Here is a 230,686-nt window from a genome sequence, read left to right as displayed (position 1 = left end):
TAGATCTATTTGCGCGGTAAAAATGTTAATATCCTGAATTGCTTCGGTATTAAAAGCGATGTTATTAACAAATTCTTCATTTAGCGAAAAATATTCGGTAGCAACCCTTTGGTCACGTTCCTGATCAAATTTGGTATAGTGCGCACCGGCCGAGACATTTCCGCCATTATCGAGCGTATGTGTATAAGTAAAGTCTAAGGCGATATTACTGTCATCGGTACTTACATCACTATCGGTAATAAAGTTTGAAAATGCAGTATTTCCCATAGCGGAAACATCGGTTTGCACCGAATTATCAAAAGTTTTATCGGGTGAATACAGGAAATTAGAAGAAAAACTCAGTTTATTTTTTTCGTCAAAATCATAATCCATGATCACATTGGCGTTATGTGCCTGCGAACGGGTAATTCTTTCAAAGTCGCTCACCCACCTTTGTCCGCCTTCCTGGTTTGGGCTGAAATTGATATAACTATCGTCCCGTTTTATCTCTTTTCGCGGACTAAAAGTATAATTAGCAAACACATTTAGTTTATCGCCTTTCCAATAATGACTGGTTTCTATTTGGTATTTAGGAACAATTCCCTGCGTATAATTGCCTTCTACACTTCCTTTGTAGCCTGGAGAAATAGCAGAAGTGGTATTGATATTTAAAATCGCTCCACCTTCAGCTTCATAGCGTGCCGGTGGATTCGTTATCACCTCAACCGACTTAATATTTTCTGCCGAATAGCTTTGTAAAAGGGTTTGCAATTCATTCTCGGTAAGCTGAACTTTTCGATCGTTAATATATACCGTTACGCTAGAATTCCTCACCTGTAATTGCCCCTGGCTCATAATTACTCCAGGCGTTTGGCGCAAAATATCCCAACTGTTTCCGCTAGAAAGCGTTGAGTTTTCAACCTCAAAAGTAATACGGTCTATACTTCTGGTAATTTTTGGCTTTCGGGCGTTAATGGTAACTTCTTCTAAGCTTGAAGCTCCTTCTTTTAAGCTAAGTTCCCCTAAATTTTTATTGGATTTAACTGATATATTCTGAAAATACTCCTCGTAACCTATAAAGCTTACCTTTAATAAATAATCGTTTGAAGCAATTTCCTGAAACGAGAACTCCCCATTTTCTTCTGAAATGGCACCCCTATAAACTGAAATAGAATCTTTAGCATCTAATAAAATAACATTGGCAAAAGCAATAGGTTCATTGGTTTCGGTAACCAATTTTCCTTTTACAGAATGTTGTGCTAATAAAGAACTCGTAAATAAAATAAGTAGGGTAACAAGAATTGGGGGGTAATTTCTGGTCATAAATATTGAATGGTTTTTAGGAAAAGCTTCCAAATATAGTTTTTCCTATAAACTTTTCACACCAATGTCACGTTAAAAACCATTAATCGTAAATATAAGCGACTAATTTCTTACTTCTTATTTGTTTATCGAATCGTATAAAATCTGCTGAATATTGGTGCGGGTATTTAAACTGTAAAGTCGGGTGTTTTCCCTAGTGGGAAGTACTCTGTTGGAAAGGAAAAGATAAAGCAAATCTTCTTCGGGATCTACCCAGGCATAAATTCCGGTAAAACCGGTATGGCCAAAACTCGCTTTGCTTGCATCTTTAGCAGTATTACTGCTCTCTCCTTTATATTCTAAATAAGGCTTATCAAATCCGATCCCGCGATGATTATCGTTTTCGGGGAATTGAGTGGTACTCCAGTTTTTTAGAGTTTCCTCTTCAATGTAGCGCTCCCCGGCATATTCGCCCATATTCAGGTACATCTGCATCAGTTTTGCCAAATCGTTAGCGGTAGAAAAAAGTCCTGCGTTGGCCGAAACCCCACCCATCATGATCGCACCTTCGTCGTGTACCATTCCGTGAATTGGTTTATGGCGAAACAAATAATCATGTTCTGTGGGTACAATTCGGCTTTTTTCGAAGCGTTCAAGCGGATTATAGCCTAAAGTTGTGGCCCCCAGTTTATCGTAAAAATTCTCGTTAATATATTTTCTGAAATCTTCCCCGGAAATCTCTTCTACAATAGAAGGTAGCAAGTAAAAAACCAGCCCCGAATATTTGTATTTCGCCTCTTCTTCCAGCTCAGATTTTTTGATTCCTCTAAACATTTTCTTCTGATAGTTGCGATGCAACCACAAATCTTCGCTCACTTTAACAGGAAACCTTCTGGAAGAATCTTTTTTAAAAGTGTACCACTTATAGCTACCGTTTTTACGAAGTGTATTTTTCCAATAAGGGATCCATGGTTTAAACCGCGCCTGGTGGGTAAGGATTTGCCGAAAAGGAACTCCCGCTTTATTAGAATTTCTGAAATAATGCAAATAATCGTCTATTGAAGCATCAAGACTAAACTTCCCTTCATCCTGCAATTTCATTAATGCCGGTAAAGCCGAAGAAATTTTGCTTACCGAAGCCAAATCGTATAAATCGGTTTTCTTAACTTTTATGGTATCACTGTATTCATGGTAACCGTAAGCTTTGTGTAAGACTATTTTCCCATCTTTAGCGACTAGAATTTGCCCTCCCGGCGTCGCTTTTTTTTTAATAGCTTCCTGTATTAAGGAATCCACACCACCAAAAAGTACTTCAGAATTCATTCCGGCATCTTCGGGAAGGGTGTATTTAAATCTTATTTTTCCTTTTATATCCAACCCGTCTCCAGATTTGAATTTTTCCCCAATACTCACCGGAAGTCTTCCATTTGCTCCCACTCCGCCAAAAATAAGTTGCGCGGCGAGATCTTGTGTGGTTTGGCTATCCTGATAAGTTAAAATCAAACCGGATGCATTTTCAATCTTATCCAGTTTATTTATAGAATACGGATTTTTAAAATAGCTAAAAATCGTATGCTCCTTTTCTGAAAGTTCTGCGATAAAATCCTGCACAGGTTGTGAGAATTTCATAGTATTCCGCGGAAAACGGCTATCATCGTGAATTCCCCCAATTACCAGATTGTACTCAGAAAGTTTTTCTTTGATTTTCGCTATGTCTGAAGCTTTCGCATCAGCCTTTAACTGGAAATTTTTCACCTCGGTGTATAGGTTCAGGGTTTTCTGAAATTCGGTTTGTTTTGTAGCTCCAAAAGAAATCGCGGCAACCTTTAAGGTATCAAGTTTTCTTAAAGGCAAAATACTTTTATCATTTTTCAATACTGTAAGCGAAGCTTCTACCAATTTTCTGTTCAGGAATTTTGCTTCGCCGGTATTAATTTCTTTCAGGATATTCTTAGGACTTTGCTCCTGATATTCATTTAAACCAACCCATTGTTTTACCGCAAGGATCTTTCTTACCCGCTCATCAAGCTGTTTTTGTGTGATTAACCCCTTCTTAATTGCTTTACTAACCTCATCTATTGCTTTTGGAACATCTTCTGTAAACTCCAAAAGATCATTTCCAGCAAGAATCGCATCTTTATCTACAATCCCAGGTTCGTTTCCTTTGGTTACGCCTTTCATATTCATTGCATCGGTCACGATCAAACCCTCAAAACCTAAACTATCTTTTAGAATTCCTGTGATAATAGATTTGGATAAAGTTGAAGGTACTCCGGTAGAATCCAGTGCGGGAATATTTAAATGAGCTACCATTACACCACCAATTCCGGCATTTATCAATTCTTTAAACGGGTACATTTCCAGGGAATCTAATCTTTCAAAAGGATGGTTTATCTGCGGAAGCGCATAATGAGAATCGGTATCGGTATCCCCGTGGCCGGGAAAATGTTTGGCAGTAGTAAGCAAATTTGCGTCTTGCATCCCACGCATATAGGCTATTCCTTTTCGGGAAACGTTCTTTTTATCTTCCCCAAAAGAACGGAAATTAATTACCGGGTTATTCGGGTTATTATTTACATCTACCACCGGAGCAAAATTGAGGTGAAGTCCGGTGCGTTTTATTTGTCGGGCAACTTCCTGTCCAAGATCATAAACCAAACTATCGTCCCGAATAGCTCCCAAAGCCATTTGATACGGATAACTTATGGTATTGTCCAGTCGCATTCCCAGTCCCCATTCAGCATCGATAGCTCCTAAAAGAGGAACTTCGGAAGCCAATTGGTAATCGTTCATCAGTTTTAACTGCGTCTCGGGATCACCCTGGAAGAAGATCAAGCCACCTATTTTGTATTCATTAATATGTTTAAGAATTTCTTCTTTATGCGCATTATTCCTGTTTGAATAAGCCGCCACCATAATAAGTTGTGCAATGCGCTCTTTTGGTGTAAGCTCTTTCATTATAGAGTCTACCCATTTACTGTTGGTATATTGAAGAAATTCAGGTGATTTTTTAGTGCTTTCCTGGGCCTGAAGTGTGAGCCCGAAAAAGGCCATTAAAAAAATGAATAAGCGTGATATTTTATTTCTCATTATTCAGCAATTGAATTTATACTTTAATATAGATACGTTTTTTGTGTAACCAGTAACCAAGCAGCCACATAAGCAGCATATAAGAAATGGCAAACAGCAGCGAGGCGTTATAATTGTTTAGCCAGCTAAGATATAAGTTTTCATAAAGCCAGGATTTTAAAGCCTGTTCGTTAACATAAATTATGTTCATAAGCATTACTACGAGGCCAGACATTACAAAAACAAACAAAGGATTCTTTCCGAAAGCCTCGAAGAAAGTGGTCCATTTTTTAAAATTGAAAATTTCAATAACCAAAATTAGGGCTGAAAGCACTAAAAGGGTCCAGCCTGTGCTATATAAAACATAAGAACTGCTCCAGATAGGTTTATTTATAGGAAACCAAATATCCCAAATTTGCGCTACAATCAGTAACAGGACTCCATAAATACTTAACTTGATTACCGTAGAAATATTATTCCCTGATCTTTGAATAAAAACGCCCGCCACATAACCTGCAATTACATTTACAAGTGCGGGAAGCGTACTTAATAAACCTTCAGGATCAAAGGGAAGACCATAACCTTTATAAAGATTGGCATCGTTAAATATTAATTGATCAAACTTCAGCGCGGCATTATGCTCTAAAGAAAGCGGATTAGGCTGGTCACCAAAGAACCACATAATTGCCCAGTAGCCAAGTAAAATTAGGCATCCAAAAATGATGGATTTTTTCAGTTTTAAATAATGAAGAATTAGCGAGGCAAAAAGATAGCAAAGAGCAATGCGCTGCAAAACTCCCATAATTCGCATATTCGCTAAATTCTTAAAAACCAATTCCCCTTCCTGTCTAAATACAAACGGAAACGCGCTCAAAAACAAACCAATAAGAAATATAAGTGCGGCTCGTTTAAATACCTTTTTTAAAAAAGCACTTTCAGAAATACTCTCATACTTGCGTAGGCTAAAACTCATCGCATTGCCAATTACAAATAAAAAAGAAGGAAAAACCCAATCGGTTGGAGTAAAACCATCCCAGGGAGCATGTTTAAATGGCGCATAAATATGCAACCAGCTTCCCGGTGTATTCACCAATATCATAAGGGCCACGGTAAGTCCACGCAAAACATCCAGGGCTAAATAACGCTGGTTTTTGCCTGTTTCTGCTTCCTCAAATAATTTATTGGCATCAGTCATTCTCCTCTATGGTAATCCTAAAAGTTGGTAGTTGGATTTGAAAATTCGACTTTGTATTATTCCATAAAAATATAAATTTCGATTAAATAATCGATCTTTTATAAAAAAATAGAAAAAGTATTTTTAAAAATAATTTTTTTATATACTTTTAAATTCTAAATAAATTCATTTTTTTTAAAAGCTTAAAACAAACCATTAATGCTTTTATTTTAAAATATGACAACTCAAACTATGCCAACAGATCTACATGATTTTTTTATAGATGAAAAGAAACTCTCTAAAATTAATAATGTAGAGCGAAAAAAATTCCTCCAGAAGTTAAAGATCATCAAACATCTGTTTCTAAATGGAGAAACCTCTAATGCCGAAGTTTGCCAGCGCTTTAATGTAAGCCTGCCAACCTCCATGTCTTTACTCAATCAACTTATTGAAGAAGGCATAGTGGTAAAAAAAGGTCGGGGGAAATCTGAAGGGGGCAGGAAACCAGATCTTTACGGACTTATTGAAAATTCGTTTTTTGTGGTGAGTATTCATATAGAACGATTTAGAATTAAGTTGGCGATAATTGATAATAACCATACAATTATTCACGAAAAATCGTGGCCCTCAGAGATTTCTTCAGATTCTAATATCGTAGATATCCTATATGAGTGGACCAAGGAATTGCTGAAAGAAGCTAAAGTGAAACTGGACCAGGTAATGGGTGTTGGTATAAGCATGCCTGGACTGGTTTCGGCTGAAGCCGGCAAAAACTTCACGTATTATTTAAGCGAACAGGAACCCGAATCGCTTAAAGATAAATTTGAGAAAAAGTTTAAAAAGCCAGTGGCTATTTTAAATGATGCAAAAAGTGCTTGTTTAGCTGAATTTCGTTTCGGCACAGCCAAAAATAAAAGCAATGTTTTAGTGATTTCTATGGACTGGGGTATTGGCCTGGGAATTATTATGGGAGGAAGAATGCATTCGGGTGAATCGGGTTTTGCAGGAGAATTTGGGCATATCCCAATGGCAGAAGACGGCTTGCTTTGCCACTGTGGAAAACGCGGTTGCCTGGAAACCGAAGCTTCGGGACTTGCTTTAGTTAGAAAAACCAAAGAAGGTTTAAAAGCAGGACAAACTTCGGTTTTAAACAATCTAAAAAAAGAAGAACTGGAAAAACTGGAACCGGAAACTATTATAGATGCGGCCAACCGTGGCGATCAGTTCGCGATAAATGTGTTATCTGAAATAGGAATAAACCTTGGAAAAGGAATCGCAATCCTTATTCAAATCTTTAATCCGGAATTAGTGATTTTGGAAGGAAAAATAGCGGAAGCAAAACAATTTATTACCACCCCAATTCAACAATCAATGAATACTTACTGTATGATGCAGCTTAAGGAACGCACCAAAATAGAACTTTCTACCCTTGGAGCGAATTCCAGTTTATACGGCGGTACCATAGCAGTAATGGACGATATATTTAAAGACCAGGTTAGCCTGGTAAAATCCCAAATTAGCTAAAAAATTATGGCCAGATTAAATCTTTTAGAAGAAACACGTTTTGAGAAACTACCGGTAAAAGTTTATGAAGATGAACATATTGCCTCAAAAAAGGTCGCCAAACGAATTGCAGATCTTATTAGACGTAAGCAGGACAATCATGATAATGCGGTATTGGGCCTTGCAACAGGTGCCACCCCGGTGGAAGTCTATGAAGAGTTAATTAGAATGCATAAAGAAGAAGGGCTTAGTTTCAAAAACGTGATCACCTTTAATTTGGATGAATATTACCCGATGCAGCCAGATGCCAAACAGAGCTACGTGAAATTTATGGACGAAAATCTGTTTAATCATATAGATATAAAAAGAGAGAATATTCATATTCCAGATGGGACCCTGGCCAAAGAAGATATTACCGACTATTGTCTGTCTTATGAAAATCAAATTGGCGCTGTTGGCGGTTTAGACCTTCAGCTACTGGGAATTGGTAGAACCGGTCACATTGGTTTTAACGAACCGGGTTCTGCTCCAAATTCAGGAACGCGGTTGGTAACTTTAGACGATTTAACCCGTAGGGATGCTTCGCGGGATTTTGGAGGTAAAGAAAATGTGCCTACCAAAGCCATAACTATGGGAATTGGTACCATTTTTAAGGCAAAAGAGATCATTTTAATGGCCTGGAGCAAGAAAAAAGCGCCCATCATTAAAAAATCGGTTGAAGGGGAAATGTCTGGAAATGTACCTGCAACTTACCTTCAGCTTTCAGATAATGTAGAATTTATTTTAGATGAAGATGCGGCTTCAGAGTTAACAAGATTTAATACGCCGTGGTTAGTAAAAGACTGTTCCTGGGATAAAGCGCTAATTAAAAAAGCGGTAATCTGGCTTTCTTCCGAAGTTAAAAAACCTATTCTGAAACTTACCGACGAAGATTACAACAATAACGGAATGGCACAGCTTGCCACTGAGCAAGGTCCCGCTTACGATATTAATATTGATGTTTTCAACCAACTACAGCACAGCATTACCGGCTGGCCAGGTGGAAAACCCAATGCCGACGACTCTCAACGACCGGAGCGTAAAAACCCAGCAAAAAAACGCTCCATTATATTTTCACCCCATCCCGATGATGATGTAATTTCTATGGGCGGCACATTTATAAGACTGGTAGACCAGGGACACGATGTACACGTTGCGTATCAAACTTCCGGGAACACCGCTGTTTGGGATACCGATGTGTTACGCTATGTAGAATTCGCCATAGATTTTAAGAAAAGTACTGGGGAAGATACCGAGAATTTAGAAGCTACTTACGAGAAAATGCGTGCCTTCATTGATAAAAAAGAACCTAACGATATAGATTTGGACGAAATTAGGGACGTAAAAGCTTTTATTAGAAAATCTGAAGCAATTGCTGGAGCTCGTTATGCCGGGTTAAAAGATAAAAACATTCATTTTATGGCACTGCCATTTTATGAAACCGGAAAGAGGAAAAAAAGTCCGGTAACCGATAAGGATGTTGAACTTACCATGGATTTGCTTAAAGAGGTAAAACCTCATCAAATATTTGCAGCCGGTGATTTTGCCGATCCTCACGGGACTCATATTGTTTGTTTCAGGATTATCCTGGAAGCCATGAAAAGGCTTCGAAAAACCGAAGCATGGACCAAAGACTGCTGGTTGTGGATGTACCGTGGCGCCTGGCAGGAATTTGAAGTTCACGAAATTGAAATGGCAGTACCGCTTTCTCCTAAAGAAGTGCAACGAAAGAGAAATGCTATTTTCCAACACCAGTCACAAAAAGACCGACCTGTATTTCCCGGGGACGACGAAAGAGAATTTTGGGTAAGGGCCGAAGAAAGAAACCGCGAAACGGCAGAAAGTTACGATAAACTTGGTTTGGCTAATTATGAAGCTATGGAAGCCTTTGTTAAATGGAAATTTGAATAATTCCAATAACGAAGTTAAATCAATGAAAAAATTAATTCCTGTTTTTTATTTAATAATGGCCATTGCTATTATTTCCTGCGGAAGTAATCCTTACGCAAAAACCAATCGTTTACATAAAAAACAGGCAAAGGCTTACAGCAAACAATTACAGCAGTTCCCCACCCCGGAAAACCAGAAAGAATCCGCACTCAATTATGGTGACTACTGGGTGGGAACTACTAATTTTAATTTGCGCAAACCAAATTATGTAGTAATTCACCACACCGCGCAAGATTCTGTTCAGCAAACCTTAACCACTTTTACCCTGCCAAGAACCCAGGTAAGTTCGCATTATGTAATTTCCAAAAACGGTGAGATTTTTCATATGCTGAACGATTATTATCGCGCCTGGCACGGTGGAATTGGGAAATGGGGCAACAATACCGATTTAAATTCCTCTTCCCTGGGAATTGAAATTGATAATAACGGCGAAGAAGAATTTACCGATCTTCAAATTATTAGTTTAATTGAATTGCTCGAGAAAATCAAAGAGAAATACAGCATTCCCGCTGAAAATTTTATTGGCCATTCTGATATCGCCCCTTCCAGAAAAGTAGATCCAAATGCTGATTTTCCATGGAAACGCTTAGCCGAAGAAGGTTTTGGATTATGGTATGATGAAGCTGAAGTGGAAAATCTTAAGCTTGAAGCTGATTTTTTTAAACCAAATCCTTTAGTTATAGGGCTTAAATCAAAGCTTAATACTAGAATTCATTTTCTGGATAAATTGGTGTTTCCTGAAGTAATTCCAGCCGGTTTCAATGTTGAAAATGCATTAAAAATTATAGGCTATGATACCTCAGACCTTGAAGCTGCAAAAAGCGCTTTTAAACTTCATTTTGTACAAGAAGATTTAGACAAGCCTTTTGGGAAACACGATCTAAAAGTGCTTTACCAGCTACATAAGAAGTATTTGTAATAGAAAAACCTCAAAGGTAAAGGTTTTAGAGAAACGTGATAAGTTTAAATTTTGATGTCCTATGCCTCTTAGTTTTACGTCAAGCTGAAACAAGTTCAGGATGACGATTTCAATAACATTTATATAGTCCTGTTCGAAAGCATCAGTTTTAATTTTACAAACGTTTACATCTTCACTTCTTCAGCTTCTGAAAATGTAAATAAGTCTGAATCTTTTAAGTAGATCAAACCTTTATCCTCCTTATTTAAAATCCTTTTTGAACGTAAATATCGATTGTAGTTGTATTCATCAAAATCTTCAGCTTCGGTATCAAAATTACTAATGTGCACCTCACCCATGGAATGAATGAATTTGTTATCTCCAATCCACATTCCTACGTGAATTACACGTTCTGAAGTAGAATCTGTTGCAGGTTTTCCGAAGAAAAGTAAATCGCCTTTTTGCAGATTTTCAAAATTCTTTTTGGTATCTACTACCTCCCCAGTATGAATTTGCTGGGAAGCATCACGGGGGATAACCATCCCATTAAGGAAAAATATGGTTTTGGTGTAACCACTGCAATCCACCCCTTTTGGCGAAGTGCCGCCCCATAAATAAGGCAATCCCATTAATTTTTTAGAAGTTTCTACCAAATCTTCTTCGGTTTGGTCTAGAGAAGTCAGCCAATCCTGGTAAGGTTGCGCATAAGCTTTCTCTACAAAGGCTTTCTTTCCATTTGGATATTCCACCTCGTAGAAATTGTTTTGTTCGTTTACGAGCTCTAAAATATTCCCTGCCACAAGATCGGAAACTGTTTGTGAATCGGGATTTGGTTCGGTATAAGAATTTCCGGTGGGTTCGGTAAAAATTAATTTATCATTGGATTTCCATTCTAAAAATTCTTCTTCGGTCATATTCTGAATTCCGCCGTAATCTACCCAGGCCAGGTAACCTTCGGGAGTTTGAATGTAATACCAACTTCCCTCCTTTTTATAAACTTTTACAGGCATTCCCAAGGTTGCCTGGGTAACCAATTGAGCCGAATGCTTTGGAGCATCACGTAGATTTGCGACAGAAATTTTTACAACCCCGTGAATTTTATTTTCTAAACCTTCAGTATCGGGAAGCACCCGAATGCTATCGGTAAATTTTATGTTTTCTGATTGTAATTTTTCCTTTAGGGAAGCAACAGCTTCAGGATCGTTAGATTCTCCTCTTAAGACATAACCATCTCCATCTTTTTCGGCTTCCACATCAAAAAGGGCAACCCGCCCGTCCGGGGCATATTCTTCCTCCACCTCGGTAATTTGATTTTCGAGTGGGTTTCCTTCTTCTTTTTCAACCCTTTCTTCGCAGGAAGCGAAAAGGAAAAGCGTTAAGAGGAAGAGTAAATTAGGTGTTTTAAGTATGTTCATTTTATCAGTTTTATTATTTGATTTTGCCACGAATTCAAAATACTGCAATAAATATTTGGAAAAATATACTCATTTCTCGATATAAAATTCTTCTAGAATTTCACTCGAACTGACAGCTTCTTTTCAAACCTACAAGGTTAAAAAATCTTGCAGGAAATTCTTTTACAATTCGTGTATTAGTGGCTTAATTTGACTTTTTATATAATTCAACTCCGGTGCCGTCTCTATCTGGAAAATGCACTTTTTCGTTGTAGACTTTTACACCATCGGCGATATCGTTTTTAATTAAAAGTCCGCCGTCCATATCTACATAATCCAGAAGCGGCAATAATTGTGCAATTGCTGAAATTCCCACCGTAGATTCAGTCATACAACCAACCATGACTTTTAATCCTAGAGATTTTCCTTTTAAAATCATTCGCTTTCCGGGGGTGAGGCCGCCGCATTTAGTGAGTTTAATGTTTATTCCGTGGAAATACCCTGCACATTTCTCAACATCGCTTTCTTCAATACAACTTTCGTCGGCAATAAGTGGCAAAACCGATTCTTTGTAAAGTTGTTCCATTCCCTCCCAATCATCGGCCTTTAAGGGTTGCTCCAAAAATTCAACATTTAATTCCTTTAAAGCTTTTGCATTTTCTATGGCTTGATCAGCCGTCCACGCGGCGTTGGCATCTACTCTAAAAGTGGCGTCAGTATGTTTTCGCAGCTCTTTTACAATGGCAACATCGTCTTTAGTGCCCAGTTTTATTTTATACAAAGGCCAGGGAAATTCCTTAATTTTCTGCACCATTTTTTCAAAGGAATCTATCCCGATAGTATAATTCGTTAGTGGAATATTTTCCAGATTCAAGCCCCATAATTGGTAAAGCGGCATTTTATTTCGTTTTCCGTGTAAATCGTGCAGGGCTATATCCAAAGCACATTGCGCAAATGGATTATGATTGAGTCGTGGCCAGGTAAGTTCCCAGATCTCCTCAGGGGTTTTATCTATATTTTTGGCAAGTAACGGTTCTAAATTTTGAATATCTTCCTGCATTTTTTTAATGCTAACCCCATAATACGAAGTTGCGGTAGCCTCACCATAACCGGTATAATCCCCATCTGTTACCGCTACGATTAAAGTCGGTTGAAAATCCCGCGAACCGTGACTTATAGTAAAGGTGTTCTTTAATTCAAGATTATATGGATAAAACTTTAGCTGCATTTTAGAATATTATTCGATTAAAATACCATTATCCTTCGCTCTGTATAAAGCGAAAAGCCCCAGCATAGTAATGGCTGCATTAACCAATAAAATTTCAAATCCAAACTGATAGCCGTTGAACCAGGCTTCAGAATTAAAATCTAAAATTACTGAAATTATAGGGGATAAAATACATATCACCGGCACCCATTTATCGCGTAACAGGTTTTTACTCAACAAACCATAAGCGAATAAGCCCAACAGTGGACCATAAGTAAATCCGGCTACTTTAAAGACCGCACTTACCACGCTGCTGTCGTTTACAGCATTAAAAGCAATAATTACCAAAAACATTAAAACAGTAAAGCCAATGTGAACCATTAACCTGGTTTTTTTCTGATTTTTTTCTTTTTTCTGAATATCAAGAATATCTACACAAAAAGAAGTGGTAAGCGCTGTTAGAGCTGAATCTGCACTGGAAAATGCAGCTGCTGTAATTCCTAAAAGGAAAACGACACCAGCCAAAATTCCAAAGTGATTTAAGGCAAGCAATGGATAAAGATCGTCTGTTCTTTCTGGAATTGCGATTCCCTGATCCATGGCGTATTTATAAAGCAAAACCCCGAGTGCTAAAAACAGTACGGTAGAAAAGAAAAATACAATTGAAAACCAGAAAATATTCTTTTGCGCTTCCCCTTTGTTTTTGCAGGTAAGGTTTTTCTGCATCACGTTTTGGTCCAGCCCATTCATTGCGATGGTAATAAATATTCCTGCCAGAAAACTCTTGTAAAATGCATTGTTGGAACGCCAGTCCCATTCAAAAATTGTAGACTTTTCACTGTTAGCAACCGTTGCAAAAACGTCGGTAAAACTTAGCTCCATATGGTCTGTGATCATACAGATACTTATCACCACTGCCAGTAATAAAAAAGTGGTTTGCAGGGTATCTGTCCAAACGATGGTTTTAATTCCGCCGCGATAAGTGTAGAGCCAAATTAGAGCAATAGTGATCATTACCGTTACCCAAAAGGGAATTCCGAAGGCATCGAAAAAAGCGATTTGTAGCACCAATGCCGCTAAAAATAATCTAAATGAAGCGCCAATGGTTTGAGAAATAAGAAAAAATGAAGCCCCGGCATAATAAGAATTCTGCCCGAAACGATCTTTTAAATATTCATAAATAGAAATTAATTTCAGCTTATAAAATAGTGGAATTAACACCAGAGCAATTACGGCGTAACCCACCATGTTTCCCATTACAAACTGCAAATAATTCCAGTTGGAATTACCCACTTCCCCGGGCACCGAAATAAATGTGACCCCAGATAAAGTAGCGCCAACCATCCCGTAGGCTACTAAAAACCAGGGTGACTGACGGTTAGCTGTGAAAAAAGTATTGTTATCGGCTTGTTTAGAAGTAAAATGGCTAATAGCCAGCAGCAACACAAAATAGCCAGCGATTACGCCAAACACGAGGATAGGGCTCATAAATTGTTATTTCAATTCTATTTCTATGAATTCACTCTGGTTGCCGGTTCGATCTACTGCGGTTACTCCAATCTTTTGAAGTTTAATCTTCTTCTCCCCTACTTCCTTCTGTAAATCCTGACTTCTTTTTTCTGCATTTAGGATTTTATAATCCCAGTTTCCGGTTTCATATTTAAAGTAAACTACCCATTGTTTTATATCGGAATCATCTTCTACGCCCCAGGTAATTTCAATTTTATCGCGATTTTCATTAGCGGTAACATTTGGAATTTCCGGAGGGGTATTATCTAACCACGGGCTGGGCGGTACCAAAGCTTTCTTTTTATACGGCCCTTCTTTTATAGCTTTTGCAAGTTCCTTATATTTTAAAAGAGGGTCAATACTCCAATGTACGGCGCCTTTACTTTCCGGAAGCATTCCGCGGGTAATCATAATCTGGTTAATAACTTCTGTGATATGCATCTCATCTCCTTCACCACCCACATTCATGCCCGGCCAAAGATGGCGCTGTTTGGTATTTTCACTTTTCCACCAGCCCAGTAGTTCTGGGAAACTCTGCCCAATCTGACTTATTTTCCAGTACAACTGTGGGGTATAATAATCTATCCAGCCCTCATTCAACCATAATTTAGCATCGGCATACAGTTTATCATATTGATCGTAACCCTGTACTGACTCAGGATAACCGGGACGCCAGATTCCAAACGGACTTAAACCGAATTTTACGTGTGGTTTTTCAGCTTTTATTTCCTCATAAATTCTTTGAATAAAAACATTTACGCTTTCACGCCGCCAATCCCCACGGGATAATTCGCCACCGGCGGCTTGGTAGGCTCTCCAGCTTAAATCGTCGGGAAAATCTTTGCCGTTATTATAAGAATCGTAGGGATAAAAATAATCGTCAAAATGAATGCCGTCTACGTCATAGCGTTTTACAATATCCATCACTACTTCACTGGAGCGATCTTGCGTTCCCTTTTGAGCAGGATCCATCCACCACATTCCATTTGCCAGCTCTACCACAAGATCTGGATTGGTTTTAATAACCGATTTTTCACTGATTTCCTTTCCTGTAGTGTGATGCGCACGGTAAGGATTTAACCAAACGTGCAATTCCAATCCGCGTTCGTGAGCAGCATTTACCCAGAATTTTAGAGGGTCGTAATATGGTTCGGGTGCTTTTCCCTGTTCTCCGGTGAGAAAATATGACCAGGGTTCTATTTCACTGTCGTAAAGTGCATCAGCCTGCGGACGCACCTGAAATACTACAGCGTTAAAATTGTGTTCTTCTAAAAAGTCTAAGAGTTCCAGGGCTTCTTTTTGTTGCTCTGAAGTAGAAAGCCCGGGTTTACTGGGCCAGTTAATATTAGCAACGGTAGCCACCCAGACGGCTCGAAATTCTTCAATATTTTTAGGAGTTTTTGGATCCCACTTTACTTCATCCTTTTGTGGAGTTTCAGGAGCCTCAATTTCTTCAGGGATTTCTTTAACTACCTCTTCTGGTTCAGGTGTCGCCGGAGGTTGAGGTTGAGGTTGAGGTGCATCTTTCGCTGTTTTACAGGAAAAGAAAAACATAAATAGCACAAGTAGGGAAAGAATTGTTTTATTCATAGCGTAGGTTTTGGAATTAACGGTAGATGATATTTTAAATTGGCTAATACAAAAAATTAAGCTTTACGGGAAGCCACAACTGCCGCTCGTACACTTCCATGTTTTTGAAGTAATTGAGCAGCTTCTTGCTCTTCGACCCCCAACTCTTCCATAATCATTCGGGTTCCTCGGCCTACCAACTTTTTGTTGGAAAGCTGCATATCTACCATTTTATTGCCTTTTACCCTACCTAATTTTATCATCACACTGGTTGAGATCATATTCAAAACCAACTTTTGAGCGGTTCCGGCTTTCATTCTTGTGCTTCCCGTAACGAATTCCGGGCCGGTGATCACTTCAATAGGAAATTCACTGGCTTTTGCCAAAGGACTTCCGGAACTGCAGGTGACACAGCCTGTAGCAATTCCCTTACTTCGTGCTTCTTTTATGCCGCCAATTACATAAGGCGTGGTCCCTGAAGCAGCGATCCCTATCAAAACATCCTTTTCTGAGATTTGATATTGTTGAAGATCTTTCCAGGCTTGCTCTGTGTCGTCTTCGGCACCTTCAACAGCATTTCTAAGGGCTGTATCACCGCCAGCAATTAAACCGATAACCATTTGATCTGACACTCCGAAAGTTGGCGGACATTCTGAAGCATCTAAAACTCCTAATCTTCCGCTAGTTCCAGCACCAATATAGAAAAGCCTGCCACCAACTTCCATCTTGGCTACGATCTCATTTACTAGTTTTTCTATGGCCGGAATTTGTTTTTCAACATTTTCAGGAACAGTTTTATCTTCTTTATTTATATTGCTTAAAAGGTCTGCAGTACTCATTTTCTCCAAATCATTATAATTTGAAGTCTTTTCTGTATCGGGATTATTGTTTGTCATTTAAATTCAGTTAAATTAATTTGCCCATTTAGAATCTGGCATAAACTCTGAAAAAACACCTTTGTTGCGATCGCTGTTCCAGTTTACCTCGGGGCTTCTAAAATAATTTACATCCATAAGGTCAAGGCGCAACCCGTGCCGTCCTAGACGTTCTATAAAGTCCTTATAATCCTTATTTTTATTCTCAGTCCATCCAACTTCGGCCATTGCAATGCTCCTAGGCCAAAACCTATCATCTGCAGCCTCGTCAGAAAGCACCATCTCGGTCCAAAGTGGTGCCTCTACTCCTATCGTGTTTGGATTTTTTGCTTTAAAAGTATAAGCGTCTTTTAAAGAAACTCCTCTTTCCTGACACCAGTTATTGGTCATTTCCTGACCAGGAACGTTTGCGTGGTCAAAATAGAAGCTGGAACAAATAGACTCTATAACAGGAGTATTCACCACACTTTTCGTTTTCCCATTCCAACGCTGACTGATAAAAGTGCTGTCTACTGCTGCTTGCGTTACTTCCTCCCATCCAATAGTAGTTTTTCCTAAATCTCTAACAATAGAATCTGCTTTAACAACGAATTCTTTATAACGTTCATCTTCAATTTCATCTCCTCCAATATGTAAATAATCTCCTGTGGTAATCTCTGCCATTTCTCCTAAAACCGTGGCTACAAAATCATATATCTCAGGCTTATCAAGACATAGCTTACTCCATCCTACTTTGTATTCATGGAATAATTCTGGCGGAGTCGCCATTCTGGGTTCTATATTGCCGAATTCATCACAGTTTAATTCGGGATAAGCCATTAAAGCCGAATAAATGTGCCCCGGCATATCAATTTCTGGAACAATAACAATTTTTCTAGCTGCAGCATATTCCTGAATTTCTTTATATTCCTCCTGAGTTAAATAACCTGAGCGTCCACCTTTTACGGCGCCTTTACTTCCAAGTTCGGTTAATTTAGGTTTCTGTTTTATTTCTATACGCCAACCCTGGTCGTCGGTTAAGTGTAAATGAAGTCGGTTTAATTTATAGAAAGCCATCCTGTCCAGGTGCTTTTTAATATACTCCGGACCAAAAAAACTACGAGCTATATCCAGCATAGAACCGCGCCACTCGTACTTTGGCCTATCGGTAATTGATACCTGCGGAAGTTTAATTTCTTCAGAAACTTTTTCATTTTCAATTTCAGCCGGAAACATTTGACGCAACGTTTGTATACCATAGAACAAACCAGCTTCTGAAGCTGCTTCTATACTCACAATGCTTGATGAAATATTTAAATTGTAACCTTCTTCCCCCAAGGTTTCTTTCAGATTTGGGTCAAGATTAAGACTAAAACCGTTACAATCTTCTCCCCGCATCGTATAACTTTGCGTATAAGTATTTTTCAGCAATCTTTGCAGCCAGGCAGCCGATGCTTGTGCACCAGAATTAAAACAAACCACTGTTCTTTCCTGAAGTGTGAAGAAATCTTCTTTCCACTCAACTTCTGCCGGCTGCGGGATGATTGCCGGTTTTTCAGCTTCGGGTTCTTGTGCGGATAAACCCAGCTGAAAAAACACTAAAAAAACTAAACTAACACTTAACTTTAAGCTTTTCATAATATGAGATTTTACTTTATTTTATGTCCTTTTGCGGCGAAAAACCAGATGTATAAATAACTCGGAATTACTATCCAATAAGCCGATTGCGGATCAAAAGTATCAGCCAGATAACCGTAAATCAGCGGTAAAATAGCTCCACCGGCAAGTGCCATGATTAAGAATGAAGATCCTATTTTGGTAAATCTACCCAACCCGTGAAGTGCTAAAGGCCAAATTGCTGGAAACACCAAAGCATTAGCTAAACCTAAAAGTGATATACAAAGCACTGAAATATATCCATCGGTAAAAATTGCGGCTAAACCGAGAATAATTCCAAGTATACCCGAAATTTGCAATGCTTTTTGCTGACTTATATATTTAGGAATGGTAACCGTACCTATCAAGTAACCCACAATCATAGCGATAAGGGTGTACGTGGTGAAATATTTAGCGACATCTGTTGCAATATCATGTCCATCACGGGCATAGCTAATTACGGTATCTCCTGCAATTACTTCTACTCCAACATAAAGAAACATCGCGAGAGTACCCAACAGTAAATTCGGAAACTGAAGTACGCTGGTTTTACTTTTATTTGCTGCCGCAAGGGTATCATCTTCCCCATCGGTTTCAATTTCAGGTAAGGCTGAATAATAAATAAGCACTGAAAGCCCAACCAAAATTACGGCCATAATTACATATGGAGTGATCACCAGCGAAGCAAGTTCATCTAACTCCGCTGCTTTCGCAGCCGCACCCATTCCTTCCAGCCTCGCTTCTATCGCGTCCATATTTTTCAGCAAAATCGCACCAAAAATAATTGGAGCTAACGCACCTGCAACCTTGTTACAAATTCCCATTATGCTAATTCGCTTGGCCGCGCTTTCAATAGGCCCAAGAATTGTGATATAAGGATTTGCTGCAGATTGAAGTAACGCGAGTCCTGTTCCCTGAACAAACAATCCAAAGAGAAACATTGCATATGTTCTGGACAATGCCGCGGGTATAAAAATTAAAGCACCTATAGCCATAACCACAAGGCCCAGTGACATTCCGTTTTTAAAGCCTGTTTTCTTTAAAACCCAGGCAGAAGGGATAGCCATTACAAAATAGGAGATATAAGATGCAAAAGCTACGAGATAAGATTCAAAGTTATTTAACTGGCTGGCTGTTTTTAAAAAGGGAATAAGTACAGAATTTAGCCAGGTAACAAATCCGAAGATGAAAAATAACACTCCAATTATAACGATAGATCTACTGGTGTTATTCTGGTTAGTTGCGGTTTCAGCTGCCATAGGTATATTATCTTATGTATTGTTAGTATTTTATTTGAGTTAAACTTAACGCGTTTTTAGTAAAATTCTAACAAAAATGTTTCTTACAAAAAAAAGAAACTTTTTTACAATTACTATATACTTAAGTAAGTTTTTTTATAATTAACTAAAAGATTGATCATTTTTTTAATTAAATGGATTTCTAGAAAAAGGATATTTTCAATATCTGTTTTTCCATTCTTATTATCCATCTTTCTTTTTAGGACTATGAAATAAACTATATTTGTAAACTTAAATTTGTTGATTACCTTATAAGGAATTCAATTACTAAAAATACCCGATGAAGCATATTAGAAACTTCTGTATAATCGCCCATATTGACCACGGAAAAAGCACCCTGGCAGACCGTCTTTTGGACTTTACCGGTTCAGTAACCGATCGTGAAAAGCAGGAACAACTTCTAGATAGTATGGATTTGGAACGCGAGCGTGGAATTACTATTAAAAGTCACGCCATACAGATGGATTATGAATATGAAGGCGAACAATATGTTTTGAACCTTATTGACACCCCGGGCCACGTAGATTTCTCTTACGAAGTTTCCCGCTCTATCGCAGCTTGCGAAGGTGCTTTGTTAGTAGTAGATGCCGCACAAAGCATACAGGCACAAACCATTTCTAACTTATATTTGGCCTTGGAAAATGACCTTGAAATTATTCCAGTACTCAATAAGGTGGATTTGCCAAGTGCCAACCCGGAAGTAGTAAGCGATGATATTGTAGATCTTTTAGGTTGTGAACATTCAGATATTATACCAGCCAGTGCAAAAACCGGATTAGGAATTGAAGAAATACTTTCAGCAATTATTAAAAGGGTTCCACCACCAAGTGGAAAAGTAGATGCTCCTTTAAGAGCTTTGGTTTTTGATTCGGTTTACAACCCATTTCGTGGTGTAGAGACTTATTTTAGGGTCATTAACGGATCGATTAAAAAAGGCCAGAATATTAAATTTGTGGCTACAGATAAAAATTATTTCGCTGATGAAGTGGGCACATTGCGTTTAAAGCAATTCCCCCGGCAGGAAATTAAAACCGGTGATGTAGGTTACCTCATCACGGGAATTAAGGATGCCCGCGAAGTAAAAGTAGGTGATACCATTACCGATGCTAAAAATCCAACCACAGAAGCCGTTGCCGGTTTCGAAGATGTAAAACCAATGGTTTTTGCAGGGATCTACCCTGTAGATACTGAAGATTATGAGGAACTACGTAGCTCTATGGAAAAGCTTCAGTTAAACGATGCTTCCCTGGTGTTTTTACCTGAAAGTTCTGCAGCTCTTGGTTTTGGTTTTAGATGTGGATTCCTTGGAATGCTTCACCTGGAAATTATTCAGGAGCGATTGGAAAGAGAATTTGATATGACGGTAATTACAACCGTTCCCAACGTATCTTACCACGCTTATACCAATAAAAATCCTAATGATTTAATACTGGTTAATAATCCATCAGACTTACCGGAACCTTCTTCCCTAAACCGGGTTGAAGAACCTTATATTAAAGCTACTATAATCACCAAATCTGATTATGTAGGGAATGTGATGTCCCTTTGTATTGAAAAAAGAGGAGAAATCACCAACCAAACTTATCTAACCACAGAACGGGTTGAACTTTCTTTTGACATGCCATTAGCCGAAATTGTTTTTGACTTTTACGATAGACTAAAAACCGTTTCCCGAGGTTATGCTTCTTTTGACTATTCACCTATAGGATTGCGCCAGTCTAAATTGGTTAAAGTAGACGTTTTATTGAATGGAAATGTGGTAGATGCCCTTTCTGCCCTGCTTCACGTAGATAATGCCTACGACATTGGTAAGAAAATGTGTGAAAAGCTAAAAGAATTAATTCCAAGACAGCAATTTGATATTCCGATTCAGGCGGCAATTGGTGCAAAAATTATTGCACGTGAAACCGTAAAAGCGCTTAGAAAAGATGTTACCGCTAAATGTTACGGTGGTGATATTTCCCGAAAAAGAAAACTTCTTGAAAAGCAGAAAAAAGGTAAAAAACGTATGCGCCAGGTAGGAAATGTTGAAATTCCACAGGAAGCCTTTATGGCCGTACTAAAGCTGAATGACTAGTTGAATGACTAAATAAGCCTTTTATATACTTACAAAAAACCTCACAGCTACTTGTGAGGTTTTTTGATTTTCTACATTTTCTTACTTTTGTTAGTCTACCAACTACAGACTATAAATTTAAACACAATGGCCGGACATAGCAAATGGGCAAATATAAAGCACCGTAAAGGAGCCCAGGATAAAAAGCGAGCAAAACAATTTACCCGAGCAATCAAAGAAATAAGTGTTGCAGTAAAAGAAGGCGGAGGAGAAGATCCTGAAGCCAATCCGGCCCTACGTAATGCCATTTCTAATGCTAAGGGTGTCAATATGCCTAAAGATACTATTGAACGCGCTATAAAGAAGGCTAGCGGTGCTGATGCTGACAACTATGAACTGGTAACCTTTGAAGGCTATGGACCCAATGGAATAGCTTTCTTTATTGAATGTACTACCGATAACACAAATAGAACCGTAGCATCAATTCGCTCTACTTTTTCTAAAAACGGCGGAAATTTAGGAACCAATGGTTCGCTTGAATTCCTTTTCGATAAAAATGGGGTTTTTACAATTGAACGAGAAAAAATAGTGATGAATCTCGAGGAATTTGAACTCGAACTTATTGAAGGCGGTGCTTCAAAAATTGAAAAGGAAGATGATTTTATTACGATCTATACCGATTTTAATGACTTTGGACTAATGTCTTCCAAATTAGAAGAATTAAAGATAGAAGTCAAATCATCTGAAGTACAACGAATTCCTCTGAATACGGTAGAATTACCGGTTGAAGATGCCAAAAAAATCCTGAATCTGGTTGAAAAATTCGAAGACGATGATGATGTTCAAAACGTTTATCACAATATGGAAATCACCGACGAATTAGTAGCAGAAATGGAGCACGAAGATTAAATATCTTCTTCCTGCTCCTGCTTTTTTTTCTCTTTTATATCCTGTTCAGCTTCCTCTTTATCTATGGTTTCATCATAATCTTCTTCGGCTTTTTCTTCCCGTTGAATTTTCTTCCCAAGGTAAACCAGCTGATACTCCTCTTCAATCTCTACTTCAGAACTATGTGAGGGTATTATAGTTAAGCCTCCTTTATTATCTTTTACAAAAAGCGGGATAATATCAGGATCGGTTTTAGAAATTTCAATTAGGCCTTCGTAGTGCTCTTTGCTATTAAGCGTTACTTCGTGGATTTTTGGATATTTTCTTGAAACTTCAGTAAGTTTAATATAATCATCGGTATGTGAAAACAAGCCTTCGGTTGGATTTTTCTCCGGATTGTTCATTTCATCGGCAGTGATTACTCTAAAAGATCCTTTTTCACCAAATTGCTTTTTAAACTTACTGATAGCTGTTTTGTTAATATCACTGTTTCCGGTCATTGCCATTAAGTAGCCAATATCATTCAGTTCAATATTATTCATAAGATCATCTGAATAAACACTTCCTTCAATAGCATCAATCCCTAAATCCCTGGCTTTATTTACATTATCAGAATTATTATCCAGCAGCACTACGTGTCGCTCATTATCATGTAAGTATTTCCCTATTAATCTTGCGATTGACGAGGCTCCAATAATTAGAATTCCCTGTGAATCTTTAATAAAGACTCCTACCAAACGCGCAAAAAGCCTCGCGGTGGCCGCATTTAATAAAACCGAACAAAGCACAATCATAAATACAAGGGGTGTAATATATTCTGCCCCTTCAATACCCTCTCTCGCCAATCTCAATCCGAATAAAGAAGCAATACCTGCAGCTACAATACCCCTTGGTCCAACCCAGCTAATAAAAGCCACTTCATTAACCTTTAAACCTGAGCCCAGGGAGCTTAGAATAACGCCAATAGGTCTTACCAGTAAAGCAACTACCCCAAAAAGAATAAGCGAATTCCAGTTAAAAACCAGCAATAATTCTTCAACTTCGATATTTGCGGCGAGAAGAATAAAAAGTATAGAAATCAATAAAACACTTAGCGATTCCTTGAAATATAAAAGTTCTTTAATGTTGGGTAACTTTTTATTACCCATCACCATTCCCATAATTACTACAGCAAGAAGTCCGCTTTCGTGAGCAAATGTATCTGCTAAAACAAAAACCCCAAGGACGGTAGCGAGAATAAAAACATTGAGTAAATAATGCGGAATGATTTGTCTTTTTATCAAAAATGCGAGCAAATGGGCAAAAGTAAATCCGAAAGTAAATCCGAAAAGTAAAATCTTACCAAATTCAATTAGCGCCGTTTGCGTAAAATCCTGTCCGCCTTCTACCCTAATAAATTCAAACATTAATACTGAAATAAGCGCACCAATAGGATCTATAAGAATTCCCTCCCATTTTAAAATAGAGGAAACATGAGTCTTTAAAGGAATATTTCGCAGTATTGGTGAAATAACCGTGGGACCGGTTACGATAATTAATGCTGAAAATAAAAAGGAAATTTGCCAGGAGAGGTCAAATATAAAATGTGCAGCTAAACCGGCACCTAGAAAAGTCACTAGTGTTCCAACGCTGATAAGTTTTAAAATAACCGGGCCAATATTTCCTACCTCACTTCTTCTAAGGGTTAAACCGCCTTCAAAAAGAATAATAGAAATTGCCAGTGATACAAAGTAAAAGAGGCTTTCCCCGGGAAATAAACCTTCAGAGCCATTCCAAATAGGTTCTACCCATTTGGTCCCATCTTCACTAATTAAAGTTGAAAGTGGACCCACCAGTAAACCAATTAAAATAAGTGGTAAAATTGCGGGGGTTTTAATCTTCCAGGCCAACCACTGGGCAAGGATTCCCAATATCACCAAACTTGCAAGTTCTAACATGCGTTAATTATTTGAGCTATAAATTGCTATTTACAAAAATAGGTTGATTTAATGGCAACTTTATAATGATTTCAGGCTTTTTACTCAAGAATGCTTAATAAATAAGTTCTATACTCATTTAACATAATTTATTATCTGAAATTCATAAAAATATTGATATTTTGTAGCTTCAACAACCAAAATATTCTTTATGGAAGAATTAAATATCCTGAGTCTCCTAATTATCTTATTCAGTGCCTGGTTAGGTGGCTCAGCTGCAAAAAGACTTGGTTATCCCGCAATTTTGGGAGAGCTCATTATAGGTATTTTAATTGGCCCTGCCCTCCTGGGTTTAATGGAAACTTCTGAAATGATTAACGTCCTGGCAGAAGTTGGAATTATCCTTCTTATGGTTTATATAGGGATGGAAATTAATTTCCGAGATCTTGGGAAAGCTTCCTGGCCAGGGCTCTTAGCAGCTATTGGAGGTTTTATTGTGCCCTTTGTTCTTGGTTATTATTCCATAATTTATTTTGGAGGTACACAAATGGCAGCCATTTTTGTAGCAATTGCAGTAGCCGTCACCTCGCTCGCTACAAAAAGCAGGATTCTTGTAGATTTAAAACTCCTCAATACAAGAATAGCCTATGTACTTATGGCGGGTGCCTTAATTTCTGATACTTTGGCCCTTGTAATTTTTGCAGGGATTGTAAGTTACGTAGATGCCGGTAGTATAGATAGTCTTGGCCTGGCCTGGGTGGCAGGAAAAGCCATTCTATTCTTTGTTTTTACCGCGCTTGCTGGAATTTATCTATTACCTCTTCTGGGTAAATTTTTAATGAAATCTAACTACACCAGTAGAACGCTTCATTTTACCCTAATTCTTATTATAGTACTGGGATTTTCAGAATTGGCAGAAGTAGCCGGTTTACATAGTATCCTGGGAGCTTTTATGGCAGGTTTATTTATTCGTGACGGGGTTTTTAACCGGCAAATCTCCAAAGATATCAACCATATTTTCCACGATATTTCTATAGGATTTTTAGCACCTATTTTCTTTGTTTCCGCAGGATTTAATGTGACTCTGGAAGTTTTTCAAACCGATCTCATGATGCTAATCGTAGTAACAGTAGTTGCGATGGTAGGTAAAATCTTTGGTACCGCTTTGTTCTATTTGCCCAGCGGTTATGGTTGGCGTGAAGGAATTACGGTAGGAACCGGAATGAACGGGCGTGGTGCAGTAGAAATTATTATTGCAGGAATTGGCCTGCAGATGGGAATTATTACGAATGAAATATTCTCCATCCTGGTATTTATGGCCATTTTTACTACGCTTACGGTTCCACTTTTTTTAACCTGGACCACGAATTGGCTAAGAAACCGCAACGAACTTGTTCTCCAGGAATCAAAAAGCGGATATATTATTTTAGGTGCTAATCCGCTTGGTTTATATATGGCAAAACAGCTTCAGGATAAAAACGAAGTGGTTGTTATAGATGCCAACCGCGAAATGGTTGAAGAAGCTAAAAAACAGGGTTTCAACAGTATGTATGGCAATATTTTAAAGGAAGAAACTATGGAAGACGCCAAAGCCATAGAAAAAGGTACCTTTATTGGGCTTACCGGGAACAGTGAAATAAACTTTCTCGCAGCACAACTGGCAGATGATGCATTCTATATTCCTAACAAGATTGTATTGGTGTCCCCGAGTGAGACCGGTGCCGATGTAGATATGTTAGATAAAATTAACGCTACATCCCTTTTTGCTAATAAAACCGAATTAAAACCCTGGGCAGCAAAAATTAGTAACGGAAATTTTGAAGAAAATACGCAGACTATTGAAGAAGAAATTTCTACGCGTGATTGGGTAAAACAACATAGAGGCGATAAAAATTCAATTTTACCATTTTTTATAATTAATACTGAAGGAATTAAAAGGCCTTTTCATTATAACGATACTATTGCCGAAGGCGAAAAAGTGTTTTACCTGGAATAGTTTCCAAATTTTACAATTTTGAAGCTTTTAATTTTAAAACATGCCTGCTAACAGAATTTTAGCAGTGCATGTTTTTTGCTTTTAGTAATTTGCAGAACCTAAATTAAATTTTATGAAATTATACCCAATAGAATCTGGTAATTTTAAATTAGATGGTGGTGCTATGTTTGGCGTGGTTCCAAAAAGCCTTTGGAGCAGGACCAATCCCGCTGATTCTAATAATATGATAGATATGGCAGCCCGCTGTTTACTTATAGAAGACGGTGATAAACTTAGCCTTATAGATACTGGAATGGGCGATAAACAAAGCGATAAATTCTTTGGTTATTATTATCCCTGGGGCGAACATTCTTTAGATAAATCGCTTGAAGAAAATGGTTTTCACCGTGACGATATTACCGATGTTTTTCTAACTCATTTACATTTTGATCACGTTGGAGGAGCCATTAAATGGAATAAAGACAGAACCGGTTACGAACCGGCTTTTAAAAATGCTAAATTCTGGACAAATAAAGATCACTGGAAGTGGGCTACAGAACCAAATGCCCGGGAAAAAGCTTCATTTTTAAAAGAAAATATTCTGCCGATGGAAGAGAGCGGTCAACTTCATTTTTTAGATCGTAAAGAGAACAAAAACTTCATTCAATCTAAGGAATTCGATTTTGGCGTACTGTTTGCAGATGGACATACAGATAAGCAAATGATACCCCATATTCAGTATAAAGATAAAACCCTTGTTTTTATGGCAGATTTACTGCCAACTGCGGGCCATATTCCATTACCTTACGTAATGGGCTTTGATACACGGCCCTTGCTTACTTTAACCGAAAAAGAAAAGTTTCTAAAACAAGCTGCAGATAAAGGTTATTATTTATTTCTGGAGCACGATGCTCACAACGAAATTATCACTTTAAAAAACACCGAAAAAGGAGTTAGGTTAGACAAAACTTTTACTTTTAAGGACCTCTTTAATTAAAATTAGATTCGCTTAAAACTCAATAAATATAGCCTTTAAGGCAAATTAAATTCAATAGGATAAATGAAAATACCCTTTTTAAAACCTGCGTTAGTTATGGGAAGCGCACTTATTTTAGCTTCCTGCGGAAGTGGTTCCCCACAAATAGTTTCTACCCCAATTGCCAATATAGATTCTATTCCTCTTAAGATCACCGATCTTTCTGAAACCCAGCTCAAAGGTTGGGGCGGTGCCGATCTTATGACCGACACTATTCCAGGAATGAGCGTAGATAAGGCTTATTCAGAAATAATTAAAAACAACAAAGGTCAAAAAACTATAGTAGCCGTAATAGACAGCGGTGTAGATATCGAGCATGAAGACCTGGATGGTGTTATCTGGACCAATACCGATGAAATCCCCGGTAACGGAAAAGACGATGATAATAACGGCTATATAGACGATATGCACGGCTGGAACTTTTTAGGTGATGCCGTTGAAGAAAATATGGAGTACACCCGTATTTATAAGCGTTTAAAGCCTAAATATGAAGGTAAACCTGCAAGCTCTATTAGTACTGCCGATCGTGCTGAGTATATTTACTACCAGGAAGCAAAAGAAGAGTACGAAAAGGAATATGAAGAAACTATTCAGAACAGAAATCAGTACCAGGAAATCAAAAAACAACTCGTAGCAGCACATCAGGCGGTTTCTTCACAACTTGGTAAGGAAGATTATACCAAAGAAGAGCTTAATAAAATGGAAGCTACTGGACAATTGGCTCAGTATAAAGGAATGCTTCAGCAAATTCAGAATAACGTAAACGAAAATATACCTAAAGCATTAGAAGAGCTGGATGAAGGGATTGATTATTATGCAAATCGTTTAGAAACCCATTTAAACTTAGAATTAGACGGTCGTGACCCTGTAGGTGACGATCCTTATGATATTACCGATACCTATTATGGTAATGCGAATGTTATGGGTCCTTCACAGGATAAAAAAGATCTTAAACACGGTACTCACGTAGCGGGAATTATCGCTGCAGAAAGAAATAATAATATTGGTATAAACGGCGTAGCTAATAATGCCGAAATTATGGTGCTGCGTGCAGTGCCTGATGGTGATGAATATGATAAGGATATCGCCCTTGCAATTCGTTATGCAGTAGATAATGGTGCAAAAGTGATCAATACAAGTTTTGGAAAGTATTTTTCTCCAAACCCTGAGTGGGTTACAGAAGCTATTGAATATGCTGCACAAAACGATGTTTTAATCGTAAATGCAGGAGGAAATGAAGGGCTTAATTTAGACGAAAATACTGTTTATCCTAACGATCAAACTCCTGAGGCACCACAAGAAATTTCAGATAATTTTCTAACTGTTGGCGCACTTAATTTTGACTACGGTTCTCAACTGGTAGCCGATTTTTCTAACTACGGAAAAACCAATATTGATGTTTTCGCACCCGGAACGAAAATCTGGTCTACAACGCCAAATAATGAATACGAATATTTACAGGGTACTTCTATGGCTTCACCTGCAGTTGCCGGCGTAGCAGCAATTATTCGATCTTTTTATCCAAAACTTAGCGCTGCACAGGTTAAACAGATAATTATGGATAGCGGTTTAACCACCAATGCCGATGTAATTGTTGGCGGCGATAGAAGCAACACTCAGGATTTTAAAGAATTATCTACCTCAGGGAAAATGGTAAATCTTTACAACGCCCTTATTTTAGCTTCACAAACAAAATAGAATTAATTAGTATTTGATCATAAAAACCACAATTAAATGAAGAAATTATTATTAAGTATAGCCCTTATAGCAACCTCCCTGGCTGGTGCCCAAAACAGCACCAGTTACTGGCAACAGCACGTAGATTATGAGATGGAGGTAGATATGAATGTTGAAAATTTTCAATATACAGGAACTCAGGAATTGGTGTACACCAACAATTCGCCTGATACTTTAGACCGGGTTTTTTATCACCTGTATTTTAATGCTTTCCAACCGGGAAGTGAAATGGACGTACGGTCATTAACCATACAAGATCCTGATAGAAGGGTAGGAGACCGTATTTCAAAATTAAGCGAAGCAGAGCAGGGATATTTAAGAGTATCCAGCCTTAACCAAAACGGAAAAGGTCTTTCTTTTGAAGAAGTTGGTACCGTGTTGGAAGTTGAATTGGACGAACCTATTTTACCGGGAGAAAAAGCCATTTTTAATATGGAATTTGAAGGGCAGGTACCTGAGCAAGTTCGTCGTGCAGGAAGAAACAGCTCAGAAGGTGTTGCACTTTCTATGAGCCAGTGGTTTCCTAAAATGGCAGAATACGATTTTGAAGGTTGGCACGCCGCGCCTTATATTGGCCGTGAATTTCACGGTGTATGGGGAAATTTTGACGTAAAACTTACCATCGATAAAGATTATACCGTTGCAGCTTCAGGATATCTTCAAAATCCTGATGAAATTGGCCACGGTTATAGTGATGAAGAGGTAGATGCTGAAGGCGATACCCATACATGGCATTTTGTGGCGCCAGAAGTGCACGATTTTACCTGGGCTGCAGATCCGGAATATATTCACGACAAAAGAACTGCTGAAGACGGAACCGTACTTCACTTTTTCTATAAAGACAATGATGAAATAAAAGAAAACTGGAAAAACCTTCAGGAGAAGACTGAAGACTTATTGTTGTTTTTCAATGAAAACATTGGGCCTTACCCTTGGGATCAATACTCTGTAGTACAGGGTGGAGATGGGGGAATGGAATATGCCATGTTAACCCTAATTACAGGAGAACGTAACTTTGGAAGCCTGGTAGGAGTGACCGCTCACGAACTTGCACATGCGTGGTTTCAGCATTTAATGGCTACCAACGAGAGTAAACACGAGTGGATGGACGAAGGTTTTACCAGCTATATCTCCAGCCGTGCCATGAACCAGGTGATGGAAACGTATGCTGAAAATCCGCATACAGGTTCGTATCGTAGTTATTTGAATTTAGCAAACTCTGGCATGGAACAACCACAAACCACCCAAGCCGATCGTTATCATTTAAACGCTGCTTATGGAGCATCAGCTTATTCTAAAGGTGCTGTATTTTTAGCACAGTTGGGTTATGTTATTGGAGAGGAAAATCTTGATAAAACCATAAAACGTTATTATGACGAATGGAAATTTAAACATCCAACGCCTAACGATTTTATAAGAATTGCTGAAAAAGTTTCAGGAGCAGAGCTAGACTGGTATTTAAACGACTGGACGCGTACAACCGCTACTATAGACTACGGAATCAAAGAAGTTACCGAAGCCGAAGATAATTCAACCAAAGTAACTTTAGAGCGTCACAATTTGATGCCAATGCCTATAGATATTACTGTTCGTTACACTAATGGCCAAGAAGAGATGATCTATATTCCGTTGCAATTAATGCGATGGGAAAAAGCTGCGGAACACGAAAACTGGACCGTTGCAGACGATTGGGCCTGGGCAAAACCAACCTATGAGTTAAATATTGATAAACCATTGAATGAGATAGAAAGTATAGAAATTGATGAATCTCAGTTAATGGCAGATGTAAACAGGGATAACAACCTTTATACTCCAGAAGAAACTTCTACAGAAGGAGAGGAAGGGCAGGAATAATAATTTTTCAATATTAAAATTTAGACCTCACAAGTTTCAAAAACCTGTGAGGTCTTTTTTATTTATTATTATAAACCAATTTTTCAAATCGTCATTCTAAATTTTATTTCAGAATCTAAACCTATTAGAACCTGAAATAGGATCAGGTTAACGTATATAATTCTATCTCCATAGCTTATTAATTACGCTTAAATTTTTCATAGAGAACTTAAAACTATCCTTACTTTTGAATTATGGATGAAAGTTTTGGAAAAGACGAAAAATTAAAGAGCAAAAAGCTCATAGATATATTATTTCAGGAAGGAAAATCGGTTAAAAAATATCCTTTAAAACTCATCTATCTTCCCATTACCAATCCCGAAATCACCAAATTTAAAACAGGGGTTTCGGTCCCTAAAAAACTGGTGAAAACCGCTGTTGGCCGCAACCGAATTAAAAGGTTGATGCGGGAAGCTTTCAGAAAAAATAAGTATCTTGTAACCAGTGACTTCCCACAACCTTATGCCCTGATGTTTATTTACATTTCCAGAGAAGAAATCTGCCTGGAAGAACTGAATAGGACGATGATAAAGGTGATGGAGAAATTTAGGGAAAAAGAAAGTAAGCAATGTTGATTTCTCAAATAATCAGCTTAAAAAATATAGAAAATGAAAAATAAACTCGCCAAAAAAATTGCGGTAATTACGCTGGGTGCCACGCTAATATTCAGCAGTTTTGGTTTTAAATCTGATTTTTTTGAGATCGCCAAACAGATTGAAATCTTTACCACACTTTTTAAGGAAATCAACATGAACTATGTTGAAGAAACCAATCCCGCCGCGTTGATGGATACCGCAATTAAAGCAATGCTGGCCGATTTAGATCCTTATACCAATTATTGGAACGAGCAGGATGTAGAAGCAGCAAGAATTAATAATTCTGGGGAATACAGCGGCATTGGAGCTACCGTGCAGGTTATTGAAAATGCATTGCTAATTATGGAACCTTATAAAGGTTATCCTGCCGATGAGGCAGGATTAAAGGCCGGCGATGAAATTATTGAAATTGAAGGAATAAAAGTAGCCGATTATACCGATGATGTTGGAGAACTGCTAAATGGCTCTCCAGATTCGCAAATCAATTTAAAATATAAACGCCAGGGAGAAATTAAATCAACCCAACTTACAAGGAGTGCTATTCAATTAAAAGCGGTCCCATTTTATGAACTTTTGGACGAAAAAACCGGGTATATAGTGCTTTCTCGCTTTAACGCCAAAGCTTCTTCGGAAACCATTAGAGCGCTTAAAGATTTAAAAAAACAGGGGGCAGAAGAAATTATCCTCGACCTTAGAGGAAATCCGGGAGGTTTATTAACCGAAGCTATAAATGTGAGTAATATTTTTCTCCCAAAAGGCGAGTTGATTACCACCACAAAATCTGTTATAGAGAAATACAACAAAGCTTACCATACCCAAAAAGAACCTGTAGATACACAAATTCCGTTGGTTGTTTTGGTAAACGGCAGAAGTGCATCTGCCAGCGAGATCGTAGCAGGTGCTATCCAGGATTTGGATAGGGGCGTAGTAGTTGGTGCTCGTAGCTTTGGTAAAGGCCTTGTACAACGTCCTAAAGAGCTTGCTTACGGGACTCAGCTTAAGATTACGATTTCCCGCTATTATACACCTAGCGGAAGGTGCATACAAGCCCTTAATTATGCAGAAAGGGATGAGGATGGAAAAGCTATAAAACGAACTGTTGAAGATTACAACGAGTTTAAAACCCGAAACGGTCGCAGTGTTTATGATGGCGGCGGAATTTCTCCAGATGTAAAACTGGAAACTTCAGAATACAGTAATATCACCAACGCCCTACTTGCCGAAAATGCCATCTTCGATTTTGCTACTGAATATTATTATAAAAATCAATTAAGCGATCCTGAAGCTTTTAACTTCACTGATACAGATTTCAACAATTTTAAATCTTATTTAAAAACTTCAGATTTTGATTATAAGACTGCTACAGAGCAAGAGCTTGAAGAACTTTTGGCAACAGCCTCGCAGGAAGGTTATGAACAGGATATCTTAGATCAATATAAAAGTATTTCTACTGAAATTGATGCTCAAAAGAAGAAAGAATTAGACGAAAAGAAACACGAAATAGTAAGCATTTTAACCGATGAAATTATTAAACGTTATTTCTATAAGGAAGGTTTATATGAATACTATGTAGATCATAATCCCGAAATCCTGGAAGCTAAATCTATATTAAACGATACACAGCGGTATTCTGAAATTTTGAGGTAACTAATTTAGGATATTATCCCTTTGAGCTTAAAGCATCTGAATACTTAATACTTGTGGAAGGAATATTCAAAACTCGATTATCGAGTAGTTATTTAACCATCGCGACATGGGGAATTCCATCTTCCAGATAGCCTTCTCCAATTTGCATAAAACCGTGGCTTTCGTAGAAATCGGTTAGGTATTGTTGGGCAGAAAGTTTAATATTTTTGGTATTAAATCGCTCTTCTATTGCTAAAACTGAAGCTTTTAAAATAAGGTGGCCGTAGGCATTTTTTCTTTCAGATTCCTTTACTACGACACGGCCAATAGCGGCTTCATCAAAATAAAATCCTTGATCGAAACAGCGGGTATAAGCGATTACTTTCTCTTCTTTAATTCCAAGAACGTGCAATGCAGTTTGATCTTTTCCATCTATATCCTGATAAACACAATCCTGTTCTACCACAAAGACTTCAGAGCGCAGTTGCAATATCTGGTAGAGTTCTTCAAGACTAAGTTCATTGAAAGTTTTTATAATGATTTTCATATATTTCTAATGAAGATTTGTTGAAAACTAAGAAAGAAAAGACCTGTCTAAAAAGGCTTTTTAAATCGTCATTCTGAATTTATTTCAGAATATAAGATGTTGACAATATAAACATGTTAGAAGCTGAAACAAGTTCAGCTTGACGAAATTTGACTTTTTAGACGGCCTGTTTTATAATTAAACAATACTTCTAATTTTCAATCGGGATTTTATCTACTCGTTTTTGATGTCTTCCACCTTCAAAAGGAGTTTCCAGGAAAATCCTTACCATATCTAAAGCCTGGTGTTCAGAAACAAAACGTGCCGGAATACTCAATATATTAGCATCATTATGTTCCCGTGCAAGTTTGGTAATCTCACTCATCCAGCATAAAGCAGAACGAACTCCCTGGTGTTTATTAGCTGTCATATTAGCACCGTTACCGCTTCCGCAAATAATAATTCCAAAATCTACTTTTTGGTTTTCAACATCATCGGCTACAGGGTGAACAAAATCAGGATAATCTACACTATCGTCGCTATTTGTTCCATAGTTAATAACTTCTATCCCCTTGTTTTTAAGGTAATCAACTACCTTTTTCTTGTATCCGGTACCGGCGTGATCGTTTCCTATTGCAATTTTCATAATTAAGTTTTTAGCTGAAACAAAGGTAAAAAATCCACTTAGTAACAGCGCTGTTTTCAATTGTTAATTACTTTTTAAATAAGCTTAAAAATCAAGGCTTTACTATTGACATAGTATTGTGAATAAGCATTGATGAGAAACTGAGAAACTTATTTGCGGTATTCAATTTAAATTTCAATAGCAAAATATTGCCGAGTAAATCAAATTATAAGTCTGTTATTTTTAGAGAAGTTATCAGCAGATAAAAACAGGTTGTGAACAGTAAATTATTTTCCAATTATCCCGATTTGATATTAAGAATCGATTATTAACTTTTGTTAAGTAAATATTAAAATAGTAGGATTTACAGACTATTATAACTTTAGAAGTATGTTAATAAGTTGTTATCAAATCAAGCTAACTTAAAAACCAAACAAAGCTTAAAAAAATTGTTCTACAAGTTAACAAGCTATAATCATCATCATTTTTAATTTTTATAAAAAGAAGAAAAAAGAATAATAATATATAATGTTAATAACATTGAATGCTATCTGCTAAAATTAAAATCTGAGTTTTGAACTTTACAAGTTGAATACTGAGAAATGTAAAAGCCTGTAAATTAATTAGGTTGGTAGTATATATCTTTATATTAGAAAAAATATATGTTTAATAAATTGAAATACAGTTATTTAAACTTAGTTTAAATATAAAATGGTTTCTTCAGAATAACTAATGTTCTGTTCCATATAAAGCTGGGCTGATTTAATATTTACCTGGCTTTTTCTATTTAAAGAGATATTTATAGATGCAATAAAACCTATTAACCCGAACAGGAAAATTAGGAAGAATAGGATCGATATTTTTTGCGCTTTATTCATATCAAGTTGATTACCAGATGTTGTAAAGATGATAATAAAGTGATCTAACTATCTTAAATTAAAATTAAGAAAAAATTAAGATTTAGTAACTTTTATTTTGTAGACGTACAAAAAATAGGGGTTTTTACCCAGTAAGGAAATTATGTTAATGAAATGTAAAAAAATCTTATAACGGAATAATTTTCAGGGCGCTTAACAAAACTTTAATTGCAAATAGATGTCATGTAATGCAGAAGCCGTAATTTTATACTTTAAATATTGAAATGAGTAAAAAGAATAAAAATAAATCCCAACATCAGGGTGACCTTACCAAAAGTATTACAGATATCCTTAGAAAGGAACCTGGAAAAGCCTTTAATCATAAGCAAATTGCCGCTAAACTTGGAGTTAATGATGCTACAAGTAGAAATAATATCATTAAAAAATTAGCACAGTTAGCCGCAAAAAAACAGATTGAAGAAGAGGAACGCGGAAAATTTAAAATTACTAAAAGCAACGATTATTATCGTGCTGTGATAGATATGACCACAAAAGGTTATGCCTATGCGCTGGTGGACGAACTGGATGATGATGTTTTTATCTCGCCTCGAGATTTAAATACTGCGTTTAACGGTGATGAAGTTGAAATCTATATTTACAACCGCAAGAGAAATAAAAAATCTGAAGGAGAAGTAACACAAATTTTAAAGCGAAAAAGAACCGAATTTGTTGGTGTTCTTGATATGCAAAAAGATTTTGGGTTTGTAGTTATAGGCGATCCAAAAATGTACACCGATGTTTTTGTTCAGAAGAACAAAATGGGTGAGGCAAAAAACGGCGACAAAGTAATTGTTGAAATTGAAGAGTGGCCGGAAAAAGCCGATTCTCCTTTTGGTAAAATCATTCAGGTTTTAGGTACTCCCGGGGAACATCATACCGAGATACATTCTATCCTGGCACAATATGGTTTACCCCACGAATTTCCTAAAGAAATAGAAGATTTTGCCGATCAAATAGATACTTCTATTCAACCGGAAGAAATCAAAAGACGTCGCGATATGCGAGACGTTCTAACTTTTACAATAGATCCTGCAGACGCAAAAGATTTTGATGACGCTTTAAGTTTTCGAAATCTTGATAATGGAAATGTTGAAATTGGAATTCATATTGCCGATGTTGCGCATTACCTGCAACCCGGTACTATTCTGGACGACGAAGCTTACGAACGTGCAACTTCGGTTTACCTGGTAGATCGCGTTGTTCCGATGTTGCCAGAAGTACTTTCCAACAACGCCTGCTCTTTAAGGCCTAACGAAGAAAAATATACTTTTTCTGCAGTTTTTGAAATAGATAAAAACACGAAAGTGGTTAACGAATGGTTCGGTAGAACCGTTACTTATTCTGATGCTCGATTTGCGTACGAGGAAGCTCAGCAAATTATAGAAACTGAAAAAGGAGAAATTCCGGAAGATATTTCTATTCAGGATAAGGCCTATACGGTGAAAGATGAAATTGTTGAGGCTGTATTGACAATGAATAAAATGGCAAAAAAGATGCGTTCTACAAGAATGCGTCAGGGTGCAATTTCTTTTGATAAAGTTGAAGTTAAATTTCAGCTGGATGAAGAAAACGAGCCTATTGGTGTGTACTTCAAAACCGCCAAAGATGCTAATAAACTTATTGAAGAATTTATGCTTTTGGCCAACCGAAAAGTGGCTGAATTCATAGGAAAGCGGGATGAAAAGAAAACATTCATTTATCGTTGTCACGACGAACCGGATGAAGATAAACTGGTTTCTTTAAACAGCCTGGTTTCCAGGTTTGGACATGGATTAAACCTTAAAAACAGGAAAACCGTTTCTTCTTCTTTAAACCAATTACTTCAGGACGTTCAGGGTAAAAAAGAGCAAAATTTAATAGATACGCTTGCAATTAGAACCATGAGCAAAGCTTATTACGGAACTGAAAATATTGGACACTACGGTTTAGCTTTCGATTATTACTCGCATTTTACCTCGCCAATTAGACGTTATCCAGATGTTATGGTGCATCGTTTATTGCAGCGTTATCTTGATGGTCAACCTTCAGCAAAACAAGACGAATACGACGAAAAATGTCACCATTCCAGCGAAATGGAAAACCTTTCTACTAATGCTGAAAGGGATTCTATTAAGTATATGCAGGTAAAATTCATGATAGATCATCAGGATAGAGAATTTATTGGGGTGATTTCAGGGGTAACAGACTTCGGAATTTTTGTGGAAATTTTAGAGAACAAATGCGAAGGAATGATTCGCTTAAGAGACATAAAAGGGGATCATTATGATTTTGATGCCGATAATTATGCTATTGTAGGCAGAAAAACCAAAAAGTCTTATCAGCTTGGAGATGAAGTAATCGTAAAAGTCAAGAATGCCGATCTAGTGAAGAGACACCTTGATTTTACCTTAATCGGTAAAAACGAGGAGTAAATAAATGTCTTAAAAAAATTAGGAACGTCATTCTAAACCTGCCCGTTCCTTCAGACGGGTTTATTTCAGAGCTCGCTTTGAAATTTGTTCGGAGATCTAAGTTGTTGATATACAAAAATCTTAGAAGCTGAAACAAGTTCAGCTTGGCGTAAAAATAAAATTTATAGAGATGAAAAAAATTATTTTTGCATTGTTTTTTATGAGTGTGGGAATGTTAAGCGCTCAGGAACTTACCCAGGATCTGGGAGAATTTACCGAAATTAAAGTCTACAACGGACTGGATGTTATCTTAAAGGAAGCTAATAAGAATAAAGCAACAGTAACCGGTGAAAACCGGACTGATGTAAAATTCAAAATTGATAATGGCATTTTGAAAGTGAGGATGAGCATAGATGAAATTCTGGATAATGATAATACTCAAATCACTATTCAGTTTAAAAAACTGGATAAAATAGACGCCCGTCAAAACGCTTCGATAAAGATTGATTCCAAATTGAAGCAGGAATTTCTTCATTTAAATGCTTCAGAAGGAGCCGATATTTTCGCTGATGTAAATCTTACCAAACTCTATGTAGATTCTAATACCGGTGGTGAGATTGAAGTTGAAGGTAAAACTGAAGATCAGGAAATTGATATAAATACCGGTGGAAAATTCTTCGCAAAAAATCTAAAATCCACTAATATCGAAATTAGTATTAAAGCCGGTGGTGTTGCAGATATTACTGCGAGTGGAAACGTAGAAGCAAAAGTTAGGGCAGGAGGCACTGTAAACGTATATGGAAATCCTAAAACCTTAGATCAAAATACCCTGTTCGGCGGAAAAGTTATTAGAAAAAACTAAAAGTCTACATTTGTAAAATAATACAATTGTATGTTTCAGGATGTATTAGCAGCCCTACCTTTAGGTCTTTTTTTAGCGTTTTTACTTGGCCCGGTCTTCTTTGTACTGCTGGAAACCGCCGCTATAAAAGGCTTTAGAGCCGCATTTGCATTCGATTTAGGAGTTATTGTAGCAGATATTGTATTCCTATTTGTGGCTTATTTAAGTACCACTAAACTCCTCGCCAGTATTAAAGACGATCCGGCGTTATTCATATTTGGAGGGATGATCCTTGCCACTTACGGGGTTATGAGCTTTGTACAGACCAAAAAAGTGCTTCGGCAGGAAGATGATACTCCAGAGATTAGAAAACTCAGTAAAAGCGATTATTTTGGCTTAGCCGTAAAAGGATTTCTATTGAATTTTATCAATATTGGCGTGCTGGGTTTTTGGTTGGGATTAATTATCATTTTTGGGCCAAAATTAGAAATGGAGCAAAACAGGATAATGGTTTTCTTCGGAAGTGTCTTAGGAACTTACCTCGTTTTAGATGTTTTTAAAATTCTCCTGGCTAAAAAATTGAACAGAAAACTTACCCCAAACCGAATCTATCTTATGAAGAAGGGGATTAGTATAATGCTTATCGTTTTTGGCGGAATGCTTATTTTCCAGGGCCTTTTTCCTAACCAGGTAAACGGACTTCAAGACCAAATTGAAACAATTTCTTCTATAGATATCATTAAACCAGATAAAAATTAAATCTGGTTTTGATTTATAAAAAAAAGCCCCTTAAAAAAGGAGCTTTTTTTGAGGCATCGAGCGGATTCGAACCGCTGTACAAGGTTTTGCAGACCTCTGCCTAGCCACTCGGCCACGATGCCCTATTTAAGGGTTGGCAAATGTAGTAAAAATTTTAAGTTTAAAAAATAAAACTAACCTACGTACCTCAGGAAGATTTAGAGGATTAAAAATAGTAAAAAATTGCTCTTCAATTAAACTTTGAAATAATGCTTTATCGAATAAATTAACGTGATTTACTTCTAATAACACTAACCATAGCTACATTTCCACCAATAGGCGGATTGATTTTCGAAACTTCAACCTTTGCTTTTTGTACTAAAATAATTTCTTCCAGCACTCGTTTTAAAATCCGTTCGGCCACATGTTCCAGGAGTTTAGATCTAATTGCCATTTCCTCCTTTACAATTTTATTTAAATGAACATAGTCTATAGTATCTGCCAGAGCATCGGTTTTGGCTGAATGTGACAGATCACCTTTAACTTTTAGATCTACGCGGTAATCGCTTCCTATTTTTCCTTCTTCATCAAGACAACCGTGATAGGCAAAAACCTTGATATTTTTTAATTTTATACTTCCCAAAAGATTATTTTTTACTCGATAATCGAGATTTATATACTCTGTAATATCTCGTGAGCCTGCTCCAAGATAGTTTACAAATATAAGTTTGCAGGGGCTTTATATCAATTTATTAATGAATAAGTTTATCGCCAATATTTCTTTCAAAATCTTTGAAATGTGAGATTTGCTCCCAGAATGACCTCCAAAGTTTTTAAATCGGGTATTATGTTTAGTATAAATGCTATAAAAAAGGAATTATCTTATTCTTGTAGGGTAATGCTTGGGTGCGGCGATCTATTTTTTGGTAACTTTGCGCATTATTCCTGTAAAAGGGTGTACTATTTTGAGCCTTGCTCGAATCTAAAAATAAATGTCTGATTTTAACCTCTATTACGAGGTTTTCTATTTTAATAAATTATGGCTGAAGAAAAAAAATCGCTCAATTTTATTGAGCAAATTATAGAAGAAGACCTTCAAACTACTTACAAGAAGGAAGACCTTAAATTCAGGTTTCCACCGGAACCTAATGGTTATCTTCATATAGGGCACGCCTCTTCGATTTGTCTCAATTTTGGTTTGGGTGAAAAATACAATGCTCCCGTAAACCTTCGTTTTGACGATACCAATCCTATAAAAGAAGAGCAGGAGTTTGTAGATGCCATAAAGGAGGATGTTTTGTGGCTGGGATTTAAATGGGAAAAGGAATGTTATGCTTCAGATTATTTTCAGCAGCTGTACGATTGGGCTGTGGAAATGATTAAGAATGGAGATGCTTATGTAGATAGTCAGACTTCCGAAGAAATTGCGCTCCAAAAGGGAACTCCAACCGAACCCGGCAAGGAAAGTCCGTATAGAAATCGTTCCGTGGAAGAAAATATCGAACTTTTTTCGAAAATGAAAAACGGCGAAACCCCGGAACGCGGACACGTTTTACGCGCAAAAATAGATATGACTTCTCCAAATATGCTTATGCGCGATCCTGTGATGTACCGTTGTTTGCATAAAAGCCATCACCGTACTAATGATACCTGGAAGATTTACCCAATGTACGATTGGGCGCATGGCGAAAGTGATTTTATAGAAAGTATTTCACATTCTTTCTGTACGCTTGAATTTTTACCGCACCGTGAATTATATAACTGGTTTGTAGAAAAGGTAAGTAAGGAAGGCGAATTAAAGCCAAAACAACGTGAATTTGCCCGTAGAAACTTAAGCCATACTGTAGTTAGTAAACGTAAACTGATGCAACTGGTGGAGAAGGGCGTGGTTAATTCCTGGGACGATCCCAGAATGCCTACAATTTCCGGTCTTAGACGAAGAGGTTATACTCCTAATGCTATAAGGAAATTTGCCGATTCTATTGGAGTTGGGAAACGAGAGAATATGATAGACGTTGCGCATTTAGAATTTTGCGCCCGGGAAGATCTTAATAAAACAGCGCCAAGAGTTATGGGCGTTTTAGATCCTGTAAAATTGGTGATTACCAATTATGAAGAAGGAAAAGAAGAGTGGTTAGAAGCAGAAAATAACCCGGAAGATGAATCAGCTGGAAGCAGAGAAATCCCATTTTCAAGGGAACTTTATATTGAAAAGGAAGATTTTAAGGAAAGCGCCAACAGAAAATTTTTCAGGTTAACCCTGGGGAAAGAAGTGAGATTAAAGAACGCTTATATTATTAAAGGGGAAGAAGTAGTAAAGGATTCCGAAGGAAATATTACCGAAATCCATTGTACTTACGATCCTAAAAGTAAGAGTGGAAGCGGTACCGAAGAATCTATGCGAAAAGTGAAAGGAACCTTACACTGGGTATCTGCTAAACACGCTTTGGAAACCGAAATAAGGCTTTACGATCGCTTATTTAGCGTAGAAAATCCGGATGGAGATAAGGAGAAGGATTATATGGAATTCGTGAACCCCGATTCCCTGGAGGTGATTACAGGCTTTGTTGAACCAAGTTTAAAATCGGCAGGAGTTCAGGATAAATTTCAGTTTCAACGCATAGGATATTTCTGTGTAGATAAAGAATCTGAAGAAGGAAAACCTATTTTTAACCGTACTGTAACACTTAGAGATTCCTGGGCAAAAATTAAATAAGCTGTAATCCATTTGGTTATATGGGTTTTTAAGAATATTTTAGTAAAGCATTTTAACATATTAACCGGTTATTAACAGCATAGCCTTAACCCATCTTGTATCTTTGGGTCTAGTATTAATTTAACTAACAAAAAAACTATTATGGCAAATACAGGAAGTACACTATTAGCATTAATTACCGGAGCTGCAATTGGAGCAGGAGTAGGTTTATTATATGCACCAGATAGCGGCGAAAAAACCCGCAAAAAATTAAAAGATGAGTCTAAGAAAGCTCAGGATAAATTAAATAAAAAATATACTGAAACTTCTTCTAACTTAACCGAAAAAGCTAAACAAGCTCGTGTAGACTTTGAAGCGCGTCTGGAAGAAACACTTTCTTCAGCAAGTCATAAAGCAGATGATATCCTTACTGCAATGGAAACTAAATTGGAAGAGCTTAGAAAGCAAAACGCCAGACTACAGAAAGAAGGTAAAGGCGGAGATTCCAATAAATCTAATAAAGCAGTAGTATAGAAGCATTTGTATGGCATTTGAAAAACTACACAGAAGTATTGAAGAGCTAAATTATAATTTGAAGGCATTTGCCCACAGCAATACCGAATATTATAAACTTCAATTCTTTAAATCTGCTATGAAGGGGGCCATTGGTCTCGTTCAGGGTTTATTATTGGGTATATTTTTCATTTTTGCTTTAATATTGGTCTCTGTAGCGCTGGCTATTGTTATTAGCGAGGCTATAGGTACACCGTCTTCTGGTTACTTTATTGTTGGCGGATTCTATTTTTTACTATTCCTCCTTGTTCTTATTTTCGGAAAAAAACCGATTGAAAAATTACTTTTGGTAAAAGTTTCAAGAAAATTTTTTAACGACTAATCGCTATGAAGGAATACAGTTCATTTAAAGAAATAGATCGGGATTTAAAAATTCTGAAACTTCAAACCAAAATAGACCAGGAGGAGATCAAATTAAATGTAGAGCGTACTAAAAGTGCTATGTCTCCCTTATCGCTTATGGGAAGTATGGCAGGATCTATTTTACAAAAAGCCTTTATTCTTAAAGCTGTAACAAAGCTTACCGGTTTAAAAAAGGTAACTGCTAAAGTAAAAGGTTAGAAAACTTCTTATAGATATTATAAGGGTTTGAAAGTTTATTTTTTATCCCCGTCAACCTGAACTTGTTTCAGGTTCTAAAATGTTAGATTCTGAAACAAGTTCAGAATGACGTAGGATTCAGAAACAAACTTTCAAACCCTTTTTATTTAGGCAAGAAGAGGTTTTTAATTACTTCTTTCTAGAATCATCCTGATTCTTTTTCTCCTGTTCAATTTCTTCGTTTTTCTTACGCATAGCTTCCCCAATCTGGTTAGAAGCTGTAAAAGAAGCCACCATATTATTTAGCATATCGCTACCGGCCTGGGGCGAATTCGGCAATAAAATAAGATTACTGTTGGTTTCTTCACCAATGGCTTGCAGTGTATCGTAATGCTGTGTCACCACAATTAAAGCCGAAGCTTCCTGGGAGTTTATACCAACATTATTAAGTACATCAACACTTTCTTCAAGTCCGCGGGCAATTTCTCTTCTTTGGTCGGCAATTCCCTGTCCCTGTAAGCGCTTACTTTCGGCTTCGGCGCGCGCTTTAGCCACAATTCGTATTCTTTCGGCTTCTCCTTCGTACTCTGCAGCCACTTTCTCGCGTTCTGCCGAGTTTATTCTGTTCATAGCGTGTTTCACCTGCTCATCGGGATCAATGTCTGTTACAAGCGTTTTAATGATGTCATAACCATAATCCTGCATAGATTGATTAAGCTCACGGTTAACGGCAATGGCAATATCGTCTTTTCGTTCAAAAACATCATCAAGGATCATTTTTGGAACTTCAGCTCTTACAACATCAAAAACATAAGAAGTAATCTGATCTGACGGACTTTCAAGTTTATAGAAGGCATCGTAAATATTGGTTCTGATAACCTGGAATTGTACTGAAATTTTCAACTTTACAAATACGTTATCCTTGGTTTTGGTTTCCACCAGAACATCCAGCTGTTGTACTTTTAAATTGATTCTACCGGCAATTTGATCTATTATAGGAATCTTTAAATGAAGTCCGGAATTTTTAATGCTTTTAAACTTTCCAAATCGTTCTAAAATCGCCGCTTTTTGTTGGCGAACAGTGAAAATTCCGCTGAAAAGGATCACCAGAAATAAAACAATAATGATGGGGATGAAGACGTAGCTAAGCATATTTGAAGTTTATGAATTGATTGTTCCCCAAGATAGTGAAACTTTGCTCGATAATCGAGATTAAATATTCCGAGGCTTGCCTCTAAATCAAATTGTATTTCCAATCATAATACTTCGTAAGCTTGCTCTTAAGTATTTTACTTAGCTATGTGGTAGGAGGTAGGAAAAAAATAGGCTGTTTGAAAAGTTTACTTTTATTGTCAAGCTGAACTTGTTTCAGCTTCTAACATGAATTAATTAACCAGACATTAGATCCTGAAACAAGTTCAGAATGACGTCTCTAAAACTTTTCAAACAAGCCTTTTTAACTAATGAGTGTATGTCTTAGCCCAGCGTTTTTATAGCCTTTTCCAAACGGGAAATGGTTTCTTCTTTTCCAATCATTTCGGCAATTTCATAAAGGTCGGGTCCTTGCATAGCGCCAACCAGGGCTAACCTAAATGGCTGCATTACTTTTCCAAAACCGACTTCCTTTTCCTGGATCCAGGCTTTTACTTTTGCCTCTAAGGTTTCAGCCTCAAAACTTTCCTGTTCTTTTAAAACATCAATTAATTCCTGCATCAGGTCTGAAGTATCTTCTTTCCATGCTTTTTTCGCATTTTTAGGATCGTATGAGGTAGGGGCAACGAAGAAAAAATAACCCTGTTCCCAAATATCGTTTACAAAAACAGCACGCTCTTTCATTAATTCAACTACCTGTAACACATACTCTGAAGATGCTTCTATTTCTTTGTGCTGAAGAATTTTTTCCAGCTTTTCAGCGACTACTTTTTCATCTGCCTCGTGCATATAATGTTGCTGAAACCACTTGGTTTTTTCGGGATCAAATTTAGCTCCGCCTTTATGAACACGATCTATTTCAAAAGCTTCAACCAGTTCGTTAAGTTTAAAGAATTCCTGTTCTGTTCCGGGATTCCAACCCAAAAAGGCTAACATATTGGTAACGGCTTCAGGGAAATATCCGTCTTCTCTATAACCTGCAGAAATTTCTCCTGAATTTGGATCTTTCCATTCCAGCGGAAATACGGGAAATCCGAGTTTATCACCATCTCTCTTGCTTAATTTTCCTTTTCCCTGCGGCTTCAAAATAAGCGGTAAATGCGCAAATTTAGGGGCATCCCATCCAAAAGCTCTGTACAACATAAAATGAAGCGCTAAAGAAGGCAGCCACTCTTCACCACGAATAACGTGAGAGATTTCCATTAAATGATCGTCAACAATATTGGCCAGGTGGTAAGTTGGCATCCCATCACTTTTAAATAAAACCTTATCGTCTAAAGTGCTGGTATCAATTTCCATTTCACCACGAATTTCATCTTTAATATGAAGATTTTCTGCTTCAGGCGATTTAAACCTGATCACGTAATCTTCGCCGGCATCTAATTTATCCCTGATTTCATCTTCAGAAAGTGCCAGGGAGTTTTTCAATTTTTGGCGATTATGCCAGTTATAGATAAAGGTTTTGCCTTTTTCTTCGTGGTCTTTTCTATGTGCGTCTAATTCTTCAGCCGTATCAAAAGCATAATAAGCATTATCGGATTTAATAAGTTCTTCGGCATATTTTCGGTACATATCTTTGCGCTCACTCTGGCGGTAAGGGCCGTAATCACCTTCTTTGCCGGGACCTTCGTTAAAAGGAATTCCGCACCAATTAAGGGATTCAATAATATAATCTTCGGCACCTTCTACATAGCGGTTTTGATCGGTATCCTCAATACGCAATACAAAATCGCCCTTGTGTTTTTTGGCAAATAAATAATTATATAAAGCTGTTCTTACCCCGCCAATATGCAAAGGGCCGGTTGGACTTGGTGCAAAACGCACGCGAACTTTAGCTGACATATCTAATTTTGTTTTTAACCACAAAGATACAACCTTATTAAACGAAACCTAATGTGTGGATTATCAATCCCGTGGTAAATTACTCCGCTAAAATTGTTGTATTTTTAAGCCTCAATTATGGAAAGTTACAATCAAATAAAAAGAAAGCTGGCGGCTTTTATCAGGAAGTTTTACCTGAATAAATTGCTTAAAGGAATTATCTTATTTCTGGCTATTGGCTTACTTTATTTCCTAAGCGTTTTGGCGATAGAATATTTTCTGTGGTTAGAACCTTCGGCAAGAAGTTTTTTATTCTGGATTTTTGTTGGGGTGGAGGTGTTACTGTTTGGCTACTTTATGATAATCCCGTTGGCAAAACTATTTAAATTTTCCAGCGGAATAAATAATGAAGAAGCTTCAAGAATTATCGGCGCCCATTTTCCAGAAGTAAACGATAAATTACTGAATGTACTCCAGCTTAAAAAAGATGTAATACAATCTGAATTATTATTAGCTGGAATTGAACAAAAATCGGCTGAATTAAATAAGGTTCCTTTTACCCGCGCTGTAGATTATAAGGAGAACAGGAAATACTTAAAATATGCATTATTTCCATTAGTATTGATTTTAGGACTTTTAGTAACCGGAAATATTAAGTTGATTGCTTCGCCACTAGATAGGCTCGCAAAATATAATATCGAATTTGAAGCCCCCGCGCCATTCAGGTTTATAATTTTAAACGATTCTTTGAAAGCCACGGAGAATTCAGAATATAAAATCCTGGTAAAAACCGAAGGAAATATCACTCCCGAAAAACCAGAGATTTCCTATAACGGACAAACCTATTTTCTTAAACAAATCGCTCCCGGCAGTTTTGAATATACCTTTAAAAGACTTCAAACTGATGTGAATTTCAGATTGAGTGCCAATGGAATTTCTTCTGAAGAATATACGCTGGAAACCCTTAAAGTACCCAAACTTTTAGATTTAGATATGAAGTTTGATTATCCCGATTATATTGGAAAAGTAGATGATAGTTTAAGCGGAACCGGAAATGTAAATGTTCCTGAAGGCACTAAGATTACATGGAATTTTAATACCAGAAATACCGAAATTCTCAATTTTTCAAAAAAAGATTCCCTGGTAAAACTTTCCACGGAGAATACAGATTTTCAATATTCACAAGCTGTTTATTCGCGGTTGGATTATCAAGTGAGTACTTCAAATAATGCGATTAAAAACTTTGAAGCTTTAGATTATTCCGTTCGTGTTATTAAGGATGAATTGCCGGAAATGGAAATTCAACAAAAACTGGATAGCATAGATAACAGCACTCAATATTTCTACGGAAAACTATCTGATGATTACGGATTAAACCGCTTAAACCTGGTTTATTATATTGAAAATAAAGAAGATAGCCTTAAAAAGCAGGAAATTACCATTTCCAAAACTGCTTTTGACGAATTTCATTACACTTTCCCGGGAAATTTAGATTTAGAACCCGGAGAAACCTATAATTTCTATTTTCAACTTTGGGATAACGATGGAGTTAATGGATCAAAAAGTACCAAGAGTTCAACCTTCAGTTTCCGCAGAAAAACAGCAGATGAAATTGAGGAAGAAAAGTTAAAACGGCAAGGTGAATCTATAAATAATCTAAGTGAAAGTTTGAAGGATATTAAATCTTCCGAAGAAGAATTGAATGAGCTAAACCGCTTGCAGAAGGAGAATGAAAACCTGGATTATAATCAGCGTAAAAAATTGGAGAATTTTATTCAGCGACAAAGGCAGCAATCTGAAATGATGCGTAATTATTCTGAAAAACTAAAAAAGAGTTTTGAAGAGGAGCAGGACGAATTAAATTCAGATTCTCCGGAAAAAGAAGAGTTAAAAAAGCGTCTGGACAGGAATGAAAAACGCTTGGAGGAAAATGAAGCTTTACTTAAGGAATTACAAGAAATAGCCGATAAGATTAACCGGGAGGAATTAGGGGAGAAGTTAGAGGAATTATCTAAACGAAACCAAAGTGAAGAGCGAAACCTGGAGCAACTTTTAGAATTAACCAAGCGCTATTACGTGGAGGAGAAACTTCAAAAACTCTCCAGGGATTTGGATAAACTTTCAGAGAAGCAAAACGAATTGTCAGAAAATACTGATGAATATTCTTTAATTGAACAAGAGGAAATTTCAAAGGAATTCGAAGAATTTCAGGAGGAAATGAATCAACTGGAAAAGGATAATAACGAACTGCAAAAACCCACCGATTTACCCCGTGATAATGTCGATGAAGAAAGTATAAAAAATGAGCTAAACGATGCGGAGGAAAATTTAGAAAAAGGGGAACAACAAAAGGCTAAGGAAAAACAGAAGAATGCCGCACGGCAAATGATGGAAATGAGTCAGAAAATACAGCAAAGTTCTATGCAGCAAAGTAGGGAGGAGTTGAAAGCGGATATTGAAACGCTTCGGCAAATACTTGATAATTTAGTCACCTTTTCTTTTCAACAGGAGGAGCTTCTGGATGATTTTAGTAAAATAGAAATGAATAATCCCGGATATGCCGCTAAGCTGCGAAGACAAAGTGATTTGCGTGAGAATTTCAGACATATAGATGATAGTCTGTATTCCCTTGCGCTAAGTAATCCTATGATTACGGAGAACATTACTAAAAGCCTAACCGATATTGAATTTGATATCGATAAATCGCTGGAGCGCCTTGCCGAAAACGAGCTTCCCCAGGGAACCGCCAGCCAGCAGTATGTAGTAACCGGCACCAATGATTTGGCTTATATGCTTAGCGAAATTCTTTCCATGATGCAGCAACAAGCCAACCCGCAATTAGGAAAGGGCAAGGGTGAAAATTCAGATTTTCAGCTTCAGGATATTATGAAGAAACAGCAGGAAATCAATAAGGAGTTTCAGGAGAAAGGAAAACAACAAAAAGGAAAGCAGGAAGAAGGGAAGAATCCCGGGGAAGGAATCGGAGAAGGCGAAATGGAAGAGTTATTCGAAATCTATAAGGAACAACAGGAGCTCAGGCAGCGTATGCAGGAATTAAACGAAAAGGATGGTTCAAGGCAGGGAAAGAAAATTGAGGAACAGATGAAGGATGCTGAGGAACAACTTCTGGAGAAAGGATTTGATCCGGAAAACCTTCAGAAACTGCAACAACTGGAACATGAATTGATGGAATTTGAGGAGGCGAAATTGCAGCAAGGGGAAAATAATAAACGCGAGTCTGAAACCAATCTTCAGGAGTTTGATAACACGACTAAAGATCAAAGCATTAAGGCTAAAGAATATTTTGATTCTATCGAAATTTTAAATAGACAAAGCTTACCTTTGCGCGAAATTTATAAACAAAAAGTAAAGACTTATTTTGAGCAAACAGATAATTAATTTTTATTCAGAAAATGATTTTGAATTAGAGGATGAAAAGTCTTTTGACAAATGGATCAGGGAAGTGGTTACCTCGGAGAAGAAAGATCTTGGTGAGATCAATTATATTTTTTGTGATGATCATTATTTGTATAAGATCAATTTAAAGTTTTTGGAGCACGATACATATACTGATATTATTTCCTTCGATAATTCTGAAGGAAATGAATTAAACGGCGATATTTTTATTAGTACCGATCGTGTCTTAGAAAATGCCAAGGAATATAATGTTGATTTTTCTGAAGAGCTTAAACGAGTGATGAGTCACGGTATTTTGCATTTATGCGGATATGGTGATAAATCTGAAAGCGAAACTAAGGAAATGCGACAGAAGGAAGACGAAAAGATTGCATTGTTCCACGTGGAACAATAAATTTAGAAAGAAGATATTTTATGTTCGAAGATGAATATGATGTTATAGTAGTTGGTGCCGGTCACGCAGGAAGCGAAGCCGCAGCCGCAGCTGCAAATTTGGGTTCAAAAACCTTATTGGTGACGATGAACCTTCAAAATATTGCGCAAATGAGTTGTAATCCTGCTATGGGCGGAATCGCAAAAGGGCAAATTTTGCGTGAAATTGATGCGATGGGAGGTTACAGCGGATTAGTAAGTGACAGCAGCGCCATTCAATTTAAAATGCTTAATAAATCTAAAGGGCCTGCAATGTGGAGTCCGAGAGTGCAAAGCGACAGAATGATGTTTGCGGAGCATTGGAGGCTTAGATTAGAACAAACACCTAATCTAGATTTCTACCAGGAAATGGTTGCCGGTTTGATTTTAGAAGGCAATGAACTTAAAGGTGTGAGAACTTCTTTGGGTTTGGAAATTCGTGCTAAATCTGTAGTGTTAACCAACGGTACTTTTTTAAATGGATTAATTCATATTGGAGATAAGAATTTTGGAGGAGGTAGAGCGGGAGAAAGAGCCGCAACCGGAATCACAAAAGATCTTGTTGATGTAGGTTTTGAATCGGGTAGAATGAAAACCGGAACACCTCCAAGAGTAGATGGCAGATCCTTAGATTATTCTAAAATGATAGAGCAGCCCGGAGATGATGTTCCTTCTAAATTTTCTTTTTTAGATGAAACCCAGCCTTTAAAAAAACAGCGGTCTTGTTATATGACTTACACCTCCCCAGAGGTGCATGAAATTCTTAAAGATGGCTTTGAAAGATCTCCAATGTTTAATGGACGTATTCAAAGTATTGGTCCTAGATATTGCCCAAGTATTGAAGATAAAATAAATCGTTTTGCTGATAAAGACAGGCATCAACTTTTTGTAGAACCAGAAGGCTGGAATACCGTTGAAGTTTATGTAAATGGTTTTTCTACTTCGCTACCGGAGGATGTTCAATTTAAAGCTTTGCGTTCAGTTGCCGGATTTGAAAAAGTGAAATTCTTTAGACCAGGTTATGCTATAGAATACGATTATTTTCCACCTACACAGTTGAAACATACTTTAGAAACAAAGCTTGTCGAAGGGCTATATTTTGCTGGTCAAATTAATGGAACTACAGGATACGAAGAAGCCGCTTGCCAGGGATTAATGGCTGGAATAAATGCTGCTTTAAAAGTGCAGGAAAAAGAAGAATTTATTATAAAAAGGAACGAAGCATACATAGGTGTTCTTATAGACGATCTTATTACAAAGGGTACAGAAGAGCCTTATAGAATGTTTACTTCCCGTGCTGAATATAGAACTTTATTGCGACAGGATAATGCCGATTTTAGATTGACCGAGCGCTCTTATAAATTAGGTTTGGCTTCTGAAGAACGTATGCGAAAAATGGAAGAGAAGAAAGAAAAGTCTTCTGATTTTGTAAATTTCCTTAAGAATAAAAGTGTTTCTCACGAGGATGCAAATCCTATTTTGGAAGAAAATAATTCTTCTCCAATGAAGCAAAGCGATAAGATCTTTAAAATATTTTCTCGTCCAAATATTACGATGGAAGATGTTCGAAATTTCCCCGGAGTAGAAGAATATATTCAGGAGAATAATTTGAATACCGAGATTTTGGAACAGACCGAAATTCAAGTAAAATATTCAGGATATATTGAAAAGGAAAAGAACAATGCCGATAAGCTGAATAGGCTAGAAGATGTGAAAATTCCGAATAGTTTTGATTATTCTAAAATCAAATCTATGTCTTTTGAGGCACGGGAAAAACTGAATAAAATTCAACCAACATCCATTTCACAGGCATCAAGAATAAGCGGAGTTAGCCCTAATGATATTTCTGTTTTATTGGTTTATATGGGAAGATAATTTTAAAAGTTCCACGTGGAACAATTTTTCTTTTTGAAGTACATTTTTGTTATAAATCTAGGGGGATTAACCTGAAAAACTATTAAAGATCAATCGAATTTTTCATTATTTAAAAACGAGTTTAGGGAATAAGAGCTTCTTATTGCTCTTCACTTTTTTGATTTTACAATCCTGTATAATTACTACGCATTCCGTAAAGGAAATTAAGAATTCAGAATTAAATTCTCCCGAAGATAAATCAGGTTATACCTCTTTTAAATTTAGTAGTTCCATTAAGGTGCAAAAAACAAGAGATTGGTTTAGGAATTATTTTGCTTTAGAAAGCGAAGATGATTTAATGAATTTTAAAACAAGTTTTTTAAAGGATTCAGATCATGAATTTATTGTCACCGTTTTTGATTATTCAGATAGGGAAGAGTATATGGATTTCACCGGACTTTTTTTTGGCGGTGGAGTGGAAACTAGACAGAGTGATCTACAGTTTTTTGTAGGTATTACCGTAACCGATAAAACCGGAGTAGATCACTTAGCAGAAAATTCTATTTTTCAAAAACCATTACTCGAAGAATTAACTGAAATGCGCAAAGAATTTAGAAACTTCACCCAGAATAATCCCGATCAAAAATTCTTTTAATGAGCGATAAAAATTTTCATTTAACTTGTAAAGATCATTTAGTTTCTGGTGATGAATTTCGATTACAAGAGAGAAGTGATTTTAAAATATTAGAAACAATTCCAAAACCTGAAAATCTTTCGGTTTACTACGAAAGTGAAAATTATATTTCTCATACAGATTCCAGTAAAAGTTTTACAGATAAAATTTACCAGGCTGTCAAGAATTTTATGTTGATGCAAAAATTAAAATGGATCAATAAAGTTTCCAAAGGAAATAATTTATTGGATATCGGTGCCGGAACTGGGGATTTTTTGCAAACTGCCAAAAGGAAGAAATGGAATGTGGAGGGTATTGAACCAAATGCACAAGCAAGAAAATTAGCCGCTGAAAAGGGCATTGAACTTCAGCAAGAATTGTCCTACTTTAAGGACAATTCTTTTGATATAATTTCTATGTGGCATGTTTTGGAGCACGTTCCAGATTTAGATTTTCAGCTTAAAGAATTGCATCGCTTATTGAAACCGGATGGGATAACAGTTATCGCGGTTCCCAATTATAAAAGTTTTGATGCTGAATACTACAAAGAATTTTGGGCGGCTTACGATGTGCCCAGACATCTTTGGCATTTTTCTCAAACTGGAATTACCGAGTTATTCAAAAATCATAATTTTGAAAAGCTCAAAACCAAACCTCTTGTTTTTGATTCCTTCTATGTGAGTTTACTTTCAGAAAAAAACAAAACGGGAAAATCAAATATGGTAAAAGCTTTTAAAACTGGTCTGGAATCAAATTTAAAAGCACAAAGCACTTCAGAGTATTCTTCTCTCGTATATTTCTTTCAAAAATGCTAAAAATCGCATTTTAAGCTTATTTAAAGATACTTTGTTTTTAAAATGGACTACTGGGTGGTTTTAAGTGAGAAAATCTATTAAAAAGAGTTTATTTGACTCGTTTTTCATTAGTAAAATTTATGATTTAGTTTCTTGATATAAGAAATCACTATATCGCTTTATTATTCAATTTTGATTTACATCGAAAATTTAACTTTCATACATTTGCTTCAAACAAATTAAAATAATGATGAAAAAACTTTTAATGATTTTGGTACTAGCTGTTTTCCTTACTTCCTGTAATCAGGAAAAAACGGCATATGTAGATACCACAAAACTAATTCAGGAATACAAAGAAATGAAAGATGTGGAAGCTGACTTTACTACAAAATCAGATTCGGTAAAAAGACAATTAGATTCTATTGCCAAAGGATTTCAGCAGGAAGTTCAGGCTTACCAACAGGAAATGAATTCTATGTCTCAGGCGCAACGCCAGGAAAAAGAGCAGGAGTTAATGCAAAAGCAACAGAGAATTCAGCAGCAGCAACAAATGCAGGGGAATAGGCTTAGAGAGCAGAGCGATGCTGTAATAGATTCTATTGTAGATAAAGTGAAAGATTATGTAGCAGATTATGGTGAAGAGAATGGCTACACCTACATTTTTGGTTCTAACGAGTCTGCTAACATTATGTATGCGAAAGATGGGAAAGATCTAACCCAGGAAATCCTTGATAATTTGAATGAGACTTATAACAAGAACTAGTTTTAAGTTCTGAGTTTTTAAAAGGGGTCTGAGAAGTTTTCTATAATTGTCATCCTGAATTTATTTCAGGATCTAGGTTCAATTAACTTAGAAGCTGAAACATCCCGAAGCTTCGGGACAGCTTGACGATAAGAATTACTTCTCAGGCCTCTTTCTATTTTAAGACATTAAGTAAACTCCAAAGATCACTACGATAAAGTAGCCGGTTAATGTAAAAGCTCCGGCGTAATCTTTAGCAATTCTTTGTCCGAATAATAACATTAAAAGGGTGATAGCAGCCAGGATGCAGGCGTAAAGCGCTATTGTGGGATCATTATAAGCGATTAGCCATATAATTCCCAGGATAGTGGCAAAACCTGTAATGATTTCAATTATCATTATTATTCCCACCATAAGAGGCACCTGCCCAGCAAGAAATGTTCCTAAAAAATGCTCTTTTAACCAACCGGTATTTCCTTTCCAATCGGCAGCTTTATCTATACCCGATTGTAAAAAAGTGATAAGAATAAAAATTAAAATAAGTATTTCGGTAATATTAGCGTAAAGGTTTTGCATAATGTTAAGCGGCTTTTTTATGTAAATATCGGGTTAGTCTAATAGAAAGATCAGTTAGGATAATTTTTGCGTTTCCGTTTCTTTCAATATGATAAATTGCTTCTTCCAGGGCGTCAATAATATCTTTAATATTATTTCCGTGCACAAACGGTGCAAATTTCTCCAATTTAAATCCTGGTGTGGCTGGTTCGAGATATACCAGTTTTTCGGCTTTATAATTTAGCATTAAGGCCTGGCGGAAAAAGTCTATGCAATACAGCAAAAAGCTCTTTTGTGATTCCCGGCCCATCCCAGCAATTTCTTCGCTCCAGGAAATAAGCTCCAGAACAGTAGCTCGATTTCCCTTAGCTTTAAATGCAGTACGCACCCAGTTTATAAACCAGGTTTCAAATTGTTGATCTCCGCTATCTTTTTGTAATAAATGAAGTGCGCGAGTATAACTTCCGTTCGCCTGGTGGGCAACTTTTAAAGCATCAGGTTTACTGCAATTCTCGTTTTTTTCTAAAAATGAAGCAATTTCATCTTCAGGTAAGGGAGGGAAGTGAAGTTTTTGGCAACGCGACCTTATGGTTTGTATAATTTGCTCTTCATCTTCAGTTATAAGAAGGAATAGCGTATTTTTTGGTGGTTCTTCAATTAATTTCAGCAATTTATTAGCAGCTGCGGTATTTATCTTTTCGGCCATCCAGATAATCATAATCTTAAAGCCGCCTTCATAAGCTTTTAGTGAAAGGGATTTGACCACCTCCTGGGCTTCGTCTACCCCAATCTGACCCTGTTTATTTTCAATTCCAAGTTTCTGATACCATTCAAATAAACTTCCGTAGGGATTGGTTTTTACAAATTCCCGCCATTCTTCTAAAAAGTGAGAGGAAACAGGATGTTTTTTAATCTTTTGATTTGCCGCAACAGGAAAAGCAAAATGAAGATCGGGATGCGCCAATTTCTTAAATCGCTCATTACAATTACTGTTTCCAGAATTGTCTTTTCCTTCCTTATTTTCACAAAGTATGTATTGCGCGTAAGCAATGGCCAGAGGTAAAGTACCACTACCACTTTTTCCTACAAATAACTGTGCGTGCGGAACACGACCGTTATCTGCGGTGGTAGTAAGATGTTTCTTTAAATGCTGTAAACCTATTATTTCTTCAAAAAGCATAAGCAAATATAAAATTTATATACACTTTAATGTCTTCGGAAAAATTTATATTTGTAAATAGCGTATGCTGAATAAAAGCCGATTGGGCTTAAACTTAACCAACCAAACCAGATTTTTTGGTTTTAAAAAAAGAAATGAAAATGAAGACTTTAAACGATTTTAATTTTAAAGACAAACAGGCATTAATAAGAGTAGACTTTAATGTACCCTTAAATAAAGAAGGCCAGGTAACTGATGCCAATAGAATTGAAGCTGCAAAACCAACAATTCTTAAGATACTGGAAGATGGTGGGAGCGTAGTTTTAATGTCGCACCTTGGCCGACCTGAAGGTCGTGAAGAAAAGTATTCACTAAAACATATTGTGAGAAAAGTTTCGGAAGTTATTGGCGTAGAACCAAAATTTGTGAACGACTGTGTTGGGGATGATGTTAAAACCGCAGCCGATAATTTAAATTCCGGCGAAATTTTGTTGCTGGAAAACCTTAGATTTCACAAAGAGGAAAAAGGCGGTGACGAAGAATTTGCAAAACAACTTTCCCAGCTAGGTGATATTTACGTAAACGATGCCTTTGGTACAGCTCACCGTGCCCACGCCTCAACTACAATAGTAGCTAAATATTTTGATGATAAATGTTTTGGGTATTTACTAGAAAAAGAGATCAAAAATCTCGATAAAGTGCTTCACAGTAAAGAGAAACCAGTAACCGCAGTTTTAGGTGGTGCAAAAGTGTCGTCTAAAATTACCGTAATTGAAAATATTCTTGATAAAGTAGACCATTTGATTATTGGGGGTGGAATGGCCTATACTTTTATTCTCGCCAAAGGTGGAAAAATAGGAAATTCTCTCGTAGAAGAAGATAAGCAGGAGTTAGCTTTGGAAATTCTTAAAAAAGCCGAAGCTAAAAATGTACAGGTTCATCTACCAGTAGATTCTGTAATCGCTGATAGTTTTTCTGAACAAGCTTCAACAGATACCACTAAAATCAATGAAATTCCAGATGGCTGGATGGGTCTTGACGCAGGACCAGAGAGTATTAAAAATTTCGATGCTGTAATTCAAAAATCTAAAATCATTCTTTGGAATGGACCACTTGGAGTTTTTGAAATGGATAAATTTTCAAAAGGAACCATCGCTTTAGGAAACTCAATTGCTGAAGCCACCAAAAATGGAGCCTTCTCTTTAGTGGGTGGTGGAGATTCTGTAGCCGCGGTTAAAAAATTCGGTTTTGAAGAAAAAGTAAGCTATGTTTCTACCGGTGGCGGTGCCATGCTGGAGATGTTAGAAGGAAAATCATTGCCCGGAATTGAAGCAATTGGCAAATAAAACGTACTAAAATCTAGTATTTTACGTTCTTTTTTAAATTTTGAGTATTATGGGTAAGTATATAATTTTAACTCTTGCATTCCTATTGGGAAATGGCCTTCAGGCGCAGGAAGAGGAGAAGCAGGTAGAGAAAGCTAATTTTAGGGTGCAAATCTTCCAAAAGGTAGATAGCAGTGAAATTATTCTTGCTCATCCAGATCCGGAATTCAAAGATAAGCTACCAATTTCGGCTGTTATCAGGGATTCTTCAGCGGTTTCGTTAGAAGATCTCCCCCGTGCAGCCGAAATTGATTCTGTTTGGAAAGCACAGCTTACCAATTCAGATCTTTTTGATAAGATGTATAAAACCATCAGGGAGCAGGATTACGAAGATGAAGTAAATAAAGAACTTCCCACCGATACCTTAAAAGCCAGACTGGCCAAGTTAAATGCACGTACACCATTTAACGTAGAATATCATCCAGTCCTGGAAAGTGTTATCAACTCCTATTTAAAACGCAATAAGAAGGCTATGGAGCGTCTTATGGCGTTAAGTGAGTATTACTTCCCAATGTTTGAGCAACAGCTTGATCGTTATGATATCCCGTTAGAGATAAAATACCTGGCCATTGTGGAATCAGCTTTAAATCCACGGGCAAAATCCTGGGTTGGTGCTACCGGGCTTTGGCAGTTTATGTACAGAACGGGAAAAGCACATGGACTTGACGTAAGCAGCTATGTAGATGAGCGAATGGATCCGCAAATGTCTACTGAAGCCGCTGCAAAATACCTGGCAAACCTATATCGATCTTTTGAGGATTGGGATTTGGTTTTGGCTTCTTATAATTCAGGCCCCGGGAATGTTTCTAAAGCGATTAGGCGTAGTGGCGGTTCTAATAATTACTGGGAATTAAGACGATTTTTACCAAGAGAGACCGCTGGTTACGTTCCTGCCTTCCTCGCTACGCTTTACCTTTTTGAGTATGCCGATGAACACAACTTCCAACCGCAAGGACCGGACATTGCTTTTTTTGAAACCGATACTATTAAAGTGAAAAAATTGATCACTTTTGACCAAATTTCTAAAGTTACCGGTGTAGAAAAAGAAATGCTTCAGTTTTTAAACCCCAGTTACAAACTGGACGTAATTCCTTTTGTAGAAGATGAAGATTATATGATTAGACTTCCTACAACAGTTAGTGGAGCATTTGTTAGCAATGAAGCTGCTATCTATAATTTTGCTGAAGAGGATCTTCAGAATAAAGCAAAAGCTTTTCCCGAATTTGTAAAGGCAGAAAATAAAATTAGATATCGCGTAAAAAGCGGTGATTATTTAGGAAGAATTGCCGAACGTTACGGGGTAGGTGTTAGCAGTATAAAACGCTGGAATAATATTAGAGGCAATAATATTAGAATAGGCCAGTATCTTACTATTTATCCGCGAAAACCCGGTGTAGAAACTCAAAATGCCTCTACCGAAAATAGCCAAAATATCAGCGAAAAAACCTATACAGTAAAGAAAGGAGATTCGCTTTGGAGTATTTCTCGTAAGTTTCCGGGAGTTACGGTACAGAATTTGAGGGCTTGGAATGATATGGGCAGTAATAGCCTAAAACCCGGTATGGAACTTAAACTTTCTAAGGGTTAATCATTTCAAACCAAACTAATAACAATGAAAAAAAACTTATTCCTTCTATTCAGTTTAGTTTTTCTCGTCTCCTGTAACGAAAATGGCGACAAAGCAGATGAACGTATACTTTCAGACTCTTCTGGAAATATTAATCAAATTACCCTGATTATTGAAAACGAATTATGGGAAGGCCCGGTAGGCGAAGCTATAAGAGATAATTTTGCAGCCACGGTAGAAGGGCTTCCACAGGAAGAACCAATGTTTTCCTTAAGCCAGATTCCCCCTCAAACTTTTAGCGGATTTGTTAGAAAAAACCGTTCTTTTATCTCTGTTCAGGAAGGCGAAGAAGCTGAAGCCAGAATTATTAAAGATCTCTATGCCCGGCCTCAAACCGGTGTAATTATTTCCGGGGAAAACGAAGAAGAACTTATTCATATTATAAATGAAAGTTCAGAAAAATTGGTCTCAGCCTTCAAAGAAACCGAAATGAAGGAGAAACAACGCCGAATGAAAAAATCCCTTAAAAAGGATGGAAAGCTTGAAGAAGAATTCGGATTATCCCTTGATTTTCCTTCGGCGTATAGATACGCGCTTGAAGAAGAAGATTTTGTGTGGATAAGAAAGGAAATACCAAAAGGAAATATGGAAATTCTTATTTATGAAGTGCCAATCAGTCAAATTGAATCTGATACCAATACTATTGGAAATATAATTAAAATGCGTGATTCTATTGGGAAAGCCCATATACCAGGGCCAACAGAAGGATCTTATATGATTACCGAAGAAGCCTATGCTCCGTATCTTTTTGAAACTGAAATTGATGGTAAATTTGCGTACGAAACTCGTGGAACATGGGAAGTAAAAGGTGCTTTTATGGCCGGACCTTTCTTGAATTATGCAATTAAAGATGAAGCTAACAACCGCTTTTTAGTTGTAGAAGGTTTTGTTTTCTCTCCCTCCAGAGGAAAGCGAGATAATATGTTTGAAATAGACGCTATTCTACGATCGGCAGATATTGAGTAAACTCATCCAAAAAAGACAAATAAAAAAGCCCAAACATTTAAGTTCGGGCTTTTTTTATAAGGTAGTTATTTGTCTATTTCTTTTCTTCAGAAAATTTCTTGTCATCAGAAGGAACTGTCTTTTCTCCGTTTTCATCCTTAGAAGCGTCTTTAAATTCTTTAATTCCACTACCTAAACCTCTCATCAATTCAGGAATTTTTCGACCTCCAAATAATAGCAAGATTACCACAACAATTAATATAATTTGCGGGGCACCAATGGCTAATGGTAAAATAAATGCATTCATAATGTATGATTTTAATATTACAAACTTAACAAGAATTAAGTAATTACAACGTTAATATGGCTTAAATTTAAGTTATACTTGAATTCAATTTAGATAACCACGATACGTTATTGCTGAAAACCCTAATTTTTCCACGAAAAAAATCAAATTGGACCTAAGTTTGAGAACTTCATTTATTAAGCTCAAATTTTAAATTAACTTTGTAAGCGGATTATGGCTGAAAATAAAAAAGAGAGAAAAAAATTCACGAAAAAGTTACTTCATAAATACCGAATGGTAGTTTTGAATGAGGATACTTTTGAGGAAAAACTTTCTTTTAAGTTAACCCGCCTCAATGTTTTTGTTACGATTACGCTAAGTGCCATAATTCTGATTGCCTCCACTACTTTTATTATTGCATTTACTCCGCTTAAAGAATATATTCCGGGCTATTCTTCTGCACAGTTAAAAAGGCAGGCATCTCAATTAGCTTACAAATCAGATTCCTTGCAGCAGGTTTTAAAGCTAAATAATCAATATTTAAGTTCCATTAAAAATGTGCTTACGGGGAAAGCAGATACCTCCAGCCTAAATCGGGACTCCTTAATTGAAAACCCGATTATGGGTCAGGAAATTGAGGCTATAGAACCTTCCCGCGCCGATTCCCTGTTAAGAGAAGAAGTTGCCCAGGAAGATAAATATAACGTGCTGCCCTCTGCTACAGATAATATAGATTTTTCATTATTCCCGCCGGTAAAAGGATCAATTTCCGAAGATTATGATGCTAAAGAAAAACATTATGCGGTAGATATTGTGGTTGCTAAAAACACGCCGGTTAAATCGGTAGCCGATGGTCGCGTGATTTTTTCAGAATGGACTACAGAAACCGGTTATGTAATAATTATTAAGCACGAATATGGCTTATTGTCGGTTTATAAGCACAATGCTTCCATAGCCAAAGAGCAGGGAGAAAATGTAAGAAGGGGAGAGGTTATTGCTACCGCCGGGTCTACCGGGGAGTATACTACAGGCCCGCATTTACACTTTGAACTTTGGAATGAAGCCGTACCCGTAGACCCCACAGATTATATTGATTTTGATTAATAAATCACGACCTTTGCAGCACAAAAGGTATTGCTGAAATTTAGAATACCATTTAATTCAAGAAAACCTATGTCTTTAAAGTCGTTTGGAGCAAAGATTTTTGCCAATTATATACGCAAGAAAATAGATAAGTGGGCTTCACAACCTGAGGCTACGCAACAAAAAGTGTTTCAGAAGCTTATAGAAAAAGCCAAAGACACAAAATTTGGACAGGACCATAATTTTGGAAACATTAAATCTTATAAGGATTTCACCAAAAATGTACCGATCCGGGATTATGAAGAATTGCGTTTTTATGTAGATAAGATGGTGGCCGGAGAACCTGATGTGTTGTGGCCGGGAAAACCTTTATATTACGCAAAAACATCAGGAACTACTAGTGGTGCCAAGTATATTCCGCTAACCAAAGATTCTATGCCGGCCCATATTAATGCCGCCAGAAATGCAATCTTATGTTATATCGCCGAAACCGGAAATGCTAAATTTGTAGACGGAAAAATGATCTTTCTCCAGGGAAGCCCCGAAATGGATGAAAAAAACGGGGTGAAATTAGGTCGTCTTTCAGGAATTGTTGCGCATTATGTTCCTGCTTATCTTCAGAAAAACAGAATGCCAAGCTGGAAAACCAATTGTATTGAAGACTGGGAAACCAAAGTTGATGCTATAGTTGAAGAAACCCTCCACGAAGATATGACCGTGATTAGCGGTATTCCTTCCTGGGTACAAATGTATTTTGAAAGGCTTCAGCAAAAAACAGGTAAAAAAGTCGGTGAGCTTTTTCCTAATTTTAACCTGTTTATTTACGGCGGGGTACATTATGAACCTTATCGCGCTAAATTTGAAAACCTTATTGGTAGAAGAGTAGACAGCATAGAACTTTATCCGGCATCTGAAGGCTTTTTTGCTTTTCAGGATAAGCAAAACGAAAAAGGTATGTTACTTCAGCTGGATTCGGGAATGTTCTATGAATTTATTAGAACCGATGAATTTTTTGAAGAAAACCCGAAACGTTTAACGATAGGAGAGGTAGAAAAAGGAGTTAATTATGTAATAATTGTTTCTACGAATGCCGGTCTCTGGGGTTACAATATGGGAGATACGGTTCAGTTTACCTCTTTAAAACCTTACCGCGTGATTGTTTCCGGGCGAATCAAGCATTATATTTCAGCATTTGGAGAACATGTAATTGGGAAAGAAGTAGAGGAGGCTATGCAAGAGGCTATGAATATTACAAAAGCCAGGATAAGCGAATTTACAGTAGCTCCTCAAATTACTCCTGCAAATGATGAATTGCCTTACCACGAGTGGTTTATAGAGTTTGAAGAAGATCCTAAAAACATGGATGAATTCCATAGTATTTTAGAAAGAACACTTCAGGAGCAAAATTCGTATTATTTCGATTTAATTGAAGGCAAAATCCTTCAGCCTTTAAAAATCACTAAGATTCCCAAAGGCGGGTTTAATCAATACATGAAGTCTATAGGAAAATTAGGGGGACAGTTTAAACTCGCCAGGCTTTCAAACGATAGAAAAATAGCCGAAGTGCTTGAAGAAAATTTAAGAAAACAAAATAAATGATGAATCTAAAATTACTCGGTCGTACCCGGGCACAAGAAAGTACCCACGCCATAGAACGCATGTACATTACAATGCGCCACCTTTTTAATCGTGGATTTTATAAACCAATGGGAGTTTCCGGGGAGACACTACGAGAGGCTTTACTTATTCTTCGACCTGAAATCTACGGTTCTATTGCCGATGATAAAGCAGAACTTAGCGGGTTACTCTACGTGGTAGATCGTTTACCTAAAGGAATTGAAGAATGCCGATTTATTAATTTAACCAGCGATGAAGGCTATGGAAATTCGCATTTTAAGCCAATCGTTCCGCCTAAACGTCGTCGTAACTGCTACCGCATAGACGACGAGCAAATGAATATTGAAATCACTCGTGGTCGTTCTGAGATCTATGATATTCTTACTCACCTTACTTTTTTGTTCGTAGAATCGCATAAAATTATGCGCCGTGTAATTATAGATGAAGAAGGCAGTGTTACCCGCGATTGGCAAAAACTGGAAAAAGCCGTTTTACAGGAAGAACCTTTAGACCAGGCACAGCGAGAAATCGCTTTGACTCATACTGCAAATATTTTAGGTCGTACCTTTTATGAAGTTCAGGATATTTATCCAAAATTCTCATTACCAGGAAATCCCGAACGTTTTTTAAATATAATTTACTGGTTGGGGAAACTCGCCATTGCAGAAACTGTAAATAACGATAAAAGAATTATCACTTTTAGCCCGGTATTGCGGGAGCGTTTAGGGCATCATATTCACGGTGAAATTTGGGCCGATAATATTAAACAGCATCTTATAAAAGAGAATTTAATGCACCGCCCTTTGCACATTATTAGTGCAAATATGCATAGTGTAATGAACACGCTTTACACGCCTTCAGCCTTAAAAACCGAGCTTAAAAAGAAAAAGCCACTGGAAATCTACGAATTGCTTAGTAACAGCGCTAATGGAGGTTTAAGAAGCAAGGTGATGAAATCGGCTTTGGATAATGGGATGACTTTTATGGAAGATAAAAGTGGAACCAATATAGATGTTCAAATTTTTGATACTGCTAAATTAAACGGTAAATACGGAAGCTGGGATATTAAAACGGAAGAAAAAGCCCCGGTAATCATCGTAATGGATTATGCCTTTGGCGAGCAGGCCTACGAAACTATGGATGAGCTATTGAAGCCTTACAATTTTGAAGGCAATGAGATTAAGATGAACGTAGAGTCTATTTCTATAATGGGAAAAGCCGGTATCCTGGAAGGTGGAAAAGGCGATATTATGATTCCTTCTGCTCACTTATTTGAAGGAACTGCAGATAACTATCCTTTTAAAAATGAACTTAGTCGCGCCGATCTTGAAGAGAGCGATATAGCTGTAGTAGATGGTGCGATGATTACCGTTTTGGGAACTTCCCTTCAAAACCGCGATATTCTTAAATTCTTCCACGACTCTACCTGGAATGTAAGTGGACTGGAGATGGAAGGTGCACATTACCAAAAAGCCATCCAGGCGGCCTCAAAATTAAGAGGCAGTATCAATAGTGATGTGAAGGTAAGGTATGCTTATTACGCTTCAGATAATCCATTAGAAACCGGTAGTACATTAGCTTCGGGAGGATTGGGAACAACAGGTGTAAAACCTACTTATTTAATTACCGAAAAAATCCTGGAGCAAATCTTTAAATCTTAGTTTATGCAAGTTGAAGAATCGCCTTTAAAAGACTGTTTTATCATAAAGCCCGACATCTTTCGGGATAAACGCGGCCTTTTTTTGGAGAGTTATCACAAGAAGAAATTTATAGAATTAACTGGGATAGAGAAAGATTTTGTTCAGGACAATCAATCTATTTCCAAACGTGGCGTTTTACGTGGAATACACTACCAGACCGGAGAATTCGGCCAGACTAAGCTGGTGCGTGCTATTTATGGAAAAGTGCTGGATGTGGTGGTAGATCTAAGACCGGAATCACCCACTTTTAAACAGAGTTTTAAAATTATTCTGGACGATGAGAATCTTTATCAGCTCTATATTCCCAAAGGTTTTGGCCACGGCTTTGTTACGCTTTCAGAAACCTCGGTTTTTGCTTATAAATGCGATGAATATTATTATCCGGGTTATGAAGCCGGTATTATTTATAACGATCCCGATCTTGCAATTGATTGGGAATTTGCAGAGAAAGAAATGATAATTTCTGATAAAGATTTAAAACAACCCCGTTTAAAAGAGGTTTTTAAATGAAGAATATTCTCGTTACTGGAGCCAATGGACAATTAGGTGCTTGTTTTAAAAAGATTTCAGGGAATTATCCTGATTTCAATTTTGTATTTAAATCTTCATCGGAGGCCGATATTACAGAAAAACCGAAATTGGAAAAACTTTTTTCTGAAATAAATTTCGATTGGCTAATTAACTGCGCGGCCTACACCAACGTTGAAAAAGCCGAATCTGAAGAAGTAAAAGCCTTTAGAATAAATGCGGAAGGCGCCCAAAACCTTGCTGAGGTTTGTAATGAAAACCAAGCAGCTTTAATTCATTTTTCCACCGATTATGTTTTTAATGGGGAAACTGACAACCCTTATCAGGAAACCGATACTACCAATCCTATAAACGTTTACGGTGCTTCAAAATTAAAAGGAGAATTAGCAATTACTGAGGTTTTAAAAGAGCATTTTATATTCAGGACTTCCTGGTTGTATTCAGAATTTGGACATAATTTTTATAAAACTATTCTTAGAAAAATAGAAGAAAAATCCGAATTAAATATTACCACTACCCAAACCGGCACTCCAACAAATGCCAATGATCTGGCTGAATTTGTTATGGAAATAATCGCTTCAGAAAATAAGAATTTTGGTTTATATCATTTCAGCAACTTAGGCGAAGCTACCTGGTATGATTTTGCTAAAGCAATTTTAGAGTTTACTGGAAGTTCAGAAGAAATTCGGCTAAACGAAAACAACGATTTTAAAACTATTGCTGCTAGGCCCAAATACAGCGTGCTGGACAAAACTAAAATTCAGCAGAAATTTCAGAAGCAAATTCCTGAATGGAAAGTGAGCCTTAAAACACTCATCCTTTCGTAAATCTCATAAAATTTGAGTAATTTTCGCACAAACTTCAGGAATGGCAAAAAGAATACTCATTACCGGTGCTGCCGGCTTTTTAGGCTCTCATTTATGTGATAGGTTTATTAAAGAAGGTTATGAAGTTATTGCGATGGATAACCTTATAACCGGAGATCTAAAGAATATTGAGCATCTTTTTGAACTGGATAATTTTGAGTTTTTTCATCACGATATCACCAAATTTATTCACGTGCCCGGTGAGTTAGATTACATTCTTCATTTTGCTTCTCCTGCAAGTCCCATAGATTATTTAAAGATTCCAATTCAAACCCTAAAAGTGGGCTCCGTTGGAACACTTCATTGCCTTGGTTTAGCCAAAGAAAAGAACGCCAGGATTTTAATTGCTTCCACCTCGGAAGTTTATGGAGATCCGCAGGTGCATCCGCAAAGCGAAGAATATTATGGTAACGTAAATACCATTGGGCCGCGTGGTGTATATGATGAAGCCAAGCGTTTTCAGGAATCTATTACCATGGCTTATCACAGATTTCACGGTTTAGAAACCAGGATTGCGCGTATTTTTAATACTTATGGGCCTAGGATGCGATTAAACGATGGCCGTGTAATTCCTGCTTTTATTGGTCAGGCTTTGCGGGGTGAAGATCTCACCATTTTTGGTGATGGTTTGCAAACGCGCTCGTTTTGCTATGTAGACGATCAAATTGAAGGAATTTATCGTTTGTTGTTGAGCGATTATTCCGACCCTGTGAATATTGGCAACCCCGATGAAATTACCATTAAAGATTTTGCCGAAGAAATCCTGAAACTTACCGGAACCGATCAAAAGGTGGTATATAAAGAATTACCGGAAGACGATCCTTTAAAGAGACAACCCGATATTAGTAGGGCGAAAGAAGTTTTAGGGTGGGAACCTACTGTTTCTCGGAGCGAAGGGATGAAAATCACTTACAATTATTTTAAAAATCTAAGCCCAGAAGAATTGGAAAAAAGCGAGCATAAAGATTTTTCCAATCATATAAGGCGATAAATATAGTTATGGAGAGTCCGTTGGTTTCAGTAATTATGCCCGCCTTTAATGCGGAAAATTTTATTGAAGCAGCGGTGAATTCTGTTATTGCTCAAACCTATTCCAACTGGGAATTGTTTATTATCGATGATGCTTCTACTGAGGCGACGCTTTCTAAAGCCGAAAAACTTGCAAAACAAGATTCACGTATTAAAATTATTCAAAATAAAGAGAATCACGGCACAGGAGTAAGTCGCAATAAAGGAATTAAAGCCGCTCAGGGCGATTTTATAGCATTTCTGGATGCAGATGACCAATGGAAACCGAGAAAGCTGGAAATACAGCTTGAAGTGATGCAGCAGCAGGATACAGCAGTTTGTTTCTCTAGCTATCAGAACATAAGCGAAAACGGTAGTTCCCGAAACAAAATTATTGAAGCACTCCCTATTTTAAGTTATCAAAAATTGCTAAAATCTAATTATCTCGGCAATCTCACCGGAATTTACAACGCTAAAAAATTAGGGAAAATCTATGCCCCTGAAATTCGGAAACGACAGGACTGGGCGCTTTGGCTGGAAGCCGTGGAAAAAGGTGGCCCGGCGATTGGTATTCAAAGATGTTTAGCGAAGTATAGGATTAGAAAAGGATCAATTTCAGGGAATAAATTGGAGATGCTAAAATATAATTTCAATATCTATCATAAAGTTTTAGGTTTTAGTTTCCCAAAAAGTATCGGCTATATGCTGGTTTTTCTAAAGGAACATTTCTTTATAAAACCAAAACAAGTAAAACGAATTTGAGATTATACTGAAATGGGTTTCAGAATTTTTTTTCCGGAGATCTAAAGCTCCTCTCCTTATTTTCCAGGAAATCCGACTGAATGACTGGGTCGGGCAGGCTGGAGCGGTTATAAATCTGATGTGAACTGCTTCAATTTCCCGCTTTTACTTCGTGTAAGTTTGTCCTTTCTTTCAAAAGCAACCTTTAAGTTTTTACCCACGTATGTCTCAATCGCCTGTAATATTTTTTGTTTCTGGTTTTCAGAAAAATCTATTTTACTAACATATTCAATTTTAAAAGAATCTGCTGCATTTTGATTAATTACAAACTCTTTAATACTTCCGGTGTCTTCAATAATACTTTTAGTTACGTAATAAAAAGTAAGTCCGGGAACCACTTTACCATCGGGAAGTTTGGCTATATCGTTGGTTCGACCAATTAATTTTTCCAAAATTGGGTTTTTCGCTGTACTTTTTTCTGAAAGCACGCCGCTATCGCCAATATCGTAACGAATCATTGGATGCGCTTTGTTATAAAGTGAAGTAATTACAATACGGCCTTCGGTTCCATTTGGAACTGGTTTATTGTCTTGATCCAGAATTTCTACAAAAAGGTCTTCCGAATTCACCACCCATTCATTTTTCTTATTTTCAAAAGCGATAAGTCCCACTTCACTTGCGCCATATTCATTCACCACAGGAACTCCAAAAACCGATTCCATCAATTTTTTATCTTCTTCAAATAATCTTTCAGAAGTAACAATACAGAGTTTTAGATTGGGACAAATTTCTTTTAAAATTAAGTTTTTATGATCAAGGAATTTAGCGAAAAGCAAAACTGCGCTGGTGTAACCATTGATATAACTGAAATTTGATTTTTGAAAACGTTTTAAAAATTTTTCCATTTTCTGCTCATTCAGGTCGAAAATCGGAAATCTTCGGCGCAAGCTAATTCGGTCTTTAATTCGCTCCTGCATATTTCCATACAAATCCAGCGGAATTCCATAAAACCTGGCTTGCAAAGATTTGTTAAGGTCAATATCGTGCCACTGGTAGCGATCCTGAAAACCCGCCCAGCTCAGGGCGTGTGAAAATTTATCTTTGGCGAAAATAAAAGGGGTACCGCTGCTACCTGAAGTTTTACCAATATAAGCTGTAGATTTTGAAAAACCTGTACTCAGGCGATTTTGGAGTTTTTGCTGTAAATCGGTTTTAGTCATCACAGGCACTTGGCTCCAGCTTTTAAATTCATTTTTTTCGAAGAAATCTTTATAAAACCTATTATTATTTAAGTGATATTCAACAATCTCCTTTCGCTTTTCAGCAAGGTAACTCTTGTAACTTTCTTCGGGGATTTCCTGTATTTCCTGTAATGTTTTTTGCGCCCGGTTTATGGGAAATTTATTAAGCTGCAACGAAAGTTTAAACCAGTCCAAGGGCGAAAAAGCTTTTTTATAAGAAATAATTGGTGCTTCAATTTACAAACAATTATTTTTGGTGCATAACTAAAATGACTTCAGGATGAAAATTTTAATTCTCGGTGCCGGCGGACGCGAACATACATTCGCTTACAAATTGGCTCAAAGCCCAAAATGTTCTAAACTTTTTGTAGCGCCCGGTAACGCGGGAACCGCAGAAATTGCTGAGAATATCGACCTTAAAGTAACCGATTTTAAAGCGATTAAAGATTTTGTGCTGAAGGAAAAAATTGAAATGCTGGTAGTAGGCCCTGAAGATCCTTTGGTAGAAGGTATCACCGATTTTTTTGCAGAAGATGATGCACTAAAAAATGTAAAAGTTATAGGACCCTCAAAACGTGGGGCGCTTTTGGAAGGAAGTAAAGAGCGCGCCAAAGAATTTATGGCGATGCATAAAATACCTACCGCGGCTTACGAAAGTTTTACTGAAAAAAGTCTGGAAGCAGGAAAGGAATTTCTGGAGACATTAAATCCGCCATATGTTTTAAAGGCCGATGGGCTTGCTGCCGGAAAGGGAGTTTTAATTATAGACAATCTTGAAGAGGCTAAACAGGAATTACAAAATATGCTGGCTGAAAAGAAATTTGGTGCTGCAAGTGCCAAAGTTGTGATAGAAGAATTTTTAGATGGGATTGAGCTTAGCGTTTTTGTATTGACCGACGGAAAAAATTATAAGATCCTGCCCACCGCCAAAGATTACAAACGAATTGGTGAAGGAGACACTGGGCTAAATACCGGCGGGATGGGCGCTATTTCTCCCGTTCCATTTGTAGATGATCAATTAATGCAGAAAATTGAAGAACGCATCGCAAAACCAACGGTTAATGGGTTGCAGGAAGAAGATATAGATTACAAAGGGTTTATTTTTATCGGACTTATTATGGTGAAAAACGAACCTTACGTAATAGAGTATAATGTGCGTATGGGTGATCCGGAGACCGAGGTTGTGCTTCCCCGAATCAAATCAGATCTTGTAGAAATTTTTGAAAAAGTTTCCGAGGGAAAATTAAATGAAGTTTCATTAGAAATAGATGACCGCGCTGCAACTACGGTAATGTTGGTATCTGGTGGTTATCCTGAAGCTTACGAAAAATCTAAAGAAATCACCGGATTTGACAAAGTTGAAGACTCAATAGTATTTCACGCAGGAACCAAATTTGAAGGCGATAAAATTGTAACTAGTGGTGGCCGTGTAATTGCCGTGACTTCGTTTGGGAAAGATTACAAAGAGGCATTAAAAAAATCTTATCAAAATGCAGAAAAACTACATTTCGATAAGATGTATTATAGAAAAGATCTAGGTTTTGATTTATCCTAAAAACGAGTGGGCCGTAGGATCACGATCTTCATCGTTAAGTTTGTTGTAGTGCTTAAGTTGTTTCATCCAATAAATAAAAGCAGCTAAACCAACCAGGATAAAAATAAAATTTAAGGCATTTGCAGCCCACCATGAGTCTAATTCCAAATCCCTAAGTAGATCAAACGGATAGAATAATATCTCTTCAAACAAGTAGGCAATACCTTCAAAAAAATCTTTCATAACAATTAAGTTTAATACTAATTATTTCAAAGTAATATTAAAATACCTTTGGTGGCGTTCAATAACTAACTTTGTTTTATTAAGATTACAAAAATATAAAAAACCGCAATGCTAACAAGCTTTTTTGGCAAATCAAAACCGGTGAACGGGGTAGCGATCACTATTTTTTTGATCACATTTTTTATTATCGCCAATTTTAAGGAGTGGTTTATAGATTTTAATCTACTGGTTTTCCTGGAAAAACTGGCGGTTTTATTAAGTCTTGTAGTAAGTGTTTTTACCCTCAATTTTATAGCCAAGAAAAATGAGCTTACCCGGCGTAGCGCTTATAAAATCTTGTTTTTTGTTATTTTCACGGCTTCATTTTTTACACTTTTAAGAAATCACCAGGTGATATTTGCCAATTTACTGGTGCTGTTTGCTTTTAGAAGGATTATTAGCTTAAAGTCTAAAAAAGTAATGCAAAAAAAAGTTTTTGATGCTACTTTTTGGATATGTATCGCCTCGCTTTTTTATTTCTGGTCTATTTTGTTCCTTGTCGTGGTTTATGCCGGTATTTTATACTATCTCCCAAAACCTAAAAACTGGTTAATTCCGCCAATAGCAGCTTTAGCGGTAGCAGTTTTAACGCTTAGTTTTCATATTATCACTTACGATCAATTTTATACGTTTTCACAATGGTTTGAGTGGAGTAATTTTGATTATTCAAATTATCAAAATCTCGAAATGCTTATTCCCCTTAGTATTATTTTAGCCTTAACGCTTTGGACATTGGTTCAATTTTTAGCCGTAGTAAATAAAGCAAGCGTATCTATGAAACCTTCGTTGAATCTGGTTTTACTCAGTTTGCTTACGGCTGTTGCCGCAGCTATTTTTGCACCTACTAAAGACGGCAGCGAACTTATTTTCTTCTTTGTACCGCTAAGTATTGTTACCTCTATTTATTTTGATCAAAGGGAGGATAAAGTCTTTAGGGAAGTTTTGCTAGTATTGCTTATCTTAATGCCTTTGTGTATTCCTTTTATTTTCTAAGATGAATTTACCGGCAATTGAGAACGAACTTAAACAACGCTGCCAATATGAATATCGTTGGTTTCGGAAGCAAAATAATTCCTGGGACAGGGTTTCTTCTTTTGTTTATTTTACTTCAAGCTGGGATCGGTTAAACCAACAAATTGCCTTAATTATCGCAACTGAAAAGTTGGATGAAAAAGAGTTTTTTCAGTATTGCAGCAATCGCTGGTATAACTTCTGGAGTGCGATGGCGGTAGAACACATCTTTGCTGAGATGAAAGAAGTCGTTCCGAATAAAAATCCCAAAAACCGGAAGATTGACTTTAATTTCTTCGGAAATGACTTCGATTTAAAAACAAGTGTTTTTCCAAAGACGTTTAATCGTTCCCTTGAATTTGCTCAAAATAATCCTGAAAGCCTTATTACCTGGTTGTATAAAAATCAAAGTAAACAAAGCCGGTTTCATCTGGAAAATCGATTGTTCTTAATAGTTTATGCTGAAGATGGACAGCATTGGAAGCTAAAAGCCGAAATTTCTTTTTTGAAGCAGGTGATTGAAAAATATGTTGCTACTTTTGAAAATTCACAACTAAAAGAATTCCAATTTCAGCAAGGAAGAACCACTTTAGCTGATGTGATCTGGGCGGTAAAATGAATTATATAGGTTCTAAACATAAGCTTGGCGATTTTATAAAATCTACGGTAAAAGAAGTGGTTGGCAAAGATCTTTCTCAAATGGTTTTTTGCGATCTTTTTGCCGGTACGGGGAGTGTCGGTAGGAATTTTAAGACTTCGGTGAAATCTGTTATCGCTAACGATGTGGAATATTACAGCTATATTTTACTCAAAAATTATATTGAAAATCATCAAAAATTAGACACTGAGAATCTTCTTACGTTATTAAATAATCTCGAAAAAAAACCCGGTTTTATTTTCGAAGAATACAGTGAAAACGGCAAATCTAACCGACTCTATTTTTCTGAAACCAACGGAAAGAAAATTGATGCGATAAGACAGCAAATAGAAAATTGGAAACTGAATAAACATATAGGGGAAAACCAGTATTTTTTCCTTTTAGCTTCTTTATTGGAAAGTGCAGACAAAATTGCCAATACTGCTTCGGTTTATGGTGCATTTTTAAAAAAAGTAAAACTTTCGGCACAAAAAGATTTAGAATTAAAACCTGCAAAATTTGAGTTCACAGGGAATTCACACAAGGTTTTTCAAAAAGATGCAAATCAATTAATTAAAGAAATTGAAGGCGATATTTTATATTTAGATCCGCCTTACAATGCACGGCAGTACGGTGCGAACTACCATATTTTAAATACCATCGCAAAATATGATACCTTTGCACCACAGGGAAAAACCGGCCTGCGCGATTATTATCGCTCCAATTACTGCAGCCGGGGAAAGGTTGAAAATTCCTTTCTGGAATTGCTCGAAAATGCTAATTTCAGGTATATATTTTTCAGCTATAACAACGAGGGTTTAATGCCTTCTGGAGAAATAAAAAAAATAATGAGCCGTTTTGGAAATTACGACCTGGTTACCAAAAAATACCAGCGTTTTAAAGCCGATAAAACCGAAAACCGAAACCATACGGCCAATCATACTACAGAATATTTACACATTTTAGAAAAAAGATAGTTTATGTTTTCAGATAAAGCGAATAAGATTTTTCAGGAAGTAATAGAGAGATATCATGAAAAAGATACGGTAGAGCAGCCATTTTCCAACCCTTACGATAGCGAAAGTGAATTGATAGAGCATTTGTTGTACCGCAAATGTTGGATAGACACGGTGCAGTGGCATTATGAAGATATTATACGCGATAAACATATAGATCCCGTAGATGCCCTGGCGCTAAAACGCCAGATAGACGCTTCAAACCAGGATCGAACCGATACCGTGGAATATATTGATAGTTATTTTTTAAAGAAATTTAAAGATATTCAGCCAAAAGATGATGCTACAATTAATTCTGAAAGTCCTGCCTGGGCAATAGATAGGCTTTCAATTTTAGCTTTAAAGATTTACCATATGCACGAGGAAGCTAACCGGGAAGATGCTTCGCAAGAGCACCAAATGAAGTGCAAAGCCAAACTTGATGTTTTACTGGAGCAGCGCGTAGACCTTTCTACGGCGATAAATCAATTACTGGAAGATATTGCCGCCGGAAACAAGTATATGAAGGTCTACAGGCAAATGAAGATGTATAATGATGATGAGTTGAATCCTGTATTAAGAAATAAATAGCGCCTTAAAATTGTTTAAGAATGAAGAAACCTACCTCTGATAATAAAAGAAACTCTCCCCATTCGGGAGAGATGCCGCAGGCAGAGGGGGCTTCGCATATTTTGGTTATTCGTTTATCGGCTATGGGCGATGTTGCGATGACCGTTCCCGTATTGCGGGTGTTAACGGCCACGTATCCTCATTTAAAAATTACAGTGTTAACCCGGGGTTTTTTTGAACCTATGTTTAAAGGAATTCCGGGGGTTTCGGTTTATAAAGCCGATATTAAAGGGGTACATAGTGGCGTAGTTGGTCTTTGTCGCCTGGCAAAAGATCTTCGCGATATTGGTATTGATAAAGTAGCCGATCTTCACGATGTTTTACGAAGCAATGTGCTACAATCGGTTTTTTATATGTTTGGGATTCCGGTGAAACAAATTGATAAAGGCCGGAGCGAAAAGAAGGCCTTAACAAGGGAAAACAATAAGGTGTTTAAACAATTAAAAACCACTATACAGCGCTATGCCGATGTTTTTGATGCTTTAGGTTATCCTTTAGACCTTAATACCCACCAATTTCCGCCGAAAGAAAAAATTACAAAAAAAATTAAAACCCTGGTGGGCACCGAGCCTAAAAAATGGCTTGGAATTGCACCTTTTGCACAGCATAGTTCGAAAGCATATCCGGCAGATTTAATGGAGGAAGTTTTAGATAATTTAAGTGAAACCCCAAAAATTAAGGTTTTACTTTTTGGAGGTGGAAATATAGAAAAACAACAATTGGAAACCTGGGCCGCGAAATTTAAAAACACGATTAGTATTGCCGGAAAACTGACTTTAACCGAAGAACTCTCCCTTATTTCCAACCTTGATGCCATGCTTTCTATGGACAGCGGCAACGGCCATATGGCTGCGATGTATGGTATTCCCGTGATTAGCATTTGGGGTGTGACACATCCTTATGCCGGTTTTGCGCCTTTTAATCAACCCAAAAGTAACAGCTTACTCCCTGATCTTACTCAATATCCAAAAATACCCACTTCTGTTTATGGAAATAAATATCCTGAAACTTATGAGAATGCTATTCGCAGCATTGCCCCTGAAAGTGTTTTAAAGAAAATTGATGAGGTTTTGTTTTAGGAATCTTAATCCTATAAAACTGGACATTAAAAAAGTCTCGGAAAGCTCATAAATCGTCATCTTGATTTTATTTCAGGATCTACTTTGTTATAATCATGGAAGCTGAAACAAGTTTAGCCAAATCTAATCTTTGTTGTATTTGTGAACGCTAAACTCTACTTTATTCACTTCAGTTTTTAAATAAAAAAACCTCACAGTTTTTAAATCTGTGAGGTTTGAATTTGAAAGAATTAAACTATCCTTTTACTTCTTCTTCAGTTTTATTTGGTAAAACATCAAAGCCCATATTGTAAAGAGTAAATCCAAAAATATCGGCATATTCTTCAATAATCATTTTTGTAGGTTTTCCAGCACCGTGGCCGGCTTTGGTCTCAATCCTTATTAAAGCTGGGTTTTCTCCGGCTTGCTTGTCCTGTAATTCGGCGGCGAATTTAAAAGAATGTGCAGGTACTACGCGATCGTCGTGATCCCCTGTTGTAACCAAAGTAGCAGGGTATTCGGTTCCTTCTTCCAGGTTATGAACCGGTGAATAATCAAGAAGGTAGTTAAACATTTCTTCACTATCTTCTGCAGTTCCGTAATCGTAAGCCCAGCCTGCACCGGCAGTGAAAGTATGGTAACGAAGCATATCCATTACGCCCACGGCTGGTAAGGCTACTTTCATAAGATCTGGACGCTGGGTCATAGTTGCTCCAACTAAAAGTCCGCCGTTAGAACCTCCGCGAATCGCCAGGTAATCACTTGATGTATAATTTTCTTCAATAAGGTATTCCGCGGCAGCGATAAAATCATCAAAAACGTTTTGTTTTTTCAGTTTAATACCGGCATCGTGCCATTCTTTGCCATATTCACCACCACCTCGAAGGTTTGGAACGGCATAAACACCGCCCTGTTCCATCCAGATTGCGTTTGCAGTACTAAAAGAAGGCGTTAAACTAATATTGAATCCTCCGTAGCCATAAAGCATCGTTGGATTCTTACCGTTAAGCTCAAGACCTTTTTTGTGAGTAATGATCATAGGAACCTTTGTCCCGTCTTTTGAGGTATAAAAAACCTGTTTGCTTTCGTAATCGTCCGGATTGAATTTTATGTTGGGTTTATTATAAACTTCAGAAGTTCCTTCTTCAATATTATATTTGTAAATAGTACCCGGAGTTACATAATTTGTAAAAGAATAATATAATTCTTCGTTCTCCTTTTTAGTGCCAAATCCGCCGGCTGAACCAATTCCCGGAAGTTCAACTTCACGCACTAACTTTCCTTCATAATCGTATTGTTTCACTTCAGAAACCGCGTCTACCATATATTCGGCAAAGAAATATCCGCCACCGGTAGAAGGGCTTAATACGTTTTCTGTTTCAGGAATAAAATCTTCCCAGTTTTCAGGAGAAGGATTTGCAGCATCTACAGTCACAACCTTACGATTTGGCGCATCCATATTGGTTACAATGAACAATTTGCTGTCTTCGTTTTCTATAACACTAGCCTCGGTATCTTCATTTCCTAAAATGGTTACCAACTCAGGATTATTTTTGGAAAGATCCTTCATAAAAAGCTTCCCTCCTGAAGTTGAGTTTGTTGCAGATATAAATAAAAATCGATCATCTTCTGAAACTCCCCCACGCACATAACGATGTTTTTGAGCTTCAGAATCTCCAAAAATCACTTCATCTTCGCTCTGTGGAGTTCCAAGTTTATGGTAAAATAATCTATGCTGATCTGTTTTTGCTGAAAGCTCGCTACCTTCCGGTTTTTCGTAGCTGGAATAATAAAAACCTTCGTTGCCTTTCCAGGAAATTCCACTAAATTTTACATTCTGAATAGTATCTTCTACTCGTTCTTTATTTTCGGCATCTATAATGATTATTTTTCTCCAGTCGCTACCACCTTCAGAAATAGCATAAGCGGCTTTACTGCCGTCTTTAGAGAAACTTAGGCCGGCAAGGGAAGTAGTACCGTCCTCGCTGAATTTATTAGGATCCAGGAAAACTTCTGTTTCACCATCTTCACCTTTTTTTCTATAAACTACATATTGATTTTGTAGGCCATCGTTTTTGTAGAAATATGTGTAATCGCCTTCTTCAAACGGAGCACTTATTTTTTCGTAATTCCATATTTCTGAAAGTCTTTCTTCCAGCTCTTTTTTATACGGAATACTGTTTAGATAATCGAAAGTTACCTCGTTTTGGGCTTTTACCCAAGCTTCGGTTTCTTCGCTGCGGTCGTCTTCCAGCCAGCGGTAAGGGTCTTTAACTTCGGTCCCAAAATAATCGGTAACCGTATCTACTTTTTTGGTTTCAGGGTAATTCAAACTGATTTCTTTTTCGTTTTTAGAATCATTGCAGGAAGCCAGGACGGCAAGAGCAAAAATTCCGGAGAATGTTTTTTTCATATAATGTGATTTATTGCATAAAGTTAGTCATAAAAAATGCCTGTAAGTTACATTTTTACAGGCATTAGTTAATCATTTATGCGTTTTCTGGCTTATACCAACTTATTTTTAATAAGGTATTCTGCAATTTGAACTGTATTTGTGGAAGCACCTTTTCTTAAGTTATCGGCAACAACCCACATATTTAAAGTCTTTGGCTGGGAATAATCCCTGCGAATTCTGCCTACAAAAACATCGTCTTTTCCTTCAGCGTAAATAGGCATTGGGTAAGTATTGGTCTCCGGGTTATCCTGAACGGTTACCCCAGGAAACTGGCTCAGGATTTTTCTAACTTCAGCTTCATCAAATTCATTTTTAAACTCAACGTTTACAGATTCTGAATGCCCGCCAACTACGGGAATTCTAATTGCAGTAGCGCTTACTAAAACCGAATCGTCTCCTAGAATCTTTTTGGTTTCTTTGGTAAGTTTCATCTCTTCTTTGGTGTAGCCGTTGTCTTGAAAAACATCGCAATGCGGCAATGCGTTTTTATGAATAGGGTAAGGATAAGCCATTTTGCCCTTTTCACCTTTATATTCATTTTCCAATTGTTCCACTGCCTTAACACCGGTTCCGGTGATGGACTGGTAAGTAGAAACGATTACACGTTTAATTTTGAAAGCATCGTGCAGCGGTTTTAAAGCCATTAATAACTGAATTGTAGAACAGTTTGGATTGGCGATGATCTTGTCTTCTTTAGTTAATTCTGAGGCATTTATTTCCGGAATTACCAGTTTTTTGGTTTCATCCATTCTCCAGGCCGAAGAATTATCTACTACTGTTGTGCCGTTTTCGGCAAATTTAGGAGCCCATTCTAAGGAAGTATCCCCACCGGCAGAAAATAAAGCAATATCCGGTTTAATATCTACCGCTTCCTGAAGCCCAATAACTTTATAGTCTTTTCCTTGAAAATTGATCTTTTTTCCAACTGACCTTTCTGAAGCTACCGGATATAATTCGGTTACCGGGAAATTTCTTTCTGCTAAAACCTGTAACATTACCTTGCCTACCATTCCGGTAGCGCCTACCACTGCTATTCTCATAATATAAAATTTTAGTCTTTCCCGCGAAGGCGGGAAACTATGTTCTTAAAAACCAGCCGCAAATTTATTGACCAGAACTTAACTAGCCCACTTTCAGAAGCTAAAATTGAAAAGAATTATTGTTTTTAAACTAATTGGTCTTTTTCGTTAAAAAAAGACCCCACAGTTTCCTGTGGGGTTTGATTAAATTACGATTTATTTAAAATGAGCAGTATAGCGGTGCTCGTATCTTTAATAATTTTAAGGCGTATTGCCTTGTTTTTTGAGCTCGTCCCTAATTTGGGTAAGCAAATCTTCCTGGGTTGGCCCTTTTGGTTCAACTAATTTAGGAGCTTCTTTTTCTTTTTTAGTCTTTTCGTAAGCTCTTAAAACCAAAAATATAAAAAAGGCTACAATAACAAAATGAATAATAGTATCTATTAAATTTCCATACGTAATTACGGCCGCTTCGGCTTCTTTTGCGGCATCAAGGCTTTCGTAAGAAACGCCGTCTAAAGCAATAAATTTTTGGGTAAAATCTGTACCTCCGGTTATTAAACCAATAATAGGCATAATAACATCGGCAACAACAGAAGCGATAATTTTGTTGAAGGCGGCACCGATTACTACTGCGGTAGCAAGGGCTATAATATCGCCTTTCAACATAAAAGCCTTAAAATCTTTGATAAAACTCATGATAAATTGGGTTGATTAGTTATAACCAGGCCAATTTACATAAAATTTGAAAACGATTTATTCTGAATAGAAATCACTCAATAATAATCCGCTTCACCCGCTGGGAAATGCCGGTAATAAGTTCATAGGAAATGGTCCCACCGTCGCCAGCAAGTTTTGTAACATGTTGGGATCCACCAAAAACAATTACTTCGTCGCCCTCATTGCAGTCTATATTTGTAACATCAATCATTATAATATCCATACACACACTTCCTGCAATTGGCGCATATTCACCGTTCACAAAAACACCGGCTTTTCCGTGGCCATAAATGCGTTTAATACCATCGGCGTGGCCAATTGGAATTGTGGCAATTCTGGTGGTTTTTTCAGCTTTAAAAGCACGACTATACCCAACGGTATCTCCTTCATTTAAATTCTGAATTTGAGAAATTATAGTTTTAAGTGTGCCAACCGGTTTTAGTTTCTTATCCAGATTAGGATCGTTGGCAAAACCATAAAGCCCTAAACCGCTTCTTACCATTGAAAAAGTGGCTGAAGGATAATTAAAAATAGCCGAAGTATTACAAATATGTAAAAGCGGCTCGTAACCAATATCATCTAAAAGTTTACCCGCTAAATCCTTGAATTTATAAATTTGCGAAAGCGTAAATTCCCTTTCTTTCCAATCTTCACTTGCCGCTAAGTGTGAAAATGCCGAAACTACTTTTACCGATTTTGTCTTTTCTAAATTCTCCGGAATATTGTGATAATCGGCTTCAGTAAATCCGAGGCGGTTCATTCCCGTGTTGAATTTTAAATGAACGGGATAGTTTTTCTGATTTTGCTTTTTAGCAATCTCGATAAAAAGCTGAAGCGTTCTTGCGCTGTATAAATTAGGCTCCAGGCAATTTTCTATAATTTCAGGATAATTAATCGGCTGCGGGTGTAAAATTAAAATAGGTTTGCTAATTCCCGCTTTTCGAAGCCTGATCCCTTCTTCAGTATAAGCAACCGCAAAATAATCGGTGCCCAGTTCTTCCAGTTTTTTAGCCATTGCTACAGAGTCGTTTCCGTAGGCATAAGCTTTAATAACCGACATAAATTTAACGCCGGGTTTTAACTGCGATTTTATGATTTTAAAATTATGAGCAAGTGCGTTGAGGTCTATTTCCAGAACACTTTCTTCGGCTTTAGGCATTCTTTTTCTTTAAGTTTGGGTGAAGTTCTTCGGCATCGTTCACATCTAATTTCTTAACCCTTTCTCTTAGCATCGCTTTGTAATAGGCGCCTCGACTTAATGGTTCGTATTCTTCATTCTCCCCAAGAAAAACCAGGTCGTCGTTAATAGCTTTCCGGTAGCTAAATTGCGCCAGGTTTCCGGTGCGGGTGCAAACTGCGTGAACTTTGGTTACATACTCGGCAGTTGCCATGAGATATGGCATTGGACCAAAAGGATTTCCTTTAAAATCCATATCCAGACCGGCAACAATTACCCGAACTCCGCGGTTAGCCAAATCGTTACAAACAGTAACAATTTCATCATCAAAAAACTGGGCTTCATCAATTCCCACCACATCGCAACCATCGGCAAGGATCCTAATATTTGAGGCTGAAGGCACCGGCGTAGATCTAATTTCGTTAGAATCATGAGAAACCACCAGTTCCTCGTCATAGCGCTTGTCTATGGCGGGTTTAAAGATTTCTACGGTTTGTTTGGCGAACTGGGCTCTTTTTAAACGGCGAATTAGCTCTTCGGTCTTACCAGAGAACATACTGCCGCAGATAACTTCTATCCAGCCAAATTGCTCTTCGTGATTTACTGTATTTTCGAGAAACATTTTGTAATTTTCAAATCGAAATGGGAACTTACCCTTTTTGATAAAGGTGGAACAAATTTATTAAAAATACAAGCCATTGCCGGTTGGTAAGCGCTAAAGTTATTAAACCAAAATAAGGCACTTTTTTTGTAAGTGATTATATTGAATTTTAATATTGGTTATTATAATAAAAAGGGTTCATAAATATTGCTGAAAAATGAAAAATAGACTTAGAACAGAGTTAGTAAAACTTGCCGAAGAGATAATTTCTGAAAAAGAAAACCTGGATACGAAAGCGCTTAAATTAAAAGCGGCGACCTTATATGAGCAGCTTTCAATATTGAATTTTACCGAACAAAATTTACAGGCTTTTGATGCTCCTGAAGCTACACCAACTCCTAAGTTTGAAAAGAAAATTCAGCAAAAAGCCCCGGCGCAGGAAGAACGGGATGATTATGCCCCTGATGGTACCGAATATCGCGAAGATGCCGATGCGATTACCGAGCCTAATACCGAAAAAATTAAAGATATCGTAGCGCAAATGCCAGCGGAATCTGAAAGAGTTGACGAACTTATAGAAGAGGCTAATCCCAAGCCACAGGCCCCGCCGGTACGACAGCAATCTCCTAGAGCCAAAGAAGAACCAACAAAACCAAAAGCCGAAGCACCTAAAAACGATTTTAGAAATATTGGGGTAGATTATGATAACCTTCCAGATTTTGAACCTTTAAATAATCGGCAGAAAGATCAAAAACCAAGGTCTGTAAACGACAGGTTGAAAAAAGGAATTAATATTGGCCTTAACGAACGGCTTTCATTTATAAAGAATCTTTTTGACGGGAATTCCTCAGATTATAATCGTGTTCTTTCTCAGTTAAATACCTTTAGTTCTTTAGATGAAGCTCAGCGATTCATTCAGTTAGTGGTAAAACCAGATTATAACCATTGGCAGGGAAAAGAAGATTATGAAGAGCGATTTATGGCCAAAATAGAGAACAAATTTCAAAATTAAAATCGCCTAAATGGGAAAATTATTCCTGGTGCCCACGCCAATAGGAAATTTGGACGATATGACTTTTAGGGCGGTAAAAGTGCTAAAAGAAGTAGATACAATTCTTGCCGAAGACACCCGAAATAGCGGGAAACTTCTGAAGCATTTTGAGATTGGTACGCATATGCAAAGTCATCATATGCACAACGAGCATAAAACAGTAGATCACATAGTTGAGCGTATTAAAGGCGGCGAAAATATTGCACTGATAAGTGATGCCGGAACTCCCGCAATTTCAGATCCGGGATTTTTATTAACGCGAGCTTGTGTTGAAGCAGGCATAGAAGTGGATTGTCTTCCGGGAGCTACGGCTTTTGTGCCCGCTTTGGTAAATAGCGGATTTCCAAATGATAAGTTTATTTTTGAAGGTTTTCTTCCTGTAAAAAAAGGCCGACAAACCCGATTGAATTTACTAGCCGAAGAAACCAGAACAATGATTTTTTACGAATCACCACATAAATTGCTGAAAACACTAAAGCATTTTGTGGAATATTTTGGTGATGACAGACCGGTTTCGGTTTCCAGGGAAATCACCAAACTTCACGAAGAAACAATTCGAGGCACTGCTGCTGAGGTACTTAAGCATTACACACAAAAACCACCCAAAGGTGAAATTGTAATTGTAGTAAAAGGAAAAGCTTAATGCAGCAATTGCTAAAAGAAGCCAGATCCTGTAAATTTTGTGAAAAGCATTTACCGCTTGGACCAAAACCTATTGTAGAGGCTACTAAAAATTCTAAAATCGTTTTAATAAGTCAGGCGCCGGGAAGAATAGTGCATCAGACCGGGGTTGCCTGGAACGACCAAAGCGGAAAAAAGCTTCGGGAATGGCTGGGAGTAGACGAAACTACTTTTTATGATACCGATAACTTTGCAATTCTCCCTATGGGATTTTGCTATCCCGGCAAAGCCAAAACCGGTGATGCACCACCCCGAAAAGAATGTGCGCCTATGTGGCATGATCCTATCCTTTCAGAGTTAAAGAATATTCATCTCAAAATTCTAATTGGAGCTTACGCTGCCAGTTATTACCTGCCCGGAAATTTGAATCTTACCCAAAGGGTAAGTTCTTATAAGGATTTTCTTCCTAAGTATTGGTGCTTGCCGCATCCTTCGCCGGTGAACCGTTTCTGGAGGAGTAAAAACCCCTGGTTTGAAAAAGATGTAGTACCAAGTTTACAAGCCAGAGTTAATAAAATTTTAGATTGAGATACTAAATTTAAAATTTAGAATTCACCCCAATTTTATTTCTAATTACTAACCAAATCAACAAAATCGAATTGTTTTCCGCTGAATAAACCTTTATCTGAAAGTTTAAGATCGGGTATTACCAACAGGGCCATAAAAGAAAGCGTCATAAATGGTGCTTTAAGCGTGCTACCTAAATCCTTAGCCATTTCATCGATTTCCTGATATAATCTCCCGGTTTCCCATCCATCTTTATCGCTAATTATTCCTGCAATTGGCAGCGGAAGAACTTTTTCGTCATTTTTATCTACACTGCAAATTCCACCTTTATGCTTTATAATGAGGTTTATCGCATTGCAAATTTCTTTGTCTGAAGTTCCAACAGCGATTATATTATGAGAATCGTGGGCTACAGAGCTGGCTATGGCTCCTTTTTTTAGTCCGAAATTCTTTATAAAAGCTACTGCAGCAGGTTTGTCTTCATACCGGTTAACCACCGCGATTTTTAAAATATCATTTTCAATATCTGAAATGAGATTTCCATCTTTTTCTAAAGCCTGAAGCCGAACCTCGTTGGTAATAAGTTCCCCATCCATAGCTTCGATAACCTTTACAGCCTTGCCGGTTGCCTTTACTTCGAAATCTTCCGGATTCTTGAAGGAAGTATTAAAGTTATTTGGCTTTTCGAAGGCGGAAGCTTGAATATGCGATTTCCCGTTTTCGGCAACCAACTCTCCATCAATATAGGTTTGCAAAACTTTAAAATTGGTCAGGTCATTTACTGCAATAAAATCGGCTGGATCGCCTACTTTTAACTGCCCAACTTCCAAATTATAATGATTTACTGGGTTGATACAAGCCACTTTCAGAACTTTAAAAACATCAATTCCTTTAGCAACTGCACGGGCACAAAGCTGATTGATATGACCCAAAACCAGATCGTCGGGATGTTTATCGTCAGAGCAAAACATCATATTTTTATAATGCTCGGGAAGCAAATCTATAAGGGCTTCAAAATTTTTGGCGGCGCTTCCTTCGCGGATTATCACCTTCATCCCAAGATCAAGTTTTTCTTCAGCTTCTTCGTAAGTATAGCATTCGTGATCTGTAGAAATACCGGCTTCAGTATATTTTTTGGCATCTTCACCTCGCAAACCCGGCGCGTGGCCATCGGTAGGTTTATTAAAATGTTTAGCCCAGGCAATTTTTTTCAGCACTTCTTCATCTTTAAAAATCACCCCGGGATAATTCATCATTTCGGCCAGGTATTTTATTTCGGGAAGCGCAAGCAATTCTTTTATACCTTCAGCATTAATTACAGCTCCCGAAGTTTCAAAACTAGTTGCCGGGACACAGGAAGGCGCACCAAAATTAAATTTCAACGGACTTTTCTTTCCGTTTTCAATCATAAATTTCACCCCTTCTTTTCCCAGTACATTAGCAATTTCGTGCGGGTCTGAAACCGTAGCGACTGTACCGTGAATTACTGCCAACCTTGCAAATTCGGTAGGAACCAGCATCGAACTTTCAATATGAATATGGGCATCGATAAACCCGGGAAGCAAGAAGCTTTTTACGTCGTGTTGTTTTTCTTCAATTTTTGCAATTTTTCCGTTTTCGATACTGATTTCCGCAGAAAAAATTCTCCTGTTTTCAATATCTACGGGCTGTCCCTGTATAACTTTCACTTGTCTATAATTTAAAGCGTGAAATTAGGTATTATTATTAATTGATGAAATTTTTTGAGAATCGGTTTTAGTGAATTCCCTCTTATTTGGATTGAAATACAATGTGTATTTTTGAAAAAAACTTAATATGCGCTGGACTTTAAAACCTAAACCCGATTCTTTAGTTGTAAATAAGCTTTCAGGGGAATTAGGGATTTCGCCAGCTGTTGCCACGCTTTTAGTTCAACGCGGAATCGATACTTTTGAAGCCGCAAAAAAGTTTTTCAGGCCCAGCCTGGATGATCTCCACGATCCATACCTGATGAAAGATATGGATGTGGCAGTAAACCGAATTCACCAAGCAATTGCTTCCGAAGAAAATATTATGGTTTATGGTGATTACGATGTAGACGGCACCACGAGTGTGGCGCTAATGTCTTCGTACCTAAAAACCCTTACACCAAATGTGGCGACTTATATTCCCGATAGATATGCTGAAGGCTATGGTATTTCTTACCAGGGAATCGATTTCGCCTGCGATAACGAGATTTCATTGATAATTGCCCTGGATTGTGGAATAAAAGCCATAGATAAAGTGGCTTATGCAGCCGAAAAAGGAATCGATTTTATTATCTGTGACCACCACCGACCGGGAAATACAATTCCTGAAGCTGTTGCAGTTTTGGATCCTAAACGCGAAGATTGTGAATATCCTTATAAAGAACTTTGCGGTTGCGGTGTTGGGTTTAAATTAATCCAGGCTATAAATGCTAAAAGAGGTGGAGCTCCGGAAGTTTTGCTGCCTTATCTGGATCTTGTGGCAACTGCCATTGGCGCCGATATCGTGCCGATAACAGGGGAAAATAGAATTCTGGCTTATCACGGTTTAAACGTTATTAACGTTGCACCCCGAATGGGCTTTAAGGCGATTTTAGCCCAGGTAAAAAAAGAAAAACTTACAATAACTGATGTTGTTTTTATCATTGCCCCGCGTATAAATGCCGCCGGAAGGATGAAACACGGCCTGCACGCCGTAAATTTGCTTACCGAAGAGGATGAAGCTACTGCAATGAAATTTGCTGGAGAAATTGAAAATTTTAATGCGGAAAGAAAAACTACAGATAAAGCAATTACGATTGAAGCCCTGGGACAAATTGAAGAACTGCAGGAACAGGAACGCTATAGCACCGTGGTTTATCACGAGGGTTGGCATAAAGGCGTGATTGGCATTGTAGCTTCACGTTTAACCGAAACCTATTACCGCCCAACGCTGGTTTTTACGAAAAGCGGGGAGAAACTGGCGGCTTCAGCGCGCTCGGTAAAAGGCTTTGATGTGTATAATGCCCTGGAAGCCTGTAAAGAACATATTGAGCAGTTTGGGGGACACAAATATGCTGCGGGGCTCACTTTAGAAGCTTCGGAATATGAAAATTTTAAAGCCAAATTTGAATCGGTGGTTTCTGAAACCATTGATAAACGCCTGCTTATACCTGAAATTTTGGTAGATGCCCAAATTGGCCTGGATGAAATTACCCCGAAATTTTTTAGGATTTTAAAACAATTTGCCCCTTTTGGCCCCGGGAATATGACGCCCATCTTTATGACACAAAACCTTACCGATACCGGTTATGGGAAATGTGTAGGGGCCGATGAAGCCCACTTAAAATGCCAGGTTAAGCAGGAGGGAAAATCTGCCACTTTTGATATGATTGGCTTCGGTTTGGGAGAAAAATTTGAAACAATTTCAGAAGGGAAAAGCTTTAAAGCAGTCTATTCTTTAGATGAAAACGAATGGAATGGAAATGTTTCTATCCAGTTAAGGTTGAGAGATATTAGCGAGTGATTCACTGCTGTTTGGATAATTAATTGCTAATCTGCATGAATTAAATAATCTTTTGTAAAATGAAAAAGGTCAATTATTCAGAATTCTGTTTTAATCAAAATATTGGATTGATAGAATGCAAAACGATAAAAATGAAGTCATTATAAAATGTAAGGAAGGTAAGGATTTGGCCCTAATTCCAATTGAAGAATATAATTCAATTAGAGAAAGTCTTTATCTGCTAAGTGGTGAAAACCGGAACGTTTTACTAGACTCCCTTCATCAACCTGAACCGGGAATACAGCTGCATAAACGCCAAGAATAGTATTCTGAATTTATAACTTTTCCAAACTTGTTTTTTCACCATCAAAAACCGCGTAGGTGTAAAAATCGATCCAGTCTCCGGTGTTGATATAGGTAGATTTTCCGTTGAGGTCTATTTCCAGGGGTAAATGTCTATGACCAAATAGAAAATAATCGTAGTGCTTTTCTTCTAATTTTCGCCGACAATATTGAATAAGCCACTCTTTTTCTTCACCTAAAAATTCCTGTTCTTCATCGCCAGAAATCGCTTTGTTTTTTACGGAAAAATATTGTGCTAACGGAATGCCTAAATCGGGGTGTAACCAACGGTAAAGCCACTTTGATAACGGATTGGTAAAAACCTTTTTCATTCGCTTATAGCCGTGATCCCCGGGTCCGAGTCCGTCGCCGTGGCCTACAAGGAAAGTTTTATTATTAAATTCAAATTCTTTTGGTTTATGAAAAACCGGGATATTCAATTCTTCTTCAAAATAATTCTGCATCCACAAATCGTGGTTCCCAACGAAAAAATAAACAGGAATACCACTATCTTTAATTTCGGCTAATTTTCCTAAAACTCGAACAAAACCTTTAGGTACAGCGTGTTTGTATTCAAACCAAAAATCGAATAAATCCCCAAGTAGAAAAATAGCAGCGGCATCCTCCTTAATTTCGTCCAGCCATTTTACAAAACGTACTTCCCGCGGCCGACTTTCTTCCTGGCTAGGAGCGCCCAGGTGATTATCGCTGGAAAAATAGACTTTTTTACCTTGTGGAATGGTCATAGATGATTATTCTGAGCTGTAAATATAAATATTTTAACAGAAGACCTTGTAGATTTTGATAACTCGTGATTTACCCCGTCCGTCTTAATCTTCTACCGAATATCAATTCACCTTTCCTTTAGAAAGGGAAGCAGCTTTTTCACTTCTCATTTTATCTCGAATTATTGGGAGAGGGTCTGATCACTTGCATACCATTCAGCAAAGCTGGATTCGGTTTCCTGGAGTTTTAGCGAGTGAAGTTTAATATGATTTGGTAAATGTTTTTGGATTTTTTCAGCAAAATCTACTACCATATTTTCGCTGGTAGGTTGGTATTCAACCAGGATCACATGATGACCGCGGTTTTTTAATTCTTCAGCAAGTTCAACGTGAGGCGTATTTTTATTAAAAACCGTCGCGTGATCAAACTGGTCAACGATTTCTGCTTTTACGATCTTTTTCAGGTCCCCAAAATCTATGACCATCCCAAACTTAACGTTATCTTTATCGGTAATAGGTTCGCCAATTACGCAAACACTTAATTTATAGCTGTGGCCGTGTACATTTCGGCATTTTCCGTCGTAGCCGTAAAGGGCATGTCCGGTTTCAAAAGAAAACTTTTTGGTAATCCTAATCTTGCTCATCGCAGGTTATTTTTGGCAAAGTTAAGGGTTTTTTAGCGTTATATTTTTTGGCGCCCCATTTAACTTTCTAAAGTATATTTGTACAGTTTTTTATGTTGAAAATGGAATCACAAAACACCACAGAGCTTTTTGAACAACTGGATTTTAAAGAGAATCCTTTTTACGAAAGTATTATTACTGATCTGGTAGAAAACCAATACAGTATTGTAGATGATTTTTTTGATGCTGAAGAGGTTGCAATGCTTCGGAATTCCCTAAAATCGAAATTTGAAGAAGCCCAGTTCAAGAAAGCAGCAATTGGTAATAAAACCAATGAAATTGTAGCAAAATCTATTCGGGGAGATTTTATTTTATGGCTTAACGAAGCTGAAGCCGGAAAAGTTGAAAACCTCTTTTTTAGTAAAATTAATTCACTAATAGCTTATCTAAACAAAACCTGTTTCCTGGGGATTTTGACCAAAGAATTCCATTACGCACTTTATCCTGAAGGTACTTTTTATCAGCGACATTTAGATACATTTCAGAACGACGGGAGAAGAAAACTATCTATGGTCTGTTATTTAAACGAGGAAGACTGGAAGCCTGAAAACGGCGGGGAATTGGTAATTTATTCTAAAGAAAATGGCGTTGAGGTTTCAAAAGCTATATATCCACTAGCGGGTCGCGTAGTGATTTTTGAAAGCCAGGTGCTGGAACACGAAGTAAAACCTGTAAAAACCGCCCGTTTAAGTATTACCGGATGGTTGAAAACCAGGTAGCTATTTGAAGTATTTCTTGTAAATAACCACTACAATTAAAACTACGGCTAAAATAAGCCAGAATCCCATTCCGCTAAGGAAACTTAAAAACTCCCAGGTATCTTCTCCCATTAGTTCATACGGTTTTTTTCCTGTCTTCTCCTCCAGTTGTAGCGCGCATAAAAGAAAATGGCAAGAATTATTAAAATACCCACAAGGTAAAGCCAGTTATCGGCGATAAATTCCCAAATGGTAAAACCCCATTCTTCTTCGCGGGTGGCATCACGGTCTTTTGGTAAATGTTGCTGTAGTACACTCATAAGCTAATTTCTATTGTTGAAATTAAGCTTTTTACCTAAGAACTTTGTTATAGTGATGCTAATTTCCTAAAAACCTTATTACAGAAACTTGAGAAGTTGATAACCTAAGCTAATTTTTAATCTGTCGTTTATTATTTGTGATCATTTTGCGAAGAAAGAACACAAAAATGCCGGCAATTATTAGAAAACCGATAAGTAAAAAAAGAATGTTGTCACCAATAAAATAACCTATGGAATATCCAAGGCTATGTGCCTTATCGCCGGTTTGGCCAAAGTAGAGTAAATACATAATTTATTTTTTATATTTTTTTAAAGCGTTTTTTGTGAAGTCTGAAAGTACTAATTCTCCTGAAATTGCCGCTCTTTCAGCCAGTAATTCGTCCCAGTGATCTGTGTTTTTCCAAAGCATTTGTTTCATTTCGTAGAGGGCTTCCGGATTGTAAGAAGCCAGTTTTTCGGTGAAAATAGCAACTTCTTTATCCAAATCTTTCAGACTTTCAAAAACACGAGCGTAAAGTCCTTTATCTTTAGCCCAATATGCGTTTTTCCATTCGTGAGCGGCCAGGCTTAATTCGCCAAGTGCACCAACGCCAATTTTGCGCTCTACGGCCGGGGCAATTACAAACGGACCAATACCTATACTAATTTCTGAAAGTTTCACCGCTGCAGCATCAGTAGCCATCGCATAATCGCAGGCGGCAACCAGTCCAACGCCGCCGCCAACAGTTTTTCCCTGGATGCGTCCCACGATGAGTTTTTTACATTTTCGCATTGCGTTTAAAACTTTTGCAAACCCGGAGAAAAATAATTTTCCCGCCTGCATGGTTTCAATCGCCACCAGCTCGTCAAAAGAAGCTCCTGCACAAAAAGCTTTTTCTCCTTCAGATTTTAATAGAATCACTTTAACGTTGTCGTCTTCAGATAATTTCTGAAATTCTTTCTCAAGCCGATCTAGCAATTCTGAAGGAAATGAGTTACTGGCGGGGTGGCCAAACTCCAGGTGAGCGATTCCATTTTTAATATTGGTGTATAAACTTCCGTTTTCTCGTGTGGTTGACATAAAATTGATTTTCAGGTTAGCTGAATAACCAAATTTAGAAAGATTAAAGTTGAAATAAGCTGTTCGAGGTTAAAAATTGGCCAAAAAACCAACCCTAACCTGCCAACTGAGACTGCAAACTGCCCACTGAAATATCAGACTTCTTTTTGCAAGTATTTTCTTCGGAATTTAATCACCAAACCGACACTGCGTATAAGCATCCACACGAAAAATGCAATCCAGATTCCGTAGAGTTTTAAACCGAAATAATCTGAAATTAATAGAGCAGGAGTGAAACCCAGGAAAGTAGCTACGAGTAGTAAGTTCCGAAGGTATTTTGCCTCGCCCAAACCTTTAAAAATCCCATCGAACATAAAAGCGATGGCATTTACGGGTTGCATTAATAGAACAATCCAAAACACCGAAGAAAATATAGCCAGTACCGTAATATCTTTATTAAATACCAAACCGATTTGGTTGTAGAAAAGTCCGCAAATGGCCATTAAAATAAAAGCGATCAACACTGCGTATTTGCTTATTTTTTTACTGAGTTCCCACAGATTCTTGTAATCCCGTGAACCGAGTAATTTCCCGCCAATCGCATTGCCGGCGTTAGCATAACCATCAATAAAAAAGCTAAAAAATAGCCAGATATTCATTAAAATACTCTGTGCGGCGATATAGTTTTTCCCATAATCTGTTGCGTAGGCATTGGCGAGATAAATGGCAAAATTGAGCGCGGCAGTTCTTACAAAGAGATTCCCAGCCATAAGTAAAAGCCCTTTTAACCGCGGATTAATAGTAAAACTCAATTTTAAATGGAAAGGGGTTTTTTTAAAGAAAAACCACAGTGCCATAATTAGCATCGTAGCCTGCGCAGCCAGGCTGGCATAAGCAGCACCTTTTAGATGCATTGCAGGAATAAGTCCTTCTATACCGTAGACTAGCAGGAAATCTAACGCTACATTTATCCCGGCACCGGCGAGGCTGCATTTCATTGCCCAAAGCGTATTTTGTAATCCGCGGAATACCCCAAAAATCGCAAAAGTCACCAAAGTTAGCGGATAGCCTAAAGCGCGAATTTGATAATAATCTTCAGAATATTGCAAGATCAAACCCTCTGCATTGTAAGCGCTAAAGATTGCTTCAGCAAAAAAAGCGGTGGTAAAATAAATTACTAAACTGAAGGCAAAATTGAAATAAATAGCCTGCGGAATTAATGTTTTTACAGCGTGAAGTCGGTTTGCACCCAAATGTTGCGAAACAATAGCTGAAATGGCGGTTTTGGTTTGCGCAACAATCCAAATAATGGCTGAAAGAAATGAACCAACGATCCCGGCCGCCGCAAGTGCTTCAACCGAGTTATTTTCTACATTTCCAATTACCGCGATATCGGTAAGGGAAATGAGCGGTTCGGCAATTCCGGCGATAATCGCGGGAATGGCAATGCGGTTTATATTTTTAAAACTAACGGAAGACTCCAAAAGTGGTTTTTTCAACAGCAAATATAGAATGCTTTATTTTAAAGCCTAAGCGCCGGTTTAATTTCATGGCAATTTTTTCAGTTTTTTTCCCTTTATTCTATCATTTTCTTTTCATAACAATGAAACGGATATTCGTTTTTGTGCGGAAAATAAACGTCGCCAAGTCTTTCATAACCACGATTTTCATAGAATTTTAGATTCCGAATATTTTTACTGAAAGTATCCAGTCTTATCGAAGTGGAATTTTGATTTTTAGCAAATTCTTCGGCAAAATCCATCATTTTCCTGGCGTAGCCCTTACCCCAGAACTTTGGGTGCGTGGCCAGCCTATGGATGTATAAATTTTTATCGGTTTCCGTAAGCCATTGAATATTCTCATACACGGCATCCATTTTTGGAGTAAGTACCATAATGGCAATAATGCGATCTTCTTCTATTTCGTAAACAAATAGTTCTTCTCGCTGAATATCATTTTGAAGCTTTTCCCGGGATGGATAATGCTCGTTCCATTGATGAATATTTTGCTGCTGAAGCGCTTCAGCACAGGCTTCGGTCAGTTTTTTGATTTCGTTGAGATCTTCTAAGTTAGCTTTTCTAATCATTTTTATTCAGGAATAATAAATAAAAGTTCTGTGTTGAAATTTACAGAAAATTATTACATTTGCCTTCCAATTGGGGGATTAGCTCAGCTGGCTAGAGCGTTTGGCTGGCAGCCAAAAGGTCATCGGTTCGACTCCGATATTCTCCACAAAACCACCGTTTTTTGCGGTGGTTTTTTATTTCCGAACTTTTTCATTTTCAAAATATTGAAAGCTGGCTAGTGCGTCCCGATGCAAGATCGGGAAGATCTAAATTAGGTTTAAAAAAGGAGTTGACTTAAAGGTCCCATTGCGTCAAGCTGAACTTGTTTCAGCTTCTAACATGTTTAGATTATCAAAATATTAGATTCTGAACTAAATTCAGAATGACGATTTATTTAAAATAAAAAACGGTCTTAAAAATTAATTCAAGACCGTTTTTAGTGAAAATATATTTTTAAAAAACTTAAGAATCAGCTTCGTCGTTATCTATGTATTCGTCTTTCAGATCCTGAACGCTGGCTGCAAGAAACTCTGAGGTTCTGTTCAGCACGTGCTGAAATTCTTTAGTTAATTCGTCCTTATTCCAGGGATGGGAAATACCAAATACGTGATCGGCATTTTCAACTAAAAGTAGTTTTGAAATTTCGCTCCATTCAAATAAATTCCCGGCATCAGCAATAGAAACGGTGGTGTCGTTACTTCCGTGCGCAATAAAATGAGGAATGTCCAGCTTCTTGGTTGCTTTTTGAATATTTAATCGCTCTCTATTTTCTCTAAAATTCTTATAAAACTGGTAGTGATGCGGTAATTGCTGTCCAGTCCGCGTATTTTTTATATACTGTACTCCTTTTTTTTCCCAGGCTTCTAATTCTTTTTCCTTTGGAAAACGCGAAGCAAAATCGCTTACTGCGGCAAGGGTAATTAGTTTATTGATCCTTTCTTCTTCAGCGGCTTTTATAATGGCAATTCCACCGCCACGAGAGTGGCCAATCAGGTTGATACTCTTTACATCAATTTGTTGCGCTTCATTAAAATCTGGGGTTAAAACCCAGTCTATAACCGTTTGTAAATCGTCAAGCTCTTTAACGTAATTATTATCACCAAAAGCTTCAATATTCAAGAACTCAGTTGGACTATCAGGAGAGGTTCCGTTGTGAGAAAAATTGAATTTCACGAAGAAATAGCCTTTTTCAGCATAGAATTCACCCATTTTATCCCAGGCGCCCCAGTCTTTAAAACCTTTATAACCGTGGCAAAAAATCACGATTGGCTTAGGCTTTTTATCGTCATTAAAAATCAGATCAATAAGAATGGGTTTATTATGTCTTCCATCTATCTGGAGGTTGGTTCTTTTTGTAATTTCCATAGGTTTTATATTTCTTTTTCTTTAAAAGGAATTTCAGGATCGCAGATTTCGATAATTAGTTTCTTTAATTCTACCTCGAATGCGTCTAGAATATCCTTATTTATAGCAGTTTCTTTATTTTTTGTTCGTGGTTTATCTTTTTTGCCGAATTTTAAAAATCCGCTTTTTAAATTTTTAAATGAAATGATGCCCGCTTCAGTCGGTAAATCCAGGGAGTTTTGATCTTGCATCATTTTTGTATATGCCAAAACCTGAAAACTTTTGCTGTATTTATCGTAATCTGAAGTGAGATCTTCCCAATTTACAATTTCAATTTTATCCTGGGTTACCTTTCCAGTCTTATAATCAATAATTCTGGTGGTACCATTTGTACTTTCTACACGATCCACTTTACCGCGCATAAAGATCGGAAAATCAAGATGCTCTATCCTAATTTCAGATTTTAAAGTTTTCTCAATTTTTAGGATTTTGATCTCTTCGGTCTTAAGTCGGTCTAATTCCAGGTTTAAAAAATTGCGGAGATAGCGTTTAGCCACTTCGTAAATCAGCAGGTTCTTTCCCTGGTTCACCGGCCCGTTCATATAAGATTTTTTAAACTGAAGCGTGATTTCTTCTTCAATTCTCGATTTAAAAGCTTGAATATCTTCCGCAGTGAGTAGTTTATTCTCCAGTGGTTTATAAAAGTTTTCAAGACTATCGTGCACCACAGTTCCCAGTGTGTTGTAAGCCACAGTTTCTTCTACTTCTTCTCGATCCCGGACTCCTAAAACGTACTGACGATAAAAATCTAATGGATTTCTAATGTAGGAAGTTAGGGCAGAAGGGGAGAAGCCGGAACCGGCGAGCGATTTTAATTTCTCCATAATTTCTGGTGTTTTTTTAACCTCCCGGAGTTCATTTTTAATCGCATGAACTTTGGGACTCACCATGGCGTGAGTGATTTGATGAGCAGGTTGTTTCTCAATTTCCAGTTGGGTAAGAAACCTGCTCTTTTCACCTGAATTTAAGCCGTCGGTTTCAGTGTTATAAAGCAAATGTACGTTTTGCGCCCGTTGCAGTAATCGGTAAAAGTGATAAGTATAAACCGCGTCCTTTTCTTTGTAAGTTGGCAGTTTGTAGGTTTGTTTTAAATCGAAAGGAATAAACGAACTTCCCGATTTTCCTGAAGGTAAAACACCTTCGTTCACCGAGCAAATTATCACATTTTTAAAATCTAAAGCCCGAGATTCCAGCATTCCCATGAGCTGCAAACCTTTAAACGGCCGTCCCTGGAAATCCAGGCTTTGCGTGCTCATTATTTCTTTATAAAACTGGTAAAGCGATTTAACCGATTTTAAATGCGGATAGGTTTCGTTTAAATTTTCAAGTTTATTGAATAAAACATGGAATTGATATAAAAACTCCAAACCGAGTTTATTCTGATCGGTTTTATAGTATTTTTTTATCTGATTAATTATTTGCTGAAAAGCTTCAATCGCTTTTAAAGGCGAATTCTCCCAGTTTTTAAAACAAGCTTCAATTAAAGGTTTTGCTTCGGAAGAAAACGAACTTATTATTTCCTTTTCGGAAAGATTTACCGTGTTTTCCAACTGAATTTTTTCAATAAAAACTTCGGTTTCCTGATTCAAAATCTCATTTAAGGCAGGATGGTTTATCACCGAAATAACATCTTTATAATAGTAAGCCGAAGCGGTATTTTGATGAATTTGAAATAATCTATCAAAAAGAGAGGCAATTGGCGCATTTTTAAGCGGAAACCCCATCGTGATGTTTAAATCTTTAACGTTGGGCGGCAAACTATTTAAGACCGGAAGCAAAAGATCTTCTTCTCCCAAAACAAGTGCGGTTTCCTGAAGCGTTTCTTCATCTAAATTAGCTAATAATTCGCCTAGATATTTGGCTTGTCCCACGTTTTTGGGAACTCCGGTAACCTGAATATTCTTTGGTTTACTGTATTCATTTACATTTAGTTTCGCTCTTCTTTCACGGTAAACCGGCCAGTCTTTTAAATATTGATTTATAAAAAGAGAAGCATCGTGTTGCATGTCTTTTACAAAAACCTCATCTAGATCCCAGTAAATCTCTGCACGATCGTTTTCTAAAAGATGTTGAACGATTAATTGCTCTGCAGTATTTAATGCATTAAAACCTATAAAAACGTGCTTGTCGCTATTCTTCTGGGAGTATTCGGGAATATTTTCTGAAGCTTTTCTATAAATGAGCCCCTGGTAGCCGTTGTTTTTTGAAAGTAATTCCTCTTTTAAGGCTTCATAAAAAGCCGGGAGACTATTCCAAAATGATAAATAGTTATTTATTAGTTCGGTTTTAGGTTCCTGGATAGACCAGTGTTTTAGATCCTGTATATCTGCGAGGTAATTGAAAAATCTTTTGTAGTCTATTAAATATCGGTCTATTTCATTAAAATCGTGTATAAGGCTTTGTGCCCAGGCCGTAAAAGTTTCAAAATCTTCCTGTTCTTCTAAAGGTGTAATTTTTTTATAGACGTTATAAAATTCAAACAGTGTAAGCGTATTATCTACGGTTTTGGTTTCAGAAACAACTTCTGTAAATTCCTCAATACTATAAACTTTGGGCGCGAAAATGTGATTTCCGCTTAACGAAGAAAGTTCTTTTAGGAGAAAACTTCCCGCACGTTTGCTGGGAAGAATAAAAATAATTTCTGAAATATTTTCTTCTGAAGAAATGAGTTCCTTAAGAACTCCTGAAATAAAAGATACCATAGCCTAAAAATAAAAAACGCCCCGGAAACCGAGGCGTTTTTCTATAATAATTCTTTAAGTAATTATCAGATTAATTATTCCATAGAGGAATCAGAATCCTTTACTTCTTTATTCTTGTCTAAAGAAATTTCAACTCTACGGTTATCCTGTCTTCCGGCAGCCGTATTGTTAGTTGCAATTGGTCTTTCTTCACCATAACCTTCAGAAGTTAATCTGCTGCTTGGCACACCATTTTCTTCTAGCCATAATTCAACAGAAGCTGCACGCTCACGAGATAATTTCTCGTTGTATTCAGCGCTACCAGTACTATCTGTGTGACCTTCAATATGGAAAATTGTATTTGAATATTCGTTCATGATTTCAGCAATAGACTCTAAAGCTTCTTTTGAATCATCTCTAATAGTAGCCTTGTTCAAGTCGAACAACACAGTTTTAGAATATTCGTTCAATTCAGAAATAACTTCTACGTCTGGTTCTGGACATCCGTTGTTAGCTGCAGTTCCAGCAACTTCAGGACAATCATCATCTTTATCTAAAACGCCATCGTTGTCCATATCTTCGTAAGGACATCCGTTGTTTTCAGCAGGACCAGCTTCGTTAGGACAGTCATCTTCGTTATCGGCAACACCGTCACCATCAGCATCAGGACATCCATTAAGTTCAGCCAATCCGGCTACTTCAGGACAGTCATCATTAGGATCAGCAATTCCGTCACCATCGGTATCAGGACATCCGTCAAATTCAGCTAAACCAGCTTCATTAGGACAAGCGTCCATACGGTCTTCAATTCCGTCACCGTCAGAATCTGGACATCCGTTAAACTCAGGTAAACCTGGAGTTTCTGGACATTCATCATCTTTATCGTAGATACCGTCTCCGTCAGAGTCAGTTCCACCGAACATAAATTTCACACCACCTGCGTGTTGAAAGTGTGTAGCACCATCAACATCAAAAACGTGTTTGTAGTTAGATTCAAGGGTTAAAGCAATATTATCTGTAAACCAGAAGTTTAAACCGAATTTACCGTTAAGAGTTGCAGCACCAAGATCTGAAATAGGGTGATCGCCATTATCAGCAATGCTGGTGTAACCACCACCAATACCAACAACAGGATCAAGCCATCCATCATTAAGTAAAGCTCTTAAGCTATAGTTAAAAGACCCATCTATACCATAATATGCCATTTGTGGAACACTTTCAGCACCATATTGTTCAATTTGATTTACAGAACCTGCAAGTTCAAATACAAAACCGCTGCCAATATAACGGCCTACTGTTAATCTTGACATAGATGGTAAGATATTCCAGTGATCTCCAACGTTAAAATAATCATCAAAAGTTCCTCCTACATCAGTGGTAGGGTGAAAATCTACCGCGTTGGTTTGGATCCCTATAGCCCAGGGATTGTTAGCATCCTGTGCAGATACCGAAGTAATGCCCAGAACCAACATTGTAGCGAATAAAATTTTGCTAAGATGTTTCATATTCAATAGTTTAGTTTTAAGTGTTAATTGTTAACAAAAGTAGACTGTTAAAGCTTATCGGCAAAGCATAAAATAATAAAGTTTTCTTAATAAACCCTTAGATAATGGCGTTTTTGAGAGCTTTTTAAGATTTGTAAAGCTTTATTTTTGCTGATTTTTTATTTTAAATTTCAGTCATCCTTTAACATTGAGGCTAAATAATATCTAACTCTTTACCAACCTTAGTAAAGGCTGCAATAGCTTTATCTAAATGTTCTTGTTCGTGTGCGGCAGATAGTTGCACTCTTATTCTCGCCTTTTCTTTTGGTACTACCGGATAAAAGAATCCTATTACATAAATACCTTCTTCCAGTAGCCTTTCTGCCATTTTTTGAGATAATTTGGCGTCATATAGCATTACCGGAACAATAGCCGATTCTCCATCTATAATATCAAAACCGGCATCTTTAATACCTTTTTTGAAATATTGGGTGTTACTTTTTAATTTTTCTCTTAAGCTATTATCATTTTTAAGCATATCAAAAACCTTTAGCGAAGCTCCAACGATAGAAGGTGCAAGGGAATTTGAGAATAAATATGGTCTTGAACGCTGTCTAAGTAATTCTATAATTTCTTTTTTAGCAGTAGTATAACCGCCCATAGCACCTCCAAGTGCTTTACCAAGAGTCCCGGTAATAATATCTACACGATCCATAACCCCTTTTTCTTCCAGGGTTCCAATACCTTTTTCTCCAATAAAGCCGGTAGCATGGCATTCGTCAATCATTACCAGAGCATCATATTTGTCTGCCAAATCGCAAATTTTATCCAATGGAGCTACAAGTCCGTCCATAGAGAAAACACCATCGGTTACGATAAGCTTAAACCTTGCTCCTTTTTCGTTAGCGTCCTGAAGTTGTTTTTCCAAATCGGCCATATCGCCATTTTGGTAACGATATCTTGCTGCCTTACATAATCGCACACCATCAATAATAGAGGCGTGGTTTAGCGAATCTGAAATTATCGCATCTTCTTTGGTTAAAAGTGGTTCAAAAATTCCACCGTTGGCGTCAAAACAGGCAGCGTAAAGAATAGTGTCTTCCGTTCCGTAAAAATCGGCTATTTTTTGCTCCAGTTCTTTATGAATATCCTGGGTTCCACAAATAAATCTAACACTAGACATTCCAAATCCGTGAGTGTCCATAGTATCTTTTGCCGCTTGTATAACTTCTGGATGGGAAGAAAGCCCCAAGTAATTATTAGCACAAAAGTTTATTACTTCCTCTCCGGTAGAAATTTTAATCACCGCATCTTGAGGACCGGTAATTATTCGTTCCTTTTTAAAAAGGCCGTCTTCTTCAATTTGTTTTAGTTCCTCTTGTAAATGTTCTTTTATCTTTCCGTACATAATTTTCTGTTTTTTGCAAATTTACATTTCTTTTAAACAAGGCGCACTTTAAGCGCTTTATTTGTATACACAAGGTTTTTGCTGCCTATGTGATAACCCATTTCTTCTAAAATCCCGGCATAGCTGTTAATTTGAGTTTCGTGAGAAACATCAAACTTTCCGGTTTTATAGTCTATAATATTCACCATGTTTCCCGAAAAATTTATTCTGTCCGGTCTTAGTCTTTTTCCTTCCGGAGTTAGAATATCGCGTTCGTTAAAACTTGTAGCGTTCTCTGTATAATATTTTGAAAGTTGAGGATGGCTGGTGATTTCAAGAAGTAATTTCTCAATTTTTTCTGCTGAATCTTTAGTAATTATTCCGTCGTTTACAGCTTGGGCAACCACGGGTTTTACCTGTTCTTTATAATTTATTTGCGCCAGTAATTCGTGCAGAATTTCTCCTTTTTCAATCGCTTCTTCCTGTTTACTGTCCCAAAGCATTCCTGATTTGGTAACGATATTCACCGCCTGATTTTGTGTTGCTGAAGAATAAAATTTCTCGGAAATAATATTTGCTGAATGTGTTTCTTCGGAAGTTTTTGGAATGCCAATTTTACCAAATTCGTAAGTATTAATATTAGCATCCCATTTCCCGATTTCTTTTAAAAAACCGATCAATAAACCTGAAGTTTTATAAGATTTTTCGTTGCCTTTGGAATCAATTTCTTTCTTACTCAATAAATATAGCTGCTGGGAAGCCCGGGTACAAGCAACATACAGCACATTTAAGGTGTCGAGTTCCTTTTGATGGATTAATTCGGTATAAATATCTGAAGCTTTTGGGCCCCAATTCAGCATTTTATCTGATGCGCTTAGGTAATTCATAGGAATTTCATCTAAAGGCGGCTCCATTGGTAACCAAAGCGAATCCATTCTCGTGCTTTTAGAATCTGAATTTGCATATGGATAGATCACAACCGGAAATTCCAATCCTTTAGATTTATGAATGGTCATAATTTGCACGGCATCTTCAGCTTTTGGTACCACAATGCTTAAACTCTCTTTTTCCTGAAGCCAGAGATCAATAAAATCGGATATTCCTGCGGTTGCTTTTTGCGTGCTTTCAAAGATAAAATCCAGGAAGAACTGCACATAGGCATTTGAAGTTTCTACCAGCGAAAAACTCCTGATAATATATTCTGCGGCTTCGTAAACCGAAAGTTGCCTTATTTCATTTAGGTCAAAATCGATATCATAATCCTTTAACCAGTGGAAAAATGCTTTTCCGTCTTTTGGTAAATTCGCCGAAATAATAGGGTAGCGGTTTTCTATTTCCAGAAAATCTGCCAGGAAATCAAAAAGCTCCAGCTTTAAAGTTTTGTCTTTTGGGCTTAAAGAAAATTCTAACAAATAAGCGATAAAATTCACTTCAGGGGAATTGGCAACCAGTAAGGTTTCCGAAGAAACTACTGGAATATTATGTTCGCTTAAATAACTAGCAATAGTAATACCCTCTTTCTTTTTCCTGGTTAAGATGCAGATATCGCCTTTTTTAAAATTTTTATGCTCTAAATTTTGGATGATATCCAGGATCTTTTCAGGATAAATTTCGTGTTCTTTAGCAACATTCTCTGCTTCAATAAAATCGATATTTACATAGCCAAAATCGCCTTTTTTCGGATTTTGACTGCTCTCCTGAAATAAATTTGAATAAGCCGGATGTTGTAAAGTGCCAGAGGCATAGCTAAACAAACTATTGTTGAAATTTACAATCTGGCTTCCGCTTCGGTAATTGTCTGGCAGGTTCTCTATTCGCTTTTCAATACTAAACGGGTTGGTATCCAGGCAAAGGTCTATAAACTGTTCGGCTTTTCCGCCACGCCACCGGTAAATAGATTGCTTGGCATCCCCGACAAGCATTGCGCTGGCAGGATCCTGAATGTTTTCGGAAGAAAGTTTATTATCAATTAGCGGAATCAGGTTTTCCCACTGCATTTGCGAAGTGTCCTGAAATTCGTCTATAAAATAATTTTGATAGCGCTCCCCGAGCCTTTCGTAAATAAATGGGGCCGGCTGATCTTTAACCTGCGCACTAATCTTTGGGTTAAATTCGGAAATTAGAATAAGGTTCCGCTCTTTTTTTATAAGCTCGACTTCCTGGTTTATAGCGTTAAGTAAAGAAAGTTGGGTTAGATTTTTTCTGATTGCACTTAGAAAATCCAGGTTTAAGTAAGCTCTTTTAGAAATTTCAAAGAGGCTAACGATCAAGGACTGAATGCTATCCAAGGCATCCTTTGCAGCCTGATTTTTATTTGATTTTGCATAAAGCGGAGCTGTTTCCAGTTTTTGCATCCAGGATTTCTCAAAACCGTCTATGGTTTTTTGATCCCTTAACTTTACAAAATGCTTATAAACATATCCGCCACTAAAATCTTTTTCTTCTATACTATTGCTTTCAACCAGATCGAAAAATTCATGGCTGGTTTCTGCGATTAGTGCTTCAGTTTTCTTTATTTCTGAACTTATTCTTTCTTTAAATTTCCGGAAATCTTCGGGAGTTTTTCCTTTAAGTTTTTTCAGTGCTTCCTGGTGGTTTTCGCCAATGAGTAATTCAGAAATTTCAAAAAGGTCTTTTGCGATATCCCAGCTTTTATCATCGTCGGTTTTACTTATGGCAAAAGCGATAAGCACTTTGGTAAGGTCTTTATCGGTTCCGGCTTTGTTTATAAGTCGGTCTACGGCTTCCATCAGGATTTGCCGGGTATTAAGTGCAATTTCAAAATTTACCGGAAGACCGAGGTCTTTAGCAAAAGTTCTAAGGACTCTGTGGGTGAAACCGTCTATTGTGGAAACTTCAAAAGCAGCGTAATTATGGATGATACTTTTTAAGATCTTTGCAGCCTTTGTTTTGAGCTCGGTTTCAGATAAACCGGTGTCTTCAGCAAGATTTTTAAAAAGCGGATTATTGGTAGCCGAGGTTTCTTCCGCAGTAAAATCCCTTAAACTGCTTATAATCCTGGATTTCATTTCATCTACCGCCTTATTGGTAAAGGTAATTGCAAGGATGTTTTTATAAGCGTCACTTTTATTGCTTTTGAACAGGAGGAGCAAATATTCTTTAACCAGGGTGAATGTTTTACCCGATCCCGCTGAAGCATTGTAAATAGTAAAGTTGTTATTCAAGAAGGCTGAAGTTTTAAGAAGATTACAATTTTTAAAGGTAAAGTAAAAAAGTTTTGTACTATAGGTAGGCTTTTAAGTATTTTATAACACTAAAATGTTTCTATTAAATAGCGTAATACCTAAATTTGAGAGAATTTATTACTAATCACTAAAAAAATATACAAAAATGGCTTTTGAGTTACCAAAGTTAAAATATGCATTCGATGCATTAGAACCATATATAGATGCTAAAACCATGGAAATTCACCATGGAAAACACCACGCAGGTTACACTAAAAAATTGAACGCTGCAATTGAAGGGACCGACCTTGAAGGTAAAACCATAGAGAACATTCTTGAAAATCTTGATAAATCTAATACCGCTGTAAGAAATAACGGTGGCGGATTTTACAACCACAGGTTATTTTGGGAAATTATGTCTCCAGATGGTGGCGGAAAACCAGAAGGCGATCTTGCAAAAGCAATAGATAGCGCATATGGCTCTTTTGAAGCTTTTAAAGATGAATTCTCCAAAGCAGCTGCAGGACAATTTGGTTCTGGATGGGCTTGGCTTTGTGTTCACGATGGTGGGAAAGTAGAAATTTGTTCTACCGCAAATCAGGATAATCCATTAATGCCTGGAATAGGCTGTGGAGGAACCCCTGTTTTAGGTCTTGATGTTTGGGAGCACGCATACTACCTAAATTATCAAAACCGTCGTCCAGATTATATTGAAGCTTTCTTTAATGTGATTGACTGGAAAGAAGTTGGAAGCAGATATGCGAAGCAGAAATAATAACTAAGTTATATTTCATATAGTAAAAAGACCGCCATTTGAGCGGTCTTTTTTTTGCAAGAATGTTTAAAATAAAAAAAGGCGGATTTTTTAGATCCACCTTTTTTTGCCCCAAATCTACCATGAACTTAACCTACTTATGTTATGGTGACTCTAAAGTATATTGAATAAATTTTGTTCACAAATTTTTTAGACTAAAAACCAAATTATCTGTTAAAATACTGAAAATCAATAAATAGTGTAAGAAATCTTTAGATTTGTTGTCAATTCTTTGTGAGAATTTTTTTCTTTCAGTGGAGTTTCGAATTCGTGTAAAAATAAAAAAAGGCGGATTTTTAGATCCACCTTTTTTTGCCCCAAATCTACCATGAACTTAACCTACTTATGTTTATGGTTCTGCTAAAGTATATAAACTTATTCCTGCAAAAAATCATTTTAGACGAAAGGCAGAAAAACTTGTTAAAGTGCATTTAGTAGGCTCTTCCTTCGTTTCCTTCGTAAAAATTAATAAAAGCTCTATTCACCACACGGTTCCCACCAAAAGTTGGATAGTTCCCTGTAAAATACCAGTCTCCCAAATTTTTAGGACAGGCGGTGTGCAAATTATCTACTGTTTGATAGATCACCTTTACGTCTGCTTTAACATCGGTGTCACAAAGTAATTTTGAAATCTTATCTGAAATTTGCTCATCTGTAAAAGGTTCGTAAATTTCTTTGACGAAATTCTTCACTTCCACATCGGCAAGATCTACCTGTAATTTACATTTTTCGTAAACCTTCTCTACTATATCGTATTGATTATTATCCTGTAAAAGTTCCAGGGCAGCTCTAAAAGCAACAAGATCTTCAAGTCGTGCCATATCGATACCATAGCAATCTGGATAACGAATTTGCGGGGCCGAAGAAACCACTACAATTTGTTTTGGGTTTAACCTGTCCATCATTTTAATGATGCTCTTTTTTAAAGTAGTTCCCCTAACAATACTATCGTCAATAATTACCAGGCTGTCCTCAGGTTTTACCACGCCGTAGGTTACATCGTAAACGTGTGCTACAAGATCGTCCCGGCTGCTATCTTCAGTAATAAAAGTTCTAAGCTTTACGTCTTTGATCGCAATTTTTTCGGTACGTAACCTGTGGGCAAGTATTTCCTGAAGTCGCGCATCGGTTAAAGTGTCTTTTTCTGCAAGAATCGCTTCGTTTTTCTGCCTATTTAATTCATCTTGTGCCGCTTCTACCATTCCGTAGAAACTGGTTTCAGCAGTATTTGGAATAAAAGAGAAGACCGTATTTATGGTATCGTGATCTATTGATTTTAAAACCTCGGGCATTAATAAGCGCCCCAGCATTTTTCGTTCTTTATAGATCTCGGCATCACTTCCGCGGGAAAAATATATACGCTCAAAAGAGCAGGCTTTTCGTTCCAGCGGCTCCAAAATTTGGGTGATATTTACTTCTCCACTTTTTTTGGTGATAATGGCGTGTCCCGGCGGAAGTTCGTGCACATCATTAAAATCTACATTGAAAGCTGTTTGAATTACCGGTCTTTCTGAAGCGACAACTACAACTTCATCATCTTTATAATAATAAGCAGGGCGTATTCCTGCGGGATCACGTAAAACAAAAGAATCGCCGTGACCTAGTAAACCAGCCATGGCATAACCTCCATCCCAGTTTTTAGAAGACTTTCTAAGGATTTTAGCAACGTTTAATTTTTCAGCAATTATAGGTGAAGCCGAAACTTTGGAAAAACCTTCTTTTTTTAATTTTTTATAAAGTTTTTGAACTTCCGAATCTAAAAAGTGACCAATTTTTTCCATAACCGTAACGGTATCGGCTTTTTCTTTTGGGTGCTGCCCAAGTTCTACCAGGTTATTAAAAAGCTGGTTCACATTGGTCATATTAAAATTCCCGGCAACAATTAGATTACGGTGCATCCAGTTATTCTGGCGAAGAAATGGATGTACACTCTCTATACTGTTCTTCCCAAAAGTTCCGTAACGAACGTGGCCAAGATAAACTTCCCCTACATAAGGAAGGTTCTTTTTTTGAAGCGAAACATCATCGGCATACTCAGGATTCTCTTTAATTTCGTCGTTAATTCTGCCGTTAATTTGCTCGAAGATATCTTGAATTGGCTGTGCCGCATTAGATCTAATTCGGCTTATATAACGGTCTCCCGGAGCTGTATTTAATTTGATGTTGGCAAAACCGGCGCCATCCTGGCCGCGGTTATGCTGTTTTTCCATCATTAAATACATTTTGTTAATCCCGTAAAAGGCGGTACCATACTTTTCTTTATAGTACTCTAGGGGTTTTAACAATCGTATTTGGGCAATTCCACATTCGTGTTTTAAAGCGTCACTCATAATTCGTGGCAGATTTTATTCCTGCTTTATATAAAAAATGCCCTGAAAATTCAGGGCATAAGTTTAGGTTAATGCTATTTCAAATTGAGTTAATTTCTTAAACTCTGCGAGGCGCGAATTTACTTCTGCACCCGAAAGTTCCTCTATCCTCTCGGTTCCAAATTTCTCTACACAAAAAGATGCGAGATTGGAGCCATAGATAATTGCGTTTTTCATATTCTCAAAGCTAATGTCTCCTGTTTTTGCAAGATAACCTGCAAAACCACCTGCAAAAGTATCGCCGGCACCGGTTGGATCAAAAACTTCTTCCAGCGGTAGAGCGGGAGCAAAAAACACTTGCTCTTCGTGAAATAATAATGCACCGTGCTCTCCTTTTTTAATCACTACATATTTTGGACCCATCGTAGCGATCTTCTTAGCAGCTTTCGCCAAAGAATATTCGCCTGAAAGTTGTCTTGCTTCTTCATCGTTAATGGTGATAACATCTACTTTGGCAATAACTTTCATTAAATCTTCCAGGGCATTATCCATCCAGAAATTCATGGTGTCCAGGATTGCCAGTTTTGGAGATTCAATTTGTTCTAAAACGCTAAGTTGTACCAAAGGATGCAGGTTTCCCAGCATTACAATTTCAGCATCTTTGTAAGCGTTTGGTACTACCGGGTTAAAATCGGCAAGTACATTTAATTGTGTATCTAAAGTATCTCTGGAGTTTAAATCGTTATGGTACCGTCCGCTCCAAAAGAAGGTTTTTCCACCGGGCACCACTTCAATTCCATCTATATTTATATTGTTTTTGGTAAGCAGGTCAAGGTATTTTTGTGGAAAATCGTCTCCCACAATAGATACCACTGCACTGTCTACATTAAACTGTGAAGCCGAAAGCCCAATATAGGTGCCTGCACCTCCAAGAATTTTATCGGTTTTCCCAAAGGGGGTTTCAATAGCGTCAAAGGCTACAGTGCCTACAATCAGTAATTTACTCATAAATTGGTTTAAAAAATGTGCTGCAAATATACAGTTTGTTTTTCAAGGGCTCAATCAAAATTACTCGATAATCGAGATTAAATTCTCCGGGGCTTACTTCACTACAAAGTTGGTTTTAACTTTGCTGAAAACCTTCATCTATTAAAAGCCTTTTTTCTTTTGAGGCAGCCACCGCCAAAGCGTCGCAGCGTTCGTTTTGTAAATGGTCATTATGTCCTTTTATCCACTTAAAACTTACATTATGTTTGCGTATTTCTTTTAGAAATTCTATCCAGAGATCGGAATTCTTTCGGTCTTTAAAATTTTTCTTTTCCCAGCCAAAGACCCATTTTTTGTTTACCGCATCAGCAACATATTTTGAATCGGTAAAAACAATAGCTGAAACGCCAGGCTTTTTCAACTTTTTTAGCGCATCAATTACAGCCAGCAATTCCATCCTGTTATTAGTGGTGTGTTTAAAGCCTTTTGCAAATTCTTTTCGATAGGCTTTTCCTACCCATTCCATGACAATGCCATAACCACCGGGGCCGGGATTTCCTCTGGCGGCACCATCGGTATAAATGTGTACCTGGGCTGTTTGCACTACTGCGATCTCTTTTGAAGTAATTGCTGAAGAATTTCCGGGAAGTATTTGTATTCCAGGTTATGAATTTTTTCGGCGAGCGTTTCAGGCGTATCTTCTTCTGAAATTTCTGTTTTTGCCTGAAAAATTATTTCTCCTTCATCATAATTTTCATCTACATAATGAATGCTAATGCCGCTCTCTTTTTCTTTATTCTGAATAATGGCTTCGTGAACATTCATTCCATACATTCCTTTTCCGCCATATTTTGGAAGTAATGCAGGATGTATGTTTATAATCCTGTTTGGAAAGCGTTTTAAAATGTCTTCGGGGAAAATCCACATAAATCCGGCTAAAACAATCAAATCTGGATTTATATCTTCTAAAATATGCAGAACTTCGTAACTATTGTAGAGTGCTTCGCGATCAAAATGAAGGGCTTTAACATTTAGATCGTGTGCTCTTTTTAGCACTTTTGCCGATCTTTTATTCGAGAAAACCGCTACCACACTAGCGTCAGATGATTTTTGAAAATATTTAATGATATTTTCGGCGTTGGTTCCAGAGCCGGAGGCAAAGACAACTATTTTTTTTTTATTGGTATGGGTTGGATTGCTCAAAATAAGCTTGTTAACAATTATTAGAATGTAAAATTAAGCCCTTTCAACTAAATTTATGTAAATTACGATCACATTTTTAAAGTAAAAATCGGTTTTAAAATAAAGTTTTTTATTTTTGCCACCTAATCAAAATTAAAATAAAAGTATTATGTCAGACATTGCATCAAGAGTAAAAGCGATTATCGTTGACAAGTTAGGTGTTGACGAGAACGAGGTTGTTAACGAAGCGAGCTTCACAAATGACTTGGGTGCTGATTCATTGGACACTGTGGAATTGATCATGGAATTCGAAAAAGAATTCGACATCCAGATTCCTGATGACCAGGCTGAGAACATTGCCACAGTAGGTCAGGCAATTTCTTATATTGAAGACGCAAAAAAATAAAAAGAGTATAGACCATATGGAGTTGAAGCGAGTTGTAGTAACGGGCCTGGGAGCCCTAACCCCCATTGGTAACAATATTGAAGAATATTGGGAGGCTTTGGTAGCCGGAAAAAGTGGTGGTGCACCTATTACCTATTTCGATACTGAAAAATTCAAAACCAAATTCGCTTGTGAACTCAAAAATTTTGACCCGCTCGACTTCTTTGACCGAAAGGAGGTAAGAAGGCTGGACAGGTTTGCCCAATATGCCATTGTTGCTTCAGACGAAGCGATAAAAGATTCCGGCATCAACCTGGATACTGTAGACAAGTACCGAGTTGGTGTGATATGGGGGGCCGGAATAGGCGGATTGGAAACTTTTCAGAACGAAGTGATAAACTTCGCGACGGGAGATGGAACACCAAGGTTCAATCCTTTCTTTATACCTAAGATGATTGCAGATATTGCCCCGGGTAATATCTCTATTCGTCACGGGTTTATGGGAGCAAATTACACTACGGTTTCAGCTTGTGCATCTGCGGCAAACGCTATGATAGATGCTTTGAATAATATAAGACTGGGACATAGTGATATTATTGTTTCCGGAGGTTCTGAAGCTGCGGTAACTATGGCCGGTATGGGTGGCTTTAATGCCATGCACGCTCTTTCTACTCAAAACGATAATCCTGAAACAGCTTCAAGACCTTTTGACGCTACTAGAGACGGATTTGTGTTAGGAGAAGGTGCTGGTACACTCATTCTTGAAGAATATGAGCACGCCAAAGCCAGGGGAGCCAAAATTTATGCTGAAGTTCTTGGAGGAGGTTTGTCTTCTGATGCTTACCATATGACGGCCCCACATCCTGAAGGAAACGGAGTTGTTGCAGTTATGAAAAATTGTCTTCGAAACGCAGAAATGAAACCCGAAGATGTAGATGCTATTAACACGCATGGAACTTCTACTCCGCTAGGAGATGTAGCTGAACTAAAGGCGATAAGTAAGGTTTTTGGTGAACACGCCAAAACGATGAATATCAATTCAACAAAATCAATGACCGGGCATTTGCTTGGTGCTGCAGGAGCTGTAGAAGCAATTTCAGCAATTTTGTCTATGAAACATGGAATAGTACCACCTACTATTAACCATGAGCACAAAGACGAAAACATTGATCCTGAACTCAACCTTACTTTGAATAAGGCCCAAAAACGTGATGTAAAGGTGGTTATGAGCAACACATTTGGATTTGGAGGGCATAACGCTTGTGTATTATTTAAAAGATTTGATGAATAACCTTTTATTATGGGCGTTCTTCGAAATATATTAAATTCCCGTTCTGATAAAGGCGGGAATTTTTTTTCGGTTGTGTACAAAATGCTGGGATTTAAACCCAGAAATATTCTTCACTATCGCAAAGCTTTTACCCACCGTTCCCTAAATATTAAAGATGAAAAGGGAAATGCGGTGAGTTTTGAACGCCTCGAATTTCTGGGAGATGCAATGCTAAGCGCTGTAATTGCTTCTCATCTTTTTAAAGCAGTTCCTGGCGGCAACGAAGGTTATCTTACCAAAATGCGCTCTAAAGTAGTAAGCCGAAAGCATCTAAATGAACTCGGGAAAGACCTTAATCTTATAGACCACGTACAAACTAATATTTCCAAAGATCAATTTGGTGCAAATATTCACGGAAATTTATTCGAAGCTTTGATTGGCGCAATTTATCTTGACAGGGGCTATAAATATTGTAAGCGCTTTATTTACGAAAGGGTTATAGATCCTTATGTAGATATAGAGCAATTAGAAGGTCAGGTAATAAGTTACAAAAGTCTTTTTATAGAATGGTGTCAAAAAGAAAAGCGGGAATTCGACTTTGAGGTTTATGAAGATACCGGTAACGACGAGATAAAACATTTTGCCGTAAAATTGCGCCTGGACGATAAGGTTGTTGCCAAGGCAAGAGCAACTTCTAAAAAGAAAGCCGAAGAGAAAACTGCAAAAAGAGCCTATTATGCACTTCAAAATAAAATCACTTAAAATTGAGGAATTAGCGCAAACTATAACGTTTTCGTAGATAAATATGAAGTTTTGAGCGTATAAAGCTTCATTTTTCTCAATCTTATCTTATCTTTAACCTTAAATTAAAAGCTATGCAATCTCATAAAATGCTGCTTGAGGATGTAGAAGAAGATGATTTTGGCTTAATAGCACTATATGGCGATTTAGAAGAATACAAGATGGCTTATTTATTAAATAAGTATCTTAAACTTCAGTTGAAAAGAGAACGCAGGGATATAGATTTCAACCATAAATCGGTAGAAGCATTCTACGCCCATTACACCTTTAAAGATTTGGCAAATTTCAGGTCGTATCACCTTGTTGCCAATAAATTTAAGGGAGAACCTAAAAAGATATTAAGTTCGGGTTCTTTATTTGAAGAAGAAGAAGTTAGACCCTTGCAGGTAAACCTGGTGCCTGAATATAAAAAGGTAGATTTCTTTCTTAAAATAGACGAGGAACTAAATCACAAAGACCTCAATTTGCTTGTCAATGCCATAAGCCAAATACCACAGGTAATAGCAGTTTATAAAATTGACACAGATTTATTAAAATCTAAACAAAATTTAATTTTTGAATAATGCCAACAAATAAGAAAACTAAAATAGTTGCAACCTTAGGGCCAGCAACGAGTTCCAAAGAAACCTTAGATAAAATGCTCCAGGCCGGAGTAAACGTTTTTAGAGTTAACTTTTCCCACGCTAATTATGACGATGTAAGAGAACGCATTAACATGATTAGAGACCTTAACAAAGAAAAAGGCTACAATGCCGCTATCCTTGGAGATTTACAGGGTCCTAAACTTCGGGTAGGAGTTATGAAAGACGAAGTAGTAGTTTCAGAAGGAGATGAGATTATTTTCGCTACCGGCAAGGAATTTAAAGGAACTGCAGAACGCGTTTATATGAATTACGATACTTTTCCACAGGATGTTTCTGCGGGAGAGCGTATTCTTTTAGACGACGGAAAGCTTATGTTTGAAGTAATAAGTACAAATAAGAAAGATGAAGTTAAAACCCGTGTTATTCAGGGTGGACCTTTAAAATCCAAAAAAGGTGTAAACCTTCCAAACACCAACATTTCGCTTCCCGCTTTAACCGAAAAGGATGTAAAAGATGCGATTTTTGCTTGTGAAATGCAGGTAGATTGGATGGCGCTTTCATTTGTGCGTCATGCTGAAGATTTAAAAGAACTTCAGGATTTAATAAAACAACACAGCGAATATAAAATACCAATAATAGCTAAGATCGAAAAGCCGGAAGGTGTGGCCAATATCGATAAAATCGTAGCTTATTGCGACGGTTTAATGGTTGCCCGTGGAGATTTAGGAGTAGAAATTCCTGCACAGGAAGTACCGCTTATTCAGAAGAAATTGGTGCTTACCGCTAAAAAAGCAAGAATTCCTGTAATTATCGCCACTCAAATGATGGAGACAATGATCACCAGTCTTACGCCTACCAGGGCCGAGGTTAACGATGTGGCCAATTCTGTTATGGATGGTGCCGATGCCGTAATGCTTAGTGGAGAAACCTCAGTAGGGCAGTACCCGGTACAGGTTATTCAAAAAATGGCTCAAATCCTTGAGACTGTGGAGAACTCACCTTTAATTAAAGTTCCACACGATCCACCACACGTGCGTACCAAACGATATATTACTAAATCTGTTTGTTATCACGCAGCTCATATGGCCAACGAAATTAAAGCAAAAGCAATTTGTACACTTACGAATAGTGGGTACACAGCTTTCCAGATTTCTGCCTGGAGACCTGAAGCGCATATTTTGGTATTTACATCTAACAACAGAATACTATCTCAACTTAGTTTATTATGGGGTGTAAAAGCTTTCCATTACGACAAGTTCGTGAGTACAGATGAAACTATTGATGATATTAACCGAATCGCGAAGGAAAAAGCTTTTGTAGAAGTAGGTGACTACACTATTAACCTGGCTGCCATGCCAATTGGTGATAAAGGAATGGTAAATACGTTAAGGGTTTCTGAAATAGAATAGATGAAATTATTTATACAGAAAAAGCCACGAATACAATGTGTTCGTGGCTTTTTTTATTTTTAAAATTCAAACTTTAGCTGCACTTCAATCTTTTTCTCCGGTGAGGTTTTCTTTTCTGTTTTATCAGTATTTAGATTGGAAAGGGAGATACCCAAAAGCCGCACCGAATCTTTCATTTTTTCCTGGTACAATAATTCCCTCGCATTTTCCAGAATCAATTCTTTGCTGGAAATATAGAATGAAATAGTCTTACTACGGGTTTGTTGGGTAAAATCGCTGTATTTTATCTTCAGTGTAATAGTTTTACCGGCAACCTTACTTTTTTTAAGTCGGCGTTCTATTTCTTCGGCGATGTTTTCAAGCCGTTCCAGCATAAAAATTTCCGAAGAGATATTTTCATTAAACGTACGTTCGGCGCCAAGTGATTTTCGTATTCGGTTGGGTTTTACTTCACTTAAATGAATACCACGAACCACATTATAATAATGCCCACCGCTTTTTCCGAATTTTTCTGTTAAATATTCCTGTGATTTCTGTTTCAGGTCTTTACCCGTGAAAATGCCCAGCATATACATTTTCTCGGCAGTCACTTTTCCCACGCCGTGAAATTTCCGGATATCTAAAGCTTCCAAAAACGCTTCTACTTCTTCAGGATTTACTGTTTTTTGCCCGTTTGGCTTATTAAAATCGCTGGCAATTTTGGCGATAAATTTATTGATTGAGATCCCTGCCGATGCATTTAAACCCGTTTTCTCCTTAATTTTTTCTCGAATTTCCCTTGCAATGAGACTTGCGCTGGGATTTCCTTTTTTGTTTTCGGTGACATCAAGGTAGGCTTCATCTAAAGAAAGTGGCTCTACAAGATCGGTATATTCAAAAAAAATTTCTCTAATGCGTTGCGAGAATTCCCGGTAACGTTCAAAACGTGGTTTTACAAAAATTAAGTGCGGACAATTACGCTTTGCAATTACGCTACTCATAGCGCTCTTAACGCCAAATTTACGCGCTTCGTAGCTGGCGGCACTTACTACGCCTCTTTGTGAACTTCCGCCCACAGCAATCGCCTTACCGCGTAAATCGGGATTATCCAGTTGCTCTACTGAAGCGTAGAACGCATCCATATCTATATGGATAATTTTTCGAAGAGGAAGTTTTTCGCTCACTGTGCAAAGTTAAAGAAACAAGTACTGGTTTTGTATTTCTCACAGAAACAAGCTTTCTTAAAATTTCGTTAGTTCGTAGACCGGGACGGTTTATTTTGATTATATTATTTATCGAAACTAAATATTGTTGAGAAGCAATTATTAACATTCAAAAAAAAGTATATAATGCCAAAAACAGCAATAATTTTAGGGGCTACCGGCCTTACCGGAGGAATGTTACTTCAGCAATTACTGGAGGACGATAGGTATGAAAAGGTTAAACTTTTCTCCAGAAATTCAGTAGAAATAGATCATCCTAAAATCGAGGAACATTTAATAGATCTCTTTAAATTGGAGGAGCATAAAGATAAATTTACCGGCGATGAGGTTTTTTGTTGTGTGGGTACCACAAAGAGTAAAACTCCAGACCATGAAACTTACACCAAAATAGATCGCGGAATTCCTATTACCGCCGCCAAACTTTCCAAAGAAAACAATATAGACACTTTTCTGGTGGTTTCTGCGCTGGGTGCTAATCCAAAAAGCCGGGTGTTTTATAACCGTACCAAAGGGAAAATGGAAAAGGACGTTTTGGAACTTGAGATTAAGCACACCTACATTTTGCAGCCGTCGCTTATTACCGGTGAGCGGAAGGAAAGTCGGAGTTTTGAAAAGATTGGAAAAGTAATGCTCAATTTTATCAATCCTTTCTTCCTCGGAACTATGCGAAAATATAAATCTATTTCAGCCGAAAGTATTGCCAGGGCGATGGTAGCTATTGCTAATTCGCCAGAGTTAGACGTGCAAAGAATTCCTTCAGATGAAATTAAAAATATAGCACACAATAACTAAATGCAGGAAATTGAACGTAAATACCTTGTGGTTTCTAACGATTTTAGAAAGGAAGCTTGTAAGAATTCCGGAATAAAACAGGGATTTTTGAATACCGATCCCGAGCGAACGGTGCGATTAAGAATTACAGGCGAAAAAGCATTTTTGACCATTAAAGGAAAATCCTCTAAAAACGGACTTACCCGCTTTGAATGGGAAAAGGAAATTGATAAAAAGGAAGCCGAGGCTTTGTTTGAGCTCTGTGAGCCCGGAATTATAGAGAAAACGCGGTATTTGGTAAAAGCAGGTAATTTTATATTTGAAATTGACGAGTTTCACGGTAAAAATGAAGGTTTGATCGTGGCAGAAATTGAATTGAATAAGGAAACCGATGTTTTTCAGAAACCGAAATGGTTAGGAAAGGAAGTAACCGGAGATGTAAAATATTACAATTCCCAATTAAGTAAAAACCCTTATAAAAACTGGTGAAAATTTAGATGAAAAAATTAATTTATACGCTCGTTTTTCCGTTTTTAATAATTTCCTGCAACGACATTCAGGAGCAGGAACGCGGAATTCCCGGCCCTGAAGAAGTGAAGGTGAAAATACCTGAAATAAATATAGATTCTGTAGCGAATAATTTAAAAGAAAAAGGCTACCAAACCTTTACTTATGAAGAAGGCGATACTACTTATTTGATGCAGCAATATTATATGGTTTTTCTGAAAAGAGGCGAAAACCGAAGTCAGGATTCCACTGAAGCTGCCAGATTACAAAAAGAGCATCTGGCTTATTTAACCAGAATGGCAGAAGAAGGTTACGCTAGTTTAATTGGTCCGTTTGCTAGTGACGGCGATATTCGCGGAATCGCGGTTTATAATACCGCAACGCAAGAAGAAGCAGATAGTTTGGCAAACCAGGACCCAATGGTAAAAGCCGGCCGGTTAAAAGTTGAAGTGCATCCCTGGTGGACCGCCAAAGGAGGGAAGCTCAATTAGAGCAGAAGCGTACGATAATCTAAAAAGTGAATTATGAAGATCGAACAACATGACGAAGGAAAAAAGGGCTTTTTTCAAGTATTGATAAATGAAAAACAAGCCGGAAAAATGACCTATACCTGGGCCGGAAAAAGTAAATTTATTATAGATCACACAGAAGTAGATCCGGATTTTAAAGGTGAAGGTGTTGGTAAAAAAATGGTTAAAGCTGCAGTAGATTTTGCCAAGGAAAATAAATTAAAAGTAATTCCGCTGTGTCCTTTTGCTAAAAAAGTGATTGAAAAAAAACCGGAATTCCAGGAAGTGCTTGCCTGAAAGTATTTAGGTTTAAATAATTTCATATGTCATTAATAACCCTTTTAATGGTGAAGCAATCTTCCGTTTAAAACCAATGCTTTAAATCCGGAGATTGCTTCAGTATTCCCTCCCTCGCAAGGGCGAAAAGAATTATGATTTAGAATTAATCACCTCAATAATTTCTGCTTTCTGTAAAACCCCGGATTGTCTCCAAAGTTGTTCTCCGTTTTTGAAAAGTATCATTGTAGGTACACCGCGCACCTGGTATTTTCCGGCCAGTTCCTGGTTTTTATCTACATCTATCTTTACGATTTTCACGCCGTCCCCCAATTCGGCTTTTACATCTTTTAAAATTGGCGCCAGGGTTTTACATGGGCCACACCAATCGGCATAAAAGTCGACTAAAACTGGTTTTTCGTCCTTTATTATTTCACTGAAATTACTTTTCATAATTTTTATCTTTCTTAAAGTTACAGAATTTACCGGGTTAGTCGAAAATAAATCTAAATTTCAACAAAAAACAGCCCCAAAATTTAATTCTGGAGCTGTTTCTTCAACAATTAACAAAACAAATTCAATACAATTTATTGCCAGCCTCCACCAAGGGCTTTATAAAGATTTACGATGGAATTTAATTTATTATATTCAGCATTAATTAAGTTTAGCTGAGAGTTTAAAGCATTCTCTCTCGCCGTTAAAACTTCAAGGTAATTTACCATACCATTATTAAGCAATTCTTCTGAATAACCTGAAGCTTTGTTATATGCTTCATATTCCTTTTCAAGAATTTCTATACGTTCGGTACTTGCCTGGTAGTTGGAAAGTGCATCAGAAACTTCCCTGCCTGCCACCAAGATTGCTTGTTTAAAGTTTAGCAAGGCTTGTTGCTGTTGGGCTTGTGAAACTTCATACTGCGTTCTTATTTGCCGTTTGTTGATAATTGGCTGTAATAGTGAAGCACCCAAATTGGCAAAAAGGGAATTAGCATTTAATAATTTATCCAGCTCCAAACTCTGGAAACCACCTGCCGCAGTTAAAGTTAGCGACGGATAGAAATTAGCGCGAGCCGCATTGGTAAGTTCAAAAGCATTAATTAGTCCGTACTCGGCGGCAATCACATCTGGCCTGTTTCTTAGCAGTTGAGATGCTACTCCTGTATTTAAAGGAGTTACAATTTTTTGTTTAGATAATTCAGTTCGTTCTATTTGCTGGGGACCTTCACCTAATAAGATAGAGAAAGAATTTTCCAGTAAGCGTATTTGATTTTTAAGCTGAACCACCAAAGCTTCTGCTGTATGCAATTGGGCTTTGGTTTGTTGTACGCCAACTTCAGTAACATTTCCCGCTTGCTTTAAAGCTTCGGTCGTTTCCAGACTGCTTTTCCTGGTTTCCACAGTTTGTTCAGCAATTCTAAGTTGTTCATCTAGGCTTAGTAACTGGTAATAATTATTGGCGATATTAGCGATAAGTTGCGATTTTACCGCTTTATGTGCGGCTTCACTTTGCAGGTAGGATGCGGTGAACGCACGGTCGTTACTTCTTATTTTCCCCCAGATATCGGCTTCCCAGGAGAGATTTCCTGTAATATCGTATTGGGTAATACTCCCGTCAAAGAAAGAACCGAACTGGCTATTTGGAGACAGGATTTGGTGGCTCACAGATGGTCCCGCACTCAGAGTGGGAAAATAGCTGGCTTTTCCTTGTTTTGCATAAGCTTCTGCCGCTAACATTTGCTGAATAGCAATACGAATATCTATATTGTTCTCGAGACCTTCATTAATGTGGCTTCTCAAAATAGGATCGGTAAAAATTTCTGTCCAGGAAATCACGGCCATACTTAGTGAATCCTGCGGAAGCTTATCTGTTCGATAGAGTTCTTCAGAAATTTCTTCCAGTTCAGGACGTTCGTATTCTTTAGCGGCAAAGCAAGAAACCAGTAAAAATGGTACGGCTCCTGCCAGTAAAAATTTATATATACTGTTTCTTCTCATCATTATGCTTTTTCAGAAATTGATTTTTTTTCTGTTTGAGCTGCTTCAGGAGCGCCCGAAATTTTTTCTTGTAACCATTGGAATATGATATAAAGAATAGGAATTACAAAAACACCTACAACCGTTCCAATTAGCAATCCGCCGGCAGCTCCTGTACCAATAGACCTGTTTCCTTCGGCTCCTACACCTGTAGCAAGTACCAAAGGAGTTAGTCCTAAAATAAATGCGAAGGAAGTCATTAAAATAGGTCTCAATCTCACACGGGCACCATCTATTGCAGCTTCGGTTAAAGGCATACCCTCTCTACGCCTTTGTATGGCAAATTCTACGATTAGAATTGCATTTTTCGCCAGTAACCCAATTAACATGATCAAGGCTATCTGGAAGTATATGTTATTCTGTAAGCCTGCTATCCAGGTTGTGAAATATGCTCCTGCAACCCCAATGGGTAGCGAAAGGATTACTGAAAATGGTAAAAGGTAACTTTCGTATTGTGCTGCCAGTAAAAAGTAAACAAATACAATACTTAAGAGGAATATTATTCCTGCCTGCCCTGACGAAGCTATTTCTTCCCTGGTAAGACCGGAGAAAGCAATGTCATATTCGTTAGGCAAACTTTGTGCTGCAGTTTCCTCTATTGCGGTAATTGCATCTCCAGAACTATAACCTGGGGCAGAAGACCCCGTAAGGGTTACCGCGTTAAATAGATTAAAACGCGTTACGGTTTGAGGACCGTAAATTCGATCTAAAGTAACAAATTGAGAAACCGGAGCCATTTCACCTCCCGGAGTCTTTACAAACATACTGTTTAAACTTTCCTCGTCTACCCGATCTTCGGGCAACGCCTGAACAAACACCCTGTATTGTTTCCCAAATCGGCTAAAGTTCGCAGTATAAACACCTCCAATGTATCCTTGTAAAGTGCTTAAAATATCACTAATACTTACGCCGGCTTCTTTTGCTTTTGGCACATCAATATCCATTTGTAATTGTGGATAGTTTGTGCTGAAAGGATTTGAAGCAAAAGCGATTTCGGATCTTTGCATAAGATTTCCTACAAAGTTTGTCGCTGTTTGGTCTAGCTCCTTTAATTGACCGGAAGACCTATCAACCAACTGCATTTCAAAACCATCTGCACTACCAAATCCAGGAACACTGGGTGGAGTAAAGTAGATGATTTCAGCATCACTAATTGCGGCTGCTTTTTTGTTTAATTGAGCTATGATTCCTTCTACCGAAGTTTCATCTGTTTCCCGGTCTTCCCAGTTTTCAAGAATAATGAAACCCATGGCATTAGAACTACCTGCACCGGAGAAAAAGTTTCGTCCGGCAATAACAGTTGCTGTTCTAACTCCTTCTATACTTTCCATTTGATCATAAAGGGTTTGCGAAACCTGATAAGATCTATCCAGGGATGAGCCAGGAGGAAGTTCGGCATTTACGAAAATCACCCCGCGATCTTCAGTAGGCACAAAACCTTTAGGTATAGAACTATCTGCCCAGAAAATCCCTGCTGCAGCTATGGCAAGGATTAAAAAAGTTATCCATTTGTGTTTTACTAAAAAGCCAAGCGAGTTCGTATATTTTCTGGTTGTAGTTTTAAATGCAGTATTAAATGCGGTATAAAATCTTTGTAAGAGGTTTTGCTTTTTCTGTTTTTCTGAATGTGGTTTTAAGAAAACCGCACATAATGCCGGACTTAGCGTTAAGGCGTTTACTGCTGAAATTAAGATTGCTATAATTAGGGTCACACCAAATTGTTCATAAAACACCCCAGATGGTCCCTTGATAAATGTAATAGGAATAAAAACCGCTGCCATTACCAAAGTAATGGAAACAATAGCTCCCGCTATTTCACTCATAGCTGAAACTGAAGCTTTTTTCGCACTTTCTGCACCATCCTCCAGTTTGGCGTGGACGGCTTCTACCACCACAATGGCATCATCTACTACAATACCAATGGCCAGTACCAGGGCGAATAATGTAAGCAAGTTAACTGAATACCCTAAAACTCCCAGGAAGAAAAATGTTCCAATAATCGAAACAGGAACGGCAATCGCAGGAATTAAAGTAGATTTTAAATCCTGAAGAAATACAAATACCACTAAGAATACCAGTAAGAAAGCTTCAATTAAAGTGGTTCTTACTTTTCCTATAGATGCGGTTAAAAATTTGTTGGTATCATAGTTAATAATGTAATCTACACCTTCAGGAAAATCTTCTTTTAAGTCATCTAATTTTACATAGATTTCTTCGATAACTTCCTGTGCATTAGAGCCTGGAGTTTGGAAAACACCAAAACTAATTGCGGGATGCCCTTTAGATCTGGAGAGAGAGGAATAAGAGAAAGCATCCAACTCTACAGTTCCCACATCTTTTACTCTAAGAAACTGGCCGTTATCCTGGGCGGAAATAATGATATTTTCGTACTCTTCGGCAGTTTTATAGCGCCCTTTGTACTTTAAAACATATTCAAAAGACTCTCCGGCATTTTGGCCCAAAGCTCCGGCAGCTGCCTCTAAACTTTGCTCTCCTATAGCGGCTGTTACATCGCTGGGAACCAAACCATAATTAGCCATTTTAGCCGGATCTAACCAAACACGCATCGCGTAATCTTTTCCACCAAACACGTTAACCTCCCCAACACCGTTAATACGTTGCAATTCGGGTTTCACGTTAATATTCAAATAATTCTGAATAAAAGTATCGTCATAGTCTGGGTTGGTAGAATATAAACCGGCATATAATAAAGCAGAATTTTGTCTTTTGGTAGTGATGACACCCGCACGAATAACTTCATCTGGTAATACCGCGTTTGCTCTGGAAACCCGGTTTTGAACGTTTACCGCTGCGATATCTGGATCGTAGCCCTGTTCAAAAAACACTGTGATACTGGCACTACCATTGTTACTGGCACTGGAGGTAAGGTATGTCATTCCTTCCACACCATTAATTTGCTCTTCAATAGGAACAACTACACTTTCAAGTATTGTTTCGGCATTGGCACCGGGATAAGTCGCATTTACCTGTACTGTAGGCGGTGCAATATCTGGGTATTGAGTAACCGGTAGTTCTGATAGTCCCAATATACCCAACATCACGATGATGATAGATATAACTGTAGATAATACGGGACGTTCTATAAAGGTTTTTAGCATAGCTATTTATTTAAAAACGGTATTGAAGGAATTCACAATGCTATCTAATGCGATAGGTTGCGGCTGAATCTTGGTGCCGGGTTGCACCTTATTCGCTCCTTTGGCTAATATTTTTGCTCCTTCTTCTACATCTCCATCTACTACATAAACATTATTTATTTCTGCTATAATATTTAAAGAGGAAGCTACCAGGCTGGAATCTGGTTGCATTTTATATACAAAAGTTTTACCCTGTTGTTCAAATGTGGAAAGGGTAGGGACTATCACTGCGTTTTCATAAACATTAGGTATTTTAACCGTTCCGCTACTTCCATTTCTAAGTAAACCGTTGGTATTATCAAATTTTGCCCGAAAAGTTACTGTTCCGGTCTGCTGGTTTATTTCCCCTGAAATTGTTTCTATAGTTCCTTTTTTTTCGTATTCATTCCCGTTGGCCAGTATCAAATTAATTTGGGGCAGATTCTTAATTTTTTCTTCCATAGAATTGGCCTCGGTAGTATTCATAAAACTTAAAAAGTCTTTCTCGTTCATAGAAAAGAAAGCATAAACTTCGTCAGTTTGAGAAATCGTGGTAAGAGGAGTGGGGTCGCCGGGTGAAACTAATGCCCCATTTCTAAAATTGATATTACCCACGTAGCCGTCTACCGGACTTTTAATATTGGCATAATCTATATTAGCGGCAATACTGTTATAATTCGCTTCAGCTTGAGCGAGTTGTGCTTTAGCAGTTTCGAGTTGTACAGAGCTAATAATTTCTTTTTCCACCAAAGGTTTTAGCTTTTCTACTTCTACCTTTGCAGCGTTAACATTGGCTTTAGCCGCTGCAGCATCGCCAGATAAAGATTGGGTTTCAAGCTTAAAGAGCAATTGTCCTTTCCTCACTTTTGAACCAGCATCTACCAGAACATCAGTTATATAACCGGAAACTTTTGCCCTAACTTCACTATTTACCACACCTTCAATACTGGTTGGGTAAGAGGTATATCCGGTAACCGTTTTTGTTGGGACTTCCAATACAGGATAAGGTTGAGGTCCCTGTGCTTGTGCTGCTTGCTGCCCTCCATTGCTATCTGCGCAGGAAGTGAAAATTGCAGCACTTATAAATAGGCTAAAATATATTATCTTTTTCATTGCTATTTAGTGTGTAATTAATGGTTGTTGATGTTCTTCTTTAATTTATTAAGTGCCGCGGTCGCTTCAGCTAAAAAGTCCAGCAGGCTTTCCTGAAACTCCACATCAAAAGGTGGGTCTTCTTTATTTAATTCGTTGCTTTTCAACTTATATTCCAGTACTTCTTTATGAATGCATTTTTGAGCCTCCCACTTCGCTGTCAACTCATCAATATGATTTTCCATCAGATCTGGTTTTACCTTGAAATACCGCTTTCGATCTCCAGATTTGGTATAATACTCAATGCGATTGGTTGCCTGTAGATGTTCTAAATGGGTTGAAACCGTACTTTTTCCTGCATTTAAATCTTTGACCAATTGGTCAAAAGTGATCCCTTTTCTTCCGGTAACAATAAGTGTGGCAAAAATTCTGGCCGCCACTGGAGCTAACTGGTGCTCTTTTTCAAACTGTACCCCCAATTTTTCTATAAGACGTACTTTTTGTGTTTCTAAGTCAGTTTTATTCATTTTCCTAAATTGAAGCTGCGAAATTAGTATTTAGTTCCGAAAAAACCGAACCAAAAAACAAAAGGTTTGTTAAAAAGCATCCGGCAAAGATTTCAGAAAGTTTAGTTCGTCTGATTTCAACACAAATCCTGCGCGTATCATACTTCGGTTTTCTTCAAAGTTGATAAGGCTTTCGGCATTTCCTTTAAACCATTCCAGTCCTTAATACCTTTTCTTAACATGAGATCTATAAGTAATTTATTCGGAATTAGATTATAGGTAAGGCTTAGTTTACCATAGCCAACATAATCTATCAATTCCGGATTATCTTTCTTGTATCGAAAGGGTAGCCAGCCCTTCACGCTAAGCAAAAGGTTTTTATTTATAGCGGTATGGTAACTTAATGAAAGAGAATTCCAGCTTCGGGAATAAATGCTATCCCGCCCGTTAGATTCGTGTTCCAGCTGTAAGTATGCCATTCCTGCTAAACGATCTTTTTTATTATAAACGGGTTTTCCTAATCCGATACCAGGGTTGAAGTTAAGCTCGCGGAAGGGACTTGAAAATTCATAAACATTCCAAAAAGCCTTTTGGGTATAGGTAAGGAACATATGCGTTTCAAAGGGTAAGGTATTCCGCGTCACTAATGCTTTAAAGCTAATTTGATATTTTGCATCGGCAGTTTTTGAAGAAATATCGGTATTTGTAGAAATTCCGGTGATGAAATAATTATCCTTATGTATAGAAAAAGTGGGCATTTTCTCTATAGTGTCCTTTATTTTCTCACGCGATAATCGCTGAGAAAAAACCTGTCCAAAACATAAAATAAATACCAGGGTTAAAATTAAACTGTACTGTTTCTTCATTTTATTTTTTTTAAAAGATTTGCAAAATTATAATTAGTTCGGGATTTTCCGAACTAATTATTTTTAAAATTGAGTTAAAAGAAAAAGCCCAACTTTTTAGGTTGGGCTTTAAAAAATGATGAACAAAGAATTTATTCGCTGTAGATTCCTATTTCCAGTTCCCCGTCTTTATTCATTTTTGCACGGTACATTCCGGCAGTATTGAATTCCATTGAAACATTTCCACTGTGGTCTATGGCAATGATGCCGCCACTTCCTCCAAGTTCGGGGTTCTTTCTCTGAATTACTTCTTTTGCAGCCTCGGAAAGACTCATTTCTTTATATTCCATGAGCGCAGAAATATCGTAAGCCACCACGCCACGAATAAAAAATTCGCCCCAACCTGTTGCCGAGATTGCCGCAGTTTTATTGTTTGCGTAAGTGCCGGCTCCAATTATTGGTGCATCGCCAATACGCCCCCATTTTTTGTTGGTCATTCCGCCGGTTGAAGTTCCTGCGGCCAGGTTTCCATTTTTATCTAAAGCCGCGCAGCCTACCGTGCCAAATTTAGAATCTTTGATAAACGGATCTACAAAAGCGGTCTTACCATCGTGATCCAGCTCGGTTTTTTCTGAATCTCTTGCTTTTAAACGTTCTAAACTTTTAAATCGGTTTTCGGTATAGAAATATTCTGGGTCTACAATTTCCAAATTGCGTTCTTCAGCAAACTGCTCAGCGCCTTTTCCTGAAAGCATCACGTGCTCTGAATTTTCCATCACTTCCCAGGCTAAATTTATTGGATTTTTAACCGTGGTTACTCCAGATACCGCACCAGCATTTAGAGTTTCACCGTCCATAATTGAGGCATCAAGTTCATTTTTCCCTTCATTGGTAAAAACAGCACCTTTGCCCGAGTTAAACAGCGGTGAATTCTCCATTATATTTATAGTGCGTTGCACTGCTTCTATTGCAGTTCCACCATTTGCTAAGATTTCGTGTCCGGTTCGTATGGCTTCCTCAAGTTTGGCTTTGTAGGCTTGTTCAAGGGAATCGCTCATATTTTCTTTCAGAATTGTTCCCGCTCCACCGTGAATTACAATCCCAAAATTCTCTACGGAATCCTGGGCTTTTTCGGTTTCGGGAGTTTGATTTTCATTGGTTTCGTTTTCAATTGAAGTATTGCAGGCTAAAAAGAGGGACAAACTGAATAACAGGAATGTTTTTTTCATAAAAGGATAGATTTTACGCCGAAGATAAGCATTTTGTAAAATTTCTCGCATTTGCTTTAGGGATAACATCGTAAAGCCCAAAGGAGCCGATAGGCTACGAGGACTTGTAGCGAATAGCCCGCTAAGGCGCCCAAAAAGATAAGAAAATCGGGCTTTTTTCTAAGCTTTAAGTTGTAATTTTAAGCAATATAATAAAGAAGTTATGGCAGTAAATAAACCTTTTAACCTCAATAAATGGATTGAGCAAAACCGGGAATCACTTAAACCGCCGGTAGGAAACCGAAACCTCTACAAAGAATCTGAAGACTACATTGTAATGGTAGTTGCCGGCCCAAATGCGCGCAAAGATTATCATTACAACGAGACGGAAGAGCTTTTCTATCAGCTGGAGGGGGAAATTGAAGTGCATATACAGGAAGATGGTAAGAAAAAAACAATGCAGTTAGGGCCCGGAGATATGTATTTGCATCCCGGTAAAGTTCCACATTCGCCGGTTAGAAAAGAAGGTTCTATTGGCCTGGTGGTGGAGCGAAAACGCACGCAACTAGAAGCAAAAGACGGACTTTTATGGTTTTGCGATAATTGCAACCATAAATTGTATGAGGTTTATTTTCCGCTTGAAGATATCGAAAAGGATTTTCTAAGGTATTTTAAACATTTCTACGGAAGCAAGGATTTGCGAACTTGTGATAATTGTGGAGAGGTAATGCCGGTAGATGAACGTTTTGTAGCCGAAACGGAATAGCATTTTTTTTATTATTTTAGCAAGAAACACACAAAAGAACAGATAAAATTTACAAATTAATGAGTGAAATAGCAGAAAAATTCGGAATTAAACAGGCTTTAAAGGATCTCGGTTTAGAGGAAACTAATAATGGAACCTCAACGGGAAAAGATTTTTTTAGTAGTGGAGAAGTAATCGAGTCTTATTCGCCAGTAGATGGCGCTTTGATTGGAAAAGTTAAAGCTACCACAAAAGAAGATTATGAAAGAGTAATCAAAACTGCTGAAGCAGGATTTAAAGAATGGCGCACCTGGCCGGCACCGCTTCGTGGAGAAGTGGTTCGCCAATTCAATGACGAATTAAGAAGATTAAAAGAACCTCTGGGCAAATTGGTTTCCTACGAAATGGGGAAATCTTACCAGGAAGGTTTGGGTGAAGTTCAGGAAATGATAGATATCTGCGATTTTGCAGTTGGACTTTCACGTCAGTTACACGGATTAACTATGCATTCTGAACGACCCGGACATAGAATGTATGAGCAGTACCATCCGCTAGGCGTGGTTGGGATAATTTCAGCGTTTAACTTTCCTGTGGCGGTTTGGTCGTGGAATACGGCTTTGGCCTGGGTTTGCGGTGATGCTTGTGTTTGGAAAGGTTCAGAGAAAACTCCGTTAACTTCCGTTGCTTGTCAAAATATCGCTGCCCGTGTTTTTGCCGAAAATGATGTGCCGGCAGGAATTTCTTCATTAATCACCGGCAATTATAAAGTGGGTGAAATGATGACCAACGATAAACGTGTTCCCTTGATTTCGGCTACCGGTTCTATTAAAATGGGAAAAATTGTAGCCCAGGCCGTAGCCGCAAGATTAGGAAAATCGCTTCTTGAATTAGGGGGAAATAATGCAATTATCGTAACCCCGGATGCCGATATTAAAAATACGGTAATCGGAGCTGTCTTTGGAGCAGTAGGAACTTGTGGACAGCGTTGTACGTCAACCCGAAGATTGATTATTCACGAATCTATTTACGATAAAGTAAGAGACGCGATCGTAAAAGCGTATAAGCAGTTGCGAATCGGGAATCCTTTAGATGAAAATAATCACGTGGGGCCGCTTATCGATAAAGATGCGGTGAAAAATTACCAGAGCGCTTTAGATAAGGTTTTGGAAGAAGGCGGAAAGATCTTAGTTGAAGGCGGAGTGCTTGAAGGTGAGGGTTACGAAAGCGGTTGCTATGTAAAACCAGCCATTGCTGAAGCTAAAAATGAATTTAAGATTGTACAACACGAAACTTTTGCACCGGTGCTTTATATCATGAAATATTCAGGAGATGTTTCTAACGCTCTTGAGTTACAAAACGGGGTGGTGCAGGGACTTTCTTCAGCAATAATGACCAATAATTTAAGGGAAGCCGAGCGTTTTCTTTCTGTAGAAGGTTCAGATTGTGGGATAGCGAATGTGAATATAGGAACTTCAGGTGCTGAAATTGGCGGTGCTTTTGGAGGTGAAAAGGAAACAGGCGGTGGAAGAGAATCCGGCTCTGATGCCTGGAAAATCTATATGAGACGTCAAACCAATACGATCAATTATACTACTGAACTGCCACTGGCACAAGGAATTAAGTTTGATTTGGAGTAAAGCTTAATTCTTGTAATATTTAAACCTCACAGCTTTCAAAATCTGTGAGGTTTATTTTTTCTAATATTTTAGCATTTCCATAATTCAGCCTTCAGTAATAATTTTATACTTTGTAGGCATTAAAAAATGAACAATGAGCAAAATAGATAACGAAACGATTAAAAAGGAACATAAAAAACGTCAGGATGATTTTGAAGAAGAGGATGTACACAATGTTTTGGAAGATGAGGAAGCGATAAAATCTAAATTTGAGAATAAAGGAAAACTGCAACGTTATATAGATGACGCGCAATTGCTTTTTAATTTGCTTCGAGATTATGCAAACGGAAATTATCGTGAAGTTCCTTTTAATGTTGTTGCCGCTATTGGTGGCGCTTTACTTTACGTACTTTCTCCAATAGATCTAATCCCCGATTTTATTCCAATTATCGGTTACCTGGATGATGCAGCAGTAATTGCTTTTTGCTTAAATCTAATTGAAAAAGACCTTATCACTTATAAGATCTGGAAAAAACAAACGTCCTGATTTTTAAGATTTCAGAAGAATGATATTCAATAAAAAACCTCACAGTTTCGATTCGAATCGAATACTGTGAGGTTTAATTTTTTATATAGAGAATTTCTATATCCTTCCGTTAGCTTCCACCCACTTAAAAGTATGTTGATCTTGCGGAATCGCCATACGATCTGCAATTCTTCGCATTCTATCTGGCAATCTCATAAGATAATCCCTGGCTTTTTCAGCTTCATCGGTTAGGGAGCGCATTTTATCTATTTCCCAGTAAGTATTTAGTTTTTCAAGAATTTCTATATAATCGTAAGTCGTATATACGCCAAGCCTTTGTGCTGCATTTGAGAAGTTTTCAAAAGCTTCTGCTATTCCCTGTCCGCTCTCGCGAAGAAATTGTGCAGGCATAACAATCTTTCTTTTCATCATATCGTGAAAAGCCAGCATCATTTGGCTGGGATCGTGTTCAAAAATAGTCTTTACAAATTCCCGATAAGCCATATAATGTCTCATCTCGTCTCCGGCAATGATATTACACATTTTCCCAAGCATTTTATTGCCTTTCTTTTTGGCTAGTTGGCCAACACGCTTATGTGAAATATTTGTAGCCAATTCCTGGAAACTGGTATATACAAAGTTTTTATATGGATCACGACCGGTACCGATATCAAAACCATCGCTAATTAAATATTGAGTCGTTTTTTCTATCTCGCGCATATTTACCCTGCCCGAGAGATAGAGATATTTGTTAAGTGTATCTCCGTGGCGGTTTTCTTCTCCCGTCCAGTGGCGAACCCACTTAGACCAGGCATTTTCCTCACCGCGACTTTTACCGTGTTGCTTTACACCTTCCATATCCATAAGCCAGGATTCGTAGGTTGGTAAGGCTTCTTCGGTAACCATATCGGCAACTAGAACTACCCAAAAATCGTATTCGAGTTCTTTAGCTTCTTCCCTAATTTGGGTAAGCTCATCCATATAATTTTCTCCCTGTAAATTGGGAAGAAGATCTGTGGGTTGCCAAATTTCTTCTACCGGAATAAGGAATTTCTCGATGAAACCATCTACCTCTTTTTCAACGGTATTCATTACTTCTAATCTAATATTGTCGAGGGCCATTCTATGTTAATTGGAGCAGGCGTTGCGCAATCCTGCTGGATTTATAATTATTGCTTCAAGAATTATGTTTAAAATTTTCACTAATATAATTTAGCTTAAATAAAAGTCAAAATCCTTAAAGTACAAAGATATAAAGAGTATAAGCGTTTTCTGGTAAAATCGTCTTAATTTCTGCCTTCCTCATCGGGGTATAGCTTAAAAACCGGTTCACTTTGCCAAATTTCTTTTGAATTTACATCTATAGCCGATAATTTTCCCATAAATGCGGCGCCGGTATCTACGTTCCAGATGTTTGCACGTTTTACCGGGGCGTTTTCATTAATTCGAGTTACCGGGGTGTGACCAATAAAGATTTCATCAAAAATTTGAAGACGTTTCGGGTAAATTATATCATCCGGCTTTATATTTTTATCTAAGGAGAGTGCCATTTCCCATAAAGTGCGGTCCCAGTAGAATCCCGTGTCATGGTATTCCTGTTCTGGGCCGTGCTGGTTTGTGAACCCGGCGTGTACAAAAAGCCTGTTTTTCTTATCGACGTAATAATTAACCATCTGATTAAAAAACTCGATATGTTTTTCTATTTTTTCCGCAGAGAAATTTCGATAAGCATCAATGCTCGATTGGCCGCCATGTTCCAGCCATTTTTCGTTGAGTTCTCCTGATTCGAGCCAGCGATGCGTAAGATCGTCGTGATTTCCGCGAATAAAAATACAAGTGTTTTGTTTGGCAAATTCTATGAGATATGAAACCACATTGGCCGAATCGCTCCAGCCATCTACATAATCGCCCAGGAAAATTAGTTCATCATCAGGGGTGACTTCTATTTTTTCAAGGAGTTGTATTAAAGCTTTTAATCCGCCGTGAATGTCCCCAATAGCAATGCTTCGGCCCATATTAATTGTATTTTACTTTTCTTAAAATTCGCATACTTTCTTTATAATAATTATAAACTTCCTGGCTGTATTCTTTCAAATAAGGTTTTGCTTCCTCCAGTTTGTCTATTGCCTGCTCAAAGTTATTTAAATAACAAAGTAAATAAGTTGAGGGCAAATTTTTTAAGTCTTTTGTTTGTTGTTTGTCTAAAGGAAGTTTCTTTTTAAGTCTTTCTAAAAGCTTACTGTTAATGTTGTAAATATGATAAAGCGTTTTTTTGTCGAATTCCGGTGGCTCAAATAACAGTTTGCTCTCAATATCATAACTTACACTGTCTTTAAAACTAATGGTTACTTCTTCCAGCGGATAAAATTGATATTTATCGTGCAATCCCAACTGCACATATTCCAGGATCTTAAATTCTTGTTCGGTAAGACTGATGCTCACCTGGTCCAGGTCTGAATAAAATAATTTCACCTGTTCATTAATTAATTCTATATCTACACGAGAATAAAACGTTTCGTTTTTTGCCTGGATCTTTTTTCCCGCCCAGCAAACCACAAAATATTCCTTAAAAACCTTGTAAGTAGCGTTGTAATCTTTTCTTTTCTGAAGAAAATCGAACACGCCATCCAGGGTTAATTCAATATTATTATGGGAATGTTTTTCTATAGAGTCTACTATTTCTGAATTCACATCAGTAATTTGAATATCAAAAACTTTGGGCATACTGATGCTCCCATCCCTTAGGAAAACCGAGCCTCCATAATACTTCCAGATATTCTTTCTAAGCGAACAAATTTTTCCGTGATTGGGCCTTATGCTTACCAAACCTACCACGAGATTCCCCGGCAAATGCGGAAAAGGGATATTTTCATAAGAAATTAAAGGAGGATTGCTTAAATAAGCATTTATGAGATTTTGAATTTTACTGTCATCAAAGAAATCGGTGCCAACAATACTGTTATCTTCATCCTGAACCCCAATTACGATATAAGAATTATTCTCGGGATTAGAATTGGAAAGCGCGCAAACGTGCTTCAAAAACTTGGCTTTCCCTTCCCGTTCACCAATGTTGAGCTTCAGCTTTTTGTCGTAAAAGCTGTTCTCGTCGTTGTGAGCGAGCAGGTTCTTTATTAAAAGCCGTTTATTAATCATGTTGCTTTGTCATTTACGCACTTCGACTATGCTCAGCATAAACTCTGGCGGAAAACTTTTTATTCATTATTTTTATTTACTGTGGTACTATTCGCTTGAGCGGTTGGCATCACTACTAAATCTGCAATATTCACGTGATAAGGTCTTGTTACCACAAACCGAATAATATCTGCAATATCTTCCGGACGTAGCGGAGTGAAACCTTCATATACATTTTTTGCCTTTTCAGAATCTCCTTTAAATCTCACTTCACTGAATTCGGTTTGTGTGAGACCTGGATTTACAGCTCCAACTCGAATTCCGTGTTTGTTGAGGTCTATGCGCATTGCCTGGTTTAGTGCATCTACCGCATATTTGCTGGCACAATAAACATTCCCATTTGGATAAACTTCTTTTCCAGCTGTAGATCCAATATTGAGTATATGCCCTGCACCCTGACTTATCATTTTCGGAAAAATCGCTTTGCTTACATACAACAATCCTTTTACGTTAATATCCAACATCGCATCCCAATCGTCTATATTTCCATCCTGAATTGGGTCTAAACCGTGTGCATTTCCGGCATTATTTATCAAAATATCTATTGTCCTAAATTTTTCGGGGAGGCTGTTAATCTTTTCAAAAACCTTTTCTCTATCTCGAACGTCAAAACAAAGCGTGTAAACCGCCACTCTTTTAGATAATTCTTGTTTTAATTCGGCTAGTCTCTTTTCCCTTCTTCCGCAAAGAATAAGGTTTATGCCTTCTCTGGCGAGTGCGCTGGCGGTAGCTTTCCCGATTCCGCTGGTCGCTCCGGTAATTAATGCAGTTTTCATAAGCTTTTTTTCTATTTCTTAAATGTATACAAGTAACTGGCTTGGCTTTATATATCCAATTTAAAATCCTGTTAAATTTAGTTAATCTATTCTCCTGCGTAAAATTTAATCGACTATGCTGCGTTTTCATCTCTAAACAATTAATAAACCTATTTATGAAAAGAACGATGAAGAGCCTAAAGTTAAAAAGCTTACTGCTTGCAGCGGTGATCGCTTTTGGATTTACCAGTTGTAGTGATGATGATACTGATAATATCGATGAAGGCAATGCCCAATTAACGGTTAGAATGACAGATGCTCCCGGAGACTATGAGAAAGTTTGGGTAGATGTACAGGATGTGATGATTAAAACTGAAGCCGCAGTTGGCGAGGAAGAAGCTGAATGGGAAAGCCTTTCTAATGTAGAAGCCGACCGTTACGATTTATTGCTATTAACCGGAGGAGTATCACAATTATTGGCCGATGTTGAAATTCCTGCAGGTTATCTTGATCAAATAAGGTTGGTTTTAGGACCTGACAACGCTGTAGTAATAGATGGAGAGGAAATCCCTATGGCTACCCCAAGTGCACAACAATCTGGATTGAAATTAAATGTTCAGCAGGAGTTAGAAGCTGGAGAAAGTTATGAATACCTTCTGGATTTTAATGTAGATGAATCTGTTGTAGAAAACGGCAATGCGGGATATATTTTAAAGCCTGTAATTAGAATGTCAGCTATGGCTAATACCGGTTCAATAGTGGGAGAAGTGCATCCTAACGAGACAAGATCTTTGGTGAAGGCTCAAAATGCCAGTCATATTATCTCAGCTTATACCGATGAAAATGGAAATTTTGCGCTACACGGTGTTCCAGAAGGAACTTACCAGGTAACCATTACTCCAGATGCTGAAACCGGACTGGAAATGGTAACTGAAGACAATGTAGAAGTAGAAGCAGGTGAGGCAAACGATCTTGAAACTATTTATTTGGAATAATTAAAAAAGATTTCCCTCATAAAAAAAGAGCGGCTATTTTTAGCCGCTCTTTTGTTTTTTAACCATACATTAACAGCAGAAACGCTAATAATTTTCCAATTTGCGGCCACGAATTTAAGGTCTTAAATACGCATAAAATGATAGATAACAACGCCTCTGTAGATATTGCAAGTTTAAATGAAAAAATAGAGAGGGAAAGTGCTTTTGTAGATTTACTAAATACTGAAGTCAATAAAGTTATAGTAGGGCAGAAGCATATGATGGAGCGCTTACTTATAGGTTTATTGGGGCAGGGTCATATTTTGCTTGAGGGTGTTCCCGGTTTAGCAAAAACCCTGGCAATTAATACACTTTCTCAGGCCGTTCACGGCAGTTTCAGCAGGATTCAGTTTACACCAGATCTATTGCCTGCAGATGTTGTTGGTACTATGATCTACAATATGAAGCTGAATGATTTCAGTATTAAAAAAGGCCCGATTTTCGCAAATTTCGTGCTGGCAGATGAGATTAACCGTGCTCCGGCTAAAGTACAATCGGCTTTGCTAGAGGCTATGCAGGAAAAGCAAGTAACCATTGGCGAAGAAACTTTTATTTTAGATAAACCATTTTTAGTAATGGCTACTCAAAACCCGGTAGAGCAGGAAGGAACTTATCCTTTGCCTGAAGCCCAGGTAGACCGTTTTATGCTAAAAACCGTTATAGATTATCCCGAAATTAACGACGAGCAGTTAATTATGCGCGCCAATTTGAGAGGGGAATTTCCAAAGGTAAATCCTGTGGTGAGCATCGAGCAAATTTTACGTGCACAACAAGCCGCCAGGGAAGTTTATATGGATGAAAAGATTGAAAAATATATCCTCGATATTATTTTCGCCACCAGAACTCCTGAAAAATATAATTTAAAAGATCTAAAACCTTTAATAAGTTTTGGCGCTTCACCAAGGGGAAGTATCAACCTGGCGAGAGCTTCAAAATGTTATGCATTTATAAAGCGCCGTGGTTATGTAATTCCTGAAGACGTTAGGGCAGTGGTTCTAGACGTACTTCGCCATAGAATTGGAATTACCTATGAGGCCGAGGCCGAAAATGTAACTTCAGAAGATATTGTGCATAAAATTGTAAACGAGATAGAGGTGCCATAGACTTCATTTTTTACCTAATATTCGCATTTTCCAATTATTTGCTGTGTAAAAACACAACCGTTTCCTAATGGATACCAAAGAGCTTTTAAAAAAAGTAAGAAAGATTGAAATAAAAACCCGGCGTTTGAGCGATCACGTTTTTGGCGGGGAATATCATTCTACTTTTAAAGGTCGAGGAATGACTTTTAGCGAAGTGCGACAATATCAATTTGGCGACGATGTTAGAAATATAGACTGGAACGTTACCGCGCGGTACAGCGAACCTTTTATAAAGGTTTTTGAGGAAGAACGGGAACTTACCATGATGCTTATAGTAGATGTTTCTGGTTCAGAATTCTTCGGAACACAAAATCAACTTAAAAAAGATGTAATCACCGAAATTGCGGCAACTTTGGCTTTTTCGGCCACCCAGAACAACGACAAGATTGGGCTGATGCTATTTTCAGATAAAATAGAGCTATATATTCCGCCCAAAAAAGGGCGTTATCACGTATTGCGAATTATTCGCGAATTAATAGAATTCAAACCGACATCTAAAAAAACCGATTTAGCTGTTGCCATAAAATACCTGTCTAATGTGATGAAGAAAAAGGCGATTGTCTTTATGCTTTCAGATTTTATGGACGACGATTACCAGCAAACCTTAAAGATAGCGGGCAATAAGCACGATGTTACAGGAATTAGGGTTTACGATTCGGCTGAAGAAGAAATCCCAAATTTGGGATTGGTACAAATGTTGGATGAGGAAACCGGCGAGTATGTAACAGTAAACACCGGTTCTAAATCGGTTAGAAAAAGTTATGCTGAATATTATCGCGGAAGAGCGGCTTACTTCAACGAAAGTTTTACGCTTAGCGGTGCAGGAGTTATCAATAATCGCGTTGATGAAAGTTACGTAAAGAAATTACTGGGCTATTTTAAAAGAAGAGGTTAAGAAGAATGAAAAGTAAATTATTGGCAACATTCAATTTTTATAAAACGGCAATCCTGCCGGTTTTTTTGTTGTTATGTTTTCAGGCTTTTGCCCAGCAACCGCAAATAAATGCTGAAATAGATTCATCGGCGATCAAGATCGGGGAGCAGGTCATTTTTAGTATTGAAGTAGAAACCGATTCAACCGATTTGGTGGTTTTTCCTGAAGGACAAACTTTTGATCCTATGGAAATGGTAGAATCTTTAGGCGCTGATACCACTACGGTAGAAGATCGTTTCAGACTTATAAAGAAATATTCTCTTACCCAATTCGATTCCGGCGCATACACTATTCCGCAGCAAAAGGTTATTATTCAGAATCGGGAATATTTAACCGATTCTTTTAGAGTTGAGGTTGCCGATGTAAAAGTTGATACCACCCGCCAAAAAATGTATCCTATAAAACCGGCGGTAGATGTTCCAAAACCTTTCAGTATTCCAAATTGGGTTTGGTGGTTGCTTGCCGCATTAGCTATTCTCGGACTTGCTTTTTATTTTTTCCGAAGAAGGAAGAAAAGAAAAGAAGCGGAGCCGGAATTACCTCCATACGAACAGGCGATGTTCGAGCTGAAACAATTAGATAATTCATCTTTGCTGCAAGACAGGGAGATTAAAGAATATTACTCGCAACTTACCTTTATTGTAAGGAAATATCTGGATAGGAAAATCTACGATCGTGCACTGGAAAGTACAACATCAGAGCTAATCGTTTACCTGGAATTAAGGAAACAATCGGGCGAATTAAGTCTGAAAAATAAATCTATAGATAACCTTCAGCAGATTCTGAAACGTGGCGATTTGGCCAAATTTGCCAATTCGAGACCCGATGTAATAACTGCGAAAAGTGATAGAACTAAAGTTGAACATCTTATAAAAGACATCAGGCAGGTGGTTCCCGAACCTACCGAAGAAGAACTGATGCAGGATGAAAATTATCGTAAGGAAAAATTAAAACGAAAAAGAAGAAATAAAATCCTGGCCATAATTGGTGGGGTATTAGTTTTAGGAATTATTATCATTGCGGTTCTGGTAAATACCAGAGGTTTTGATTATGTAAAAGATTCGGTTTTAGGAAATGAAACCAAGGAATTACTGGAAGGCGATTGGATTAGAAGCGAATACGGTACGCCACCGGTCACCATAACCACGCCTGAAGTGCTAGTGAGAAAAGCGGTAGAACGCGACGATGAGCTTCAGGAAATGCTTTTAGGAAGTGAAACTTTTGATGCAGGAACCCTGGAAGGCAATTTGTACACCTTGCTTATAACCGGTCCTGTAAATCCGGAAGGTGATTTCGATTTACAGAAGGCGGTAGACGGGATTTACGAAAACCTGGAAGGTCAGGGTGCGCGTAACATTATTATGAAGGAAGAGGAATTTAGCACTATAAATAATGCTGAAGGAATAAAGGTTTTTGGAACTTTTTATCTTGAAAACCCTATTACCGGTGGGCCGATTAAAAAGGAATATGTGATTCTCAACTTTGGAGAAAACAGCGGTTTCCAACAAATTATGGTAGTGTTCGATGAAGATGATGAATATGCTGAAGAGATTTCACAACGTATAGAAAATTCGGTTCAATTAAAAAATCAGGCTAATTGATGTTTGCTAATTACACATTCGAAAATCCGGAATTTTTCTGGTTGTTATTGCTGCTTCTGCCGGCAACAGCCTGGTATTTCTGGAAACGTAAGCAGCAAACGCCAGAGCTTAGAATGTCTAGCGTAAAAGGTTTTAAAGTAAAGCAATCACTGCTTTCAAAATTAAAACCGGTCTTATTTGTACTACGTTTATTGGCTTTAGCCTTATTGGTTGTTGCAATGGCGCGGCCAAGAACGGTAGATGTTACCACGCAAAGCAGCAATATTAGAGGTATAGATATTGTAATGGCTATAGATGTTTCGGCAAGTATGCTGGCCAGGGATTTTGAACCCAACCGCCTGGAATCTGTAAAAGAAGTGGGTGCTGAATTTATAGAAAATCGTCCCACCGATAGGATTGGCCTTGTACTTTTTGCCGGCGAAAGTTTTACAAAAACACCAATTACCAGCGATAAGAGCATTGCTTTAAGGGCGATACAGGAAACCGAATATAGTGATGTTCTGCAAAACGGTACGGCAATTGGTTCTGGTTTAGCCACGGCTGTAAATCGTTTAAAAGATAGCGATGCAGAAAGTAAAGTGATTATTTTGCTAACTGATGGAGTGAATAATTCAGGATTTATAGACCCTAAAATAGCCAGTGAGCTGGCAGTGGAGTTTGGGATTAAAACCTATACTATTGGCGTGGGAAGCAATGGTAATGCACTTACACCAGTAAATATTTTATCAAATGGAAGGTTTCAATATGGTGTTCAAAAAGTAGAAATAGATGAAGCTTTATTGCAACAAATCGCTGCAGATACCGGCGGGAAATATTTTAGGGCTACAAATAACGAAAAGCTCGAAGAGATTTATGAAGAGATTGACAGTCTCGAAAAATCTGAAATAGAAGAATTCAGATATTATAATTACACCGAAAAGTTTAGGCCCTACGCCTTATTAGCATTAGGATTACTGCTTTTTGAAGTATTATTAAGATATACTGTTTTTAGAGGCTTTATTTAAAAATTGGAAAGGAAGGTTTAATGATCTTAGAAGAGAAAATATATTTATGGCTTTTACTGCTTATTCCGGTGGTTATCTTGCTATATCTTATTTTTAGGATTTGGCAGAAGCGCGCACGCTCAAAGTTTGCCAAACCCGAACTTCTTAGAATTCTCACGCCAAATAGATCTTCATTTAAACCATTCTTAAAATTATCACTTATTCTAATTGCGCTTGCCAGTATAATTTTTGGTCTGGTAAATCCCAAAATAGGTTCTCAGTTAGAAACAGTAAAACGCGAAGGTGTAGATATCGTTTTTGCCGTAGATGTTTCAAAAAGTATGGAGGCGGAAGATATTGCGCCTAATAGATTAGAGAAATCGAAACAATTGGTGCGACAAATAATTGGCAATTTAGGAAGTGATCGCGTAGGGATTATCGCTTATGCAGGAAGCGCTTTTCCGCAGTTGCCAATTACTACAGACTATGGCTCGGCAGAGATGTTTCTTGAAAGTTTAAATACCGATATGCTCTCTTCACAAGGGACAGCCATTGGTGACGCCATAGATCTGGCCACAGGATTCTTTGACGATAATCAGCAAACCAATCGCGTGATGTTTATTCTAAGTGATGGCGAAGATCACGAAGGGAATGTCGAAGATATGGCCGAACAAGCCGCTGAAGCCGGAATAAGAATTTATACCATTGGGGTGGGAACCGCAAAAGGTGGCCCAATTCCAATTAAACGTAATGGAGTAGTACAGAACTATAAAAAGGATAACCAGGGAGAAACGGTAATTACCAAGCTTGACCCTGCAATTCTTGAGGAAATTGCAGAAGAGACCGACGGCGAATATATTGACGGTACTGTTACTGCAGAAGTAACCGAAAAGGTACAGGAAGCACTTCAGAATATTGAAAAAACAGAATTTGAGGCGAAGCAATTTGCCGATTATAAATCCCAATTTCAGTGGTTTGTTGGTTTGGCAATTTTATTGCTGTTGCTGGATGTATTTATGCTGGAAAGAAAAACCGGCTGGATAAGAAAGCTTAATTTATTCAACGAAAAAAGAAAAACAGAGGAGTGATTCAATGAGAGGTTTTTCAGCAAACATATTATTAATAATTTTTGGCTTCGTGCTTTCATTGCCTGCAGCTGCCCAGCAACAAAATGATAAGGAAAGAGAAAATGACCAAAAGGAAGCCAGGCAATTTATGCAGGATGCGGATGTTGCCTTAGGAGAAAATAATTTTCCAGAAGCCGAGGCCGCTTATAGAAAGGCTATTGCCAAGGATCCTGATAACGCTAACGCGAGGTATAATATGGGTAACATGTATTATACCCGTGAGAATACGCCGCAAGCTGCCCAACGCTTTAAACAGGCCGCTGAGGTTGCCGATACTAAAACTACCAAACACAAAGCAAACCATAATTTGGGGAACGCTTATATGAAGCAAAAAATGTATCAGGAAGCGGTAGATGCTTATAAAGACGCTTTGCGAAATGATCCAACCGACGATGAAACCCGGTATAATTTAGCCTTGGCCAAAAAGATGCTGGAAGAAGAACAGGAAAATCAGGACGAGAACCAGGATGATGGCGATGATAAGAATGAAGATCAGAACGAGCAGGAGAATCAGGATAAAGACCAGGAGCAGGAAAACGAAGATCAAGAGGATCAAAGTGGTGAAGGGGAGAACGAAGGCGACCAGGATCAGCAAGATCAGAATCAGGATGAGCAGGAAGGCGACCAGGATGAGCAGGATCAACAGGATGGCCAGGGTGACCAGGAAGAAAAGGAGCAGGAGCCAAAGCAAGGACAGCCCCAACCCTCGCAGGGACAATTGTCACCAGAACAAATTCAAAGTTTACTGGAAGCGATGAATAATGAAGAAAGAAAGGTGCAGGATAAAATAAATGCGGAAAAGCAAAAAGGTGCCAAAGTGCAATCTGAAAAAGATTGGTAAAATTTTTGATACATTTCTTTCCAAAAACATACTTATCTTAAAGAAAGGGATTTTATAAATGAAGTTAAAGCTTTTAATATATAGCATTTTATTATTTACCGGTATTGGTTTACAGGCCCAGGTGAAGTTCGAGGCCAAGGTGAGCAAGGACAAACTTGGTGTAAACGAACGTCTTAGGGTAGATTTTGAAATGAACCAGGATGGCGATAATTTTCGGCCTCCTTCTTTTGATGGCTTTACCGTTGTGGGTGGTCCAAACCAGTCGGTGAGTAATCGCTGGATCAATGGCGATCGTACTTATTCTAAAACCTATTCTTATTATTTACAGCCAAATTCTCGTGGAAGCAAAACCATTGCCCAGGCTGAAATCACCATAGACGATAAAATTTATAAAACTACCCCTGTAGATATTCAGGTAACTGCCGCGGTAGACGAACCTACCGACGGCGATAATTCGGACCTCATTGCTTCAGATAACCTGCATTTGGTGGCTGAGGTTTCTAACCCCAATCCTTATTTAAATGAAGGAATTACCGTAGTTTATAAATTATTTGTGAGTCCTCGAATTAGCGTGAGCAACTTTCGGGAAGTAGATAGTCCTAAATTTTCAGATTTCTGGAGTCAAAATATCGAAATTAGGGAATTAAGACCGGAAAATGGGGAATATGAAGGAGAACCTTATCGTTATGTAGTGCTGAAAAAGGCAGTGCTTTATCCGCAGAAAACAGGAGAATTGGAACTTGAACCACTCACCTTGTCAGTTTCTGTAGATGTTCCCAGTGACAGGCGGGACATTTTTGGCAGCAGAATTTATAAAACCGTAAATAAAACGGTAGCCGCCGGTACCAGAACAATAGATGTAAAACCATTGCCCGATGGGAGACCAGCAGGTTTTACTGGAGCAGTAGGGGATTTTAGTTTAGATGTAAGTACTACCAAACAAAAACTGAAGTCTTCAGAATCTCTGGAAGCCAAGGTAGAAATTAGAGGAAACGGAAATCTAAACTTATTCGAACTGCCCGCCCTGGAAGTGCCTTCTTCTTTAGAAATGTACAGTCCTGAGCGCATAGAAAACGTAACAACAACTTTAAATGGTAAACAAGGAAGTATTATAGACAACTATACCATTGTACCTACCAGAAAAGGGCAGTATCCAATTCAGCCTTTAACTTTTTCATATTTTGATCCCGAAACCCAAACCTATAAGAGTCTATCTTCACAGGAAATTTTAATAGATGTAGAAGAAGGACCGGTTAGCGCCTCCGGTAGTGGGATTGCAGAAAATAACAAACGAGCAGTTAATTTACCTTCAGAACAATTTAGGTTTATAAAAACTCAAACCAACCTAAGGCCGTTAGAACAACAAGCCTTTTTTAGGTCCTGGACATATTGGGGTTCTCTGCTTTTACCATTTGCAGCAATTCCACTCTTCATTTTATTCGGAAAAAAGAGGGAAGCTATTGCAGCTGATGTACAGGGAAACCGACTTAAAAAAGCTAATAAACTGGCAAGAAAATATCTTTCTGAAGCCAAAAAGAGTTTAGGCGATCAGCAGAGTTTTTATGAATCGCTGGAGCGGGCAATGCACAATTATCTTAAAGCAAAACTTCATATTCAAACTTCTGAAATGAGTAAAGAACGCATTTTAGAAATATTAAAGGAAAAAAATGTTCCCGATGAAACTTCGAATGAGTTCATTGAGGTTCTAAAGAGCTGTGAATTTGCCAGATATACACCGGCATCAAATTCTGCGCAGCAGGAAGATTATGATAAGGCTGTAAAGGTAATTTCAAAACTGGATAAAGAGATTTAGTATGAGAAAGCTAGTATTAATTTTCCTGGTATTTGTTTCGGCTTTGACGCAGGCCCAAAATTCAACGCTTTTTGAAGAAGCTAATGAAGCCTATGCAAATGATGATTTTGAAACTGCCATAGCTAAATATGAAGAAATCCTTGAAAATGGAGAAACTTCTGTTGCTACCTATTATAATCTTGGAAATGCACATTATAAATTAAATAATGTAGCTCCGAGTATCTATTATTACGAGAAAGCTTTGCAATTAGATCCCACCGATGAGGATGTGCAAAACAATATTGAATTTGCCCGTAGCATGACTATAGATGATATCCCGGTGGTAGAAGAAACCGGTTTTCAAAAAAGGATTAATCAATTTCTTTCTACATTTTCTTATAATACCTGGGCTTATTTTTCAATTGCTTTATCTATAATTTTTGTGGTGGTTTTTTTATTCTATTATTTTAGTAGAAAACCTCTTATAAAGCGTACGTTGTTTGGAGTTGCGATCTTCATATTTTTACTAGGCGGGATCTCAGTATTTTTTGCATTCCATCAGCAGGAAATTCAATTTAATAATCAATTTGCCATTATTTTTTCTGACGAAGCAGCTGTAAAGAATGAACCTTCTGAAAGAGCTGAGACCGCTTTTAGCTTGCATGAGGGAACTAAAGCCAAAGTGCTGGAAGATTACCAGGGATGGGTGAAATTAGAGCTTTCTAACGGCACCCAGGGTTGGATTGAAAATGATAACCTGAAACGACTATAAGAAAAATTGATATTAGTTTAACATTAAAGTATGAGTATTCCTTGTTAATTAGAAGCATTTGTTCTTATTTTTGCCGCTGTGAAAAGACTGGCTTACATACTAACATTTATTTTTATCGCTTTTATAGCAACGCCAAGTATAGTTGCCTATATAGATAATTCTGTAGATGTTTCTTTTGCCTTTAATGTTAATGAAGAGGAAAGTTCTTCAAAAAACCAGATAAACCTGGAATTTAATGTTGAAGAGCAACATACTAATTACGCCAGTATACATTTTCTTCAGGAACAGGATTATACCGGTGATTTTTATACCGAAAGTTATCCTGTAGTATTCTTAGATGTAATCTTCCCTCCGCCCAAAAACGCTTAATCTAATTTAGCTTTTTTTGAATTTTTACAAACTTCTGCAAATTCTGCAGTATGTATGGCATTCTCATTTAGATTGTTAGAAAAATTCTATTCCAATTTTAAAAATTAGATCATTGAGACGGCTTTAAATTTTATTTAAGCTCAGCGCTCAATTTTTGTAAAGCGTTTTATATGTTTAAACATTTTAATAAAGATTTCCCGGCAAGTATTGTAGTATTTTTCGTAGCTATTCCTTTATGTTTAGGAATTGCACTTGCCAGTGGAGCCCCACTATTTTCCGGTTTAATTGCTGGTATGGTTGGAGGTATCGTTGTAGGTAGTATATCAAATTCCCAACTTGGGGTAAGTGGTCCTGCTGCCGGTTTGGCGGTTATTGTTTTAAGTGCCATTCAATCCCTGGGTAGCTATGAAATATTTTTGGTTGCCGTTGTAATAGCTGGTTTACTTCAAATAATCATGGGAGCTTTAAAAGCCGGGATCATCGGGTACTATTTTCCATCTTCCGTGATTAAAGGAATGTTGGCAGGTATTGGTATTACCATTGCAATTTCACAAATTCCAAATGCATTAGGTTTTTCCAGTGATCTGGAAATCTTTTCAATAGATCAGGGAGTTGGCCCTATATTTAGCAAGTTGGCTAATAACCTTCACATTGGTGCAATTCTAATTACTTTGGTAGCATTAGGAATTATGCTTCTTTGGGAAAAGGTACTTACGGGGAAACATAAAATATTTAGTATAGTTCCAGGTCCTTTAGTTGCTGTTGCAATGGGAGTGATTTACTATGTTATTGTAGATGGTGCAACTTTTGGAATTCAAGAATTTCAATTGGTTACCGTACCGGTACCAGATAGTGCAGCATCATTTTTTGGACAGTTTTCTATGCCTAACTGGGCTGAAGTTGTAAATTCTGAAGTTTGGGTAGTTGCAATCACAATTGCAATTGTAGCCAGTCTGGAAACTTTATTGAGTGTTGAAGCTATAGATAAATTAGATCCTTTAAAAAGAACTACAAATACTAACCGTGAGCTTTATGCTCAGGGAGCCGGTAATATGATCTCAGGACTTATTGGTGGTTTGCCCGTAACTCAGGTAATTGTAAGAAGTTCTACCAATATGCAATCTGGAGGTAGAACTAAATTGTCTGCCATCATGCACGGATTTCTAATTCTTATTTCTATTATCGCTATCCCAACTGTTTTGAATATGATTCCTTTGGCTGTGCTTGCTGCGGTTCTTCTGTTAGTAGGTTACAAATTGGCTAAACCGGCACTCTTTAAGCAAATGTTTAAATTAGGAAAAGGACAATTCCTTCCTTTTATAATTACCATACTTGGGGTTGTGTTTTTAGATCTTTTAATGGGTATTGGACTGGGACTTGCAGTAGGTATTGGGGTTATTTTAATTAATAGCTACAAGAACTCTCACTTCTTGCATAAAGAAGGTTACGATGTTAATGATGGTCAGTATAAGATTACACTTGCGGAAGAATTATCTTTCCTTAATAAAGGAGCGATCTTAAGAGAATTAAATGAAATTCCTGATAGTTCTACGGTAATTATTGATGTAAGAAAAACCAGGGTACTCGATTATGATGTACTGGAAATTTTAGATGAATTTGCTATCAAAGCTAAACGAAAGAATATTACTATTAAACTTATTGCCAATAAAGGAGAAGTAGTAAATCCTGATAGTTTTAGAAGATTTTTTGGACTGGACGTACCGGTTTAAAACTATAGAATAGAATTTTTTAGAGGAAGTTTGAGAAGTCATATTCTCGTCAAGCTGAATTTATTTCAGCTTCTAAGATCTTAGATCCTGAAACAAGTTCAGGATGACGAACTAAAAAGCTTTTCAAACTTCCTCTTTTTCATTTTCGAGGAAATCATTTTTTTCATCTAGCAAATCTCTTTCTTTGGCTTCTCTTATTATAGAAGGAAGTACTGCTGGAGCTATGGTTTTTACAGGAGCGTATAATTTTGATTCTTCCAGGCTTTCTTGGCTAACCAAATCTATTTCTTCATTAGTGGCGCCAAAAAACATAATTACCACGCTGGCTACAAAGCCCATTTTTATTAAGCCGAAAGCAGCACCTAGCAATTTATTTACGATACCCAGAGCGGCAAAACCGGCCATTTTGGTTAAAATCTTTCCGGCAAGTGAAACTAGAAAAACAATAAGTATAAAAGTAATTGCGAAAGCGATGAGGTTAACATATTCTGAATCCCAGTTCATATTTTCAGAAAAGAAATCACTTAAAATATGAGAAAAATGAATAGCACCGTAAATACCGGCTACAATACCTACCAGGGAAGCAATTTCGGCCAGGAGCCCTCTAAAAAATCCTCTAACAAATCCATAAAGAAGGATTAGGGCTAGGACGATATCTACTGTATTCATATTTCAAATATAGTAAAATACCTTTGGCAAGCTTTAGGTATAATTAATTGGAAGAAATCAGTCGCGTTAGGCAGTAATTTCAAATACTAAGATATTATCTTTGCGGCATGACACGAGACGAAAATTTGAAAGGTAGATGGGATGGTTTGCAAAAAAAACTCTCCAACCAATTTGCCGATGGAGAAGCAATGGATCTGGATGCGATAATTTATGTAATTGGCGTTCAGGAATTAGGTCAGCCTCACAAGAAATTTAAAAAAGATCATAAAATAGATTTGATGCATATCGCTATTTGCCGTTTACTGGAACCTTACGGTTATTATGAATTTGATTATTTTGACGAAGAAGGTTGGCCGCATTACAGGATCATAGAGCAATTGCCTACCCTAAAAGCCGGTGAACAATCGGTTTTAATGAAGGAAGCTATTGTAAATTATTTTATCAATAACGGATACATAGATTAAAGGTGCCAAGTGCTGCCTAAAACTACATTTTTATTAAATTTGCCCTTCTGAAAAGAAAAGGATCTCATGATAGATAAAATAAAGCAACATATTGCTGAAGTAGAAGCTTTTAAAACCGAATCGGCCAAAGAAGTAGAAGCGTTCAGAATAAAATATCTTGGTAAAAAAGGAATTTTAAACGATTTCTTCGCTTCATTTAAGGAAGTGCCTAACGAGCAAAAAAAGGAATTTGGCCAGGCGGTGAATTCGCTTAAAAAAGCTTCGGAAACTAAAGTTGCTGAACTTAAAGAAATCCTGGAAAGTAAACAGGAAGAAAGCGGAGTTTACGGCGATCTTTCACGACCGGGAGAACCTATAGAGATTGGAGCGAGACATCCTATTTCTATCGTAAAAAATCAGATTATTGAGATCTTTTCCAACATAGGTTTTAATGTTTCAGAAGGACCGGAAATGGAAGACGACTGGCATAATTTTACTGCGTTAAACCTTCCGGAATATCACCCGGCACGTGATATGCAGGATACCTTTTTTATTCAGACAAATCCCGATATTTTATTACGTACCCACACCTCATCTGTACAGGTTCGTTATATGGAAAATAATAAACCGCCAATTAGGACAATTTCTCCTGGAAGGGTTTTTAGGAACGAAGCAATTTCCGCACGTTCCCATTGTATTTTTCACCAGGTAGAAGGACTTTACATTGATAAAAACGTAAGTTTTGCCGATCTTAAGCAAACTTTGCTTTATTTTACAGAACAACTTTTTGGAAAATCGAAGATTAGATTAAGACCTTCTTATTTTCCGTTTACCGAGCCAAGTGCCGAAGTAGATATTTACTGGGGCCTTGAAACCGAAACCGATTACCGAATTACTAAAGGAACCGGTTGGTTAGAAATTATGGGTTGCGGAATGGTAGATCCTAATGTACTTAGAAATTGCAATATAGATCCTAAAGAATACTCGGGATTTGCTTTTGGAATGGGGATAGAACGTATCGCAATGTTGCTTTATCAAATAGGCGATATTAGAATGTTTTACGAGAACGATCTAAGATTCCTGGAGCAGTTTAAATCGTCGTTTTAATTAATCTGCCTTGGCCGGGATGCTAAAGCAACAATAATATTCTTATGGGAAAAATTGGTTTAGTCATTTTCGGAATTCTTGCCCTTGGGGTAATTATTATTTTAGTTGCAGTAGAGATAATTGAACTGGCCTTAGGTGCCATTTTATTAGTTATTGCCGCACTTATTTTATGGGGACTGTTTAAATGGGCTAAAAATAAGATTGAAGATTAGTGAAGAAAGACATTGATATACCAAAGGTTGAAAAAGTTTATGTAGCGGCTGTGAAAGTCTATAACGAGGCTTTTAAAGTAGAAGAGTGGAATGCATATCTTATAAACGATAAAGATGAAGCTATTGAGATGGCTTTAATTGTGAGTAAGGGCTTTGATGAAAATAAAGAAACCTCTACTATTCGCCATAAACTTGAGCAACTTCCTGCAAAATCTTTCGCTAAAATTGAATTCCTCCAGGATGAAGTGCTTGCCTTAAATAACCAGTTTCAGGTGACTTTCTTTTCTGAAGGTAAAATGTACGAGAAGAAATATGTATTCAGGCAAAACAGCGTAAACGAAAAAGCTTTGCGCGAACTCCCTATTATTCCGAATAAAGGAATTCTTGCTGAATAATTAAGTTAGCTTTTCTGCCAGTTTTTTAATTACTTTTTTAGGGTTTTTTCCTTCGTAAAGAATGCCATAGACAGCGTTAATAATTGGCGTTTTAGCACCTTTATCTTTATTTATCTTATAGGCACTTTCAGTAGCATAATAACCTTCAGCAATCATACTCATTTCCATCTGCGCGCTTTTTACGGTGTATCCTTTTCCAATCATATTCCCGAACATACGGTTTCGGCTAAATACAGAGTATCCTGTAACTAAAAGGTCCCCCAAATAAGCTGAATCATTTATGTTACGCTTCATCTTATGCACTTTTTTAATAAAGCGTTTCATTTCTTTAATGGCGTTACTCATTAGCACGCTCTGGAAGTTGTCTCCATAACCTAATCCGTGGGCAATTCCTGCTGCAATGGCGTAAATATTCTTCAGCATTGCTGCATATTCGGTACCGGTTACATCATCGCTTATTTTACATTTAATATATTCACTGTCCAGGTTTTTAGCCACGACTTTAGCCTTTTCCTCGTCAGTACAGGCAATGGTAAGGTAAGAAAGCCTTTCCAGGGCAACCTCCTCGGCATGGCAGGGCCCGGTAATTACCCCAATATTATCGGCGGGAACGTGGTGAAATTCTTCAAAATGTTCACCCACAATAAGGCTGCTCTCGGGCACAATTCCTTTAATAGCCGAAAAGATTATCTTGTCTTCCAAAGAAACCGTTAGAGCGTCTAATTCGCGCTTTAAAAAGGCCGAAGGAATGGCAAAAATTAAATAATCTGCTGCCTCAACAGTTTTATTAATATCACTGCTTAGTTCTAATTGGTCGTTATCAAATTCAACCGAGCTAAGGTAATTTGGGTTATGTTCGTGTCTTTTAATATGCTCAATAGCGTAGGTGCTGCGCATATACCAATAAATAGTATCTACATTTTCGCTTAGCATTTTTACTATTGCAGTAGCCCAGCTACCGCCGCCAATTACGGCAAACTTTGGAGACTTATCCATAGGTTGGTTTATTGTAATTCAAAAATAAGCAATTTTCTAAGTATATCTAAAAAGACTGCGTTTATAAAGCAAAACATTAATGAATAAGCAAAGAAACGAAGGCAAAACTTTAACATCTATAAATTTCGCAAATTTACAATTCTATCCAAGTTTTTGCGTTCTTTTATAGACGACGAGGTCTTCTTTTTAATGAAGATGGATTTTCTTAGTTTTTTTGGTTGGTTATTTAGTTGAAAACCGCAAACTTACAATTTCAATTGTAGTTTGCGGTTTTTGTTTGTATTTCATTCCGCTTTTAAAGTCGGGATAAAAATCTAACAAAAATTTAGGACTAAGAGTGGGGAGAATACAGTTTTCGTTTTGTACTTTTCTATTCACTAACTTAGTAATCAGCAACATGGGGATATTTTCATTTATAAAAGATACCGGAGAAAAAATCTTCGGAAAAGAAAAAGAGCAAGAAGAAGAGAATATAGAAATCAGTGAAGCGAAGAAAGAAGTATTACGAAAGGAGAATGCAAAAGCTGCTGATAAGCTTCTGAATACAATAAAAGGGCTGGATCTAAAAGTAGAAAACCCTGTTATTGATATTGAAGGAAATACAGCCATAGTTTACGGTCTTGCAGATTCACAGACTGTTCGCGAAAAAGTAGTGCTCATAATTGGTAATTCTGAAGGTATCGCAAAGGTTGACGACAGGTTAGCCGTTAAAATTGAAGAACCAGAATCTGGTTTTCATACGGTAGAACGGGGTGAAAATCTAAGTAAGATCGCCAAAGAACATTATGGTGATGCCAATAAATATACAGTGATCTTTGAAGCAAATAAACCAATGCTTAAAGATCCCGATAAAATATTCCCGGGACAGGTTTTACGAATCCCACGCCAGGAAAAAAAATAAAGATTAAAGACTGTTTAAAGTTTTGAGGTTGTTACATTGAGGGCAGACGACGTCCTATAGCTTGTAGTTCCACAATGAAAAAAGTAGGTTCAATCAGCTAACCAGAACGGCTAACATAAGATTTTTAAACAGTCTTTTGTTTTTTAAAATTTAGACTATTTATAGAAATTCATCAGTTTAATATAATCCCAAACCGCATCGGGCAACATGGGTTTTATAAACTTCCCTTCTTTAACCGCTTTTCTAATAAAAGTTGAAGAAATTTCTACCACCGGCGCCATTATCCGGTTGATTTTTGGGTGATCTTTAAACTCATTTTCCACTTTTCCGCCAGAAATTCTAGGATACACATAGATTTGATGATTTTCTAAAATCACCTCGTAATTTTTCCACTTGTGGAAAGTTTTCAAGTTGTCTTCACCCATAATCGGGCAAAATTTGTTGGTTGGGTATTTTTCCTGAAGATGCGCCAGGGTAGTGCTGGTATAATTAGGCTGCGGTAAACCAAATTCTACATTAGAAGCCTGCAAATTTTCATAACCTTCACAAGCTTTATAAACCATTTCCAGCCGATGATGATTCTCTAAAAGCGTATTTTTCTTTTTATGAGGATTATGTGGTGTAACCACCAGCCAAACTTCATCTAAATCTGAAAATTCGGCCATATGGTTGGCGATAATAAGATGACCGATATGTATAGGATTGAAAGTCCCAAAAAACAAACCGACTTTCCTATTCATTTTTATCTGAATTTTTTACGCCAACATAACTCGCCACGAGATCGTGAGCTTCCTTCAGCGCAGTACCCAAATGATGATTTTCAATAATAAAATCAAATTGTGGTGCTGTTGCCAGCTCAATAGAAGCCTTTGCTACACGCATATTTATTTTATCGTCAGTTTCTGTTTTACGTTTCTTCAACCGTATCTTTAATTCTTCAATACTTGGAGGTTTTACAAAAACCGCAAGGGTTTTTTCCGGATAGATGTTTTTAATATCTAAGCCGCCTACTACATCAATATCAAAAATCACGTTTTTCCCGTGAGACCAGATTCGTTCTACTTCACTTTTTAAAGTTCCGTAGAAATTATCACGATAAACCTCTTCCCATTCCAGGAATTCGTCGTTTTTTATCTTCTTCTTAAAGTCCTCTAAAGAAAGAAAGTAATAATGCTGTCCGTCTTTTTCCTCGCCTCTTGGCTCACGCGAAGTGGCAGAGATCGAAAACTCAAGGTCTAATTCTTTGTGCTTTAATAAATGTTGGACTATCGTGGTTTTTCCCGATCCTGAAGGCGCCGAGAATACGATAAGTTTACCATCGCTCATTTAGAGTACGTTTAAAAGTTGTTCTTTAATTTTTTCCAGCTCGTCCTTCATTTGTACCACAAGTTGTTGCATAGGTGCATAGTTAGATTTACTGCCAATTGTATTGATCTCACGGCCCATTTCCTGGGAAATAAAACCGAGTTTTCTTCCGTTGGAATCTTGAGAATTTATGCTTTCGTTAAAATAAGCAAGGTGGTTTTCCAGTCTTACTTTTTCTTCTGTAATGTCAAATTTTTCGATGTAGTAAACCAATTCCTGTTCAAAACGGTTTTCGTCTACATTCTCTTTAAGATCGGCCACTCCTTTGCGCAGGCGTTCCTTTACCGCATCAACCCGTTCCGGATCGATCCTAAGCACTTCCTGTAGTAAGGCTTCAATATTGTTCACCCGAAGTTTTAGGTCTTTTTCCAGAGCCTCTCCTTCGTCTGTTCTAAACTGGTTGATCTCTTCCAGGGCTTCAAGAACCGCTGCTTCAATCGCCTTAAATTCAGATTCGTCAATTTCATCTCTTTCGGTAGTAACTGCATCTGGCATTCTTACGGCCATTTTCAGCAACTCGGTTTCGTCACCGTCAACAATACTTTTTAGTTGTTGCATATAATTTTTTACAACGCCCCTGTTTACAGAGGCAGTAGTTTCCTCTCCGGTGACCTCCACGTAAACGGAAAAATCCACTTTTCCGCGGGTAAGCGATTTAGAAATTGTATTTCTTAGTTGAAGTTCTTTTTCGCGGTATTGCGAAGGAATTCGTGCGTTTACATCAAGGTTCTTGCTGTTTAGCGACTTGATCTCCACGGTTACTTTTTTTGATGGGAGCTGCGTTATGCTTTTCCCAAAACCGGTCATTGACTGAATCATGTGTGATTTTTAAGCTTGCGCAAAGATAATCAATTCTCTAGCAGGGCAAAGCCGGCCAAAGCCTATTTTATAGATTCTGAATTTATTGATTTGCTTTCGGTTATAAATTCCAACGCACGCTGTTCGTGATAATAAGGCTTTTTGCGCTGAAAAAACCCGACGTGACCACCGTATTTTGGAATTTCCAGATGTAAAAATTTTGAATTTTTTGCCACTGCTACCGGATAGGAATTTGGAGAAAGAAAAGTATCGTTTTGCGCGTTGAGCAGAAGTGCGGGAATTTTAATATCAGGTAGAAATCCTATGCAACTACATTTTTTATAATAATCTGAAGCATTTTTAAAACCATGCGCCCTGCTGGTGTAAAGTTCATCTATGGCAAGTAGCGAATTGCACTGCGTAATTTCTTCTTTACTAATTTCTGAAGGAAAATGCGTTTGCCGAAGTTGTAATTCCTTTTTAAGGTTTTTTATAAAGCGTTTTGAATACAGGAAATTATGAGTTTTATTGAGTTCTTCCAAAGAGGCACCAAGATCACAAGGTGTAGAAATTGCCACCGCTGATTTAATTTCTGAGGGAAGATTGTTTTGTTCGCCTAAATATTTCAGCATTAAATTGCCACCTAAACTAAAACCAACCAAACCGATTTCCTTATACTTATTTTTCTGCTGAAGATGGTTTATCACCGCTTCCAAATCTTCAGTAGCACCCGCGTGGTAACTGCGATAAAGTCGGTTCATTTCTCCACTGCAACTCCTAAAATTCATGGAAGCTACATCCCAACCGTTCTTTTGAAATTGCTTTGCCATTCCCAGCATATAAGGGCGATTGGCATTTCCGGCAAGGCCGTGAAGCAAAATTACGATTTTGTTGTTTTTGGAGGAATAAAAATTACGTTCCAAATCCAGGAAATCTCCATCGCTTAATTCTATACGATCTTTAGCGGTAAAACTATAGCTTACTTTTCGTAAAGTTGCCGCATAAATACTGGAAACATGCGCGTTTTTAAAAATCCCTGGAGCGTTATATTCAGTTTTAATTATAGGCATATCACGCAAAGTTAAGGATGTAAAGTTTTAAAATAATTATGCGTGCATAATATTTATGCTTAATTTTATTAAAAAAATAGAGAGAATGTATACCAAAGAATTTGAAATACGCTGGAGTGATATAGATGCGAACAGGCATTTGGCCAATACGGCTTATGTAAATTTTATGAGCCATACAAGGATGGCTTTTTTAATGGAAAACGGTTTTGGACAGAAAGAACTGGCAAAAAATAATATTGGGCCGGTGGTTTTTTATGAGCATATTTATTATTTTAAAGAAGTTTTTGCCGGCAAGCCAATTAAAGTGACTTTACAATTAAAAGGACTTGCTGAAGATGGCATGTATTTTGAATTTCTGCATAATTTTTATGATGAAAAAGGCCGGAATTTTGCCAGTTGTGAAATGATGGGGGCGTGGATAGATTTAAAGGAAAGAAAACTTACAAAACTACCTAAAGCTCTTCGTGATAATTTGGACAGTTTAGATCATACCGAAGATTTTAAGATCTTAACCAAAGAAGATACCAGAAGATTTGGAAAGCGGCCACAGCATTTGGAGCCGGAAAAGTTGGGATTTTAGATACTTCTTCTTCGGAATTGCTTAAATTCCCCCATCGAAAAACATAGTTTCTACATAAAACCAGAAAAAGAACAAACCCGGGAAATCCTTAGATTTTCCGGGCTTGCTTTTTTGATGTTTTTGGGATTTGTAGTTATTGCATTAATTCTGGAATGGTATTTCCTTCCGTTGTTTGCTGCTCCATTAATTCTTTCTATCCTGGCGCCGTTTATCGATACGCCACAGGGAAAAAAGCAGGACAAATTGATATACTATTCTCCACTTTTTATTACTGAAAAAGACAAGAATGGAAAGATCATTATTCACGGTGGAACTTTATTCGATTACTATTATGTAATAGACAGAAACTGGAATGGAAAGCAACGTATAAGATTTATCTTAAAGCAATATATTTTAGGTCTTTTAAATCTTTCAGAATCCTTTAATGAAAATGAAGCTGATGAAATTACCCTTGAGGGAACAAGCTATATTCTAAACGAAAGGACCGCTGAAAAACTGGGTTTTCAAAAAAAGAGAACCAATTTCCTTCAGCAATTTATATTGACATATAACTATTTTCAGATACTCCTGGCGAACTCAATCGCGAAAGATAAACTGAGTTTTCCGGCAATTGGAAAGGTGAACACTTACACGGTAACACTTTCCGCAATAAAGCAGAATAAAAATTTTCTAAAGCAACTGGCTGATAAGCTGGAAGATTAAAATTTAGGCCCGTATTTCGGTTTTCTTTTTGGTTACCATGTAAACTCCTACAAATACCAGGATTGCTGCCACTACTTTTACCATATTAAGTTGATCTGCACCGGTTAAAATCGCATAGGTAATCGCAATAAGCGGTTGCATATAAATAAACACACTAATGGTAGATGCCGAAAGTTGTTTTAGCGCATAGATATTTAGCAAATAAGTAGCGAAAGTGGTTCCTACAACCACAAAGGCCATTTTCCACAGTGCATCAAAAGGTAAGCTCGTCCAGTTTACATCGGTAAATTCTCCAATAGTTATCGGGAAATTGATAATTACACCTATTAGAAACAGCCATTTCATTAAGGTAAATGCGTGATATTTTGCGGTAAGTGGTTTTACCAGAATGAGGTAAAGTCCGTAACTGAATGCATTTACAATAAAAAGTACGTTACCCATAGGAATATTGGGGGCGTTACCGGTGCTATCGGCACTAAACAGCACCAAAACTAAAGCACCAGCCAAACCAACGATTATTCCGAGGGTTTTTAGCAAAGTAATTTTTTCTCTAATGAGAACGGAAGCAAGGATTAGCACCATAACCGGCGAAAGTGTAACAATAACCGAACTGTTTATAGGCGTGGAAAGGCTTAAACCTTTAAAGAAAAACAACATATTAATGACCATTCCAAAAACGGCACAACCTAAAATTCTTGGCCAGTCAGAAGTTGCAATTTTTTCTTTTGGGCCCAGGAAACTAATTCCCCAGAATAGAACAGCGGCGCCAAAAACCCGTAAAAAAATAAACCCGAAAGGTTCAATATAAGTTGGCATTACTCCTTTGGCAATCGTATGGTTTAGTCCGTAGATCGCACTTGCGCCAATGGCCGCAAAAATGGCCAAAATACGTTTGTTATCCATGAACCGCTGCTTTGGCCGCCGCGACGGTTTTCTTTGAATTTCCTATAAAAATTTCATCATTATTAATAATTACCGGTCTTTTCAGGAAAGTGTAATGATCTAAAATTAATTCTTTAATATCGCTTTCTGAAAGTTCTTTTTTATTGAGTTCCCTTTCGCGGTAAAGACGTGCTCTTCGGCTAAACAGTGCTTCATAACTTCCGGCGAGCGCTTTCATTTCTTCCAGCTGTTCTGCAGTAATTTCTTCTTCTTTTATATCCTGAATTTTAAACGAATCTGGAAATTCCAGTTCCTTTAATATCTTTTGGCAGGTATTGCAGGTAGAGAGATGATATACTTTTTTCATAGCTATTTTTTATTAGTAGTTAAGCCATTCGCTTACTTTATTCTTCGGAAAAGACAGTTTTAATTCCCCTTCAGCATAACTCGCGGCTTCATAACGATTATATACCAAAATCACCCTGTTTTTGGTAACGGCTATATTCTCCGGAAGCGTAAATTTATCCTTTTCAAAGAAAAATCCGTTGGAATTTATATTTTCTCCTTCCGGAATCTCATATTTCTTTCTGAATTCTTTTTCAGCAAATTCAGTAAAAGCCTTTAAATCTGAAAATAAATCGTTTTTGTAAAGTAATTCGCCTGAAGTAATATCATAATTAGCATAACGCGTGGCACCGTAACCGTGCGCCCCACCGGTAAACAGGTAGAAATTTGTTTCCAGAACCAATAATTTTTTCGTCTGACTTAATACCGATTGGGAGATTTCAACTTCATATTCGGCTTGAGATTCTGGGAAATCCCTTTTAAAACTCTGAAAATCCTGGATAAATTCACTAACCGCAGCCTTTACATTTTCAGCTTCAGAAGCTACTTCAGTATTATTAAAAATTTTGATTAGGCTCTCCTGGTTGTAGCTATTCATTTCTGTCGCTGCCTCCCGGTCTTCCCTGAATTTTAAATAATTCACCCTTATTTTAGGGCATTTTTCGGTTTTACAGGCTTCAAAATCTTTAGGCAAAAAACTTTCTTCGTAAAAACTCAGCGCTTCGGTATCACCCTTAACCTGTTTTACGCCGGCTTCAGATTTTTCGTCCCGACAGGAAGTGAATATTAAGAAAATAATTAGAAGGGGAAAGATTTTTTGAGACATATAAAAGGCTGTTAAATACTCGAATAAAGATAAACCTATTTTGCTTAAAGACAATGAGCACGCTACATTTGCTACAAACGCAAGAATTATGAAATTTAATACTAAAACCATACATGGAGGACAGGAGAGTATAGATCCTGCTTACGGATCTGTAATGCCGCCTATCTATCAGACTACCACGTATTCACAAAGTACGCCGGGTGGCCATAAAGGTTTTGAATATTCTCGAAGCGGAAATCCAACCCGTTCTGTTTTAGAAAAATCTTTGGCTAGTTTAGAAAATGGGAAATTCGGATTAGGTTTTGGTTCCGGACTTGCTGCCATTGATGCAGTAATGAAGCTTTTTAAGCCCGGTGATGAAATAATTTCTACCAACGATCTTTATGGTGGATCTTATAGGTTGTTTACTTCCATTTTTGAAAATATGGGGATTAAATTTCATTTTATTGGAATGAATGAGACTGGCAATGTTGAAAAATACATCAACGAAAACACGAAATTGCTTTGGATTGAAACACCCACCAATCCAATGATGAATATTATTGATATTGAAGCGGTTTCTAAAATAGCCAAAACACATAACTTACTGCTTGCGGTAGATAATACTTTCGCTACTCCTTATCTCCAGCAACCTTTAGATCTCGGGGCCGATATTGTGATGCACAGCGCTACAAAATATTTAGGCGGCCATAGTGATGTAGTTTTGGGCGGATTAGTTGTAAAAGATGAAAAATTAGCTGAAAAACTATATTTTATCCAGAAAGCCAGCGGTGCAATTTGCGGCCCTCAAGATAGTTTTCTGGTGTTGCGCGGAATAAAAACGTTGCATCTTAGAATGCAGCGGCATTGTGAAAATGGGGAAGCGGTTGCGAAATTTCTGAGATCACATCCAAAAGTAGGAAAAGTTTACTGGCCGGGGTTTGAAGATCATCCAAACCACGATATTGCAAAAAAACAAATGAAAGGTTTCGGCGGAATGATCTCTTTTACCACAAAAGAAGACACTTTACAAAGTGCAACAAGTCTTCTTGAAAAGCTTAAAGTCTTTACTTTAGCCGAATCGCTTGGTGGTGTAGAATCTTTAGCTGGTCACCCTGCTACTATGACTCACGCTTCTATTCCAAAAGAAGACAGGGTAAAAACCGGGGTTGTGGATTCATTAATTAGATTAAGTGTAGGCATTGAGGATGAAGAAGACCTGATTAACGACCTGAAACAAGCGTTGGGGTAGTTTAGTTTTAAGTTTTATAAGTGTTAAGCCACGAATAGTTATTATTTATTCGTGGCTTTTTTTGCTAAAAAATTAGATAAATTTCTTTAAAACCCAAATCAATCTTTTTACCTCATCCAGGGAATTGTAATGCACCAAACTTACTCTCACCACACCATTTTTTTCTTTTAATCCGGCATCTTCAATAATTTTTTTTGCGTAAAAGTCGCCAAATCGAATTCCTATTCGGTACTCATCAACCTTTTCAACAAGTTCATCGCTTTTCATCTTACTGTGAACAAAAGAAATTGTAGGTACCCTTTCTTCCCTATCAGCAGTGTTTCGACCAATTATTTTAATGTCTGGATGTTCATCTAAGTAATTGATCAAAGGCTTGCTTATTCGCTCTTCGTGCCTGCCAATCAGCTCAAAAATTTTATCCATTTTCTCCTGAAAATCTGCCTTCTTTTCTCTGGGGAATTCATGTTTAAACAATTCTTCAAAATATTCGGTGATTCCCAATAAACTATAAGTCAGTTCAAAATTGAAATTTCCGGGCTGAAATTTATATGGAACATCCTTTTTAGTGAAAAAGTAATGGTTAATTCCATCCATTTTAGACAACTGATTGTATTTGCCATACATCACAGCTAAATGCGGGCCGTAGGTTTTATACCAGCTAAAAACATAGAAATCTACATCAAGTTTTCTCACATCTACCCTTCGGTGCGGCGCATAGGCCACACCGTCCACACAAATAAGTGCGCCGGCCTTATGGACAGTTTTCGCAATTTCTTTGATAGGATTTATGCTTCCCAGGATATTTGAAGCGTGCGTTATCGCTACTAACTTAGTTCGTTTGCTCAGTAATTTGTTGAGATCGCTTATTTCCAGTTCAAGAGTATCCGGGTTGGCTTTCCAGATTTTTACATTAATCCCTTTTTCCTTTAGATCTGTCCAGGGAGAAACATTGGCTTCGTGATCGGTATTGGTAACAATCACCTCGTCGCCTTCTTGCCACTGCTTACTAATACAAATACTTAAAATTCGTAGAAGCATAGAGGAAGAAGGGCCAATTACCACTTCTTCCGGTTTACCCGCATTTATAAATTTACTAACCTGCTTGGTAGCATAAGTAAGTTTTTCTCCTGCTTCTCTAGAAACTTTATATGAAGCTCCCAATTGCACATTATGGTACAATAAATAACCGCTGATACGTTCTGCGACTTTCTTTAAAGTTTGCGAGCCGCCCGCATTATCCATAAAGGTAAACTCCCTTTCAAGCGCCGGAAACTGACTTCTTACAAATTCAATATCCATTAATCTAAAAGGCTTTCGTTGAACAATTCCAGGATTCTGCGATACTCATCGGTCCAACTGCTTGGCTCTATGAAACCGTGATCCTCTACCGGGTAAATTGCCATTTCCCAGTCTTCTTTACCCAATTCAATTAAACGCTGTGAAAGTCTCACCACATCCTGAAAATGAACATTAACATCTACCATGCCGTGAGCGATCAACAAATCTCCTTCCAGACCTTCAGCAAAATAAATAGGTGAAGATCTTCTATATGCAATAGGATCTGCAGCCGGTTCATTTAAGATATTAGAAGTATAACCGTGGTTATAATGTGCCCAATCGGTAACCGATCTTAAAGCAGCGCCGGCCTGAAAAATTTCAGGTTCAGTAAACATTCCCATCAGGGTGATAAATCCGCCGTAACTTCCACCATAAATTCCTACTTTTTCAGGATTGACTCCGTGATTTTCTATAAGATATTTTACGCCGTCAACCTGGTCAGAAAGATCTTTTCCACCCATATGGCGATAGATTCCTGTTCTCCAGTCACGGCCGTAACCTGCACTTCCGCGGTAATCAATATCGATTACGGTGTAGCCAAGGTCGGTTAATAAATTATGGAACATATACTCCCTAAAATAGCTGCTCCACCATTTGTGAGCGTTTTGCAAGTACCCAGCTCCGTGTACAAAAACCACCGCGGCATCATTTTTCACATCGGTTTCTGGTTTATATAACCTGGCCGGCACCATAGCGCCATCTTCGGCTTCAAACTCTATTAATTGAGGTTCTCTCCAGTCGTAGCTGCTAAATGCTTCAGATTTTCCTTCTGTTAATTGTTCGGCTTCAGCATTTGCCCTGGTTCTCTTTAAATATAACTCCCATGGCTTATTGCTGTAAGAATGCAAAATAGCCATATTTTTTTCATCGGGAGAAAGGTAAACATCGTTGTTGCCTTCCATTTGGGTGAGTTTTTCCATTTGACCACCCATAATTGGCATTTTATAAAAATGGCGTTCGCCGGGTCCAACTTCAGAAGTTGTTAAAAACCAATGCTTTTTATTATTGGAAAGTTCGGGATCAAAAACTTCAAAATCGCCTTCGGTAAGTGCTTTTTTATTTCCGGTAGTCACGTCTAATAAATATAAATGCGAATATCCGGTTTCTTCACTCTGGAAATAAATATGTTTATTATCTGGCAACCAGCCCATTTCTTCACCACCGTAGTAAGCGTAGCCAATTCCAGGACCTGCAATCCAGGCTTCGTCCCGCTGGCGGTCCAAGGTGTTTAGCTCGCCGGTTTCCAGGTCAATTTTAGCTATCCAACGGTCTTTATTGTCTTTAGAACGAATATTAACCACCGCGTGTTCCCCATTTTCTGAAAAATAAACCGTTGTGGGTGCTACCTCCCTTTCGGTTTCTTCCCATTCCTTATCGGGATAATCTTCTACGTAATCAGGCAAATCGGTAATTCCGGGTAAATTATCAGTTTTTAAAGTATAAACAGTATCCTTTTCAAAATTGTAAATCGCCAGTTCAATACTGGTTTTATCTTCACCAACTTTACTTCTGGCAGGTAGGTTAGCGGTATAGCCAGATTCATCTACATAATTTGGTACATCGGTGCTTCCATTTCGCTCCCGGGTAATAAGTTTGAAAGTTGCAAATTTCGCATTTGGTGAAACCTGTAAATTACTAAGATCGCGATCTTCTAGGTAAAAGGTATAGTCCTCTTTTTCAGCCGTAGCTTCACGGTAGGTTTCCCTACTTTCTTTTTCAGTTTTACGCTGATTTACAACTTCCAGGAGTTCCAGGTTTTCATCCCGTACCCAGGCATCTTTTTCTGAAGTTTTATCTTCTTTTTCCTCTTCAGCTTTACCATCAGTGATATTGGTTAGTTGTTTAATACTTCCCGCTTTTCTATCGTATATAAAAGCATTGTTACCGGAGTTGAAGCTAATTTTATTTTCGTCTGCGAGGAATTCAGCATTGCTAATAGCTTCCGATAGGTCTAATAATTGAGTAGTTTCGCTAGATTTTACATCGTAAATAACGAGGTTACCATCTTTGCTAAAAATCTTTTTGCTTCGGTTTTTATTGAAATCTCCATAAGCTGGAATTATTCCTCGTTCTTCTTCTAAACCTACTTTGCTGATTTTTGAAGTACTATTCAGCTCAATTTTATAAAGCGAATCTTCAGCATTTTTTTCTGGATTATAATCAAAATAGATGGTTTCGCTATCGGCGCTCCATTTTACATTAGATGGGAAAGTGCCCATCCAATTAGGATCCTGCATAATTTTTTCTACAGAAAGTTCACTTGTTTGTGAAATTCCGGGAAAACTTAAACCTATAAATATTAAAAAGAGAAACTGAAATTTAAAATTGAAGGTGTTTTGTAGCGTTTTTTTCATCGATTTAAGGAGTTGTGGGTTTATTTTTTAAAAACACTGCCAATATAGTTAAATTGATTTTACCTGTAAAGCTCAGTTTGTAAATGCCCCGCCCAGATTTAATTAATATCTTTATGCTGAAAAATTAAAATTTTAATAATACAGAATGAAGAAAAATTTACGCACACTTTTTAGTTTATTCCTTGTAGCCGGGGCATTGCAGATGCAGGCACAAGAAGAAATGGTTGACAAAATTGTAAACGAGGTCAATGAAAATTCGAAATTAGAAGCGCTTGCTCACGAGCTGGTTGATGTGGTAGGGCCGCGATTGGTAGGAACTCCACAGATGAAAAATGCGCACGACTGGGCAGTGAAGAAATATGATAGCTGGGGAATTTCGGCTGAAAACGAAGAATATGGCACCTGGCGAGGCTGGGAGCGAGGCATTACCCATATTGACCTTGTAGAGCCAAGAGTAAGAACGCTCCAAGGAAGACAATTAGCCTGGAGCCCTTCTACAGGAAAAAAAGGAGTAACCGCTGAGGTTGTACTATTGCCAGAAGCTTCAGACTCTACTGATTCCGCTAATATGCTTTCTTCGGTTAAAGGAAAATTTGTAATGATTTCCGTTAATGAACCTACTGGAAGGCCTCCTTATAATTGGGAAGAATGGGGCACTGAAAAGTCCTGGAAAAAGATGCAGGTAAGTATAAAAGAAACCGATTCTTTGTGGAGAGATCGAATTGGTAAAACCGGATATGGTTACAGAGAATTACCTAAAGCACTGGAGAATGCCGGGGCTGCCGGAATTATTACTTCTAACTGGTCTCACGGCTTTGGTGCAAATAAAGTATTTGGTGGGTACACTAGTGAAATCCCTACTATAGACATTAACCTAGAAGATTATGGCTTGCTTTACCGTTTAGCTGAAAATGATAATGCACCCAAAATAAAGGTGGTTGCTCAATCTAAAGATCTTGGAGAAGTGCCTACTTTTAATACTATTGCTAGAATTGAAGGCAGCGAAAAACCTGAAGAATATGTTATTCTTTCAGCGCATTTTGATTCCTGGGATGGCGGAACCGGCGCTACCGATAACGGCACTGGGACTATCGTAATGATGGAAACTATGCGAATTCTTAAAAAACTTTATCCAAACCCGAAACGTACAATTATTGCCGGCCATTGGGGAGGTGAAGAACAGGGGCTCAACGGGTCGCGTGCTTTTGTAAAGGATAACCCGGAAATTGTTGCCAATGTACAGGCATTATTCAATCAGGATAATGGAACCGGAAGGGTTAAAAATATTAACGGACAGGGTTTTCTGCACGCTTACGATTATATAGGAAGATGGCTAGAGCCGGTTCCGCAGGAAATTAAGGGAGAAATTGAAACTTCTTTCCCAGGGACTCCATCGAGTGGAGGAACAGATCACGCTTCTTTTGTAGCAGCCGGTGCGCCTGCATTTATGCTTAATTCATTAAACTGGTCTTACTGGGATTATACCTGGCATACCAATTTAGATACTTATGATAAAATTGTTTTTGACGATGTGAGAAGCAACGTGATCTTAACCGCTATTATGACCTATATGGCTAGCGAAGATCCAGAAACTACTTCCAGAGAAAAAGCAGTTTTACCAATTAGCAGAAGATCTGGTGAGCAAATGACCTGGCCTGAGCCAAGGGATGCAGAAAGAAAAGGAGGGTTGGATTAAGTTCAATAAAAAAAGGTTGTTTGAAAGTTCTATTTCCGTCAGCTGAACTTGTTTCAGCTTCTAATATGTTTTAATTACCAACACCTTAGTTCCTGAAATAAATTCAGGATGACGAATTTAAAAACTTTTAAACAACCTCTTTCTTTATAGAAATCAGAAACTTTTAACCTTCAAGATCTGCTCCAACAGGAATTGAGCAGTCGTGATAAGGCTCTCCGTGTGGAGGATTTTTAGTGGGTTTTGATTCTTTCAACCTAATAGGAGAAGTAGTCATTTTTGAACTGGAACCTGCATTGGTATTATTATTTGCTCCGCTTAAAGAAGCACCAACCGGCATATCACAACGGTGACCCGGTTCTCCGTGAGGAGGATTAACATCTGGCGTTTCTGCATTTCCAGAAGTATTTCCGCTCATTTCGGTATTTGGAGCAGTTTGGGTTTCCGGAGTTTTTTCTTCGTCTTTACAAGAGGTAAAAGCGGTGAGTGATACAATAGCTAATCCTAGAAAGATTTTATTAAAAGTGATTTTCATAACAGTAAGTTTTAAGTTTTAAAGATACTAAATCTGTGAGGATTACTGAGTAAGCATCTCCAATTCATCTTCGGTCAAATCTATAAGTCCGGCTTTTGGCAAACGCTTCAGCATTGTTCTCCAGTTTTCGTCTTCATCAAAAATTCTATCAAAAATTTGTTTTGCTTCTTCCAAACGATCGCTATTGGCAAGTGCCACAGCTTTCCAAAATCTCATTTCCAGGTTATCGGGAAACATACTTTCGGCAGTACCATATTCCTCTAAAGCTTTTTCTACATTTCCTTCTTCCATAGCTACGTCACCACGGTTCATAAATTCGTAAGCCCTGGCAGTTTTTAGCAATCGGTCTAATTCTTTAATCGGATTTTCGTGATCGTCTACCCTAAGGTTTATTTTCTTGTCTTTCCAGATTTCTTCAACTTTATCTGGTCCAACCACGATTAATGCAGCCGATTGCTTTCCGCGAATATCACCACCCGCATCTTGCGCAGCCTTTAAAACAGCTACAACCCTTTCAGCTAAAGGAAGGTTTATATTTTCATTGAATGCCCGGGCCATAGCCGGCACAACATCGTCATTAAGCATCATGTTAGCCTGAACAGAAAAATTATCGCCGTTAAGATGTTCGGCTTCAGCTACACATTTTGCTCCGGTGTATGCCGCATTATCTCCGGCTTTCCCTAAAATGGCAAGCTGTCTAAAATCACGACCTTCATCATTATTGATAAGGGTTTCCACGGCTTCTTCGGGAGAGTAGCCTTCATCTAAAAGCCTAAGTCCTTCGGGACCAAAAGCGGGATTCACAAAAGATTGGGTGGCAACCACGCCAACTCCAGATTTTCCCCAGGCTACCAACGGGCCAACCGAAAACCAATGGCTTTGCACGCCAACGGCCATTTCACCGGTTTTTGCATCACGAGCCACAATAGAATAGGTATGTGCGAAAGCGTCTCCGCTAATTTCAGAAGTTTGAGCTTTGCTATTTAAAGTTGAAATAAATATTAAAGCGGTAAAGAGTAAAAATTGCTTCATAATTCAGGTTTCTGATTAAAAGCTAAAGATAGCGAAACTCTGCTGAATAACTTAAAAAGTATGGTGCAGGCTAAGCTGAATTTGCCCTTTGCTAACATTATCTGTGGTCTGAGTCATATACCCAGCCTGTACTTTAAGATTGTCTTTTAAGGCATACCCCAGCGCAGAATAAAATCGGTTACGGTCAAATAATTCTACACTTCGGCCATCACCAATTTCGCGTTCACCGTTGATGAATATTTCGTTATACAGGGCAACATAAATAGCGTCTTTATTCAGGTTTGCCTGATTTAATGGAATATTTAAAAACAGGTTGTAACGATATCGTGTTCTAAAATCCTGATTTTCTACCCAGCGCTGTTCGTATCTAAAACGGTGGGTAAGGTAAAATCGATTGTTTAATTTATGCGGAAGTAAGGCCTCCTGGTAAATCCTACTTTCGCCTGAAGTAGCGTTACCCTCACCAAATTCCCCAGATGTAATATTACCATAACCAAGTGTGAATTTTAAATCGGCATTTTTAGGCGAATAGGTAAGTCCGCCGCGAATAAGCAATTGCTCCAGATCGCCGCCAAGATCCCAATTTCTATATTGAATATCTCCTTGAAGTCCCCATTGACTTTCGCCGAAATTAGTATTCCAGAAATACATATACCAGGCGCCGGTTTGATCTTCATCAATTTGGGCATTGACAGAAAACGATATAAATAGACTAAATAGGATTGCAGAAAGGAGTGATTTTTTCATTTTTTGCTTTTTCCGCAAATATAACATTCCGTAAGAAAAAAATAAGGCTTTGCTATTCTTTCACTTCGGTAACCAGAATATAATCCGGACCACCATCTACAGGATAACCTTCAATTTTTGACCCCGAAATAGTGACTTCTTTCCCAACATATTCGTCCAAACTTATTTTTTCACTTTTTAGCGCATAAAACTCATCTTCAGCATTTAACGTGTGAGTTCCATATTGATAAGAAGTTATTCCCTGGCTTTCTATAGTTCCGGTAAGTTTCATTTGTTCTTCAGAATTTTGTCTGTCACAATTAGTAGTCAGAAAAATAAGACTTGTAACCAGGCTTAGAATAATAGCTTTCATAAAAGTTTTCATTTAAAAAATAGCAGTTGATTAAAATTAGTAAAAGGAAAGAAACCAGCTGAAGTTTTAAGTTATAATATGATGAATTTCTGAAAACATTATTATTTTTGTGCCGCTTACAAGGCCTCGTAGTTCAACGGATAGAATAGAAGTTTCCTAAACTTTAGATCCAAGTTCGATTCTTGGCGAGGTCACTTTTAACATTTCAAATAAAATCAAAAACCCCTTAATTTTATGATTATCAGGTTTTTACATTTTATTTGGTGTTAGATGATATTAAATGATATCGATTTAAAAGTTCACAAATCGTCAACATTTTTTGAATTAAAATTCTTATCTTGATATCACGAGATTGTTCTCATAATGGTGGTTTGACTTCGCAAAATTGTTCAACTTAAAACCATGAATTATGCGTACTCAATCAACATTTTCCGTCTTATTCTGGATCTACTCCAAACGAGCCAAAGATAATCTGACCGTCATTTACGCCAGAATCTCTATTAATGGTAGAAGATTAAACATCAGCCTTAAAAGAAAAGTTGATGTTAGCCTATGGGATCCCAGGAAACAAAAGCTCAAAGGTAATAGTCAATACGCCAGGGAATTAAACCAGTTTCTGGATCAGGAGCACTCCAAATTATTTCAATGTTACCAGGATTTGAGAATGGAAGGGGGAGTTCTTTCTCCCGAAACTATCAAGTCACGTTATTTTGGTGATAGGAAGCATCTTTTTTCTTTAGAAGACATTTTTGAATATCACAATAACAATATGTTTTCGAAATTGAAGTATAACACTTCCCGATTATATATTATAAGTCAGAATTATATCAGACGTTTTGTGCAAAAGGAATATGGTAGAAAAGATCTTTATTTAAAAGAGCTTGATTACAGTTTTGTCATAAAATTTGAAAATTACCTCCGTGCAGTCAAGCCACGGCATTATTGTAAAAATCTTCAACACAATGCTGTAATGAAACATATTCAACGTTTGAGAAAGATGGTCACCCTGGCCTTTCACCTGGAATGGGTTGATCGTGATCCATTTGTAAAGTTTAGACCGCATCTGGAACAAAAAGAAAGAGGATTTTTAACTCTGGAAGAATTAGAGAGCATTGAAAATCTTGAACTGAAATCACCTCGTCTCAAAAAAGTAAGAGATCTTTTTATCTTCAGCTGCTATACCGGCGTGAGTTATGGAGATCTTATGCTTCTCACACCTCAAAATCTGGTAATAGGTATTGACAAAAAATTCTGGATAATCACAAGGAGAGAAAAGAATGGGAATCAGGTAAAAGTACCTTTACTTTCAAAGGCCATCAATCTGCTTGAAGAATATAAGGATGATAAAGAATGCCATATAAAAAACAGTCTTTTACCTGTCAGGTCGAATCAAAAAGTCAACAGCTACTTAAAAGAAATTGTTGAAAAGTGCAATATAGAAAAGAATGTAACCTTTCACCTTGCCAGGCATACCTTTGCCACTACTGTAGCCTTGACCAATGGAGTGCCAATAGAAACTGTGTCTAAAATTTTAGGCCATAAAAAACTCTCTACTACCCAAATCTATGCTAAAGTCGTGGAACGTAAAGTAAGCGAAGATATGGAATTACTACAGCAAAAATTAAATAAAGCTGTTGAGCAGGATGATAAAGAGGATGGAGAAGGGCCAGCCAGAAAAATTAACTAGGCATTTAATTTATCTCAACAAAAACAGAAAAAGTTTACAAAATATCTAATTATAAAAGTTTTAGGATGTTAAAAAGAAAGGGTAGGGTCGTAGGGGGTTAAGTATGGTCTATTCTTACCATGCGAAAGTCAAATCACTTAGAACTCTTTTACTGGCATACAGAAAAGAAATTACCGCAGCATTTTTCCTTTCTCATTAAAAAGTCTGTACGTCTTAATAATTTGTATGTAGAAATGACTCTTCCTTTTCTGTCAAAAGTTCATCAAATGAATAACCTGGAACAGAATATCCCTTAGGAATATCCAACATTACCAGGTTATCATTTTTGAGCAAAATAAAGCGTACAGATTTCCTTTCGGGATATCGGATGTACAAAGAGATCGCATCTTCAAAATCTAATTCATCCTTTAGTTTTTGAGGTATTTTCTTCGTGACCCGACCCCTGAAATCGGCAAAAGAACGATCGCCAGTAAATTTCAGGTACAATTTATTTTCTGGATTTGTAGAAAGCAATTACTGTAGAAAATTTTTCAGAATCATTTAAAAGTTAGATACACCTGATAGCCAGTTTAAATAATGATTGACTATTCATTAAAAAGCACCAATAGCTCTTTTTGAGAATCCAGGATATATTCACTTAAGACTTTTAAAGCCCTTTCTTGTATTTTACCGAAACCTTCCTTATTTAAGTTCCCCCCGGCAATAATAAGGTTTTCTAGATGCAAGGTATCTGCGAGATAAGTATCATCCTCACCGTAATACATTATTATAATTTCATCACCTATTAAGCTTAATTGTAAAGAATAGTCAATGTTTTTAAAATAGTCTGGTGTATGAATTTCAGGTCTATTCAATGAAATTTTATTATGCTCCGGATCATAGGACAGTATGGTTGGTATATAAAGCTTTCCCAGGTCTAGCATGAGGATTTAATTTACACATCAATTGTTTAAAAATAGTATTTTTTTGCACCACCCCACTTATTATGATAAATAGATTTACAATTAACAGTTTGTAAATTAATCGGTAATTTATATAAGAATTATCTGCTATACCACTCAGCACATTAGCCTTTCGTTCCTTCAGGCTAAAGAGCTTCATTCAACAAGAACCGGACACAAATGAAAAACCGCCACCTCGCATTTCGCTTTTTCCACACAAATGGTGGAAACGCTCCACTCCCGGTTCTGGTTTTCCAATTAAGTCCTTGAGATTAAACTTCATAATTAAGTTTCGTTTCCATCCCTTCATTACTCTTTCATTTCCCTGTTCGATATTTTGGTGGTCATTACTGACCTATCTTTAATAATAATCCCGTTTTTCATTTTAAAGAATTCTCAATGATTCTTACTTATCTCCATAATTAATTTTAAAGAATTTCTTTTCGAATCTTAAAAAACAGGATTCATTTTTTTAAGGATTAAAGAGCTATTAAATTCTATTTAATAGTTGAAATTTTTGTCCCTCTGGGACGAAAAGGTAGAGCAAGAGGGTAACCCGCAAAGCGATGTTACAAATACCTTTTCTATTTTATTTATTTGATTATCAATTATTTAAAAATAACAGAAATATTTTAAAATTATGGATTTACTGGTTTTGGGCTCTAAACCCCAATAAAATGGTTGAAAAAACCAGTAAACCTAAAAATTGTGAATCATGAAAGAGGTTAAGAACATCACCATCGAAAAGAAAACGGCTGAACGCTTTCAGCAATTTTCCAGGACACATTACAAAACACATTCGGAGGCATTAGCCGGGATGTTGGATTTTTTCTTCTATAACGAGATTTCCCCAAAGGAAAATTTTGGTCCTACCGGAAGGCGAATTGAAAATATTCTGAAGAAAAGAATCAATGCAGTGATCGCCATAACGAAGAATATGGAGAAGAATAAAGTAAACCCCACTTTAGCCATTTTAGAAGCTTTAATGGAAGCTGCAGATCCCAGGAACTATAACTCGACCCGAAAAAGGGATTACGAGCAGGACGATACGCATCCAGATTTTTATAAATAATTATCCGGTTAAAATTTAAGTTTTTTTATTTCAGTTATTTCTATTCCAATGCCTTTCCTTTTGCTGCGAAAGAAACAAGCTTTGAAATTAACCGGAGCGCATAAACCGACAGGCTATTTATAGCTCCTCAATAATTTCAAAGCTTGAAGATACAGCAGCATCAAAAGGGAATGCGAAGGCGCTGAAAGAAGTAAATGAAATGAAGGATCAAAAACTATCATCCAAATCTACTTTTTGCTCCTTTTCGACGTCAAAAAGGAAAATGCTCCAGATGAAAAAAGTAAATGCCTGAAATAGCCCTAATTTAAAATGGTGCTTTTTGATGCTATTTAAAATGTTAGTCTCTAATTTTTAATTTTAGAACTATCAAATTCACACAAATAGCATCAAAATTAATGTTATTAAAAAAAATCCTTCTCGACTACTTTATAATCAATTTATTAATTACTTTTAAATAGATGAATTATAGTAGTTTTTCAAGTGCTTCATTGTCCATTTTTTGTTTGACTTCGCAGACATAAGCATATAAATAATAAAAACGTTTTTGGGTTTCTTACCTGGTAAACCACTTGTTGGTTAAGCTAAGCTTGTATGAGATTTTTATTTTTCGAGCAATTTTCAAGATAAGCTGCTGGAAGATTAAAAATCCACTGATGTTGATTTTTAGAGTAAGTATTAATAAACCATATAACTATGAAAGAAAGCACCCATCCATTTATGGTCAGTATGCATTCCCTGGAATCTAAGGTTGAACAGCTCACCAGGGAATTTAAGGTTAGGCAGATCAAGGATCCGTGCCTCATCCTTCTGTATAATGCTGATTTTATCCAGCTATTCAAGATAAGTGCGAAAACAGCTCAAAACTGACGGGAAGAAGGGCTGATTGAATACGCACAGGTGAAAGGAAAGATCTACTACAGCCTCAAGGATATCCAGTCATTTATAAATCGTCACCGAAAAAGCAGGAAGTATGCTAAACCTTAAGTAAGATGACTCCGGAAATCTCTGTTCCCATTCAGCTATTTATTGAAGCGCAGCAAAAAAGCTATGCAAGAAAGCTGCAATTCTTTTTATCCTTAAAGCTCATTTACAGGTGCGGAAAGGCGAAACTGGATGATGGGGAACTTTTGTTTTTAGAGCTCACTGAAGAGATTGGCTCCCGGAAAACTACGTTGAAGTATATACGTTTCCTCGTAAAAAAGGGATGGTTACATTACAATGCGAGAACAGGATATTATATCATTAGATCCTTTGATAGGATACGAGAAGAGAACAATTGGAAGGCAAGGTTTTCCTTCCCAGTGGATTTTTATTCCTATAGGGACATTAAGGCAATTACAGGAGCAATTATTTATGGATACCTCCATAAAGATTTCTGGAGAAAAGTAAGGAGAAAGAAAAGAGTACAGATAAAAGGCAGTACCTATCATTTTTGTCCCCCCTCACTTTAATTATAAAGAAGTACTTGCTCCGTTATCTTTCCTCGGGATCGGATATTTTAAATTTCACCGTCCACCGCTTCTAGACTTAAAAATTCTGCCGTAAAACAACAGTTACTTGAGGTTAAAAATAATTATGGGACACCAGTCCCCAGAAGAAGAGCTAAGGAGCTGTGTTTAGACTACAATGATAAGAGAAACAATATTGTATTTTAACAGGGAAATTACCGATTCCAGTTAATTGATATTATTTCACCTCTTTTTCTTTTTAAAAAGCGGAAAGAACTGAAAACATAAATGCAAGGTTTATAAGGTAAATCAAAAATAAAAAAACTTTTTGGCCAAAGTTTGATCTTGTTTAGGCGCGATAGCGCGTTTGTTTATTTTTCCGCGATCACCCATACCATAGCTTGTTGTTTCCCTCTTGGTTCTTTTTTTGAACTAGTTGATTTTATGGAATTCATCACTGAGTCTATGCTTTTAAAAGTTTTGATGATTCAAGGGTTTAAATTTTTCCTCCTAAATTAAACTGAAGCAATAAGCACATCCCAATTCACCAAATTCGATTATTGAATCATACTTCCCAATGATTTATACACTTCTTAACCGGCAAAAAGTGTCTTTAATTGTTTTAATGTCGGCTTTACTTGCGAGTATGCTCAGGTTAAATTGAACAAGAGCACCAAAACTTTTTTTGGAAAAAAATCCGAAAAATATTATTTATTTTTATTAAGTGTAAAATAAACAAATAAAAATAAATTTCTAAATTTAGAAAAATTTATAATCTAAGTAAGATGCGAAATTCTGTTGTTTACATACTAAAAGGTTTTGGATTCATCAGCCTTATTTTAATGTTATTTTCCTGTAGTTCTTCAAAAACCGAAAGAGAATACACCAATTATTTATTTGCTTATTTCACCGGCAATGGGCCGGGGGAGGAGGCAGTATACTATGCAATAAGTCCTGATGGCTATAATTACTATGCTCTAAATAGTAATCAGCCAATAATGAGCCCGGATGAGATCAGCATAACAGGTGGTGTAAGGGATCCGCATATACTAAGAGCAAAAGATGGTACTTTTTATATGATGCTTACCGATCTGGTGTCTATGAATGGCTGGACCAACACGGCAATGATCATGTTGAAGTCTGATGATCTTGTAAACTGGACATCCACCGTAATTGATATTCCTGAGACTTACCAGGATAAATATTCAGATGTAATGAGGGTTTGGGCGCCCCAGACCATTTACGATGAGGAAGAAGATAAAATTATGGTATATTTTTCAATGTTGGAGCCAGGTAGTTATGACAAGATCTATTATGCCTATGCCAACGAAGATTTTACAGGGTTGGAAGCATCGCCCGAACAGCTTTTTTTCAATCCTGCTAAGACCGCAGCGATAGATGGTGATATTGTAAAAAAAGATGGAAATTATCATTTGTTTTATAAAACTGAAGGAAGTGAGGATAAAGGAATAAAAGTAGCAATTTCCGATAATCTTACTAAGGGCTATGAACCTTTAGAGGGCAATGTAGATCAGACCGACGAAGCAGTTGAAGGTTCAGGTGTTTTTAAGCTGATTGACTCTGATAAATATATACTTATGTACGATGTTTATATGCAGGGCTCTTATCAATTTACAGAAAGTACAGATCTTAAAAATTTTGAGGTTGTAGATGAACAAATCTCTATGAATTTTCATCCCCGTCACGGTAGTGTAATTCCAATTACCCAGGAGGAAACAGAAAGACTGCTGGAAGCTTTTCCTTCTAATGATATTCCTGAAGGTTTCAACCTAAATTTAGGAGAATTAAAAAAGAATCAGTTTGATAATCCGTTAGCATTGCAAAGAGCAGATCCTTTTGTAACAAAGGCTGAGGAGGGAAACTATTATTTTATAGCTACCGTTCCCCAATACGACCGTATTGAAATTCGTAAATCAAATACTATCAATGGGATAAAAGAAGCAGAACCGGTGGTGATATGGCGCAAGCACGAGAAAGGTGCCATGGGGAATCATATCTGGGCTCCAGAGCTGCATCGTATTGATGGGAAATGGTATGTATATTTCGCAGCCGGTTCGGCTGAGGAAAAATGGAAAATAAGAATGTATGCTTTGTCAAATCCTTCAGATGATCCAACCAAAGGAGAATGGAAAGAGGAAGGCCAGGTTGTTAGTAATAGGGACGATTTTTCCCTGGATGCGACCACATTTGAATTGAAGGGGCAACGCTACATGATCTGGACAGATAGAGCTTCAGATTCTATAGTTAATACAGGTTTGTATATTGCAGAGATGACTAGTCCCACCAGGCTGGCAGAAAAACAGGTTGTGATTTCGCAGCCTACTCATGACTGGGAAATACAAGGTCACAGGGTGAATGAGGCGCCCGCGGTACTTGTTCGAAATGGAAAAGTATTTGTAACATTTTCTGCCAGTGCCACTGATGCCAATTACTCAATCGGGTTGCTTTGGGCTGATGAGGATACTGACCTGCTGGATCCAAATTCCTGGCATAAATTACCCGAACCGGTATTTTATAGCAACCCGGAACTCGATCGCTATGGTCCCGGGCATAATAGTTTTACGAAATCTGAAGATGGTGAAACCGATATTATGATCTATCATGCTCGTGATTATAAAGAAATAGATGGGGAACCACTTTACGATCCTAACCGCCACACACGTGCAAGGGTGATAAAATGGACTAAAGATGGGATGCCTTACTTTGGTCAGGAGATTAGCGATAAAGAAATGAGTTCGGAAAATTTTAGAAAGGATTAAGAATTAAATAAATATTGAAAATCCTTTTTTCTGAAATGATTATACTTCAGTTATGTAAAAAGATAAGAAATCTAAACCCTAACACGATGTCGTTTTTCAATTAATAAAACTTAGGAGGAATGATATCTTATTATCAATAATCGAACTGAATTTTTAAAAATGTAATATTTATTCAACGTTAAATATTTCAGGAATTTAGCTTATCGAAACCAGTAATTTATAATTTAAATGCAAATCCTTCCTCAGTCTTTCTATGATATCTTTCTGCATCAAACTTATAAAGAAATGATCCTTTTCTGGAAGACTTCATGTCTTTTTCCTCCAGTTTTATCAGTATATCTAAAGCATTTATTTTATTAATAAAATTTCGTTTGTCTAATTCTTCTCCAAGAATGGATTCATACAATTTTTGAAGCTGGCGCATTGTAAATTTTTCAGGAAGAAGTTCAAAACCTATTGGTTTTTTAGAAGTCTTATATCGTAATCGTGTAATCGCTTTAGTAATCATTTGGGAATGGTCAAATATTAGTTCAGGAAGTTCTGTTACGCTAAACCATTTTGCTGAATGTTTGTCAATTAAAGATTCATCATGCTCTTTGGAATTTATTAAAGCAAAATAAGCAACTGAAATTGTTCTTTCAGCTGGATCCCTATCAACCTCACTAAAAGCATACAATTGTTCCATGTATATTTTTTTAATTCCAGTGAGCTGATAAAGAATACGGTTAGCTGCCATATTTAGATTTTCGTGTCTTTTTAAAAAACCTCCCATCAAAGACCATTTGCCTTTCTCGGGTTCAAAATTTCTTTTGATAAGAAGGATTTTTAAATCTTCTTCGTCAAAACCAAATATTATACAATCTACCGCTAATAAGACTTTATCCTCGGTTTGATAGCTTGGACCCATAAACTGCTCATTTTACTAAAGCGCTAAATTAAAAAAGTATTTAATAATGCGATGTATTTAACCCTAATGTTAAAAATTTTAACTATCAAAAACTTACCTTTTATGAAGTACATACTTTGTAAACATCTTTTGTGAGAATACAGCTAAATATTATTTGGTTTATTGAAATAAATTTAATTACATTTGGAAATGTAAAAAACACATTTAATTTAATTTTAATCTTATCTTATGAATAACGCTAATTCTTATTTTGATAAGTTACCATTATTACGAAAACGTTTTATGTTAACTTTTCTCGTACTGTTGTTTTCAGGAACGGCCATGATGGCCCAAGAAAACATTACAGTTACAGGTATCGTGACCTCAAAAGGAGAAAATCTTCCTTTACCTGGGGTAAATGTTATTGAAGAAGGTACTTCTAATGGGGTTGTTACGGATATGGATGGAAGATACTCCATATCAGTCCCCGAGGATGCCGTTTTAAATTTTTCCTACATAGGTTTTGAGTCAGAAATAATTTCAGTTGATGGCCAATCCAATATTGACATTGTGCTTGCTGAAGATTATGCTTCTCTGGACGATGTGGTAGTTGTGGGTTATGGAACTCAACGTAGACAGGATGTAACCGGTTCTGTAGCATCTATAGATGCAGAAGAGGTTCAGAAACAATCAAACAACGATGTCTCACGTATGTTGCAAGGTAGAACCGCCGGGGTTACCGTTACCAGTAATGGAGAACCAGGAGCTGGAGGAAATGTTAGGATACGTGGGGTTGCAACTTTTGGAGACAATCAACCTTTATACATCGTTGATGGAGTTCCGGTTGGAACATCGATTAGGGATTTTAATCCTAATGATATTGAATCTATTCAAGTTCTTAAAGATGCTTCTGCCGGTGCTATTTATGGTTCAAGGGCAGCAAACGGTGTTGTTATCATCACTACAAAAAGTGGTAAGAAGAATACCCCTTTGCAAATAAAATATAGTGGTTACTACGGAATAGATGAGGTAGCACAAGATATTCCGGTTTTAGGAAGAGAAGACTACCAAATGATTGCAAATGAAAAAAGATCAAACGCTGGCTTGCCGCTTATTCCCGGTAACGACCCTAGTTCTGATCTTTTTGTTGATAATATTGATACAGATTGGCAGGAAGTAGGTTTAAAATCTGGAAGTAGACAAAACCATAACCTTAACTTTTCTGGTGGGGGCGATAATATGACCTATAATGCTTCCTTAGATTATTTTAATAATGAAGGTGTTTTTGTAGGGAATGGGCCTGATTATGAAAGATATTCCGGACGAATAAATACTACTATGGAAAAAGGTATTTTTAAAATATCTCCATCTTTATATTATACTCATAGTTTTGAGAATTCTTTAACTTTTAGAGGAGACGTATTAACAGGAGGGAGACCACCACTAATAAATGATTTAGTAAATGCTATCCCAACTCTGGGAATTTACGATGAAAATAATGAAGGTGGTTATGCTGGAACTTCTTCCGAAATACATCAAGAAATAGTGCTCAATGTTCCGGGAATTAATAGTTTATTTACGAATACTGTAGAAGTGGATAGGATTTTTGCGATAGTTAATCCTGAAATTAAGCTATTAGATACAGATGGGCACGAACTTACTTATAAGCTAAATACAAGCTATGATAAAACTCACGTAAGGAGTTTCTCTTTCGTTCCAGAATTTCAAATGGGTTATTTCTTTGGTTCAGGCCGATCTTTATTAGATGATAACTCTAGTATATACACAGTAGCCTTAATTGAAAATACATTAAACTATAAGAAAGAATTTGGTAAGCACGGTGTAGATGTTCTTTTAGGTCAAACTTATCAAAAAAATTCTGCAGTTCAACGACAGGCGCATTCTGAAAGTTTGCCAAAACCGTATTACCCTGTTTTATCAAACGGTAGTAACCAAACCGTAGGTGGACAGGAATATTATAGTTCCCTGGCTTCCTATTTTGGAAGGCTGAATTATAACTTTGATGATAGGTATTTATTAACCGCAACCGTTAGGAGAGATGGTTCTTCACGTTTTGCACCTGACAACAGATATGGTACTTTCCCATCAGTAGCACTTGGTTGGAGACTTTCAAATGAAGATTTCTTTAATGTTCCAGAAATTAATCAGTTAAAGTTTAGAGCAAGTTATGGGGAATTAGGTAATCAAAATATAGGTGATTATCTTTATCAGGCTGTTATAAACAGGAACATACCTTATAACTTTGGTGGGAACCGGGTTCTAGGCGGTTTGCAAACAAGTATTATTGCTGAAGATATTAAATGGGAAACCACTACTTCTTTAAACTTAGGTATGGATGTCTCTCTTTTCAATAATAAAATTGATTTAACTTTAGAGTACTACGATAAAGAAACAAACGATGTCTTGGTAGGGGTGCCAATCCCAGCTTCTACAGGTTCAATTAACACTGCGCCAACAATTAATGCCGGTAGTTTAAAGAATTCAGGATTTGATGCTCAGATTACATATCATTATAACAATGATGAAGATTTTTCCTTCGATATTTCAGCAAATGCCAGTACTATAAAAAATGAAGTTTTAGCCTTAGGTGGAAGTGATGAGCCGATTGCGGGTGTAGGATCACGAACTCAGGTTGGTGGAGAAGTAGGTGAACATTTTGGTTTTGTGTACGACGGAATTTTTCAGTCAGCCGAAGAGGTAGGTGAACACGCCTTTCAAAATGCAGCAACTTCACCAGGTGATGTGAGGTTTGCAGATATAAACGACGATGGTGTAATTGATGCAAATGACAGAACCTTTTTAGGTAGTGCAATACCAAGTGTTACTTACGGCTTAAATTTTACTGCACAGTATAAGAATTTTGACCTAACAATGTTTGCATCCGGTGCAGCAGGATACTATATTAATAGTAGACTTTATAGGTCTTTGATGATTTCTACTGGTTATATTAATGCTCACGAAGACATTTTAGACAGATGGACACCACAAAATACCGATACAAATATCCCTCGAGTAGTAGCAAATGATCCCAATAATAATGCAAGAGATTCCAATAGACCGGGATGGTTGCAAAAAGGGGATCACTTAAGAATAAATACTTTATCCTTAGGTTATAGCTTGCCGCAGGGCCTTTTTGAAGATGCTCTGAATTCTGCAAGAATTTATGCGACAGTTCAAAATCTATATACTTTTCAGTATTACGATGGCTTTAACCCTGATTTCAACTCTGGAGTATTTGAACCCGGATTCGATAATGGGACTTACCCAAAACCAAGAACATTTATGTTAGGTGTAGACTTATCATTTTAAAAATCTGAATTATGAAAATAAAAAATCTTTTAGTCATATTTTTTCTAGGCATCTTAATTTCGGGATGTGAGGAAGAATTAGAATTGAATAACCCCAATAGTATGACTGCTGTTGAATATTGGGCTGATGAGGAACACGCAATAGCTGGAATAAATGCAGCTTATAATAGTTTACTAATTGATGGTTACTATATGAGAATGACACCTGCCTTAAACGATGGTCGGGGAGATGACTTTCGAGGAGACACCCCGTGGCCAGATTTAATGCAGATTTCAAATTTTACAATTTTACCTACCTCTGGACCTATTCAATGGATGTGGTCTGCTTATTACCAGCAGGTTTTTAGGGTAAATCAAATATTGGAAAGAGTGCCCGCGATAGAAATGGACGAAGCCGTAAAAGAACGAGTTATAGGCCAGGCGTATTTTTTAAGAGGATTAGCATATTTTAACCTAAAAAATAATTTTGAAAGGGTACCTCTAATACTTTCAGTGGCTCAAAGTGAAGAAGAATATTACCCACCAACTGCATCAGAAGAGGCTATTTGGAATCAAATAATTTCCGATTTTCAGGAAGCCCAGTCACGTTTACCTGTAGATTATGCTAATATTTCAGGAGCAGATCAAGGACAGGTTGGTAGAGCTACAAAAGGAGCTGCTACAGGTTTTCTTGGTAAAGCTTATCTATATTCTGAAAAATGGAGCCTGGCAGCTGGAGAGTTTCAAAAGCTCATTGATGGGCCCGAAGTAAACATTTATAGATTAGTAGATGACTATAGAGACAACTTCGGCCCCTTTAATGAAAATAATGATGAATCCCTTTTTGAAGTTCAATTTGCAGGAACCGATGAGGTTGGAGGAACTGTTATGAACTATGGAGGAGAGCCTTCGGCTGCCTGGATGCAAGTATCATCTGTAGGTCATACCTATGCTATGGATGGTTATGGATATTCAGATTTTTTGCCAACCCGTTGGATTTACGACAAATATAAATCAGAAGAAACTGTAGACGGCGGGATAGATCCTCGTTTACTTGTTAGCATAGCTTCATACGAACCGGAAGCCAACTCAACTACCGTTTATAATGGTACCCCATGGCCTCACGCTGAAGATGCGATTTATCCTAGAAAATATACCCACGATGGATTCGGTTTTGATACTGAAAGTCAGGGTGGTGTTGAAAGGTCTGAAATAAATTACAGAGTGATGAGATATGCAGATGTCTTATTGATGTATGCAGAAGCTTTAAATGAGATGGGACAAACTGAGGAAGCTTACGACTATATTCAGGAGGTAAGGGATAGAGCTAATCTACCAGATCTTAGAGAAACTAAACCTGGCCTAACACAAGAGCAAATGAGAGAACAAATAGCTCATGAACGTGCCCTAGAATTCGCAATAGAAGGTATAAGAATACATGATATTATTAGATGGGGATGGTTGTATGATGATGCAAAACTTGCAGAAATAAGAGCCCACGATAGTGAATTCGACACTTGGTCTCCGGGAAAAGAATACCTTCCTATTCCTCAAAGTGAGTTAGATGTTAATCCAAATCTGGAACCAAATTCAGCAAATTAATTAGCCATCAGCAAACTTTCATCTTAGGAAGTTTGCTGATTTAATAAAAAATAGAATGAAAAAATATTCATTATTAACAGTATTAATCGCAATTTTTTGTTTGCCAAATTTATTTTACGGGCAAACAAGTATTACAGTAGAAGAAACTGAAGATGCCCCAATAATAAGTAAACATATTTACGGCCATTTTGCAGAACATCTTGGCCGCTCTATATATGATGGAATATATGTAGGTGAAGACAGTGAAATTCCAAATAAAGACGGAGTTAGAACCGATATTATTGAAGCTTTAAAAGATATTCAAATTCCTAACCTTAGATGGCCAGGAGGTTGTTTTGCAGATACCTATCATTGGAAAGACGGTATTGGCCCGAAGGAAGACAGACCCAGCATTGTTAATGCCTGGTGGGGTGGAGTTACAGAGGATAATAGTTTTGGAACCCACGACTTTCTAAATCTCTGTGAAGAACTTGGTGCAGAACCGTACTTGGCGGCAAATGTAGGAAGTGGTACAGTCGAAGAATTTACCGACTGGATTCAGTATGTTAATCACTCTGAAGGCAGCCCAATGGCCGAGCTTAGAAAAGAAAATGGTAAAGAAGAACCCTGGAATGTAAAATACTGGGGTGTTGGAAATGAAATGTGGGGTTGTGGTGGAAATATGACTCCTGAGTTTTATGCCAATCTTTACAGACAGTATGCTACGTTTATGACTAGCTGGGAAAACGAAAATGATCTCTATAGAATTGCTTCAGGAGCTAATCAGGACGATTATCATTGGACCGAAGTGCTTATGAGAGATATTCCAAAGCATCTAATTGAAGGTGTAGCGTTACATTCTTATTCTTTTGTTGAGTGGCAGGATAAAGGATCTGCAACAGATTTTAACGAAGAGCAGTATTTTTCTACGATGAAAACTGCTTTATGGATGCAGGAACTTATCGATAAGCATACAGATATAATGGATAAGTATGACCCTGAAAAAGAAATTGACCTTATAGTAGATGAATGGGGTGGCTGGTATGAAGTAGAAGAAGAAACAAATCCTGGTTTCCTTTATCAGCAGAATACGATGCGAGATGCTATGATTGCAGGTGTAACCCTTAATATCTTTAACAATGAAAGTGATAGAGTGAAAATGGGGAACCTAGCGCAAACAGTTAACGTTTTACAGGCAGTAGCTTTAACCGATGGTGCAGATATGCTTCTTACTCCTACTTACCACGTGCTTAAAATGTACACTGTACATCACGACACGAAATTATTACCTGTAGAATTTGATTCTCCAGAGTATACTTATGAAGGTGAAAGTTTACCGGCGATTTCAGTTTCAGCTTCCAAAAATGATGCAGGAAATGTTAATATTTCTCTCGTTAATATCGATGCTGAAAAAGAGAACAAAGTAGAGATAGATGTTGATGCTTTAGATGTTGATAATATGACAGCAGAAATTTTAAGGTCTGATGAATTGCAGGATCACAATACTTTTGATGATCCAGAGAAGATAGTAGTAAAAGAATTTAAAGATTTTAAGCTTAGAACAGGAACTTTAGAGGTAACACTACCTCCATTCTCAGTTGTTGTATTGAAAGAGAAATAAATTTAAAAAGACCTCACGGTAGTCATTAATAACTGCCGTGAGGTTTAAAATATTAATTAAAACCGAGGATGATGAAAAGGAAAACAATGTATCTAAGATTTTTAATGTTTTTTTTGACTTTTTCAGCAGGTATCGCTCTTATTGGATGCTCTGAAGATGATACAGATTTCACAGATGATGTTACTGAAGATGACGATGATGTAGATCCCGGGACAGAAGATGATTTTCCTGGTCCCACTTATTCCGATGATTATACCGGGATAGCTTCCTGGCAGGATAGGGCGAAATGGAATTTGGCAAATGTTCACGACCCTACAGTAGAAAAGGATGGTGAATATTTTTATATGTATAACACTGATGCTTCCTACGGAAACGCGCACGAAGGTAACGGGCATTATCCTGTGCGAAGATCTACAGATTTAGTAGAATGGGAATTTATGGGTATGGTTTTCCCTGAAGCTCCAGCCTGGATAAAAGATTCTTTAAATAACATGCGCGCTCAAATGGATCCGCCTCTGGAACCAATAGAAGATCCAAATTATGGTTTCTGGGCACCACATATTCAAAAAACAGGGGATACCTATCGTATGTATTATAGTGTGGTAGTTACAAACCCTATTGTAGGTACCGATCCAAATACTTCCTGGACAGAAAGGGCTTTTATAGGCCTTGCCGAAAGTACAGATCTTAGTTCTAATACCTGGGAAGATAAGGGTATGGTAGTAAGTTCAGTAGCAGATGGTGTAGAAAGTTATGAAAGAGATGGTGGAGACGACTGGAGTGGCTACTTTAAATTTAATGCCATAGATCCCAGTTTTATTGAAACTCCAAACGGGGAACACTGGCTAATTTATGGATCCTGGCATTCGGGTATTGCTGCAGTACAATTAAATGCTGAAACAGGAAAACCAAATGAGCTTAACGATCTTGAAGACTATGGCTCAAGAATTGCCGGTCGTGGAAATGTAAATAGTAATAGATGGCAGGCGCTGGAAGCTCCTGAAATTATCTATAATGAAGATACCGGATTTTACTACCTGTTTTTAGCGTACGATGAGCTTTCGGTAGCTTATAATACTCGTGTGGCTCGTTCAGAAAATATTGAAGGTCCATACATAGGAATTGATGGTGCAAATGTAACCGAAGGTGCAGAAGCCTGGCCAATAATTACACATCCTTACGCTTTTGATGGTCACCCGGGTTGGGTTGGTATTTCTCATCCATCCGTATTTCAGGACCCTGAATCTGATCAATGGTTTTATTCTTCACAGGGACGTTTGCCTGAAAATGTTCCAGGCATAAACGCATCTAATGCGGTTATGATGGGGCAAGTAAGAAAAATAGAATGGACCAGTGATGGTTGGCCTGTTGTTGCTCCAGAGCGCTATGCCGATGTACCTGATACAGAAATTACAGCAGAAGATATTCAGGGAACCTGGGAAGTGATTACTCTTGAATATGAATATAGAAATATTCAGGAATCCTCAGATGTTATTTTTCATGAAGATAATACCCTTACCGGAGCTATTGATGGTTCCTGGTCTTTTGATGAAAGTACAGGTATATTAACCGTTAACGATATCGAATTAATAGTAGATGACGCATGGGATTGGGAAGCTTCTCCTAGAAGTACTACAATAACATTTTCAGGAATCAATGAATCCGGCCGATCGGTTTGGGGTAAAAAAGATAATTAAAAAATTTAATATGAAAAGAACAATTTTAGGCTTTATTACCACAGGAATTTTATTCTTAAACTACGCTTGTATAGCCCAGAAAACGGCAGAAGAGAAGAAAATAGAATCTAAGTTTAACAATCCTATCATTACGGAAAAATATACTGCCGACCCAGCGACCATAGTTCATAATGATTCAGTCTATTTGTATGCCGGTCACGATGAAGCACCAAAAGATCTTCATTTTTATAAGATGGATGAGTGGTTGGTATATTCTTCTGCAGATTTAGTGAACTGGCAGGAACATCCCGTGCCATTAAAACCTACAGATTTTAAATGGGCAAAAGGGGATGCATGGGCAGCCGAAGTTATAGAAAAAGATGGTAAGTTTTACTGGTACGTAACAGTAGAACACGACGATTCTCATCCTGGAAAAGCCATAGGAGTAGCGGTTGCAGATAGCCCCGTGGGGCCTTTTAAAGATGCCAAAGGAGAAGCGCTTATCACTAACGATATGACTACGGAACATACCGATATAAGCTGGGATGATATTGATCCTACAGTATTTATAGACGACGATGGTCAGGCTTATATGTATTGGGGAAATACCGTTTGTTATTATGTGAAATTAAAAGATAATATGTTGGAGATGGATGGTGAAATTCAAACTGTAGATTTACCCAATTTCGTTGAAGCACCCTGGATTCATAAAAAAGGAGATTGGTATTACTTGACTTATGCCTATGGCTTTCCTGAAAAAACGGCTTATGCCATGAGTAAATCAGTTACCGGTCCCTGGGAATATAAAGGTCTTTTAAATGAAGTTGCCGGGAACAGCAATACCAACCACCAGGCTATTCTGGAATTTAAAGGCAAAGATTACTTTGTGTATCATAACGGAAGTATTCAACCAGATGGAAGTAGTTTCAGGCGTTCGGTATGCATAGACAGGCTTTATTACAATGAAGATGGAACATTAAAAAGAATTCAAATGACTTCAGAAGGAATTCAGGAGCCGGTAAAATAAAATATTATGAAAGTATCAAATTTATTCATTTTCCTATTTCTATTAGCAATTTCAGTAGTTGATGCCCAGGAAATTAGAGTGCACGACCCGGTGGTTGCAGAGCAGGATGGAACCTTTTATTTGTTTAATACCGGAAGAGGAATTTCGGTACACAGTTCTACAGACCTGGAAAACTGGAAAAGGGAAGAGTCTGTATTTTCAGAAAAACCTGACTGGACAGATGATGTAGTTGAAGATTTTGAAAATCATATCTGGGCTCCCGATATTTTTCATAAAAACGGAACTTACTATTTATATTATTCAGTTTCTTCCTTCGGAAAAAACACGTCTGCAATTGGCGTTGCAACAAACGAAACGCTAGATCCTGAAGATGATAATTTCGAGTGGGTAGATCAGGGGATTGTTATACAGTCTGTTCCTAGTCGGGATATGTGGAATGCCATAGATCCTAATATGGTAGAAGATGAAGAAGGCACAGTTTGGATGTCTTTTGGGTCTTTCTGGAACGGGTTAAAGTTGGTAAAAATGGATGAAGATTTAAAATCTATTGCCAAGCCTGAAGAATGGCACACCATAGCAAGACGGGAACGTTCTTTTGAACTTCCTGATGAAGATCCGGGAGATGCAGCTTTAGAAGCTCCATTTATTTTCAAAAAACACGAATATTATTATCAGTTTCTTTCCTGGGATCTTTGTTGCCGTGGCGATGAAAGTACCTATAAAGTAGTTGTAGGAAGGTCTAAAGATGTGAAAGGACCTTATGTAGATAAAGAGGGTAAACCTTTAAATGAAGGCGGAGGTACTTTAGTTGTACAGGGAAATGAGAATTGGTATGGTGCAGGACATAACAGTACATATACATTTAACGGGAAAGATTATATGTTTTTTCATGCCTATGATGCTAACGATAAAGGTGCTCCTAAACTTAAGGTAGCAGAATTAGAATGGGATGAGGAGCAATGGCCGTCGCTTAAAAATGATGTTCTCAAGTAATTGGATAAAATTCATGAATCAGCTAAACGCTTTTTGGAAAGTAAATTAAAAACAAATAATCTCAATATGAAGGCAAAATCATTAATAAACCTGGTACTTATAGCTTTTTCTTTGATGGGATGTGCTAATTTATCGCAATTAGAAGCGCAGGATCATGCTGCTGATGGTAAAGATATCACGAAATCAAACGATCCTATTGTGCTACAACGAGCAGATCCATTTGTCTACAAGCATACAGACGGTTACTATTATTTTACAGGTTCTGTTCCAACATACGATGCTATTGAAATTAGACGAGCAAAAACTATAGAGGGGTTGCAAGATGCAGAGCCCGTTAGAGTGTGGGAAAAGCACGAAAGTGGACCGATGAGTCGTCACATCTGGGCACCGGAAATTCATTATTTAGATGGAAAATGGTATGTACATTTTGCAGCAAGTGAAGAAGACGATATATGGGCGTTGCGGCCTTATGTGTTGGAACTTAATGGCCAGGATCCATTAAAGGATGAATGGGTTGAACTTGGAATGATGCAAGCAGCAGATGATGATCCCAAAAGCTTTACCGATTTTTCTTTAGATGGAACTGTCTTTGAGCACAATGGAAAACGCTATTTCTGTTGGGCAGAAAAAACTGGTGGACAATTCGCTGCTTCTAATTTGTATTTAGCTGAAATGGAATCACCTATCAAGCTAAAAACAGTCCAGTTTATGCTAACCACGCCAGATTACGATTGGGAACGCATTGATTTTTGGGTGAATGAAGGACCTGCGGTGATTAAAAACGAAGGTAAAATTTACATCACGTTTTCAGCAAGTGCCACCGGAGCTTCTTATGCTATGGGAATAATGGAAGCCGACGAAAATGCTGATTTACTGGATAGAAATTCCTGGAAAAAGTCAAGATATCCGGTTTTAGAAACCAATGAAGAAAAAGATATTTATGGTCCGGGACATAATTCTTTTACCGTCGATGAAAACGGAGATCCTTTAATGATTTATCATGCGAGGGATTACGAAAAGGCAGTTGGAGATCCAAAAATGGTACCTGCAACAGATAAAAGGTCGTTAGAAGAAATAAAGGCAGATCCTTTATACGATCCTAATCGTCATGCAAGAATGATGGAAGTAAAATTTGATAACAACGGAAGGCCGATTTTTGAATTGTATTAAAAATTTTTAGGAAAAAGGCAGTTATGCAAGCATTGGTAAGGCCTAAATTATCTACTAAAAATTCTTGTTAGGCTCCAGAAAACATTACGAAGGAAAAAGTAATTTACTTGAAATAAAGGAATATTCTGAGAATTTTAAAAAAATAGAGATAGAGATGAGAAAAGATATTAAGAACCTCGGAGCCTTATTATTCCTTTTTAGCGCATTTGCAGGTTTTGCCCAACAAACTACGCTTCAGGTAGATACCGAAAATGTAATAACCGAGATTGAGCCTACAATGTATGGGATCTTTTTTGAAGATATCAATTTTGCAGCCGATGGTGGCTTGTATGCCGAAATGATTAAAAACCGTTCTTTTGAGTTTGATGATCCAAAAATGGGATGGGAAGAACCAAATAGCGACCGGCATTCTTTTAATGAAAATTCCGGAATTTCCCGGGCAGTAAAATATGCATCAGATAGTACCAGAAATTATAATTACATGGAGGTAAGCGTTAATGACGCTGATGGTTATGAAATGATAAATGAAGGTTTTCGTGGCATGGGTGTAAAAGAGGGCGAGAATTATCGTTTTTCTTTAATGGCATCCCAACCCGGGGAAGGAATAAAAAGGATCAATTTACAGTTGATAGGAGAAAACGGGGAAGTTGTAGGTGAGACTTCAATTTCTCTCGATTTTTCCGACTGGAAATTACACGAAAGCACTTTTGAAGCTACAGGCACAGCAGAAAAAGCAAAAGCAAGAATTACTTTTGAAGGTACGGGAAAGATCAATTTAGATATGGTTTCCCTGTTTCCCGAAGATACCTGGAAAGGAAGAAAGAACGGACTTAGAAAGGATTTGGTTCAACTCCTCGATGATATGGATCCCGGTTTCTTAAGATTTCCCGGTGGTTGTATTGTAGAAGGGAGAACTCTTGCACAGCGTTACCAATGGAAAAAGACAGTAGGCCCGGTTGAAGAACGCGAAATTCTTATTAATCGTTGGAATACTGAATTTGATCACAGACCGGCACCAGATTATTTTCAAAGTTTTGGTTTAGGGTTTTTTGAATATTTTCAGTTAGCCGAAGATATGGGGGCAGAGCCATTACCAATTCTTAGTTGTGGTATTGCCTGCCAGTTTAATACCGGTGAGCTTGTACCTATGGAAGAACTGGAACCTTATATTCAGGATGCCCTGGATCTTATTGAATTTGCCAACGGCTCTACGGATACTTCTTGGGGTAAAGTAAGAAGGGATATGGGTCACCCAGAACCTTTTGACATGAAATATATTGGAGTAGGCAATGAACAATGGGGACCCGAGTATATAGAGCGCTATCTTCAATTTGAAAAAGCGATCAAAGAAAAGTATCCTGATATGATTATAATATCAGGTAGCGGACCTTTTGCTGAAGGGGATTATTTTGAATATGGATGGGATGAATTGGAGAAAACTCAAACCGAAATTATAGATGAGCATTATTACAAAAGCCCGGAATGGTTTAGAAAAAATGCCGATAGATATGATGATTATGACAGAAATGGCCCTAAAGTTTTTGCCGGTGAATATGCAGCGCAAACAGTAGCTATTGCAAGTCCGGATAATAAAAATAACTGGAATACTGCACTTTCTGAAGCTGCTTATATGACTGGCTTGGAGAGAAATGCAGATGTAGTAACCCTTACTTCTTATGCACCACTTATGGCACACAAAGAAGGCTGGCAATGGACTCCCGATATGATTTGGTTTGATAACCTCGAATCTTATGGTACTCCTAATTACTATGTTCAAAAACTTTTTGCCACCAACAGCGGGACAGATCTTATTTCTGTAACTCAAAATGAGAAAGACCTTACGGGGCAGGAAGGATTATATGCTTCTGCGGTAAAAGATAAAAATAAGAAGGAAATAATTGTAAAGCTGGTTAACACTTCAGGCAATACTAAAGAAGTGATTTTAGACTTTAATGGGAATAAACTTAACAAAAATGGAACTATCCTAACTTTAAAAAATGACGATCTGGAAGCAGAGAATTCTTTTGAAGCGCCCAAAAACATTAGTCCTAAAGAGGGCAAAATTAGAATTAAGAGGGATAAGGCTGGGCTCGATTTACCTGCACAATCGGTGAGTATTTTGAAAATTAAGATGAATTGAAATAATAAATCAACTTACAAATGTTATTATTACACTTATGTAGTAAGAAATTTTATATTTGTTTCAGCAGTAAAAATTTAGAAGATGAAGAAATACGTTATAGGCCTGGATTATGGAACAGATTCAGTTAGGGCAGTTCTAGTAGACACCGGTAGTGGTGAAGAACTTGCTACTAATACATACCATTATCCAAGATGGGCAGAAAAAAAATATTGTGATGCGGCAGCCAATCAATTTCGGCAACATCCGGCAGATCATATCGAAGGATTGGAAAAAACCATAAAAACGGTCATTGAAAAAAGTGGGGTGGAAGCTTCAGGAGTTAAAGGAATTTGTGTAGATACCACCGGCTCTTCCCCAATTGCGGTTACCAAAGAAGGAAAACCACTTGCTTTTGAAGCAGGTTTTGAAGAAAATCCCAATGCGATGATGGTGCTTTGGAAAGACCATACCGCTATTGATGAAGCCAATGAAATTAATGAGCTAGCCCGAAATTGGGGAGGAGAAGATTATACCAAATATGAAGGCGGGATATATTCTTCCGAATGGTTTTGGGCAAAAATCGCGCATATTATTCGTGAGGATGAGGCGGTGAAAAACGCTGCATATTCCTGGATGGAGCATTGCGATTTAATGACGTTTATGCTTATTGAAAATCAGGATTTAGCCTCTTTTAAACGCAGCCGTTGTGCTGCCGGTCACAAAGCGATGTGGCACGAAAGCTGGGGCGGACTCCCTTCTAAAGATTTCCTCAATCAACTGGATCCATATTTAGGTGAACTGCGGGATAGATTATATACCGAGACCTATACTTCAGATGAAGTTGCTGGAAACTTAAGTAAAGATTGGGCCCAGAAATTAGGCCTTTCTACCGATTGCGTGATCGCGGTTGGCACTTTCGATGCGCACTCCGGTGCGGTGGGAGCAAAAATCGATAAACATACCTTAGTTCGGGTTATGGGAACTTCCACTTGCGATATTATCGTCTCAGAACAGGAAAATGTTGGAGATAAAACCGTTCGCGGAATTTGCGGACAGGTAGATGGTTCGGTTATCCCAAAGATGATTGGCCTGGAAGCGGGACAATCGGCTTTTGGCGATGTCTTGGCCTGGTTTAAAGATGTGCTTAGCTGGCCTTTGGAGAATCTGGTTTTTAATTCAGATATTCTTTCCGAAGAACAAAAAGCAAAACTTAAAGAGGAAATTGATAAAGATTTCATTAAAAAACTTTCTGAAGCAGCTAAAGCAATTCCGCTTTCAGAAAGTATTCCCGTTGCCTTAGACTGGATTAACGGCAGAAGAACCCCGGATGCCAACCAGGAACTAAAAAGTGCGATTACTAAACTTTCATTAGGGTCAAAAGCACCACATATTTTTAAAGCACTTATTAATGCGATTTGCTTTGGCTCTAAACAAATTGTAGATCGTTTTGAAGAAGAAGGGGTTAAAATTAATAGCGTTATTGGTATTGGAGGGGTAGCCCGAAAATCACCATTCATTATGCAAACCCTGGCCAACGTCTTAAATATGCCAATAAAAGTTGCTTCCTCAGATGAAGCCCCTGCGCTTGGCGCTGCCGTTTACGCTGCGGTTGCTGCCGGACTTTACCCTAATGTAATCGAAGCCAGTAAAAAGCTGGGCAGCGATTTTGAAGCCGAATATCAACCAGAACCGGAAACCGTAGAAATTTACGCCGGCTTAATGGAGGAATATAAAGAATTGGGCGCTTTTGTTGAAAATAATATAAACCGAAAATCTACTGTAAATGAGCTCTAGTTATAAAGCATTAAAACAGGAATGTTACGAGGCGAATATGGAACTTGATGCCTTAAACCTGGTGATCTACACCTTCGGAAACGTAAGTGCCGTAGATCGTGAAAAAAAGGTTTTTGCCATAAAACCCAGCGGTGTACCATACGAAGTTTTAAAGCCTGAAGATATTGTAATCCTGGATTTTGATAACAATGTTATTGAAGGTGAAATGCGACCTTCTTCAGACACCAAAACCCACGCTTTTCTTTATAAAAACTGGGAAAATATTGGTGGGATAGCACATACCCACGCTACCTATTCGGTAGCCTGGGCACAGTCGCAAAAAGATATTCCGATTTTTGGAACAACCCACGCCGATCACCTTACCGCCGATATTCCTTGCGCACCTCCAATGCGCGATGAACTTATAGAAGGAAATTATGAACACAATACCGGTATCCAGATCCTGGATTGTTTTAAAGATAAAAACCTTTCGTACGAGGAGGTGCCCATGGTGTTAATTGGAAATCACGGTCCGTTTACCTGGGGAAAAGATGCAGCGAAAGCGGTTTACAATAGCAAGGTTTTGGAAGAAGTGGCTAAAATGGCACTACTTACTTTGCAGATTAATCCTGAAGCGCCAAGGATGAAAGATTCTTTAATCAAAAAACATTACGAGCGTAAACACGGCAAAAATGCCTACTACGGTCAGAAATAATATATAATCAAATTCAGACCTCACAGTCCCGACGGTTCGGGATCAAAAACCTGTGAGGTCTTTAACATATAACTTATAAGTAGATGATAAATATAGAAGGAAAAGAAATCTGGTTCGTCACGGGTAGTCAGCATTTATATGGTGAGGAAACCTTAAATCAGGTTGCAGCTGATTCAAAAGAAATTGTAAACGGACTTAACGATTCCAAGCATCTGCCGCTTAAAATAGTCTGGAAAGATACCGTAAAAACGGCCGATGAGATTACCGATATTTGCCAGGATGCCAATGCCAACAAAAACTGTATAGGGATTGTGGCCTGGATGCATACTTTTTCTCCCGCCAAAATGTGGATAAAAGGCCTAAGCTTGCTTAAAAAGCCACTTTGCCATTTACATACGCAATTTAATGCCGAAATCCCATGGGGTAAAATCGATATGGATTATATGAACCTACACCAGTCGGCACATGGCGATAGGGAATTTGGTTTTATGATGAGCCGTATGCGTAAAAAGCGCGAGGTAATTGTAGGCCACTGGAAAACCGATCGCGTCCAACAAAAACTTGGAATTTGGTCCCGTGTGGTTTTAGGATGGGACGAACTTCAACATCTAAAAGTAGCCCGTATTGGCGATAATATGCGCAATGTTGCGGTTACCGAAGGTGATAAAGTTGCTGCGGAAATGAAATTTGGGATGGCCGTAAATGGTTACGATTCTTCAGAAGTGGTAGCTCATATTGATAAAATTTCAGAAGAAAAAGTAAATGATTTACTGAAGAAATACGACGCTGATTATAATTTAGGCGAAGACCTAAAAGAAGGTGGCGCGCAAAGACATTCCTTGGTTGATGCCGCTAAAATTGAGTTGGGGCTAAGATCATTTTTAGACGAAGGTGGTTTTAAAGCTTTTACCGATACGTTTGAGAATCTTGGTAAACTTAAACAATTACCGGGCATTGCGGTGCAACGTTTAATGGCAGATGGTTATGGTTTTGGCGCAGAAGGCGACTGGAAAACCGCAGCGCTACTAAGGGCTATGAAAGTTATGGCCGTTGGTTTGGAAGCTGGAACTTCTTTTATGGAAGATTATACCTATCATTTCACGCCACAAAAATCTTATGTTTTAGGCTCGCATATGTTGGAAATTTGTCCTTCCATTGCCGATGCTAAACCAACCTGCGAAGTTCATCCATTGGGAATTGGCGGGAAAGAAGATCCCGTACGATTGGTTTTTAACGCTCCAAAAGGCGATGCTTTAAATGCTTCTTTAATTGATATGGGCAACAGGTTCAGGTTAATTGTAAACGAAGTGGAAGCAGTAGCCCCTGAAGCCGATTTACCGAATTTACCGGTAGCACGCGTTTTATGGGATGCAAAACCAAACCTGGAAGTTGCAGCTACTTCCTGGATTTTGGCCGGTGGAGCCCATCATACTGTATACACCCAAGCCTTAACTACCGAATTTTTGGAAGATTTTGCTGATATCGCCGGAATCGAATTATTGGTTATTGACGAAAAGACCAGTATCAGGGAATTCAAGGATAAAATAAATGCCAACGAGGCATATTACCATATGTTTCAACACGGAATGTAATTTCTAACCTAACGCATCTAATTATGAATATTTCAAAAAATAATCTTTTCGGCTTCGGGATAGTTTTTCTGTCCTTGTTTTTTATTCAGTGTAAAAATAGCGATAAGGAGGCTGAAACTAAAGAAAATGACATGAACACCGAACAAAGCTCAAAAACAGAAATGCAAAAAGAAGATTACGGTACCACAGCTAATGGAGAGAAAGTAGAGCAATATACGATTACCAATGACAATGGTATGGAAGTGAAAATAATCACCTATGGTGGCAGAATAACTTCCCTAAAAGCTCCTGATAAAAATGGGGAATTTGAGAATGTGGTCTTAGGGTTTGATTCTTTGGAACAATACACTAAAGACAATCCGTTTTTTGGAGCTTTGATTGGCAGGTTTGGAAACCGAATCGCCAATGGAAAATTCACTTTGGATGGAGAGGAATATACCTTAGCACAAAATGACGGGGAAAATCATTTGCACGGCGGCGAAAAAGGCTTTGATAAAGTAGTTTGGAATGCTCAAGAAGCAGGAGAAAACAGCCTCAAACTTACCTACGTTAGTGAAGATATGGAAGAAGGCTATCCTGGTACCCTGGAGACAACTGTCACTTATACCTTAACGGAAGACAATTCTTTAGATGTTGATTATAAAGCAACTACCGATAAAACGACTGTTTTAAATCTTACGCAACACGCGTATTTTAATCTTTCCGGTAATTTTTCTGAAGATATTCTGGATCATAAAGTAGAAATAAATGCCGATGAATTTTTGCCGGTAGATGAAACTTTAATTCCCACAGGAGAATTTAAAGAAGTAGCGGGAACACCTTTTGATTTCCGCGAAGCGAAAACCATTGAACAGCATATAGAAGAAAAAAACGAGCAACTGGAGCGTGGGCAAGGTTACGATCATTGCTGGGTGTTGAACGATCAAGATAGCGGGATGCGATTCGCTGCTTCAGCTTATCACGAAGAAAGTGGTAGATTGCTGGAGGTACACACCAACGAGCCGGGGATTCAGTTATATTCCGGTAATTTTCTTGACGGTACCCTGTCTCAACCAGGTGGCGAAGATACCTACGGGCGTAGAAGTGGTTTCTGTTTGGAAACCCAACATTATCCAGATACGCCTAATCAGGAAGGATTTCCTTCTGTAGTATTGGAACCGGGCGAAACCTATTCTTCTAAAACAAGTTTTAAATTTACGGCTAAATAATATCTTGAGTCTTTAGCCTGACGAATCAACTAATTTAATACATAATGGGACTTATATCTTTTGGCGCTTTTACTCTACTCGTAGCCATAATAGCTTGGTGGTCAACTCGCAGAACCGACGAAAGCACTTCAGACGGTTACTTTTTGGGTGGAAGAAGTTTAACAGCTCCAGTGATTGCAGGATCTCTATTGCTTACCAATTTATCGACAGAGCAGATTGTCGGAATGAATGGTGTATCCTTTAGAGATGGCATTCCTATTATGGCTTATGAAGTTGTTGCAGCAATTGCAATGGTTTTTACAGCTTTTGTATTATTACCTAAGTATCTTAAAAGTGGTATTACTACAATTCCTCAATTCTTAGAAAATAGATATGGTAGGTCAACTAAGACTATCGTATCCTTATTATTTCTTTTAGGCTATGCAATTTCTATGTTGCCAACAGTCCTGTATTCTGGTGCTTTAGCTATAAATACCATGTTTGATATACCCGAAGCTTTAGATATGGATCCAGAAAGTGCACTTTGGGTCACAGTTTGGTCTATTGGAGTACTTGGTAGTATATATGCTATTTTCGGTGGCTTAAAAGCAGTTGCTGTGTCGGATTCTATCAATGCTGTAGGCTTAATTATTGGAGGTTTACTCATTCCCATTTTTGGTTTAATGAAAATAGGAGATGGTAATGTTTTGGATGGTCTAAATAAATTAACTACAGCACTGCCTGAAAAATTTGATATTATTGGCGGACCTGATTCAGATGTGCCGTTTTGGACATTATTCACAGGAATGATTATTGTAAATTTTTATTACTGGGGAACAAATCAGGCTATTATTCAAAGAGCGCTTGGTGCTAAAAACTTACGAGAAGGTCAAAAAGGCTTGTTGTTGGCAGCGGTTATAAAAATCATGGGTCCTTTTATTGTAGTGCTCCCTGGTATTATTGCATTTTATATTTTTAATGGCGATATAGCAAATGCAGATGAAGCCTATCCTATGGTCGTTAAAGCTGTTTTACCTTTGGCATTTATGGGCTTTTTTGCAGCAGTTCTCTTTGGTGCTATTCTTAGTTCTTTTAATAGTGCGTTAAATAGTTCTGTTACCTTATTTGGACTTGATTTTTACAAAGAATATATCAATAAGGATGCAAGTGAAACACAGGTTGTAAAAGCTGGAAAAATGTTTGGTGTAGTGCTTGCTGCTACTTCAATGATATTAGCACCCTTACTCTATGGAGTACAAGGAGGTATTTTTACCTATTTACAAGAGTTGAACGGTACACATAGCGTACCTATTTTAGCCATTATTTTAGTAGGGATATTTTCTAAACGCGTGTCGGGTAAAGCTGCTAATATTGCTATTATTTTCAGTGCAGTAACTTACTTAATTACACTCTATGTGATTAAACCAGATATTAGCTTCTTACACTTAATGGGTATTTTATTTGTGCTTACTGTTATAATCATGATTGTTGTTAGTCATTTCGTACCAAGAAAAACTGATTATATCCAAGAATACTCAAAGCAAGTAGATATTACAAATTGGAAGTATTTAAAACCAGTGGGCTACAGTATAGTAGCTGTAGTGGTTAGTTTGTATATATTCCTCTCTTAAAAAAGTATACAAAATGAATAAAAAGGGAAGACCCAAAAGTACTTCCCTTTTTTAAATCAAAATTAAGCAATAAGTTCATTGTTTTTAGGTTTAACCACCAAAAACCTGGCTGAAGAAAAACAAAACAATAAAAACAGCTATAACTGGGTTGATATTGTAGTTTCCATTCTGGTTGTTGTTTTGGTAATTGGGGTAATGATATTTTTTAATGGGAAATAATTAAAATAAATTAACATGAAATTTTTTATAGACACAGCGAATTTAGATCAGATCAAAGAAGCACAGGATCTGGGCGTTTTAGATGGAGTAACCACAAATCCGTCTTTAATGGCCAAAGAAGGTATAACCGGCAAGGATAATATTCTTCAGCACTACCTGGATATTTGTGAAATAGTAGATGGTGATGTTTCTGCCGAAGTGGTAGCAACAGATTTTGATGGTATTGTGCGCGAAGGTGAAGAACTTGCCAAATTACACAAGCAAATTATTGTAAAAGTTCCTATGATTAAGGAAGGTGTAAAAGCCATCAAATACTTTTCAGATAAAGGCATAAAAACCAATTGTACATTAGTGTTTTCAGCAGGGCAGGCTTTGCTAGCGGCAAAAGCAGGTGCAACTTATGTTTCACCATTTTTAGGAAGACTGGACGATATTTCTACTGACGGATTGGACCTGATAGCTGATATCCGACTTATCTATGATAACTACGGTTTTGAAACCGAAATCCTTGCAGCGTCTATTCGCCATACTATGCACGTTATTAATTGTGCTAAACTTGGTGCCGATGTAATGACAGGACCACTATCTTCTATAGATGGATTATTGAAACACCCTCTTACCGATAGCGGACTTGCTAAATTTTTAGAAGACGCCAAATCATTTAATGTATAAGTTATGGAAATTAAGAAATTAGAAGATTTTGCTACCCAGGTTCGCCGGGATATTTTAAGGCAGGTTCATAAAGTAAATTCAGGTCACCCCGGAGGTTCGTTGGGCTGTACAGAGTTTTTTACTGCGTTGTACCAGGGCGGAATTATGGAGCACAAGCCCGAGTTTAATATGGATGGGAAAGACGAAGATCTATTCTTCCTTTCCAACGGTCATATTTCACCGGTTTTCTATAGTGTTTTAGCCAGAAGTGGTTATTTTCCTGTAGATGAATTGAATACTTTTCGCCTTATAGATTCCAGGTTACAGGGACATCCAACAACACACGAAGGCCTTCCGGGAATTCGTGTAGCGTCAGGTTCACTTGGCCAGGGAATGTCTGTAGCACTTGGTGCTGCACAGGCTAAAAAGCTGAATAAAGACAAACATTTGGTTTACACACTTCACGGTGATGGGGAACTTCAGGAAGGTCAAAACTGGGAGGCCATTATGTATGCCGCCGGTAATAAAGTGGATAATATTATATCTACAGTGGACGTAAATGGCCAGCAAATAGACGGAAGTACGGAAACGGTATTACCAATGGGTAATTTGAAAGCTAAATTTGAAGCTTTTGGCTGGGATGTAATGGAGATTGAAGATGGTAACGATATGAAACAGGTAATCGATGGATTAACCGAAGCCAAATCCCGCACCGGAAAAGGAAAACCGGTTTGCGTGTTGATGACTACAATGATGGGTAATGGTGTTGATTTTATGATGCACACCCATGCCTGGCACGGAAAAGCGCCTAATGATGAACAGTTAGAAAACGCACTTTCTCAGAATCCGGAAACTTTAGGAGATTACTAAAAATAGATTTCTGCGAAAGTGGAAATGACAAAGAATACAAAGAATGAAAAAATATACAGATACAGGAAAACAAGATACTCGTTCCGGTTTTGGCGCGGGTCTTACCGAGCTTGGAAGAACGAATCCCAATGTTGTGGCGCTTTGTGCCGATCTTGTAGGTTCGCTTAAAATGCAGGATTTTATTGATGAAAATCCGGAGCGTTTCTTCCAGGTAGGAATTGCAGAGGCCAATATGATGGGAATGTCCGCCGGACTTACTATTGGCGGAAAAATCCCATTTGCGGGAACTTTTGCCAATTTTGCGACAGGAAGGGTTTACGATCAAATTCGTCAATCTATCGCCTATTCAGGGAAGAACGTAAAGATTTGCGCATCTCACTCAGGAGTGACTTTGGGAGAAGATGGGGCAACTCACCAGATTCTGGAAGACATTGGCCTTATGAAAATGTTGCCGGGAATGATAGTAATCAACACCTGTGATTTTAACCAGACCAAAGCAGCTACTTTAGCAATTGCCGATTATGATGGGCCGGTTTACCTTCGATTTGGAAGGCCAAAAGTGGCTAATTTCACTCCGGAAGATCAAAAGTTTGAGATTGGGAAAGCAGTTCATTTATATGATGGAAATGATGTTACTATCATCGCAACCGGACATCTGGTTTGGGAAGCTATAGAAGCAGCCCAAAAACTTAACGAAAAGGGGATAAGTGCTGAAGTGATTAATATTCACACCATCAAGCCATTAGATGAACAAGCCATTATCAAATCTGTTAGGAAAACCGGTTGTGTGGTGACTGCAGAGGAACATAACTTTCTTGGCGGACTTGGAGAAAGTGTAGCACGTACTTTAGCTGAAAATAATCCTGCACCACAAGAATTTGTGGCTACCCAGGATACTTTTGGAGAAAGTGGTACACCAGAACAACTTTTTGAAAAGTACGGTTTAAATGCTGAAGCTATTTTAAAAGCAGTTGAGAAGGTAATTAGAAGGAAATAGTTTCAGGGTTTTCACTCTTTAATCTAATTAATAACCCTAAAGTGATTATTAAATGAAGCACTAAACCAGCACACGATCAAATAGCCGTTCTTCATTAAATGTTTTTTATTTCTGAAACCCTTGGAAAAATTTCAATATCAGCAAAGCCTTTTTTTAAATTTACGGCAATTCGCCACCAATTCTATTGATTTACGATTAGGAGTAAAAAAGATATCGATTTTTTGACATCCTTGAAATGTCAGAAGTAAAGTTTATGAATTCTATTTCCGATATTCCATTTTATCATTAGTACTAAATGACTATCTTTGATATGTGAAGTGAACAATCACCAAAAAGAGTTCACAAATCGTCAACATCATTTGCTTTAATTGAGGGAAGTCCTTTAAAATAAGGCTTCTGAAAAGATAGTTCGATTCTTGGCGAGGTCACTTTTAACATTTCAAATAAGAACAAAATCATCTAATTTTATGATTATGAGGTTTTTACATTCTATTTTATGTTATATGATATCGATTTAGAAGTTCACAAATCGTCAACACTTTTTTAGCAGAAAAATCTTATCTTAATGTCCTGAATTGTACTCATAATGGTGGTTTGACTTCGTAACATTGTCTAACTTAAAACCACAAATTATGCGAACACAGTCAATATTTTCCGTCCTATTTTGGATTTATTCCAAAAGAGCCAAAGAGAATCAAACCGCTATTTACGCCAGGATCTCTATTAACGGTAGAAAATTAAACATCAGCCTAAAGAGAAAGGTTGATGTTGAGCTTTGGGATCCCAAGAAACAAAAGCTTATAGGGAAAAGTCCATACGCTAAAGAACTCAACCAGTTTCTGGATCATAATTTCAAAGCTTGAAAATTCAGCGGCATCAAAAGGGAATGCGAAGACGCTAAAAGAAGGAAATGAATTGAAAGAACAGAAATTATCATTCTTTTCTACTTTTCCCCTCTTTTTTGACGTCCAAAAGGAAAATGCTCCAGATGAAAAAAGTATATGTTTGAAAAAGCCATAATCACAAATAGGTCCTTTTAATACTATTTATGGTTTTAAGGCCTAATTTCACTAAAAATATCACCCCTAACTAACTTATAATCAAATTATTAAATATTTTTGAATAGATGAATTATAGTAGTTTTTCCAATGCTTAATTGTCCAAAAAATTTTGTTTGCCTTCTTCATAGATGTGTTTGTACATTCTAATCTAAAATTATATTGTGTTTAAGAATTTGTTTTCAGAATCTTAATGAATTTATCTCATTCGAATGTTTTTCTAGTCTATAGTCCATACTCCCCCGGATTACACTTTATCCTTTCCTTCATATTCAATTTCAAAGAAAAATTAAATGAGAACTATACATTTCTTAATTTTTTCTTAATTTTAACATTCCAAATCAAATTGTCTCATAGGCATAAAAATATTTAGTAATTAGAAACCCTACTAACGTGAATGCTTCTCTCAGGCCTTAAAGTAATTTTTAAAAATCTTAAGGTCTATTATCATCAAATTTTGTTCAGACAGTATAGTTTTGAGAAATACTATGCCGGTTAGTATTTTTTTGCAATAAGTAAAAATATGTATAACGATCACTACCACTACAAAATTCTTTTAATTGAAGATAATGAAGGAGATCATTTAATCATCTCCGAATATTTAAAAGATATTTTCCAGTCTTATACATTAATCAGGTTAGCAACCTACGCTGAGTTACAAAAAATTTCAAATAGCCAGGAATATGATGTAGTGTTATTAGATCTTAGTTTACCTGATAAAAAAAGAGGTGAATTAGTTAAACTTGCTTTAGACCAATTTCCACTTACTCCTATTCTAGCCTTAACCGGTCATAGAGAGATAGAGTTTGCCAAAGAGTCTCTGGCATTAGGTATCGCAGATTATTTAATAAAAGAAAACACTTCTCCTGATTTGCTATATAAAAGCATTGTGTATAGCCTTGAGCGCTTTAAGAATATAGCTGCCCTGGCCAAATCAGAGCAACTATATATGGATCTTTTTAATTTTAACCCACAACCTACCTGGGTTTATGATATTGAAACACTGAGATTTTTGGATGTGAATAGTTTGGCTATTGAGAGCTATGGATATTCAAAAAAGGAGTTCCTTGGCATGACGCTAAAAGATATACGTCCTATAGAAGAATATAAACGTTTGCAAGTTTCTGTTAAACTATTAAAATATAATGGTAAGGGATTGACCAATAGGATTTTCACCCATATTAAAAAAAATAATGAAAGAATAAGGGTTGAGATTGAAAGTAAAATTATTGATTATAAAGATAAAAAGGCAGTTTTGGTAGTAGCTAGCGATATTACTGAACACCTAAACTATCTTGAAATTATCGAAAAGCAAAATGAAGATTTAAGACATACTGCCTGGCTACAGTCCCACGTAGTGCGCTCTCCCGTGGCGAATATTCTCGGAATAGCAAATCAATTAAACGACAATTCATTATCGAGGCGAGAACAAAAATTTTTTCTCGAGGCTTTAATAAAAAACACGGAAGAACTGGATAGCAGTATCCGAAAAGTAGTGGAAAGATCTGAAAAAATTATTAATGAAGATACTACCTTTAATATTCTAGGTATTAATTAAATTTAAGACAATATCCACTTTTGAAATTTTATTGAAGAGAAAAGACTTGCTTAAAAGTACGCCTCATACTTAACATTGACAGGTAATTATTTACTAAGCAATCATTTTAAAATCTAGTATTTCTAATTGTCTTTGCCATATCAATATTCTTGGGTAAGCGTTTGCTCAGCAATTTTGGTAATCTGTAGACATCACCAATATTATTAACGCTTAAGTTAGTTTTTCAAAATTTCTATTTTTTAAAATTGAAATGCATATTGAATTTTTAGACCGAAAGCCCGGGTCCTCACTTCATCCACATATTGTTTTTGAATTTATATCATTCCGAACGCAAAAGCTGTTGGATTTTGATTATTATAATCAATAAGTCTTCCCTGTGAACCATCAGGTTTTATATCATTAAGTCCGTAATCAAGGAAAAGTCCCATATAAAGGGATTGTCTGTTTTCTAACATAAGTTTCACCCCGCTTTCCAGGTAGGCTACAAAGTTTGTTCGTAGATCCAGATCAGATTTAGAATTACTCACTTGATCAAATTCACCAAATCCGGCAAATTCGGAATCAGTTAGTTCCACGCCATATTGAGGGTAATAGCCACTGGTTTCAAGCGAGGCAATCGAGCTTTGATATTCTGAAGTTAAAACCAAACCTGCTTTAACACCGGCAGCGGCATAAAACCGGGTCATCCCAGAAGATTCATATTGAATCTGAAGGGGAATATTAAGGAAATATACTTCCTGGTTTTCCGAGAAATTATCAGCACTATACCTAAATTCAAACTCATCTGCTTCAGCGTCCTGGGTCATATAAGAACCCTGGATAGTGGGCACAAAAATGGATCCTTCCATATACTGTATTTCGGCACCTGTTCCAAGGCTCCATTTATCTGAAAGATAATAGGCGTACTTAGCTCCAACACCAATTAAAGATTATAAGGCAAAGTTATGCTTGTACTCTTGTTATTCGATTTAATTAACTTTATAGCCAATTTGAAATATCCTTTGTGAAACCTGCCTATGAACCTAACCAATTACCTAAAAAATACTGTTCCCTTTCCTTCTGAAGAACTGGCGGATATCATTTCTTATTTTAAAAGAGAATCTGTTCAAAAAAATAAGCCGCTGGTAAGGGAGGGACAGATTTGTACGAAACTCTACTTCACAGAGAAAGGTATTGGAAGAAGTTATTACGTCACTGAAGCCGGGAAAGAGGTTACTCAATGGTTTTTTGTAGAAGGGCAATTTATGTCCAGTATTGAAAGTTTTTTTCAACAAAATCCAAGTTTATATTATTTGGAGATGTTGGAGGATGCTGTCCTGTACAGTATCACTCGGGAAAACCTCGATCTACTATTTGCCCGCTACCATAAAATGGAAAAACTGGGGCGGCTTCTCTCTACAGAAATGCTCACCCGGGTAGTGAATAAATTAAGTGCCATACAGTTCCAAACAGCCCGGGAACGTCATGATTATATGCTAACTGAATTCCCCGATATAGCAAACAGGGTTGCACTTGGACACATTGCTTCCTACCTGGGGATGACACAGGAAACCCTTAGCCGCATTCGAAAAGCGCCTCCCTCTAAAAAATCCTGATTCACATTTTTTGACATAGGTCAAAAGAAAGCGCCCGTTTAGTTTGGAGATTTGCATTGATTTAAAAATTAGTTGCAATGATATTAAACCCGCTTAAAATAAGTCTGCTATGTATTTTGTTGGCAGGCCTTGCACCTCTCACTTCGATGGCTCAGCAAATAGACCCTGCGCTAGAAATACTTATTCAAAAGGGGCTGGAGAAAAGTCGCAGCATCAATATAAACCAGTTAAATGTAGAACAGGCACAAGTAGACCAGAAACTGGCAAAAGCTGTCTTTTTTCCAAAAATCACTTTAAACGGAAGCTACACCCGCCTGAATGATGATATCACTTTTGACGATGATACCCAAAACCTTTTAATGGCCACCCAACGGCTTCTTATAAAGGAGGCATCAGGTATTCCCTTTAACGCAGCATTTCCTGTGAACATACCTTTACAAGAGGTTGATAACCTGCAGGATAAGAACATCCTTAAATCTTCTGTAGATATAGATTGGGTTCTATTCAGCGGATTCGAGGCTTCCAATGCACTTAAAGCCGCTAAACATAAGGAAGCATCTTTAAATTACGCGGGGATGGCTGAAAAAGATCGCATAGTTCTCAATATCATAGAAACTTATGACAAACTTGCTCTGGTAAATGCTTCAGAACAGGTTTTAGCGGCATCTGAAGATTATCTACGAGACCAGGAACACTTCGTGAAAAAAGCTATAGAAAACGGGCTGGAAACTCCAATCAGTCGAAAAAAAATCGAACTTGCCCAGCAGCAACTGGCAGCCAGACAACTGGAATACAGCCAAAACAAAACTCTGCTTATCGAGGTTTTACAGCAACTTACTGGGGAAGAAAAAGAAATTTTAAAGTCACTTAATCCTGATCTTACTGATTTGCCCTTAGAAGAAATTGCTCCTGAAAAGCGAAGTGAGGTTAAGGCTTTGGAAGAAGCAGAGAAAGCCACTACCTATAAAGCAAAAATGGAGAGAAACCATCGTATTCCAAAGATTGCCCTAAAAGGTCATTATGAATTTCTGGAAGATGATCTGTCGCTTTTTGACCCGCAATGGTATGCCGCGGTAGGTATTAAATGGAACCTTTTTGACGGAGGCCAGTCCCGGTTAAAAAGCCTTAAATCTAAACTGGAAGCCGAAAAATACAGGGAACAGATCGGTGAAGCCGAAGAACTGATAGCGCTAAGCATAGTAAAGGCCGAACTCTCTTATGAGGCTTCCCTTCAGAATTCGCGTATTGCACAAAAAGAGATCGAACTGGCCCAAGCCACCTTTGAATTGGTGAACAAGCAGCATAAAAATGACCTGGCTTCCATCACCGAAGTACTGGATGCTCTGAAAGATTTGGAAAGGGCAAATTTCCAGTTGCAGGAATCTTACTTCAGCCAGCGAAGAGCCGTCACAACTCTGATGCACTCAAAAGGATTACTCAATTATTAATACAGAATTTAAAAGAAATGAAAACAATAAAGATCGGAATTAGCCTTATTAGCCTGTTGGTATTGGCTTCCTGTAGCAATGAACAAGAGATCACTCCCTATAGAGGAAAAGTTAAATTTGAAACCATTGCTGTTAGCAGTAAACTGGCCGGGCGCATCAATAAGTTATATGTAGCCGAGGGTGAGGATGTACAAAAAGGTGATACCTTGGCTTTCCTCGATATTCCCGAGATCAATGCAAAAATGATACAGGCAGATGGGGCGATGAAGGCCGCCCGAGGACAACTCAATATGGCTAATGTAGGTGCAACCGCAGAACAACTTATTCAAATAGAAGGAAAGCTGGATGCGGCGAAAGCAGAGCTGCAATTTGCCAGTGAATCTTATTCACGGCTGGATAATATGTTCAAGGATTCCTTGGTGACCCGCCAGCAATTGGATGAGGTAAATATGAAACTAAAAATGGCCAGGGCCCAGGTGGCTGCTCTTGAAGCAAGACGCACAGAGGCCGGAAAAAGTGCCAGAACCGAACAGTTGGATCAGGCGCAGGGACAGTTGGACCGCGCTCGTGGAGCCAGGGAAGAGGTGCTTGTTGCTTCGAATGAAATGTACCTCATTGCACCAGCAAATATGACTATTGAAACCATAAGTCTTAAAGAAGGGGAATTACTTGGTCCCGGATATTCCCTGTTCAATGGTTACAAAAAGAACAGTATTTATTTAAGGTTTACTGTAAATGAATCAAGGATCTATGATTTTAAGGTAGGCAGTGAATTGGTGATGTTAAACCCATATACCGATGAGGAATTCACCGGCAGGCTAGCGACCATAAAACAATTGCCACAATATGCTGATATAACCAGTACAGCACCGCTGTACGATTTATCAGAATCTGTATATGAGCTTAAAGTGATTCCTACTTCCGACATCTCCGGGAGTACCTTTTATACCAATGCCACAATACTATTAAAAGAATAACCGAATGAAAGAATTTTTGGATTTACTGAGAACAGAATTTAAACGGATCTTTTCCAACAGCGTACTCTGCGCAATCTTTTTTGGTGCTCCAATACTGTACGGGGTCCTGTTTGGCTATGTCTACCAGCAGGCTAAGGTCGTGAATTTACCAATTGTGATCGTAGACCAGGATAACAGTCCGTTGACAGATAGGATTATTGATGCTTTTGAGGACAATGAAGGGCTTCTTGTGAAAGACCGCCGGTACAGTCCTGGAAATATTTTGGAAGAAATGCCGGTAGCGCAATATGCTGCAGTGGTGACTTTCCCTTCCGGTTTTGAGGCTGATGTACTTCAAAAAAGATATCCTGAAGTGAGGGTAGACCTCAACATGGCCAATATTCTTAATGCCAATACCGCCAGTAAGAATATCCAGCAGGTGTTGCTGACCCTAAACGCAGGGATAGAAATTGAAGGTCTTAAGAAGCAAGGCTTACCGCCAAACGTTGCCAGTGACTCGTATGAGAGTTTTAAGATCAATTTCAATAAACTTTATAATTCTACAGGAAACTACCTTAATTTTATGTTACCAGGTTTACTGGGAGCTATTATGCAACAGGTGATTTTCCTGGCCATGGCGCTCGTATTTGCTAGAGATTTTGAAGACGGGTATTTTAGGAAGCTTGTAAAAAAAGAAAAATCTTCCGTATACCTAATCGCTCTAAAAGCCACTCCTTTTTTGCTATTCTTGCCTGTTATGTGGTTTATTATGAGTCGGCTATTTGTATTTTTCAATGTACAGGCCAGTATTTTTAATTTGCCAATGCTGATTATGGTTATTCTCCTAAGCCTCGCTTCAATAGGAGTGGGAATGTTATTCTCGGTTGCCATTCCCAATCAATTAAAGGCAACAGAACTGTTAATGGTGATTTCAACCCCTGCATTTGTACTAAGCGGATTTACCTGGCCAAGCCTAGCAATTCCACCATTTATCAATGGGATAGCAAAATCAATACCAGTTACCCATTTCCTTTCCGCCTTCAAAAAGGTCGCCTATTATGGTGGCAGTATTGCCGACATTCTGCCAGAAATAAAATTGTTGTTGATTATCATAGCAATTACCTTTACTGCGATGGCATTGATACTTCAAATTAAAATTAGAAGAACCCGGAAAAGCTTAATGGCATAATGTGATTAATCTGCAATATTAAATGGCTTTGTAGGCCGGTAACCCGTTAAGAACGCCATTCTCTAAACAGGCCATTCCCTATAAAAGCATTCCGGCATATATGGGTTAAGTCAACAATGGCATTTAGGCAGTAGTATTCAAGATAAATTCAAACCAATTAAAACTTCACTTTATGTTTGATTCCTTTCTGAGTCGTTCTACCATATACCATTTTTTAAGAAGCAAAGTTCCGGAATTTAAAAGTTAGCTTTGTAGCTGAATTATCTTTTTTTGGAATTTCCAGGCAGCCTAACCTAATTCTAAATTCCCGGTTAAAAGCACATCAAAAAATGGTACTGGCGACGGAACAATACCGGGTGGAATTAGCTTCCTTTTTTTAACCAGCCCTTGGTGGTAGTATTCTCCGGAGTATTTTAAGAATTCATTTCTAAAAAACCAGGGTGACATACAATTTTTAGCACCTATTCTCAGCTTTTTAGTATCTTCATAACCTACTATAACCTTCGTCATCATCATCAACTGCTTTATGAAGAAATTTTTACTTTTTTGCATTGTGCTTATTTCCAGTATTTCTTTTGCTCAGGAAAAATTCGAAAATAAATGGAAAGCTGTAGATTCCCTCGAGTTGCAGGGACGCAATGAATCGGCGGCAGAAATCGTTTTAGAAATACTCAAAGAGGCACGGGAATCCAAAGATTACAATAATTTCATTAAGGCTAAGCTGTTTTATTATAAATTCTACCAGGTTCACCAGGAAAATTCCAACGAGCATATTCTTGCCGATCTTGAACACAGTATTTCTAAGCTTCCTGCTCCACATAAAAATATAATGCTAAGCTATAAAGCAAGTTTTCTAGAGCAGTATCTAAACAGTAATCGATGGAGCATCAGGGACCGCACCCAAATTGATAATCCCGAAGCCCTGGAAATCGAAACCTGGTCTGCAGCAACTTTGCAGGATTCTATTGCGCAGAGTTATAAACTCTCTCTACAAAACGAGCAGAAACTTATTGAAACTTCCGCGGGAAATACAGCAGCGCTTTTAGTAGAGAACCTACTTTATAGAAAATACCAGCCCAGTTTATACGATATTTTAGCCCATCGAGCGCTGGCGTATTTCTCAGATTCCGGAAATTTCCAGTCGGTTAATGAATTTGCTTTTGATAATGAAGCTTTATACGGAAGCACCTCAGAATTTTCTCAAATAAATTTTCCTCAAACAGTAAAAGAAAGCCCCGAAGTAAGCGTGCTTAAAATCTACCAAAACCTTGAAAATTTGCACGCTGGAAATGAAAATTTAGAAGCATTTATTTTTAATCAACTGGAACGTTTGGACTATGTAAAAACATTTTACAAAGGAGATCAAAAGTTTGAAAAGTATCTTGAAGCACTGGATAGGCTAAACGGAAATTTTGAGCAGGAACCTGCTCGTGCACTTATCCTTTTTGCCCAGGCAATGCATTATTACGAACAGTCTGAAGAAACTAACGAGGAGAGCGAGTTAAAACATCCAGGATTTCTAAAAAATGCGGTGGATTTGTGCGATAAAATTATTGAAGGGTTTCCAAATTCGGCAACTGCCCAGAATGCTTACCGACTTAAGAGTTCGATTACCGCTGCGGAAATTAATGCAAAAGTCCAGGAAATACTTTCTCCCCAAAAACCCGGCAGAATCTATGTTTCTTATAAAAACCTGGATTCAATTGAACTGAAAATCTATAAAGTACCAGAATCTTTTCAGCAAAAACTCACCTACAGAAATCAGGATTCGATCATAAAAAATTATTCTGAAAAAAAACCATTTTTCAGGAAGTTCGTTCACCTTCCAAAGTCTGAAGATTATAACCTGCATTCAACAGAATTTGCATTTCCTGGGCTTGAAAAAGGCAATTACTTACTTTATATTTCGGTTGTTAATCCTGAAGAAAATCAAGGTTTTACTTTTGAATTTATTCAGGTTTCCAACCTTGTTTTAGCGCAAACCCGTTTTGATAAATATGCTTTATACCGTTCCATTGATCGAACTTCAGGGAAAAATATTTCAGGAGCAAAAATTGAATTTTTTTATGATAACAAAAAGATTAGCCGGACAGGAAAAACCGATAAATACGGGGAATTAAAAGATAATTTATCCATGAGCAATAGGCGGTCCGGCAGGATTAGGATCAGCAAAAATGGTGATACTTTAAATACCAACTACTGGTCGGGATATTATAATCAGAATGAAGAAAAGGAGACAATACTGGCGAAATCTATGCTCTATCTTGATCGCGCTATTTACCGTCCCGGTCAAAAGGTTTTCTTTAAAGGAGTTTTGTTGCAATATAAAAATAAGCAAACCAGCACCGTGCCTGGGGAGTTTGTTGAGGTTTATGTAGACGATGCCAATGGGGAGGAAATTCAAAATTTTAAGCTAAAAACCAATAAATACGGTTCCTTTAATGGGGAATTCACGCTTCCTTCTACCGGAATAACCGGGGCTTTTAAAATTTATACCGAAGAAAACATTGATGATGAAACCGAATTCTGGAAAACATTAGGAGACAGCGATGGGTATGTAGAAAGCGGGGTTTCATTTAATGTAGAGGAATATAAAAGACCAACTTTTGAAGTAGTTTTTGATACTATAAAACAAACTTTTAGGCCTAAAGATACTATTGAAATTACAGGAAATGTAAGTTCCTTTATGGGCGCCAAATTAAATAATACAGCTCTCACTTTTGAAGTTTATCGTGAAAAAAGGATTAGCTATTGGTGGCGCGATCATTATACCGAAAAAACACTTATTTCCACCGATAGCCTCACCACAACTGCTGAAGGAAATTTTTCTATAAAATTCCTTGCCGAGGTAAAAGAAGAAGATTTAAAAGAGAAAAATTTAATTTACAGGTACAGCATTAAAGCTACGGTCACCGATGTTAGTGGTGAAACCCGGGACGCCCAAACTTCACTTAAAATCGGGAACAAAAACTTATTGGTAAACCTGGAAATGCTGGAGGGCTATACGCCTTTAGATAGCTTAACCCCAAGCATTCGGGCTGTTAATCTAAATGATAATCCGGTTGCGGTAAATGGGAAATTGCGAATTTATAAATTACAGGCTCCTAAAAGAATTCTGCAAGAAAGATTATGGGAAGCTCCCGAAATCACTATAATTCCTGAAGAAGAATTCAAAGAATTGTTTCCTGAAGAACCTTACGAAGCAGAAAACAAACCTGAAAACTGGTCCCGGGGCAAACTTCAGTATGAAACAGTCTTCAATACCGATAATATTTACGAGCCAAAAATTCCTATAAACGATAATTGGGAATCGGGAAAATATGTACTGGAATTAGAAGTTGAAGATGGGAATAATACTGACTCAATTCAACGAACCTTTAATATTATTAAACCTGAAGATGATTATTTGCCAGACAAAGGGCGTTTTGATTTTTCGGTTAAAAACAGTGATTTTAGAAAGGATAAGCGCATAGAAATTTTACTGCAAACAGCTTATAAAAATCTTCATTTGGAGATTTCAGCTTTTAACAAGAATGAGCAAATTTTCAGGGAATTTGTAAAATTAGACGGAAAGGAATTAATCGAAATTCCGCTAAAAGATGCCATTTCCGAAACAGTAGAAATAAGAATTTCAGGGGTAAAAAATAATTCTTTAATTCAGGAAAGTAGACGAATTTCAATCCCTATAAGAAAAAAACAGCTTAAAATAGAAACCGAAACTTTCAGAAATAAGATCGAGCCGGGAGTAGAAGAAACCTGGAGTTTTAAAGTTACTGTTGAAAAAGACGAAATTCCAGATGCCGAACTACTGGCTTCTATGTATGATGCTTCCTTAGATCAATTTAAGCTTAGAAACTGGGAAACCGAAGCAGGTTTTTCACGAACTTACCTAAATTTCCCCAGCTTCAATATTTCAAACATAGGAGGGGTGGGGCACTTTTCTAACAGGTTTTCCAGAAGCTTAACTTACAGAAATCAGAAGAAGATTTTTGATGATTTAGATCTTTTCGGGTTCTATTTTTCTGAGCCCAATAGTTATGAATACCGCCAATATTTGAGTCGGAAAAAGAGAAGCGGAGGAGCGGAAGATTTATTAGGAAATACCCGCGGAAAAATAACCGATATCAATGGGTTGCCACTACCTGGTGTAAATGTAACTATTAAAGGAACCGGGAATGGAACCCAAACAAATTTTGACGGCGAGTTTGCCCTCGATACCAAAGCAGAGGATATTCTGGTGATCTCTTATTTAGGATTTGGAACTTACGAATACCGCGTGGGGGAAACCAAAGAGTTGTTTGTTATTATGGAAGAGGATTCTTCTGCATTAAATGAGGTTGTTACCGTTGGATATGGCTCACAAGTGCAGGGAGAAGTAGTGGGTTCTGCAAATGGTTTACGCATTCGCGGAAATTCATCTTTGAATGAAAATGCTGCATTGTTTATTGTAGACGGTAAAATGACCGCCGAACTCGATATTGATCCTTCTGATGTTCTTTCGGTAGAAACGCTGGAAGGTGCTGAAGCTACCGCACTTTATGGGGCAAGAGCAGCAAATGGGGTTATGATTATAACTACCAAAAAAGGGATGGAAGACCTGCAAAATGTGGAAGCAAGGAAAAATTTAGATGAAACTGCTTTCTTTTTGCCAGAATTGAACCTGGATAAAAACGGCAAGCTGCAATTTAGTTTTACTTCTCCCGAAGCTCTTACAAGATGGAAGTTAAGGCTATTGGGACATACCCGGGAGTGGGCGACCGGGCAGTATGAAAATACAATTGTAACGCAGAAAGAACTAAACATTATTCCCAATCCTCCGCGATTTTTAAGGGAAAATGATACGATTTTATTTAAATCAAAAATCACTAATCTTTCCAGGGAAAGTATTTCTGGAACAGCGATGTTACAGCTTTTTGATGCCATAACGATGAAGCCCATTGACACGCTACTTGGGAATATTTCAAAAGCAAAAAACTTTAATTTAAAGGCTTCGGCGAGCCAGGCGGTAGCCTGGGATTTAATTATTCCGGAAGGAGTGCAGGCGGTAAATTATAAAGTTTTGGCAAAAGCAGGGGATTTTACCGATGGGGAAGAGAATTTACTTCCCGTGCTAACCAACCGAATGTTGGTGAAAGAAAGTTTGGCATTTTTTGTACGAGCCGGGGAAACCGAAAATTATGAGTTTAAAAACCTAAAAGAAAATACTTCAAGCACATTAGAACATCATAAGTTCAGTTTAGAATATACCTCAAACCCTGCCTGGTACGCCGTGCAGAGCCTGCCTTATTTAATGGAGTTTGAACACGAATGTTCTGAACAGAACTTTGCACGTTTATATGCCAACAGCCTTGCATCGCATATTATGAACAGTCAGCCGAAAATCAAAGAGGTTTTTGAAGCCTGGAGAAAAGACAATGTTTTGGAAAGTCAGCTTGAAAAGAATGAAGAATTAAAATTGCTTCTACTTGCAGAAACTCCCTGGTTAAGGGATGCCCAATCGGAAACTTCCCAAAAACAAAGAATTGCAAAACTTTTTGAACTGAATAAACTTGCAAAAGAAAAGTCAGATATTTTAAAAAGGTTAAAACGTATGCAGAATAATTCCGGGGCTTTTCCTTGGTTTTCGGGTGGGCGCGATAATAATTTTATTACCCGCCATATTGTTGCCGGTTTTGGTCATCTTAAAAAAATGGGAGTGGAAATAGATGATTCAGCAATTATAAAAAATGCTATTTCTTACCTGGATAAAGAGATGATCGAAAACAGGAAATTTTATGATTATCAGGACAATCAAAATTTCTATAAAAGCACCAATAGCTTACATTATTTATATGCGCGAAGTTATTATTTGGAAGAATTCCCCCTTTCCGAAGAAAATCAGGAAATCGCAGCTAAAATTATCGAAGTACAAAAAGAAAGCTGGTTGGAAGCCAGTCTTTATAACAAGGGATTATTAATGCTGATTTTCTCGAAAATGAACGAAAAGAAAACTGCGGAAAATATTATGGTTTCCCTTAAGGAAAGCGCTGTAAAATCTAAAGATTACGGAATGTACTGGAAGGAGAATAAAAGCGGCTGGCATTTCTATAGCGCACCGGTGGAAACCCAGGCATTACTAATAGAAGCTTTTTCAGAATTAGAGAATTTGGCAGCAGTGGAAGAGATGAAAATATGGCTTTTGCAAAACAAGCGCACCAATCATTGGCCTACTACCAAAGCCACTACCGAAGCGACCTACGCTTTATTAATGCAGGGGGAAGACTGGCTACAAACCGAAGATAATACACAGTTAAGCGTGGGCGGTAAAGAAATTCCTTCAGAAAAATTGGAAGAAACTGCAAAAGAAGCCGGTACTGGTTATAGAAAAATAAGCTGGACAGCAGATGAAATTAACGATTCTTTCAGTGAAATAACTGTAGAAAACAATAATAATACTGCCGGTTTTGGAGGAGCATACTGGCAGTATTTTGAAGATCTCGACAAGATAAAAATACATAATAACTCGCCTTTAAATGTTGAAAAGGAACTGTACTTAAACGTTTCAGGAACTTCGGGAAAAAGTCTGAATAAAATAAGTGCTCAAACCCCAATAAAAACAGGAGACCTTGTAACAGTTCGTTTGGTGGTAAGATCAAAGGCAGATATGGATTATATTCATTTAAAAGATATGCGGGCCAGTGGTTTTGAGCCTACCAATGTGTTAAGTGAATATAAATATCAGGATGGTACAGCATATTACGAGAGTACCCGCGATGCTGCTACTCATTTCTTTTTTGACAGCTTAAACAAAGGAACTTACGTGCTGGAATATACCGTGCGTGCCAATAATTCCGGTAAATTTTCTAATGGAATAACCACTATTGAAAGCATGTATGCTCCAGAATTTTCCTCACATACCAAAGGAATTAGGGTGAAAATCCAAGAGTGATTTCTTTTTTGAACTTAAAGATATGTGCAATACTCACATAAGTGATTTTGACTGCCAAAACAAAGTGATAATCCCAAAATAATTATAGCTTTGCATTTGAAATGGGGTGCTTGCCATAAGGCAGGCTGAGATGATACCCGGGAGTTTTTACTCGATAATCGAGATTAAAATACGTATGTTTTTTTTCTCGAATCAAGATTCATTTTCTAAAAATGTTTTTGGGCTTCGCCTCGATGTAATTTACTCCGAACCTGATCCGGATAATGCTGGCGTAGGGATTTTCTAAGTTGAGGTTGCATTCCTGCAATTTTCAACTACTTCATCTCCTCATTTCATTGGTTAAAATGAACACAATGATAGAGGATTTCTTTACAAGCCTTACCTGGTTACAAGCCGTGGGAACTACTTTTGGGGTGGTTCAGGTGTTACTGGCCCGAAAAAATAATATTCATAATTATTTGTTCGGCATCGCCGCTATTCTTATAAGTCTTTGGGTACTCTACCAATCAAAATTATATGCCGATATTATTTTAAACCTTTATTACCTGGTGATGAGTATTTATGGCTGGTTTTACTGGAGGTACGGCAGGCAGGAAAAAGAAACCCCAATTTCCTACTCAAGCAAATCTGAACATTTAAAAGCCGTTGCAATTGTACTGGTTTGTTTTACAGCGATGAGTTACTGGCTTAGGTTCCATACCAATTCTGATGTTCCGTTTTGGGATGCCGGTGTTAGCGGGTTTGCCTGGGCCGGAATGTGGCTTATGGCTAAAAGAAAAATGGAGAACTGGATTTTTCTAAATATCAGTAATACCATCTCTATTCCATTGCTTATTTACAAAGAACTCTACATATATGCCGGATTGACCGTTTTCCTTTTTATCGTAGGAACTTCGGGATATTTTAAATGGCGAAAAATCGTAAAGGATGAAAGAAGACAACAAGCAGCAAGCGCTTAGAAAATTATGTTTGGGTGCAGATATATTTCCTGAAGAAGTTTTAACCTGGATTGCAGAAGAAAATCTCTGGAATATATGGGTGCCTAGAAACTATGGCGGATTGGAACTTTCCCTTACTGAAGGACTTGAAAAACTCAAGAAATTGACTAAAATCGATGGCAGCCTGGGCTGGACGGTAACTTTATGCAGTGGCGCCAATTACTTTATAGGAAACCTGGAACCTGAAACTGCGAAGGAGGTTTTTAAAAAGCCACATGCTACAGTTCTGGGAGGAAGCGGTGGCGTTTTTGGAACAGCTGAAAAACTGGGTTATAATTATAAAATTTCCGGAACCTGGCGTTATGCTACCGGTGCACCTTACCTGACCCATTTTACGCTTAATGCCGAAATTCACGAAAATGGCAAAGCTTTACTTAACGAGGATGGATCGCCAAAAATACGCTCGTTTGTATTGCCAAAAGAAGAAGTCAGGCTTATTGAAGACTGGGATACGATGGGGTTGAAAGCTTCGGTTACTCATTCTTTTGAAGTAAAAGATGCTTTGATTTCAAAACGATTTAGTTTTATTTATAATAAATTTTACCAGCCGCAGGATATCTTTAAAATTCCATTTTCAGTATTTGCCGATCTTACACTTTGGGTTAATTATATTGGTATGGCCGAGCATTTTTTGGCGGAAGCCCAAGCTGTCAAACCTGTAGAGGCTTTAAAAAACTTAGAAGAAAACCTTAATTTTCACAATCAACAAATCAGGCGATATTCAGAAAGTATTGAAGCGAAAATTGCTGCACAGGAAAAAATTTCTAAGAATTTTATAGAGGAAATTCATATTTCAGCTTCAAATTCAGTAAAAAATATCTCCCGAAATATTATTGAAAATTATCCTTACTTAGGCGTAAAGGCAAGCCAGAAAAACCATCCATTAAACCAGGTTTTTTGCGATTATTTTACCGCAACACAGCATCATATTTTTACGAAATAAAACTATTGAATAGGAGTGAAATTAAGTTTTGTATTTGCTTCGGAATAAAGTTAAGATTTCAGCGATATTCATCTGTTTAGTGGTAGAAAATGATTATCATGTAACCAGCGATAAATTATTTATAACAACCGAAGAAAAATCAAGATGAAATATAAAATAAATATAGAGAAAGTCCAGAACGTAGACGAAATTAAGGAGTATTGGACGAATGAAGATTACATTCAGTTGCTGAAAAAATTCGATTTCCCTGATGCGGAAGAATCTGATGGAGAAAATTTAAGAGAATTATTATTTATGGCCATATCAGATTTTGAACCTGGTGAAGCGGCTAAATTGGTTTTAGATTACAAGTTGGGTGAGGAATTATCTGAAGGACAGATTGAGCAGATATCTAACGATATGTTGATAGATACGGTTTGTGAAGAATATCCCGAAATGGAATTGCAATCCAGATTATTCCACGTGAATCAATTGCTTTTTAAAGCTTATAATGGGAAATTTCCGAGTTCGAGTGCCACTATTATTCATTTCACCATAACCCCTTTAAATACAGATGCCGATTCCGACCTAAGTAAAGCAACGCTGTTGAGGTTATTGAACGATGGTCTTTCAGACAGGAATATCGTTAAAAGATTGTTTGAAGAGCAAATGAATGGAAACGCCGAATTTCTAGAGGCCGAAAATATTATCTGGGATTTACAGTTTTTGGAAAATGGGCAGTATAAAATAATAACTTCTGGAAATCTTATTAAAAAAGATGAGGTAATTGCTTCAGAATGGGAAAAGGAAATTGAAGAAACCGGGGATGATTTAGATAAATAACTGAATAAAAAAATATAGAATACTGAATGCTGCCCAATAACAGGCAGCATTTTTTTTGAATTTTTCGCTGCCTGGTGTTTTACGACTTTTATTCTTTTAATTCTTTAACATCTGCCTATAATCTTATGTTAATCAATTGAAGTTAAACCTGTTATTTTTTAAATTGAAGCTAAACATTAACCAAAAAATAAAATTATGAGTATCGTAAAAGTAATTGAGGTAATTGCCTCTTCAGAAACAAGTTTTGATGATGCAGTTAAAAATGCACTAAAAGAAGCGAGTAAATCTGTAAGTAACATAAAATCTATTTATGTTAAAGAAATGCACGCCAATGTAGATAATAATCAAATAACGACCTATGCGGTAAACGCAAAAGTCTCATTTACCGTAAATAAATAGTTTCGTTTAATTAGAAATTATAGAAGAGGAAGATAAATTTTTCTTGAGTTTATCTTCCTTTTTTAATTACCCATCAAGGCTTCATTACCTCTTTTGAAATTAATAATATAACTTATGGCCAATAGTAAGAAAGACAGCACTCAGCAGGAAAATCAGGAATGGATAGATTCGCTAACCTGGATCATTCAAAATAAATCTACTAAAAGGGCAGAGGAATTACTGAACATCTTACAGGAAGAAGCCAGAAAACATGATGTAGAGCTTCCTGAGACACTAACCACGCCCTATCACAATACTATTTCACACGACAAAGAGGAAGACTATCCCGGCGATTTAGATCTGGAAGAAAAGATCCTGGCTTATATTAGGTGGAACGCTATGGCCATGGTGGTAAAAGCCAATAAAGCTGATGAAGGAATTGGAGGGCATATTTCTACATATGCATCTATTGCACAGCTTTGGGAAGTAGGTTTTCATCATTTCTTTAAGATTGAAAATGATGTACAGGATCAGATATATTTTCAGGGTCACGCTTCTCCCGGGATTTATGCCCGGGCTTATATGGAAGGGCGCTTAACTAAAAAGAACCTTGAGAATTTTCGCCACGAAGTACAATCTGAAAAAGGCCTTACTTCTTATCCACACCCACATTTAATGCCCGATTTTTGGAGCAATCCTACGGTTTCTATGGGCTTGGGCCCCATCCAGGCTATTTATAGGGCTAGATTTAATAAATACCTGCACAACCGCGGACTTATAGACGAAGACAAAAGTAAAGTCTGGGCATTTATTGGCGATGGGGAGATGGACGAGGTAGAAGCCCGGGGAGCTATTAATATCGCATCAAGGGATAAACTGGACAACCTCATTTTTGTGGTAGATTGTAATTTACAGCGCCTGGATGGCCCTGTGCGAGGTAACAGCAAAGTTATCCAGGAAATGGAAGGCCTGTTTCGAGGTGCCGGCTGGAATGTAATTAAACTGCTTTGGGGAAAGGAATGGGATAAACTTATAGAAAAGGATAAAACCGGGAAACTCCTTAAAAAACTGGGCGAACTTACCGATGGCCAGCTTCAAAAATACGCTTATAGTGATGGAGAATTTCTGCGGAAAGATTTATTTGAAAGTGATAAAGACCTAAAGAAGTTAGTGGAAGATTATTCTGATGAAGAATTAGGGAATTTTAAACGTGGTGGCCACGATTCAGAAAAAATATACAATGCCTATAAAGTAGCATTAAAAACAAAGGAAAAACCCAGTATTGTTTTGGCACAAACCATTAAAGGTTATGGCCAGGGTAATGCCGGTGAGGCTAGCAATGTTTCGCATAAAACCAAAAAATTCAACAAAGAGCAGCTGGGAGAATTTAGAGACTTTTTTAAGGTGCCGGTTTCAGATAAAGATCTGGAAAAAATTCCATTTATAAAACCAAAGAAAGATAGTGAGGAGTTAAAATACCTGGAGGAAAGGCGAAAAAAGCTTGGTGGTTATATTCCGCAGCGAAAGGACAGAAGCTCAAAATTAAAGGCTCCAGATGTGAAAATTTTTGAAAGCTTTTTAAAAGGATCGGGCGAAGATGATGCGGCAACCACTATGGCCATGGTACAGATTCTTAGCAAGTTGATGAAGGATAAAAATTTAGGGAAATTAATCGTGCCAATTATTCCCGATGAATCCAGAACTTTTGGAATGGAATCCCTTTTTAGGCAAGCCGGAATATACGCTCCTCACGGACAAAAATATGATCCGGTAGATGAAGATAGTTTGCTCTATTATAAAGAAGCCAAAAATGGCGCTATAATGGAAGAAGGGATTACCGAATCTGGTTGTATGGCTGAGTTTATTGCTGCAGGAACTACTTACTTAACCCACGGCATTAATACCATTCCGTTTTACTTTTTCTATTCCATGTTTGGTTTTCAGAGAACCGGCGATCTTATGTGGGCTGCGGCAGATGCAGGTGCAAAAGGTTTCCTGATGGGCGGTATTTCGGGGAGAACCAGTATTCCCGGGGAAGGTTTGCAACACCAGGACGGCCAAAGTCATTTATACGCGCTGGCATTTCCTAATTTAAGAGCTTACGATCCCGCTTTTGCCTATGAGCTGGCGGTTATTGTAGAAGAAGGAATTAAGAATATGTATATAGATAAAAAGGATTTGTTTTACTATGTCACCATTGGAAATGATACTTATCCTATGCCGGAAATGCCAGAAGATGTGGATAGGGAAGCCATTATTAACGGACTTTATAAATTCAGGAAATCGAAATCTCGTAAGAAGAAAAAGAAAGCGCATTTATTTGGTAGCGGTGCTATTATGAAAGAGGTACTGGAAGCTGCTGAAATTTTGGAAGAAAAATTTGATGTGGGCGCCGATATTTGGAGCATTACCAGTTATAAAACTTTATACGATAATGCTATTGATACCGAACGCACTAACCGTCTAAAAGGCCAGGTAAATAAAGATGAAAATTATATAGAGCAACAGTTGAAGGATGAAAAGGGCACTTTTGTAGCCGCTTCAGATTTTGTGAAGGCGCTTCCCGAAAGCCTTGCTTCCTATTTCCCCGATGAACTTATTAGTTTAGGTGCCGATGGGTTTGGCAGGAGTGATAATAGGGAAGCTTTGCGTGCTTTCTTTGAGATCGATGCCTCACATATTGCTTATGCGGCTTTATATGGCCTTGCTAAACAGAATCAAATTAGCATGGAAGAGTTGAAAAAAGCGGCTAAAAAACTAAAAATAGATCCACAAAAGACCAATCCAAGAACGTCTTAAAAAAAATTGAATTATGGCAAAAGACATAAAAATTCCACAAATATCTGAAGGTGTAGATACCGCTGTTATTTCTGAAATCCTGGTTTCGGAAGGAGATAAAATTGAAGAAGATCAGTCGGTGATTTCAGTAGAAACTGATAAAGCTACGGCCGAAGTTCCTGCTACTTCAGGAGGAACAATTAAAGAAATAAAGGTTAGCGAAGGTGATGAGGTGAACGTAGGCGATGTGATTATTATCCTGGAAGATGACGATGACGATTCAGATGAAAAAGAGGAAGAGAAAACTATAGAAAAAGAAGAAGAAGATACTTCAAAAAAGAAAAAGGAAGATTCTGAAAAAGACGAAGAAGAATCCAATTCTGAAGAAAATAAAAAAGACAAATCCAAGTCTAAAGAAAAAGATGACGAGCAGGAAGAAGATGATGAGGATGAGGATGAAAAGGACGGAGATGAGAAGAAAAAAAGTAAAGACACCAAGTCTAAAAAAGATAAAGATACCGATGAAGCATCTTCAAAAGAAGTCTATGCTTCTCCGGGAGTAAGACGATTAGCCCGAGAACTTGGCGTGAATATAAAAGAAATAAGTGGTAGCGGCGAAAGTGGAAGAATTACTGAAAAAGACGTTAAAGAATACAAGGAAGGCGGTAGCAAAAAAAGCAGTTCTGGCCAGGCTAAATTACCCGATTTCAGTAAATGGGGAGCGGTAGAAAATAAACCACTAAATAGTATTAAAAAAACCACGGCTAAGAATGTGCTGTCCTCCTGGCAATCTATTCCGCACGTGTTTCAGTTTGGAGAAGCAGATATTTCTGGAGTTGAAGCTTATATAGAAGATCATAAAGAAAAGGTTGAAAAAGCCGGAGGTAAACTCACGCTAACAGCCATACTTACCAAAATTGTTGCCACAGCCTTGCATAAATTTCCAACATTCAATGCAAGTATAGATATGGATAAGGAAGAAATGATCCTTAAAAAATATGTAAATATCAATATTGCGGTGGCTACAGAAAAGGGCCTTTTAGTTCCGGTGATTAAAAATGCAGATCAAAAAAGCATCAAGGATCTTTCGGTAGAAATTTCAGAAATAGCTGAAAAAGCACGGGAACAAAAACTATCTAAAGAAGATATGGAAGGAGGCAATTTTTCTATCTCAAACCTGGGCGGGATTGGCGGCACTAATTTTACACCCATAGTCTACCATCCGCAGGTGGCGATTCTCGGTATTTCACGCGCAACTACCAAACCGGTTTATATAGATGGAAAGTTTGAACCTCGCAGCATTCTTCCACTTAGTTTATCTTATGATCATCGCTTAATAGATGGGGCCGATGGAGCTGGTTTTATGAATTGGCTGGTAAAAGCACTGGAAGATCCATACGAAGCACTTTTGGGCTAATCTAAATCTCAGAAACAATGGCAAAAAAAGATAGAAAAGAACTCGTGATTATTGGTGCCGGTCCCGGAGGCTATGCTGCAGCTTTTCACGCAGCAGATCTTGGAATAAAAGTAACGCTTATTGATCCCGAAGTTAACCCCGGCGGAGTTTGTCTTTACCGTGGTTGTATTCCTTCCAAAGCACTTTTACACCTGGCAAAAACCAAAGAAGAGGCTATGCAGGCCTCAAAATGGGGGATGAAATTTGAAGAGCCTAAAATTGACATTAAAAAAGTTGCAAGCTGGAAAGAGAAGGTGGTTAAAAAACTTACAGAAGGCTTAGGACAATTAAGTAAAGCCCGGAATATTGAATACATCCAGGGAAAGGCCAAATTTACCGGCAAAAATGAACTGGAAGTGACCGATAATAAAGGAGAAACTTCGAATTTAAGTTTTAAAAAAGTGATCATTGCCACCGGTTCCTCTGCCTTAGGCTTACCCGGACTGGAGATAGACCATGAAAAAATTTGGGACGCTACCGATGCGCTGGAACTTAAAGAAATACCCAAAAAAATGCTAGTCGTTGGGGGCGGTTATATAGGCCTGGAGCTTGGGAGTGTTTATGCTGCTTTGGGAACAAAAGTCTCTATAGCTGAAATGACCCCGGGATTTTTACCGGGAACAGATCGAGACCTGGTTGAGGTTTTTAAGAAAAACGAACCTTTTAAAGATGTCTTTTTTGAAACTAAAGTAGAAAAAGTGAAGATCACCAAAAAAGGGGTGAAGGTATCCTTGAAAGGAAAGAAGGAAGAACAGAGCAAAAAATTTGACTGTGTGCTGGTAGCTGTTGGGAGAAAACCAAATACACAAAATCTGGGTTTGAAAGAACTAGGAATTTCGGCCAATGAAAAAGGATTCCTGGAAGTAGATGATAAACGCCGAACAAAATTGGACCACGTTTTTGCAATTGGAGATATTACCGGAGAACCTATGTTGGCACATAAAGCAAGTCACGAAGGCAGAATTGCTGCAGAAGTGATTGCAGGAAAAAAAGGAGCTGCCTACGATCCTAAGGTAATTCCGGCAATTGTATTTACCAATCCTGAACTCGCCTGGTGTGGTCTCACTGAAGAAGAGGCAAAAGAAAAAAATAAGAATGTAAAAGTTGTAAAATTCCCCTGGTCTGCTTCGGGAAGAGCTGTTGCTATTGGAGAAAATGCGGGTTTAACCAAACTTTTAATAGATAAGGAAACCGAAGTGATTTTAGGTGGCGCCGTAGCCGGAAAAAATGCAGGAAGTTTAATTCCGGAGATCGCTTTGGCTATCGAAATGGGTAGTACAGCCAGTGATTTATCGCTAACTATTCATCCGCATCCTACTCTTTCAGAAACTATAATGGAAAGCGCCGAATTGTTTTACGGTGGGGCTACGCATTATAAAAAGGCTTAGAGGTAATCTGGGAAATAAAATTTTCAATTAATTTTTCCTCTCTAATGGTTTTTATTGAATAGTTTTCACGGTTTGTGATCTTAGAAGTATAGCTTAACTTGATCAAACAAATTCAAAACATACTTATGAAAAAAGTGGGTGTAATATTTCTTTTCAGTTTAATTACTTTTCAAAGTTTTTCTCAGGAAAAAATAAGGCTGGCGGTGGCGGGTTTAACTCACGGACACGTGAATTGGATTTTTAACCGTGAGGATAAGAATGATGTGGAAATTGTGGGTATTTATGAAAGTAATAAAGAACTCATCGAGAAATATAAAGAAAGGTATGAGTTGAATGAAAATCTTTTTTATACAGATCTTGAAGAAATGCTTGATGCTGTAAAACCCGATGCAGTTTCAGCTTTTGGTGCTACCAATGAACATCTTAGGATTGTAGAAGCCTGTGCTCCAAGGAAGATTCATGTGATGGTAGAAAAGCCACTGGCTACAACTATAAAAGATGCCAGGGAAATTGAAAAGCTGGCCACACAACATTCCATTCACGTACTTACTAATTACGAAACTTCCTGGTATGCAAGTAATCAGTATATAAAAGAATTGGTTGAAGCAGGCGAACTTGGAGATATTAGAAAAGTAATGGTGAATTCGGGTCATCAGGGGCCAAAGGAAATAGGAGTTAGTGAAGAGTTTCTGGGAATTCTGGTAGATCCCGAAAAGAATGGCGCAGGAGCCTTAATGGATTTTGGATGCTACGGAGCCAATTTAATGACCTGGTTACTGAATGGAGAAAAACCGGTTTCGGTTACTGCGGTAACCAATCAGAATAAACCTGAGATTTATAACAAGGTAGAGGACGAAGCCACGATTGTTCTTCAATATAAAAAAGCACAGTGTGTAATCCAGGCTTCATGGGACTGGACCTTTTCGCGAAAAGATATGGAAGTCTATGGAACCAAAGCTAACGCTATTGCTAACGATGCCGAAACAGTGAAAATACGTAGAAGCGAAAGTAAACCTCGAATCCTCAATTTAGATCCCCGAAAAGATCCATACGACGATCCTTTTTCTTATTTGGCTGCAGTGGTAAACAAGGAGATAAAAATGAGTGAAACTGGTCTATATAGTCTTCCTCTTAATATTACTGTAGTAGAAATTTTAGAGAAAGCGAAGGAATCGGCCAGGACAGGGAAAACAATATATTTTAATGAAAAGTAATTTTATAAAATGGATTGCATAAAAAAAGGGGGATTGACTTTCATTTCAGAATTGCCCCCTTTCTTACCCCAATTACACACTTCAAAATTAACTCAGATAAAGCCTATTCAGGTTAAATCAAGGTCAAGGAAATACTAAGATTGTATTATCGGTTAGCGTTATTTTTCAGCTTAACATTCATTTAAAAATCACAGGTTAAGGTTTAATTTTTAAATAACCTATCACAGAATGTTTGCGTCTAATTTTGCTAAAAATAATAGTAAATAAATTAGGCAATGAATTCAAACGAAAAGAACAATTTAGCTTTGGAAACTTTAAAATTTCCGGTTAGGTACGATAGTAGGCAACAAACAATATGGGATGCCAAAGGAATGATGGTTTGCGATATTCGTGGCTGGGGAAAAATTCAATTTATGAATAAATCTGAAGCACGTCAGGACGCTATAGGTGAATTAATTGCGAATTTACTCAACAAGTACCAGCGTAACGAAAATGCTAAAATAGACGAGGAGCTTTTTAGGATGTTAGCTTCTTAAATGTGAAATTTCCCGCTTATTAGGGAAGAGTTTTAGAGGCTTTAATTTCCTCGAAATACATAAAACCGTACTTTTGTAGATTCACACACTCTAAAGTAGAATTTATGAAATGTCGATTAATATTAAGCCTGTTTTGTCTGGCTGTTTTTGGAAGCCTGCAGGCTCAAAACCTGGAATCTCCCGATGGAAACCTGGAAATGAATTTCTCTCTCCAGGAAGATGGCACTCCTGTTTATACCCTGGATTTTGAAGGAAAAACCATAGTAGAAACCAGTAAACTGGGAGTAGAATTAAAAGAAGACGAACATTCCCTTACCTCTAATTTTAGCATAGAAAATACCGGAAAATCTACTTTTAACGAAACCTGGACGCCGGTTTGGGGTGAAGAAAGTGAGATTAGAAATCATTATAACGAACTTGTGGTTCATTTAAATCAGGAAGATTCAGAGCGAAAAATGCTGATTCGTTTTCGTTTATTCAATGACGGGCTCGGATTTAGATATGAATTTCCGCAGCAACCCAATCTTGCCCATTTCGTGATTTCAGATGAAAAAACCGAATTTGCTATGACCGGAGATCACACCGCTTTCTGGATCGCCGGCGATTATGATACTCAGGAATACGATTATACCGAAAGTAAACTTTCAGACATAAGAGGGTTGATGGAAAAAGCGGTTACCGCCAATGTTTCTCAAAAGTCTTTTTCCCCAACCGGCGTGCAAACTTCGCTGATGCTTAAAACTGAAGACGGGATTTATATTAATTTACACGAAGCTGCCTTACTCGATTATCCTGCGATGCACCTTAACCTGGACGATGAAACTATGGTTTTTGAATCCTGGTTAACGCCAGATGTTAACGGCGATAAAGCCTATATGATCGCTCCCGGAGTAACTCCGTGGAGAACTGTGATTGTTAGCAACGATGCAAAAGATATCCTGTCTTCCAGAATTACTTATAACCTGAACGAACCCAGCAAGATTGAAGATACTTCCTGGATTATACCAATGAAATATATGGGTGTTTGGTGGGAAATGATCACGGGAATGAGTTCCTGGGATTATACCGATGAATTTGCTGCGGTTAAACTTGGCGAAACCGATTTTGAAGCGGCTGAACCAAACGATACCCACGCTGCCACTACCGAAAATGTAAAATACTATATAGATTTTGCTTCAGAACACGGTTTTGACGGACTTTTAGTTGAAGGCTGGAATGTAGGTTGGGAAGACTGGTTCGGGAATTCTAAAGATTATGTCTTCGATTTTGTAACGCCTTATCCCGATTTTGATGTAGATGAAATAAGGGATTACGCCAAAAGCAAAGACGTGGAAATGATTATGCACCACGAAACTTCGGCTTCGGTTAGAAATTACGAAAGGCATTTAGATACCGCTTACCAGTTTATGAAAGCCAATAATTATAACGCGGTAAAAACCGGTTATGTAGGCGATATCCTTCCGCGAGGGGAAAATCACTATAGCCAGTGGATTGTTAATCACTATCAATATGCGTTGGAAAAAGCTGCCGAATACGAGATTATGATCAACGCTCACGAAGCTGTTAGACCAACCGGAATCGCGAGAACATGGCCTAACCTAATCGCGAACGAATCGGCTCGTGGAACGGAATATCAAGCCTTTGGCGGAAATAAACCCAATCACGTTACCGTTTTGCCCTTTACACGTTTAATTGGTGGGCCTATGGATTATACACCCGGAATTTTTGAAATGGATATCAGTAAATTGAATCCGGAGAACAATTCCCACGTAAACAGTACCCTGGCGAATCAGTTGGCCTTGTATGTAACGATGTATTCGCCTCTGCAAATGGCAGCCGATTTACCTAAGCATTACGAGCAGTTTATGGATGCATTTCAGTTTATAAAAGATGTAGCGATAGATTGGGATAAAAGTGTTTACCTGGAAGCCGAACCCGGAGATTACATCACCATAGCCCGAAAAGAAAAAGATGGAAATAACTGGTTTGTTGGAAATGTAAATGGGGAAACCCCAAGAACTTCAGAAATTGAATTCGATTTTCTTGAAAAAGGAAAATCCTATATCGCCACGGTTTATGCCGATGCCGATGATGCGCATTATAAAGAAAATCCGCAGGCTTATGAGATTAAAAAATACAGGGTGAACAGCAAGTCTAAGCTTTCACAAAAATCTGCTCCCGGTGGTGGTTACGCTATTAGTATTATAGAAGCTGATAAAGCTGAAACCAGGGATTTGGAGAAATTGTAAGTTGTATAGTGTAGCATGTAGATTGTATACTGTAAAAAGTTAAAGTTGAAACCCTCGTCAATTTGGCGGGGGTTTTCTTTTTAAAAACCTTAATTCAGAAGAAATTAATAAATAATTTATAGTTTTAAGTGGTGAATCAAAACTCCTTATCTAAGTCATTTTCTGAGGATTGTTGTTAACTATTAAACGAGAGAAATGAGTACATTGTCAGAATTGAATAAACTTTCTAAAAAGAGCCACACAAAATTAAGGATCGTAAGTTTATACAATATCATAAGTTTTTGGTTTACTGTGATTTTGAGCTTTTCTGGAATTCTTATTACACTATGGTTTATGCCAGTGGAAGAAATGGAAATATTAGGTATAAGCCTATTGTTTATTTTACCAACAGTTTTAATTTCCATTAGTTACATTATGCTAAGGGTGAATCTAAAATTATTAAAAGGTTCAGTGACAGCTTATTGGGTGTTGCTTATTTACTTTGCGTTACAATGTATTGGTTTTGGAGTTGCTGGAACAAAATTCAATTTTGATTTAGGGGGCATCCCTATTACCTTCACCTTTACCGTGGATGATTTTTTCTTAAAAATTAATATTGTAGCAATTATACTTACTGGTTATTTATATAGTTTAAAGAATCAATTACCAGAATTATTAGAAAAATTAAAAACCCAAAAATACTAAGGAACTAGTCTATAATTTGAACCTAAGTCAATTCATAGAAAAAACCTTTAAGAAACTTATTCCGGCGCCCTTTACTTTAGCGGTGCTGCTTACCCTAATTACGCTTTTTGTAGCATTTTTCTTTACCGGTGAAACAAATAGCACTTCGGCCATTCAAATCCTCGATTATTGGCAAACCGGGATGTGGGACCCTGCCCTTATCGTGTTTATGGTGCAAATGATGCTCATTTTGGTTCTAGGCCACGTCTTAGTGCTAAGCAAACCTGTTACCTGGCTTACGAGTCAGTTAACAAAAATAGTGACCGGAAATGCAAGCGCAGTGATTATCGTTTCGGTTTCTACAATGCTGGTGGCGTTTTTAAATTGGGGTTTGGGCTTGATCTTCGGAGCGATAATGGCAAGAAAAGTAGCGGAAGCAGCTTACAGCAGAGGATTCAAAATTAATTACCCTTTAATTGGTGCGGCCGGCTATGTGGGACTCATGGTATGGCATGGCGGAATGAGCGGTAGCGCACCGCTAAAAGCTGCCGAAGATGGGCATTTAGCAAGCCTTTTCCCGGGGGCAAATCCTGAATTTCTTTCACAGTTACCTAATAGCCTTTCCACTGCCAGTACTATTTTTTCGCACTGGAATTTACTGATCTTTGCTACTTTATTGTTATTAATTCCGCTTACGCTCTATCTGCTTTCCAGAATCAGCGGAACGAAAACGGTGAAAATTGAATCGGAAACAAAAGCTGATCACATCGCAAAAATCACCGGAGCCGAAAAATTAGACCATTCAAAATGGCTAAGATTAGTATTCGGGTTTTTACTGCTTGCTGCCTTTTTTGCAAGTTATTCCGAAGAGCTTTTAATAGGAAACTTAACTCCGAATATGCTCAATTTCTTAATGCTTTGCCTATGTATCTTACTGCACGATTCTTTCTTTTCATTTTTAAAAGCCTTGCAGGAAGCAATAGGGGGAGCGGCGGCGATTTTAATTCAGTTTCCGTTGTATTTCGGGATTATGGGCGTGATGCGTGAAACCGGTTTAGTGGGGGATATTTCAGGCTTTTTTGCAAGTATAGCGACAGATGTTAGTCTGCCGGTTTACAGTTTTTTTAGCGCAGGTTTAGTGAATATTTTTGTGCCCAGCGGCGGTGGCCAGTGGGCGGTGCAGGGGCCAATAATTCTGGAAGTCGCTTTAAAACTTGGAGTTCCGCTTAACAAAGCGGTAATGGCACTAGCCTATGGAGACCAAATCACTAATATGCTACAGCCATTCTGGGCTTTACCATTACTTGCCATTACAAAATTAAAAGCGCGGGAAATTCTTCCCTATACGCTGGTGATGATGCTGGTGGGATCGCTGGTTTATATTATCGGGCTATTATTGGTGTAGTATTTCAGATAAATTGAAAAAGTCGCTAAAAATAGCTTAAGATTTCTTATTTTATGTAGGAATCAAATTATCAGCTTATGGTACCACCAAAGAATAACCCGATAAAAAGACATAAAGCGATTCAACCTTTAAGTCGTGAGCATCACCAGGGGCTTTTACTCTGCTGGAAGATCAAGAAAGGTTTTGCGACTGGAGTGGAGCCGCAACGTATAAAAAATTATACCGATTGGTTTTGGGAAAATCAATTACAGGAACATTTTAGAATTGAAGAAAAATATGTTTTTCCGGTTTTAGGCGCTAAAGATGTACTGGTAAAACAGGCTCTGGAAGAGCACGAACATCTTGCCGCATTATTTAGTCAAAATACCGAAATATCATTAGCTCTGGAAACAATTCAGAATGATCTGGAGGGCCATATAAGGTTTGAAGAAAGGGTTCTTTTTAATAAAATCCAGGAAGAAGCATCAGCAGAAGAATTTCAGAATATTCAGCAACACCACGACAAAGCAATTTCTTGCGGGGTGTGGGAAGATGAATTCTGGAACTAAATTCATCAAAAACCTACGCGGCTTTTTGCAAAGGTTTCCTGCCGGTTACTTCTTGCTTTAGCCTGAAAACCGTGTCTTTTTCGTAAGCCAGGAAATAATAGATTACAAAAAACAGAAAATACATAATCATTGATTTCTGCCTTAAAATTATGCCCAGGTTAGACATTACAAAGGTCATTGCGAAAGAACTTGTAAAAAACAGTAATAAACTCAATTTGACCTTAGCCGGCGCACTTCTAAGAAAACCGAAGAAGCTCTTTTTAAACAACTTTCCAAAAATCAATAAGTAGATAAAGTTCTCTATAGAAACGATAACCCCTAAAATTCCCGGAGCATCAAAAAATAGGGGCCTAAACCAAAAAGTAAAGAACTTCTCTAATAAAGTATAGTCTGTCATTGGTACACCAGAAGTAGCATTATCAAGACTGTTAGACCGGTTTTCGGTAAACGATAAGAAATCGGCAATTAGATTTTGGGAATTACCAAGGTTTACCACTCCTAAAATCTGTTTATGAAATAGAAGTACTAGCCCTGCAATTGCTCCAAGAAAAATAGCCTTTTGTTTTTTAGTGATCTGGTTTCGGTTTATAAAGATACCAAACATTCCCGCTCCAGCCAGTAATAAAAACATATGTGGTCTTATTGCGAAAACCAGTAATGAGCCTAAACCAAGACTAAATAATCTGTTTTTGGGTTTTCTAAGCGCATAAGCGAATAACATTAACCCTAAGAATATTGGAGCGCCTTTTCCTAAGGATGCCGTCCAGAAGTGCATATTGGGTAGAAAAAGAATCAATACCAAAAAATCTATTTTTTTGAAGATTTTGATATTTATAGCGATATTTTCTTTGAAGAATAAATAGGCATAAACAAAGCCCATAAAGCCAATCCAGCTAAAAAGCAACATCATCATTTCGTAGCTGAAGCCAAAGAAATTTATAAAAGGATAAGAAAGGAAATTTATAAAAGAAGTTCCTGTTTCAAAGAAGCCATCCCAGGTTTTCCCTTCCTTGCCCGGCACATTAAAATAGCCTTTAGAATCAGAAGGATTAAAGAAAGCATAGGTGTAATAAATCCCGGCAAAGATTAGATGATAATAAAACAATTTGTTCATCAGGTTAGCTGAGAAGAAATCGTGTTTTTCACTAATTTTTTTGAAAATATATTGGTTAACCAGGTGCAAAAAAGGAATAAGCATTACCGCCTGCAATAGGTTATGAATTAGGTTTATATCTGGGGACATATTTTTTAAATCTGTTTCTTCCTTTAAACCAATTTTCTTACCTAAAATAAAATATTTATAAAATAAGCAGGGTGTTTATTCAGAACGACTTATGTACAGTGGTTTCATGGGTATTTGAATTTTAATAGGGCTCCGGAGTGATATTAATTTTTACCAGGAAATTATACACAAAACTGTGGAATTTCTCACTTATGCGATTTATGTTGCTATAGAACCGGGAAGTCTCTTTCAGCGGGAAGGCAGAATTTTTTTTTAAAACCCGATATTAAAAACTCGAGTTACTACCCTATTTTAATTTCTATCCATTAATTACTTGTTAGGAATTTTAGATTTCAAAAAACTTGGGTAAAACTGATCTTCATCATATATAAAAATATCGGTCAAAAATTATTGATAATTTAATTTAATATGATTTAAATACTTAATAATTCAGTTTAAAGCTCTAAAAAACGTTTTTAATTTAATTATATCTATCAAAAAATTTGTTTTATTCAGAAAACTCTAAAAAAGCCCATGTAACATTGGTTGCATTTCGAAATCAGGCCTGTAGGTATCTTTGGGTAAGTTATTAAACTATAGAACAATGAAAAATTTACTCATACTTGGAGCCGGAACAGCAGGAACGATGATGGCGAACCAACTTCGGTCCAAATTAAAAAAAGATCAATGGAAGATTACCATCGTAGACCAGTATAAAACCCATTACTATCAGCCTGGATTTCTATTTCTGCCCTTCGATATATACACTGAAGATCAGGTAAAAAAAGTAGGAAAAAAGTTTATTCCTAAAGGAGTGAATTATGTTCAAAAGAAAATAGATAGAATTTTTCCAGAGGAAAACAAGGTGAAGCTGGAAGACGAAACTATAAATTATGACATCCTCATAATTGCCACCGGTTCTAAAATTGCCCCAGAGGAAGTGGAAGGCATGAAAGGTAAAAACTGGCACAAAAATGTTTTTGATTTTTACACCTATGAAGGTGCTTTGGCGCTTCGAAATAAGCTTAGAGATTGGCAGGGAGGAAAAATGGTAGTTCACCTTACCGAGATGCCAATAAAATGTCCAGTGGCTCCGCTTGAGTTCGCGTTTTTGGCAGATTCGTATTTTAAGGAAAAGGGAATGCGGGATAAGGTAGAACTCACCTATGTAACTCCCCTTTCAGGAGCCTTTACAAAAGAGAAAAGTGCTGCAACACTAGGATATTTATTGGAAGAGAAAAATATAAATTTGGAAATAGATTTCGCTATAGAAAGTGTTGATAATGAAAATAATAAAATTATTGATTATGGCGGAAAAGAGGTGGAGTATGATCTCCTGGTAACCATCCCAACCAATATGGGTGACGAGGTGATTGAACGTTCTGGGATGGGAGACGACCTAAATTTTGTTCCAACAGATCATCATACACTTCAATCTAAAGATCATGAAAATGTTTTTGTAATTGGAGATGCTACCAATGTTCCTGCCTCTAAGGCCGGCTCGGTAGCTCACTTTCAATCAGAAACCCTTACAGATAACATCTTGCTTTTTATAGATGGAAAACCTCTTAAAGAGGAATTTGACGGCCATGCTAACTGTTTTATTGAAACCGGTAATAAAAAAGCCCTTTTAATAGACTTCAACTATAAACAGGAACCTGTTGAGGGAACTTTCCCGTTTTCGGTAATAGGTCCCTTAAAGCTGCTAAAAGAAAGTGTTTTTAATCACTGGGGAAAACTGGCATTTAGATGGATTTACTGGAATATGCTTTTAAAAGGAATTCCAATCCCTTTTGTTGGCAGGAATATGAGTACGAAAGGAAAAAAACTTTAAATAATAATAATTAAAATCTGATATCATGGAAACTCAAGAAAATGCATTAAAAGTAGATAGAAACCAGGAAGGATATTTAACTGATTTCTCTCAATGGAATAAAGACGTAGGGGAGCAAATTGCCCAAGAGGAGGGGATTGAAATGACCCCGCGCCATTGGGAAGTTATTAACTGGATTCAGGAACAGGTAAAAGCAGATAAAGCTTTATCTATAAGAGGAATTAAAAAGAGCGGAGTGCTTGATATAAAAGAGTTTTATGCTCTTTTCCCGGGAGGACCGTTAAAGATCTCTACCAAGATTGCCGGTGTACCAAAACCTAAAAGCTGTATTTAACCACTAAAACTTACGACGATGAGTACTACAAAAGTAAAAAAGATGCTCTTCATTTTATCGAAGGCCACTATAGAAAATGTATACGCAGCTTTTATTATGGCTAACGGAGCGAGAATGGAAGGCATTGAAGCAGAAATATTCTTTACTTTCTTCGGCCTGGAGGCCGTGCAAAAGAAAAAACTGAATAATCTTCATGTTGCAACGGTTGGTAATCCGGCTATGCATATCCCTACTATGGTGGGAGGCCTGCCGGGTATGGAAGCTATCGCTACAAAAATGATGAAAAAAGAGATGGAAAAACTTGATATGCCTCCGGTAGACGAATTTCTTGAAATTCTCTCGGCTTCAGGAGTAAAATTATGGGGCTGCAAACTGGCGATAGATATGTTTCACCTGGAAGAAAAAGATCTTATAGATGATATGGACGGAATCTTGACCATCGGCGATTTTTATAATAGAGCCGATCAGGATGGAACACAAATGTTATTTGTTTAAAAGAACATGATGTTTGGTTATTTGGACAGGCAGAGCTCGATTATTCAGCTCTGCTTGTCTTTTTTCTTTTAATTTCTTTGGCTTTTGGTTAAAATTTAAACCCAAAAGTGAAAGTTAATCTTCCTCCATCATCCCCATAATAATATCCGGTGTTTGCAGTAATTGCACTAAACCCATTAATCCAGATAGAACCGCCATAATTGTTTCTCCATTTATCTGAATTAGAATCCTCAGCCCAAACACGACCGTAGTCAAAGCCTGCGCTCACGCCTATTTGCAACGGAATGAAATTGGTTTTAAATCGGCTTAGCCCAACTCTAAGATCAGTAGAGTGGAAGAAAGATTGTTTACCATTGAAACGCTCCCAACGATATGCCCTTAGGTTTTCATTTCCACCAAGAATAGCACCATCGTAATATTCATAATTTTCTCCAAAAATAGCTTTACCACCAATTTTAGTAGCTAAAACGGCAATTCCGCTTTGGTGCAACGGATAATCTATAGCCAGCGAAGGACTCACATAGGCAAATTCATTATTATGTTCGTCAATATTGGTTTTGTACCCGGTCGTTATTTCAGCTTCAAATCCTCGGGTAGGATAAGCCTGATTATCCCGGTTTTCGTAGCGATAATTTACCTCGGCCCCTGCATAGAGCTGCTGGTTAAAAACATCGTTTTCTTCAGAAAGAGCATCGGCTATAAATTTGTCTTCCTGAAAAGAAACATCCCTGGATTGTAACATAGGCTTTGCAT

At 37.6% G+C, this 230,686-nt stretch carries 199 protein-coding genes, 3 tRNA genes and 1 pseudogene (2 of these 203 only partly in view); 125 read left to right on the top strand and 78 right to left on the bottom strand.

Annotation, left to right across the window (positions count from 1 at the left end; translation table 11 throughout):
• From LB465_RS02775 to LB465_RS02765, 3 genes are all read right to left on the bottom strand, one after another.
• Positions 1 to 1,302, bottom strand: the 5' portion of a protein-coding gene (locus LB465_RS02775) for an outer membrane beta-barrel family protein (RefSeq protein WP_224466723.1). 1,104 nt of this gene lie to the left of the window's left edge; only the first 1,302 of its 2,406 coding nucleotides appear in the window; the start codon lies at positions 1,300 to 1,302; its stop codon lies beyond the left edge, outside the window.
• Between the two features lie 117 nt (positions 1,303 to 1,419).
• A complete protein-coding gene (locus LB465_RS02770) occupies positions 1,420 to 4,371 on the bottom strand; it encodes a glycoside hydrolase family 3 N-terminal domain-containing protein (RefSeq protein WP_224466721.1) in 2,952 nt (983 codons plus the stop codon).
• 16 nt (positions 4,372 to 4,387) lie between these two features.
• A complete protein-coding gene (locus LB465_RS02765) occupies positions 4,388 to 5,545 on the bottom strand; it encodes an acyltransferase family protein (RefSeq protein WP_224466719.1) in 1,158 nt (385 codons plus the stop codon).
• A gap of 216 nt (positions 5,546 to 5,761) precedes the next feature.
• Here LB465_RS02765 and LB465_RS02760 point away from each other — a divergent pair, with 216 nt between their 5' ends.
• Genes LB465_RS02760 through LB465_RS02750 form a run of 3 tightly spaced genes read left to right on the top strand, consistent with a single transcriptional unit; the run spans position 5,762 to position 9,935 of the window.
• The gene (locus LB465_RS02760; RefSeq protein WP_224466717.1) at positions 5,762 to 7,048 is read left to right on the top strand and encodes an ROK family transcriptional regulator; all 1,287 of its coding nucleotides are present in this window, start codon (positions 5,762 to 5,764) and stop codon (positions 7,046 to 7,048) included.
• A 6-nt stretch (positions 7,049 to 7,054) separates the two neighbouring features.
• Positions 7,055 to 8,977, top strand: a complete 1,923-nt coding sequence (gene nagB / locus LB465_RS02755) for a glucosamine-6-phosphate deaminase (RefSeq protein ID WP_224466715.1) — start codon at positions 7,055 to 7,057, stop codon at positions 8,975 to 8,977.
• 22 nt (positions 8,978 to 8,999) lie between these two features.
• The gene (locus tag LB465_RS02750; RefSeq protein WP_224466712.1) at positions 9,000 to 9,935 is read left to right on the top strand and encodes an N-acetylmuramoyl-L-alanine amidase; all 936 of its coding nucleotides are present in this window, start codon (positions 9,000 to 9,002) and stop codon (positions 9,933 to 9,935) included.
• A gap of 164 nt (positions 9,936 to 10,099) precedes the next feature.
• Here the strand turns inward: LB465_RS02750 and LB465_RS02745 are convergent, their stop codons facing one another.
• The 7 genes from LB465_RS02745 to LB465_RS02715 form a co-directional block, all read right to left on the bottom strand.
• Positions 10,100 to 11,329 (bottom strand): C40 family peptidase, encoded by a 1,230-nt coding sequence (locus LB465_RS02745; protein ID WP_224466710.1) that lies wholly within the window; start codon positions 11,327 to 11,329, stop codon positions 10,100 to 10,102.
• A 184-nt stretch (positions 11,330 to 11,513) separates the two neighbouring features.
• The gene (locus tag LB465_RS02740) at positions 11,514 to 12,536 is read right to left on the bottom strand and encodes a dipeptide epimerase (protein WP_224466708.1); all 1,023 of its coding nucleotides are present in this window, start codon (positions 12,534 to 12,536) and stop codon (positions 11,514 to 11,516) included.
• Positions 12,537 to 12,545: 9 nt separating this feature from the next.
• On the bottom strand, positions 12,546 to 14,003 hold the full coding sequence (locus tag LB465_RS02735) for a sodium:solute symporter (protein ID WP_224466706.1): 1,458 nt from the start codon (positions 14,001 to 14,003) through the stop codon (positions 12,546 to 12,548).
• 6 nt (positions 14,004 to 14,009) lie between these two features.
• Entirely contained in the window at positions 14,010 to 15,614 is a 1,605-nt protein-coding gene (locus tag LB465_RS02730; protein WP_224466704.1) for a glycoside hydrolase family 10 protein, read from the bottom strand.
• A 56-nt stretch (positions 15,615 to 15,670) separates the two neighbouring features.
• Entirely contained in the window at positions 15,671 to 16,489 is an 819-nt protein-coding gene (murQ, locus tag LB465_RS02725; protein ID WP_224466702.1) for an N-acetylmuramic acid 6-phosphate etherase, read from the bottom strand.
• A gap of 15 nt (positions 16,490 to 16,504) precedes the next feature.
• Positions 16,505 to 18,085, bottom strand: coding sequence for a beta-N-acetylhexosaminidase (locus LB465_RS02720; protein WP_224466700.1), 1,581 nt, complete (start codon positions 18,083 to 18,085; stop codon positions 16,505 to 16,507).
• 11 nt (positions 18,086 to 18,096) lie between these two features.
• Complete coding sequence (locus LB465_RS02715; protein WP_224466698.1) at positions 18,097 to 19,362, bottom strand: sugar MFS transporter; 1,266 nt, start codon at positions 19,360 to 19,362, stop codon at positions 18,097 to 18,099.
• Between the two features lie 319 nt (positions 19,363 to 19,681).
• Between LB465_RS02715 and lepA the strand changes: the two genes are divergently transcribed.
• Positions 19,682 to 21,478 (top strand): translation elongation factor 4, encoded by a 1,797-nt coding sequence (lepA, locus tag LB465_RS02710; protein ID WP_224466696.1) that lies wholly within the window; start codon positions 19,682 to 19,684, stop codon positions 21,476 to 21,478.
• A gap of 126 nt (positions 21,479 to 21,604) precedes the next feature.
• Positions 21,605 to 22,366 carry a YebC/PmpR family DNA-binding transcriptional regulator gene (locus LB465_RS02705; protein WP_224466694.1) on the top strand — a complete coding sequence of 254 codons (762 nt, stop codon included), beginning with the start codon at positions 21,605 to 21,607 and terminating at the stop codon, positions 22,364 to 22,366.
• Here LB465_RS02705 and LB465_RS02700 read toward each other — a convergent pair.
• Positions 22,363 to 24,282 carry a cation:proton antiporter gene (locus LB465_RS02700; protein ID WP_224466693.1) on the bottom strand — a complete coding sequence of 640 codons (1,920 nt, stop codon included), beginning with the start codon at positions 24,280 to 24,282 and terminating at the stop codon, positions 22,363 to 22,365. The two genes, LB465_RS02705 and LB465_RS02700, sit on opposite strands and share 4 nt — an antisense overlap.
• A 190-nt stretch (positions 24,283 to 24,472) precedes the next feature.
• Between LB465_RS02700 and LB465_RS02695 the strand changes: the two genes are divergently transcribed.
• The 6 genes from LB465_RS02695 to LB465_RS02670 all read left to right on the top strand — a co-directional run bounded on the left by LB465_RS02695 (position 24,473) and on the right by LB465_RS02670 (position 33,145).
• Positions 24,473 to 26,257, top strand: coding sequence for a cation:proton antiporter (locus tag LB465_RS02695; RefSeq protein ID WP_224466692.1), 1,785 nt, complete (start codon positions 24,473 to 24,475; stop codon positions 26,255 to 26,257).
• A gap of 112 nt (positions 26,258 to 26,369) precedes the next feature.
• Complete coding sequence (locus LB465_RS02690) at positions 26,370 to 27,233, top strand: MBL fold metallo-hydrolase (RefSeq protein WP_224466691.1); 864 nt, start codon at positions 26,370 to 26,372, stop codon at positions 27,231 to 27,233.
• 63 nt (positions 27,234 to 27,296) lie between these two features.
• Positions 27,297 to 28,970, top strand: a complete 1,674-nt coding sequence (locus tag LB465_RS02685) for a S8 family peptidase (protein WP_224466690.1) — start codon at positions 27,297 to 27,299, stop codon at positions 28,968 to 28,970.
• A 36-nt stretch (positions 28,971 to 29,006) separates the two neighbouring features.
• Positions 29,007 to 30,863, top strand: a complete 1,857-nt coding sequence (locus tag LB465_RS02680) for a M1 family metallopeptidase (RefSeq protein WP_224466689.1) — start codon at positions 29,007 to 29,009, stop codon at positions 30,861 to 30,863.
• A 233-nt stretch (positions 30,864 to 31,096) separates the two neighbouring features.
• Complete coding sequence (gene rnpA, locus LB465_RS02675) at positions 31,097 to 31,477, top strand: ribonuclease P protein component (protein ID WP_224466688.1); 381 nt, start codon at positions 31,097 to 31,099, stop codon at positions 31,475 to 31,477.
• 33 nt (positions 31,478 to 31,510) lie between these two features.
• Positions 31,511 to 33,145: a S41 family peptidase gene (locus tag LB465_RS02670; RefSeq protein WP_224466687.1), complete on the top strand. Its 1,635-nt coding sequence runs from the start codon at positions 31,511 to 31,513 to the stop codon at positions 33,143 to 33,145.
• A gap of 88 nt (positions 33,146 to 33,233) precedes the next feature.
• Here the strand turns inward: LB465_RS02670 and LB465_RS02665 are convergent, their stop codons facing one another.
• A complete protein-coding gene (locus tag LB465_RS02665) occupies positions 33,234 to 33,671 on the bottom strand; it encodes a GNAT family N-acetyltransferase (protein ID WP_224466686.1) in 438 nt (145 codons plus the stop codon).
• Positions 33,672 to 33,861: 190 nt separating this feature from the next.
• On the bottom strand, positions 33,862 to 34,296 hold the full coding sequence (rpiB, locus tag LB465_RS02660) for a ribose 5-phosphate isomerase B (RefSeq protein ID WP_224466685.1): 435 nt from the start codon (positions 34,294 to 34,296) through the stop codon (positions 33,862 to 33,864).
• Positions 34,297 to 35,416: 1,120 nt separating this feature from the next.
• On the opposite strand from rpiB, the gene rnr reads away from it, so the two are divergent.
• From rnr to LB465_RS02645, 3 genes are all read left to right on the top strand, one after another.
• Positions 35,417 to 37,603: a ribonuclease R gene (rnr, locus tag LB465_RS02655; RefSeq protein ID WP_224466684.1), complete on the top strand. Its 2,187-nt coding sequence runs from the start codon at positions 35,417 to 35,419 to the stop codon at positions 37,601 to 37,603.
• A gap of 169 nt (positions 37,604 to 37,772) precedes the next feature.
• Complete coding sequence (locus tag LB465_RS02650) at positions 37,773 to 38,444, top strand: head GIN domain-containing protein (RefSeq protein ID WP_224466683.1); 672 nt, start codon at positions 37,773 to 37,775, stop codon at positions 38,442 to 38,444.
• A 30-nt stretch (positions 38,445 to 38,474) separates the two neighbouring features.
• On the top strand, positions 38,475 to 39,182 hold the full coding sequence (locus LB465_RS02645; RefSeq protein WP_224466682.1) for a LysE family translocator: 708 nt from the start codon (positions 38,475 to 38,477) through the stop codon (positions 39,180 to 39,182).
• Between the two features lie 51 nt (positions 39,183 to 39,233).
• On the opposite strand, the gene LB465_RS02640 is transcribed toward LB465_RS02645, so the two are convergent.
• Positions 39,234 to 39,304 (bottom strand) — tRNA-Cys (locus LB465_RS02640).
• A 143-nt stretch (positions 39,305 to 39,447) separates the two neighbouring features.
• Entirely contained in the window at positions 39,448 to 39,804 is a 357-nt protein-coding gene (folB, locus tag LB465_RS02635; protein WP_224466681.1) for a dihydroneopterin aldolase, read from the bottom strand.
• Between the two features lie 396 nt (positions 39,805 to 40,200).
• On the opposite strand from folB, the gene LB465_RS02630 reads away from it, so the two are divergent.
• The 4 genes from LB465_RS02630 (at position 40,201) to LB465_RS02615 (ending at position 42,990) form a co-directional block, all read left to right on the top strand.
• Positions 40,201 to 41,877, top strand: a complete 1,677-nt coding sequence (locus LB465_RS02630) for a glutamine--tRNA ligase/YqeY domain fusion protein (protein WP_224466680.1) — start codon at positions 40,201 to 40,203, stop codon at positions 41,875 to 41,877.
• 141 nt (positions 41,878 to 42,018) lie between these two features.
• Positions 42,019 to 42,390, top strand: coding sequence for a YtxH domain-containing protein (locus LB465_RS02625; protein ID WP_224466679.1), 372 nt, complete (start codon positions 42,019 to 42,021; stop codon positions 42,388 to 42,390).
• Positions 42,391 to 42,400: 10 nt separating this feature from the next.
• Complete coding sequence (locus tag LB465_RS02620; protein ID WP_224466678.1) at positions 42,401 to 42,751, top strand: phage holin family protein; 351 nt, start codon at positions 42,401 to 42,403, stop codon at positions 42,749 to 42,751.
• Positions 42,752 to 42,756: 5 nt separating this feature from the next.
• Positions 42,757 to 42,990, top strand: coding sequence for a DUF6327 family protein (locus LB465_RS02615; protein ID WP_224466677.1), 234 nt, complete (start codon positions 42,757 to 42,759; stop codon positions 42,988 to 42,990).
• A 168-nt stretch (positions 42,991 to 43,158) separates the two neighbouring features.
• On the opposite strand, the gene LB465_RS02610 is transcribed toward LB465_RS02615, so the two are convergent.
• Both LB465_RS02610 and gltX read right to left on the bottom strand, forming a co-directional pair.
• Positions 43,159 to 44,121 (bottom strand): SPFH domain-containing protein, encoded by a 963-nt coding sequence (locus LB465_RS02610; protein ID WP_224466676.1) that lies wholly within the window; start codon positions 44,119 to 44,121, stop codon positions 43,159 to 43,161.
• A 324-nt stretch (positions 44,122 to 44,445) separates the two neighbouring features.
• Positions 44,446 to 45,963, bottom strand: coding sequence for a glutamate--tRNA ligase (gltX, locus tag LB465_RS02605; protein WP_224466675.1), 1,518 nt, complete (start codon positions 45,961 to 45,963; stop codon positions 44,446 to 44,448).
• Positions 45,964 to 46,080: 117 nt separating this feature from the next.
• On the opposite strand from gltX, the gene LB465_RS02600 reads away from it, so the two are divergent.
• The 6 genes from LB465_RS02600 to LB465_RS02575 all read left to right on the top strand — a co-directional run bounded on the left by LB465_RS02600 (position 46,081) and on the right by LB465_RS02575 (position 53,854).
• A complete protein-coding gene (locus LB465_RS02600) occupies positions 46,081 to 49,341 on the top strand; it encodes a hypothetical protein (RefSeq protein WP_224466674.1) in 3,261 nt (1,086 codons plus the stop codon).
• The gene (gene ybeY / locus LB465_RS02595; protein ID WP_224466739.1) at positions 49,334 to 49,753 is read left to right on the top strand and encodes an rRNA maturation RNase YbeY; all 420 of its coding nucleotides are present in this window, start codon (positions 49,334 to 49,336) and stop codon (positions 49,751 to 49,753) included. The genes LB465_RS02600 and ybeY overlap by 8 nt, the downstream gene beginning before the upstream one ends.
• Positions 49,754 to 49,773: 20 nt before the next feature.
• A complete protein-coding gene (gene mnmG / locus LB465_RS02590) occupies positions 49,774 to 51,645 on the top strand; it encodes a tRNA uridine-5-carboxymethylaminomethyl(34) synthesis enzyme MnmG (protein ID WP_224466672.1) in 1,872 nt (623 codons plus the stop codon).
• A gap of 142 nt (positions 51,646 to 51,787) precedes the next feature.
• Entirely contained in the window at positions 51,788 to 52,279 is a 492-nt protein-coding gene (locus LB465_RS02585; RefSeq protein ID WP_224466669.1) for a hypothetical protein, read from the top strand.
• Positions 52,279 to 53,112, top strand: a complete 834-nt coding sequence (locus tag LB465_RS02580; RefSeq protein WP_224466667.1) for a class I SAM-dependent methyltransferase — start codon at positions 52,279 to 52,281, stop codon at positions 53,110 to 53,112. The genes LB465_RS02585 and LB465_RS02580 overlap by 1 nt, the downstream gene beginning before the upstream one ends.
• 226 nt (positions 53,113 to 53,338) lie before the next feature.
• Positions 53,339 to 53,854, top strand: coding sequence for an OmpH family outer membrane protein (locus tag LB465_RS02575; protein ID WP_317198414.1), 516 nt, complete (start codon positions 53,339 to 53,341; stop codon positions 53,852 to 53,854).
• A gap of 159 nt (positions 53,855 to 54,013) precedes the next feature.
• On the opposite strand, the gene LB465_RS02570 is transcribed toward LB465_RS02575, so the two are convergent.
• Together LB465_RS02570 and LB465_RS02565 are read right to left on the bottom strand one after the other, a co-directional pair.
• Positions 54,014 to 54,409, bottom strand: coding sequence for a DoxX family protein (locus tag LB465_RS02570; RefSeq protein ID WP_224466665.1), 396 nt, complete (start codon positions 54,407 to 54,409; stop codon positions 54,014 to 54,016).
• A 4-nt stretch (positions 54,410 to 54,413) separates the two neighbouring features.
• On the bottom strand, positions 54,414 to 55,568 hold the full coding sequence (locus LB465_RS02565; RefSeq protein ID WP_224466663.1) for a DNA polymerase III subunit: 1,155 nt from the start codon (positions 55,566 to 55,568) through the stop codon (positions 54,414 to 54,416).
• 140 nt (positions 55,569 to 55,708) lie between these two features.
• Between LB465_RS02565 and LB465_RS02560 the strand changes: the two genes are divergently transcribed.
• Genes LB465_RS02560 through LB465_RS02550 form a run of 3 tightly spaced genes read left to right on the top strand, consistent with a single transcriptional unit; the run spans position 55,709 to position 59,525 of the window.
• Positions 55,709 to 56,893 (top strand): phosphoglycerate kinase, encoded by a 1,185-nt coding sequence (locus tag LB465_RS02560; protein WP_224466661.1) that lies wholly within the window; start codon positions 55,709 to 55,711, stop codon positions 56,891 to 56,893.
• Positions 56,894 to 56,942: 49 nt separating this feature from the next.
• Complete coding sequence (locus LB465_RS02555) at positions 56,943 to 58,520, top strand: lytic transglycosylase domain-containing protein (RefSeq protein ID WP_224466659.1); 1,578 nt, start codon at positions 56,943 to 56,945, stop codon at positions 58,518 to 58,520.
• A gap of 24 nt (positions 58,521 to 58,544) precedes the next feature.
• Positions 58,545 to 59,525 (top strand): DUF4837 family protein, encoded by a 981-nt coding sequence (locus LB465_RS02550; RefSeq protein WP_224466657.1) that lies wholly within the window; start codon positions 58,545 to 58,547, stop codon positions 59,523 to 59,525.
• A gap of 73 nt (positions 59,526 to 59,598) precedes the next feature.
• On the opposite strand, the gene tatA is transcribed toward LB465_RS02550, so the two are convergent.
• Complete coding sequence (tatA, locus tag LB465_RS02545; protein WP_224466654.1) at positions 59,599 to 59,811, bottom strand: twin-arginine translocase TatA/TatE family subunit; 213 nt, start codon at positions 59,809 to 59,811, stop codon at positions 59,599 to 59,601.
• Positions 59,812 to 60,024: 213 nt separating this feature from the next.
• Here tatA and LB465_RS02540 point away from each other — a divergent pair, with 213 nt between their 5' ends.
• From LB465_RS02540 to LB465_RS02510, 7 genes are all read left to right on the top strand, one after another.
• The gene (locus LB465_RS02540; protein ID WP_224466652.1) at positions 60,025 to 60,894 is read left to right on the top strand and encodes a M23 family metallopeptidase; all 870 of its coding nucleotides are present in this window, start codon (positions 60,025 to 60,027) and stop codon (positions 60,892 to 60,894) included.
• A gap of 69 nt (positions 60,895 to 60,963) precedes the next feature.
• Positions 60,964 to 62,472, top strand: coding sequence for a GH3 auxin-responsive promoter family protein (locus LB465_RS02535; RefSeq protein WP_224466649.1), 1,509 nt, complete (start codon positions 60,964 to 60,966; stop codon positions 62,470 to 62,472).
• A complete protein-coding gene (locus tag LB465_RS02530) occupies positions 62,469 to 64,151 on the top strand; it encodes a DUF6909 family protein (protein WP_224466647.1) in 1,683 nt (560 codons plus the stop codon). The genes LB465_RS02535 and LB465_RS02530 overlap by 4 nt, the downstream gene beginning before the upstream one ends.
• A gap of 3 nt (positions 64,152 to 64,154) precedes the next feature.
• Positions 64,155 to 64,700: a dTDP-4-dehydrorhamnose 3,5-epimerase gene (gene rfbC, locus LB465_RS02525; RefSeq protein WP_224466645.1), complete on the top strand. Its 546-nt coding sequence runs from the start codon at positions 64,155 to 64,157 to the stop codon at positions 64,698 to 64,700.
• Positions 64,697 to 65,545, top strand: a complete 849-nt coding sequence (rfbD, locus tag LB465_RS02520; RefSeq protein ID WP_224466642.1) for a dTDP-4-dehydrorhamnose reductase — start codon at positions 64,697 to 64,699, stop codon at positions 65,543 to 65,545. Before rfbC ends, rfbD begins: the two co-directional genes overlap by 4 nt.
• Before the next feature lie 40 nt (positions 65,546 to 65,585).
• Positions 65,586 to 66,575 carry a UDP-glucuronic acid decarboxylase family protein gene (locus LB465_RS02515; protein ID WP_224466640.1) on the top strand — a complete coding sequence of 330 codons (990 nt, stop codon included), beginning with the start codon at positions 65,586 to 65,588 and terminating at the stop codon, positions 66,573 to 66,575.
• A gap of 8 nt (positions 66,576 to 66,583) precedes the next feature.
• Positions 66,584 to 67,354: a glycosyltransferase family 2 protein gene (locus LB465_RS02510; RefSeq protein WP_224466638.1), complete on the top strand. Its 771-nt coding sequence runs from the start codon at positions 66,584 to 66,586 to the stop codon at positions 67,352 to 67,354.
• Positions 67,355 to 67,461: 107 nt separating this feature from the next.
• On the opposite strand, the gene LB465_RS02505 is transcribed toward LB465_RS02510, so the two are convergent.
• Complete coding sequence (locus LB465_RS02505; RefSeq protein ID WP_224466636.1) at positions 67,462 to 68,769, bottom strand: phenylacetate--CoA ligase family protein; 1,308 nt, start codon at positions 68,767 to 68,769, stop codon at positions 67,462 to 67,464.
• Positions 68,770 to 68,854: 85 nt separating this feature from the next.
• Here LB465_RS02505 and purD point away from each other — a divergent pair, with 85 nt between their 5' ends.
• Positions 68,855 to 70,129 (top strand): phosphoribosylamine--glycine ligase, encoded by a 1,275-nt coding sequence (gene purD, locus LB465_RS02500; protein ID WP_224466633.1) that lies wholly within the window; start codon positions 68,855 to 68,857, stop codon positions 70,127 to 70,129.
• Here purD and LB465_RS02495 read toward each other — a convergent pair.
• Positions 70,121 to 70,351, bottom strand: a complete 231-nt coding sequence (locus LB465_RS02495; RefSeq protein WP_224466631.1) for a DUF6341 family protein — start codon at positions 70,349 to 70,351, stop codon at positions 70,121 to 70,123. The two genes, purD and LB465_RS02495, sit on opposite strands and share 9 nt — an antisense overlap.
• 108 nt (positions 70,352 to 70,459) lie before the next feature.
• Here LB465_RS02495 and LB465_RS02490 point away from each other — a divergent pair, with 108 nt between their 5' ends.
• From LB465_RS02490 to LB465_RS02470, 5 genes are all read left to right on the top strand, one after another.
• The gene (locus LB465_RS02490; RefSeq protein WP_224466628.1) at positions 70,460 to 71,383 is read left to right on the top strand and encodes a DUF6427 family protein; all 924 of its coding nucleotides are present in this window, start codon (positions 70,460 to 70,462) and stop codon (positions 71,381 to 71,383) included.
• Position 71,384: 1 nt separating this feature from the next.
• Positions 71,385 to 72,020 (top strand): hypothetical protein, encoded by a 636-nt coding sequence (locus LB465_RS02485; RefSeq protein WP_224466626.1) that lies wholly within the window; start codon positions 71,385 to 71,387, stop codon positions 72,018 to 72,020.
• Positions 72,017 to 73,015, top strand: coding sequence for a DNA adenine methylase (locus tag LB465_RS02480; RefSeq protein ID WP_224466624.1), 999 nt, complete (start codon positions 72,017 to 72,019; stop codon positions 73,013 to 73,015). The genes LB465_RS02485 and LB465_RS02480 overlap by 4 nt, the downstream gene beginning before the upstream one ends.
• Positions 73,016 to 73,018: 3 nt before the next feature.
• Positions 73,019 to 73,624 carry a DUF4254 domain-containing protein gene (locus LB465_RS02475; RefSeq protein WP_224466622.1) on the top strand — a complete coding sequence of 202 codons (606 nt, stop codon included), beginning with the start codon at positions 73,019 to 73,021 and terminating at the stop codon, positions 73,622 to 73,624.
• Between the two features lie 71 nt (positions 73,625 to 73,695).
• Complete coding sequence (locus LB465_RS02470; RefSeq protein ID WP_224466734.1) at positions 73,696 to 74,742, top strand: glycosyltransferase family 9 protein; 1,047 nt, start codon at positions 73,696 to 73,698, stop codon at positions 74,740 to 74,742.
• 235 nt (positions 74,743 to 74,977) lie between these two features.
• On the opposite strand, the gene LB465_RS02465 is transcribed toward LB465_RS02470, so the two are convergent.
• The 5 genes from LB465_RS02465 to LB465_RS02445 form a co-directional block, all read right to left on the bottom strand.
• Positions 74,978 to 77,134, bottom strand: coding sequence for a prolyl oligopeptidase family serine peptidase (locus LB465_RS02465; protein WP_224466619.1), 2,157 nt, complete (start codon positions 77,132 to 77,134; stop codon positions 74,978 to 74,980).
• Between the two features lie 92 nt (positions 77,135 to 77,226).
• Complete coding sequence (locus LB465_RS02460; protein ID WP_224466616.1) at positions 77,227 to 78,216, bottom strand: aspartate-semialdehyde dehydrogenase; 990 nt, start codon at positions 78,214 to 78,216, stop codon at positions 77,227 to 77,229.
• Between the two features lie 240 nt (positions 78,217 to 78,456).
• Entirely contained in the window at positions 78,457 to 78,891 is a 435-nt protein-coding gene (mscL, locus tag LB465_RS02455) for a large conductance mechanosensitive channel protein MscL (protein WP_224466614.1), read from the bottom strand.
• 73 nt (positions 78,892 to 78,964) lie between these two features.
• Positions 78,965 to 80,071, bottom strand: a complete 1,107-nt coding sequence (gene alr, locus LB465_RS02450) for an alanine racemase (protein WP_224466611.1) — start codon at positions 80,069 to 80,071, stop codon at positions 78,965 to 78,967.
• Positions 80,064 to 80,711 (bottom strand): thymidine kinase, encoded by a 648-nt coding sequence (locus LB465_RS02445; RefSeq protein ID WP_224466609.1) that lies wholly within the window; start codon positions 80,709 to 80,711, stop codon positions 80,064 to 80,066. The genes alr and LB465_RS02445 overlap by 8 nt, the downstream gene beginning before the upstream one ends.
• Positions 80,712 to 80,907: 196 nt before the next feature.
• On the opposite strand from LB465_RS02445, the gene LB465_RS02440 reads away from it, so the two are divergent.
• The 3 genes from LB465_RS02440 to LB465_RS02430 are packed head-to-tail and all read left to right on the top strand — an operon-like array spanning position 80,908 to position 82,950.
• On the top strand, positions 80,908 to 81,702 hold the full coding sequence (locus LB465_RS02440; RefSeq protein WP_224466606.1) for a hypothetical protein: 795 nt from the start codon (positions 80,908 to 80,910) through the stop codon (positions 81,700 to 81,702).
• Between the two features lie 10 nt (positions 81,703 to 81,712).
• Positions 81,713 to 82,384, top strand: a complete 672-nt coding sequence (rsmI, locus tag LB465_RS02435; RefSeq protein ID WP_224466604.1) for a 16S rRNA (cytidine(1402)-2'-O)-methyltransferase — start codon at positions 81,713 to 81,715, stop codon at positions 82,382 to 82,384.
• Positions 82,384 to 82,950: a uracil-DNA glycosylase family protein gene (locus tag LB465_RS02430; RefSeq protein ID WP_224466602.1), complete on the top strand. Its 567-nt coding sequence runs from the start codon at positions 82,384 to 82,386 to the stop codon at positions 82,948 to 82,950. The genes rsmI and LB465_RS02430 overlap by 1 nt, the downstream gene beginning before the upstream one ends.
• A 41-nt stretch (positions 82,951 to 82,991) precedes the next feature.
• Here the strand turns inward: LB465_RS02430 and ade are convergent, their stop codons facing one another.
• Positions 82,992 to 84,617: an adenine deaminase gene (ade, locus tag LB465_RS02425; protein ID WP_224466600.1), complete on the bottom strand. Its 1,626-nt coding sequence runs from the start codon at positions 84,615 to 84,617 to the stop codon at positions 82,992 to 82,994.
• 127 nt (positions 84,618 to 84,744) lie between these two features.
• On the opposite strand from ade, the gene recJ reads away from it, so the two are divergent.
• The gene (gene recJ, locus LB465_RS02420; RefSeq protein WP_224466598.1) at positions 84,745 to 86,439 is read left to right on the top strand and encodes a single-stranded-DNA-specific exonuclease RecJ; all 1,695 of its coding nucleotides are present in this window, start codon (positions 84,745 to 84,747) and stop codon (positions 86,437 to 86,439) included.
• A 115-nt stretch (positions 86,440 to 86,554) separates the two neighbouring features.
• Entirely contained in the window at positions 86,555 to 86,743 is a 189-nt protein-coding gene (locus LB465_RS02415) for a type II toxin-antitoxin system Phd/YefM family antitoxin (protein WP_224466595.1), read from the top strand.
• 10 nt (positions 86,744 to 86,753) lie between these two features.
• Here LB465_RS02415 and LB465_RS02410 read toward each other — a convergent pair whose 3' ends face one another.
• On the bottom strand, positions 86,754 to 87,506 hold the full coding sequence (locus LB465_RS02410; RefSeq protein ID WP_224466593.1) for a UDP-2,3-diacylglucosamine diphosphatase: 753 nt from the start codon (positions 87,504 to 87,506) through the stop codon (positions 86,754 to 86,756).
• 161 nt (positions 87,507 to 87,667) lie between these two features.
• A complete protein-coding gene (locus LB465_RS02405; protein ID WP_224466590.1) occupies positions 87,668 to 88,129 on the bottom strand; it encodes a 6-pyruvoyl trahydropterin synthase family protein in 462 nt (153 codons plus the stop codon).
• Between the two features lie 101 nt (positions 88,130 to 88,230).
• On the opposite strand from LB465_RS02405, the gene LB465_RS02400 reads away from it, so the two are divergent.
• Entirely contained in the window at positions 88,231 to 88,887 is a 657-nt protein-coding gene (locus LB465_RS02400; protein ID WP_224466588.1) for a 2OG-Fe(II) oxygenase, read from the top strand.
• A gap of 110 nt (positions 88,888 to 88,997) precedes the next feature.
• Here the strand turns inward: LB465_RS02400 and LB465_RS02395 are convergent, their stop codons facing one another.
• From LB465_RS02395 to LB465_RS02375, 5 genes are all read right to left on the bottom strand, one after another.
• A complete protein-coding gene (locus LB465_RS02395) occupies positions 88,998 to 89,186 on the bottom strand; it encodes a hypothetical protein (protein WP_224466586.1) in 189 nt (62 codons plus the stop codon).
• 109 nt (positions 89,187 to 89,295) lie between these two features.
• Positions 89,296 to 89,475 (bottom strand): LPXTG cell wall anchor domain-containing protein, encoded by a 180-nt coding sequence (locus LB465_RS02390; RefSeq protein ID WP_224466584.1) that lies wholly within the window; start codon positions 89,473 to 89,475, stop codon positions 89,296 to 89,298.
• A gap of 3 nt (positions 89,476 to 89,478) precedes the next feature.
• The gene (locus LB465_RS02385) at positions 89,479 to 90,246 is read right to left on the bottom strand and encodes an enoyl-CoA hydratase/isomerase family protein (protein ID WP_224466582.1); all 768 of its coding nucleotides are present in this window, start codon (positions 90,244 to 90,246) and stop codon (positions 89,479 to 89,481) included.
• Positions 90,247 to 90,380: 134 nt separating this feature from the next.
• Positions 90,381 to 91,709 (bottom strand): MATE family efflux transporter, encoded by a 1,329-nt coding sequence (locus LB465_RS02380; RefSeq protein WP_224466580.1) that lies wholly within the window; start codon positions 91,707 to 91,709, stop codon positions 90,381 to 90,383.
• Between the two features lie 92 nt (positions 91,710 to 91,801).
• Complete coding sequence (locus LB465_RS02375; RefSeq protein WP_224466577.1) at positions 91,802 to 92,311, bottom strand: GNAT family N-acetyltransferase; 510 nt, start codon at positions 92,309 to 92,311, stop codon at positions 91,802 to 91,804.
• Between the two features lie 72 nt (positions 92,312 to 92,383).
• On the opposite strand from LB465_RS02375, the gene LB465_RS02370 reads away from it, so the two are divergent.
• Positions 92,384 to 92,457: transfer RNA gene (locus LB465_RS02370), tRNA-Ala, on the top strand.
• 296 nt (positions 92,458 to 92,753) lie between these two features.
• Here the strand turns inward: LB465_RS02370 and LB465_RS02365 are convergent.
• The 5 genes from LB465_RS02365 to LB465_RS02345 form a co-directional block, all read right to left on the bottom strand.
• Positions 92,754 to 93,656, bottom strand: a complete 903-nt coding sequence (locus tag LB465_RS02365; RefSeq protein WP_224466575.1) for an alpha/beta hydrolase family protein — start codon at positions 93,654 to 93,656, stop codon at positions 92,754 to 92,756.
• A 5-nt stretch (positions 93,657 to 93,661) separates the two neighbouring features.
• Positions 93,662 to 96,397 (bottom strand): PD-(D/E)XK nuclease family protein, encoded by a 2,736-nt coding sequence (locus LB465_RS02360; protein ID WP_224466574.1) that lies wholly within the window; start codon positions 96,395 to 96,397, stop codon positions 93,662 to 93,664.
• 74 nt (positions 96,398 to 96,471) lie between these two features.
• On the bottom strand, positions 96,472 to 97,881 hold the full coding sequence (locus LB465_RS02355) for an OmpA family protein (protein ID WP_224466572.1): 1,410 nt from the start codon (positions 97,879 to 97,881) through the stop codon (positions 96,472 to 96,474).
• Between the two features lie 193 nt (positions 97,882 to 98,074).
• Positions 98,075 to 99,268 (bottom strand): glycine C-acetyltransferase, encoded by a 1,194-nt coding sequence (gene kbl, locus LB465_RS02350; protein WP_224466569.1) that lies wholly within the window; start codon positions 99,266 to 99,268, stop codon positions 98,075 to 98,077.
• A 32-nt stretch (positions 99,269 to 99,300) separates the two neighbouring features.
• Positions 99,301 to 102,432, bottom strand: coding sequence for a UvrD-helicase domain-containing protein (locus LB465_RS02345; protein ID WP_224466567.1), 3,132 nt, complete (start codon positions 102,430 to 102,432; stop codon positions 99,301 to 99,303).
• Positions 102,433 to 102,598: 166 nt separating this feature from the next.
• Between LB465_RS02345 and LB465_RS02340 the strand changes: the two genes are divergently transcribed.
• Positions 102,599 to 103,207 (top strand): superoxide dismutase, encoded by a 609-nt coding sequence (locus LB465_RS02340; protein WP_224466565.1) that lies wholly within the window; start codon positions 102,599 to 102,601, stop codon positions 103,205 to 103,207.
• Between the two features lie 470 nt (positions 103,208 to 103,677).
• On the opposite strand, the gene LB465_RS02335 is transcribed toward LB465_RS02340, so the two are convergent.
• From LB465_RS02335 to purN, 4 genes are all read right to left on the bottom strand, one after another.
• Positions 103,678 to 105,576, bottom strand: coding sequence for an amidophosphoribosyltransferase (locus LB465_RS02335; RefSeq protein WP_224466563.1), 1,899 nt, complete (start codon positions 105,574 to 105,576; stop codon positions 103,678 to 103,680).
• Positions 105,577 to 105,639: 63 nt separating this feature from the next.
• A complete protein-coding gene (locus LB465_RS02330) occupies positions 105,640 to 106,563 on the bottom strand; it encodes a PfkB family carbohydrate kinase (protein WP_224466561.1) in 924 nt (307 codons plus the stop codon).
• A 115-nt stretch (positions 106,564 to 106,678) separates the two neighbouring features.
• A complete protein-coding gene (rnhA, locus tag LB465_RS02325) occupies positions 106,679 to 107,146 on the bottom strand; it encodes a ribonuclease HI (protein WP_224466559.1) in 468 nt (155 codons plus the stop codon).
• Entirely contained in the window at positions 107,146 to 107,745 is a 600-nt protein-coding gene (gene purN, locus LB465_RS02320; RefSeq protein ID WP_224466556.1) for a phosphoribosylglycinamide formyltransferase, read from the bottom strand. The genes rnhA and purN overlap by 1 nt, the downstream gene beginning before the upstream one ends.
• Before the next feature lie 148 nt (positions 107,746 to 107,893).
• Between purN and LB465_RS02315 the strand changes: the two genes are divergently transcribed.
• From LB465_RS02315 to pyk, 5 genes are all read left to right on the top strand, one after another.
• Positions 107,894 to 108,130 (top strand): acyl carrier protein, encoded by a 237-nt coding sequence (locus LB465_RS02315; protein WP_013069791.1) that lies wholly within the window; start codon positions 107,894 to 107,896, stop codon positions 108,128 to 108,130.
• A 16-nt stretch (positions 108,131 to 108,146) separates the two neighbouring features.
• Positions 108,147 to 109,400: a beta-ketoacyl-ACP synthase II gene (gene fabF / locus LB465_RS02310; RefSeq protein WP_224466732.1), complete on the top strand. Its 1,254-nt coding sequence runs from the start codon at positions 108,147 to 108,149 to the stop codon at positions 109,398 to 109,400.
• Between the two features lie 9 nt (positions 109,401 to 109,409).
• Complete coding sequence (gene rnc / locus LB465_RS02305; protein WP_224466553.1) at positions 109,410 to 110,141, top strand: ribonuclease III; 732 nt, start codon at positions 109,410 to 109,412, stop codon at positions 110,139 to 110,141.
• 113 nt (positions 110,142 to 110,254) lie between these two features.
• On the top strand, positions 110,255 to 110,743 hold the full coding sequence (locus LB465_RS02300) for an IPExxxVDY family protein (RefSeq protein ID WP_224466551.1): 489 nt from the start codon (positions 110,255 to 110,257) through the stop codon (positions 110,741 to 110,743).
• Positions 110,743 to 112,173 (top strand): pyruvate kinase, encoded by a 1,431-nt coding sequence (gene pyk, locus LB465_RS02295; protein ID WP_224466549.1) that lies wholly within the window; start codon positions 110,743 to 110,745, stop codon positions 112,171 to 112,173. The genes LB465_RS02300 and pyk overlap by 1 nt, the downstream gene beginning before the upstream one ends.
• A gap of 59 nt (positions 112,174 to 112,232) precedes the next feature.
• Here the strand turns inward: pyk and dinB are convergent, their stop codons facing one another.
• On the bottom strand, positions 112,233 to 113,336 hold the full coding sequence (dinB, locus tag LB465_RS02290; RefSeq protein WP_224466546.1) for a DNA polymerase IV: 1,104 nt from the start codon (positions 113,334 to 113,336) through the stop codon (positions 112,233 to 112,235).
• 165 nt (positions 113,337 to 113,501) lie between these two features.
• On the opposite strand from dinB, the gene LB465_RS02285 reads away from it, so the two are divergent.
• Genes LB465_RS02285 through LB465_RS02270 form a run of 4 tightly spaced genes read left to right on the top strand, consistent with a single transcriptional unit; the run spans position 113,502 to position 115,459 of the window.
• The gene (locus LB465_RS02285) at positions 113,502 to 114,167 is read left to right on the top strand and encodes an NAD(P)H-binding protein (protein ID WP_224466543.1); all 666 of its coding nucleotides are present in this window, start codon (positions 113,502 to 113,504) and stop codon (positions 114,165 to 114,167) included.
• Positions 114,168 to 114,635 (top strand): CYTH domain-containing protein, encoded by a 468-nt coding sequence (locus LB465_RS02280; RefSeq protein ID WP_224466541.1) that lies wholly within the window; start codon positions 114,168 to 114,170, stop codon positions 114,633 to 114,635.
• Positions 114,636 to 114,643: 8 nt separating this feature from the next.
• On the top strand, positions 114,644 to 115,144 hold the full coding sequence (locus LB465_RS02275; protein WP_224466539.1) for a YciI family protein: 501 nt from the start codon (positions 114,644 to 114,646) through the stop codon (positions 115,142 to 115,144).
• Positions 115,145 to 115,177: 33 nt separating this feature from the next.
• A complete protein-coding gene (locus LB465_RS02270; RefSeq protein WP_224466537.1) occupies positions 115,178 to 115,459 on the top strand; it encodes a GNAT family N-acetyltransferase in 282 nt (93 codons plus the stop codon).
• Between the two features lie 132 nt (positions 115,460 to 115,591).
• On the opposite strand, the pseudogene trxA reads toward LB465_RS02270, so the two are convergent.
• From trxA to LB465_RS02235, 7 genes and pseudogenes are all read right to left on the bottom strand, one after another.
• Positions 115,592 to 115,906, bottom strand: a pseudogene (trxA, locus tag LB465_RS02265) (thioredoxin); the annotation flags it as partial.
• 119 nt (positions 115,907 to 116,025) lie between these two features.
• Positions 116,026 to 117,432, bottom strand: a complete 1,407-nt coding sequence (locus tag LB465_RS02260; RefSeq protein ID WP_224466727.1) for an efflux transporter outer membrane subunit — start codon at positions 117,430 to 117,432, stop codon at positions 116,026 to 116,028.
• Between the two features lie 2 nt (positions 117,433 to 117,434).
• Positions 117,435 to 120,590: an efflux RND transporter permease subunit gene (locus LB465_RS02255; RefSeq protein WP_224466535.1), complete on the bottom strand. Its 3,156-nt coding sequence runs from the start codon at positions 120,588 to 120,590 to the stop codon at positions 117,435 to 117,437.
• Positions 120,591 to 120,596: 6 nt separating this feature from the next.
• Positions 120,597 to 121,721, bottom strand: a complete 1,125-nt coding sequence (locus LB465_RS02250) for an efflux RND transporter periplasmic adaptor subunit (protein ID WP_224466533.1) — start codon at positions 121,719 to 121,721, stop codon at positions 120,597 to 120,599.
• Positions 121,722 to 121,738: 17 nt separating this feature from the next.
• Positions 121,739 to 122,227, bottom strand: coding sequence for a GbsR/MarR family transcriptional regulator (locus LB465_RS02245; protein ID WP_224466531.1), 489 nt, complete (start codon positions 122,225 to 122,227; stop codon positions 121,739 to 121,741).
• Between the two features lie 137 nt (positions 122,228 to 122,364).
• Positions 122,365 to 123,072 carry a phospholipase A gene (locus LB465_RS02240; protein WP_224466529.1) on the bottom strand — a complete coding sequence of 236 codons (708 nt, stop codon included), beginning with the start codon at positions 123,070 to 123,072 and terminating at the stop codon, positions 122,365 to 122,367.
• Positions 123,073 to 123,203: 131 nt separating this feature from the next.
• Positions 123,204 to 124,280, bottom strand: a complete 1,077-nt coding sequence (locus LB465_RS02235) for an isoaspartyl peptidase/L-asparaginase family protein (RefSeq protein WP_224466527.1) — start codon at positions 124,278 to 124,280, stop codon at positions 123,204 to 123,206.
• A gap of 202 nt (positions 124,281 to 124,482) precedes the next feature.
• On the opposite strand from LB465_RS02235, the gene LB465_RS02230 reads away from it, so the two are divergent.
• From LB465_RS02230 to LB465_RS02220, 3 genes are all read left to right on the top strand, one after another.
• Positions 124,483 to 125,025, top strand: a complete 543-nt coding sequence (locus tag LB465_RS02230) for a 3-hydroxyanthranilate 3,4-dioxygenase (protein WP_224466523.1) — start codon at positions 124,483 to 124,485, stop codon at positions 125,023 to 125,025.
• Between the two features lie 59 nt (positions 125,026 to 125,084).
• The gene (gene amaB, locus LB465_RS02225; protein WP_224466520.1) at positions 125,085 to 126,641 is read left to right on the top strand and encodes an L-piperidine-6-carboxylate dehydrogenase; all 1,557 of its coding nucleotides are present in this window, start codon (positions 125,085 to 125,087) and stop codon (positions 126,639 to 126,641) included.
• 133 nt (positions 126,642 to 126,774) lie between these two features.
• A complete protein-coding gene (locus LB465_RS02220) occupies positions 126,775 to 127,167 on the top strand; it encodes a YkvA family protein (protein ID WP_224466518.1) in 393 nt (130 codons plus the stop codon).
• Between the two features lie 96 nt (positions 127,168 to 127,263).
• Here LB465_RS02220 and LB465_RS02215 read toward each other — a convergent pair whose 3' ends face one another.
• The 4 genes from LB465_RS02215 to LB465_RS02200 form a co-directional block, all read right to left on the bottom strand.
• Positions 127,264 to 128,268 (bottom strand): acyl-ACP desaturase, encoded by a 1,005-nt coding sequence (locus tag LB465_RS02215; protein ID WP_224466515.1) that lies wholly within the window; start codon positions 128,266 to 128,268, stop codon positions 127,264 to 127,266.
• Between the two features lie 164 nt (positions 128,269 to 128,432).
• On the bottom strand, positions 128,433 to 129,161 hold the full coding sequence (locus LB465_RS02210; protein ID WP_224466513.1) for a metallophosphoesterase family protein: 729 nt from the start codon (positions 129,159 to 129,161) through the stop codon (positions 128,433 to 128,435).
• Between the two features lies 1 nt (position 129,162).
• Positions 129,163 to 130,299 (bottom strand): ATP-binding protein, encoded by a 1,137-nt coding sequence (locus tag LB465_RS02205; RefSeq protein ID WP_224466510.1) that lies wholly within the window; start codon positions 130,297 to 130,299, stop codon positions 129,163 to 129,165.
• A gap of 59 nt (positions 130,300 to 130,358) precedes the next feature.
• Positions 130,359 to 131,114 (bottom strand): SDR family NAD(P)-dependent oxidoreductase, encoded by a 756-nt coding sequence (locus LB465_RS02200; RefSeq protein ID WP_224466508.1) that lies wholly within the window; start codon positions 131,112 to 131,114, stop codon positions 130,359 to 130,361.
• Positions 131,115 to 131,269: 155 nt separating this feature from the next.
• Between LB465_RS02200 and LB465_RS02195 the strand changes: the two genes are divergently transcribed.
• The 11 genes from LB465_RS02195 to LB465_RS02145 all read left to right on the top strand — a co-directional run bounded on the left by LB465_RS02195 (position 131,270) and on the right by LB465_RS02145 (position 143,418).
• Positions 131,270 to 132,088, top strand: a complete 819-nt coding sequence (locus tag LB465_RS02195) for a DUF4382 domain-containing protein (protein WP_224466505.1) — start codon at positions 131,270 to 131,272, stop codon at positions 132,086 to 132,088.
• Between the two features lie 137 nt (positions 132,089 to 132,225).
• Positions 132,226 to 133,230 (top strand): AAA family ATPase, encoded by a 1,005-nt coding sequence (locus tag LB465_RS02190; protein ID WP_224466502.1) that lies wholly within the window; start codon positions 132,226 to 132,228, stop codon positions 133,228 to 133,230.
• Positions 133,231 to 133,297: 67 nt separating this feature from the next.
• Positions 133,298 to 134,164: a DUF58 domain-containing protein gene (locus tag LB465_RS02185; protein WP_224466500.1), complete on the top strand. Its 867-nt coding sequence runs from the start codon at positions 133,298 to 133,300 to the stop codon at positions 134,162 to 134,164.
• A gap of 5 nt (positions 134,165 to 134,169) precedes the next feature.
• The gene (locus LB465_RS02180; protein ID WP_224466498.1) at positions 134,170 to 135,804 is read left to right on the top strand and encodes an LPXTG cell wall anchor domain-containing protein; all 1,635 of its coding nucleotides are present in this window, start codon (positions 134,170 to 134,172) and stop codon (positions 135,802 to 135,804) included.
• Positions 135,804 to 136,808 (top strand): vWA domain-containing protein, encoded by a 1,005-nt coding sequence (locus LB465_RS02175; protein WP_224466496.1) that lies wholly within the window; start codon positions 135,804 to 135,806, stop codon positions 136,806 to 136,808. The genes LB465_RS02180 and LB465_RS02175 overlap by 1 nt, the downstream gene beginning before the upstream one ends.
• A gap of 20 nt (positions 136,809 to 136,828) precedes the next feature.
• On the top strand, positions 136,829 to 137,875 hold the full coding sequence (locus tag LB465_RS02170; RefSeq protein ID WP_224466493.1) for a VWA domain-containing protein: 1,047 nt from the start codon (positions 136,829 to 136,831) through the stop codon (positions 137,873 to 137,875).
• 4 nt (positions 137,876 to 137,879) lie between these two features.
• Positions 137,880 to 138,755 (top strand): tetratricopeptide repeat protein, encoded by an 876-nt coding sequence (locus LB465_RS02165; RefSeq protein ID WP_224466491.1) that lies wholly within the window; start codon positions 137,880 to 137,882, stop codon positions 138,753 to 138,755.
• Positions 138,756 to 138,813: 58 nt separating this feature from the next.
• Positions 138,814 to 140,568, top strand: coding sequence for a BatD family protein (locus tag LB465_RS02160; protein ID WP_224466489.1), 1,755 nt, complete (start codon positions 138,814 to 138,816; stop codon positions 140,566 to 140,568).
• A 1-nt stretch (position 140,569) separates the two neighbouring features.
• Positions 140,570 to 141,319 (top strand): tetratricopeptide repeat protein, encoded by a 750-nt coding sequence (locus tag LB465_RS02155; RefSeq protein WP_224466486.1) that lies wholly within the window; start codon positions 140,570 to 140,572, stop codon positions 141,317 to 141,319.
• A 78-nt stretch (positions 141,320 to 141,397) separates the two neighbouring features.
• Complete coding sequence (locus LB465_RS02150) at positions 141,398 to 141,688, top strand: hypothetical protein (RefSeq protein ID WP_224466484.1); 291 nt, start codon at positions 141,398 to 141,400, stop codon at positions 141,686 to 141,688.
• A gap of 170 nt (positions 141,689 to 141,858) precedes the next feature.
• Entirely contained in the window at positions 141,859 to 143,418 is a 1,560-nt protein-coding gene (locus LB465_RS02145; RefSeq protein ID WP_224466482.1) for a SulP family inorganic anion transporter, read from the top strand.
• 123 nt (positions 143,419 to 143,541) lie between these two features.
• Here LB465_RS02145 and LB465_RS02140 read toward each other — a convergent pair whose 3' ends face one another.
• Positions 143,542 to 144,087, bottom strand: a complete 546-nt coding sequence (locus tag LB465_RS02140) for a CvpA family protein (RefSeq protein WP_224466480.1) — start codon at positions 144,085 to 144,087, stop codon at positions 143,542 to 143,544.
• Positions 144,088 to 144,194: 107 nt separating this feature from the next.
• Between LB465_RS02140 and LB465_RS02135 the strand changes: the two genes are divergently transcribed.
• From LB465_RS02135 to LB465_RS02120, 4 genes are all read left to right on the top strand, one after another.
• Entirely contained in the window at positions 144,195 to 144,551 is a 357-nt protein-coding gene (locus tag LB465_RS02135; protein ID WP_224466477.1) for a hypothetical protein, read from the top strand.
• Between the two features lie 66 nt (positions 144,552 to 144,617).
• Positions 144,618 to 145,637, top strand: a complete 1,020-nt coding sequence (pheS, locus tag LB465_RS02130) for a phenylalanine--tRNA ligase subunit alpha (protein WP_224466475.1) — start codon at positions 144,618 to 144,620, stop codon at positions 145,635 to 145,637.
• Between the two features lie 44 nt (positions 145,638 to 145,681).
• Positions 145,682 to 145,849 carry a hypothetical protein gene (locus LB465_RS02125; RefSeq protein ID WP_224466473.1) on the top strand — a complete coding sequence of 56 codons (168 nt, stop codon included), beginning with the start codon at positions 145,682 to 145,684 and terminating at the stop codon, positions 145,847 to 145,849.
• A complete protein-coding gene (locus LB465_RS02120; RefSeq protein WP_224466471.1) occupies positions 145,849 to 146,244 on the top strand; it encodes a hypothetical protein in 396 nt (131 codons plus the stop codon). The genes LB465_RS02125 and LB465_RS02120 overlap by 1 nt, the downstream gene beginning before the upstream one ends.
• On the opposite strand, the gene LB465_RS02115 is transcribed toward LB465_RS02120, so the two are convergent.
• The gene (locus LB465_RS02115) at positions 146,245 to 147,240 is read right to left on the bottom strand and encodes an NAD(P)H-dependent glycerol-3-phosphate dehydrogenase (protein ID WP_224466468.1); all 996 of its coding nucleotides are present in this window, start codon (positions 147,238 to 147,240) and stop codon (positions 146,245 to 146,247) included.
• 397 nt (positions 147,241 to 147,637) lie between these two features.
• On the opposite strand from LB465_RS02115, the gene lysM reads away from it, so the two are divergent.
• On the top strand, positions 147,638 to 148,141 hold the full coding sequence (gene lysM / locus LB465_RS02110; RefSeq protein ID WP_224466465.1) for a peptidoglycan-binding protein LysM: 504 nt from the start codon (positions 147,638 to 147,640) through the stop codon (positions 148,139 to 148,141).
• A 155-nt stretch (positions 148,142 to 148,296) separates the two neighbouring features.
• On the opposite strand, the gene nadD is transcribed toward lysM, so the two are convergent.
• The 4 genes from nadD to LB465_RS02090 all read right to left on the bottom strand — a co-directional run bounded on the left by nadD (position 148,297) and on the right by LB465_RS02090 (position 151,374).
• Positions 148,297 to 148,881 (bottom strand): nicotinate (nicotinamide) nucleotide adenylyltransferase, encoded by a 585-nt coding sequence (nadD, locus tag LB465_RS02105; protein WP_224466463.1) that lies wholly within the window; start codon positions 148,879 to 148,881, stop codon positions 148,297 to 148,299.
• The gene (gmk, locus tag LB465_RS02100; protein ID WP_224466461.1) at positions 148,874 to 149,467 is read right to left on the bottom strand and encodes a guanylate kinase; all 594 of its coding nucleotides are present in this window, start codon (positions 149,465 to 149,467) and stop codon (positions 148,874 to 148,876) included. The genes nadD and gmk overlap by 8 nt, the downstream gene beginning before the upstream one ends.
• Positions 149,468 to 150,325: a YicC/YloC family endoribonuclease gene (locus LB465_RS02095; protein ID WP_224466458.1), complete on the bottom strand. Its 858-nt coding sequence runs from the start codon at positions 150,323 to 150,325 to the stop codon at positions 149,468 to 149,470. It lies immediately after the preceding gene.
• A gap of 62 nt (positions 150,326 to 150,387) precedes the next feature.
• Positions 150,388 to 151,374: a YheT family hydrolase gene (locus tag LB465_RS02090; protein ID WP_224466456.1), complete on the bottom strand. Its 987-nt coding sequence runs from the start codon at positions 151,372 to 151,374 to the stop codon at positions 150,388 to 150,390.
• Between the two features lie 55 nt (positions 151,375 to 151,429).
• On the opposite strand from LB465_RS02090, the gene LB465_RS02085 reads away from it, so the two are divergent.
• Positions 151,430 to 151,954, top strand: coding sequence for an acyl-CoA thioesterase (locus tag LB465_RS02085; protein ID WP_224466454.1), 525 nt, complete (start codon positions 151,430 to 151,432; stop codon positions 151,952 to 151,954).
• 114 nt (positions 151,955 to 152,068) lie between these two features.
• Entirely contained in the window at positions 152,069 to 152,656 is a 588-nt protein-coding gene (locus LB465_RS02080; RefSeq protein WP_224466452.1) for a hypothetical protein, read from the top strand.
• Positions 152,657 to 152,659: 3 nt separating this feature from the next.
• Here LB465_RS02080 and LB465_RS02075 read toward each other — a convergent pair whose 3' ends face one another.
• The 3 genes from LB465_RS02075 to LB465_RS02065 are packed head-to-tail and all read right to left on the bottom strand — an operon-like array spanning position 152,660 to position 154,709.
• Positions 152,660 to 153,559 (bottom strand): DMT family transporter, encoded by a 900-nt coding sequence (locus tag LB465_RS02075; protein ID WP_224466450.1) that lies wholly within the window; start codon positions 153,557 to 153,559, stop codon positions 152,660 to 152,662.
• Positions 153,552 to 153,905 (bottom strand): arsenate reductase family protein, encoded by a 354-nt coding sequence (locus LB465_RS02070; RefSeq protein ID WP_224466448.1) that lies wholly within the window; start codon positions 153,903 to 153,905, stop codon positions 153,552 to 153,554. Before LB465_RS02070 ends, LB465_RS02075 begins: the two co-directional genes overlap by 8 nt.
• A 12-nt stretch (positions 153,906 to 153,917) precedes the next feature.
• Positions 153,918 to 154,709 carry a DUF3298 and DUF4163 domain-containing protein gene (locus LB465_RS02065; RefSeq protein ID WP_224466446.1) on the bottom strand — a complete coding sequence of 264 codons (792 nt, stop codon included), beginning with the start codon at positions 154,707 to 154,709 and terminating at the stop codon, positions 153,918 to 153,920.
• Between the two features lie 85 nt (positions 154,710 to 154,794).
• Here LB465_RS02065 and LB465_RS02060 point away from each other — a divergent pair, with 85 nt between their 5' ends.
• Complete coding sequence (locus LB465_RS02060; protein ID WP_317198415.1) at positions 154,795 to 155,940, top strand: trans-sulfuration enzyme family protein; 1,146 nt, start codon at positions 154,795 to 154,797, stop codon at positions 155,938 to 155,940.
• Between the two features lie 72 nt (positions 155,941 to 156,012).
• Here LB465_RS02060 and LB465_RS02055 read toward each other — a convergent pair whose 3' ends face one another.
• Entirely contained in the window at positions 156,013 to 157,239 is a 1,227-nt protein-coding gene (locus LB465_RS02055) for a cysteine desulfurase-like protein (RefSeq protein WP_224466441.1), read from the bottom strand.
• Positions 157,239 to 159,632, bottom strand: a complete 2,394-nt coding sequence (locus LB465_RS02050) for a S9 family peptidase (RefSeq protein WP_224466439.1) — start codon at positions 159,630 to 159,632, stop codon at positions 157,239 to 157,241. Before LB465_RS02050 ends, LB465_RS02055 begins: the two co-directional genes overlap by 1 nt.
• 145 nt (positions 159,633 to 159,777) lie before the next feature.
• Between LB465_RS02050 and LB465_RS02045 the strand changes: the two genes are divergently transcribed.
• Entirely contained in the window at positions 159,778 to 161,328 is a 1,551-nt protein-coding gene (locus tag LB465_RS02045) for a M20/M25/M40 family metallo-hydrolase (protein ID WP_224466437.1), read from the top strand.
• 163 nt (positions 161,329 to 161,491) lie between these two features.
• On the opposite strand, the gene LB465_RS02040 is transcribed toward LB465_RS02045, so the two are convergent.
• From LB465_RS02040 to LB465_RS02025, 4 genes are read right to left on the bottom strand one after another with little or no spacing between them, the layout of a single operon-like run.
• On the bottom strand, positions 161,492 to 161,860 hold the full coding sequence (locus LB465_RS02040) for a hypothetical protein (protein WP_224466435.1): 369 nt from the start codon (positions 161,858 to 161,860) through the stop codon (positions 161,492 to 161,494).
• A gap of 42 nt (positions 161,861 to 161,902) precedes the next feature.
• The gene (locus LB465_RS02035) at positions 161,903 to 162,892 is read right to left on the bottom strand and encodes a DUF1028 domain-containing protein (RefSeq protein WP_224466433.1); all 990 of its coding nucleotides are present in this window, start codon (positions 162,890 to 162,892) and stop codon (positions 161,903 to 161,905) included.
• A gap of 51 nt (positions 162,893 to 162,943) precedes the next feature.
• Positions 162,944 to 163,639: a DUF2490 domain-containing protein gene (locus LB465_RS02030; RefSeq protein ID WP_224466431.1), complete on the bottom strand. Its 696-nt coding sequence runs from the start codon at positions 163,637 to 163,639 to the stop codon at positions 162,944 to 162,946.
• A gap of 52 nt (positions 163,640 to 163,691) precedes the next feature.
• On the bottom strand, positions 163,692 to 163,991 hold the full coding sequence (locus LB465_RS02025) for a hypothetical protein (RefSeq protein ID WP_224466428.1): 300 nt from the start codon (positions 163,989 to 163,991) through the stop codon (positions 163,692 to 163,694).
• A gap of 122 nt (positions 163,992 to 164,113) precedes the next feature.
• On the opposite strand from LB465_RS02025, the gene LB465_RS02020 reads away from it, so the two are divergent.
• Together LB465_RS02020 and LB465_RS02015 are read left to right on the top strand one after the other, a co-directional pair.
• Positions 164,114 to 164,185: transfer RNA gene (locus tag LB465_RS02020), tRNA-Arg, on the top strand.
• 215 nt (positions 164,186 to 164,400) lie between these two features.
• On the top strand, positions 164,401 to 165,678 hold the full coding sequence (locus LB465_RS02015) for a site-specific integrase (RefSeq protein ID WP_224466426.1): 1,278 nt from the start codon (positions 164,401 to 164,403) through the stop codon (positions 165,676 to 165,678).
• 213 nt (positions 165,679 to 165,891) lie between these two features.
• Here LB465_RS02015 and LB465_RS02010 read toward each other — a convergent pair whose 3' ends face one another.
• A complete protein-coding gene (locus LB465_RS02010) occupies positions 165,892 to 166,191 on the bottom strand; it encodes a hypothetical protein (protein WP_224466424.1) in 300 nt (99 codons plus the stop codon).
• Between the two features lie 71 nt (positions 166,192 to 166,262).
• Positions 166,263 to 166,601, bottom strand: coding sequence for a hypothetical protein (locus LB465_RS02005; RefSeq protein ID WP_224466422.1), 339 nt, complete (start codon positions 166,599 to 166,601; stop codon positions 166,263 to 166,265).
• A 733-nt stretch (positions 166,602 to 167,334) separates the two neighbouring features.
• Here LB465_RS02005 and LB465_RS02000 point away from each other — a divergent pair.
• The 3 genes from LB465_RS02000 to LB465_RS01990 all read left to right on the top strand — a co-directional run bounded on the left by LB465_RS02000 (position 167,335) and on the right by LB465_RS01990 (position 171,919).
• Positions 167,335 to 167,691: a BfmA/BtgA family mobilization protein gene (locus LB465_RS02000; protein WP_224466419.1), complete on the top strand. Its 357-nt coding sequence runs from the start codon at positions 167,335 to 167,337 to the stop codon at positions 167,689 to 167,691.
• A 989-nt stretch (positions 167,692 to 168,680) separates the two neighbouring features.
• Positions 168,681 to 169,142, top strand: a complete 462-nt coding sequence (locus LB465_RS01995; protein ID WP_224466417.1) for a hypothetical protein — start codon at positions 168,681 to 168,683, stop codon at positions 169,140 to 169,142.
• 782 nt (positions 169,143 to 169,924) lie between these two features.
• Complete coding sequence (locus LB465_RS01990) at positions 169,925 to 171,919, top strand: family 43 glycosylhydrolase (protein WP_224466415.1); 1,995 nt, start codon at positions 169,925 to 169,927, stop codon at positions 171,917 to 171,919.
• A gap of 217 nt (positions 171,920 to 172,136) precedes the next feature.
• Here the strand turns inward: LB465_RS01990 and LB465_RS01985 are convergent, their stop codons facing one another.
• A complete protein-coding gene (locus LB465_RS01985) occupies positions 172,137 to 172,826 on the bottom strand; it encodes an NUDIX hydrolase (protein ID WP_224466413.1) in 690 nt (229 codons plus the stop codon).
• Positions 172,827 to 173,054: 228 nt separating this feature from the next.
• Between LB465_RS01985 and LB465_RS01980 the strand changes: the two genes are divergently transcribed.
• From LB465_RS01980 to LB465_RS01890, 19 genes are all read left to right on the top strand, one after another.
• Positions 173,055 to 176,135, top strand: a complete 3,081-nt coding sequence (locus LB465_RS01980; protein WP_224466411.1) for a SusC/RagA family TonB-linked outer membrane protein — start codon at positions 173,055 to 173,057, stop codon at positions 176,133 to 176,135.
• Positions 176,136 to 176,146: 11 nt separating this feature from the next.
• Positions 176,147 to 177,715 (top strand): RagB/SusD family nutrient uptake outer membrane protein, encoded by a 1,569-nt coding sequence (locus tag LB465_RS01975; protein WP_224466409.1) that lies wholly within the window; start codon positions 176,147 to 176,149, stop codon positions 177,713 to 177,715.
• A gap of 55 nt (positions 177,716 to 177,770) precedes the next feature.
• Entirely contained in the window at positions 177,771 to 179,315 is a 1,545-nt protein-coding gene (locus LB465_RS01970; protein ID WP_224466406.1) for an alpha-N-arabinofuranosidase, read from the top strand.
• A 68-nt stretch (positions 179,316 to 179,383) separates the two neighbouring features.
• Complete coding sequence (locus tag LB465_RS01965) at positions 179,384 to 181,012, top strand: arabinan endo-1,5-alpha-L-arabinosidase (RefSeq protein WP_224466404.1); 1,629 nt, start codon at positions 179,384 to 179,386, stop codon at positions 181,010 to 181,012.
• A gap of 10 nt (positions 181,013 to 181,022) precedes the next feature.
• On the top strand, positions 181,023 to 182,018 hold the full coding sequence (locus LB465_RS01960) for a glycoside hydrolase family 43 protein (RefSeq protein WP_224466402.1): 996 nt from the start codon (positions 181,023 to 181,025) through the stop codon (positions 182,016 to 182,018).
• 6 nt (positions 182,019 to 182,024) lie between these two features.
• Complete coding sequence (locus tag LB465_RS01955; protein WP_224466400.1) at positions 182,025 to 183,011, top strand: arabinan endo-1,5-alpha-L-arabinosidase; 987 nt, start codon at positions 182,025 to 182,027, stop codon at positions 183,009 to 183,011.
• A 66-nt stretch (positions 183,012 to 183,077) separates the two neighbouring features.
• The gene (locus LB465_RS01950) at positions 183,078 to 184,181 is read left to right on the top strand and encodes a glycoside hydrolase family 43 protein (protein WP_224466397.1); all 1,104 of its coding nucleotides are present in this window, start codon (positions 183,078 to 183,080) and stop codon (positions 184,179 to 184,181) included.
• Between the two features lie 154 nt (positions 184,182 to 184,335).
• Positions 184,336 to 186,321, top strand: coding sequence for an alpha-L-arabinofuranosidase C-terminal domain-containing protein (locus tag LB465_RS01945; RefSeq protein WP_224466395.1), 1,986 nt, complete (start codon positions 184,336 to 184,338; stop codon positions 186,319 to 186,321).
• Positions 186,322 to 186,405: 84 nt separating this feature from the next.
• Positions 186,406 to 188,097, top strand: coding sequence for a ribulokinase (locus LB465_RS01940; RefSeq protein ID WP_224466393.1), 1,692 nt, complete (start codon positions 186,406 to 186,408; stop codon positions 188,095 to 188,097).
• Complete coding sequence (locus LB465_RS01935) at positions 188,087 to 188,791, top strand: L-ribulose-5-phosphate 4-epimerase (protein WP_224466391.1); 705 nt, start codon at positions 188,087 to 188,089, stop codon at positions 188,789 to 188,791. The genes LB465_RS01940 and LB465_RS01935 overlap by 11 nt, the downstream gene beginning before the upstream one ends.
• An 83-nt stretch (positions 188,792 to 188,874) precedes the next feature.
• Positions 188,875 to 190,383: an L-arabinose isomerase gene (gene araA / locus LB465_RS01930; RefSeq protein ID WP_224466389.1), complete on the top strand. Its 1,509-nt coding sequence runs from the start codon at positions 188,875 to 188,877 to the stop codon at positions 190,381 to 190,383.
• Between the two features lie 23 nt (positions 190,384 to 190,406).
• On the top strand, positions 190,407 to 191,591 hold the full coding sequence (locus LB465_RS01925; RefSeq protein ID WP_224466387.1) for an aldose epimerase family protein: 1,185 nt from the start codon (positions 190,407 to 190,409) through the stop codon (positions 191,589 to 191,591).
• A gap of 44 nt (positions 191,592 to 191,635) precedes the next feature.
• The gene (locus LB465_RS01920) at positions 191,636 to 193,201 is read left to right on the top strand and encodes a solute:sodium symporter family transporter (RefSeq protein WP_224466385.1); all 1,566 of its coding nucleotides are present in this window, start codon (positions 191,636 to 191,638) and stop codon (positions 193,199 to 193,201) included.
• Between the two features lie 78 nt (positions 193,202 to 193,279).
• Positions 193,280 to 193,420 (top strand): hypothetical protein, encoded by a 141-nt coding sequence (locus LB465_RS01915; RefSeq protein ID WP_224466383.1) that lies wholly within the window; start codon positions 193,280 to 193,282, stop codon positions 193,418 to 193,420.
• A 15-nt stretch (positions 193,421 to 193,435) separates the two neighbouring features.
• Positions 193,436 to 194,092, top strand: coding sequence for a fructose-6-phosphate aldolase (fsa, locus tag LB465_RS01910; RefSeq protein WP_075325786.1), 657 nt, complete (start codon positions 193,436 to 193,438; stop codon positions 194,090 to 194,092).
• A gap of 3 nt (positions 194,093 to 194,095) precedes the next feature.
• Positions 194,096 to 194,941, top strand: a complete 846-nt coding sequence (locus LB465_RS01905) for a transketolase (RefSeq protein ID WP_224466381.1) — start codon at positions 194,096 to 194,098, stop codon at positions 194,939 to 194,941.
• Between the two features lie 43 nt (positions 194,942 to 194,984).
• Positions 194,985 to 195,938, top strand: a complete 954-nt coding sequence (locus LB465_RS01900) for a transketolase family protein (RefSeq protein WP_224466378.1) — start codon at positions 194,985 to 194,987, stop codon at positions 195,936 to 195,938.
• 632 nt (positions 195,939 to 196,570) lie between these two features.
• Entirely contained in the window at positions 196,571 to 196,801 is a 231-nt protein-coding gene (locus tag LB465_RS01895; RefSeq protein ID WP_224466376.1) for an Arm DNA-binding domain-containing protein, read from the top strand.
• Between the two features lie 718 nt (positions 196,802 to 197,519).
• Positions 197,520 to 198,554, top strand: a complete 1,035-nt coding sequence (locus LB465_RS01890; protein ID WP_224466374.1) for a response regulator — start codon at positions 197,520 to 197,522, stop codon at positions 198,552 to 198,554.
• 314 nt (positions 198,555 to 198,868) lie between these two features.
• On the opposite strand, the gene LB465_RS01885 is transcribed toward LB465_RS01890, so the two are convergent.
• Positions 198,869 to 199,402: a hypothetical protein gene (locus LB465_RS01885; protein WP_224466372.1), complete on the bottom strand. Its 534-nt coding sequence runs from the start codon at positions 199,400 to 199,402 to the stop codon at positions 198,869 to 198,871.
• 168 nt (positions 199,403 to 199,570) lie between these two features.
• Here LB465_RS01885 and LB465_RS01880 point away from each other — a divergent pair, with 168 nt between their 5' ends.
• From LB465_RS01880 to LB465_RS01865, 4 genes are all read left to right on the top strand, one after another.
• Positions 199,571 to 200,149, top strand: a complete 579-nt coding sequence (locus tag LB465_RS01880; protein WP_224466370.1) for a Crp/Fnr family transcriptional regulator — start codon at positions 199,571 to 199,573, stop codon at positions 200,147 to 200,149.
• Between the two features lie 77 nt (positions 200,150 to 200,226).
• Positions 200,227 to 201,597, top strand: coding sequence for a TolC family protein (locus tag LB465_RS01875; RefSeq protein ID WP_224466368.1), 1,371 nt, complete (start codon positions 200,227 to 200,229; stop codon positions 201,595 to 201,597).
• Positions 201,598 to 201,614: 17 nt separating this feature from the next.
• A complete protein-coding gene (locus LB465_RS01870) occupies positions 201,615 to 202,574 on the top strand; it encodes an HlyD family secretion protein (protein ID WP_224466366.1) in 960 nt (319 codons plus the stop codon).
• A 4-nt stretch (positions 202,575 to 202,578) separates the two neighbouring features.
• The gene (locus tag LB465_RS01865) at positions 202,579 to 203,742 is read left to right on the top strand and encodes an ABC transporter permease (RefSeq protein WP_224466364.1); all 1,164 of its coding nucleotides are present in this window, start codon (positions 202,579 to 202,581) and stop codon (positions 203,740 to 203,742) included.
• 288 nt (positions 203,743 to 204,030) lie between these two features.
• Here the strand turns inward: LB465_RS01865 and LB465_RS01860 are convergent, their stop codons facing one another.
• Entirely contained in the window at positions 204,031 to 204,294 is a 264-nt protein-coding gene (locus LB465_RS01860; protein ID WP_224466361.1) for a hypothetical protein, read from the bottom strand.
• Between LB465_RS01860 and LB465_RS01855 the strand changes: the two genes are divergently transcribed.
• The 14 genes from LB465_RS01855 (at position 204,269) to LB465_RS01790 (ending at position 226,048) form a co-directional block, all read left to right on the top strand.
• Entirely contained in the window at positions 204,269 to 210,670 is a 6,402-nt protein-coding gene (locus LB465_RS01855; RefSeq protein ID WP_224466359.1) for an alpha-2-macroglobulin family protein, read from the top strand. The genes LB465_RS01860 and LB465_RS01855 overlap by 26 nt on opposite strands.
• A 353-nt stretch (positions 210,671 to 211,023) precedes the next feature.
• A complete protein-coding gene (gene pnuC, locus LB465_RS01850) occupies positions 211,024 to 211,629 on the top strand; it encodes a nicotinamide riboside transporter PnuC (protein ID WP_224466357.1) in 606 nt (201 codons plus the stop codon).
• Positions 211,598 to 212,611 (top strand): acyl-CoA dehydrogenase family protein, encoded by a 1,014-nt coding sequence (locus LB465_RS01845; RefSeq protein WP_224466354.1) that lies wholly within the window; start codon positions 211,598 to 211,600, stop codon positions 212,609 to 212,611. Before pnuC ends, LB465_RS01845 begins: the two co-directional genes overlap by 32 nt.
• Before the next feature lie 144 nt (positions 212,612 to 212,755).
• Entirely contained in the window at positions 212,756 to 213,433 is a 678-nt protein-coding gene (locus LB465_RS01840) for a hypothetical protein (protein WP_224466352.1), read from the top strand.
• A 195-nt stretch (positions 213,434 to 213,628) separates the two neighbouring features.
• Positions 213,629 to 213,832 carry a dodecin family protein gene (locus LB465_RS01835; protein ID WP_070054480.1) on the top strand — a complete coding sequence of 68 codons (204 nt, stop codon included), beginning with the start codon at positions 213,629 to 213,631 and terminating at the stop codon, positions 213,830 to 213,832.
• Positions 213,833 to 213,946: 114 nt separating this feature from the next.
• Positions 213,947 to 216,610, top strand: coding sequence for a pyruvate dehydrogenase (acetyl-transferring), homodimeric type (gene aceE / locus LB465_RS01830; protein ID WP_224466347.1), 2,664 nt, complete (start codon positions 213,947 to 213,949; stop codon positions 216,608 to 216,610).
• 13 nt (positions 216,611 to 216,623) lie between these two features.
• Positions 216,624 to 218,006, top strand: a complete 1,383-nt coding sequence (locus LB465_RS01825; RefSeq protein ID WP_224466345.1) for a 2-oxo acid dehydrogenase subunit E2 — start codon at positions 216,624 to 216,626, stop codon at positions 218,004 to 218,006.
• Between the two features lie 17 nt (positions 218,007 to 218,023).
• Positions 218,024 to 219,433, top strand: coding sequence for a dihydrolipoyl dehydrogenase (lpdA, locus tag LB465_RS01820; RefSeq protein WP_224466342.1), 1,410 nt, complete (start codon positions 218,024 to 218,026; stop codon positions 219,431 to 219,433).
• A 125-nt stretch (positions 219,434 to 219,558) separates the two neighbouring features.
• On the top strand, positions 219,559 to 220,647 hold the full coding sequence (locus tag LB465_RS01815) for a Gfo/Idh/MocA family protein (protein WP_224466340.1): 1,089 nt from the start codon (positions 219,559 to 219,561) through the stop codon (positions 220,645 to 220,647).
• Positions 220,648 to 220,922: 275 nt separating this feature from the next.
• On the top strand, positions 220,923 to 221,183 hold the full coding sequence (locus LB465_RS01810; protein WP_224466337.1) for a hypothetical protein: 261 nt from the start codon (positions 220,923 to 220,925) through the stop codon (positions 221,181 to 221,183).
• A gap of 104 nt (positions 221,184 to 221,287) precedes the next feature.
• On the top strand, positions 221,288 to 223,432 hold the full coding sequence (locus LB465_RS01805) for a glycoside hydrolase family 97 protein (RefSeq protein ID WP_224466333.1): 2,145 nt from the start codon (positions 221,288 to 221,290) through the stop codon (positions 223,430 to 223,432).
• 333 nt (positions 223,433 to 223,765) lie between these two features.
• Positions 223,766 to 224,116, top strand: a complete 351-nt coding sequence (locus tag LB465_RS01800) for a hypothetical protein (protein ID WP_224466329.1) — start codon at positions 223,766 to 223,768, stop codon at positions 224,114 to 224,116.
• Positions 224,117 to 224,132: 16 nt separating this feature from the next.
• Positions 224,133 to 225,500, top strand: a complete 1,368-nt coding sequence (locus LB465_RS01795; RefSeq protein ID WP_224466325.1) for a short-chain fatty acid transporter — start codon at positions 224,133 to 224,135, stop codon at positions 225,498 to 225,500.
• Positions 225,501 to 225,577: 77 nt separating this feature from the next.
• Positions 225,578 to 226,048, top strand: a complete 471-nt coding sequence (locus tag LB465_RS01790) for a hemerythrin domain-containing protein (RefSeq protein WP_224466322.1) — start codon at positions 225,578 to 225,580, stop codon at positions 226,046 to 226,048.
• Positions 226,049 to 226,061: 13 nt separating this feature from the next.
• Here the strand turns inward: LB465_RS01790 and LB465_RS01785 are convergent, their stop codons facing one another.
• Entirely contained in the window at positions 226,062 to 227,291 is a 1,230-nt protein-coding gene (locus LB465_RS01785; protein WP_224466319.1) for a hypothetical protein, read from the bottom strand.
• A gap of 583 nt (positions 227,292 to 227,874) precedes the next feature.
• On the opposite strand from LB465_RS01785, the gene sqr reads away from it, so the two are divergent.
• The 3 genes from sqr to LB465_RS01770 are packed head-to-tail and all read left to right on the top strand — an operon-like array spanning position 227,875 to position 229,933.
• The gene (sqr, locus tag LB465_RS01780; RefSeq protein ID WP_224466317.1) at positions 227,875 to 229,104 is read left to right on the top strand and encodes a type III sulfide quinone reductase, selenoprotein subtype; all 1,230 of its coding nucleotides are present in this window, start codon (positions 227,875 to 227,877) and stop codon (positions 229,102 to 229,104) included.
• 25 nt (positions 229,105 to 229,129) lie between these two features.
• Positions 229,130 to 229,438, top strand: a complete 309-nt coding sequence (locus LB465_RS01775; RefSeq protein WP_224466314.1) for a TusE/DsrC/DsvC family sulfur relay protein — start codon at positions 229,130 to 229,132, stop codon at positions 229,436 to 229,438.
• Positions 229,439 to 229,456: 18 nt separating this feature from the next.
• Complete coding sequence (locus LB465_RS01770) at positions 229,457 to 229,933, top strand: DsrE/DsrF/DrsH-like family protein (protein ID WP_224466311.1); 477 nt, start codon at positions 229,457 to 229,459, stop codon at positions 229,931 to 229,933.
• 88 nt (positions 229,934 to 230,021) lie between these two features.
• Here LB465_RS01770 and LB465_RS01765 read toward each other — a convergent pair whose 3' ends face one another.
• On the bottom strand, positions 230,022 to 230,686 hold the 3' end of the coding sequence (locus LB465_RS01765) for a BamA/TamA family outer membrane protein (protein ID WP_224466308.1). It continues 2,962 nt past the right edge of the window; only the last 665 of its 3,627 coding nucleotides appear in the window; its start codon lies off the right edge, out of view — the gene reads right to left on this strand; it ends in the stop codon at positions 230,022 to 230,024.

Source organism: Salegentibacter lacus (assembly GCF_020164555.1).
GTDB classification, from domain to species: domain Bacteria; phylum Bacteroidota; class Bacteroidia; order Flavobacteriales; family Flavobacteriaceae; genus Salegentibacter; species Salegentibacter lacus.
This window is presented reverse-complemented; position numbering and strand designations above follow the sequence as displayed.

Excerpts from the sequence above, each read along its gene's own strand:
- LB465_RS02770 (WP_224466721.1), bottom strand. The coding sequence starts at position 4,371 with ATGAGAAATAAAATATCACGCTTATTCATTTTTTTAATGGCCTTTTTC.
- LB465_RS02765 (WP_224466719.1), bottom strand. The coding sequence starts at position 5,545 with ATGACTGATGCCAATAAATTATTTGAGGAAGCAGAAACAGGCAAAAAC.
- LB465_RS02760 (WP_224466717.1), top strand. The coding sequence starts at position 5,762 with ATGACAACTCAAACTATGCCAACAGATCTACATGATTTTTTTATAGAT.
- nagB (WP_224466715.1), top strand. The coding sequence starts at position 7,055 with ATGGCCAGATTAAATCTTTTAGAAGAAACACGTTTTGAGAAACTACCG.
- LB465_RS02750 (WP_224466712.1), top strand. The coding sequence starts at position 9,000 with ATGAAAAAATTAATTCCTGTTTTTTATTTAATAATGGCCATTGCTATT.
- LB465_RS02745 (WP_224466710.1), bottom strand. The coding sequence starts at position 11,329 with ATGAACATACTTAAAACACCTAATTTACTCTTCCTCTTAACGCTTTTC.
- LB465_RS02740 (WP_224466708.1), bottom strand. The coding sequence starts at position 12,536 with ATGCAGCTAAAGTTTTATCCATATAATCTTGAATTAAAGAACACCTTT.
- LB465_RS02735 (WP_224466706.1), bottom strand. The coding sequence starts at position 14,003 with ATGAGCCCTATCCTCGTGTTTGGCGTAATCGCTGGCTATTTTGTGTTG.
- LB465_RS02730 (WP_224466704.1), bottom strand. The coding sequence starts at position 15,614 with ATGAATAAAACAATTCTTTCCCTACTTGTGCTATTTATGTTTTTCTTT.
- murQ (WP_224466702.1), bottom strand. The coding sequence starts at position 16,489 with ATGACAAACAATAATCCCGATACAGAAAAGACTTCAAATTATAATGAT.
- LB465_RS02720 (WP_224466700.1), bottom strand. The coding sequence starts at position 18,085 with ATGAAAAGCTTAAAGTTAAGTGTTAGTTTAGTTTTTTTAGTGTTTTTT.
- LB465_RS02715 (WP_224466698.1), bottom strand. The coding sequence starts at position 19,362 with ATGGCAGCTGAAACCGCAACTAACCAGAATAACACCAGTAGATCTATC.
- lepA (WP_224466696.1), top strand. The coding sequence starts at position 19,682 with ATGAAGCATATTAGAAACTTCTGTATAATCGCCCATATTGACCACGGA.
- LB465_RS02705 (WP_224466694.1), top strand. The coding sequence starts at position 21,605 with ATGGCCGGACATAGCAAATGGGCAAATATAAAGCACCGTAAAGGAGCC.
- LB465_RS02700 (WP_224466693.1), bottom strand. The coding sequence starts at position 24,282 with ATGTTAGAACTTGCAAGTTTGGTGATATTGGGAATCCTTGCCCAGTGG.
- LB465_RS02695 (WP_224466692.1), top strand. The coding sequence starts at position 24,473 with ATGGAAGAATTAAATATCCTGAGTCTCCTAATTATCTTATTCAGTGCC.
- LB465_RS02690 (WP_224466691.1), top strand. The coding sequence starts at position 26,370 with ATGAAATTATACCCAATAGAATCTGGTAATTTTAAATTAGATGGTGGT.
- LB465_RS02685 (WP_224466690.1), top strand. The coding sequence starts at position 27,297 with ATGAAAATACCCTTTTTAAAACCTGCGTTAGTTATGGGAAGCGCACTT.
- LB465_RS02680 (WP_224466689.1), top strand. The coding sequence starts at position 29,007 with ATGAAGAAATTATTATTAAGTATAGCCCTTATAGCAACCTCCCTGGCT.
- rnpA (WP_224466688.1), top strand. The coding sequence starts at position 31,097 with ATGGATGAAAGTTTTGGAAAAGACGAAAAATTAAAGAGCAAAAAGCTC.
- LB465_RS02670 (WP_224466687.1), top strand. The coding sequence starts at position 31,511 with ATGAAAAATAAACTCGCCAAAAAAATTGCGGTAATTACGCTGGGTGCC.
- LB465_RS02665 (WP_224466686.1), bottom strand. The coding sequence starts at position 33,671 with ATGAAAATCATTATAAAAACTTTCAATGAACTTAGTCTTGAAGAACTC.
- rpiB (WP_224466685.1), bottom strand. The coding sequence starts at position 34,296 with ATGAAAATTGCAATAGGAAACGATCACGCCGGTACCGGATACAAGAAA.
- rnr (WP_224466684.1), top strand. The coding sequence starts at position 35,417 with ATGAGTAAAAAGAATAAAAATAAATCCCAACATCAGGGTGACCTTACC.
- LB465_RS02650 (WP_224466683.1), top strand. The coding sequence starts at position 37,773 with ATGAAAAAAATTATTTTTGCATTGTTTTTTATGAGTGTGGGAATGTTA.
- LB465_RS02645 (WP_224466682.1), top strand. The coding sequence starts at position 38,475 with ATGTTTCAGGATGTATTAGCAGCCCTACCTTTAGGTCTTTTTTTAGCG.
- LB465_RS02630 (WP_224466680.1), top strand. The coding sequence starts at position 40,201 with ATGGCTGAAGAAAAAAAATCGCTCAATTTTATTGAGCAAATTATAGAA.
- LB465_RS02625 (WP_224466679.1), top strand. The coding sequence starts at position 42,019 with ATGGCAAATACAGGAAGTACACTATTAGCATTAATTACCGGAGCTGCA.
- LB465_RS02620 (WP_224466678.1), top strand. The coding sequence starts at position 42,401 with ATGGCATTTGAAAAACTACACAGAAGTATTGAAGAGCTAAATTATAAT.
- LB465_RS02615 (WP_224466677.1), top strand. The coding sequence starts at position 42,757 with ATGAAGGAATACAGTTCATTTAAAGAAATAGATCGGGATTTAAAAATT.
- LB465_RS02610 (WP_224466676.1), bottom strand. The coding sequence starts at position 44,121 with ATGCTTAGCTACGTCTTCATCCCCATCATTATTGTTTTATTTCTGGTG.
- gltX (WP_224466675.1), bottom strand. The coding sequence starts at position 45,963 with ATGTCAGCTAAAGTTCGCGTGCGTTTTGCACCAAGTCCAACCGGCCCT.
- LB465_RS02600 (WP_224466674.1), top strand. The coding sequence starts at position 46,081 with ATGGAAAGTTACAATCAAATAAAAAGAAAGCTGGCGGCTTTTATCAGG.
- mnmG (WP_224466672.1), top strand. The coding sequence starts at position 49,774 with ATGTTCGAAGATGAATATGATGTTATAGTAGTTGGTGCCGGTCACGCA.
- LB465_RS02580 (WP_224466667.1), top strand. The coding sequence starts at position 52,279 with ATGAGCGATAAAAATTTTCATTTAACTTGTAAAGATCATTTAGTTTCT.
- LB465_RS02575 (WP_317198414.1), top strand. The coding sequence starts at position 53,339 with ATGATGAAAAAACTTTTAATGATTTTGGTACTAGCTGTTTTCCTTACT.
- LB465_RS02570 (WP_224466665.1), bottom strand. The coding sequence starts at position 54,409 with ATGCAAAACCTTTACGCTAATATTACCGAAATACTTATTTTAATTTTT.
- LB465_RS02565 (WP_224466663.1), bottom strand. The coding sequence starts at position 55,568 with ATGCTTTTTGAAGAAATAATAGGTTTACAGCATTTAAAGAAACATCTT.
- LB465_RS02560 (WP_224466661.1), top strand. The coding sequence starts at position 55,709 with ATGAAGACTTTAAACGATTTTAATTTTAAAGACAAACAGGCATTAATA.
- LB465_RS02555 (WP_224466659.1), top strand. The coding sequence starts at position 56,943 with ATGGGTAAGTATATAATTTTAACTCTTGCATTCCTATTGGGAAATGGC.
- LB465_RS02550 (WP_224466657.1), top strand. The coding sequence starts at position 58,545 with ATGAAAAAAAACTTATTCCTTCTATTCAGTTTAGTTTTTCTCGTCTCC.
- tatA (WP_224466654.1), bottom strand. The coding sequence starts at position 59,811 with ATGAATGCATTTATTTTACCATTAGCCATTGGTGCCCCGCAAATTATA.
- LB465_RS02540 (WP_224466652.1), top strand. The coding sequence starts at position 60,025 with ATGGCTGAAAATAAAAAAGAGAGAAAAAAATTCACGAAAAAGTTACTT.
- LB465_RS02535 (WP_224466649.1), top strand. The coding sequence starts at position 60,964 with ATGTCTTTAAAGTCGTTTGGAGCAAAGATTTTTGCCAATTATATACGC.
- LB465_RS02530 (WP_224466647.1), top strand. The coding sequence starts at position 62,469 with ATGATGAATCTAAAATTACTCGGTCGTACCCGGGCACAAGAAAGTACC.
- rfbC (WP_224466645.1), top strand. The coding sequence starts at position 64,155 with ATGCAAGTTGAAGAATCGCCTTTAAAAGACTGTTTTATCATAAAGCCC.
- rfbD (WP_224466642.1), top strand. The coding sequence starts at position 64,697 with ATGAAGAATATTCTCGTTACTGGAGCCAATGGACAATTAGGTGCTTGT.
- LB465_RS02515 (WP_224466640.1), top strand. The coding sequence starts at position 65,586 with ATGGCAAAAAGAATACTCATTACCGGTGCTGCCGGCTTTTTAGGCTCT.
- LB465_RS02510 (WP_224466638.1), top strand. The coding sequence starts at position 66,584 with ATGGAGAGTCCGTTGGTTTCAGTAATTATGCCCGCCTTTAATGCGGAA.
- purD (WP_224466633.1), top strand. The coding sequence starts at position 68,855 with ATGAAAATTTTAATTCTCGGTGCCGGCGGACGCGAACATACATTCGCT.
- LB465_RS02495 (WP_224466631.1), bottom strand. The coding sequence starts at position 70,351 with ATGAAAGATTTTTTTGAAGGTATTGCCTACTTGTTTGAAGAGATATTA.
- LB465_RS02490 (WP_224466628.1), top strand. The coding sequence starts at position 70,460 with ATGCTAACAAGCTTTTTTGGCAAATCAAAACCGGTGAACGGGGTAGCG.
- LB465_RS02485 (WP_224466626.1), top strand. The coding sequence starts at position 71,385 with ATGAATTTACCGGCAATTGAGAACGAACTTAAACAACGCTGCCAATAT.
- LB465_RS02480 (WP_224466624.1), top strand. The coding sequence starts at position 72,017 with ATGAATTATATAGGTTCTAAACATAAGCTTGGCGATTTTATAAAATCT.
- LB465_RS02475 (WP_224466622.1), top strand. The coding sequence starts at position 73,019 with ATGTTTTCAGATAAAGCGAATAAGATTTTTCAGGAAGTAATAGAGAGA.
- LB465_RS02470 (WP_224466734.1), top strand. The coding sequence starts at position 73,696 with ATGCCGCAGGCAGAGGGGGCTTCGCATATTTTGGTTATTCGTTTATCG.
- LB465_RS02465 (WP_224466619.1), bottom strand. The coding sequence starts at position 77,134 with ATGAAAAAAACATTCTCCGGAATTTTTGCTCTTGCCGTCCTGGCTTCC.
- LB465_RS02460 (WP_224466616.1), bottom strand. The coding sequence starts at position 78,216 with ATGAGAATAGCAGTGGTAGGCGCTACCGGAATGGTAGGCAAGGTAATG.
- mscL (WP_224466614.1), bottom strand. The coding sequence starts at position 78,891 with ATGAGTTTTATCAAAGATTTTAAGGCTTTTATGTTGAAAGGCGATATT.
- alr (WP_224466611.1), bottom strand. The coding sequence starts at position 80,071 with ATGCCTAAAGCCGAAGAAAGTGTTCTGGAAATAGACCTCAACGCACTT.
- LB465_RS02445 (WP_224466609.1), bottom strand. The coding sequence starts at position 80,711 with ATGTTTCTCGAAAATACAGTAAATCACGAAGAGCAATTTGGCTGGATA.
- LB465_RS02440 (WP_224466606.1), top strand. The coding sequence starts at position 80,908 with ATGAAAAATAGACTTAGAACAGAGTTAGTAAAACTTGCCGAAGAGATA.
- rsmI (WP_224466604.1), top strand. The coding sequence starts at position 81,713 with ATGGGAAAATTATTCCTGGTGCCCACGCCAATAGGAAATTTGGACGAT.
- LB465_RS02430 (WP_224466602.1), top strand. The coding sequence starts at position 82,384 with ATGCAGCAATTGCTAAAAGAAGCCAGATCCTGTAAATTTTGTGAAAAG.
- recJ (WP_224466598.1), top strand. The coding sequence starts at position 84,745 with ATGCGCTGGACTTTAAAACCTAAACCCGATTCTTTAGTTGTAAATAAG.
- LB465_RS02415 (WP_224466595.1), top strand. The coding sequence starts at position 86,555 with ATGCAAAACGATAAAAATGAAGTCATTATAAAATGTAAGGAAGGTAAG.
- LB465_RS02410 (WP_224466593.1), bottom strand. The coding sequence starts at position 87,506 with ATGACCATTCCACAAGGTAAAAAAGTCTATTTTTCCAGCGATAATCAC.
- LB465_RS02405 (WP_224466590.1), bottom strand. The coding sequence starts at position 88,129 with ATGAGCAAGATTAGGATTACCAAAAAGTTTTCTTTTGAAACCGGACAT.
- LB465_RS02400 (WP_224466588.1), top strand. The coding sequence starts at position 88,231 with ATGGAATCACAAAACACCACAGAGCTTTTTGAACAACTGGATTTTAAA.
- LB465_RS02395 (WP_224466586.1), bottom strand. The coding sequence starts at position 89,186 with ATGAGTGTACTACAGCAACATTTACCAAAAGACCGTGATGCCACCCGC.
- LB465_RS02390 (WP_224466584.1), bottom strand. The coding sequence starts at position 89,475 with ATGTATTTACTCTACTTTGGCCAAACCGGCGATAAGGCACATAGCCTT.
- LB465_RS02385 (WP_224466582.1), bottom strand. The coding sequence starts at position 90,246 with ATGTCAACCACACGAGAAAACGGAAGTTTATACACCAATATTAAAAAT.
- LB465_RS02375 (WP_224466577.1), bottom strand. The coding sequence starts at position 92,311 with ATGATTAGAAAAGCTAACTTAGAAGATCTCAACGAAATCAAAAAACTG.
- LB465_RS02365 (WP_224466575.1), bottom strand. The coding sequence starts at position 93,656 with ATGGAAATTACAAAAAGAACCAACCTCCAGATAGATGGAAGACATAAT.
- LB465_RS02360 (WP_224466574.1), bottom strand. The coding sequence starts at position 96,397 with ATGGTATCTTTTATTTCAGGAGTTCTTAAGGAACTCATTTCTTCAGAA.
- LB465_RS02355 (WP_224466572.1), bottom strand. The coding sequence starts at position 97,881 with ATGAAACATCTTAGCAAAATTTTATTCGCTACAATGTTGGTTCTGGGC.
- kbl (WP_224466569.1), bottom strand. The coding sequence starts at position 99,268 with ATGTACGGAAAGATAAAAGAACATTTACAAGAGGAACTAAAACAAATT.
- LB465_RS02340 (WP_224466565.1), top strand. The coding sequence starts at position 102,599 with ATGGCTTTTGAGTTACCAAAGTTAAAATATGCATTCGATGCATTAGAA.
- LB465_RS02335 (WP_224466563.1), bottom strand. The coding sequence starts at position 105,576 with ATGAGTGACGCTTTAAAACACGAATGTGGAATTGCCCAAATACGATTG.
- LB465_RS02330 (WP_224466561.1), bottom strand. The coding sequence starts at position 106,563 with ATGAGTAAATTACTGATTGTAGGCACTGTAGCCTTTGACGCTATTGAA.
- LB465_RS02315 (WP_013069791.1), top strand. The coding sequence starts at position 107,894 with ATGTCAGACATTGCATCAAGAGTAAAAGCGATTATCGTTGACAAGTTA.
- fabF (WP_224466732.1), top strand. The coding sequence starts at position 108,147 with ATGGAGTTGAAGCGAGTTGTAGTAACGGGCCTGGGAGCCCTAACCCCC.
- rnc (WP_224466553.1), top strand. The coding sequence starts at position 109,410 with ATGGGCGTTCTTCGAAATATATTAAATTCCCGTTCTGATAAAGGCGGG.
- LB465_RS02300 (WP_224466551.1), top strand. The coding sequence starts at position 110,255 with ATGCAATCTCATAAAATGCTGCTTGAGGATGTAGAAGAAGATGATTTT.
- pyk (WP_224466549.1), top strand. The coding sequence starts at position 110,743 with ATGCCAACAAATAAGAAAACTAAAATAGTTGCAACCTTAGGGCCAGCA.
- LB465_RS02285 (WP_224466543.1), top strand. The coding sequence starts at position 113,502 with ATGCCAAAAACAGCAATAATTTTAGGGGCTACCGGCCTTACCGGAGGA.
- LB465_RS02280 (WP_224466541.1), top strand. The coding sequence starts at position 114,168 with ATGCAGGAAATTGAACGTAAATACCTTGTGGTTTCTAACGATTTTAGA.
- LB465_RS02275 (WP_224466539.1), top strand. The coding sequence starts at position 114,644 with ATGAAAAAATTAATTTATACGCTCGTTTTTCCGTTTTTAATAATTTCC.
- LB465_RS02270 (WP_224466537.1), top strand. The coding sequence starts at position 115,178 with ATGAAGATCGAACAACATGACGAAGGAAAAAAGGGCTTTTTTCAAGTA.
- LB465_RS02260 (WP_224466727.1), bottom strand. The coding sequence starts at position 117,432 with ATGAGAAGAAACAGTATATATAAATTTTTACTGGCAGGAGCCGTACCA.
- LB465_RS02255 (WP_224466535.1), bottom strand. The coding sequence starts at position 120,590 with ATGCTAAAAACCTTTATAGAACGTCCCGTATTATCTACAGTTATATCT.
- LB465_RS02250 (WP_224466533.1), bottom strand. The coding sequence starts at position 121,721 with ATGAAAAAGATAATATATTTTAGCCTATTTATAAGTGCTGCAATTTTC.
- LB465_RS02245 (WP_224466531.1), bottom strand. The coding sequence starts at position 122,227 with ATGAATAAAACTGACTTAGAAACACAAAAAGTACGTCTTATAGAAAAA.
- LB465_RS02240 (WP_224466529.1), bottom strand. The coding sequence starts at position 123,072 with ATGAAGAAACAGTACAGTTTAATTTTAACCCTGGTATTTATTTTATGT.
- LB465_RS02235 (WP_224466527.1), bottom strand. The coding sequence starts at position 124,280 with ATGAAAAAAACATTCCTGTTATTCAGTTTGTCCCTCTTTTTAGCCTGC.
- LB465_RS02230 (WP_224466523.1), top strand. The coding sequence starts at position 124,483 with ATGGCAGTAAATAAACCTTTTAACCTCAATAAATGGATTGAGCAAAAC.
- amaB (WP_224466520.1), top strand. The coding sequence starts at position 125,085 with ATGAGTGAAATAGCAGAAAAATTCGGAATTAAACAGGCTTTAAAGGAT.
- LB465_RS02220 (WP_224466518.1), top strand. The coding sequence starts at position 126,775 with ATGAGCAAAATAGATAACGAAACGATTAAAAAGGAACATAAAAAACGT.
- LB465_RS02215 (WP_224466515.1), bottom strand. The coding sequence starts at position 128,268 with ATGGCCCTCGACAATATTAGATTAGAAGTAATGAATACCGTTGAAAAA.
- LB465_RS02210 (WP_224466513.1), bottom strand. The coding sequence starts at position 129,161 with ATGGGCCGAAGCATTGCTATTGGGGACATTCACGGCGGATTAAAAGCT.
- LB465_RS02205 (WP_224466510.1), bottom strand. The coding sequence starts at position 130,299 with ATGATTAATAAACGGCTTTTAATAAAGAACCTGCTCGCTCACAACGAC.
- LB465_RS02200 (WP_224466508.1), bottom strand. The coding sequence starts at position 131,114 with ATGAAAACTGCATTAATTACCGGAGCGACCAGCGGAATCGGGAAAGCT.
- LB465_RS02195 (WP_224466505.1), top strand. The coding sequence starts at position 131,270 with ATGAAAAGAACGATGAAGAGCCTAAAGTTAAAAAGCTTACTGCTTGCA.
- LB465_RS02190 (WP_224466502.1), top strand. The coding sequence starts at position 132,226 with ATGATAGATAACAACGCCTCTGTAGATATTGCAAGTTTAAATGAAAAA.
- LB465_RS02185 (WP_224466500.1), top strand. The coding sequence starts at position 133,298 with ATGGATACCAAAGAGCTTTTAAAAAAAGTAAGAAAGATTGAAATAAAA.
- LB465_RS02180 (WP_224466498.1), top strand. The coding sequence starts at position 134,170 with ATGAAAAGTAAATTATTGGCAACATTCAATTTTTATAAAACGGCAATC.
- LB465_RS02175 (WP_224466496.1), top strand. The coding sequence starts at position 135,804 with ATGTTTGCTAATTACACATTCGAAAATCCGGAATTTTTCTGGTTGTTA.
- LB465_RS02170 (WP_224466493.1), top strand. The coding sequence starts at position 136,829 with ATGATCTTAGAAGAGAAAATATATTTATGGCTTTTACTGCTTATTCCG.
- LB465_RS02165 (WP_224466491.1), top strand. The coding sequence starts at position 137,880 with ATGAGAGGTTTTTCAGCAAACATATTATTAATAATTTTTGGCTTCGTG.
- LB465_RS02160 (WP_224466489.1), top strand. The coding sequence starts at position 138,814 with ATGAAGTTAAAGCTTTTAATATATAGCATTTTATTATTTACCGGTATT.
- LB465_RS02155 (WP_224466486.1), top strand. The coding sequence starts at position 140,570 with ATGAGAAAGCTAGTATTAATTTTCCTGGTATTTGTTTCGGCTTTGACG.
- LB465_RS02145 (WP_224466482.1), top strand. The coding sequence starts at position 141,859 with ATGTTTAAACATTTTAATAAAGATTTCCCGGCAAGTATTGTAGTATTT.
- LB465_RS02140 (WP_224466480.1), bottom strand. The coding sequence starts at position 144,087 with ATGAATACAGTAGATATCGTCCTAGCCCTAATCCTTCTTTATGGATTT.
- LB465_RS02135 (WP_224466477.1), top strand. The coding sequence starts at position 144,195 with ATGACACGAGACGAAAATTTGAAAGGTAGATGGGATGGTTTGCAAAAA.
- pheS (WP_224466475.1), top strand. The coding sequence starts at position 144,618 with ATGATAGATAAAATAAAGCAACATATTGCTGAAGTAGAAGCTTTTAAA.
- LB465_RS02125 (WP_224466473.1), top strand. The coding sequence starts at position 145,682 with ATGGGAAAAATTGGTTTAGTCATTTTCGGAATTCTTGCCCTTGGGGTA.
- LB465_RS02115 (WP_224466468.1), bottom strand. The coding sequence starts at position 147,240 with ATGGATAAGTCTCCAAAGTTTGCCGTAATTGGCGGCGGTAGCTGGGCT.
- lysM (WP_224466465.1), top strand. The coding sequence starts at position 147,638 with ATGGGGATATTTTCATTTATAAAAGATACCGGAGAAAAAATCTTCGGA.
- nadD (WP_224466463.1), bottom strand. The coding sequence starts at position 148,881 with ATGAATAGGAAAGTCGGTTTGTTTTTTGGGACTTTCAATCCTATACAT.
- gmk (WP_224466461.1), bottom strand. The coding sequence starts at position 149,467 with ATGAGCGATGGTAAACTTATCGTATTCTCGGCGCCTTCAGGATCGGGA.
- LB465_RS02095 (WP_224466458.1), bottom strand. The coding sequence starts at position 150,325 with ATGATTCAGTCAATGACCGGTTTTGGGAAAAGCATAACGCAGCTCCCA.
- LB465_RS02090 (WP_224466456.1), bottom strand. The coding sequence starts at position 151,374 with ATGCCTATAATTAAAACTGAATATAACGCTCCAGGGATTTTTAAAAAC.
- LB465_RS02085 (WP_224466454.1), top strand. The coding sequence starts at position 151,430 with ATGCTTAATTTTATTAAAAAAATAGAGAGAATGTATACCAAAGAATTT.
- LB465_RS02080 (WP_224466452.1), top strand. The coding sequence starts at position 152,069 with ATGTTTTTGGGATTTGTAGTTATTGCATTAATTCTGGAATGGTATTTC.
- LB465_RS02075 (WP_224466450.1), bottom strand. The coding sequence starts at position 153,559 with ATGGATAACAAACGTATTTTGGCCATTTTTGCGGCCATTGGCGCAAGT.
- LB465_RS02070 (WP_224466448.1), bottom strand. The coding sequence starts at position 153,905 with ATGAAAAAAGTATATCATCTCTCTACCTGCAATACCTGCCAAAAGATA.
- LB465_RS02065 (WP_224466446.1), bottom strand. The coding sequence starts at position 154,709 with ATGTCTCAAAAAATCTTTCCCCTTCTAATTATTTTCTTAATATTCACT.
- LB465_RS02055 (WP_224466441.1), bottom strand. The coding sequence starts at position 157,239 with ATGGATATTGAATTTGTAAGAAGTCAGTTTCCGGCGCTTGAAAGGGAG.
- LB465_RS02050 (WP_224466439.1), bottom strand. The coding sequence starts at position 159,632 with ATGAAAAAAACGCTACAAAACACCTTCAATTTTAAATTTCAGTTTCTC.
- LB465_RS02045 (WP_224466437.1), top strand. The coding sequence starts at position 159,778 with ATGAAGAAAAATTTACGCACACTTTTTAGTTTATTCCTTGTAGCCGGG.
- LB465_RS02040 (WP_224466435.1), bottom strand. The coding sequence starts at position 161,860 with ATGAAAATCACTTTTAATAAAATCTTTCTAGGATTAGCTATTGTATCA.
- LB465_RS02035 (WP_224466433.1), bottom strand. The coding sequence starts at position 162,892 with ATGAAGCAATTTTTACTCTTTACCGCTTTAATATTTATTTCAACTTTA.
- LB465_RS02030 (WP_224466431.1), bottom strand. The coding sequence starts at position 163,639 with ATGAAAAAATCACTCCTTTCTGCAATCCTATTTAGTCTATTTATATCG.
- LB465_RS02025 (WP_224466428.1), bottom strand. The coding sequence starts at position 163,991 with ATGAAAGCTATTATTCTAAGCCTGGTTACAAGTCTTATTTTTCTGACT.
- LB465_RS02015 (WP_224466426.1), top strand. The coding sequence starts at position 164,401 with ATGCGTACTCAATCAACATTTTCCGTCTTATTCTGGATCTACTCCAAA.
- LB465_RS02005 (WP_224466422.1), bottom strand. The coding sequence starts at position 166,601 with ATGCTAGACCTGGGAAAGCTTTATATACCAACCATACTGTCCTATGAT.
- LB465_RS02000 (WP_224466419.1), top strand. The coding sequence starts at position 167,335 with ATGAAAGAGGTTAAGAACATCACCATCGAAAAGAAAACGGCTGAACGC.
- LB465_RS01995 (WP_224466417.1), top strand. The coding sequence starts at position 168,681 with ATGACTCCGGAAATCTCTGTTCCCATTCAGCTATTTATTGAAGCGCAG.
- LB465_RS01990 (WP_224466415.1), top strand. The coding sequence starts at position 169,925 with ATGCGAAATTCTGTTGTTTACATACTAAAAGGTTTTGGATTCATCAGC.
- LB465_RS01985 (WP_224466413.1), bottom strand. The coding sequence starts at position 172,826 with ATGGGTCCAAGCTATCAAACCGAGGATAAAGTCTTATTAGCGGTAGAT.
- LB465_RS01980 (WP_224466411.1), top strand. The coding sequence starts at position 173,055 with ATGAATAACGCTAATTCTTATTTTGATAAGTTACCATTATTACGAAAA.
- LB465_RS01975 (WP_224466409.1), top strand. The coding sequence starts at position 176,147 with ATGAAAATAAAAAATCTTTTAGTCATATTTTTTCTAGGCATCTTAATT.
- LB465_RS01970 (WP_224466406.1), top strand. The coding sequence starts at position 177,771 with ATGAAAAAATATTCATTATTAACAGTATTAATCGCAATTTTTTGTTTG.
- LB465_RS01965 (WP_224466404.1), top strand. The coding sequence starts at position 179,384 with ATGATGAAAAGGAAAACAATGTATCTAAGATTTTTAATGTTTTTTTTG.
- LB465_RS01960 (WP_224466402.1), top strand. The coding sequence starts at position 181,023 with ATGAAAAGAACAATTTTAGGCTTTATTACCACAGGAATTTTATTCTTA.
- LB465_RS01955 (WP_224466400.1), top strand. The coding sequence starts at position 182,025 with ATGAAAGTATCAAATTTATTCATTTTCCTATTTCTATTAGCAATTTCA.
- LB465_RS01950 (WP_224466397.1), top strand. The coding sequence starts at position 183,078 with ATGAAGGCAAAATCATTAATAAACCTGGTACTTATAGCTTTTTCTTTG.
- LB465_RS01945 (WP_224466395.1), top strand. The coding sequence starts at position 184,336 with ATGAGAAAAGATATTAAGAACCTCGGAGCCTTATTATTCCTTTTTAGC.
- LB465_RS01940 (WP_224466393.1), top strand. The coding sequence starts at position 186,406 with ATGAAGAAATACGTTATAGGCCTGGATTATGGAACAGATTCAGTTAGG.
- LB465_RS01935 (WP_224466391.1), top strand. The coding sequence starts at position 188,087 with ATGAGCTCTAGTTATAAAGCATTAAAACAGGAATGTTACGAGGCGAAT.
- araA (WP_224466389.1), top strand. The coding sequence starts at position 188,875 with ATGATAAATATAGAAGGAAAAGAAATCTGGTTCGTCACGGGTAGTCAG.
- LB465_RS01925 (WP_224466387.1), top strand. The coding sequence starts at position 190,407 with ATGAATATTTCAAAAAATAATCTTTTCGGCTTCGGGATAGTTTTTCTG.
- LB465_RS01920 (WP_224466385.1), top strand. The coding sequence starts at position 191,636 with ATGGGACTTATATCTTTTGGCGCTTTTACTCTACTCGTAGCCATAATA.
- fsa (WP_075325786.1), top strand. The coding sequence starts at position 193,436 with ATGAAATTTTTTATAGACACAGCGAATTTAGATCAGATCAAAGAAGCA.
- LB465_RS01905 (WP_224466381.1), top strand. The coding sequence starts at position 194,096 with ATGGAAATTAAGAAATTAGAAGATTTTGCTACCCAGGTTCGCCGGGAT.
- LB465_RS01900 (WP_224466378.1), top strand. The coding sequence starts at position 194,985 with ATGAAAAAATATACAGATACAGGAAAACAAGATACTCGTTCCGGTTTT.
- LB465_RS01895 (WP_224466376.1), top strand. The coding sequence starts at position 196,571 with ATGCGAACACAGTCAATATTTTCCGTCCTATTTTGGATTTATTCCAAA.
- LB465_RS01890 (WP_224466374.1), top strand. The coding sequence starts at position 197,520 with ATGTATAACGATCACTACCACTACAAAATTCTTTTAATTGAAGATAAT.
- LB465_RS01885 (WP_224466372.1), bottom strand. The coding sequence starts at position 199,402 with ATGGAAGGATCCATTTTTGTGCCCACTATCCAGGGTTCTTATATGACC.
- LB465_RS01880 (WP_224466370.1), top strand. The coding sequence starts at position 199,571 with ATGAACCTAACCAATTACCTAAAAAATACTGTTCCCTTTCCTTCTGAA.
- LB465_RS01875 (WP_224466368.1), top strand. The coding sequence starts at position 200,227 with ATGATATTAAACCCGCTTAAAATAAGTCTGCTATGTATTTTGTTGGCA.
- LB465_RS01870 (WP_224466366.1), top strand. The coding sequence starts at position 201,615 with ATGAAAACAATAAAGATCGGAATTAGCCTTATTAGCCTGTTGGTATTG.
- LB465_RS01865 (WP_224466364.1), top strand. The coding sequence starts at position 202,579 with ATGAAAGAATTTTTGGATTTACTGAGAACAGAATTTAAACGGATCTTT.
- LB465_RS01855 (WP_224466359.1), top strand. The coding sequence starts at position 204,269 with ATGAAGAAATTTTTACTTTTTTGCATTGTGCTTATTTCCAGTATTTCT.
- LB465_RS01860 (WP_224466361.1), bottom strand. The coding sequence starts at position 204,294 with ATGCAAAAAAGTAAAAATTTCTTCATAAAGCAGTTGATGATGATGACG.
- pnuC (WP_224466357.1), top strand. The coding sequence starts at position 211,024 with ATGATAGAGGATTTCTTTACAAGCCTTACCTGGTTACAAGCCGTGGGA.
- LB465_RS01845 (WP_224466354.1), top strand. The coding sequence starts at position 211,598 with ATGAAAGAAGACAACAAGCAGCAAGCGCTTAGAAAATTATGTTTGGGT.
- LB465_RS01840 (WP_224466352.1), top strand. The coding sequence starts at position 212,756 with ATGAAATATAAAATAAATATAGAGAAAGTCCAGAACGTAGACGAAATT.
- LB465_RS01835 (WP_070054480.1), top strand. The coding sequence starts at position 213,629 with ATGAGTATCGTAAAAGTAATTGAGGTAATTGCCTCTTCAGAAACAAGT.
- aceE (WP_224466347.1), top strand. The coding sequence starts at position 213,947 with ATGGCCAATAGTAAGAAAGACAGCACTCAGCAGGAAAATCAGGAATGG.
- LB465_RS01825 (WP_224466345.1), top strand. The coding sequence starts at position 216,624 with ATGGCAAAAGACATAAAAATTCCACAAATATCTGAAGGTGTAGATACC.
- lpdA (WP_224466342.1), top strand. The coding sequence starts at position 218,024 with ATGGCAAAAAAAGATAGAAAAGAACTCGTGATTATTGGTGCCGGTCCC.
- LB465_RS01815 (WP_224466340.1), top strand. The coding sequence starts at position 219,559 with ATGAAAAAAGTGGGTGTAATATTTCTTTTCAGTTTAATTACTTTTCAA.
- LB465_RS01810 (WP_224466337.1), top strand. The coding sequence starts at position 220,923 with ATGAATTCAAACGAAAAGAACAATTTAGCTTTGGAAACTTTAAAATTT.
- LB465_RS01805 (WP_224466333.1), top strand. The coding sequence starts at position 221,288 with ATGAAATGTCGATTAATATTAAGCCTGTTTTGTCTGGCTGTTTTTGGA.
- LB465_RS01800 (WP_224466329.1), top strand. The coding sequence starts at position 223,766 with ATGCCAGTGGAAGAAATGGAAATATTAGGTATAAGCCTATTGTTTATT.
- LB465_RS01790 (WP_224466322.1), top strand. The coding sequence starts at position 225,578 with ATGGTACCACCAAAGAATAACCCGATAAAAAGACATAAAGCGATTCAA.
- LB465_RS01785 (WP_224466319.1), bottom strand. The coding sequence starts at position 227,291 with ATGTCCCCAGATATAAACCTAATTCATAACCTATTGCAGGCGGTAATG.
- sqr (WP_224466317.1), top strand. The coding sequence starts at position 227,875 with ATGAAAAATTTACTCATACTTGGAGCCGGAACAGCAGGAACGATGATG.
- LB465_RS01775 (WP_224466314.1), top strand. The coding sequence starts at position 229,130 with ATGGAAACTCAAGAAAATGCATTAAAAGTAGATAGAAACCAGGAAGGA.
- LB465_RS01770 (WP_224466311.1), top strand. The coding sequence starts at position 229,457 with ATGAGTACTACAAAAGTAAAAAAGATGCTCTTCATTTTATCGAAGGCC.